The 230686-nt window shown below is 67.5% G+C and carries 202 protein-coding genes, 7 tRNA genes and 1 other RNA gene (2 of these 210 running past the window's edge); 85 read left to right on the top strand and 125 right to left on the bottom strand.

The annotated features are described in order from the left end of the window. The 8 genes from ACG01O_RS05340 to ACG01O_RS05305 form a co-directional block, all read left to right on the top strand. On the top strand, positions 1-307 hold the final stretch of the coding sequence (locus ACG01O_RS05340) for a M48 family metallopeptidase (RefSeq protein WP_394382052.1). The gene continues 1088 nt to the left of window position 1, outside the view; 307 of the gene's 1395 nt are visible here — the last part of the coding sequence; its start codon lies off the left edge, out of view; the stop codon is at positions 305-307. A 6-nt stretch (positions 308-313) separates the two neighbouring features. Further along, positions 314-658, top strand: a complete 345-nt coding sequence (locus ACG01O_RS05335; RefSeq protein WP_394382050.1) for a YciI family protein — start codon at positions 314-316, stop codon at positions 656-658. A gap of 115 nt (positions 659-773) precedes the next feature. Next, positions 774-1637: a TolB family protein gene (locus tag ACG01O_RS05330; protein ID WP_394382048.1), complete on the top strand. Its 864-nt coding sequence runs from the start codon at positions 774-776 to the stop codon at positions 1635-1637. Continuing rightward, entirely contained in the window at positions 1634-2695 is a 1062-nt protein-coding gene (locus ACG01O_RS05325; RefSeq protein ID WP_394382047.1) for a DUF4424 family protein, read from the top strand. The genes ACG01O_RS05330 and ACG01O_RS05325 overlap by 4 nt, the downstream gene beginning before the upstream one ends. Beyond that, positions 2692-4251 (top strand): polyamine aminopropyltransferase, encoded by a 1560-nt coding sequence (locus ACG01O_RS05320; RefSeq protein ID WP_394382046.1) that lies wholly within the window; start codon positions 2692-2694, stop codon positions 4249-4251. The genes ACG01O_RS05325 and ACG01O_RS05320 overlap by 4 nt, the downstream gene beginning before the upstream one ends. A 59-nt stretch (positions 4252-4310) precedes the next feature. After that, positions 4311-5792, top strand: a complete 1482-nt coding sequence (locus ACG01O_RS05315; protein WP_394382044.1) for a flavin monoamine oxidase family protein — start codon at positions 4311-4313, stop codon at positions 5790-5792. An 8-nt stretch (positions 5793-5800) separates the two neighbouring features. Then, a complete protein-coding gene (locus ACG01O_RS05310) occupies positions 5801-6463 on the top strand; it encodes an Lcl C-terminal domain-containing protein (RefSeq protein WP_394382042.1) in 663 nt (220 codons plus the stop codon). 26 nt (positions 6464-6489) lie between these two features. Beyond that, positions 6490-7029, top strand: coding sequence for an Lcl domain-containing protein (locus ACG01O_RS05305; RefSeq protein WP_394382041.1), 540 nt, complete (start codon positions 6490-6492; stop codon positions 7027-7029). 10 nt (positions 7030-7039) lie between these two features. On the opposite strand, the gene speD is transcribed toward ACG01O_RS05305, so the two are convergent. Genes speD through ACG01O_RS05275 form a run of 6 tightly spaced genes read right to left on the bottom strand, consistent with a single transcriptional unit; the run spans position 7040 to position 12847 of the window. Next, positions 7040-7408, bottom strand: coding sequence for an adenosylmethionine decarboxylase (gene speD, locus ACG01O_RS05300; protein WP_394382040.1), 369 nt, complete (start codon positions 7406-7408; stop codon positions 7040-7042). Between the two features lie 2 nt (positions 7409-7410). After that, entirely contained in the window at positions 7411-7668 is a 258-nt protein-coding gene (moaD, locus tag ACG01O_RS05295) for a molybdopterin converting factor subunit 1 (protein WP_394382038.1), read from the bottom strand. Then, positions 7665-8876, bottom strand: coding sequence for a molybdopterin molybdotransferase MoeA (locus ACG01O_RS05290; protein ID WP_394382037.1), 1212 nt, complete (start codon positions 8874-8876; stop codon positions 7665-7667). Before ACG01O_RS05290 ends, moaD begins: the two co-directional genes overlap by 4 nt. After that, on the bottom strand, positions 8869-10260 hold the full coding sequence (gene thrC, locus ACG01O_RS05285) for a threonine synthase (RefSeq protein ID WP_394382035.1): 1392 nt from the start codon (positions 10258-10260) through the stop codon (positions 8869-8871). The genes ACG01O_RS05290 and thrC overlap by 8 nt, the downstream gene beginning before the upstream one ends. A 10-nt stretch (positions 10261-10270) precedes the next feature. Continuing rightward, the gene (locus ACG01O_RS05280) at positions 10271-11590 is read right to left on the bottom strand and encodes a homoserine dehydrogenase (RefSeq protein WP_394382033.1); all 1320 of its coding nucleotides are present in this window, start codon (positions 11588-11590) and stop codon (positions 10271-10273) included. 30 nt (positions 11591-11620) lie between these two features. Beyond that, positions 11621-12847, bottom strand: coding sequence for a pyridoxal phosphate-dependent aminotransferase (locus ACG01O_RS05275; RefSeq protein WP_394382031.1), 1227 nt, complete (start codon positions 12845-12847; stop codon positions 11621-11623). Between the two features lie 121 nt (positions 12848-12968). Here ACG01O_RS05275 and ACG01O_RS05270 point away from each other — a divergent pair, with 121 nt between their 5' ends. The 5 genes from ACG01O_RS05270 (at position 12969) to ACG01O_RS05250 (ending at position 17742) form a co-directional block, all read left to right on the top strand. Continuing rightward, positions 12969-13343, top strand: coding sequence for an Mth938-like domain-containing protein (locus ACG01O_RS05270; RefSeq protein WP_394382030.1), 375 nt, complete (start codon positions 12969-12971; stop codon positions 13341-13343). 138 nt (positions 13344-13481) lie between these two features. After that, a complete protein-coding gene (locus ACG01O_RS05265; RefSeq protein WP_394382028.1) occupies positions 13482-13961 on the top strand; it encodes a peroxiredoxin in 480 nt (159 codons plus the stop codon). 166 nt (positions 13962-14127) lie between these two features. Next, entirely contained in the window at positions 14128-15801 is a 1674-nt protein-coding gene (locus tag ACG01O_RS05260) for a PhoH family protein (protein WP_394382027.1), read from the top strand. Continuing rightward, entirely contained in the window at positions 15798-16691 is an 894-nt protein-coding gene (locus ACG01O_RS05255) for a hypothetical protein (RefSeq protein ID WP_394382025.1), read from the top strand. The genes ACG01O_RS05260 and ACG01O_RS05255 overlap by 4 nt, the downstream gene beginning before the upstream one ends. A gap of 70 nt (positions 16692-16761) precedes the next feature. Continuing rightward, positions 16762-17742 (top strand): aldo/keto reductase, encoded by a 981-nt coding sequence (locus tag ACG01O_RS05250; protein WP_394382023.1) that lies wholly within the window; start codon positions 16762-16764, stop codon positions 17740-17742. A gap of 18 nt (positions 17743-17760) precedes the next feature. Here ACG01O_RS05250 and ACG01O_RS05245 read toward each other — a convergent pair whose 3' ends face one another. Then, positions 17761-19158, bottom strand: coding sequence for a patatin-like phospholipase family protein (locus ACG01O_RS05245; RefSeq protein WP_394382022.1), 1398 nt, complete (start codon positions 19156-19158; stop codon positions 17761-17763). A 104-nt stretch (positions 19159-19262) separates the two neighbouring features. Here ACG01O_RS05245 and dinB point away from each other — a divergent pair, with 104 nt between their 5' ends. Genes dinB through ACG01O_RS05230 form a run of 3 tightly spaced genes read left to right on the top strand, consistent with a single transcriptional unit; the run spans position 19263 to position 22964 of the window. Beyond that, positions 19263-20471: a DNA polymerase IV gene (dinB, locus tag ACG01O_RS05240; protein ID WP_394382020.1), complete on the top strand. Its 1209-nt coding sequence runs from the start codon at positions 19263-19265 to the stop codon at positions 20469-20471. Positions 20472-20490: 19 nt separating this feature from the next. After that, entirely contained in the window at positions 20491-21117 is a 627-nt protein-coding gene (locus ACG01O_RS05235; protein WP_394382018.1) for a flavin reductase family protein, read from the top strand. Positions 21118-21143: 26 nt separating this feature from the next. Further along, positions 21144-22964, top strand: a complete 1821-nt coding sequence (locus ACG01O_RS05230; RefSeq protein WP_394382016.1) for an amidase — start codon at positions 21144-21146, stop codon at positions 22962-22964. Positions 22965-23009: 45 nt separating this feature from the next. On the opposite strand, the gene ACG01O_RS05225 is transcribed toward ACG01O_RS05230, so the two are convergent. Continuing rightward, positions 23010-23387 (bottom strand): DUF2237 family protein, encoded by a 378-nt coding sequence (locus ACG01O_RS05225; RefSeq protein ID WP_394382014.1) that lies wholly within the window; start codon positions 23385-23387, stop codon positions 23010-23012. A gap of 87 nt (positions 23388-23474) precedes the next feature. Here ACG01O_RS05225 and ACG01O_RS05220 point away from each other — a divergent pair, with 87 nt between their 5' ends. From ACG01O_RS05220 to ACG01O_RS05170, 10 genes are all read left to right on the top strand, one after another. Beyond that, entirely contained in the window at positions 23475-25805 is a 2331-nt protein-coding gene (locus tag ACG01O_RS05220) for an ATP-dependent DNA helicase (protein ID WP_394382012.1), read from the top strand. A 93-nt stretch (positions 25806-25898) separates the two neighbouring features. Beyond that, the gene (locus ACG01O_RS05215) at positions 25899-26309 is read left to right on the top strand and encodes a DUF6249 domain-containing protein (RefSeq protein WP_394382010.1); all 411 of its coding nucleotides are present in this window, start codon (positions 25899-25901) and stop codon (positions 26307-26309) included. Next, on the top strand, positions 26306-26866 hold the full coding sequence (locus tag ACG01O_RS05210) for an RNA polymerase sigma factor (protein ID WP_394382008.1): 561 nt from the start codon (positions 26306-26308) through the stop codon (positions 26864-26866). The genes ACG01O_RS05215 and ACG01O_RS05210 overlap by 4 nt, the downstream gene beginning before the upstream one ends. Continuing rightward, positions 26863-27255 (top strand): hypothetical protein, encoded by a 393-nt coding sequence (locus tag ACG01O_RS05205; RefSeq protein ID WP_394382006.1) that lies wholly within the window; start codon positions 26863-26865, stop codon positions 27253-27255. Before ACG01O_RS05210 ends, ACG01O_RS05205 begins: the two co-directional genes overlap by 4 nt. A 125-nt stretch (positions 27256-27380) precedes the next feature. Next, a complete protein-coding gene (locus tag ACG01O_RS05200) occupies positions 27381-30209 on the top strand; it encodes a PAS domain S-box protein (protein WP_419964626.1) in 2829 nt (942 codons plus the stop codon). 16 nt (positions 30210-30225) lie between these two features. Next, positions 30226-32064, top strand: coding sequence for a chemotaxis protein CheW (locus ACG01O_RS05190; RefSeq protein WP_394382004.1), 1839 nt, complete (start codon positions 30226-30228; stop codon positions 32062-32064). A gap of 58 nt (positions 32065-32122) precedes the next feature. Further along, the gene (locus ACG01O_RS05185; RefSeq protein WP_394382002.1) at positions 32123-32905 is read left to right on the top strand and encodes a tetratricopeptide repeat protein; all 783 of its coding nucleotides are present in this window, start codon (positions 32123-32125) and stop codon (positions 32903-32905) included. A gap of 43 nt (positions 32906-32948) precedes the next feature. Beyond that, positions 32949-33863 carry a LysR substrate-binding domain-containing protein gene (locus ACG01O_RS05180; protein ID WP_394382001.1) on the top strand — a complete coding sequence of 305 codons (915 nt, stop codon included), beginning with the start codon at positions 32949-32951 and terminating at the stop codon, positions 33861-33863. A 69-nt stretch (positions 33864-33932) separates the two neighbouring features. After that, complete coding sequence (locus tag ACG01O_RS05175; RefSeq protein ID WP_394381999.1) at positions 33933-35087, top strand: alpha-hydroxy acid oxidase; 1155 nt, start codon at positions 33933-33935, stop codon at positions 35085-35087. Between the two features lie 212 nt (positions 35088-35299). Next, on the top strand, positions 35300-36868 hold the full coding sequence (locus ACG01O_RS05170) for a methyl-accepting chemotaxis protein (protein WP_394381998.1): 1569 nt from the start codon (positions 35300-35302) through the stop codon (positions 36866-36868). A 33-nt stretch (positions 36869-36901) separates the two neighbouring features. Here ACG01O_RS05170 and ACG01O_RS05165 read toward each other — a convergent pair whose 3' ends face one another. Beyond that, the gene (locus ACG01O_RS05165) at positions 36902-38230 is read right to left on the bottom strand and encodes a hypothetical protein (protein ID WP_394381996.1); all 1329 of its coding nucleotides are present in this window, start codon (positions 38228-38230) and stop codon (positions 36902-36904) included. A 101-nt stretch (positions 38231-38331) separates the two neighbouring features. Here ACG01O_RS05165 and ACG01O_RS05160 point away from each other — a divergent pair, with 101 nt between their 5' ends. Next, positions 38332-38901 (top strand): YceI family protein, encoded by a 570-nt coding sequence (locus ACG01O_RS05160; protein ID WP_394381994.1) that lies wholly within the window; start codon positions 38332-38334, stop codon positions 38899-38901. Positions 38902-39038: 137 nt separating this feature from the next. Here ACG01O_RS05160 and ACG01O_RS05155 read toward each other — a convergent pair whose 3' ends face one another. The 7 genes from ACG01O_RS05155 to ACG01O_RS05125 form a co-directional block, all read right to left on the bottom strand. Continuing rightward, positions 39039-41231 (bottom strand): S46 family peptidase, encoded by a 2193-nt coding sequence (locus ACG01O_RS05155; RefSeq protein WP_394381992.1) that lies wholly within the window; start codon positions 41229-41231, stop codon positions 39039-39041. A gap of 158 nt (positions 41232-41389) precedes the next feature. Further along, a complete protein-coding gene (locus ACG01O_RS05150) occupies positions 41390-41758 on the bottom strand; it encodes a hypothetical protein (protein WP_394381989.1) in 369 nt (122 codons plus the stop codon). 155 nt (positions 41759-41913) lie between these two features. Next, a complete protein-coding gene (gene dcd, locus ACG01O_RS05145; protein ID WP_394381988.1) occupies positions 41914-42480 on the bottom strand; it encodes a dCTP deaminase in 567 nt (188 codons plus the stop codon). A gap of 90 nt (positions 42481-42570) precedes the next feature. After that, positions 42571-44169 (bottom strand): ABC transporter substrate-binding protein, encoded by a 1599-nt coding sequence (locus tag ACG01O_RS05140; RefSeq protein WP_394381987.1) that lies wholly within the window; start codon positions 44167-44169, stop codon positions 42571-42573. Further along, positions 44166-46211, bottom strand: a complete 2046-nt coding sequence (locus tag ACG01O_RS05135) for an amidohydrolase family protein (protein ID WP_394381985.1) — start codon at positions 46209-46211, stop codon at positions 44166-44168. The genes ACG01O_RS05140 and ACG01O_RS05135 overlap by 4 nt, the downstream gene beginning before the upstream one ends. Positions 46212-46243: 32 nt before the next feature. Continuing rightward, the gene (gene rnhA, locus ACG01O_RS05130) at positions 46244-46726 is read right to left on the bottom strand and encodes a ribonuclease HI (protein ID WP_394381984.1); all 483 of its coding nucleotides are present in this window, start codon (positions 46724-46726) and stop codon (positions 46244-46246) included. Beyond that, positions 46710-47453, bottom strand: coding sequence for a class I SAM-dependent methyltransferase (locus ACG01O_RS05125; RefSeq protein WP_394381982.1), 744 nt, complete (start codon positions 47451-47453; stop codon positions 46710-46712). The genes rnhA and ACG01O_RS05125 overlap by 17 nt, the downstream gene beginning before the upstream one ends. 26 nt (positions 47454-47479) lie before the next feature. Between ACG01O_RS05125 and gloB the strand changes: the two genes are divergently transcribed. Together gloB and ACG01O_RS05115 are read left to right on the top strand one after the other, a co-directional pair. Beyond that, complete coding sequence (gene gloB, locus ACG01O_RS05120) at positions 47480-48265, top strand: hydroxyacylglutathione hydrolase (RefSeq protein WP_394381980.1); 786 nt, start codon at positions 47480-47482, stop codon at positions 48263-48265. Then, positions 48262-49872, top strand: coding sequence for a transglycosylase SLT domain-containing protein (locus ACG01O_RS05115; protein ID WP_394381978.1), 1611 nt, complete (start codon positions 48262-48264; stop codon positions 49870-49872). The genes gloB and ACG01O_RS05115 overlap by 4 nt, the downstream gene beginning before the upstream one ends. Before the next feature lie 40 nt (positions 49873-49912). Here the strand turns inward: ACG01O_RS05115 and ACG01O_RS05110 are convergent, their stop codons facing one another. From ACG01O_RS05110 to dnaX, 4 genes are all read right to left on the bottom strand, one after another. Continuing rightward, entirely contained in the window at positions 49913-50305 is a 393-nt protein-coding gene (locus tag ACG01O_RS05110; RefSeq protein ID WP_394381976.1) for an MAPEG family protein, read from the bottom strand. A 71-nt stretch (positions 50306-50376) separates the two neighbouring features. After that, positions 50377-50958 (bottom strand): recombination mediator RecR, encoded by a 582-nt coding sequence (recR, locus tag ACG01O_RS05105; RefSeq protein WP_394381975.1) that lies wholly within the window; start codon positions 50956-50958, stop codon positions 50377-50379. A 64-nt stretch (positions 50959-51022) separates the two neighbouring features. Further along, on the bottom strand, positions 51023-51349 hold the full coding sequence (locus ACG01O_RS05100) for a YbaB/EbfC family nucleoid-associated protein (protein WP_394381972.1): 327 nt from the start codon (positions 51347-51349) through the stop codon (positions 51023-51025). Between the two features lie 14 nt (positions 51350-51363). Then, positions 51364-53385, bottom strand: coding sequence for a DNA polymerase III subunit gamma/tau (dnaX, locus tag ACG01O_RS05095; protein ID WP_394381970.1), 2022 nt, complete (start codon positions 53383-53385; stop codon positions 51364-51366). A 325-nt stretch (positions 53386-53710) separates the two neighbouring features. Between dnaX and ACG01O_RS05090 the strand changes: the two genes are divergently transcribed. From ACG01O_RS05090 to ffs, 3 genes are all read left to right on the top strand, one after another. Continuing rightward, complete coding sequence (locus tag ACG01O_RS05090) at positions 53711-54820, top strand: AIR synthase-related protein (RefSeq protein WP_394381969.1); 1110 nt, start codon at positions 53711-53713, stop codon at positions 54818-54820. Positions 54821-54850: 30 nt separating this feature from the next. Further along, positions 54851-55237 carry a SirB2 family protein gene (locus tag ACG01O_RS05085; RefSeq protein ID WP_394381967.1) on the top strand — a complete coding sequence of 129 codons (387 nt, stop codon included), beginning with the start codon at positions 54851-54853 and terminating at the stop codon, positions 55235-55237. A 28-nt stretch (positions 55238-55265) separates the two neighbouring features. Continuing rightward, positions 55266-55363, top strand: an RNA gene (ffs, locus tag ACG01O_RS05080) — signal recognition particle sRNA small type. Between the two features lie 49 nt (positions 55364-55412). Here the strand turns inward: ffs and ACG01O_RS05075 are convergent. The 6 genes from ACG01O_RS05075 to hrpA all read right to left on the bottom strand — a co-directional run bounded on the left by ACG01O_RS05075 (position 55413) and on the right by hrpA (position 65717). After that, a complete protein-coding gene (locus ACG01O_RS05075; RefSeq protein WP_394381965.1) occupies positions 55413-55835 on the bottom strand; it encodes a hypothetical protein in 423 nt (140 codons plus the stop codon). Positions 55836-55849: 14 nt separating this feature from the next. Beyond that, positions 55850-56773, bottom strand: a complete 924-nt coding sequence (locus tag ACG01O_RS05070) for an OmpA family protein (protein ID WP_394381963.1) — start codon at positions 56771-56773, stop codon at positions 55850-55852. A gap of 47 nt (positions 56774-56820) precedes the next feature. Next, positions 56821-57195, bottom strand: coding sequence for a DUF4398 domain-containing protein (locus tag ACG01O_RS05065; RefSeq protein ID WP_394381961.1), 375 nt, complete (start codon positions 57193-57195; stop codon positions 56821-56823). A 168-nt stretch (positions 57196-57363) separates the two neighbouring features. After that, the gene (locus tag ACG01O_RS05060; protein ID WP_394381959.1) at positions 57364-59766 is read right to left on the bottom strand and encodes a protein kinase domain-containing protein; all 2403 of its coding nucleotides are present in this window, start codon (positions 59764-59766) and stop codon (positions 57364-57366) included. Between the two features lie 9 nt (positions 59767-59775). Continuing rightward, positions 59776-61659, bottom strand: a complete 1884-nt coding sequence (locus tag ACG01O_RS05055; protein WP_394381957.1) for a serine/threonine protein kinase — start codon at positions 61657-61659, stop codon at positions 59776-59778. A 212-nt stretch (positions 61660-61871) separates the two neighbouring features. Continuing rightward, positions 61872-65717: an ATP-dependent RNA helicase HrpA gene (gene hrpA / locus ACG01O_RS05050; RefSeq protein ID WP_394381955.1), complete on the bottom strand. Its 3846-nt coding sequence runs from the start codon at positions 65715-65717 to the stop codon at positions 61872-61874. A gap of 39 nt (positions 65718-65756) precedes the next feature. On the opposite strand from hrpA, the gene argA reads away from it, so the two are divergent. From argA to ACG01O_RS04980, 14 genes are all read left to right on the top strand, one after another. Beyond that, positions 65757-67100 (top strand): amino-acid N-acetyltransferase, encoded by a 1344-nt coding sequence (argA, locus tag ACG01O_RS05045; protein WP_394381953.1) that lies wholly within the window; start codon positions 65757-65759, stop codon positions 67098-67100. A gap of 85 nt (positions 67101-67185) precedes the next feature. Next, positions 67186-67464 carry an oxidative damage protection protein gene (locus tag ACG01O_RS05040; RefSeq protein WP_394381951.1) on the top strand — a complete coding sequence of 93 codons (279 nt, stop codon included), beginning with the start codon at positions 67186-67188 and terminating at the stop codon, positions 67462-67464. A gap of 292 nt (positions 67465-67756) precedes the next feature. Next, entirely contained in the window at positions 67757-68053 is a 297-nt protein-coding gene (locus tag ACG01O_RS05035) for an H-NS histone family protein (RefSeq protein ID WP_394381950.1), read from the top strand. 250 nt (positions 68054-68303) lie between these two features. Further along, entirely contained in the window at positions 68304-71453 is a 3150-nt protein-coding gene (locus ACG01O_RS05030) for a putative bifunctional diguanylate cyclase/phosphodiesterase (RefSeq protein ID WP_394381948.1), read from the top strand. Positions 71454-71462: 9 nt separating this feature from the next. Further along, positions 71463-73379: a DNA primase gene (dnaG, locus tag ACG01O_RS05025; protein WP_394381947.1), complete on the top strand. Its 1917-nt coding sequence runs from the start codon at positions 71463-71465 to the stop codon at positions 73377-73379. Between the two features lie 349 nt (positions 73380-73728). Then, positions 73729-75972: an RNA polymerase sigma factor RpoD gene (gene rpoD, locus ACG01O_RS05020; protein ID WP_394381945.1), complete on the top strand. Its 2244-nt coding sequence runs from the start codon at positions 73729-73731 to the stop codon at positions 75970-75972. 162 nt (positions 75973-76134) lie between these two features. Then, complete coding sequence (locus tag ACG01O_RS05015; protein ID WP_394381943.1) at positions 76135-77103, top strand: adenylate/guanylate cyclase domain-containing protein; 969 nt, start codon at positions 76135-76137, stop codon at positions 77101-77103. A gap of 12 nt (positions 77104-77115) precedes the next feature. Further along, positions 77116-78222 (top strand): ferrochelatase, encoded by a 1107-nt coding sequence (gene hemH / locus ACG01O_RS05010; protein WP_394381941.1) that lies wholly within the window; start codon positions 77116-77118, stop codon positions 78220-78222. Between the two features lie 17 nt (positions 78223-78239). Beyond that, the gene (locus tag ACG01O_RS05005; RefSeq protein ID WP_394381939.1) at positions 78240-78653 is read left to right on the top strand and encodes an RNA-binding S4 domain-containing protein; all 414 of its coding nucleotides are present in this window, start codon (positions 78240-78242) and stop codon (positions 78651-78653) included. A gap of 79 nt (positions 78654-78732) precedes the next feature. Beyond that, a complete protein-coding gene (grpE, locus tag ACG01O_RS05000; protein ID WP_394381937.1) occupies positions 78733-79257 on the top strand; it encodes a nucleotide exchange factor GrpE in 525 nt (174 codons plus the stop codon). A gap of 51 nt (positions 79258-79308) precedes the next feature. Further along, positions 79309-81291, top strand: coding sequence for a molecular chaperone DnaK (gene dnaK, locus ACG01O_RS04995; protein ID WP_394382520.1), 1983 nt, complete (start codon positions 79309-79311; stop codon positions 81289-81291). A gap of 67 nt (positions 81292-81358) precedes the next feature. After that, positions 81359-82507: a molecular chaperone DnaJ gene (gene dnaJ, locus ACG01O_RS04990; RefSeq protein ID WP_394381935.1), complete on the top strand. Its 1149-nt coding sequence runs from the start codon at positions 81359-81361 to the stop codon at positions 82505-82507. Positions 82508-82798: 291 nt separating this feature from the next. Beyond that, positions 82799-84436, top strand: a complete 1638-nt coding sequence (locus tag ACG01O_RS04985) for a response regulator (RefSeq protein WP_394381934.1) — start codon at positions 82799-82801, stop codon at positions 84434-84436. A gap of 97 nt (positions 84437-84533) precedes the next feature. Beyond that, the gene (locus ACG01O_RS04980; protein ID WP_394381932.1) at positions 84534-86204 is read left to right on the top strand and encodes a phosphoethanolamine transferase; all 1671 of its coding nucleotides are present in this window, start codon (positions 84534-84536) and stop codon (positions 86202-86204) included. 41 nt (positions 86205-86245) lie between these two features. Here ACG01O_RS04980 and ACG01O_RS04975 read toward each other — a convergent pair whose 3' ends face one another. From ACG01O_RS04975 to ppsA, 8 genes are all read right to left on the bottom strand, one after another. After that, the gene (locus ACG01O_RS04975; protein WP_394381930.1) at positions 86246-87370 is read right to left on the bottom strand and encodes a PA0069 family radical SAM protein; all 1125 of its coding nucleotides are present in this window, start codon (positions 87368-87370) and stop codon (positions 86246-86248) included. Between the two features lie 82 nt (positions 87371-87452). Further along, positions 87453-88877, bottom strand: coding sequence for a replicative DNA helicase (gene dnaB / locus ACG01O_RS04970; RefSeq protein WP_394381927.1), 1425 nt, complete (start codon positions 88875-88877; stop codon positions 87453-87455). Positions 88878-89046: 169 nt separating this feature from the next. Beyond that, positions 89047-89499, bottom strand: a complete 453-nt coding sequence (gene rplI / locus ACG01O_RS04965; RefSeq protein WP_394381925.1) for a 50S ribosomal protein L9 — start codon at positions 89497-89499, stop codon at positions 89047-89049. 12 nt (positions 89500-89511) lie between these two features. After that, a complete protein-coding gene (gene rpsR / locus ACG01O_RS04960) occupies positions 89512-89802 on the bottom strand; it encodes a 30S ribosomal protein S18 (RefSeq protein WP_088481803.1) in 291 nt (96 codons plus the stop codon). A gap of 44 nt (positions 89803-89846) precedes the next feature. Beyond that, a complete protein-coding gene (gene priB / locus ACG01O_RS04955) occupies positions 89847-90140 on the bottom strand; it encodes a primosomal replication protein N (protein WP_394381922.1) in 294 nt (97 codons plus the stop codon). 63 nt (positions 90141-90203) lie between these two features. Continuing rightward, complete coding sequence (gene rpsF, locus ACG01O_RS04950; RefSeq protein ID WP_088481805.1) at positions 90204-90566, bottom strand: 30S ribosomal protein S6; 363 nt, start codon at positions 90564-90566, stop codon at positions 90204-90206. Between the two features lie 234 nt (positions 90567-90800). Continuing rightward, on the bottom strand, positions 90801-92876 hold the full coding sequence (locus tag ACG01O_RS04945; RefSeq protein ID WP_394381920.1) for a sodium:solute symporter family protein: 2076 nt from the start codon (positions 92874-92876) through the stop codon (positions 90801-90803). Positions 92877-92937: 61 nt separating this feature from the next. Further along, positions 92938-95337, bottom strand: coding sequence for a phosphoenolpyruvate synthase (gene ppsA, locus ACG01O_RS04940; protein ID WP_394381918.1), 2400 nt, complete (start codon positions 95335-95337; stop codon positions 92938-92940). A gap of 210 nt (positions 95338-95547) precedes the next feature. Between ppsA and ppsR the strand changes: the two genes are divergently transcribed. From ppsR to ACG01O_RS04920, 4 genes are all read left to right on the top strand, one after another. Then, complete coding sequence (gene ppsR, locus ACG01O_RS04935; protein ID WP_394381916.1) at positions 95548-96369, top strand: posphoenolpyruvate synthetase regulatory kinase/phosphorylase PpsR; 822 nt, start codon at positions 95548-95550, stop codon at positions 96367-96369. A gap of 1 nt (position 96370) precedes the next feature. Continuing rightward, positions 96371-97255: an EamA family transporter gene (locus ACG01O_RS04930; protein ID WP_394381914.1), complete on the top strand. Its 885-nt coding sequence runs from the start codon at positions 96371-96373 to the stop codon at positions 97253-97255. A 128-nt stretch (positions 97256-97383) separates the two neighbouring features. Next, positions 97384-97803, top strand: a complete 420-nt coding sequence (locus ACG01O_RS04925) for a hypothetical protein (RefSeq protein WP_394381912.1) — start codon at positions 97384-97386, stop codon at positions 97801-97803. 3 nt (positions 97804-97806) lie between these two features. Beyond that, a complete protein-coding gene (locus tag ACG01O_RS04920) occupies positions 97807-97926 on the top strand; it encodes a PEP-CTERM sorting domain-containing protein (protein ID WP_394381910.1) in 120 nt (39 codons plus the stop codon). Positions 97927-97948: 22 nt separating this feature from the next. Here the strand turns inward: ACG01O_RS04920 and glgA are convergent, their stop codons facing one another. The 20 genes from glgA to rpsB all read right to left on the bottom strand — a co-directional run bounded on the left by glgA (position 97949) and on the right by rpsB (position 117199). Next, positions 97949-99409: a glycogen synthase GlgA gene (gene glgA / locus ACG01O_RS04915; protein ID WP_394381909.1), complete on the bottom strand. Its 1461-nt coding sequence runs from the start codon at positions 99407-99409 to the stop codon at positions 97949-97951. 49 nt (positions 99410-99458) lie between these two features. Beyond that, positions 99459-100718, bottom strand: a complete 1260-nt coding sequence (gene glgC, locus ACG01O_RS04910) for a glucose-1-phosphate adenylyltransferase (RefSeq protein ID WP_394381907.1) — start codon at positions 100716-100718, stop codon at positions 99459-99461. A 68-nt stretch (positions 100719-100786) separates the two neighbouring features. Beyond that, positions 100787-101869, bottom strand: coding sequence for a DUF2325 domain-containing protein (locus ACG01O_RS04905; RefSeq protein WP_394381906.1), 1083 nt, complete (start codon positions 101867-101869; stop codon positions 100787-100789). A gap of 197 nt (positions 101870-102066) precedes the next feature. Next, positions 102067-102258 (bottom strand): hemin uptake protein HemP, encoded by a 192-nt coding sequence (gene hemP, locus ACG01O_RS04900; protein WP_394381904.1) that lies wholly within the window; start codon positions 102256-102258, stop codon positions 102067-102069. Positions 102259-102325: 67 nt separating this feature from the next. Further along, entirely contained in the window at positions 102326-103102 is a 777-nt protein-coding gene (locus tag ACG01O_RS04895; RefSeq protein ID WP_394381903.1) for a TrmH family RNA methyltransferase, read from the bottom strand. After that, a complete protein-coding gene (gene rnhB, locus ACG01O_RS04890) occupies positions 103099-103716 on the bottom strand; it encodes a ribonuclease HII (RefSeq protein ID WP_394381901.1) in 618 nt (205 codons plus the stop codon). The genes ACG01O_RS04895 and rnhB overlap by 4 nt, the downstream gene beginning before the upstream one ends. Continuing rightward, complete coding sequence (gene lpxB, locus ACG01O_RS04885) at positions 103688-104812, bottom strand: lipid-A-disaccharide synthase (RefSeq protein ID WP_394381900.1); 1125 nt, start codon at positions 104810-104812, stop codon at positions 103688-103690. Before lpxB ends, rnhB begins: the two co-directional genes overlap by 29 nt. Positions 104813-104816: 4 nt before the next feature. Beyond that, positions 104817-105605, bottom strand: coding sequence for an acyl-ACP--UDP-N-acetylglucosamine O-acyltransferase (lpxA, locus tag ACG01O_RS04880; RefSeq protein ID WP_394381898.1), 789 nt, complete (start codon positions 105603-105605; stop codon positions 104817-104819). A gap of 11 nt (positions 105606-105616) precedes the next feature. Beyond that, positions 105617-106078, bottom strand: coding sequence for a 3-hydroxyacyl-ACP dehydratase FabZ (gene fabZ, locus ACG01O_RS04875; protein ID WP_394381896.1), 462 nt, complete (start codon positions 106076-106078; stop codon positions 105617-105619). Next, positions 106075-107103, bottom strand: a complete 1029-nt coding sequence (gene lpxD / locus ACG01O_RS04870) for a UDP-3-O-(3-hydroxymyristoyl)glucosamine N-acyltransferase (protein ID WP_394381894.1) — start codon at positions 107101-107103, stop codon at positions 106075-106077. The genes fabZ and lpxD overlap by 4 nt, the downstream gene beginning before the upstream one ends. A gap of 12 nt (positions 107104-107115) precedes the next feature. Continuing rightward, entirely contained in the window at positions 107116-107625 is a 510-nt protein-coding gene (locus ACG01O_RS04865; RefSeq protein ID WP_394381892.1) for an OmpH/Skp family outer membrane protein, read from the bottom strand. After that, positions 107625-109943 carry an outer membrane protein assembly factor BamA gene (gene bamA, locus ACG01O_RS04860; protein ID WP_394381890.1) on the bottom strand — a complete coding sequence of 773 codons (2319 nt, stop codon included), beginning with the start codon at positions 109941-109943 and terminating at the stop codon, positions 107625-107627. The genes ACG01O_RS04865 and bamA overlap by 1 nt, the downstream gene beginning before the upstream one ends. A gap of 15 nt (positions 109944-109958) precedes the next feature. Next, positions 109959-111320 carry an RIP metalloprotease RseP gene (rseP, locus tag ACG01O_RS04855; protein WP_394381888.1) on the bottom strand — a complete coding sequence of 454 codons (1362 nt, stop codon included), beginning with the start codon at positions 111318-111320 and terminating at the stop codon, positions 109959-109961. Continuing rightward, complete coding sequence (gene ispC, locus ACG01O_RS04850) at positions 111317-112495, bottom strand: 1-deoxy-D-xylulose-5-phosphate reductoisomerase (protein ID WP_394381886.1); 1179 nt, start codon at positions 112493-112495, stop codon at positions 111317-111319. Before ispC ends, rseP begins: the two co-directional genes overlap by 4 nt. 7 nt (positions 112496-112502) lie before the next feature. Beyond that, positions 112503-113339 carry a phosphatidate cytidylyltransferase gene (locus tag ACG01O_RS04845; RefSeq protein WP_394381884.1) on the bottom strand — a complete coding sequence of 279 codons (837 nt, stop codon included), beginning with the start codon at positions 113337-113339 and terminating at the stop codon, positions 112503-112505. Between the two features lie 20 nt (positions 113340-113359). Next, a complete protein-coding gene (uppS, locus tag ACG01O_RS04840; RefSeq protein WP_394381882.1) occupies positions 113360-114082 on the bottom strand; it encodes a polyprenyl diphosphate synthase in 723 nt (240 codons plus the stop codon). A gap of 14 nt (positions 114083-114096) precedes the next feature. Further along, a complete protein-coding gene (gene frr, locus ACG01O_RS04835) occupies positions 114097-114657 on the bottom strand; it encodes a ribosome recycling factor (protein ID WP_394381880.1) in 561 nt (186 codons plus the stop codon). Between the two features lie 26 nt (positions 114658-114683). Next, entirely contained in the window at positions 114684-115394 is a 711-nt protein-coding gene (pyrH, locus tag ACG01O_RS04830; protein ID WP_394381879.1) for a UMP kinase, read from the bottom strand. 82 nt (positions 115395-115476) lie between these two features. After that, complete coding sequence (gene tsf / locus ACG01O_RS04825) at positions 115477-116370, bottom strand: translation elongation factor Ts (RefSeq protein WP_394381877.1); 894 nt, start codon at positions 116368-116370, stop codon at positions 115477-115479. Positions 116371-116452: 82 nt separating this feature from the next. After that, positions 116453-117199, bottom strand: coding sequence for a 30S ribosomal protein S2 (gene rpsB / locus ACG01O_RS04820; RefSeq protein WP_394381875.1), 747 nt, complete (start codon positions 117197-117199; stop codon positions 116453-116455). A 312-nt stretch (positions 117200-117511) separates the two neighbouring features. On the opposite strand from rpsB, the gene ACG01O_RS04815 reads away from it, so the two are divergent. Beyond that, positions 117512-118768, top strand: coding sequence for an NAD(P)/FAD-dependent oxidoreductase (locus ACG01O_RS04815; RefSeq protein WP_394381873.1), 1257 nt, complete (start codon positions 117512-117514; stop codon positions 118766-118768). A gap of 10 nt (positions 118769-118778) precedes the next feature. Further along, complete coding sequence (locus ACG01O_RS04810; protein WP_394381871.1) at positions 118779-120158, top strand: NAD(P)H-hydrate dehydratase; 1380 nt, start codon at positions 118779-118781, stop codon at positions 120156-120158. A gap of 63 nt (positions 120159-120221) precedes the next feature. Here the strand turns inward: ACG01O_RS04810 and rnr are convergent, their stop codons facing one another. Further along, the gene (rnr, locus tag ACG01O_RS04805; RefSeq protein ID WP_474102199.1) at positions 120222-122552 is read right to left on the bottom strand and encodes a ribonuclease R; all 2331 of its coding nucleotides are present in this window, start codon (positions 122550-122552) and stop codon (positions 120222-120224) included. Between the two features lie 59 nt (positions 122553-122611). Here rnr and ACG01O_RS04800 point away from each other — a divergent pair. Beyond that, positions 122612-122696 (top strand) — tRNA-Leu (locus ACG01O_RS04800). A gap of 265 nt (positions 122697-122961) precedes the next feature. Here ACG01O_RS04800 and ACG01O_RS04795 read toward each other — a convergent pair. The 20 genes from ACG01O_RS04795 to ACG01O_RS04700 form a co-directional block, all read right to left on the bottom strand. Further along, the gene (locus tag ACG01O_RS04795; protein ID WP_394381867.1) at positions 122962-123483 is read right to left on the bottom strand and encodes a phosphoribosyltransferase; all 522 of its coding nucleotides are present in this window, start codon (positions 123481-123483) and stop codon (positions 122962-122964) included. Between the two features lie 53 nt (positions 123484-123536). Beyond that, complete coding sequence (locus ACG01O_RS04790; RefSeq protein ID WP_394381865.1) at positions 123537-124874, bottom strand: adenylosuccinate synthase; 1338 nt, start codon at positions 124872-124874, stop codon at positions 123537-123539. A 39-nt stretch (positions 124875-124913) separates the two neighbouring features. Further along, positions 124914-126077, bottom strand: coding sequence for an ATP phosphoribosyltransferase regulatory subunit (locus ACG01O_RS04785; RefSeq protein WP_394381863.1), 1164 nt, complete (start codon positions 126075-126077; stop codon positions 124914-124916). 63 nt (positions 126078-126140) lie between these two features. Beyond that, on the bottom strand, positions 126141-126323 hold the full coding sequence (locus ACG01O_RS04780; RefSeq protein WP_394381861.1) for a DUF2065 domain-containing protein: 183 nt from the start codon (positions 126321-126323) through the stop codon (positions 126141-126143). After that, a complete protein-coding gene (hflC, locus tag ACG01O_RS04775) occupies positions 126320-127216 on the bottom strand; it encodes a protease modulator HflC (protein WP_394381859.1) in 897 nt (298 codons plus the stop codon). The genes ACG01O_RS04780 and hflC overlap by 4 nt, the downstream gene beginning before the upstream one ends. Before the next feature lie 17 nt (positions 127217-127233). Further along, the gene (hflK, locus tag ACG01O_RS04770; protein ID WP_394381857.1) at positions 127234-128475 is read right to left on the bottom strand and encodes an FtsH protease activity modulator HflK; all 1242 of its coding nucleotides are present in this window, start codon (positions 128473-128475) and stop codon (positions 127234-127236) included. A gap of 12 nt (positions 128476-128487) precedes the next feature. Continuing rightward, complete coding sequence (gene hflX, locus ACG01O_RS04765; protein ID WP_394381855.1) at positions 128488-129690, bottom strand: GTPase HflX; 1203 nt, start codon at positions 129688-129690, stop codon at positions 128488-128490. A gap of 34 nt (positions 129691-129724) precedes the next feature. Further along, complete coding sequence (gene hfq, locus ACG01O_RS04760; RefSeq protein WP_394381853.1) at positions 129725-129967, bottom strand: RNA chaperone Hfq; 243 nt, start codon at positions 129965-129967, stop codon at positions 129725-129727. A gap of 78 nt (positions 129968-130045) precedes the next feature. Beyond that, positions 130046-131377 (bottom strand): ribosome biogenesis GTPase Der, encoded by a 1332-nt coding sequence (der, locus tag ACG01O_RS04755; protein WP_394381851.1) that lies wholly within the window; start codon positions 131375-131377, stop codon positions 130046-130048. A gap of 9 nt (positions 131378-131386) precedes the next feature. After that, positions 131387-132523 carry an outer membrane protein assembly factor BamB gene (gene bamB, locus ACG01O_RS04750; RefSeq protein WP_394381849.1) on the bottom strand — a complete coding sequence of 379 codons (1137 nt, stop codon included), beginning with the start codon at positions 132521-132523 and terminating at the stop codon, positions 131387-131389. Continuing rightward, a complete protein-coding gene (locus ACG01O_RS04745; protein ID WP_394381847.1) occupies positions 132520-133191 on the bottom strand; it encodes a YfgM family protein in 672 nt (223 codons plus the stop codon). Before ACG01O_RS04745 ends, bamB begins: the two co-directional genes overlap by 4 nt. 40 nt (positions 133192-133231) lie before the next feature. Continuing rightward, positions 133232-134551: a histidine--tRNA ligase gene (gene hisS, locus ACG01O_RS04740; RefSeq protein ID WP_394381845.1), complete on the bottom strand. Its 1320-nt coding sequence runs from the start codon at positions 134549-134551 to the stop codon at positions 133232-133234. 11 nt (positions 134552-134562) lie between these two features. Beyond that, complete coding sequence (gene ispG / locus ACG01O_RS04735) at positions 134563-135825, bottom strand: flavodoxin-dependent (E)-4-hydroxy-3-methylbut-2-enyl-diphosphate synthase (RefSeq protein WP_394381843.1); 1263 nt, start codon at positions 135823-135825, stop codon at positions 134563-134565. Further along, positions 135825-136754 carry a RodZ domain-containing protein gene (locus tag ACG01O_RS04730; RefSeq protein ID WP_394381841.1) on the bottom strand — a complete coding sequence of 310 codons (930 nt, stop codon included), beginning with the start codon at positions 136752-136754 and terminating at the stop codon, positions 135825-135827. The genes ispG and ACG01O_RS04730 overlap by 1 nt, the downstream gene beginning before the upstream one ends. A gap of 63 nt (positions 136755-136817) precedes the next feature. Beyond that, positions 136818-137612 carry a type IV pilus biogenesis/stability protein PilW gene (pilW, locus tag ACG01O_RS04725; protein ID WP_394381839.1) on the bottom strand — a complete coding sequence of 265 codons (795 nt, stop codon included), beginning with the start codon at positions 137610-137612 and terminating at the stop codon, positions 136818-136820. 20 nt (positions 137613-137632) lie between these two features. Then, the gene (rlmN, locus tag ACG01O_RS04720; RefSeq protein WP_394381837.1) at positions 137633-138742 is read right to left on the bottom strand and encodes a dual-specificity RNA methyltransferase RlmN; all 1110 of its coding nucleotides are present in this window, start codon (positions 138740-138742) and stop codon (positions 137633-137635) included. A gap of 36 nt (positions 138743-138778) precedes the next feature. Then, complete coding sequence (gene ndk / locus ACG01O_RS04715) at positions 138779-139207, bottom strand: nucleoside-diphosphate kinase (RefSeq protein ID WP_057297017.1); 429 nt, start codon at positions 139205-139207, stop codon at positions 138779-138781. 107 nt (positions 139208-139314) lie between these two features. Next, positions 139315-141255, bottom strand: coding sequence for a pseudouridine synthase (locus tag ACG01O_RS04710; RefSeq protein WP_394381834.1), 1941 nt, complete (start codon positions 141253-141255; stop codon positions 139315-139317). Then, entirely contained in the window at positions 141252-142169 is a 918-nt protein-coding gene (scpB, locus tag ACG01O_RS04705) for an SMC-Scp complex subunit ScpB (RefSeq protein ID WP_394381832.1), read from the bottom strand. Before scpB ends, ACG01O_RS04710 begins: the two co-directional genes overlap by 4 nt. Positions 142170-142405: 236 nt before the next feature. Next, a complete protein-coding gene (locus ACG01O_RS04700; protein WP_394382517.1) occupies positions 142406-143398 on the bottom strand; it encodes an RluA family pseudouridine synthase in 993 nt (330 codons plus the stop codon). A gap of 43 nt (positions 143399-143441) precedes the next feature. Between ACG01O_RS04700 and ACG01O_RS04695 the strand changes: the two genes are divergently transcribed. Further along, positions 143442-144257: an outer membrane protein assembly factor BamD gene (locus ACG01O_RS04695; RefSeq protein WP_394381830.1), complete on the top strand. Its 816-nt coding sequence runs from the start codon at positions 143442-143444 to the stop codon at positions 144255-144257. Positions 144258-144311: 54 nt separating this feature from the next. On the opposite strand, the gene ACG01O_RS04690 is transcribed toward ACG01O_RS04695, so the two are convergent. Continuing rightward, a complete protein-coding gene (locus ACG01O_RS04690; RefSeq protein ID WP_394381828.1) occupies positions 144312-146363 on the bottom strand; it encodes a DNA repair helicase YoaA in 2052 nt (683 codons plus the stop codon). Beyond that, positions 146350-146553, bottom strand: coding sequence for a YdcH family protein (locus tag ACG01O_RS04685; RefSeq protein ID WP_394381826.1), 204 nt, complete (start codon positions 146551-146553; stop codon positions 146350-146352). The genes ACG01O_RS04690 and ACG01O_RS04685 overlap by 14 nt, the downstream gene beginning before the upstream one ends. A gap of 62 nt (positions 146554-146615) precedes the next feature. Between ACG01O_RS04685 and ACG01O_RS04680 the strand changes: the two genes are divergently transcribed. Continuing rightward, positions 146616-147386 carry a PP2C family protein-serine/threonine phosphatase gene (locus ACG01O_RS04680; RefSeq protein WP_394381825.1) on the top strand — a complete coding sequence of 257 codons (771 nt, stop codon included), beginning with the start codon at positions 146616-146618 and terminating at the stop codon, positions 147384-147386. Positions 147387-147440: 54 nt separating this feature from the next. Here ACG01O_RS04680 and ACG01O_RS04675 read toward each other — a convergent pair whose 3' ends face one another. From ACG01O_RS04675 to ACG01O_RS04655, 5 genes are all read right to left on the bottom strand, one after another. Beyond that, complete coding sequence (locus tag ACG01O_RS04675) at positions 147441-148034, bottom strand: hypothetical protein (protein ID WP_394381823.1); 594 nt, start codon at positions 148032-148034, stop codon at positions 147441-147443. Further along, the gene (gene zapE, locus ACG01O_RS04670) at positions 148031-149131 is read right to left on the bottom strand and encodes a cell division protein ZapE (RefSeq protein WP_394381821.1); all 1101 of its coding nucleotides are present in this window, start codon (positions 149129-149131) and stop codon (positions 148031-148033) included. The genes ACG01O_RS04675 and zapE overlap by 4 nt, the downstream gene beginning before the upstream one ends. Before the next feature lie 69 nt (positions 149132-149200). Beyond that, positions 149201-150622, bottom strand: a complete 1422-nt coding sequence (gene lpdA / locus ACG01O_RS04665) for a dihydrolipoyl dehydrogenase (protein WP_394381819.1) — start codon at positions 150620-150622, stop codon at positions 149201-149203. 159 nt (positions 150623-150781) lie between these two features. Next, a complete protein-coding gene (gene odhB, locus ACG01O_RS04660) occupies positions 150782-152029 on the bottom strand; it encodes a 2-oxoglutarate dehydrogenase complex dihydrolipoyllysine-residue succinyltransferase (RefSeq protein ID WP_394381817.1) in 1248 nt (415 codons plus the stop codon). 93 nt (positions 152030-152122) lie between these two features. Beyond that, complete coding sequence (locus ACG01O_RS04655) at positions 152123-154978, bottom strand: 2-oxoglutarate dehydrogenase E1 component (protein WP_394381815.1); 2856 nt, start codon at positions 154976-154978, stop codon at positions 152123-152125. A 296-nt stretch (positions 154979-155274) separates the two neighbouring features. On the opposite strand from ACG01O_RS04655, the gene ACG01O_RS04650 reads away from it, so the two are divergent. The 6 genes from ACG01O_RS04650 (at position 155275) to ACG01O_RS04625 (ending at position 162362) form a co-directional block, all read left to right on the top strand. Next, on the top strand, positions 155275-156117 hold the full coding sequence (locus tag ACG01O_RS04650) for an isopenicillin N synthase family dioxygenase (protein ID WP_394381813.1): 843 nt from the start codon (positions 155275-155277) through the stop codon (positions 156115-156117). Between the two features lie 25 nt (positions 156118-156142). After that, complete coding sequence (locus tag ACG01O_RS04645) at positions 156143-156433, top strand: hypothetical protein (protein WP_394381811.1); 291 nt, start codon at positions 156143-156145, stop codon at positions 156431-156433. Between the two features lie 57 nt (positions 156434-156490). Continuing rightward, complete coding sequence (locus tag ACG01O_RS04640; protein WP_394381809.1) at positions 156491-158077, top strand: ABC transporter substrate-binding protein; 1587 nt, start codon at positions 156491-156493, stop codon at positions 158075-158077. Beyond that, positions 158074-159639, top strand: a complete 1566-nt coding sequence (locus ACG01O_RS04635; protein ID WP_394381808.1) for an ABC transporter substrate-binding protein — start codon at positions 158074-158076, stop codon at positions 159637-159639. Before ACG01O_RS04640 ends, ACG01O_RS04635 begins: the two co-directional genes overlap by 4 nt. Before the next feature lie 49 nt (positions 159640-159688). Further along, a complete protein-coding gene (locus tag ACG01O_RS04630; RefSeq protein WP_394381806.1) occupies positions 159689-161635 on the top strand; it encodes a 3'-5' exonuclease in 1947 nt (648 codons plus the stop codon). 79 nt (positions 161636-161714) lie between these two features. After that, entirely contained in the window at positions 161715-162362 is a 648-nt protein-coding gene (locus ACG01O_RS04625; protein WP_394381804.1) for a trimeric intracellular cation channel family protein, read from the top strand. A 21-nt stretch (positions 162363-162383) separates the two neighbouring features. Here the strand turns inward: ACG01O_RS04625 and ACG01O_RS04620 are convergent, their stop codons facing one another. The 3 genes from ACG01O_RS04620 to ACG01O_RS04610 all read right to left on the bottom strand — a co-directional run bounded on the left by ACG01O_RS04620 (position 162384) and on the right by ACG01O_RS04610 (position 165120). Next, on the bottom strand, positions 162384-164117 hold the full coding sequence (locus tag ACG01O_RS04620) for a beta-1,3-glucanase family protein (protein WP_394381801.1): 1734 nt from the start codon (positions 164115-164117) through the stop codon (positions 162384-162386). Positions 164118-164419: 302 nt separating this feature from the next. Then, positions 164420-164869: a Cd(II)/Pb(II)-responsive transcriptional regulator gene (cadR, locus tag ACG01O_RS04615; protein WP_394381799.1), complete on the bottom strand. Its 450-nt coding sequence runs from the start codon at positions 164867-164869 to the stop codon at positions 164420-164422. After that, entirely contained in the window at positions 164866-165120 is a 255-nt protein-coding gene (locus ACG01O_RS04610) for a hypothetical protein (protein WP_394381797.1), read from the bottom strand. The genes cadR and ACG01O_RS04610 overlap by 4 nt, the downstream gene beginning before the upstream one ends. 90 nt (positions 165121-165210) lie before the next feature. Between ACG01O_RS04610 and ACG01O_RS04605 the strand changes: the two genes are divergently transcribed. Then, positions 165211-167331 carry a heavy metal translocating P-type ATPase gene (locus ACG01O_RS04605; protein WP_394381796.1) on the top strand — a complete coding sequence of 707 codons (2121 nt, stop codon included), beginning with the start codon at positions 165211-165213 and terminating at the stop codon, positions 167329-167331. Between the two features lie 50 nt (positions 167332-167381). Here the strand turns inward: ACG01O_RS04605 and ACG01O_RS04600 are convergent, their stop codons facing one another. The 4 genes from ACG01O_RS04600 to ACG01O_RS04585 form a co-directional block, all read right to left on the bottom strand. Further along, the gene (locus tag ACG01O_RS04600; protein WP_394381795.1) at positions 167382-168335 is read right to left on the bottom strand and encodes an NAD(P)H-dependent flavin oxidoreductase; all 954 of its coding nucleotides are present in this window, start codon (positions 168333-168335) and stop codon (positions 167382-167384) included. An 11-nt stretch (positions 168336-168346) separates the two neighbouring features. Then, the gene (locus tag ACG01O_RS04595; RefSeq protein ID WP_394381794.1) at positions 168347-170134 is read right to left on the bottom strand and encodes an acyl-CoA dehydrogenase; all 1788 of its coding nucleotides are present in this window, start codon (positions 170132-170134) and stop codon (positions 168347-168349) included. Between the two features lie 75 nt (positions 170135-170209). Further along, positions 170210-171142 (bottom strand): electron transfer flavoprotein subunit alpha/FixB family protein, encoded by a 933-nt coding sequence (locus ACG01O_RS04590; RefSeq protein ID WP_394381793.1) that lies wholly within the window; start codon positions 171140-171142, stop codon positions 170210-170212. A gap of 24 nt (positions 171143-171166) precedes the next feature. Beyond that, the gene (locus ACG01O_RS04585; protein ID WP_394381791.1) at positions 171167-171922 is read right to left on the bottom strand and encodes an electron transfer flavoprotein subunit beta/FixA family protein; all 756 of its coding nucleotides are present in this window, start codon (positions 171920-171922) and stop codon (positions 171167-171169) included. Between the two features lie 171 nt (positions 171923-172093). Between ACG01O_RS04585 and murI the strand changes: the two genes are divergently transcribed. Further along, complete coding sequence (gene murI, locus ACG01O_RS04580; RefSeq protein ID WP_394381789.1) at positions 172094-172906, top strand: glutamate racemase; 813 nt, start codon at positions 172094-172096, stop codon at positions 172904-172906. 17 nt (positions 172907-172923) lie between these two features. On the opposite strand, the gene ACG01O_RS04575 is transcribed toward murI, so the two are convergent. The 12 genes from ACG01O_RS04575 to ACG01O_RS04520 all read right to left on the bottom strand — a co-directional run bounded on the left by ACG01O_RS04575 (position 172924) and on the right by ACG01O_RS04520 (position 184098). Further along, positions 172924-173011 (bottom strand) — tRNA-Leu (locus ACG01O_RS04575). 68 nt (positions 173012-173079) lie between these two features. Beyond that, positions 173080-173155, bottom strand: a tRNA-Gly gene (locus tag ACG01O_RS04570). 51 nt (positions 173156-173206) lie between these two features. Then, positions 173207-173282: transfer RNA gene (locus ACG01O_RS04565), tRNA-Gly, on the bottom strand. Positions 173283-173293: 11 nt separating this feature from the next. After that, positions 173294-173367, bottom strand: a tRNA-Cys gene (locus ACG01O_RS04560). A 75-nt stretch (positions 173368-173442) separates the two neighbouring features. Beyond that, positions 173443-173518 (bottom strand) — tRNA-Gly (locus ACG01O_RS04555). 93 nt (positions 173519-173611) lie between these two features. After that, positions 173612-176026: an endopeptidase La gene (lon, locus tag ACG01O_RS04550; protein WP_394381787.1), complete on the bottom strand. Its 2415-nt coding sequence runs from the start codon at positions 176024-176026 to the stop codon at positions 173612-173614. Positions 176027-176094: 68 nt separating this feature from the next. After that, positions 176095-177366, bottom strand: a complete 1272-nt coding sequence (clpX, locus tag ACG01O_RS04545) for an ATP-dependent Clp protease ATP-binding subunit ClpX (protein WP_394381785.1) — start codon at positions 177364-177366, stop codon at positions 176095-176097. A gap of 124 nt (positions 177367-177490) precedes the next feature. Next, on the bottom strand, positions 177491-178099 hold the full coding sequence (clpP, locus tag ACG01O_RS04540; protein ID WP_394381783.1) for an ATP-dependent Clp endopeptidase proteolytic subunit ClpP: 609 nt from the start codon (positions 178097-178099) through the stop codon (positions 177491-177493). Between the two features lie 112 nt (positions 178100-178211). Further along, positions 178212-179525: a trigger factor gene (gene tig / locus ACG01O_RS04535; RefSeq protein ID WP_394381781.1), complete on the bottom strand. Its 1314-nt coding sequence runs from the start codon at positions 179523-179525 to the stop codon at positions 178212-178214. Between the two features lie 32 nt (positions 179526-179557). Beyond that, a tRNA-Leu gene (locus tag ACG01O_RS04530) sits at positions 179558-179644 on the bottom strand. Between the two features lie 129 nt (positions 179645-179773). Continuing rightward, on the bottom strand, positions 179774-182962 hold the full coding sequence (locus ACG01O_RS04525) for an efflux RND transporter permease subunit (protein ID WP_394381779.1): 3189 nt from the start codon (positions 182960-182962) through the stop codon (positions 179774-179776). 11 nt (positions 182963-182973) lie between these two features. Then, complete coding sequence (locus tag ACG01O_RS04520; protein ID WP_394381777.1) at positions 182974-184098, bottom strand: efflux RND transporter periplasmic adaptor subunit; 1125 nt, start codon at positions 184096-184098, stop codon at positions 182974-182976. A gap of 144 nt (positions 184099-184242) precedes the next feature. Between ACG01O_RS04520 and hpnC the strand changes: the two genes are divergently transcribed. From hpnC to hpnE, 3 genes are read left to right on the top strand one after another with little or no spacing between them, the layout of a single operon-like run. Next, the gene (gene hpnC, locus ACG01O_RS04515) at positions 184243-185070 is read left to right on the top strand and encodes a squalene synthase HpnC (protein WP_394381775.1); all 828 of its coding nucleotides are present in this window, start codon (positions 184243-184245) and stop codon (positions 185068-185070) included. Between the two features lie 10 nt (positions 185071-185080). Continuing rightward, the gene (gene hpnD, locus ACG01O_RS04510) at positions 185081-185929 is read left to right on the top strand and encodes a presqualene diphosphate synthase HpnD (RefSeq protein WP_394381773.1); all 849 of its coding nucleotides are present in this window, start codon (positions 185081-185083) and stop codon (positions 185927-185929) included. Continuing rightward, a complete protein-coding gene (gene hpnE, locus ACG01O_RS04505; RefSeq protein WP_394381771.1) occupies positions 185926-187194 on the top strand; it encodes a hydroxysqualene dehydroxylase HpnE in 1269 nt (422 codons plus the stop codon). Before hpnD ends, hpnE begins: the two co-directional genes overlap by 4 nt. Here the strand turns inward: hpnE and ACG01O_RS04500 are convergent. Beyond that, the gene (locus ACG01O_RS04500) at positions 187140-188258 is read right to left on the bottom strand and encodes a TIGR03790 family protein (RefSeq protein WP_394381769.1); all 1119 of its coding nucleotides are present in this window, start codon (positions 188256-188258) and stop codon (positions 187140-187142) included. The genes hpnE and ACG01O_RS04500 overlap by 55 nt on opposite strands. Before the next feature lie 34 nt (positions 188259-188292). Here ACG01O_RS04500 and ACG01O_RS04495 point away from each other — a divergent pair, with 34 nt between their 5' ends. Next, positions 188293-189063 carry an IclR family transcriptional regulator gene (locus tag ACG01O_RS04495; RefSeq protein ID WP_394381767.1) on the top strand — a complete coding sequence of 257 codons (771 nt, stop codon included), beginning with the start codon at positions 188293-188295 and terminating at the stop codon, positions 189061-189063. Between the two features lie 56 nt (positions 189064-189119). Here ACG01O_RS04495 and pbpG read toward each other — a convergent pair whose 3' ends face one another. The 4 genes from pbpG to pssA all read right to left on the bottom strand — a co-directional run bounded on the left by pbpG (position 189120) and on the right by pssA (position 194719). Next, positions 189120-190118 (bottom strand): D-alanyl-D-alanine endopeptidase, encoded by a 999-nt coding sequence (gene pbpG / locus ACG01O_RS04490; protein ID WP_394381766.1) that lies wholly within the window; start codon positions 190116-190118, stop codon positions 189120-189122. A 351-nt stretch (positions 190119-190469) separates the two neighbouring features. Next, positions 190470-192011 carry a 2-isopropylmalate synthase gene (locus tag ACG01O_RS04485; RefSeq protein WP_394381764.1) on the bottom strand — a complete coding sequence of 514 codons (1542 nt, stop codon included), beginning with the start codon at positions 192009-192011 and terminating at the stop codon, positions 190470-190472. Beyond that, positions 192008-193696: a 2-isopropylmalate synthase gene (gene leuA / locus ACG01O_RS04480; protein WP_394381762.1), complete on the bottom strand. Its 1689-nt coding sequence runs from the start codon at positions 193694-193696 to the stop codon at positions 192008-192010. The genes ACG01O_RS04485 and leuA overlap by 4 nt, the downstream gene beginning before the upstream one ends. Positions 193697-193894: 198 nt before the next feature. Continuing rightward, positions 193895-194719, bottom strand: coding sequence for a CDP-diacylglycerol--serine O-phosphatidyltransferase (gene pssA, locus ACG01O_RS04475; RefSeq protein WP_394381761.1), 825 nt, complete (start codon positions 194717-194719; stop codon positions 193895-193897). 74 nt (positions 194720-194793) lie between these two features. Between pssA and ACG01O_RS04470 the strand changes: the two genes are divergently transcribed. After that, the gene (locus ACG01O_RS04470; protein WP_394381759.1) at positions 194794-195129 is read left to right on the top strand and encodes an NIPSNAP family protein; all 336 of its coding nucleotides are present in this window, start codon (positions 194794-194796) and stop codon (positions 195127-195129) included. 50 nt (positions 195130-195179) lie between these two features. Here the strand turns inward: ACG01O_RS04470 and ilvC are convergent, their stop codons facing one another. The 3 genes from ilvC to ACG01O_RS04455 form a co-directional block, all read right to left on the bottom strand. Beyond that, positions 195180-196196: a ketol-acid reductoisomerase gene (gene ilvC, locus ACG01O_RS04465; protein ID WP_394381758.1), complete on the bottom strand. Its 1017-nt coding sequence runs from the start codon at positions 196194-196196 to the stop codon at positions 195180-195182. Between the two features lie 48 nt (positions 196197-196244). After that, a complete protein-coding gene (gene ilvN / locus ACG01O_RS04460) occupies positions 196245-196736 on the bottom strand; it encodes an acetolactate synthase small subunit (protein ID WP_394381756.1) in 492 nt (163 codons plus the stop codon). Positions 196737-196900: 164 nt separating this feature from the next. After that, entirely contained in the window at positions 196901-198685 is a 1785-nt protein-coding gene (locus ACG01O_RS04455; protein WP_394381755.1) for an acetolactate synthase 3 catalytic subunit, read from the bottom strand. A 229-nt stretch (positions 198686-198914) separates the two neighbouring features. Here ACG01O_RS04455 and ACG01O_RS04450 point away from each other — a divergent pair, with 229 nt between their 5' ends. Genes ACG01O_RS04450 through ACG01O_RS04430 form a run of 5 tightly spaced genes read left to right on the top strand, consistent with a single transcriptional unit; the run spans position 198915 to position 201702 of the window. Continuing rightward, positions 198915-199481, top strand: a complete 567-nt coding sequence (locus ACG01O_RS04450; protein ID WP_394381753.1) for an RNA polymerase sigma factor — start codon at positions 198915-198917, stop codon at positions 199479-199481. Next, complete coding sequence (locus tag ACG01O_RS04445) at positions 199478-199957, top strand: DUF3619 family protein (RefSeq protein WP_394381751.1); 480 nt, start codon at positions 199478-199480, stop codon at positions 199955-199957. Before ACG01O_RS04450 ends, ACG01O_RS04445 begins: the two co-directional genes overlap by 4 nt. Positions 199958-199961: 4 nt before the next feature. Further along, positions 199962-200819 carry a DUF3106 domain-containing protein gene (locus ACG01O_RS04440; RefSeq protein ID WP_394381748.1) on the top strand — a complete coding sequence of 286 codons (858 nt, stop codon included), beginning with the start codon at positions 199962-199964 and terminating at the stop codon, positions 200817-200819. After that, positions 200816-201328 (top strand): RDD family protein, encoded by a 513-nt coding sequence (locus ACG01O_RS04435; protein WP_394381747.1) that lies wholly within the window; start codon positions 200816-200818, stop codon positions 201326-201328. The genes ACG01O_RS04440 and ACG01O_RS04435 overlap by 4 nt, the downstream gene beginning before the upstream one ends. Continuing rightward, positions 201325-201702, top strand: a complete 378-nt coding sequence (locus tag ACG01O_RS04430) for a diacylglycerol kinase (protein ID WP_394381745.1) — start codon at positions 201325-201327, stop codon at positions 201700-201702. Before ACG01O_RS04435 ends, ACG01O_RS04430 begins: the two co-directional genes overlap by 4 nt. A gap of 64 nt (positions 201703-201766) precedes the next feature. Here the strand turns inward: ACG01O_RS04430 and ACG01O_RS04425 are convergent, their stop codons facing one another. Continuing rightward, positions 201767-202105: a P-II family nitrogen regulator gene (locus tag ACG01O_RS04425; RefSeq protein ID WP_394381743.1), complete on the bottom strand. Its 339-nt coding sequence runs from the start codon at positions 202103-202105 to the stop codon at positions 201767-201769. Positions 202106-202138: 33 nt separating this feature from the next. Continuing rightward, positions 202139-204142 carry an NAD(+) synthase gene (locus tag ACG01O_RS04420; RefSeq protein ID WP_394381741.1) on the bottom strand — a complete coding sequence of 668 codons (2004 nt, stop codon included), beginning with the start codon at positions 204140-204142 and terminating at the stop codon, positions 202139-202141. A gap of 98 nt (positions 204143-204240) precedes the next feature. Between ACG01O_RS04420 and ACG01O_RS04415 the strand changes: the two genes are divergently transcribed. Beyond that, the gene (locus ACG01O_RS04415) at positions 204241-205392 is read left to right on the top strand and encodes a GNAT family N-acetyltransferase (RefSeq protein WP_394381739.1); all 1152 of its coding nucleotides are present in this window, start codon (positions 204241-204243) and stop codon (positions 205390-205392) included. A 55-nt stretch (positions 205393-205447) separates the two neighbouring features. On the opposite strand, the gene ppa is transcribed toward ACG01O_RS04415, so the two are convergent. Then, positions 205448-205978 (bottom strand): inorganic diphosphatase, encoded by a 531-nt coding sequence (gene ppa, locus ACG01O_RS04410; protein WP_394381737.1) that lies wholly within the window; start codon positions 205976-205978, stop codon positions 205448-205450. Between the two features lie 153 nt (positions 205979-206131). Here ppa and ACG01O_RS04405 point away from each other — a divergent pair, with 153 nt between their 5' ends. Continuing rightward, a complete protein-coding gene (locus ACG01O_RS04405; RefSeq protein WP_394381735.1) occupies positions 206132-208315 on the top strand; it encodes a sodium-translocating pyrophosphatase in 2184 nt (727 codons plus the stop codon). An 86-nt stretch (positions 208316-208401) separates the two neighbouring features. Then, positions 208402-209253, top strand: coding sequence for a J domain-containing protein (locus tag ACG01O_RS04400; RefSeq protein ID WP_394381733.1), 852 nt, complete (start codon positions 208402-208404; stop codon positions 209251-209253). Between the two features lie 30 nt (positions 209254-209283). On the opposite strand, the gene ACG01O_RS04395 is transcribed toward ACG01O_RS04400, so the two are convergent. The 3 genes from ACG01O_RS04395 to ACG01O_RS04385 are packed head-to-tail and all read right to left on the bottom strand — an operon-like array spanning position 209284 to position 212979. After that, on the bottom strand, positions 209284-209679 hold the full coding sequence (locus ACG01O_RS04395; protein ID WP_394381731.1) for a hypothetical protein: 396 nt from the start codon (positions 209677-209679) through the stop codon (positions 209284-209286). A gap of 30 nt (positions 209680-209709) precedes the next feature. Next, on the bottom strand, positions 209710-212388 hold the full coding sequence (locus tag ACG01O_RS04390) for a serine/threonine-protein kinase (protein ID WP_394381729.1): 2679 nt from the start codon (positions 212386-212388) through the stop codon (positions 209710-209712). A 36-nt stretch (positions 212389-212424) separates the two neighbouring features. Continuing rightward, positions 212425-212979 (bottom strand): ECF-type sigma factor, encoded by a 555-nt coding sequence (locus ACG01O_RS04385; RefSeq protein WP_394381727.1) that lies wholly within the window; start codon positions 212977-212979, stop codon positions 212425-212427. A gap of 226 nt (positions 212980-213205) precedes the next feature. Between ACG01O_RS04385 and ACG01O_RS04380 the strand changes: the two genes are divergently transcribed. Beyond that, positions 213206-213775, top strand: coding sequence for a diguanylate cyclase domain-containing protein (locus ACG01O_RS04380; RefSeq protein WP_394381725.1), 570 nt, complete (start codon positions 213206-213208; stop codon positions 213773-213775). A 27-nt stretch (positions 213776-213802) separates the two neighbouring features. On the opposite strand, the gene ACG01O_RS04375 is transcribed toward ACG01O_RS04380, so the two are convergent. The 6 genes from ACG01O_RS04375 to ACG01O_RS04350 all read right to left on the bottom strand — a co-directional run bounded on the left by ACG01O_RS04375 (position 213803) and on the right by ACG01O_RS04350 (position 220741). Then, on the bottom strand, positions 213803-214513 hold the full coding sequence (locus ACG01O_RS04375; protein ID WP_394381724.1) for an ABC transporter ATP-binding protein: 711 nt from the start codon (positions 214511-214513) through the stop codon (positions 213803-213805). Next, positions 214510-215286 carry an ABC transporter ATP-binding protein gene (locus ACG01O_RS04370; protein ID WP_394381722.1) on the bottom strand — a complete coding sequence of 259 codons (777 nt, stop codon included), beginning with the start codon at positions 215284-215286 and terminating at the stop codon, positions 214510-214512. Before ACG01O_RS04370 ends, ACG01O_RS04375 begins: the two co-directional genes overlap by 4 nt. After that, entirely contained in the window at positions 215283-216578 is a 1296-nt protein-coding gene (locus ACG01O_RS04365) for a branched-chain amino acid ABC transporter permease (protein WP_394381720.1), read from the bottom strand. The genes ACG01O_RS04370 and ACG01O_RS04365 overlap by 4 nt, the downstream gene beginning before the upstream one ends. Further along, the gene (locus ACG01O_RS04360) at positions 216578-217537 is read right to left on the bottom strand and encodes a branched-chain amino acid ABC transporter permease (protein WP_394382514.1); all 960 of its coding nucleotides are present in this window, start codon (positions 217535-217537) and stop codon (positions 216578-216580) included. Before ACG01O_RS04360 ends, ACG01O_RS04365 begins: the two co-directional genes overlap by 1 nt. Before the next feature lie 220 nt (positions 217538-217757). Then, the gene (locus ACG01O_RS04355; protein ID WP_394381718.1) at positions 217758-219011 is read right to left on the bottom strand and encodes a branched-chain amino acid ABC transporter substrate-binding protein; all 1254 of its coding nucleotides are present in this window, start codon (positions 219009-219011) and stop codon (positions 217758-217760) included. Between the two features lie 83 nt (positions 219012-219094). After that, positions 219095-220741 carry a 3-(methylthio)propionyl-CoA ligase gene (locus tag ACG01O_RS04350; RefSeq protein WP_394381716.1) on the bottom strand — a complete coding sequence of 549 codons (1647 nt, stop codon included), beginning with the start codon at positions 220739-220741 and terminating at the stop codon, positions 219095-219097. A gap of 133 nt (positions 220742-220874) precedes the next feature. On the opposite strand from ACG01O_RS04350, the gene ACG01O_RS04345 reads away from it, so the two are divergent. From ACG01O_RS04345 to ACG01O_RS04325, 5 genes are all read left to right on the top strand, one after another. Further along, positions 220875-222323, top strand: coding sequence for a protein adenylyltransferase SelO (locus ACG01O_RS04345; protein ID WP_394381714.1), 1449 nt, complete (start codon positions 220875-220877; stop codon positions 222321-222323). Then, positions 222320-222745, top strand: a complete 426-nt coding sequence (gene msrB, locus ACG01O_RS04340; RefSeq protein ID WP_394381713.1) for a peptide-methionine (R)-S-oxide reductase MsrB — start codon at positions 222320-222322, stop codon at positions 222743-222745. The genes ACG01O_RS04345 and msrB overlap by 4 nt, the downstream gene beginning before the upstream one ends. Next, positions 222742-223374: a septation protein A gene (locus ACG01O_RS04335; protein ID WP_394381711.1), complete on the top strand. Its 633-nt coding sequence runs from the start codon at positions 222742-222744 to the stop codon at positions 223372-223374. The genes msrB and ACG01O_RS04335 overlap by 4 nt, the downstream gene beginning before the upstream one ends. Then, positions 223371-223637, top strand: a complete 267-nt coding sequence (locus ACG01O_RS04330; RefSeq protein ID WP_394381709.1) for a BolA family protein — start codon at positions 223371-223373, stop codon at positions 223635-223637. The genes ACG01O_RS04335 and ACG01O_RS04330 overlap by 4 nt, the downstream gene beginning before the upstream one ends. A gap of 70 nt (positions 223638-223707) precedes the next feature. Further along, entirely contained in the window at positions 223708-224511 is an 804-nt protein-coding gene (locus tag ACG01O_RS04325) for a peptidylprolyl isomerase (RefSeq protein ID WP_394381707.1), read from the top strand. 79 nt (positions 224512-224590) lie between these two features. Here the strand turns inward: ACG01O_RS04325 and ACG01O_RS04320 are convergent, their stop codons facing one another. Next, positions 224591-225262: an ABC transporter ATP-binding protein gene (locus ACG01O_RS04320; RefSeq protein WP_394381705.1), complete on the bottom strand. Its 672-nt coding sequence runs from the start codon at positions 225260-225262 to the stop codon at positions 224591-224593. Between ACG01O_RS04320 and ACG01O_RS04315 the strand changes: the two genes are divergently transcribed. Further along, positions 225261-225905, top strand: a complete 645-nt coding sequence (locus ACG01O_RS04315) for an arylesterase (RefSeq protein WP_394381703.1) — start codon at positions 225261-225263, stop codon at positions 225903-225905. The genes ACG01O_RS04320 and ACG01O_RS04315 overlap by 2 nt on opposite strands. Before the next feature lie 31 nt (positions 225906-225936). On the opposite strand, the gene ACG01O_RS04310 is transcribed toward ACG01O_RS04315, so the two are convergent. Together ACG01O_RS04310 and def are read right to left on the bottom strand one after the other, a co-directional pair. After that, positions 225937-228117 carry a DUF6600 domain-containing protein gene (locus tag ACG01O_RS04310; RefSeq protein WP_394381701.1) on the bottom strand — a complete coding sequence of 727 codons (2181 nt, stop codon included), beginning with the start codon at positions 228115-228117 and terminating at the stop codon, positions 225937-225939. A 75-nt stretch (positions 228118-228192) separates the two neighbouring features. Next, the gene (def, locus tag ACG01O_RS04305) at positions 228193-228732 is read right to left on the bottom strand and encodes a peptide deformylase (RefSeq protein WP_394381699.1); all 540 of its coding nucleotides are present in this window, start codon (positions 228730-228732) and stop codon (positions 228193-228195) included. A 46-nt stretch (positions 228733-228778) separates the two neighbouring features. Here def and ACG01O_RS04300 point away from each other — a divergent pair, with 46 nt between their 5' ends. Next, positions 228779-229747: an MBL fold metallo-hydrolase gene (locus ACG01O_RS04300; protein ID WP_394381697.1), complete on the top strand. Its 969-nt coding sequence runs from the start codon at positions 228779-228781 to the stop codon at positions 229745-229747. Further along, a complete protein-coding gene (locus tag ACG01O_RS04295; RefSeq protein WP_394381695.1) occupies positions 229744-230364 on the top strand; it encodes a response regulator in 621 nt (206 codons plus the stop codon). Before ACG01O_RS04300 ends, ACG01O_RS04295 begins: the two co-directional genes overlap by 4 nt. A gap of 26 nt (positions 230365-230390) precedes the next feature. Here ACG01O_RS04295 and ACG01O_RS04290 read toward each other — a convergent pair whose 3' ends face one another. After that, a protein-coding gene (locus ACG01O_RS04290; protein WP_394381693.1) for an ATP-binding response regulator crosses the window boundary here: on the bottom strand, positions 230391-230686 show its final stretch. 1969 nt of this gene lie beyond the right edge of the window; only the last 296 of its 2265 coding nucleotides appear in the window; its start codon lies beyond the right edge, outside the window; the stop codon is at positions 230391-230393.

Genomic DNA, 230686 nt, shown 5'->3' with positions numbered 1-230686 from the left:
CACCGGCGTGCGCCGGGTGGACGACGTGGCCGGCCTGCCGTTGCTGTTGTCGGTGTTCTCGGTCTTCTTCGCGCTGGCCACCCCCATCAACAACACCATCACCCGCACGCAGGAGACCGAGGCCGACCGGTTCGGCCTGGCGCTGTCTCACGAGCCCCACGGCTTCGCCGAAGCGCAGTTGCGCCTGGTGGAGTACCGCAAGGCGGACCCCGGCGCGGTGGAGGAATTCGTGTTCTTCCACCACCCCAGCACGCGACACCGCATCCTGGACGCGATGCGCTACCGCGAAGCCATGAACCTGCCCTGACGCCCCATGCCTGCGCTCGACTTCGCCACCCTCACCGCCAACGCCCACGAAGACTGGACGTTGTTCGCGGTGCACTTCCAGGACCGGGCCGGTGCGGGCGGCTTGCGCCGGCAGTGGCTGCAAGCGCACCTGGAATGGGTGGCCCAACACGCGGACGCGGTGCGCGTGGCGGGCTCCCTGCGCCACGAACCCGAGGGCACGCCGGTGGGCGGCCTTTGGGTGGTGCGGGCCCCGAACAAGGCGGCGGTGGAGGCGCTGATCGCCACCGACCCCTTCACCACCTGCGGCCTCCGCGCGGGGTGGGACATCCACTACTGGAGCAAGGCCTTGCCCCAGCCGGTGTCCTTCTAGACTGCGCGGCATGTTGCCCCGCACGCCTCCCCTCCTTCGCCGTTCTGTCCTCGCTCTCGGCCTGAGTCTGGCCCTCAGCCCTGCCTGGTGTGCTGACGCACGGCCGGACATTGCTGTGTTCACCGCGCGTCTGAACGGCGCAACCGGGCAAGTGAGCGAGGTCACCAACATCACGCCGGTCAAGGGCGCCAACTTCCAGCCCTCGTTCACGCGAGACGGCCAGGCCGTGCTGTTCGCGTCCGACCGCACCGGCTCCAACAACGTCTACCGATACGACCTCGCCAGCGGGGCCACCACGGCCCTGACGGCCACCCCGCACAACCTCTACTCACCCACCCCGCTGCCCGACGGCAGCGGCTTCTCCGCCGTCCGCGTGGTGGAGGCCGACCCGGCCTACGGTATCGAGAGCAAGCAGCCGTCGCTGTGGCGCTTCGGCTGGGATGGCCAAGAGATTGCGCCGGTCGTGCCCGTGATGCGTGTGGGCTACCACGCCTGGGTGGACGGCGAGCGCCTGGCCCTCTTCATCGTGGACGATGTGGCCGAACGCAACGCGCACCGCGCCGTGCTCTTCAACCGCAGCACCGGCAAATCGACGCCACTGACCGACAAGCCCGGCCGCTCGCTCGGCCGCAGCGCCGATGGCCGGCGTGCGCTGTACGTCGATCAGACCGACCCCGAGCACTGGCAGCTGTGCGCCCAGGGCGAGGGCGAAACCACACCGCAGGTGCTGGTTGAAACGCCGGTCGGCCCTGACGGCGTGAAGGACCCCAACCGCAGCCAGTACTTCGCCGCCCTGCCGGACGGCTCCGTGCTGATGGCGCGCGGCGCCCTGGTGCTGCGCTGGAGCGGCAAGCCCGGCGCGCGCTTCGAGCCGCTGGCTGAACTGCCCGGCGTGAACGGCAACATCCGCAACCTCACCGCCAGCCCGGACGGCAAGCGGCTCGCGTTCTCGGTGACGCTGACCGCACCCAAGCCGTGATCCGCCGCCACCTGGCGACCATGCTGGTCGCGACCTCTTTGGGCTTGGCAGTCGCCAAGGTCGAGGCCAACGACACCCTGGTGCGCGCGGTCGGCGGGGGGATCGTGCCTGTCAAGAGCAGCGACATCCGCATGCTCAAGGAGCGTCTTGAACTCTCCCCGCGCCGGGTGAAGGTCGACTACGTCTTCCTGAACGAGGCTGAGACTCCCGCCTCGGAAACGCTGGCCTTTCCGATGCCTCCGTATCCGGCCTACTTCGGGATCAGCGGCAGTGACACCGTGCAGCCCCTCGAAGACTTCGCGACATGGGTCGAAGGGGTGCAGGTCGCGTCAAGACGGGAACGGCGGGCCTTGGTGGGCGATCGGGATGTCACCACCGAGCTTCGGACCTACGGTCTGAGCGAGCAGGAGATCTTCGGAGGCGCCGGCGCATGCCGGTATGTCGAAGCGCCCAAGAACAGCTTCGTCATCCAGTGCGACTACACCGCCGCACAGAAGCGCAAGCTGGAAGCACTGTGCGAGGCCTGCTCCTTCGGCGCCGGATGGACGATCCAGGAGACTCTGTACTGGCAGCAGGTCTTTCCCGCCCGGCAGCCCCTTCGCGTCACGCACGAGTACGCGGCCAAGGCGGGGGCACACCAACTGAGTGGCATCCGTCGACCCGAGGTCCGCCAAGCAATCGCCGCAGACGATGAGCTGGCCCAGCATGCCTGCCTGGACGAGAGCTTGCTGGCGGCAGCCGCTCGCATCGCGATGAAGGGCGTCGACAAGGACGATGACCCCAACAAGCACGGATCGATCGACATCGATATCCGGAGCGTCGAGTACGTGCTAGGCACGGGACGCAACTGGAAAGGTCCCATCGTGGATTTCGAGCTGGTCATTACCAAGGAGCGACCGGAGCAGCTGATTTCGCTTTGTTTCCCTGGCAAGGCGGTGCGGAACGGGCCGCGGCAGATCAGCTTCAAGCATCGCGATTTCGTGCCCCAGGACAGCCTGTTGGTCTACTTCATCGACGTCGGCCGGGACTTCTCCAAACCAGCGCTCGCGCCCCGATGACTTCAAGCCAACCAACGCCCTCGCGCGCCTCGCTGGCCGAGCTGCTGCTGCTCGCCAGCGTCTTCGTCATCGCCGCTTGCGGCCTGGTCTACGAGCTGGCGGCCGGCGCGCTGGCGAGTTATCTGCTCGGTGACTCGGTGCTGCAGTTCTCCACCGTCATCGGCGTCTACCTTTTCGCCATGGGGCTGGGGTCGTGGCTCTCGCGCTTTGTGGAGCGGCAACTGGTGGCCGTGTTCCTGCAGGTGGAGTTGCTGGTGGGCGTGGTGGGCGGGCTGATGCCGGCGGCGCTGTTCGCGGTGCACAGCCTGCTGCCGCCGGGCGAGGCCGCGGCGTTCCGCGTGCTGCTGTACGCGCTGGTGCTGCTGGTGGGAACGCTGGTGGGGTTGGAGATTCCGCTGGTCATGCGCATCCTCAAGCGCCACTTCAGCGCGCGCTACGGCCTGAAAGACCTGGTCTCGCAGGTGTTGACGTTCGACTACCTCGGCGCGCTGCTGGTGGCCCTGGCCTTCCCGCTGGTGCTGGTGCCCCACCTGGGCCTGGTGCGCACCGGCGTGGCGTTCGGGCTGTTGAACGTGGGCGTGGCGGTGTGGGCGCTGTGGCTGTTCCGGGCGGAGCTGCGCGCGCGGCATGCGCACACGGCGGCCTGTGCGCTGTCGGCCGGGCTGCTGCTGGCCGCGCTGCTGGGTGCCGACCACCTCACCACCTGGGCCGAAGACCGTTTCTACGGCGAGCACATCGTCTACAAGCAGAGCAGCCCGTACCAGCGCATCGTGGTGACCGACGGCCGGGCCGGCACGCGGCTCTTCCTGAACGGCAACCTGCAATTCCATTCCAAAGACGAATACCGGTACCACGAAGCCCTGGTGCAGCCGGCCATGGCCGCCCACGGCGCCCCGAAGCGTGTGCTGGTGCTGGGCGGCGGCGACGGCATGGCGGTGCGGGAGATCCTCAAGCACCCCAGCGTCGAACAGGTCACCCTGGTGGAGCTGGACCCGCTGATGACCACGCTGTTCCGCGACACGCCCAAGCTCGCGGCGCTCAACGCGCATTCGCTGTCCAGCCCGAAGCTGCGCATCGTCAACGCCGACGCCTTCGGCTGGCTGGAGCAGCAGCGCGAGGTGTTCGACGTCATCGTCATCGACTTCCCCGACCCCTCCAACTTCGCGCTGGGCAAGCTCTACACCGCCAGCTTCTACGAGCTGGTGGACCAGCACCTGAGCGCCGGCGGCTACGCCGTGGTGCAGACCACCTCGCCGTTGATTGCGCGGCGCAGCTTCTGGACCGTCGTCACGACCGTCGAAGCCACCGGCCTCACCACCACGCCCTACCACGCCCATGTGCCCAGCTTCGGCGAATGGGGCTTCGTGCTGGCGTCGCGGCGGCCATTCCGGCTGCCGACGCAGTTCCCGCCGAGGCTGCGCTTCGTCAGCCCCAACAGCCTGCCCGCGCTGCTGGACTTTCCGCCCGACATGGCCCGCGTGCCCACCGAGGTGAACCGCCTGTCCAACCAAGTGCTGGTGCAGACCTTCGAAGAGGAATGGGGAGCCGTGCATTGAGGCGGCGCACGCTGCTGGCCCTGGGTGCGTTGGCGGGGTGCCGGCAGGAGGCACCCGCATTGCAAGGCGGATGGGTGGGCACCCACCCCGAGCGCGGCCACCGGCTGCGGGGCACCCTGCCGCCCACGGGCGATGGCCCGGTGCGCAAGACCCACGTGCTGATCGTGGGCAGCGGCATCGCCGGCCTGGCCTGCGCCCGTGCCCTCACGCAGCGCGGCGTGGACGACCTCGCACTGCTGGACCTGGAAGACCAGGCCGGCGGCAACAGCCGCGGCCACACCCTGGGCGGCCTGCCCTGCCCGCTGGGCGCCCACTACCTGCCACTGCCCGGCGCGCAGGCCCGCGAAGTGAACGAGCTGCTGCACGACCTGGGCCTCGCCCGCCAGCACCTGGGCCGCACCGAGTGGGACGAGCGCCACCTGTGCCACAGCCCGCAGGAGCGGCTGTTCATCGACGGCCAGTGGCATGAGGGGCTGCTGCCACCGGCGGAAACGCCGTCTGCACTGGCGCAGTACCGGCGTTTCAGCCAGCTTGTCGACGATGCGCAGCGCAACATGGGTTTTGCGATGCCGAGCCGCCGTGCCCCCTGGACGGCCTACCACGACGCCCTGGATGGCCAGACGTTCGCCACCATGCTCGACAACGACGGCCTGGACGCCCCCCGCCTACGCTGGTACCTCGACTACTGCTGCCGCGACGACTTCGGCGCGGACGCCGCGACCGTGTCGGCCTGGGCCGGCCTGCACTACTTCGCCAGCCGTCACGGCTTTCATGCGCCCGGTGACGAAACCGCCGAGCGCGAACCCGTGCTCACCTGGCCCGAAGGCAACGGCTGGCTCGCGGCCCGCATCGCCGCGCCCTTGCGTGATTGCATCCACCTGGGCCGGACCGTGCTTCGGGTGAGCGAGGGTCGACATGGCGTGGACGTGGTGGCCTGGAACGAAGCGACGCAGGCGCCGGAGCGCTGGGTCGCCCGGGCCGTCGTCATGGCCACGCCGCTGTTCATCTCGGCGCGCCTGCTGGCCTCGCCGCCCGAGGCCCTGCGCGGGCTGACGCAGCCCCACGCCCCCTGGCTCACCGCCAACCTCCAGTTGCGCGAGCCCCTGCTGCAGCGCCCCGGCGCGCCACCAGCCTGGGACAACGTGCGCTACGGCTCGATGGCACTGGGCTACGTGGACGCCCGCCACCAGGCCCTGGACCCGACACCCCGAGCGCCACTGCTGACGGCCTATGTCGCCCTGCCCGAGGCGCAGCGAGGCGCCCTGCTCAGCCAGCCGTGGCAGCACTGGGCCCGGGTCGTCATGGACGACCTCGCCGGCACGCACCCCGACCTGCCCGCCAAGGTCGAGCGCATCGACCTGTGCCGTTTCGGCCACGCGATGAGCATTCCGGTGCCCGGCCTGCGCGGGTCACCTGCGCTGGCGGCATTGAACGACACGCGGGGCCGCGTGGTATTCGCCCACAGCGACCTGGCCGGCTATTCGGTCTTCGAGGAGGCGTACACCGCAGGCCGCCTCGCCTCACAGCGACTCAGCCTCTGAAGCCCGCCATGCGCCAACCTCGCTGCCTTCGACGCGGGCTGATCCTTCTGGCGTGTGCCGCTGGTGCCGCGTGCGGCGCTCCGCTGGAGGGCCTGGACCCACTGCTCCAGGCTCAATTCGCCCAACCGCGCTGCTGGCACAGCGCCGCCAGCGCCGCGGCGTGGGCGCGGCGCGGTATCGCCTCGGTCACCGAAAGCGCCGCGTGGCGCGCGACGCCTGCCACCGCTGGCCCGCGGTGGCAGGTGCGACCCGACCGCTGCGTGATCGACCGCGCCACGGGCCTGGTCTGGGCGCCCGCGGACCTGCAAGAGCAACTCACGGCTGACGAAGCCACAACCTACGCCCACCGAGCCAACGCGCGCCAACTCTGCGGGCACGCCAACTGGCGCCTGCCGGAACGCCGCGAGCTGCAGGGCCTGGTGGACTACGAAAGCGCCGAGCACGACACGCTGCCCGGGTTGCCCGGACTGGCCAACGGCTCCCAAAGTGTCTGGACCGCACGTGAGACCGAACTGCGCTCTGTCAGCACCTCGGGCGTGGCGTCGCAGAGCCGGCTGACCGTCAATCTGCCGTCGGGCCGGGTGTTCGCCACAGAAACCACCGCACGCCGCGCCGCGCTGGCCGTGCGCGACGGCACCTGCCAGGCGCTGGGCCGAGGGTACTGGTGGTGAACTGGCTGCGCCGAGGACTGTGGGGTGTGACCGTCCTGCTGCTGGCGGGCGCAGGCATGCTGGGGCTCGACCTTTGGCTGTCACGGGTCGAGTCCCGGTTTCAGCCGCTGACGGCCACGCCATGGTTGGTGCTGGACCGCCAACTCGGCCTCGTGTGGCAGCGTTGCCCGGTGGGCACGCGTTTCAGCGTCGACGCGGCCGGCACTGCGGCCTGCACGGGCACGCCCGATTGGCTTCACACCCGTTGGGCGGAGCAGACGGCGCAACGGCTGTCCACCCCCTCCGAGCGCTGGCGGCTGCCCACGGTCCGAGAACTTTCCAGCCTCATCGACGACCGCCGCTGCTGCCATGCGCTGGAACCAATGGCCTTTCCTCCCTTTGCCATGCCGGGCCCGGAAGACAAAAACTGGACGGGGCGCACCTATCCGACGCACACGGCCACCCCGATCGGCGAGGGTGGCGAGCGGTGGCGAGTGGATTCGCTGCAAGGCGAGGCCGCACCGAAGTTGGTGCAGGAGCGCGCCGTGCTACGCCTCGTGCGCGCCGCCGCGGCCGGCGAGCACTGAGGTCGAGCCTTCAGCTGCCGCGCTGCAAGGCCTGCCGCTGAACCGCCTGCGGCGCGAAGGCCGCCACCAGTTGGTCCAGCAATGCTTGGGCCTTGGCACTGTTGTCCGCCCCGTAGTTGCAGACGTACACGTCCAGCGTCACGGCGCCGAGCTCCGGCCAGGTGTGCACGGCCAGGTGCGACTCGGCCAGCAGCACCACGCCGGTGATACCGCTCTGGCCGTAGGCCGGGCCAAAACGGTGCATCAGGTCTGCCACGCCGCTCAGGCCGGCCGTTTGGACCGCGTCGCGGCACAGCGCGCCAAGCGCGGTCGGATCGGTCATCGGCGCGAGCGCCGGGTCGACGCCGCGCAGGTCGGCTGTGAGATGCAGCCCCTGCACCGTCAACCGCCGGTCACGGGCGGGAAGAAGGCGAGTTCGTCGCCGTCGGCCAGCGAGGCCGTCTCTGCGGCCATCTTCTGGTTGACCGCCGCGCGGACCGCCCGCGAACGCGCCAGCGCCTCGGCATGCGCACTGCCTCGCGCCATCAGTGCATCACGGGCCGCCCCCACGGTCGAGCCCGCGGGCAGCACCAGCGTGTCGGCCTCGCCCAGTCGCTCGCGCAGGGACGCGAAGAAGCGCAGCTTCACGGTGATGGTCATGCCAGCAACTCCGAGAACGGGATGAAGCGCACGGCATCGCCCTGCGCAAACGCCTGGCCCGCTGGGTTGTCGATCAAGCCATCGGCCCAGAAGGCCGAGGTCAGCACGCCGCTGCTTTGGTTGCCGAACAGGGCCAGGCCGCTGGCCTCATCCAGCCGCACGCGCAGGAACTCGCGGCGCTTGTCGGGCTTGGGCCAATCGAACCCGGCAGGAATCAGGTAGCCCCGCGGCGCGAGGCGCGTGGCGCCCTGCAGCTTCAGCAGGAAGGGCCGCACCAGCACCAGGAAGGTGACGAGGCTGGACACCGGGTTGCCCGGCAGGCCGATGAAATGCGCCGCGCCGACCCGACCGTACGCGAAGGGCTTGCCGGGCTTGATGGCGATGGCCCAAAGGTCGAGTTGACCTTCCGCCTGCACGGCGGGCTTGAGGTGGTCTTCCTCGCCGACCGAAACGCCGCCCGACGTGACGATCACATCGGCCCTGGAAGCCGCCTCACGCAGGGCGGTCCGGGTGGCGTCGAGTTGATCCGGCACGATGCCGAGGTCAATGACTTCGCAGCCCAGGCCTTCCAGTAGCGCACGCAGGGTGAAGCGGTTGGAGTTGTAGATGGCGCCCGGCGGCAGGGGCTGGCCGGGCATGACGAGTTCGTCGCCGGTAGAGAACAGCGCCACACGCGGGCGCCGCGTCACCGTCAACGCCGCAGCGCCGGCGGTGGCGGCCAAACCCAGCGCCACGGCATCCAGCCGCGTGCCGGCGGGCAGCACCACGCTGCCGGTTTTGACGTCCTCGCCCCGCAGCCGCACATGCTGGCCGGGCTTGACCGGCTGGGTCACCCGCACGCGGCCGTCCACCAACTCGGTGTGCTCCTGCATGACGACGGTATCGGCGCCCGGCGGCACCTGGGCGCCCGTGAAGATGCGGGCCGCCTCGCCCGCCGCCAGCGGCTGCGGCACGCCGCCCGCCGGGATGCGTTGCGTCACGGGCAACGCGCCACCCACCTCGGCCGCGCGCAAGGCGTAGCCGTCCATGGCGGAGTTGTCGGCCGGCGGCACGTCCACCGGGGAGATCAGGCCTTGCGCCAGCACCCGGCCGCGCGCCGCGGTGGTGGGCAAGGTTTCAGTTTCAGCGAGCGGCTGAACTTGCGCCAGCAGCGTGGCCAGCGCGTCGTCGAGCGGGGTGAGGTTCGGCTTCTTCGGTGCTTCAGACATGGGCGTGAATGTAGGCCTTCACGGCTTCCACATCCGCCGCCATGACTTTCACGCGCTTCGGGAGTTGCTCGATGCCTTCCAGCCCCGCCGGGCGCGGCGGCTCGATGGCCAGCGCCTCGTGAATGGTGGCCGCGAATTTGGCCGGCAGCGCCGTTTCCAGCACCAGCATGCTGGCCGCGGGGTTGCGCAGTTCCAGCGCCACCTTGAGGCCGTCGGCCGTGTGCGGGTCAATGACGACGCCGTGCTCTGCATGGCAGCGGCGGATGGTGGCCACGCGGTCCGCGTGGGTGCTGCGGCCCGACTGGAAACCGAAACCGGCAATCGCCGCATGTTCGGCCGGGGCAAGCTCGAACGCGGGCGAGGTGAACGCGGCCTTGACCCGGGCGCCATCGCGGCCGAGCAGGTCGAACACGAAGCGCTCGAAGTTGCTGGCCTTGGAGATGTCCATCGACGGGCTGGAGGTTTCGTGCGTGTCGGCCGTGCCGCGCGGGCGGTAGGCGCCGGTGCGGAAGAACTCGTCCAGCACGTCGTTCTCGTTGGTGGCCACCACCAACTTGGCAATCGGCAGGCCCATCATGCGTGCCACATGGCCGGCGCAGACGTTGCCGAAGTTGCCTGACGGCACGGTGAAACTGACCTGCTCGCTGTTGCTCTTCGTGGCCTGGAAGTAGCCCGCAAAGTAGTACACCACCTGCGCCAGCAGACGCGCCCAGTTGATGGAGTTGACCGTGCCGATGCGGTGTTCGCGCTTGAAAGCCAGGTCGTTCGACACGGCCTTGACGATGTCCTGGCAGTCGTCAAACACGCCGTCGATGGCGATGTTGTGGATGTTGGCGTCCTGCAGGCTGAACATCTGCGCCTGCTGGAAGGGGCTCATGCGGCCGTTGGGGCTGAGCATGAAGACGTTGACGCCCTTCTTGCCCCGCATCGCGTACTCGGCCGCACTGCCGGTGTCGCCCGAGGTGGCGCCCAGGATGTTGAGCGTCTCGCCGCGGCGGCCCAGTTCGTACTCGAACAAGGCGCCGAGCAGTTGCATGGCCATGTCCTTGAAGGCCAGCGTCGGGCCGTTGGACAGCCCCTCCAGCGCCAGGTGGTCGCCCAGCCAGGTCAGCGGGGTGATTTCCTTCGTGCCGAACACTTGCTCGGTGTAGACCTTGCGCGTGATGGCGTGCAGGTCGTCGGCCGGGATGTCGTCGATGTAGAGCGACAGGATCTCGAAGGCCAGGTCCGCATACGCCAGGCCGCGCCAACGGGTCAGCGTCGCGTCGTCGACCTGCGGGTAGGCCTTGGGCAGGTACAGGCCGCCGTCCGGCGCCAGGCCTTCGAGCAGGATGTCGGAGAAGCCGCGCTCGGTCTGGTCACCGCGGGTGGAGATGTACTTCATGGCTGCGGGTTCAGGCGAGTTCTTCTTTGCGGAGCTTCACGATCGGCGCCAGCACGGTGGACAGCGCCTGCATCTTGGCCAGCGCGTTGTTCATGCGGCCTTCGACCGTGTCGTGCGTCAGGATGATGAGGTCAGTCTGGCGCTCGCCGTCGGCGGATTCGCGCTGCAGCACAGCGTCGATGGAGATGTCGCTCTCAGCCAGGATGGTGGTGATGCGCGACAGCACGCCGGGTTGGTCGGCCACCACCAGGCGCAGGTAGAAGGCGGTTTGCACCTCGTCCATGCCCAGCACCGGCGTGTTGCTGATGGCATCGGGCTGGAAGGCCAGGTGCGGCACGCGGTGGTCGGGGTCGGCGGTGGCCAGGCGGGTCACATCCACCAGGTCAGCCACCACGGCCGAAGCGGTGGGCTCGGCGCCCGCGCCCTTGCCGTAGTACAGCGTGGTGCCCACCGCATCGGCCTGCACGACGACGGCGTTCATCGCGCCTTCGACATTGGCGATCAGACGGCTGGCCGGAATCAGCGTCGGGTGCACACGCAGCTCGATGCCGTTGTCGCGGCGGCGGGTGATGCCCAGCAGCTTGATGCGGTAGCCCAGTTGCTCGGCGTACTTGATGTCGGTGGCCTGCAGGCTGGAGATGCCCTCCACGTGCGCCTTGTCGAACTGCACCGGCACGCCGAACGCGATGGCGCTCATGAGGGTGAGCTTGTGGGCGGCGTCCACGCCTTCGATGTCGAACGTCGGGTCGGCTTCGGCGTAGCCCAGGCGCTGGGCTTCCTTCAGCACGGTGGCGAAGTCCAGGCCCTTGCCGCGCATTTCCGACAGGATGAAGTTCGTGGTGCCGTTGATGATGCCGGCGATCCACTCGATGCGGTTGGCCGTCAGCCCCTCGCGCAGCGCCTTGATGATGGGAATGCCACCGGCCACGGCCGCCTCGAACGCGACGGTCACGCCCTTCTCACGCGCCGCGGCAAAGATTTCGCTGCCATGCAGCGCCAGCAGCGCCTTGTTGGCGGTGACGACATGCTTGCCGTTCGCAATCGCCTGCAACACCAGCGTGCGGGCGGGCTCGATGCCACCGATCAGCTCGACCACGATGTCGATGGCCGGGTTGTTCACCAGTTGCTGCGCGTCGCCCGTGCAGGGCACGGCGTCACCCACGATGGCCTGGTAGGCCTTGGCGCGCTCGGCATTGCGTGCGGCCACCATTGCAATCTCGATGCCCCGGCCCGCGCGGCCGCGAATCTCGGCCTGGTTGCGCTGCAACACGTTGAAGGTGCCGGCACCGACGGTGCCGAGGCCGATCAGGCCAACTTGGATGGGCTTCATTGCAAGGCTCTCAGATACAACAACGGGAAATCAGACGGAACTGCGGCGGCGGTAGCCGGCCAGGAATCGCTCAATGCGGCCGATGGCTTCGCGCAGGTCGTCCACATTGGGCAGGAAAACCAGGCGGAAGTGGTCATGCTCGGGCCAGTTGAAGCCCGTGCCCTGGACGATCAACACCTTCTCTTCTGCCAGCAACTCGTAGGCGAACTGCTGGTCGTCGCCGATCGGGTACATCTGCGGGTCCAGGCGCGGGAACATGTAGAGCGCCGCCTTGGGCTTGACGACGCTGACGCCGGGAATCTGCGTCAGCAGTTCGTACGCCAAGTCGCGCTGGCGGCACAGGCGGCCGGTGGGCGCCACCAGGTCATCAATGCTTTGATGGCCGCCCAGCGCGGTCTGGATCGCCAACTGCCCCGGCGTGTTAGAGCACAGGCGCAGCGAGGCCAGCATGTTCAGGCCCTCGATGTAGTCGCGGGCATGGCGCTTTTCGCCGCTGACGATCATCCAGCCGGCGCGGTAGCCGCAGCTGCGGTAGTTCTTGGACAGGCCGTTGAAAGTGATGAACAGCACGTCATCGGCCAGCGACGCCATGCTGGTGTGCACGTGGCCGTCGTACAAAGTCTTGTCGTAGATCTCGTCTGCGAAGACGACGAGCTGGTGCTTGCGGGCGAGCTCGATGATGCCCAGCAGCAAATCGTTCGGGTACAGCGCGCCCGTCGGGTTGTTCGGGTTGCACACCATGATGCCGCGGGTGCGCGGGCTGATCTTGGACTCGATGTCCGCCAGGTCGGGCAGCCAGCCGGCGCCTTCGTCGCAGCGGTAGTGCACCGGGCGGCCGCCGGACAGGCCCACGACGGCGGTGTAGAGCGGGAAGTCCGGGCTGGGGATGAGGATCTCGTCGCCGTCGTTGACCAGGGCGTTGATCGCCATCTGAATCAGCTCCGACGCCCCGTTGCCCAGGTACACGTCGTCGACCGTGACGCCCTTGATGCCCTTTTGCTGGGTGTAGTGCACCACCGCCTTGCGCGGGGCGAACAGGCCCTTGCTGTCGGTGTAGCCGCCGGCGTCGCCCAGGTTGCGGATCATGTCCTGCACGATCTCGTCGGGCGGCGTCAGCCCGAACACGGCGGTGTTGCCGATGTTCAGCTTGATGATCTTCTGGCCCTCTTCCTCCATCTGGCGGGCCTTGTCGAGCACCGGGCCACGGATGTCGTAGCTGACGCTGGCGAGCTTGCTGGACTTGGCGATGGGCTTCAAAGGGGGCTCCAGGGACGAAAAATGCTGCACCGCATTGGGCGGTCTGTGAGTTTAAGCAGCCCCCGCCACTCGGGCGCCGGTTCTGCGCGACACTCGCGGCCGGCGTTTTGGCCTCCCATCCATGAAGTTCCAGCTCGACGAGCCGCAAGGCGGCAACAGCATTTCCCGCCATGACACCCAGGGCGTCTGGGTGAATGGCCAGCCCCACACGGCCAGTGTGCTGGTGCCCTGGAAGGGCCCGGTCAATGCGTGGAGGCCTTCGCGCTTCGAGGAACTTCAACCCGCCGATTTCGAAGCAATCCTGACGCTACGACCGGAGCTGGTGGTGTTCGGCAGCGGCGCGCGCTTGCGTTTTCCGAGTCCGGCGCTTTGGCGCGGGCTGGTGGAGGCCCGCATTGGCTTCGAGGTCATGGACATTGCAGCCGCTTGCCGCACCTACAACGTGTTGGCCAGCGAGGGCCGAAACGTGCTGGCGGCGCTGCTGATCGAAAGCTGAACGCCAGCCCCGCCAACGGGCGTGGCGGCGGAGGCTTTATAATCGTGAGCTATTGCCTGCGGGCGCCCGCGTGAAATGCTGCACAGCAGCGGTTTCACGAACCGGGGACCCCGTGAGCCCAACTTGCCGCACTCCCCCATGACGCCTGCGCTCAACAAACCCCTGCCGGAAATTGAGGCTCAAGCCACCGGCGGTGTGAAGTTCACCGCCAACACCTACCTGGGCAAGTCGGTCGTGCTGTACTTCTATCCGAAAGACAACACACCGGGTTGTACCACCGAGGCCATGCAATTCCGCGATCGCCACAAGGACTTCGTGAAGGCTGGCGCAGTTGTGCTGGGCGTGTCGCGCGACAACATGGCGTCGCACGAGAAGTTCAAGCAAGCGCTGGAACTGCCGTTCGAGCTGATCGCCGACACCGAAGAGAAGCTCTGCCACATGTTCGGCGTGGTCAAGAACAAGATCATGTACGGCAAGAAGGTGAAGGGCATCGAGCGCTCCACGTTCCTGATCAGCCCCACCGGCATCCTGGTGGGCGAGTGGCGCGGCATCAAGGTCGCGGGCCATGTGGACGAAGTGCTGAAGGCCGTGAAAGGCCTGAAGAAAGAAGCGGCCTGAGCCCCCGTTTTCGCTGACATCTCGGGGGGCTCCCGGGTGTGCATAATCAAAGCATGCCCCGGGTCGCCACCTCGCTCCAGATTCAAAAGCCGCACTCACCCTGTGCGGCTTTTTGCTTTCTGGCGGCGTCGGCGCGTGGGGTTCACTTCCTGCAGCCCTGCCGTACATGCCACTGCCCAAGCCCCCTGCACAACGCGCCAGCCGCCTGGATGACTCTGCCTACGCGGCCAAACTGACTCCCAGCAAGCCCCGCGCCAAGCCCACCGTGACGGCACCCGCTTCAACTTCCGCCCCGGTGGCCGTGGCCGCGTCGGCCGAGGTGCTGAGGCTCCCCACCCCCACCCCCACCGCCCCCGCGTCGAGCCTGCCGGTCAAGGCCGCCACCAAGGCGCCCGCACGCGCCGTGGCCGACAAGCCCAAGCGCAGCCGCAAAGCCACCGGCCCGGCCAAGCTCTTCGTGCTGGACACCAACGTGCTGATGCACGACCCGATGTCGCTGTTCCGCTTCGAGGAACATGACGTCTTCCTGCCCATGATCACGCTCGAAGAGCTGGACGGGCACAAGAAGGGCATGACCGAAGTGGCGCGCAACGTGCGCCAGGTCAGCCGCGAGCTCGACCAACTCGCCGCCAGCCTGCAAAGCAGCAGCGTCGAGGAAATGAGCAAGGGCCTGCCGCTGGCCGGCACGGGCCACCGCGAAGCCGAAGGCAAGCTGTTCTTCCAGACCCAGCTGATCGACACCCCGCTGCCCCAGGGCCTGCCGCAGGGCAAGGCGGACAACCAGATCCTGGGCGTGGTGCAAGCGCTCAAGGGCCTGCACCCGGGCCGCGAGGTGGTGCTGGTTTCCAAGGACATCAACATGCGCATCAAGGCGCGTGCCTTGGGCCTGCCCGCGGAGGACTACCGCAACGACAAGACGCTGGAAGACTCCGACCTGCTCTACACCGGCGTCCAGGCCCTGCCCTCTGACTTCTGGGAGCGGCACGGCAAAACCATGGAGAGCTGGCAGCAGGGCAACACCACGTTCTACCGGATCAGCGGGCCGCTGGTGCCCACGCTGCTGGTGAACGAACTGGTGTACCTGGAAGCCCCCGGCGCCACGCCGCTGTACGCCAAGGTCACCGAGATCACCGGCAAAACCGCGGTGCTCAAGACGCTGAAGGACTACGGCAACCAGAAGAACTCCGTCTGGGGCGTGACCGCCCGCAACCGCGAGCAGAACTTCGCCCTCAACCTGCTGATGGACCCGGAGTGCGACTTCGTCACCCTCACCGGCACCGCCGGCACTGGCAAGACGCTGATGACGCTGGCCGCCGGCCTGTCGCAGGTGCTGGACGACCGCCGCTACAGCGAAATCATCGTCACCCGCGTGACCGTGCCGGTGGGTGAAGACATCGGCTTCCTGCCCGGCACCGAGGAAGAAAAGATGGGCCCCTGGATGGGCGCCCTGGACGACAACCTGGAAGTGCTGGCCAAGGGCGACAACTCGGCCGGCGAGTGGGGCCGCGCCGCCACCAACGATCTCGTGCGCAGCAAGATCAAGATCAAGAGCTTGAACTTCATGCGCGGGCGCACCTTCCTGAACAAGTTCGTCATCATCGACGAGGCCCAGAACCTCACGCCCAAGCAGATGAAGACGCTGATCACCCGTGCCGGCCCCGGCACCAAGATCGTCTGCCTGGGCAACCTCGCGCAGATCGACACGCCCTACCTCACCGAGGGCAGCTCCGGCCTCACTTTCGCGGTGGACCGCTTCAAGGGCTGGGCCCACAGCGGCCACGTCACGCTGGCGCGCGGCGAACGCTCGCGCCTGGCGGACTTTGCCTCGGAGGTGCTGTGAGCTTCTTCGGCCAGTGGGCCATGCGGCACGGTGCCGCCGTGGCGCTGTCGCTCATTGCCATGGCGGTGCATGCCCAAAACCGCATCGCACCGGCGTACGACTCGGACTTGACCAAACGCACCAAAGTCCTGGGCGTGGCAGTCGCCGCAGGCGCCCGTGTCGAAGTGTTTTCGCGCGGCCTGTTGATGAAGGTGTCCAAGGACAACCAGATCTACGTCCCCACCGATGCGCCGCTGCTGTCTGACGCGATCTTCGAAGGAATCAAGGCCGAATTGGACCTGGAAGGCCGGTACGAGGTCCGTCGAATCGCGATGGAGCCCGCAGCGGCGCGCGCCTATTCGGAAGCCGTGGTCAGCGAGATGTCGCGCGGCAGCCGGGTCAGTGGTGTTTGGAACAAGCTGCTGATGCCGTATTACGAGACTTGCGGCTGCGATGCCCTGCTCGTGATTGGGGACGGGCTGGCTTACAACGAACTCGTCGACGCTGGCGCGAGCTTTGGCCCCAGCTTTTCCGGCCGCGGCGGCTTGGCCGGCATGGGTGCGCCGGAGAAAGCACAGTTCCGGGTCGGCCTGTTCTTCTGGCTCGCCGACCCGGCGAAACGCGACGGCGTACGCCAGTACAACAAGTCCAACATCCCAGACTACAGCGATGACGTGGGTGCCTTGTGGCCAGGTAAGGACGGCACGATTGCGCCGCCTTACTGGGAGCGCATGGCCGAGTACCTCAAACGGCAAACGCCGCTTTACCAAGAGTCGCTGCATTACATCGGCCTGCGCCCATCTTGCGCGCTGCCCTATTTCGAGGCCAGCGCCACGCTGCAAGCACGGGGTTACGCACCGCCACAGCTCCTGGAAGACACCGACCCCAGCCGCTGCGTCGTCGCGAAATGAGTTGATCACCCGAACGAGCCAATGATTGCGCTACCATTTGCGCGCAATCTTGCATCTTCTCGACCAAACGATGATCTACCGTCCCCTCGGCCGCACCGGCTGGAACATCTCGGCCATCGGCTTCGGCGCCTGGGCCATCGGCGGCACCTGGGGCCAGACCGATGACACCGCGGCCATGGCAGCGTTGCACCGTGCGCTGGACCGCGGCGTGAACTTCTTCGACACGGCTGACGTCTACGGTGACGGCCACAGCGAGCGCCTGCTGGCCCGCCTGCGCAAAGAGCGGCCGAGCGACCGCTTTCACGTCGCCACCAAGGCCGGCCGCCGCTTGAACCCGCACGTGGCCGACGGCTACCGCGACCTGCGCCCTTTCATCGAGCGAAGCCTGCAGAACCTGGAGACGGACGCGATCGAGCTGCTGCAACTGCACTGCCCGCCCAGCGCGGTGTACGGCATGCCCGAGGTGTTCGGCGCGCTGGACGACCTGGTGCGTGAAGGCAAGCTGCAGCACTACGGCGTCAGCGTCGAGCGCATCGACGAAGCCCTGGCCGCCTTGAAGTACCCGGGCGTGCAGTCCGTGCAGATCATCTACAACCTGTTCCGCCAGCGGCCGGCCGAAGCCTTCCTGCCGGCGGCGCAGGCAGCCCAGGTGGGCGTGCTGGCGCGCCTGCCCCTGTCCAGCGGCATGCTCAGCGGCAAGTTCACGGCGCAGAGCCAATTCAGCGCGGACGACCACCGCGGCTTCAACCGCCAGGGCGAGGCCTTCGACAAGGGCGAGACCTTCTCCGGCGTCGATTACGAACAAGGCCTGGCCGCCGTGGAAGAACTGCGCCAACTGCTGCCCGAGGGCGTGAGCATGGCCCGCCTGGCGCTGCGCTGGATCTTGATGTTTGATGCCGTCACCACCGCCATTCCCGGCGGCCGCACGCCGGCGCAGGTGGACGAAAACGTCAGCGCGGCCGACCTCGCCGCCCTGCCCGCCCCGCTGATGCAGGCCCTGGCTGCGCTGTACCAGCGCCGCATCGCGCCGCAGGTGCACCACCTCTGGTGACCGGCGCGCCGCGCGGCCTCACTCGCCGCGCTGCTGCGCCTCGGAGAACCGCTGCACGCCGCGATCCTGCTTCACGGCGCGCCGGCCGGCGTCGATCAGCTGATCGATCTGCGCCGCCGGCAGCTTCAGCCGCGTCGGAATTGCGTTCAACGACGCCTCATCACCGGCCGGCAAATCGGCAAAACTCAGCTGCGTCACCGCGAAGCGCAGGTCCTCGCAGCGCCACTCCGGGTTCCACAGCCGCAGCGCGGCCTTGCGCTCCTCGGGCAGCGAGCAGCGCCACGCCACCAGATCGCGCTCCCAGTTGCGCATCATGGGCACGAAATACGCGTAGCTCATGCGCATCGTGCTCTCAATCGCCGTGTCCACCGCCGCCGTGGCAATGTCCACGCCCGACGGGCCGCTGACCTCGCGCCCCCAGTCGCCGCTGGGCCCCTGCCCCGCATCCACCACCACGAACAGCAGCCGCCGCATCGTGGCCGCGTCGTACTCGTTGATGGGGCCGTAGGGCGTGTCCAGCAGCACCCGGCTTTGCAGGATGCTGACCAGGCCGAGGTTGTCAGTCACGCCGCCGTCCACCAGCTTCAGGTAGCGGCCCGCCTTCGGGTCGCGGAAGTCTTTCATCGCGCGCTTCAGGGCCAGGCGCAAACGGTGCAGGTCGTCGCGCTCGCCCTGGTGCTCGCTGGTCAGGCCCGGCGGCAGGGGCTGCCGGCAGGCGTCCGGAAACTTCTGCAGCACCACAGGTGCGAAGAACAGCGGCACCGCCATCGACGCCGCCACCGCTTCTGACACGGGATAACTGCTCAAGTCGCTGCACAGCCCCTCGAACGCCCGCTCGTGGAACGGGAACGCCAGCCGGTGCTGCGTGTTGGTGGCGTTGATCCACACCACCGGGCGCTGCCGGCGCAGCAGCTCGCCCATGGTTGCGCCCTGGAACACATCGCGCTCCAGCCAGTCGTTGAGGTTGCTGCGGTCGTTCAGCCCACCGGCCAGCACCCGCGCCAGGTTCACCGGGTTGAGCAGGCTGAAGCGCAAGCCCGCCTCGCCGTCGCGCAGCAGCACGCGCTCGCGGAAATCCGTCAAACCCTCCGGCCCCTTCAGCCCGAGGTACGCCGCTGTCAGCGAGCCGCCGGACACGCTGGTCACAAAGCCCACTTCATCCAGCAGCGAACGGCCGGCGCTGGAGGGCTGGTCGCGCAGCCCCTCCAGCACGCCGTAGGCAAACGCCGCCGCGCGCAGGCCGCCGCCCGAGAAGCTGAGCGCCACCACGGTGTCGCTGGTCAGCGTTTGCGGCAGGCGCACCGGCGTGTCAGCCATGGCCGGCTGGTTGCGCGGCGGGTTCAGCGGCGGCGTGCCGCAGGCGGACAGCAGCAGTGCCAGGGCAGCGGGAAGGGCAAGCGACAACACCAAACGCATCGGGTGGGGCTCCAGGCAAACGCGGCGGGGCAAGCAGCGCCGCGCATTGTGCCCAGCCGCCCTGCTGCCGGGCGCTGTCAGTACCTCGCCAGACAATCCAGCCCATGCTGCAGCCGCCCCGCTGGATTGCCCACCTCGACATGGACGCGTTCTACGCGTCGGTCGAGCTGCTGCGCTATCCGCAGCTCAAGGGCGAGGCGGTCGTCATCGGCGGGCGGCGGGCCGACGCGCCGCAGCAGCTGGAAGACGGCAGCTGGCGCTACGCCCGGCTGCGCCAGTACACCGGCCGGGGCGTCGTCACCACCAGCACCTACGCCGCGCGAGACCTGGGCGTGTTCTCCGCCATGGGCTTGATGAAGGCCGCGCTGCGCGCGCCGGACGCCATCCTGCTACCGGCCGACTTTGACAGCTACCGCCACTACTCGCGCCTCTTCAAGGCCGCCGTGGCCGAGGTGGCGCCGGTCATCGAGGACCGGGGCATTGACGAGATCTACATCGACCTCACCGACGTGCCCGGCGTGCGCGACGCCGTGGGGCACGACCCCCTCGGCGGCGTGAAGGCCGTGGCGCGGGAGATCAAGAACTCGGTCTGGCGCGCCACGGGCCTGACCTGCTCCATCGGCATCACGCCCAACAAGCTGCTCAGCAAGATCGCCAGCGAGCTGGACAAACCCGACGGCATCACCGTGCTGACCATGGACGACCTGCCCACCCGCATCTGGCCGCTGGCGGTGCGCAAGGTCAACGGCATCGGCCCGAAGGCGGGCGACAAGCTGGTGAAGCTGGGCCTGCACACCGTGGGCGACGTGGCCGCGGCCGACCCGGCCTGGCTGATCGAGCAGTTCGGCCAGAGCTACGGCCACTGGCTGCACCAGGCCTCGCATGGGCTGGACACGCGGCCCGTGGTCACGCACAGCGAGCCGGTGTCGGTCAGCCGCGAAACCACCTTCGAGCGCGACCTGCACGCCGTGCACGACCGCGCCCTGCTCGGCCAGATCATGGACGACCTGTGCGAGCGGCTCTCGCACGACCTGGCCCGCAAGCGCTACGCGGGCAAGACCGTGGGCATCAAGCTGCGGTTCGAGGGCTTCATCACCGTCACACGCGACCAGACGCTGAAGACCCCCGTGTCCAGCGCGGCTGACATCCGCCGCGCCGTGGGCCAGTGCCTGAAGCGGGTGAAGTTCGACAAGCGCCTGCGCCTGATGGGCGTGCGCGTGGGCAACTTGGTGCATGCCAGCGACGTGGCCGCCGCAGCACCCCCAGCACCGCGCCGGGAAGAGCCTGCACGGGAGAATCTGCCGCTGTTCTGAGCCTCACGCCGCCCGCCGCATGACCGCGCCCTTTGACCTGCACAGCTACGAACCCCGCCACGGCCACGGCCTGCCGCACGACCCGTTCAACGCCATCGTCGGGCCACGCCCCATCGGCTGGATCGGCAGCCACGACGGCGCCGGGCACCGCAACCTGGCGCCCTACAGCTTCTTCAACGCGTTCAATTACGTGCCGCCCATCGTGGGCTTTGCCAGCATTGGCCGCAAAGACACGCTGCGCAACGCCGAGGCCACGGGCGAGTTCAGTTGGAACCTCGTCACCCGCGACTTGGCGGAACGCATGAACACCAGCTGCGCAGCCGTGCCGCCGCACGTGGACGAATTCGCGCTGGCCGGCCTGACCCCGCTGCCCTCGCGCCAGATCGCCGCGCCCCGCGTGGCCGAGTCACCCGTGAGCTTCGAGTGCCGGGTCACGCAGATCGTGCAACTCACCACCGCCGCCGGCGCCGAGGTGCCCACCTGGCTGGTGCTGGGCGAAGTGGTGCAGGTGCACATCGCCCGCCACCTGTTGGTGAACGGCATTTACGACACCGCCGCCGCCCGCCCGGTGTTGCGCGGCGGCGGCCCGGCCGATTACTTCGAGCTGGCACCCGCGGCGCGGTTTCAAATGCACCGCCCGACTTGAGCCCCTGTCACGGAGACGCCCGCCCCATGTCCTCCCGCCGTCGATTCCTCGCCCAAGCGCCCGCTGGCCTCGTCAGCGCCACCGCCCTGGCCCACATGCAAGCCCAGGCCCAGGCCCAGGCTCAGACTCCGCCTGTGGCCACCGCCCCGCCGCCCGGCGCTCCGCCCACGATGGGCACCGCCCCCGCCACCGGCCCGGAGATCACCCCGGCCACCTTCGCCGAGGCCGAGAAGCTGATGCGCGTGACGCTCACCGACGCCGAGCGCGCCCTGGCCGCACGCACCTGGAGCAGCAGCCTGGCCGGCCTGATGGACCGGCGCCACGCGCCCCGCCGCTTCCCTCTGCCTGACACCCTGGCCCCCGCCAGCCAGTGGGACCCAGCCCTGGGCCGCAGCGGCGCGGGCCCGTCGCGCAACCGCTTCGTGCGCTCGGCCGGCCCCGTGCCGCCGCTGCCCGCGCACGACGCCGACATCGCCTTCGCCCCGGTGACGCACCTCTCGCGCTGGCTGCAAACCCGGGCGCTGAGCTCCGAGCGGCTCACCCGCATCTACCTCGCCCGCATCCAGCAACGGGACGCCCGGCTGCGCGCCGTCATCACCCTCACGGCCGACCACGCTCTGGCCCAGGCCCGGCAAGCCGACCGCGAGATTGCCGCCGGCCGCTACCGGGGGCCGCTGCACGGCATCCCCTACGGCGTGAAGGACCTGCTGGACACCGCCGGCATCCCCACCACCTACGGCGCCGAACCCTTCCGCCAGCGCGTGCCCACGCAGGACAGCGCCGTGGTGCGGCGCCTGCAGGCGGCGGGCGCCGTGCTGATTGCGAAGCTCAGCCTCGGCGCGCTGGCCATGAACGACGTGTGGTTCGGCGGCCAGACCATGAACCCCTGGCTGCCCGAGGAAGGCGCCTCCGGCTCCAGCGCCGGTTCGGGCTCGGCCACCGCGGCGGGCCTGGTGGCTTTTGCCATCGGCAGCGAAACCGGCGGCAGCATCATCAGCCCCAGCATGCGCTGCGGCGTCACCGGCCTGCGCCCCACCTTCGGCCGCGTGGCCCGCACCGGCGCCATGACGCTGTGCTGGTCGCTCGACAAGCTCGGCCCCATGACGCGCAGCGTGGAAGACGCAATGCTGGTGCTGCATGCCATCAGCGGGCCCGATGCCGGCGACCCGGCCTCGCGCCCCGCCAAGCTCAGCTTCGACGCCCGCGCCTCCGTGCGGGGGCTGCGGCTGGGCTACGTGCCCGCCTGGATGAACGAGGCGCCCGCCATCGACGTGGACCGGCAGGCGCTGGACCTGGCCCGCTCGCTGGGCCTGCAGCCCACGCCCATCCGCTGGCCTGACTGGCCCTGCGACGGGCTCAACCTCATCCTGTTCGCCGAAGCCGCTGCCGCGTTTGAAGAGCTCACGCTCAGCCACGGCGTCGATCAGTTGCAGATGCAGGGGCCCGATGCCTGGCCCAACTTCTTCCGCATGTCGCGCTTCCTGTCGGCGGTGGACTTCGTTCAGGCCGACCGACTGCGCCGCGCCGTGGCGCAGGAAATGGCCCGCGTGATGTCCGAGGTGGACGTGCTGCTGGTGCCCTCGCTGCGCGAGGACATGCTCACCGTGTCCAACCACACCGGCCACCCCAGCCTGACGCTGCGCACCGGCTTCACCACCGTGCAAGAGGCCCGTAGCGACTGGGCGCCCGACCCCGCCCGCCCCGTGCCCCGCTTCGCCACCCCGCGCCGCGTGCCGCACGGCGTGACGCTGATCGGCCGGCTGTTCGAAGAAGGCGTGCTGGCGCAGGTGGGGCTGGCGCTGGAGCGTGCGGCAGGCGTGGCGGGTGAGCGGCCGCCCGGGTTCTGACGCCGCGGCGCACCCAACCGGCGCGCCAACCGCCAAGGTCCGAACTCAGCCGGCGGGGCGCGGCACCCACGCGTGGGCGCGCAGCGTGTCCAGCGGAACCAGGCGCAGCACGAGCGCGTGCGTGGCCTCCAGCACCACCGGGGGTGCCACGCCCGCGTCATGCGCCTCCAGCCAGCGGCTGGCGCACAGGCACCAACGGTCGCCGGGGCGCAGGCCGGCAAAGCGCCACTGCGGGCGCGGCGTCACCAGGTCGTTGCCGCGGGCTTGGGAGAAGGCCAGAAACTCCGGCGTCACCCGGGCGCACACCAAGTGCGTGCCGCGGTCGTGCTCATCGGCCGTACAGCAACCGTCTCGCAAAAAACCCGTCAGGGGGTCGAACGAGCACGCCTGCAAGGGCGTGCCCAGTACATTCATCGCCGTCATGCGCCTGGGCCTTGTGAAATTCGTCTGCATCATGCCGCGGCCCGCCTGCCGGCCGGCCCGCAGGGCCTTGGCTGCCGCCCCCGCGCCATGAGCGACTGGACCTACACCGTCTCGGTGCGCAGCCTGTGCGAGTTCACCGCCAAATGCGGTGACCTGGACCGCCGCTTCACGCCGTCCGCCACCGCGCTGGAGGGCCAGGCCGGGCAGCTGGCCGTGTACGCCCGGCGCTCACCGGGCTACCAGATCGAGCTGCCGCTGGAAGGCCGCTGGGGCGCCCTGCGGGTGCGCGGCCGCGCCGATGGTTACGAGGCCGATGTGAACCGGCTGGAAGAGATCAAAACCATCCGCGGTCCGCTGGAGCTGGTGCCTGACAACCGCCGCGCCCTGCACTGGGCCCAGCTGGAAACCTACGGCGCGCTGCTGGCGGCTGACCGGGACCTGGCCGAACTGGAACTGGCCCTGGTGTACGTGGACGCCGACACCCAGCACGAAACCGTGCTGCGCCAAACGCTCACGGCCGCCGCCTTGCAAGCCGCGTTTGAAGCCCGCTGCCGCGCCTTCGAGGCCTGGGCCGCACAAGAAGCCGCCCACCGCAGCGCGCGCGACGCCGCATTGGCGGACCTGCCCTTCCCCTTGGGTGAATTGCGCCCCGGCCAGCGCCTGCTGGCCGAAGCGGTGTACCGCGCGGCCGCCCGCAGCCAGTGCCTGCTGGCCCAGGCGCCCACCGGCATTGGCAAGACGCTGGGCACGCTGTACCCGCTGCTGCGCGCCATGCCCACGCAGGGGCTGGACAAGCTGGGCTACATGACCTGCAAGGGCACCGGCCGCATCGCTGCGATGGATGCCCTGCAGGCCGTGCACCGCACCTGCCCCGGCCTGCCGCTGCGTGTGCTGACCCTGGTGGCCAAGGAGCAAGCCTGCGAGCACCCCGACAAAGCCTGCCACGGCGCCGCCTGCCCGCTGGCCAGCGGTTTTTATGACCGTCTGCCCGCGGCGCGCAGCGAAGCCGTGGCCACCGCGTGGCTGGACCCCGCCGCCCAGCGCCGCATCGCCCTGGCCCACGGCGTGTGTCCCTACTACCTGGGCCAGGAGCTGCTGCGTTGGGCCGACGTGGTGGTCGGCGATGTGCACCACGCGTTCGACCCCCACGGCCAGCTCTACGGCCTGGCGCTGGCGCAAGGCTGGAAGCTGGCCCTGCTGGTGGACGAAGCGCACAACCTGATCGACCGCACGCGGGAGATGTACAGCGCCAGCCTGAGCCTGGCCGAGGTGCAGGCCGCCGCACAGGCCGCGCCGGTGAGCCTGCGCGGCCCGCTGCGCGGCCTGGCGGCTGAGCTCGTGCGCACCGGGCGCCAGCAACCGGCCGACTACCAGCCCCTGCCCACCGTGCCCGACGCCCTGGCCGAGGCCCTGCAGCGCGCCAACGCGGCCTTGGGCGAGTACGTGCAGGCCCATCCGTTGGACGTGGGGCCGGTGCTGCAGTTCTATTTCACCTGCCTGGGCCTGCAGCGCCTGCTGGACCGGTTGGACCGCCACGCGCTGTGCGACCTGCAGCGCAGCCGCGCTCGCCGGCCCGCCCCTGAAGCCGCAGCCGCCGACGGCCCCACCAACCTCTCGCTGCTGGACGGCGCCGACGACGAAGCCGCGCAAGACCTGCTGCTGTCGGTGCGCTGCATCGTGCCAGGGCACTTTCTGAAAGAAAGGTTCGAGACGCTGGCGCACGTCACGCTGTTTTCGGCCACGCTGGGCCCGGCGGACTACCCGCGCCAGCTGCTGGGCCTGCCCGACACCACCGCCTGGCTGGACGTGCCGGCCCCCTTCAACCCCGAGCACCTGACCGTGCAGGTGGCCGACGCGCTCTCCACCCGCTACGAGCACCGCCAGGCCTCGCTGAACGCCCTGGTGGATCTGCTGGCCGGCCAGTTCGCCGAGCACCCGGGCAACTACCTCGCGTTTTTCAGCAGCTTCGAGTACCTGGAGCAAGCCGCCCAGCGCCTGGCGCTGCGCCACCCCGAGCTGCCGCAGTGGAGCCAAGGCCGCGCCATGGGAGAAGCGGCACGCCGGGGCTTTCTCGACCGCTTTGTGCCGGGCGGGCGGGGCATTGGGTTTGCGGTGCTGGGCGGCGCGTTTGCCGAAGGGGTGGACCTGCCCGGCACCCGGCTCATCGGCGCCTTCATTGCAACGCTGGGCCTGCCGCCGGTGTCACCCCTGCAAGAACAGGTGCGCGAGCGGCTGGACGCGCTCTTCGGGGCCGACCACGGCTACGCCGACCTCGTACCCGGCCTGCAAAAGGTGGTGCAGGCGGCCGGCCGGGTGCTGCGCTCCGTGGACGACCGGGGCTGGGTGTGGCTGCTGGACCGCCGCTACCGCCGGCCCGACGTTCAGGCCCTGCTGCCCGCCTGGTGGCACATCACCTGACATCACCTGAACTTTTTTTGTGCGCGGGTGAATCCAAACCGCGCTCCCGCGCGCTCCAAGGCATCACCCTCCACCGCACTTCAAGGAAGCGCCATGTTCTTCGAACATTTCCACAACCTCGGCCCGCTGCTGATCCCGATCCTGGCCCTGTGCATTCCCATCGTGGCCATCGTGGCGCACTACACCGGCCGGGCCAACAGCGAGCGCCTGCGGCACGAAACGATCCGCGAACTCGCTCGCGCCGGTCAGCCCATCCCGCCCGAGCTGCTGACCGACCTGCAAGACACCGACCTGCAGCGCGCCAAGCGCGATCAAGCCAACCCCAACCGCATCCTGGTGCCGGCCCTCATCAACATGGCCGTGGGCGCGGGGCTGATGGTGATGTTCTCGCTGATGATGCCCGGCGCCTGGCTCTGGAGCATCGGCCTGCTGCCGCTGCTGATTGGCGCCGCGCTGGGCGTGTACTGGCATTTCGAGCGCAAGCAACAGCCGCCCCAACCGTGAGCGCTGCGCCACCGGCGACCGCCCCCGCGGCTGACGAGCTCGTGCTGGTGCAGCGCGCGGCCCGGGGCGACCGCCAGGCCTTCACGCAGCTGGTGCAGGCCCACCAGGGCTATTTGCGCAAGCTGCTGGGCCGCGTCTGCCGGGGCGACCAAGCCCGCGCCGACGACCTGGCCCAAGAGGCCTTCGTGCGCGCCTGGCGCGCCCTGCCGCAGTTCCGGGGCGAGGCCCGGTTTCGCACCTGGCTGACCCGGCTGGCCTATTCCGCCCTGAGTGCTGAACGGCCCGCGCTGCCGACCGCCGACCCCGACGGCCCCGACCTTGCGACGCCCACGCCCGACTTCGCCCCCGGCGCCGACTGGCGGCTGGACCTGGACCGCGCGCTGGCCACCCTCAGCGACGCCCAGCGCCACGCCGTGCTGCTGTGCTACGGGGCCGACCTCAGCCACGCCGAGGCCGCCCAGGTGCTGGGCTGGCCCCTGGGCACCGTGAAAACCCAAGTGCTGCGCGCCAAGGCCCGGCTGCGCGAACATCTGCTGGCCTGGGAGCCCTCACCATGACGCCCACCCCTGCCACCTCCACCTGGACGGCCACACCGCTGACCACACCGCCGGCCGCATCGCATGCGCCGGAACAGGCCGCGGACGATGCCCCCGACGACGCCTTGAACCCCGCCCTGCGTGCCGCGTGGCACGCCCTGCCCGAGCCGGGCGACGCCGGCTTCACGCTGCGTGTGATGGCCGCGCTGCCCGCCACGCCACCGGCACCGGTGCACTGGGTGCGGCGGCTGCGGTGGCTGCAATGGGCGGCCACCAGCGCCACCGCCCTGGCCGCGGCCAGCCTGCTGTCAGGCGTGGCGCCGGCCTCGCCCGCCAACCCCGCCGCGGGGGCAGCTTTGATCGCTTTGCTGCTGTTTTGGACGCTCCCCAACCGATTGCACGGCCGCTAATTCGGCAAATTCGATACCTTCGAGAAAAATGCACAGTTCAAGGCGGCTTCGCAGCGCCCAACGCCTAGGCGGCTGATGGGCCGATGGGCACAGTCACTCCAGCCGTACAACCGAGAGTGACTGCCATGACGGAGATCAAATCTGGCGAAGGTTCCGCCCCCGAATCTGACGCCCTGGCCCCCGCGCAAGAGCTGCCCGCGGCCGCGCTGCGGATGTTCGAGTCCCGCTGCCTGTGTTTCTGGTTTGACCAGGAAACCTCCGAACTGGTGAGCCTGAGCCCCAAGGCTGCCGAACGCCTGGGCTGGGAGCCCGACGCGCCGCCGCCCATGCTGGCCCGCCAGTGTCTGCAGCCCAGGCCGGGCGCCTCGGCCGACGTGCAGTGGGACCAGGCCTGTGCCGGCGAGCGCGTGGAAGTGCGCATGCGCATCCAGTCGGGCAGCGAGCTGCTGATGGCGGTGGCCGGTGAGTTGGTGCAAGACACCCTGCGGGGCCGGGCCTGCGTGCTGCTGATCGGCATGGCGGTGGACAGCGTGGGCCGCGAGTTCCGCGACATGGAACGACAACTCCAGTGCGTGGACAAAGCGCTCGAAATTCTGGAGATGGCGCCCGACGGCCGCATCCTGAACGCCAACGCCAACTTCCTGAAGCGCTTCGGCTTTGCCTCGCACGAACTGGTGGGGCAGACCGAAGCCCTGCTGCTGCCCGATGGCGTGGCCGACTCGGCGGAGCACAAGTTGCTGTGGGAGCAAGCGCGCAACGGCCGCTACACCGAGGCCCGCGTGCACCGGCGCGACCAGCGCGGCCGCGACCTGTGGCTGCGCGCCGGCTTTGCCCCCATCCTGGACGACGCCGGCCAGACTCAGCGCGTGCTGCAGTACACGGTGGACGTCAGCAGCGATGTGGAAACCGCGGCCGAAGACGCCGCCAAGCTCAAGGCCCTGGACCGCATCACCAACATCTGCGAGTACGACCTGGATGGCCGCGTGCTCACGGCCAACAGCAACTACCTCACGCTGATGGGCTACACGCTGGATGACCTCTCCGGCAAGCACCACCGCGTGCTGTGCGAGCCCGACAGCACCCGCGGCGCGGCCTATGAGCAGTTCTGGCGCTCGCTGGCCGAGGGTGAGCACAAGGCCGGCGAGTACAAGCGCCTGACCAAGAAGGGCGACAAGGTCTGGCTCAAGGCCTCGTACAACCCGGTGCTGGATGCCCGCGGCCGCGTCGTTCGCATCGTCGAGTACGCCACCGACGTGACGGCAGCCCGCCTGCGCCAGGCCGACTACGAAGCCAAGCTCGAAGCCATCCAGCGCTCGATGGCGGTGATTGAGTTCACCCCCCAGGGCGAGATCCTCCAGGCCAACGAGCAGTTCCTGCAACTGATGGGCTACCGGGCGGACGACATCGTCGGCCGCCACCACCGCATGTTCGTGGAGCCGCAGTACGCCAGCAGCGACGACTACCAGGCCTTCTGGCTGCGGCTCTCGCGCGGCGAGTACGAGGGCGGCGAGTACAAGCGCATCGGCCGCGAGGGCAAGGAGGTCTGGATCCAGGCCACCTACAACCCGGTGTTCGACCTGGACGGCAAGGTGGTGAAAGTGGTGAAGTTCGCGCAGGACATCACCGCCAGCAAGCTGCGCAATGCCGAGTTCGAGTCTCGCGTGAATGCCATCCGCCGGGCGCAGGCGGTCATCGAGTTCGACGTGAGCGGGCGCGTGCTGGACGCGAACGACAACTTCCTGCGCCTGATGGGCTACGACCTGGGCGAGGTCAAGGGCAAGCACCACCGCATGTTCTGCGACCCGGCGTTCACCCAGTCGGAGGCCTACCTCGCGTTCTGGGAAAAGCTGGGCCGGGGCGACTACGAGTCCGGTGAGTACCGCCGCATCGGGCGCAACGACAAGGAGGTCTGGATTCAGGCCACCTACAACCCGATTTACGACCTCAACGGCCGGGTCACGCGGGTGGTGAAGTTCGCGATGGACATCACCCAACAAAAGCAGCGCAACGCCGAGTTCGAGAGCCGTGTGCGCGCGGTGGACCTGAGCCAGGCCGTGGTGGAGTTCGACACCGAAGGCAACATCCTGGGCGCCAACGACAACTTCCTGCGCACCATGGGCTACACGCTGCGTGAGCTCAAGGGCCAGCACCACAGCGTGCTGTGTTCGCCGGAGTACGTGCGCTCCAACGAGTACCGCGACTTCTGGCTGCGGCTGAGCAAGGGGGAGACCCGCAGTGGGCGTTTCCACCGCATCGGCAAGTTCAACCGCGACGTGCACATCCACGCCAGCTACGCGCCCATCCTGGACGCGCACGGCGTGACCCAGCGGGTCATCAAGTACGCGTTCGACATCACCGAGCAGGTGCAGGCCGAGTGCGAGTTGATCGGCATCATGAAGAACATCCGTGGCGCCATCGACAACCTGACCAACGTGGTGGCCTCGGTGCGCCGGGCCTCCACCCGCACCGAGCAGCAGATGGCCGGCACGCAGGCCACCTCGTCCACCGGAGCCACCGCGCTGAACGCGGCACTCACCAGCATCCAGGGCACGCGCACCAGCACCAACGCCATTGCGGACATGCTGCGCGACATCGAGGAAATCTCCAGCCAGACCAACCTGCTGGCCTTCAACGCGGCCATCGAGGCGGCACGCGCGGGTGAGCACGGCGTGGGCTTCTCAGTGGTGGCGGGCGAGGTGCGCAAGCTGGCCGAACGCAGCTCGCACACCACCCGAGAGATCAGCAAGCTCATCGTGGATGCGCGCCAGCGCACCGAGCAAAGCGAACAGCTCTCCCGCGAGGCCAACGGGGCGCTGGAGAACATCGGGGTCATGGTCACCCAATGCCACGGAGCCATGGCGGAAATCGTGACCGCGATGAAGTCACAGGAACAAGTGGTCGACAAACTGGCTGCCTTGCTGCGCACCGACGCAGCCGAGGGCCCTGCTGCGTGACGCCATGGGTGCCCGCATGCCCACCCCTCACCGCTGGCCGGCCGCACGGAGCCTGCGTGGCCCGCGTGCGCTGAACCAGGGCGCCGCCGCGCCCGCGCGGCTGGCCGCGGCCTCAGCCCTGCCCCGGCCGCCGGCCGAGGACGAAGAAACGGCAGCCGCGCCACCGGACGCGTCACCCGATGCGCAACCCAGCGCGCCGCTGGCCACCGCCCCGGCGGCCGCTGCAGCGGCGCAGCGGCTGGATGGCGCGCTCGGGCTGATCCGCCTCGGCCCGGCCCTGCTTGCGGTGCCGATTGCCGCGCTGCGCGAGGTGGCCGCCTGCCCCGCCACGCTGCAGGCCGTGGCGCTGGACACGCCGGGCCTGGTGGGCGCGCTGCCGCTGCGCCAGCAGCAAGTGCCGGTGCTGGACCTGGGCCCGCGCATGGGCCAGCCGGCGCAACTGCCCAGCCGCGGCAAGGTGGTGGTGATCCTGACCTGGCAAGGGCAGCGCCTGGGCCTGCTGGTGGACGACGTCTGCGGCATGGCCAGCGTCAAGCCGGGCCAGGTGCAACCCATCGGCCCTGACACGCACGACGCCAACGACCGCGGCGGCCCGGCGCCCTGCCTCGCGGCGGCCCTGGTGAGCCTCGCCGACGGCGGCTGCGCCAGCCTGCTGAACCTGCCGGCGCTGGCCCGCCTGCCGGGCCTGCCCTGGGTGAGCGACAGCCTGGCGGCGTTGCGCGCCGCCACGCGCAGCACCGAGGCGGACGGCGAAGGCGGGCGCATATCGCTGCTGCTCTTCGACGCCGAGCCCATGCCCCTGGCCATCGAAGCGATGTCCGTGTTCACCACGGTGCCCGAGGCGGAGGTGCGCGCCAACGCGCTGACCAGCGAGCTGTGCTCCGGCGTCATCGACCACCAAGGCCGCCAGGTGCCGGTGCTGGACACCCTGCAGGCCCTGGGCCTGGGCCGCCAGGCGCCGGCCACCCGCGTGTCGTGCCTGCTGCTGAGCGACGGCCAGGGCGGCATGGTGGCCCTGCGGCTGGACCGCGTGCGAGACATCACCGCCGTGCCACGCAACAGCATCGCACCCATGCCCGAAATGGCGGTGCTGGATGCCGGCATGTTCAGCGGCGTGTACCGCTGCCCGGAACGGGGCCAGCACCTGGTGATCGAGCCGGCCGGGCTGTTTGCGCATCCGTGGATCCAGGGGCTCGCCAAGACCGCGCAGATCGGCAGCGCCGCGCCCGGCCAGCGCCCCCCCGCTGGCCTGGGGCTGCCCGGCAGCCTGGCCTCCGCGGGCCGCGCCGCCCCCGGCAAACCGCCGGGCTCGGCCCTGGCCGCCAGCCAGCAAGACAGCTTCCTGCTTTTCAGCGCCGGCCAGCCCTACGCGTGCCGCCTCAAGCTCATCAGCGAAATCATTCGCTACCCGGGCAAGATGGTGTCACTGGAGGGGCGTGGCGAGTTGCTGGGGCTGCACATGCACCAGGGCCGCGCCGTGCCCATGCTGTGCCTGTCGCGCATCCTGGGCCATGCCGCGCCCACCGACATTGAGCAGGTGCGCGTGCTGCTGGTGGAGCGCAGCGGGCAGATGCTGGGCCTGGCGGTGCAGTCCATCAGCGCCATCGAAACCGCGGCCTGGCACCACCAACCCACCCGCAGGGCCGGGGCTGACGAGGCTTCGGCCGTGCAACTGGGCGAGCTGATCGAGGTACCCACGGCGGACGGCCAGGGCCGGCACACCGTGCAGGTGCTGGACCTGGACAGCTGGCTGGAGCAGATGACCCGCCCCGGCGCCGCGGCCGACCTGCGCCAACGCCTGGCCCAGAGCACCCTGGAATGTGGCATTCGTACCGCGGGCTGCGATGTGATCTGACCCCGCACTTGCCGGACAATCCCGCCCGACGCAGCCTGCGCCCCCTGTCTTGCCCCGCATGATTTCCCGCGCCCCCGACCCCTCGCAACCCGTGCCCGCCACAGCGTCGCCTGCCATCGACGCCCTGAAGCAAGGCATGGCGTTTTTCAACGCCACCCCGCCGGATTACGAGCGGGCGGTGGCGTGGTTTCGCGCGTCGGCCGAGGCGGGTCATGGCGATGGCCTGGCCATGCTGGGCCTGTGCCAACTGGAGGGGCTGGGCATGGCAGCCGATCCGGAAGCCGCCCGTGAAACGCTGAAGCAGGCCGCGGCCCGCCGCAGCGCCCAAGGGCGCTTTCAGCTGGGCCGCGCCCTGATGACCGGGCGCGGCGGCCCGGCGGATGAATCCGCCGGCCTGACCGCCTACGTCGCCGCCGCGTCCATGGGGCATGCCGAGGCCACGTTCAACCTGGCCAGCTGCCTGTTTGCCGGCGTGGGCTGCCTGCCGGACCGCATGGCCGCCAAGGCCCTGTACCTGCGCGCCCGCGCCCTGGGCTGCACGCTCAAGCCCAATGGCGTGACGGTGCGCCGCCGTGAACTGAAGGTGGTACGCGCCCTGGCCCGCCGCTTCGCCGACCCCAACCTGCTGTTCTTCCTGGTGCAGGAGCGCCAGCAGGAAATCTCCATGGCACAGGCCGTGACCCGCCCCGCCCACCCCGGCGAGGCCGGCCCGGCCGACACCCGCCCCTTGCAGCGCGCCGGCCGTCTGGCCGCCGGGGTGGTGGCCGCCATGGCGGGCACGCTGGGCCAGTACCTGCGCCCCAGCGCGGGCGACGCCGGCCCCACCAAGATGGACTTCTGAGCCCGCGCCGGGCCCAGGCCACACGGGGCTGCACCGCGCCGCCATGACACGCCCGCCGCGCCTGCCCTCGCTGGACGCGCTGATGGCCTTCGAGGCCGTGGCACGCGCCGGCAGCTTTGAGGCCGCAGCCGATGAACTGGCCCTGACCGCCAGCGCCGTGGCCAAGCGCGTGGCCGGGCTGGAAGAGCGCCTGGCCCAGCCCCTGTTCTTGCGCCAGCCGCCCCGGGGCCTGGCCCTCACGCCCGCCGGCCACGAGTACCTGCCCCAAGTGCGCCAGGCGCTGGCCCTGCTGCAGGCCATGCCGCTGCACCAGCGCGCCAGCACCCAGCGCGAGCGGCTGCGCGTCAGCTCCACGCCCACGTTCGCCCGGCAGTTGCTGGTGCCCGCCCTGCCGGCCTTCCAGGCCCAGCACCCACAGGTGGAGCTGGAGCTGACGCTCTCCGTGCCGCTGCTGGCCGAAGGCGATGCCGGCGCCGACGTAGAAATTCGCCATGGCGCCGTGCCGGATGAGTTGGCCCCGGCCCAGGTGCTGCTGCGCGACCACCTGACCCCGCTGGCCGCGCCCGCCCTGCTGGCCCGCCACGCCCCGCTGCGCACGCCGGCCGACCTGCTGCAACTGCCGCTGCTGCGCACCCCGCTGCAGCCCTGGGCGCCCTGGTGGCGGGCCGCCGGCCTGCCCGGCACGCCCGAGCCCGACCAAGGCCCCCGCTTCGTGGACCTGGGCCTGACGCTGGCCGCCGCGCTGGCCGGCCAGGGCGTGGCCTTGGCCCGCCTGAGCCTGGCCCGACACGAACGCGCTGAGGGGCGCCTGTGCCAGCCCTTTGCGCTGACCGTGCCGGCCGAACGGCACTACGGCCTGGTGTGCCACCGCCCCAGCCCCGCGGCCGAAGCCTTCGCCCACTGGCTGCACGCGCATTGCGCGGCCGTGGAGGCGGAAAACCTTTCCGGCGCCACCTGAGGTTTTTTCCGGCGCGGCGCGCCTGAGCCGGCCCTAGCATCGCGGCTGCTCCAACGCCTGCCTGCTGCCATGCCCGTCATCACCTGCATCGAAGACCTGCGCCAACTCGCCGAGCAGCGCGTGCCGCGCATGTTCTACGACTACGCCGACTCCGGCTCCTGGACGGAAACCACCTACCGCGCCAACGAAAGCGACTTCCAGGCCATCAAGCTGCGCCAGCGCGTGGCCGTGAACATGGAGGGCCGCAGCACGGCTGTGACGATGGTGGGCCAGAAGGCGGCCATGCCGGTGGCCATCGCGCCGGTGGGCCTGACCGGCATGCAGCACGCCGACGGCGAGATCCACGCGGCCCGCGCGGCCGAGAAGTTCGGCATCCCGTTCACGCTCTCCACGATGAGCATCTGCTCCATCGAAGACGTGGCGGAGCACACCTCGGCGCCGTTCTGGTTTCAGCTCTACATGATGCGCGACCGCGACGCCATGGCCCGCATGATCGACCGCTGCAAGGCCGCCAAGTGCTCGGCCCTGGTGCTGACGCTGGACCTGCAGGTCATCGGCCAGCGCCACAAGGACCTGAAGAACGGCCTCACCGCCCCGCCGCGGCCCACCGTGCGCAACATCCTGAACCTCATGACCAAGCCGCGCTGGTGCCTGGGCATGGCCGGCACGCGCCGTCACACCTTCCGCAACCTGGTGGGCCATGTGAAGGGCGTGAGCGACATGCGCTCGCTGTCCGCCTGGACGAACGAACAGTTCGACCCCCGCCTGTCCTGGGCCGACATTGCCTGGGTGAAAGAGCGCTGGGGCGGCAAGCTCATCCTGAAAGGCATCATGGATGTGGAAGACGCCAAGCTGGCCGTGCAAGCCGGGGCAGACGCCATCGTCGTGAGCAACCACGGCGGCCGGCAGCTGGACGGCGCGCCCAGCAGCATCCACGCCCTGCCGGCCATCGTGGCCGAGGTGGGCTCGCAAATCGAGGTGTGGATGGACGGCGGCATCCGCTCCGGCCAAGACGTGCTCAAGGCCTGGGCGCTGGGCGCGCGGGGCACGATGATCGGCCGCGCCATGGTGTATGGCCTGGGCGCCCTGGGCGAAGCCGGCGTGACCAAGGCATTGCAGATCCTGCACAAGGAGCTAGACGTGACCATGGCCTTTTGCGGCCACACGCAGCTGAGCCAGGTTCGCCAGGACATCCTGGTGCCGGGCACCTACCCGGTCGCCTGAGCGGCAGCGACAGCGCGCACGGCGCGGCACGGGCGCTGCGATCCGCCCACCGCTAACGCCACGGATGGGCAGGCCCGACCGTGCGGCGGATGTCTTGCGCTGGGCAACATTCCCCAAGCAACCCGACACAGGCGGTCAGTGCAGAACTAGAGTTCGCGCACTGGGTTGGTGCGCAGCCAAGGGCTGAGCACCCGGCTCCAAGGGAGGAATGCATGCGCCGAGTTCTGACCGTCGCCCAACGCCTGGCCCTGGCCTTCGGGGTGCTGCTGGTGATGTTGCTGCTGATCAGCACCTTCGCCTGGACCGCGCTGCAGCGGTCGGATGCAGCGATGAAAACCATCTACGAAGACCGCACCGTCGCCCTGCGGCAGCTGGCCGCCATCCGCCACGTGCTGCTGCGCAACCGCATCCTGCTCAGCGACGCGGCGGAGCGGGGTGATGCCGCCCACACCGACAAACGGCTCAGCGAGTACGCCAGCAACTGGACCCTGGCCGACCACGAGTGGCGCGACTACATGGCCACCTACCTAACACCGGAAGAAGCCGGCATTGCCAAGACCCACGAAGCGGCCCTGAAGGCCTACCGTGAGCAGGGCATGACGCCGGTGGCCGACGCCCTGCGCCAGCATGACCACGACACCGCCCGGCAGCTGGCCCATGAGCGCCTGGGCGGCGAGCGTGCCATGGCCACCTTGGACAGCCTGCGCGACCTGATTGACCTGCAGGTGCGCGTGGCCAAGGCGACCTACGAAGACGCCTCGCGCGACAACCAGCAGCGGCTGCTGGCGATCTTGATGCTGGGCGTGCTGTCCGGCGTGCTGGCCACGTTGTCCACGACCTGGGTCACCCGCCGCATCACCCGGCAGCTGGGCGCCGAGCCGCATGAACTGGCTGACGTGGCGCAGCGCATCGCCTCGGGCGACCTGACGCTGCAGTCGCTGGCACGCGCCCCACGCGAGGGCAGCGTCATGGCGGCGATGCAGTCCATGCGCCGCACGCTCAACGACCTGGTGCACACCGTGCGCCAGAGCGTGGACAGCGTGGCCACCGCCAGCGGCCAGATCGCCCACGGCAACCAAGACCTCAGCGCCCGCACCGAAGAGCAGGCCTCCAGCCTGCAGCAGACGGCGGCGTCGATGGAACAGCTCAACAGCACCATCCAGAGTACGGCCGACCACGCCCTGAGCGCCCAGCGCATGGCCCAGGACGCAGCCCAGGTGGCCCAGCGCGGGGGTGACGCCATGCGGCGCGTGGTGCACACCTTTGACGGCATTCAGGCCGCGAGCCGGCGCATCTCCGAAATCATCGGCGTCATCGACGGCATCGCGTTCCAGACCAACATCCTGGCGCTGAACGCGGCGGTCGAGGCCGCACGGGCCGGCGAGCAGGGGCGTGGCTTCGCCGTGGTGGCGGGTGAGGTGCGCACGCTGGCCCAGCGCAGTGCCGAAGCGTCCAAGCAGATCAAGCAGCTCATCACCGAAACGGTGGAGCAGATCGACGGTGGCTCCGCACTGATCGGCGGCGTGGGCGACACCATCAACGAGGTGGTGAACCGGGTCGAATCCGTCAGCGGCTTGATCGGCCAGATCGCGCTGCAAGCGTCCGAGCAAAGCACGGGCGTGTCGCAAATCGACGATGCGATGCAGCAGCTGGACCAGACCACCCAGCAAAACGCCGCACTGGTGGAAGAAGCCGCCGCGGCGGCGGCGAGCTTGCGGGCGCAGGCCGGGGCGCTGTCCAGCGCGGTGGCGGTGTTCAAGGCCCAGGCCGTGGCGGCCTAGTTGGCCTAAAGCACCGGCACACCGGCCCGGGCGTCAACGCCCTGCAGCGCTGACCCAGGCCTGCACTTCAGCGGCCGTCACCGGCCCGTCGCCTGGCACCTCCAGCACCCACAGGAAACCAGCCAGGTCTTCGCGGCGGCTGGCGGCGGCGTAGGCCTTCAACAGGTTCAGGTGCAGGCTGGCGCGCAGCTGGCCGGTGGCGGGGTCCCAGTCTTCGTTGGAGATCAGGCAGCCTTGCTGGGGTGTGCCCGGGTGGTAGGGCTGGCCGGCGTGGTCGGCCGGGTTCAGCGTGGTGCCGTGCACCAGCAGCTCGTCGCGCCCGGCCCGCCCGGCCCACCAGGCCTCCCGCAGCGCCGGGTGGCCGCGCCAGCCAGGCGGCAGCAGGCTGTCGTACAGCGCCTGGGTCCACGCCGGCGGGGCGGCGGCATCGCCATGCAGGAACACGGCCGGGCTGGCTTCCACCGGCAGTTGGGTGTGCAGGTAGGGCACCGGCCCAATGTTGGGGTTGGTGGCCGTGCCCGCGCCGGTGACGCTGAACAGCCCCTGCGGGGTGTTGCCGTTGGTGATGGTGCCGGGCAGCCCGCTGCGCGAGAGCGCCAGTTGCGGCTGGCTGAACAGCTGGCCATCAGGCGTGCGCACGAATCGGCCGTCTGCCCCGCGCAGCAGCACCCGGCCCATGGCCATGCGGCCGGGCCGTTGCACGCTGAACAACACCGGCAGCCCCGGCTGCAGCGGCGCAGTGAGCACATCGGCCAGGGGCGGCAGCGCGGGCGGCTCGATCAGGCGCTGCATCAGTGCGGTCAGCCGGGCGTCATCGACCCACTGCGGAAATTGCTGCGGAATGCGCTCACGCAGGGCCGGCGCGGCCGCTGCGGGCTCGGCACGAAGCCAGAGGTAAGCCGCAATCGCAAAGGGCTTGCTGGCCGGCAGTTGCGGCAGCAGCGGCGCCACCCAGGGCACGGGCTCATCCAGCATCAGCGCATGGGCGGCGGTGAGCGCTGCACGCTGAAACTCGGCATCACGCGTGCCCAGCGTGGGCAGCACCTCGCGCAGCAGCGCACGCGTGGCGTCCATCTCGAGGTTGTATTGCAGCACCCGGTCCCACAGGCCGGGCAAGGCGGCGTCGCGCTCGGGCCCGGCGGGCAGGGCCAGGCGCGCGCGAATGTCAGCCAGCGCCGCCTCGCGCAACGCGCGCTCGCCCGCCTGCGACGTGCCGGGCCACTGGAAATCGCCCGGCTGCAGCGCGAGCAGCTCGGCGGCGGTGTAGCGCTTTTCAGCAGGCGCGGGGCGGGGTGTCAGCGGCGCACAGGCCACCAGGGTCAGTGCAGCGGCGGTGCAGAGAAGTCGGGCGATCATGCGCATGGCGCGCATTCTGCGGCGGGATGGTGTCGATCCACGCGGCCGCAGATCGTCGTGTCATCAGGCCCTCAACCCTTGCGGCCCCATCAACCCAGGAGACTCCGTTGAAACCTCTGTTCCTCGCCCCCCTGCTGCTGGCCACCTTGTTGGCCCAGGCGGCACCCACGGCCTTCGTGATCGAGCCCACACACACCTACCCGAGCTTTGAGGCCGATCACATGGGCCTGTCGATGTGGCGAGGCAAAATCAACAAGACCAGCGGCAGCCTGAGCTACGACAAGGCCGACGGCAGCGGCAGCGTGGACGTGACCATGGACCTGGCCAGCATCGACTTCGGCCTGGACGCCATGAACGCCTGGGCCCGCGGCGAGAAATTCTTCAACGTGGCGCAGAACCCCACGGCGAACTTCAAGGGCAAGTTCGACGGCGCCACCGCCGGCGTGCCCAGCCGCGTGGTCGGCGAGCTCACGCTCAACGGCAAGACCCGCCCGGTGACGCTGACCATCCACCAACTCAAGTGCATCCAGCACCCGATGTTCAAGCGCGAACTCTGCGGCGCCGACGCCTCCGGCAGCTTCAACCGCGAGGACTTCGGCCTCACCGCCGGCAAGGATTACGGCTTCAAGATGGACGTGAACCTGCGCATCCAGGTCGAGGCCATCGCCAAGGACTGAGCGCAGACCGGCTCGAAACGAAGAAGGGCAGCGAATCGCTGCCCTTCTTCTCATCCTGCAACTGCCGTGGAACCGGCTTTGCCGGGCCACTGGCAGTGCCCCCTTGAGGGGGCGGCCGCGAGGCCGTAGGGGGTGGGTTACTTGACACCCATCTCATCCAACAACCGCGTCGTCTTGTCCACCGTGCTCATCTGCCAAAGCATGTAGCGCGAGTCCATGCAGATGCTGCGAACCATCTTGGGGTTGAAGTCCCAGTCGGAGATCACGGCGTCCAGCGTGCCGTCGAACAGCAGGCCGATCAGCTCGCCCTTCTTGTTCAGCACCGGGCTGCCGGAGTTGCCACCGGTGGTGTCCAGCGTGGCCAGGAAGTTGACCGGCACCGAGTCCAGCGCCTTCACGTAGTACGGGCCGAAGTTGCGGGCCTTGATGGCGGCCAGCTGCTCGGCCGGAGCGTTGAACTCACCGCCGGCTTCCGTCGGGCCCTTGTGCTTGGCCACGATGCCGTTGACGGTGGTGAAGGCCTTCCAGCTTTCGCCGTCGCGGCCGGTTTCACGGCCCTGCACCTTGCCGAAGCTGATGCGCAGCGTGCCGTTGGCGTCCGGGTACACGGCCTGGCCGCGGCTGGCGGCGAAGTCGATCTTGGCTTGCTGCACGCCGGCGTAGGCCTTTTGCAGCTTGCCGGCCAGTTCCTTGTCGCGGTTCTCGCGGGCCTGGTCGTCGTCGTACAGGGCGACGGCGAGCTTGATGAAGGCGTCATCGCTGGCCTTGAAGGCGGCCACGTCCTTGTCCAGCCACGCCATGCGGGTGGCGGTGTCGGACAGCTTGCTGGCGCTGTACACGGCGTCCAGGCGGGCGCGGATCGCGGCTTCACCTTGGCCGGCCTGCAGACCCAGCGCGCTCAGCCAGGCGGCGTTCAGCGTGTTGGCCGGCTGCGCCAGGTAGGCGGCCAGGAAGTGGGCGGCCAGGCGCTTGTCGGTCTGCTCGTCGTAGCGGCGGTCCAGGGCTTGCTGGCCGGCCTTCAGGCGCGGCAGGTCACGGTCCTGGTAGCCGCTCTTGCGCTCGGCGTCCGGCTTGGCGCGCTCTTGCGCGGCCTGGTACAGCTGGCGTGCGGCGCCCAGCAGCGTGGGCGACATGAAGCCCATGTAGTGCTCGTTGCGGGCCAGAGTCTGGCGCTCGGCAATCAGGCTCTCGGTGGCGGCCAGGTCGGCGCCGTAGCGGGCCTGGCGCTTGGCGTCGCCCTTCACCCAGGTCTTGAGCTCTTCGAAGCCGGCTTGCTTGCGGGCCAGGATGTCGCTGCCCTCGGCGCTCTTGTGCTGACCTTGCAGGTTCTTGTAGCCGTTCTGCAGGCCTTGCAGGCGCGCAGCCATCTTGATCTCGGCGTCGCGGCGGCCGGCGGTCTCGGTCTTCACCAGCTCGATGGCCTCACCCAGCGTCTTGATCGTGGTGGGCTGCTGCCACGCGAAGGCGAAGTCCACCTCGGTGGGCAGGCGGTGGCGGTTGGTGCGGCCGGGGTACCCGGTGACCATGACGAAGTCGCCTTCGTTCAGCGGGCTGGCCGTGGGCGAGGCCACCTTCAGATGGTGCTTGGGCACGTAGGGCTTGTTGTCCTTGCTGAAGTCGGCAGGCTTGCCGTCCGGGCCCACGTAGGCGCGGTAGAAGCTGTAGTCGCCGGTGTGGCGGGGCCACATCCAGTTGTCGGCGTCGCCGCCGAACAGGCCCACGCCGGTGGCCGGGGCGTGCACCAGGCGCACGTCACGAATTTCCAGCTGCTTGATCAGTTGGTACTGCAGACCGCCGAAGAAGGGGTAGACGTTGCAGCGGTGGCCCTTGTCGGCCTCGCAGGCGGCCACGAGTTGCTTCTCGGTGGCTTCGATCGCGTCGGTGCGGGCCTTGCCCACCAGCGCCAACGTCTTGGCGTTCAGCACCTCGGCGCTGACGTCCTTCATGTCCACTGTCACCAGCACGCGGCTGCCCGGGGCGGCGGGCAGTTCGTCGGCCAGCGTGGCGGCGTAGAAGCCGTTCTTCAGCAGGTCACGGTCGGGCTTGGAGTTGTACTGGATGCTGCCGTAAGCGCAGTGGTGGTTGGTGACCACCAGGCCCTGGGGCGACACGAAGCTCGCGGTGCAGCCGCCCAGCGACACGACGGCGCCCATGGGGAAGTCGGTCAGCTCCTTGAGCTTGGCCGGGTCCAGCGCCAGGCCGCCGGCCTTGAGGGCCTTGGAGATTTGCGGCAGTTGCTTGGGCATCCACATGCCTTCGTCGGCATGGGCGGTGACGGCCAGGCTGGCCAGAGCGGCGCTGGCCAGCAGCGTGAGGGAGTGACGGGTCATGAAGCGGTTCGACTCGGTAAGACGAAACCGCGAGCGTAACCCGCAGGCCTGCATCCTTCGGGGTGCGAAAAGGCAGGGATGCGCCCCGGGGAAAGCCCCAAGGTGCGCGCGGTGGGCAGCGTGGAAGCGTGGGCTCTGTGCTGTGCAGCCGCCAGGCTTCAGTGCGCCAGGCCGATCCACTCGCCCGAGGCCTGGTAGGCCTCGAACAGGTCCAGCGCCAGGTCGGTGAGCCCGGGGTGGCTGCTGCCCAGCGCACCGCGCAGGCATTCGAAGGCGTACTGCCGGTCGTACAGCATGCGGGTAGGGTTGATGGCTTGGCCGGCGTCGCACATGGCCTGGCCGAAGCGCAGCAGGTCGCCGGTGCTCACGGCGCCGCTGGTGGCACCGGTCACGGTCAGGCCGAGCGCCCGGATGTCGCCCAGGTGCAGGCCCTGCGCGATCTTCAAGCCGCGGTCGGCGTGGCCCGGGTCGCCCCAGCCGCGGGGTTCGTCGGCAGGCACGGGAACGAGGTGCAGCGGAATCATCATGGCGGGCCTCGGCGGACGGCTGGCATGCCCGCCATGGTGCAGGCCTGTCGGCCGGGCCAAGCCCGGATAAAGCCCGAAAAGGCCGCCCAGTCCGGCGCTCTTCGGGCTCAAGTTCGGCCGAGAGTTGGGCGGCGCGAGCCGCCCCTCGGCCGCGCTCAGGTCTTGGGCAGTGTCACGCCCACCTGGCCCTGGTACTTGCCGCCACGGTCTTTGTAGCTGGTCTCGCAGACCTCGTCGCTCTCGAAGAACAGCACCTGCGCGCAGCCCTCGCCCGCGTAGATCTTGGCCGGCAGCGGCGTGGTGTTGCTGAACTCCAGCGTCACGTAGCCCTCCCACTCGGGCTCGAAGGGGGTGACGTTGACGATGATGCCGCAGCGGGCATAGGTGCTTTTACCCAGGCACACCGTCAGCACGTTGCGCGGAATGCGGAAGTACTCGACCGTGCGGGCCAGCGCGAAGCTGTTGGGCGGGATGATGCAGACGTCCTTGTTGACGTCCACAAAGCTGTTTTCGTCAAAGTTCTTCGGGTCCACCACCGTGCTGTGGATGTTGGTGAACACCTTGAACTCGGGCGCGCAGCGGATGTCGTAGCCGTAGCTGCTGGTGCCGTAGCTGACGATCTTGCGGCCGTTGTGCTCGCGGATCTGGCCCGGCTCGAACGGCTCGATCATGCCGTGCTGCTCGGCCATGCGGCGGATCCACTTGTCGCTCTTGATGCTCATCGCGTCTTCCTTTTCAGTTGTCCATGCCGCCTGCAACGCCACACCCACAGAGGGTGGGCCACGCCCGGCTGGGGCCCGGGGGGCTCATTCTCAGCGGGGAAGCGCCCCGTCCAGGTAGATGCTGCCGTCCAGGTCCAGCACGAAGCCCTTGACCGATGCCCGCACCGGCACGGCCTGGCGGCCGTAGGCGATGGGCGTCCAGGGCAGTTGTTCCATCGCCAAACGCTGGGCCTTGGCGTAGAGCGTGCGGCGCTCGCCTTGCTGCAGGGCCTGGCGGGCTTGAGACAGCAGTTGGTCGTACGCCGGGTTGCACCAGAAGGTGCCGCTGGCCGCCCCGCAGGCGAGCTGGCCGGCCGTGCTGGCGGGCTCAGGGTCTCCCAGCCAGCCGGACAGCGCGGTGTCGTGGTCGCCAGCGTCGATGCGGCGCAGGTACTCGCCCCACTCGTAGCTGACGATGCGCGCGGTGACGCCCACCTTGGCCCAGTCGGCCTGGATCATTTGCGCCATGCGCTGGCCGTTCGGGTTGTAGGCCCGCACCACCGGCATGGCCCAGAGCGTGAGGTTCAGCGGCAGCACGCCGGCCTTTTGCAGCAGGGCGCGCGCCTTGGCGGGGTCGTACGGCGCGCTTTTCAGGCTGGCGTCGTGCGCCCAGTTGGCCGCCGGCATGGGGCTGTGGGCCACAGTGCCAGCGTCGCCGTACACCACGCGCACCAGGGCCGCCTTGTCGATGGCCATGTCCAGCGCCTGGCGCACCTCCAGCTTGGCCAGCGCCGGGCGGCGGGTGTTGTAGGCCAGGATGCCCACGTTCATGCCCGGCGCGGTGGCCATGCGGATCGCAGGGTCCTTTTGCAGATCGGCCATTTCGGCCGGGCCCACCGGCGCGGCCAGGTCACATTCGTCGCGCTTCAAGCGCTGCGCGCGCACGCTGCCGTCTGGGGTCACGGCAAACACCAGTTGGTCGGCCCGCGGCCGCTCGGCCTGGCGCCACCAGCCAGGGTGCTTCACGTAGCGGATCACGCTGTCGGCCCGGAAGCTCTTGAGCTGGAACGGCCCGGTGCCCACCGGCATCTGCGCGATGCGCTGCGGCGTGCCGGCCTGCAGCAACTGCGCGCCCAGCTCGGCCGACTGGATCATGGCGAACGCAAAGCTCAGCGCCGACAGGAAGGACGCGTCCCGCTCGGCCAGCGTGATGCGCACCTGGTGGTCGCCCAGCCGCTCGACCTTCTGGATGAGCTTCTCCCAGCCAAAGGACACCACATAGGGCGACACGCTGGGAAAGGCCTTGGCAAAGGCGCTGTCGCGGTTGAGCAACCGGCCGAAGGTGAACAGCACATCGTCGGCATTGAACTCGCGGCTGGGCTTGAAGCCCTCCACGGTTTGCCAGCGCACGCCGCGGCGCAGCTCGAAGGTGTAAGCCAGGCCATCGGGGCTGACGCTCCAGCTGGCGGCCAGACCGGGCAGCAGTTCATCGCCGCCGCGTCGGGTCTCGACCAGGGTGCTGAAGATGGGCAGGTGGGCTTGGTGGTCGATGCCGCTGTCGGTCATCGCCGGATCGAAGCTCTTGGGGCTGCCTGCGGTGCACAGGCGCAACGTGGTGTCGGCGTGGGCGCCGGTGGCGCCTGCCCATCCGATCAACAGCGCCAGCAGCGTGGCGCCGCCGAACCCGCAGAGGCGCCCCGGGCTGCTCACCGGCGAACCTCGGCCGCCGGCACGAACGGGCGGATGCCCATGCTCTCGAACAGCGCCGCCGGCGACAGCGCACGGGCCTCGTCGCCCTGCGCCTGGATCACCAGCGCCACCCGGCGCAGCGCACGGATGTCGGCGGTGGGGTCGCCCTCCACCAGCAGCAGGTCCGCGCGTTTGCCGCGCTCGATGCTGCCGATCTCGTTCAGGCGGTCGCTGTACTTGGCGCCGTTCCAGGTGGCGATCTTGAGCGCCTGCGCTGCCGGAATGCCGGCCTGCACGTAGAGCTCCAGTTCCCGGTGCAAGGCGAAGCCCGGCGTGGCGTCGGTGCCCGACACCAGTGGGATGCCGGCCTCGTGCAGGCGCCGCAGCAGGTCCATCATGACCTTCCAGCTCGCGCCCCAGCGGCGGGCCTTGGTGTCGTCCAGGTCGCTCTCGGCCGCCAGCAGGCCGCGCTGCACCACGGCTGGCAGGTGGTCGGCCACCATCGCGTAGCTGGGGTTGGGCTGGCCCTGACGCTGGGTGTACTGGCCTTCAAACGCCACCATGGTGGCATCCACCACGGTGCCCTTTTTCTTCAGCAGGGCCAGGAAGTCTTGCGTGCGCTGGTCGTTGAGCTTCAAGTCTGCCGCCTTGTCGCCCGGCAGGTTGAAGCGCAGCAACGTGCGGGTGTCATCGCCCTTGCCCACCAGGAAGTTCAGCGTCACCTGGTTGATGTGGTGCAGCTCGTCGTAGCCGGCTTCCACCGCCTGGCGGGCGGTCATGAAAGCCGGCACGTGGCCGCCGGTGCGCAGGCCCAGGGCGCGGGCGTGCGCAACCATGGGCGCCACCCACTCCGGGCGGATGGAGTTGTAGAGCTTGAGCTGGCGGTAGCCGTGGGCGGCGTACCAGTCGATGGCGGCCAGCGCGTCGGCCAGGTTGTCGGGCACGAAATCGGCCTGCGACGAGAACGGGCTCTTGCCTTCGATGAAGCCATTGGCCGAAATGCGCGGCCCCAGCACTTCGCCGCGGGCAATGCGGCCCCGCAGCTCGGCCAGGTCGGCATTGCTGTTGCCCACGTCGCGCACCGCGGTCACGCCGGCCGCCAGGTTCAACAGCAGGTCGCCCACGCCCACGTGGCCGTGCATGTCCACCAGGCCCGGCAGCAGGCTGCGCCCTGCGCCGCTGATGCGCTGCTGCGGCGTCACGCCTTTCAGCCGGCCCGGCGCCACCACGGCGGCGATGCGCCCGTCCTGCAGGTACACGTCCGCCGGCCCTCGCATCACGGCCGCTGCGGCATCGAACCAGCGCACGCCTTCAATCAGGGTCAAACCAGCCAGCGGCTGCGGCAGCGTTTTGGCCAGCCGCTCCAGGCGCACCAGCTGCGCGTTGCGCTGGGCGTCGGACAACCGATCCAGTTCGCCCTCGAAGCCCTGCTCCAGCGTGCCGCCCCAGCCCGGGGCCACTTGCGCAAACAGGCGCTGGTCGTCTTCGCGCAGCCACAGGTACACGGGCTCCAGGTCCAGCCCTTCCAGGGCATACAAGCCCACGTCGAACGAGGCGCCGGCGGGTTTGAGCGTTTGCACACGCTCGATGCGCAGGCGCCCCACCGGGAGCGCGTCGGCCTGGCGATTCGGGCGCTGCAGCAGGCTGCGCGCCAGGCGGCCGGCCCATGCCGGGCTGGCCTGCACCGGCAGGTACACGAGTTCCGGGCTCACACCGCTGCGCTCGCCCCGATCGACCGACGACTCCCACTGCGCCCGGCTGCCGTCGCGCTCGAAGCGGTCGGCAATGCGGGCGCCGTACGTGGCCACGCCCTCGGTGCGGTAGGCCAGCCAGGTGCCATCGGGCGCGAAGGCCATGGTCTCCTTCTGGTCGGGGCCGCGGCCGTTGTTGCGGTAGCTGTAGTCCACCTCCAGGCGGCCGGCACTTTCTTGCACCTTCAAGTGGCCGCACGCCACCTTGGCACACACGACGGTGTAGGTCTGCGCTGCAGGCGCGTGGGGCTGAACCTGGGCCTGGGCGGAGGCCGCCAGCAGCAACGCCAGCAGCGGGGTCAGAAGCTTCATGGGCAGAGTCCCGGGAGTCGGTGGCGCGGACTTTACTGACGCGCGCGGCCAATGGAGGCCACGCCCTGGTTGGCCAGCGCGTCGGCGCGCTCGTTGCCGGGGTCGCCCGCGTGGCCCTTCACCCAGCGCCAATCCACGTGGTGCAGCTTGCGCAAGGCATCCAAGCGCATCCAGAGGTCGGCGTTCTTCACCGGCTTGCCGTCGGCGGTTTTCCAGCCGCGGCGCTGCCAGTTCACGATCCACTCGGTGATGCCCTTGCGGACGTACTCGCTGTCCAGATAAATCACCACATCACAGCTGCGCTTGAGGGACGCCAGGGCCTCGATGGGCGCGGTCAGTTCCATGCGGTTGTTGGTGGTGCCGTGCTCGCCGCCGAAGAGCTCTTTGTCGTGCCCACCACTGGACAGCCAGGCCCCCCAGCCGCCGGGGCCCGGGTTGCCCTTGCAGGCGCCGTCGGTATAGATCGTGACCTGGGGGCGCTTCACGGCCACGGCAGGTTTAGGTGCTTCCGTCATTCTTCTTGTGTTGGTTGTTGAGCGCGACGGCCGCCGCCTTTTTGGCGGCCGCGCGCGAGTTCCGGGCCAGGCCGATCATCCGGGTGCCGCGCACCCGCTTGACCGCCTGAATGAAATACACGGCGCCGAGCACCGGCCACCAGCGGGCGCCCACGCCGTCCACCCACGCCCAGCGTTGCAGCCAGGCCTCGCTGCGCAGGGGCGGCCGGTAGACGCCAAAGCGGGCCGCCTCCACCTCCAGGTTCAGCAGCTTGAGCCAGTCGCGCAGGCGCCAGTAGCCGATGAATTCGCCGTCGCGCGGCAGGTAGGGCTCCCCCCGGCCCAGCCACGGGCCGAGCTTTTGCCGCATGCCCCACAGGCTCGCGGGGTTCAGCCCCAGCAGAATGAGCCGCCCCTCCGGGCGCAGCACCCGGTCCACCTCGCGCAGCAGCGCATGGGCATCGGCCGCTTGTTCCAGCGCGTGCGGCAGCAGCACGAGGTCCAGGCTCGCGGTCGCGAAGGGCAGCGCATCGGGCTCGCAGTGCAGGTCGCGCCCGACTTGCCAGCGGTGCGTCATGCGGTTGGCTTGCAAGCCGTTCAGCTCAGGCAGGCCCAACTGCAGCGCATGGAACCCGAAGAGGTCGGCCACCGCGGCGTCCAGCTGCGCCTGCTCCCAGGCCAGCAGATGGCGGCCGGGCGGGGTCTGCAGCCAGGCTGCCAAATCTATACTCGGCGCTTTCTCTGTCATGGGTTGGCGCCACATTGACGCTCAGTTTGACGCTCACGCCTGTCCCCGCTTTCGACGACAACTACCTCTGGCTGCTGGACAACGGCCGCGAGGCCCTCGTCGTCGATCCCGGTGATGCCGCGCCGGTGGTGGCGGCCCTGGATGACCGGGGCCTGACGCTCGCCGGCATTCTATTGACCCACCACCACGGCGATCACGTCGGCGGGGTGGATGCGCTTCGCCCCCGCCTGAAAGGCCCCGTGTTCGGCCCGGCCCGCGAACGCTTGCCCGAACCGGTGCAGCGCGTGCAGGCCGGCGACCATGTCGAGCTGCTGGGCCTGCGCTTTGCCGTGCTGGACGTGCCAGGCCACACCGCAGGTCACGTGGCCTACTTCGCGCCCGATGCGGGCGAGGCCGGCCCGCTGCTGTTTTGCGGCGACACGCTGTTCAGCGGCGGATGCGGCCGGCTGTTCGAAGGCACGGCCGCCCAGATGCACGCCTCACTGCAAGCCCTCGCCGCCCTGCCCGGCCGCACGCGGGTGTGCTGCGCGCACGAGTACACCGTGTCCAACCTGCGGTTTGCCCGCGCCGTGGAGCCTGACAACGTGGCCCTCGCCCAGCACAGCGATTGGTGCGACGCGCAACGCGCCGCCGGCCAGCCGACGTTGCCCGCGCGGCTCGACACCGAAAAACGCATCAACCCTTTCCTGCGTTGCGCAGAAGCCCCGGTGCAACACGCCGCGCGCCAGCACGCCCCCGACCGCCTGACCGCGGCCGCGCACCCCGACGAGGTGCTGGCCGTGCTGCGCGAATGGAAGAACGGATTCCGATGACCCCTCTCTTTCGCCTTGCTCCGGCCCTTGCGGCCTTCGCATCCGTGCTGCTGACGGCTTGTGCCAGCGCACCGCCCGCCGCCCCACCGATGGCGCCCCCCGCCACGCAAGAAGCCGCGCCCGTGGCTGCCTCGCCCGCCGTGCAAGTGGCCGCCGCACCGCGCGCCCTGGGCGCCGAGCTGCTGGAAGACAACCTGCGCCCGGGCGAGAAGATCGAGCTGGACGGCCCCGACGTGAATGCCGACCTCTGGGCCCGCGTGCGCCGCGGCTTTCAGCTGCAAGACCTGGACGACGACTGGGTGCGCAAGGCCGAGGCCTGGTACAGCGCACGGCCCGACTACGTGGAGCGCATGACCACCCGCGGCAGTCGCTACCTGTTCCACATTGTTGAAGAGGTGGAAAAGCGCGGCATGCCGGCCGAGCTGGCCCTGCTGCCCTTCGTGGAAAGCGCGTTCGTCACGCACGCGGTGTCCAGCGCCAAGGCCACGGGCATGTGGCAATTCATGCCGGCCACCGGGCGCGATTTCGACCTCAAGCAAAACATCTTCCGCGACGACCGCCGCGACGTGCTGGCCTCCACCCGCGCCGCGCTGGACTACCTGGGCCGCCTGTACAAGCAGTTCGGCGACTGGCACCTGGCGCTGGCCGCCTACAACTGGGGCCAAGGCAACGTGCAAAAGGCCGTGGCCCGCAACCAGCGACTGGGCCTGCCCACCGACTACGCCAGCCTCAAGATGCCCGACGAGACGCGGTACTACGTGCCCAAGCTCCAGGCGGTGAAGAACATCGTGCTGGCCCCCGAGCGCTTTGCGCTGGGGCTGCCGCCCGTGGCCAACCACCCGTACTTCCTGAGCGTGCGCATCGAGCGCGACATCGACGTGTCGCTGGCGGCCGAACTCGCGGGCATCTCGCTGGAAACCTTCCAGCAGTTCAACCCGCAGATGAACAAGCCGGTCATCCTGGCCGCCGCCACGCCCCAGGTGCTGCTGCCGTTCGAGCAAGCCAGCGCGTTCGCCGACAACCTGGCCCGCCACAGCGGCCCCATGGCCAGCTGGACGGCCTGGGTCGTGCCCAAGACCATGAGCCCCGCCGAGGCCGCACGGCAAAGCGGCATGCCCGAGTCGCTGCTGCGCGACATCAACAAGATCCCGCCCAAGATGCTGGTGAAGGCGGGCTCCACGCTGCTGGTGCCGCGCGGTGAGCATGTGCAGGACGATGTGTCGGAGCGCCTCGCCGACACCGCCAGCTTGAACCTCGCCCCTGACGCGCCGCCCCTGCGCCGCTTCACGCACAAGGCCGCCAAGGCCGACACCCTGGCCAGCATCGCGGCGCGCTACCAGGTCAAGGTGGAGCAGTTGGCCCAGTGGAACAAGCTGACCGTTGGCAGCCGCCTCAAAACCGGGCAGGCCGTCACCGTGTACACCGCAGCGCCGCCGGTGCTGGCCAAGGCGCCGGCCGCCACCGCATCACCGGCCAGCAAGCCCGCCGTGAAGGCCAAGGCGCCCACGCGCACCGCCGCCGCCAAGCCCACCGCACCGACAGCCACCGTGGCCAAAGCGCGTGGCGGCAAGGGCCGCAGCAACGTGGTGGCGTCCGCCGCGCCCTGAGCGTTTGAATTGCGCCGCGCCATGGTGCGGCGCCGCGCGTTCAGCGCACGAAGAACAGGGCCAGACTCAGGCCCAGGCCCGTGGTCCAGGCCAGCGAGCGCAAGGTCGCCAGGTCGGCCAGGTACAGGCCGATGAAGGTCAGCCGCGCAGCCAGAAAGCCCACCGCCAGCGCATCGACCGTGGCCGCGTCGGCCTGATGCTGGTGCGCCACGAACAGGCCCGCCACGAACACCGGCAACGCCTCCCAGCTGTTGCCTTGCGCTGCCTGCGCGCGGGCGTGCCAGCCCTCCAGCCCCGCCAGCCAGGCCCGGGGGTTGTGGTTGTCAAAGCCCCCTTCGCGGCGGCGCTTGCCGAAGCCCTTGGACTTCGCCAGCAAGGCGCAGCCCATGGGCAGCAGGCAACTGACGAGCAAACAGATTTGGGCCAAGGTCATGGGCAGGCTCCATTCAGCCGGGTGATAGGAAGGGTGGCGCGGACTGCACGCGGGCGAGGCTCCAGCGAGCGTCAGCGCCGGTCAGACAGCGCGTGGGCGATGGTGCCCAGGTCCACAAATTCCAACTCACTCCCGACCGGCACGCCGCGCGCCAGCCGGGTGGAGCGAACACCGCGTGCGCGCAGGGCTTCGGCCAGCACATGGGCTGTGGCTTCGCCTTCGGCCGTGAAGCTGGTGGCAAGGATCACCTCCTCCACCCCCGACTCCGCAGCCCGCTGCAGCAACTCTGCCGCGCCGATCTGGCGCGTGCTCACGCCATCCAGCGGCGACAAGCGCCCCAACAACACGAAGTAGTAGCCCCGGTAGGAGCCCGTGCGCTCAAGCGCGGCTTGGTCGGCCGGTGTTTCCACCACGCACAGCAGACGCGCATCCCGCGTCGCATCGGCACACACCGAGCACAGCGAGGTTTCACTGAAGGTGTGGCAGCGCTCGCAGTGGTGGATGCGCTCCACCGCCGCCGTCAGCGCGTCGGCCAGCCGGTGCACGGCCGGGCGGTCGTGCTGCAGCAGGTGGTAGGCCATGCGCTGGGCCGACTTCTGCCCCACGCCGGGCAGGCGCTTGAGCGCCTCGATGAGGCTGTCCAGCGCGTTCAAGCCGCCGCCCTCCGGTCAAGCATCGACGGCGGCCGCTGCGGGCTCGAAGCGCTTGGGTGGCAGGTCAAAACGGGAACTTCATGCCCGGAGGCAGGGGCATGCCGGCAGTCAGCTTGCCCATCTTCTCGGCGCTGGTGGCCTCGGCGCGGCGCACGGCATCGTTGAACGCGGCCGCCACCAGGTCTTCCAACATGTCCTTGTCATCGGCCAGGAGGCTGGGGTCGATGCTGACGCGACGCACTTCGTTCTTGCAGGTCATCACGATCTTCACCAGACCGGCGCCGCTCTGGCCTTCCACCTCGATGCCGGCGAGTTCTTCCTGCGCCTTCTTGAGGTTGTCTTGCATCGCCTGGGCTTGCTTCATCAAACCGGCGAGTTGGCCTTTCATCATGATCGTTTCCTTGTTTATGTCGAGGGAGTCAGCACGGGCTGCACGGAGCCCGGCAGGATGCGTGCGGACGGAAATTGAGACAGCAGCGTGCGCGTCATCGGGTGGGACGCGGCCAGTTCCTCAGCCGCGCGTTGTTGCGCTTCGGCACGGGCCACGGCGCGCAGTGCGATGGAGTCTTCGGCCACGCCGGCCTCCATCTCGATCTGCGCATTGAGGGCAGCTTCCAGCTTGGCCACCAGCGCTGGCTGGCGCAGCGACTCGCGCTCCACCCGCAGGCGCCAGACCTCCCGCTCGCCGTCCATGCGGCAGGACAAGGCCTGGGCTTGACGTGCCAGCTCGCCCGTCATGCCCAGCACGTTGGCCGCGGCGATGCGCTCGGCCCATTGCGCGCCTTCGGCGGTTTCACGCAGCACCACACGCGGCGGCGCATCGCGCTCGGGCTCGGGCGCTGACGCGGCACTGCTCGGGCCGTCGTCCGCGTCCATCCACGGGGGCGGCGCATCGTCCGGCGGCGGGCCGTCCATGCCCAGGTCGTCATCGTCAGCGGCCACATGTTCCACCGGGCGCGGCCGCAACCGCGCGCCAAAGCTGCCTGGCGTCGGCTCGGCCGGCTGGGGTGTTGCGGCCGGCACGGCCGGGGCCAGCATCTCCGCAGCAGCCGAATCCGCAGCAGCTCCGGTCGGTGCCGCTGCCGGCGGCGCAGCTTCCTGAACCGGGGCCGCCGGGGCCATGGCCTCGCTGACCGTCGTGGCGAGCGTTGAATCAGCAACCGGCGGTGCAACGGGCGCCGTCAGGTGTTCGGCACTCGGCGCGGCAGCAGGCTCCGCAGGCGGCACGGTGGCCGGCACCGCCTTGGGCAACGGCACCGGCACCACGGCCTTTGCGACGGCAGCCGGCCGCACCAGCGGGGCCGACTTCAGCGCCTTGGGCACCGTGCCGGCGGGGCGAAACGCCAACATGCGCAGCAGCACCATCAGCAAGCCGGCGTATTCGTCGGGCGCCAGGTGCAACTCGGCCCGGCCATGCAGGGCCATGCTGTACATCAGCTGAATCTCATCGGCCGGCAGTGCCGTGGCCAGACGTCGAATTTCGGCGGTTTCCGGGTCGGCGTCGTCCAGCGCCGTCGGTGCGGCCTGGGCCAGCGCCATTTGCTGGAACAGCGTCGCCAAGTCTTCCAGCGTGCCAGCGGCTGACAACCCGGCGCTGCGCAGCGCATCGGCCTGCGCCACCACGGCTTCACCACTGGCCGCGGCCAGTGCGTCGACGATGGCCACCACGTGGCCACGGTCCACGCTGCCCAGCATCTGGCGCACACCGGCTTCGCTCAAGCTGCCAGCGCCGAACGCGATGGCCTGATCGGTCAGCGACAGCGCGTCGCGCATGGAGCCGCGCGCGGCACGCGACAGCAGCCGCAGCGCGCCGGGTTCGGCCGGCACGCTCTCGGCGCCCAGCACGTTGCCCAGGTGCATCTGCACATCGGCTGCCGCCATCGGCCGCAGGTTGAACTGCAGGCAGCGCGACAGCACCGTCACCGGCACCTTTTGCGGGTCAGTCGTGGCCAGCACGAACTTCAGGTACTCGGGCGGCTCCTCCAGCGTCTTGAGCATCGCGTTGAACGCGGTGTTCGAGAGCATGTGCACTTCGTCGATCATGTAGACCTTGAAGCGGCCCACCACTGGCTTGTAGATCGCCTGGTCCAGCAGCTGCGAGATCTCCTCGACACCGCGGTTGGAGGCCGCGTCGAGCTCGACGTAATCGACGAAGCGACCGGAGTCGATGTCCCGGCAGGCCGCGCACACGCCACAGGGCTGCGCGGTGATGCCGCCGGTGCCATCGGCCCCGGTGCAGTTCAGGCTTTTCGCCAGGATGCGCGACACCGTGGTCTTGCCCACGCCCCGCGTGCCGGTGAAGAGGTAGGCGTGGTGCAGACGGCCCTGCGTCAGCGCATTGGCCAGGGCTTGCACCACGTGCTCCTGGCCAACGAGTTGCTCGAAACTCTGCGGGCGGTATTTGCGGGCCAGGACCTGATAGCTCATGGGCGCGGATTCTAGGAGGCTGCCGGACCAGGGGCTGGGGTCGCGCCGGTAGGCATTGCCGGGCGAGGCCAGGCGCGGGCGCGGCGTGGGGTGGCGCCCCACCACGAGCTCGCAACGCCGGATCACCCGGCAATTCACACCGGCCCTTCGGGTTGGGCCTGCAAGGGGGCTGATCCAGCGTTGCGATCCAGCGTTGCAAGTGCTCGCGATACTCTGCGTAGCACTGCGCGCGGCGCCTGGGCTGAGCCCCCTTGCAGGCCCAACGCGACCCCAGCCCCTGGCCCGGCAGCCTCCTTGGCCGGGCCACCGGGGATAATCCCGCGCCATGAGCTCCACCGCCCCCCTCACCTACGACCAAGCCGGCGTCAACTACGACCTCATCGACCCGCTGAAGGTCACCGCCCAACGGGCCGCCGCCGCCACCGCTTCCCACCTCGCCAGCCACGGCTTCACCGAGGTGCAGGCCTCGCGCGGCGAGTCGGCCTATGTGGTCGATGTGGGGCCGTTCTACGTGGCATCCATCGTCGAATGCCTGGGCACCAAGACCCTGGTGGCCGACGAAATGGCCAAGCTGACGGGCAAGAGCTTTTTCGCCGGCATCGCGCAAGACACGATCGCCATGGCGGTCAACGACCTGATCACCGTGGGCGCCACGCCGCTGGTGGTGCAGGCCTATTGGGCGGCCGGGGGCAGCGACTGGTTCGGTGACGCCCAGCGCGCGCAAGCGCTTGTGGCCGGCTGGAAGGCCGCCTGCGACACCTGCCAAGTGGCCTGGGGCGGCGGCGAAACGCCGGCATTGGCCGGCATCGTGGAAGACGGGCGCATCGACCTGGCGGCCTCCTGCACGGGCTTGATCAACCCCAAGGAACGCCTGTCCGTCGGCGACAAGCTGGGCCCGGGCGATGCCATCGTGCTGCTGGCCTCCAGCGGCATCCACGCCAACGGCCTGAGCCTGGCGCGCAAGCTGGCTGAACGCCTGCCCCAGGGCTACCTGACCGAAATCGAGCCCGGCCTGACCTACGGCGAAGCCCTGCTGGCCCCCACGGCGCTGTACTCGCCCGTGACCGAAGCGCTGTGGAAGGCCGGCATCGCGCCGCACTACTGCGCCAACATCACCGGCCACGGCTGGCGCAAGCTGCTGCGCCACCCCAGCGCGCTGACCTACCGCATCCACACCGTGCCGCCGAAGACGGCCGTGCTGGAGTTCATCCAGAAAGAAGCCGGCCAGGACGACCGCGAGGCCTACTCCACGCTCAATATGGGCGCAGGCTTCGCGATTTTCGTGAAGGCGGAGGACGCCGAACGCACCGCGCAAGTGGCACGCGACTGCGGCATCCAAGCCTGGGTGGCCGGCACGGTGGAGGCGGGCCCGAAGCAGTTGCTGATCGAGCCGCTGAACATCCGCTTCAGCGAAGACGACCTGGCCCTGCGCTGAGCGCGGCGGCCACGCGCATTCCGGTTCGCTGTGAACTGGTACTACTCCGAAATGGTCCAGTGGCATGTGCTGCTGGCCTGGTGCAGCGTGACGCTGTTCTTCGGTCGCGGGCTGCTCGCCCAGTTCGGCAACGAACGCGCGCGGGCCATGGCGCAAGACGCCCGGCTGCTGGTCGTGGTGTTCGCCGTGAACATGTGCCTGGTGGTGACCGGCCTGAGCCTGTGGGCCGCGGTGGGCTACCACCCGGTTCGCAACGTCTGGCTGGGCGTGAAGTTGCTGGCCCTGGTGGGCTATGCCTTCTGCGGGCATTGGGCCCTCAGCCAAGCACGCCTGCACCTGCTGGGCTACCTCACCGCTCTGGCTTTGCTGGCCTTGGCGATGGATCTTTCCATCAATCGCCAGTTCCTGCCCGGCTGAGCCCTCAGACGCCAGTAGAATGGCGAGTGACGGGCCTCCCCGCATGGAAGCGCGCCCAACCGGGTCAGGTGGGGAACCAAGCAGCCCTAAGCGTTGCAACCAGTGCCGGGGGTAAGGCTCGTCACCCTCCCCCTCCCCTCCTTGTTGGTTCGGTGCCTGCGATTGGCGCCCCGGATCAACTGCCGGCCGGCCGGTCCGAGGTTGCCGCCGTGCTGCGCACCGTCAGCGACTGCAGTTGGCCGCCGGCCTCCACGCTGCCCGTCACCTCGCCTTCGCGCACGCGGCGCTCACACAAGTCACGGTCTTCCGCGGGTTGAGCCTGGCAGCGCAGCAGCGCATTGCGGGCCCATTGCGCCGGCCCATGGCCCTGCGCAGCCAGCTGGCCGCGGCGCAACTGGGCGTAGGCAGCTGACGCCTCCTTCAAGCAAACGTCTCGCGGCTGACGGGTCTGACCCGTGATGCAGGCGGCGCGCTCGCGCTCGAACTGCAAGCGCAACGGGTCAGCGCTGGCGGCATGCGCCGGCCGGGCGAGCCCCAGGCCCGCCACCGTGGCGGCGCAGCCCAGGCTGGCCAGGATCAGGTGTCGAATGGAATGCATGGCGCACCTCCCGTTCAGCTGCGCGAGCGCACCGGCTGGTCGTCCCGCGAGATGTAGACCTCCACGCGGCGGTTCAGGGCTCGGTCCGTCGCGGTGGCATTGCTGGCCACCGGGAAGGCCTCACCGTAGCCGCGAATTGCCACGCGGCTGGGCTCGATGCCCTGGGCCTGCAGCGCAGCAGCCACGGCTTGAGAGCGGCGCTGCGACAGGCTCAGATTGGCCTGGTCGCCGCCCACACTGTCCGTAAAGCCCTCGATCAGCACGCGACGATCCGGGTGCTGCCGCAGGTACTGCGCCAACTTGCCGATGGACGCCTGCGCGGCTGGCTTCACCTCCGCACGCCCCGACTCGAACAGCACATCCCCCAGCGTGACGAGCATGCCCCGGTCGGTCTGGCGCGCTTGCAGGTCTTGCAGTTCCGCCTGCAACGCCGATGCCTGGGCCTGGGCCTGTGCGGCATCACCCTGGGCCAGCGCGGCCTGTTCCCGCGCCTGCTGGGCCTGTGCCTGCGCCTGGGACGCCGCCTGGCGTGCATCCAGCGCTTGCGCCTGGGCGCTTTGCGCGCGCTGCGCATTGGCGTCGGCCCGTGCGCGCTCCCGGTCGGCCTCGGCGGTGCGAATGGCTTCTTCGTCGGTCGCCGCACGGCCCAGCGCCTGCGCGGTGCGAGCCTGGCTGTCGGCCACATGCGCGGCAGCGTCGATGTCGGCCGGCGACTCGCGCTGGGCGCTCAAGGCTTCGGCGCGGCGCAGCGCATCACCCGCGCGCTTCACGTCCAGCGACGCGTACTTCACCGCAGCCGGATCAATTTCGGCCGCTTGCACCCGGGCACGGGCTTGCTCCAGGGCGGGTGTGACGGTGGGCGAGCTGGCGCAGCCGGCGAACACCAGGCAGGCGGCCGCCAAGGCGGTCAGGGACAGGCGGGAATGGATCGACTTCATGGCAGGGTCCTTTCAGCGGTCAGGCGCGGTGGATCGGGCGCGGTGGATCAAGAACGGTTGAGCTGGCTTTGCAGTTGCTGGATGCTTTCGCGCACCTCAGCCAACGCCCGGCTGGCCCGCACGGAACGCGCGGTGGCCTGGGCCAGCGCAGCGTCGGCCGTGGCTTCGTCAGCCAACTGGCGGGCTTGCACGTGATCGCCACGCGCCAGCGCCGCTTGGGCGCGAGCCAGCTTGTCGCGCGCCACGGCCAGCTCGGCCGGCGCATCGGCCGCATTGCCCGAGGCCTGATCGACCGCCGTGCGCGCCGCAGCCATCTGCTCCTTGGGTGGGTCGCCGGCCGTGGCGCAGGCGCTGAGCGTCAGAACAGCCGCGCCGAGCAGCAGTGCCCACGGGCCGCGCGAAGGGAAACGAAGTGGATGCATGGGAACTCCTGGGTTGTGGCCCGCATCGCCGCCGCCTGCACCCCAGGTCGGGTGAGCGGCGGGACACGGTGAACCCAGTATTCGCGGCGCACGGCCCCGCCCCTATCGGCCCGCAACGCAAGGGCCTGTGGGAGCCGCCCTACACCCGCGCCTGCCGGCGCAAGGCACTCAACCCGTCGACTGCCGGAAGGCCATCACGGCCTGGTTGCGCAAGGTGCGCAGCAGCGAGAGTTCCTTGTCCGCCAGCGCCACGGCATGGGCCTGCGCATGGTCGGCATAGATGAGCCCCAGAGGCGCGCCCTTCACCATCAAAGGCAGCACCAGAAAGCTTTGCGCCTGCAAATCGCCTTTGAACCACGCGGGCAGCCGGGCCGCGATGTTGGGCGCGCGGGCGTCCTGGATCAGGGTGTCCGCCCCCTTGAGGCACACGGCGCCGAACAGGTCGGGCGGCTGCAAGGTCAGGTCCACCCGCAGCAGCGGCGCCAGGCGCTCCACGTCACGCCCCACACCCAGCCGGCCGATCAGCGTCTGGCCGCGCGCGTCGCGCAGGGCAACGATGACGCGGCGGAAGCCCAGCGAGCGGTAGATGGTTTCCAGAATCATGCGCAGCACGGCATTGAGCTGGAAGTTCTCGACCATGGCGTCGGTGATGTCCTGCACCCCGGCCGCCAGCAACTCGGTGGCGCGCTCGGCCGGCGTGCTCGCGGTGGAGGCGTGCGTGCGGTCCAGCGCAAGCGTGGGCGTGAGTTCGTGCACCGTGAGCGAGTCGTCCGGTGCCGGCGTGAGCGGCAGCAGCAGGCGCTGCGCCCGCGAGTCCCGCGGCAGGTTCAGCTCCAGCGCCTCGATGATCTGCGTGAGTTGGCGGCGGGCGCTGTCCACCGCGTCTTCAAAGGCTTCGGCCGTCAGGCCCAGGGCCCGGGCATGGCGCTGGGCCATGGCGTGCAGCCGCGCATGCGCTTGCTCAGGCGGCGTTTCCAGCAGCAGGTCGGCCATGTCGTTGGACGCGCGCGCCAGCCAACGCTGGCGTTCAGCCCCCTCCTCCAGCGCGCGCTGCGGCACTTCACCGGCCGGACGGCACATCGAGCGCTGCAGCGCCTCGGGCAGCCCCCACTGGCGCGCCACGCCCAAGCCCAAGGCTTCGTAGCTCATGCCCAGCACGTGCACCGAGGCTGCTTCCTCCGGAACGCCCGGCTGCCCCGCTTCCGCCGGGCTCACCAGGCGTCGCACGGCCTCAGCCTCTTCCGGGAAGTAGAACTCCGTCAGCGAGCGCCCGAGGTGGTGGAACATGGCGCCGAGGAAGGCTTCCTCCGCCTCGCGAGGGTTGGGGCACAACTCGCGGGCCAGCGCTGCGGCCATGAGGGAGCGCAGGTACTCCTCGCGCAGCCGGCGGGCGTGGCTCTTGTTCTCCATGCGCTCCAGCAGCACCAGGCTCAGCGCGAGGTTGCGAATGCCCGCAAAGCCGATCAGCGCCACCGCCCGCGACACCGTGCTGATGCCGCCACCGCCCGCGTGACGGTACTGCACGGTGTTGACAACGCGCAGCAGCTTCTGCGTGAGCGCCACGTCCTTCAGGATTTCATTGGACAGCGAGGCCAGGCTCTCGCTCTCGGACTGCGTCAGCCGCTGGATGCGAACGATGGCGTCCGACAGCGCCGGGAAGTCGCTCTTGTGCCGCATGCGGCGCAGCAGGAAGTCCAGCACCGGCGCGTCCTGCGGGGCGTCCATCGTGGTGTCGGCCACTGGGCGCAGCCAGGCCGCCAGGGCCTCGCGCATCTGTGCTGCACTGGGCCAGCGCTCGGCCGCGTCACGCGCCAGGCCGCGCTGCACGATGGCCCGCAGCGCATCGTCCACGCTGGCGTCCAGGTCGGGCGGCAGGGTCAGGTCGGTGGTTTGCACCCGGCGCACGCTGCGCCAGGGGTCGACGTCGTGGTTCAAACGCCGGCCGCTCAGCATCTCGGCCAGGATCACCGCGGCCGCGAACACGTCCATCTGCGGATGCGGCGCCGCCCCCCGGGCCGCCTCGGGCGACAGGTAGCTGGGCGTGCCGACGATGCGCAGCGGCCCCTGCGCGTCGGTGGACATGCGCGCGGCAATGCCGAAGTCCATCACGCGCGGGCGGCCTTGGGCGTCGAGCAGGATGTTGCTGGGTTTGAGGTCGCGGTGCACCAGGCCGGCCGCGTGGGCCGCAGCCAAGCCGTCCAGGATGCCCAGCATCCAGGTCACCGCCTCGGCCGTGCTGGGCCGGGGCCCGCTGCGCAAGCGCTGGCTGAGCGTGCCGCCGCTGACGTACTCGAACACCAGGTAGGAGTGGCCCGCCTGCGTGTCGGCCTCGAACACCGGCACGATGTTCGGGTGGGTCAGCCGGCTGACGGCGCGGGCCTCGTGCAGCCATTGGTCCACGCTGCCGCCGTGGCCTTCGGTGTCGTCGGCCGACTGCGGCTTGAGCAGCTTGACCGCCACCTCGCGGTCCAGCAGCGGGTCATGCGCCAGCCAGACACTGGCCTGCGCGCCCTCCCCCAAGGGCTTGATCAAGCAGAAGCGGCCGAGTTCGGGGGGCAATGAATCGACCATGGATCAGGCTCAGGACCCGCTGCGGGCCGTCAAACGCTGGCGCAGCGACGCGCCAGCGGGGGCAGGCGTGGGCCCGGCGGAAGCCGTGGGCGCACCGGCACCGCCCGGCACCGGCCCGGTGGTAGCGCCCGGCGGGGCCGGCATCGGGGGCGGCGGCACCCGGCCGGTGGCGGCTTGCACGCGCGGCGCGGGCGCCGCGGCGTCGCGGCGCGTGCTGGGGTTCAAGGCCTCCATCACCTCGCGCAGGCCCAGGCCGAGCGCCTTGGCGTAGCGGCGCGTGGCCACTTCCACGCCCGCGCGGCGGCGCGCCTCGGGCAGGCCCAGCGCATCCACCAGTTCGTTGGCCAGGCTGCAGGTCAGGCGCAGGGTGTCGGCATCGGTGCGCGGGGTGTGCACCGGCGAGTCCAGCGGCTGCCGGCGAATCATCTGCAGCAGCTCGTCACCCAGCCCCCAGTGCCGCGCCACAGCCGCGCCCAGGCTGTCCAGATCACACCCCAGCACCGCGTAGGCCGCCGCCTGCTCGCTGAGCGAGGTGGGGTTGGGGTGGTCTTCCGTGGGTTCGGGCGGCAGCATCAGCTGGCGGATCTGCTGGGCGTCGTCCGGGAAGTGGTACTGCAACAGCAGGCGGCCGAGGTTTTGCATCACCGTGATCAGGTGAACCACCTCGCCGTCGTAGCCGGCCGGGCGGAGGTCTTGCGCCACCTCGGCGGCCTTGACCACGCGCGCCATCAGCTGGCGCAGCATCTCGGCTGCCACCGGCGCCAGCGGCCCGGGCCAGGGTTTGAGCGCGTTGGCGGCGAACTGCAAGCCGTTCAAGCCCAGCATCTGGATGGCGCGCTGCATGTTCAGCACCGTCTCGCCCGCATGCCCGGCCTGCTTGAGCGCCAGGTTCACGCGGCGCACCAGCTCCAGGCTGAGGGCCATGTCCTTGAGCACCAGCTCCGACAGCGCGCTGGTGTGCTGCGCCTCCAGGCCCGACCCCGCCGTCAGGCGATGCAGGCCGCTGGTGGTGCTGGGCAGGTGACCGCTGCGCTGCAGCTTGTCGAGCAACAGCACGATGGGGCCGCCGGCGTCATGCGCGGCCGCTTGGCGCCAGCCGTCCAGCGCCCGCCAGAAGCTGCGGGCCAGGTGGTAGCGCTGGCGCAGCTGACGGTCGGTCGCCCGGTTGCATATCGCGCGCAGCGGATCGGGAATCGGGTGCGGCGTTTCCCACCCAAGCCGCACCAGCTCGCGCCCGTTGGGTTGCATCTGGCGCACGACCTGCTGCAGGTCTCGCTCGTCCAGCACCAGCCGGCCACTGAGCAGACGGTTCAGGATGAGCCCCACGCACAGCACATCCTCTTCGGCCGACTCCCGCACCGCGCGGCGGGTCACGGTGTTGAAGTCCACCGTGGCCGGGAACACTTCCTGTGCCACTTCCAGGCCGATCAGCCGCACCTTGTCGTGGGCATCGATCAGGACGCTGCCGGTCTGCAGGTCGCGGTGGGCGTGGCCCGCTTCGTGCGCAAAGGCCAGGCCCTCCAGCAACTGCGCCACCCACCCGGCGGCGTCCAGCGGCAGCGGAGACGGCTGGCGGGCCAGGCGCTCGTCCAGCGTCTCGCCCAAAGCACGTTCATAGGCCACATAGGGCCAGCCCTCCACCTCGCCGATCTCGAACACCGGCGCCACCTGCGGGTGCTGCACCCGCTCGCTGCCCCGTGCCATGCGCAACCAATGCTCCAGCGCGGCCGGGCTGTTGGGCTTCTCGCGCGGCATGCACAGCACCATCTCCTGGCCATGGCGCGGGTCGGCCACGCGCCAGATCAGGCTGCGCGAACTTTTGGACAGCAACGCGCGCAGCTCGAAGCGGCCAAAGGATTTCAGCGAAGGTGCGGCGGTCGGTGCGTCAGACACGGCAGGGCAAGCGGGAGGTCGGCATCAAGGTGCCCGCATTGGACTCCAGCCTAGGGGTGCGCACCCCAAGGGCAAGCCCCGAAATGAGACGGATTTCCGCCCCCGCTCACTCGGCGCGCGCCGCCGCGTGCATGAACGCACGCCCGGAATCGACGGCTCTGCGGTGGATCCCCGGCGGCCCAGCAGGGGCGCTACGGGGCGTCAGCGGCGGTTCAACCGCCCGTCAGCTGCCCCCACACCTTCTCCAGCCGTTTCACGCTGACCGGCTGCGGCGTGCGCAGCTCTTGCGCAAAGAGGCTCACCCGCAGTTCCTCCAGCTGCCAGCGGAAGTCGTCCAGCCGGCTGTCCTTCACGCCCTTGAGCTCCGCCAGGCGCCGCGTGTAGCGCTGCTCCAGCGGCTTGACCTCGCTCATCAGCTTGGTGTCCCGGGCGGCATCGGCACGCAGTTTGTCCAGCCGGGCCGTGACGGCCTTGAGGTAGCGCGGCAGGTGCTGCAGCTGGCCCCAGGGCGTGTCCAGCGCGAAGCGCTTCGGCACCAGGCGCTGAAGCTGGGCGGCGATGTCGTCCGACACTTCCTTGGCCGGGCGCGAGTCCTTGAGCTTGCGGCTGGCGTTGGCCAGTTCCTGCAGCACGGCGTGCACCGCGCGGGCCACTTCCTGCGCGATCAGGTTGAGCCGGCTGCGGCCTTCTTCGATGCGCTTCTTGAAGCTGATCGGGTCGGTGGGCAGCGGGTCGCCCAGGAAGGCGCGGTCCAGCGCCACGCCGATGATCTGGTCGCGCAGTTCCTCGGCCGTGCCCAGGCCCATGAACAGCACCGACATGCGCTGCAGGTCGGGGATGTTCTTTTCCAGAAACTTCAGCGGCTCCTTGAGCTGCAGCGCCACCAGGCGGCGCAGGCCGGCGCGGTGCTTGGCGGCGGCCACTTCCGGCTCGTCGAACACCTCGATCTCGACATGGGCGCCCTTGTCGATCAACGCCGGGAAGCCGATCAGCGTCTGGCCACCCTTGCGCACTTCCAGCAGCTCGGGCAATTCGCCAAAGGTCCAGTCGGTGTAGGCCTGGGTGGCGTCACGCGCCGGCTCGGGCTTCTTGACGATCTCAGCCCGCACGCCCTTGCCCGCCACCGGGGCCGGCGCCGGCTTGGGCGCCTCGGCCGCCGGCAACTTGAGGGCGGCCAGCGCCTGGAAGGCCGAGCGCGCCTGCCCACCCAACTCCGCCTTCAGCGCCGCCAGTTGCCGCCCCTGGCCCAGCTGGCGGCCATGCTCGTCCACCACGCGGAAGTTCATGAACAGATGGGCGGGCAGCTGCTCCAGCTTGAAGTCGTTGCGCTGCACGGCCAGTTGGGTGCGCTCCTTCACGGCCTTGAGCAGCACGTCCACCAAGCCGCCCTGCGCGAACGCGTTCAGCTCGATGAACTCGGCCACGAAGTCCGGCAGCGGCGTGAGGCGAGCACGCGGCTTTTGGTGCAGGCTTTTCAGCAGCGCCGTCACCTTTTGAGCCAGCATGCCGGGCACCAACCACTCCGCGCGCTCGTCGCTGACCTGGTTGAGCGCAAAGATGGGCACGGTCACGGTCAGGCCGTCGCGCGCATCGCCAGGCTGGTGCAAGTAGTTCGCCGCGCAGTCCACGCCGCCCAGGCGGATGACCTTGGGGAAGGCTTCGCTGGTGACGCCCGCCGCCTCGTGGCGCATCAGCTCGTCCTGGCTGAGCTGCAGCAGCTTGTCGTTGGCTTTGCTGGCCTCCCGCCACCACTTCAACAGCGTGGCGCCTGAAAAGACGTGCGCCGGCAGCTTGTCGTCGTAGAAGGCGTAGATGAGTTCGTCGTCCACCAGCACGTCCTGGCGGCGGGACTTGTGCTCCAGCGCTTCCACCTTGGCGATCTGACGCCGGTTGTGGCCGATGAAGGGCAGCTGCTTGACCAGGTCTTCCGGCAGTTCGTCGTTGACCAGGCCCTCGCGGATGAAGATCTCACGCGCCGTCTTGGCGTCCACGCGGCCGAAGTTCACCCGTTTGCCGCTGTACAGCACGATGCCGTAGAGCGTGGCCCGCTCCAGCGCCACCACCTCGGCCGCCTTCTTCTCCCAGTGCGGTTCCAGCAGCTGGGTCTTGATCAGGTGGCCGGCAATCGGCGGCAGCCATTGCGGCTCGATGTTGGCCAGGCCCCGGCCGTACAGCCGCGAGGTGTCCACCAGTTCGGCCGCGACGATCCAGCGGCCCGGCTTCTTGCTCAGGTGCGCGCCCGGGTGGCGGTAGAACTTGATGCCGCGCGCGCCGAGGTACCAGTCCTCGTCGTCGCTCTTCTGGCCGATGTTGCCCAGCAGACCGGCAAGCATCGACAGGTGCACCTGCTCGTAGGTGGCCGGGCTCTGGTTCAGCCGCCAGCCGTGCTCGGTGACGACGGTGTGCAGCTGAGAGTGCACATCCCGCCACTCGCGCACCCGGCGCGGGCTGACGAAGTTCTCGCGCAACAGCGCCTCGTGCTTGCGGTGGGACAGCTTGTGCTCGCCCTCGCCACCTTTCGAGTCACCCAGCCATTTCCACAGCTTCAAATAGCCCATGAACTCCGACTTCTCGTCGTCGAACTTCTTGTGCTTTTCGTCGGCGGTCTGGGCGGCTTCCTGCGGTCGGTCGCGCACATCCTGGCCGCTGAGGGCCGACGCGATGACCAGCACCTCCGTCAGCGCATCCCGCGTGCGGGCTTCCAAAATCATGCGGCCCACGCGCGGGTCCAGCGGCAGGCGCGACAACTCTCTGCCGAGCGGGGTCAGCTCGTTGGCATCGTCCGTCGCCCCCAACTCGTTGAGCAGTTGGTAGCCGTCGGCAATCGCCTTCGGTCGCGGTGCCTCCAGGAACGGAAAGCGCTCCACGTCCCCCAGGTGCAGCGACTTCATGCGCAGGATGACGCCGGCCAGGCTCGACCGCAGGATTTCCGGGTCGGTGAACTTGGGCCGCTCGTTGAATTCCTTCTCGGAATACAGCCGCACGCAGATGCCGTTGCTCACCCGCCCGCAGCGGCCCGCCCGCTGGTTGGCCGCCGCCTGGCTGATGTTCTCGATCAGCAACTGCTCGACCTTGTTGCGGTAGCTGTAGCGCTTGACGCGCGCGAGGCCCGGGTCGATGACGTAGCGGATGCCGGGCACGGTCAGCGAGGTCTCGGCCACGTTGGTCGCCAGCACGATGCGGCGCGCACCGTGGGGCTCGAACACCTTGTTCTGCTCGGCCTCGGACAGGCGCGAGAACAGCGGCAGGATGTCCACGCCCGGCGGGTGGTGCTTGCGAAGTGCCTCAGCCGCCTCGCGGATCTCCCGCTCGCCGGGCAGGAACACCAGCACATCCCCCCCACCCTCGCGCCAGAGTTCGTCCACGGCATCGCAGATGGCGTTGTTCAGGTCGTACTCGCGGCTCTCCTCGAACGGGCGGTAGCGCTGCTCGACGGGGAACAGCCGGCCGCTGACCATCAGCACCGGCGCCGGGCCCTTGGCACTCTCGAAGTGCTTGGCAAAGCGCTCGGCGTCGATGGTGGCCGAGGTGACGATGACCTTCAGGTCCGGCCGGCGCGGCAGCAGCTCGCGCAGATAGCCGAGCAGGAAGTCGATGTTGAGACTGCGCTCGTGGGCCTCGTCGATGATCAGCGTGTCGTAGGCCTTCAGCAGCGGATCGCTCTGCGTCTCGGCCAGCAGGATGCCGTCGGTCATCAGCTTGACCGAGGCGCCTTTGGAGAGGCGATCCTGGAAGCGGACCTTGTAGCCCACCACGTCGCCCAGCGGCGTCTTCAGCTCCTCGGCAATGCGCTTGGCCACGCTGCTGGCGGCAATCCGCCGCGGCTGGGTGTGGCCGATCAGGCCGCCCCCGTTGACCCGGCCACGGCCCATGGCCAGCGCGATCTTGGGCAGCTGGGTGGTCTTGCCCGAGCCGGTCTCACCGCAGACGATGACGACCTGGTGCTCGGCCATCGCCTGCATGATCTCGTCACGACGCGCGCTGACCGGCAGCGATTCGGGGAAGGAAATGGAAAGAGCCGGCGCTGGAGACCGGCTCTCGAGGTTTTGGGAACTCATTGCCGCGCCATTGTCCCGCAGGCCCGAGAATCTCGTCCCATGAGCGGTCTCGTCTTCCCACACACCTTCGTGCCCTGGTTTCGGTCGGTGGCGCCTTACATCCACGCCTACCGTGGCGAGACCTTCGTCGTGGGCATGCCGGGCGAGCTCGTGGCCGCCGGCAAGCTGAATAACTTCGTGCAAGACCTGGCCATCTTGCACGCCATGGGCATCAAGATCGTGCTGGTGCACGGTTTCCGTCCGCAGGTGAACGAGCAACTGGCCGCCAAAGGCCAGGTGCCCCGCTACAGCCACGGGCGCCGCATCACCGACGCCGTGGCGCTGGATTGCGCCCAGGAAGCCGCCGGCCAGCTGCGCTTTGAAATCGAGGCTGCGTTCAGCCAGGGCCTGCCCAACACCCCCATGGCCAATGCCACGGTGCGGGTGGTGTCGGGCAATTTCCTGACCGCCCGCCCCGTGGGCATCGTCGACGGGGTGGATTTCCAACACTCCGGCCTGGTGCGAAAGGTGGATGGCGCGGCCATCCAGCGTGCGATCGACATCGGCGCCATCGTGCTGCTGTCGCCGTTTGGGTTTTCACCCACCGGCGAAGCGTTCAATTTGTCGATGGAAGACGTCGCCACCTCGACCGCGATTGCGCTTCAGGCCGACAAACTGCTGTTTGTCTGCGAAGTGCCCGGCGTGCCGGAAAACCCCGGCGACCCCGAAAGCCCAATCGACACGGAATTGGCGCTGGCCGACGCCGATCGCATGCTGGCCGATGCCAGCCCGACGCCGGAACCACACGACGTCACCTTTTATTTGCGCCATTGCGCCGAAGCCTGCCGCGCCGGGGTGGAGCGCTCGCACATCATTCCGTTTTCGGTGGATGGCGCGCTGCTGCAAGAGGTGTATACCCACGACGGCATCGGCACCATGGTGGTCGATGAAAAGCTGGAAAGCCTGCGCGAAGCCAGCGCCGACGATGTGGCCGGCATCATCCAATTGATCGAACCCTTCGAGCGCGATGGCACGCTGGTCAAACGCAGCCGCACGGAAATCGAACGTGACGCCGAGCTCTACACGGTCATCGAACACGACGGCGTGATATTCGGCTGCGCGGCCTTGTATCCGTATGTTGAAGCGCGCACCGCGGAAATGGCGGCGCTGACGGTTTCATCTGAAGTTCAAGGCCAGGGCGACGGCGACCGCCTGCTCAAACGAATCGAACAACGGGCCAAAGCCATGGGTCTGGACAGCATCTTCGTGCTGACCACCCGCACCATGCACTGGTTCATCAAACGCGGCTTCCAGCAGGTCGACCCCGAATGGCTGCCCGAGGAGCGCAAGCGCAAATACAACTGGGACCGGCGCTCGCTGGTGCTGGTCAAGAAATTCAACTAAGCCCCGAAGCCCTTCCGCAAGGCTTGCCATAGCAGGCGCCGCTACAGTGCGCGCCGTTTCACCTTTCACGTCTCAGGAGTTCCCCATGTCCCGCACCGTCCAATGCGCCTATCTGAAGAAGGAAGCCGAAGGGCTGGACTTCCCGCCCTACCCCGTGCACACCGAACTCGGCAAGAAGGTTTGGGAAAACGTGAGCAAGGAAGCCTGGGCCGCCTGGATGAAGCATCAGACCATGCTCGTCAATGAAAACCGGCTGAATCTGGCCGACCTGCGGGCCCGCCAATACCTGATGCGTCAGGCGGACCAATTCTTCTTCGGCACTGGCGCCGAGGCCGTGGCTGGATACGTGCCGCCGACGAATTGATTTCATCTCCGCCCAACGCAACACTGGGCGCCAACAAATGCCCCGCCACCGCCTGCCGGTGGCGGGGCATTCTTTTGCCTGACACCCCCCAACAGGGCACAGAAACCCCACACGGGTTTACCTTAGCCATCACATACCCGTCGCCCTCAGCCGACAAAATCTCTTGCGGGATTTTGATGATCGCGTTTTAATTCGCCCACGGAGATATTGGCGAGCACGCTCGCCTCCCGCTCCGAGGCCGCAAGCCCAAGCATTGCGGCCTCATCGGCCAAATCGCAAGAGGAATAGCAGCATGTCCAGTCTCAAGGAACTTCTGGCCCAGCGCGCCGCGCTGGATGAGCAGATCAGCCAAACCAAGGAGCGCGAGCGCAGCGAAGCCGTGGCCAAGGTTAAATCCTTGATGACGGAATATGGCCTGACCATGGCTGACCTCACCATGCGTGCGCCCAAGCCTGCGAAGGTTTCGAAGGTGGCCGCCAAATATCGCAACGCCGCCACGGGCGAAACCTGGAGCGGGCGCGGCCTGCAGCCGAAGTGGCTGAAGGCCGCCATCGCCGGTGGCGCGCAGCTGAGCGACTTCGCCGTCTGACATCAGTGGCGCAGCCGCACGGGCTGCGCTGCCAATGGGGGTTGTCGCCTCAATCGGGCACATGACAAGCACCCACTCAAGGGGCCATCTAGGGGATGGCCCTTTTCATTGGAGCAGGCGCCGCGCCTAAACTGCGGCATGGCTTTCGCTAAACGTCTTGTTGCTGGGATGCCCGAATCTTTTCGGCCCAAGTCAGCAGCATCGATATTCATCTCGCGCCAACCTGGCGCCATGAATGGGGCGTGAAACCATGGATCTGCATTCCGGCGCTTCGGACACCGCTCCCCCAAGCCAAGGCTCTGATCTGAGCCTGCAGGCGCCCCCCACCACGCAGCTGCCGCCCGGGCCTCGCCGCATCCGTCGCAGCGCCTGGCGCCAGCTGCATCGGGTGGTGCGTGCCGGCATCGCGGGCTCCGCGGGCGCGTTGGTTGTAGCCTTGAGCCTGCTCGCGCCGCGTCTGCCCGCCGCGCTGCAACTGCCCCAACCCGCGGGCAGCTACGCCGCGCAAGACCTGCTGGTGCCCGGGCTTGTTGCCGCGCTCGGCTTGATGACCTTGTGGCGCCTGTCCACCTGGATGCTGCCGCTGGTGATGGGCACCTTGCTGCTCGGCTGTGGCCTGCCTTTGTTGCTGGCGGCATCCGACACGCCAGCCCGCATCCTGACCTCACCTTTGTTGGCCATCCTGTGCCTGCCCGTGGTGGCGCTGGCGCTGCATCGCACCTGGTTGCGTCGCTTGGGATTGACCGGCCGCCTGGCGAATTGGCGTGAAGTGGGCGTGTTCGCCGCGCTGGCCGGGGTGCTTGCCCCCGCCTTGGTGACCTTGGTGCTGACCGCCACCGGCACCCTGGCTGGCACGGGTTGGGCCGCGGCCTTCAGTGCATCGCTGCCTATGGCGGGCGCGTTCTGCTTGGCGCTCTTGGCCGCCGGCACCGCGATGCAGGCCAGCATTCAGCGCCCGCGCCGCGGCAGCCGTCGCCTGGGCCGCGCACTGGCGCTGGCGGCGCTGGGCGCTCAAGCTGTTCTGTCATGGCGCTCGGGCTCCAGCAACTGGCTGCTGCTGCCCCACCTGTTGCTGGCCATGCACGCACTGCAGGCGTCGCCGCGCTCCAACGCCAACCTGAGCTGCGTGTTGCTGGCGCTGTGGGCCCTGGGAGCGCAGCCCAGCACCCCCGCCTTCCTGGCCGGCGCCGCCCTGGCGGGCCTGCCGCTGCTCATCGCCGGACTGAGCCAGCAGCACTTCCGCGACCGCGACGGCTGGCGCAGTGCGCTGGATGCCCAAGGGCTCGCGCTGGCGGAATGGCGCCTGCCCGAAGGGCGCCGGCATGCCTCGGCACGGTGGGTGGCGCTGACCACGCCGCTGGACGGCTCCGCTGGCGGCTCGGGCCCGCTGGACTGGTTGCGCTTGGCCCACCCGCGCGACCGCGACGGCATTCGCCGCGCCTTGCGCGATCTGCTGGCCGACCCCGAACGCAACCACCTCAGCGTGTCACTGCGCCTGGCCGCCGACGGTGGCGACTGGCGTTGGCACGAGCTGCAGGCCCATGTGCCCGTGCGTGACCGCGACGGCAAAGCCGGCGGCCTGATCGCATCCCTGGCCGACGTCAGTTGGCGCCACACCGCGCAAGAACGCGAACGCATGTCCGCCACGCTGTTCCAGCAAGCCAGCGAAGGCCTGGCTGTGGTGGACACGCAGTGGCGCATCGTGGAGGTGAACCCGGCGTACTGCGACATCGTCCATGCGTCCCGCGAATCCTTGATCGGCCGCGTGGCCGCGCCCCTGAGCCTGTCCAACCTCCAGCGCAGTGGGCTGGAGCCGATTGCCTTGCTGTCGGAACTGAACGCCGGCCGCAGCTGGGCGGGGCAACTGCAAACCGAACTCAGCGACGGCGGCAAGCATGTGTTTGCCGCCAAGCTGAGCCCGGTCGCCGAGCCCGACGGCGTGACGCCGCGTTGGCGGGTGTTGAGCCTGACGGACTTGGGTGAATCCCTGCGCCAGCAGGAATTGCTACGCCGGCGGATGCGCTATGACTTGGCCACCGGGCTGCCCAACCGGGACGAGTTCATGCGCCTGCTGCAACAGGCCATGGCCGCCGCCACGCGGGACGGCTTCCAGTTGGTCGTGGCGGTCATCGACCTCGACGACTTTGCCAAGGTCAACACCGAGCACGGGCCCGTCGTGGCTGACGCCGCGCTGTTGCAACTCAGCACGCGCTTGAAATCGGCGCTTCGCGGGGCGCGGGGCGCCTCGCCGGACACGGCCGATCAACTCGCGCGGCTGCATGGCGACGAGTTCGCGGTCGTCATGCGCGCCCAGACCCCAGAGGAAGCCCAACGCGGCGTCGAACGCCTGCTGGCGGTGCTGGGTACGCCCGTTGCCGTGCGGGGCAGCCGTGCCGGCGCTAGCCTGGCGCTGGAAATCGGCGCCAGCGTGGGCGCAACCGTCTATCCGCGGGACGACGCCGACCCGGAAACGCTCTTGCGCCACGCAGGCCACGCCCTGTACCGCGCCAAGCACGCCGGCCGCAGCCGAGTCCAGTTTCACGACCCCAACCTGGATCAGCGCGACGAAGCGTCCCTCATCGCGCTGGCCCGGCTCCAGAAGGCGCTGGACGCGGGCGAACTGGTGCTGCACTACCAACCTCACGTGGACCTGCGCACCGGACAGGTCATGGGCGTGGAAGCGCTGCTGCGCTGGCAGCACCCAGACCGCGGCCTGCTGGCGCCAGCGCATTTCCTGCCGCTGATCGAAACCACGGGCTTGGCCGTGCAGCTGGGCGACTGGGTCATTGAACAGGCACTGCAGCAAGCCGCGCTGTGGCGGCAAGAAGGCATTCGCGGCGGCACCGGGTTGCCGGTCAGCGTCAACGTGGGCGCCCGGCAGCTGAATCAACCGGACTTCCCGCAGCGCCTGCAGGAACTGCTGCAGCGCCAGCCCGCCGAGGTGGCGTCGCTGCTGCACCTGGATGTGCTGGAAGCCGACGCCTTGGCCGAGACCGAAGCCACCCAGGCCTTGATCCAACGCTGCCTCACGCTGGGCATGACCATCGCGCTGGACGACTTCGGCGCCGGTTACACCCACCTCGCCTCCTTGAAGCGGCTGCCGGTGGACACCCTGAAACTGGACCGCAGCTATGTGCAAGGCATGCTGGGCGACGCACAGGACCTCTCCTTGGTGGAGAGCGTGATTGCGTTGGGCCGCAACCTCGGCTGCGCCGTGCTGGCCAAGGGGGTGGAAAGTCGCGCACACGCCCGCGAGCTGCTGCGCATCGGCTGCCGCTACGGCCAGGGCAATGGCATTGCCGCCGCCATGCCGCCGGCGGCCTTGGCCGACTGGATGCGCAGCTTCGCCGCCAGCGACTGGACGCAACAGGTCAAGGGCGGCACCCAGCTGCCTCTTTAAACTCGAGGGGTGATTCCCCAAGGCTTCATCCAGGATTTGCTGGCCCGCGTCGACATCGTCGACGTGGTGGGCCGTCACGTGGACCTGAAAAAGGCCGGCATCAACCACAAAGGTTTGTGTCCGTTCCACGGCGAAAAATCGCCGAGCTTCATCGTCAGCCCCAGCCGACAGACCTATCACTGCTTCGGCTGCGGCGTGCACGGCAACGCCATCGGTTTCCTGATGGAGCACACGGCGGCCACCTTCGTCGAAGCCGTGGAAGACCTGGCGCAACAGGTCGGCATGGTCGTGCCGCAAGATGAACGCAGCCCGGAGCAACGGGAGAAAGCGAAGGCCGAGAAGGCACGCCAGCAAAGCCTGACTGACGTGCTGGCCCGCGCCTCTGATTTTTACAAAGCACAACTGCGCAAGTCCGAGCGCGCGGTGACCTACCTGAAGGGCCGCGGCCTGACCGGGCAGATCGCCGCCCGCTTCGGCCTGGGCTATGCGCCGGAAGGCTGGCGGTCGCTCGCCAGCGGCTTTCCGAGCTATGACGACCCGCAGCTGGTGGAAAGCGGCCTGGTGATCACGCCCGAAGCTGAGCCAGGGCAGGACGCCAAACGCTACGACCGCTTCCGCGATCGCATCATGTTCCCCATCCGGAACGTGCAGGGCGAGGTCATCGGCTTCGGCGGCCGAGTGCTGGACAAAGGCGAACCCAAATACCTGAATTCGCCAGAGACCCCCGTCTTCCACAAAGGCAAGGAGCTGTACGGCCTGTACGAAGGCCGGCAGGCCATGCGCCAGCGCGGCTATGCCTTGGTCGTGGAGGGTTACATGGATGTCGTCGCGCTGGCCCAGCACAACTTCGGCAATGCCGTGGCCACGCTCGGCACGGCTTGCACGGCCGACCACGTGCACAAGCTGTTCCGCTTCACCGAATCCGTTGTGTTCAGCTTCGACGGGGACGCCGCAGGCCGCCGCGCCGCCGTGCGGGCGCTGGAGGCGGCCCTGCCACACGCCACCGAGACCCGCACCGTCCGGTTCCTGTTCCTGCCGCCCGAGCACGACCCGGACTCCTACGTGCGCGACCTGGGCAGTGATGCATTTGAGCGCTGCGTCGAGGGCGCCATCCCGCTGTCGCGACAGCTGTCCAACGTGGCCGCCGACGGGTGCGATCTGGGCACGCCCGAAGGTCGGGCCCGCATGCTCAAGCAGGCCCACCCGTTGTGGAATTTGCTGCCTGACGGGCTGCTGCGCCGGCAGTTGCTCGGCGACCTGGCCCGGCAGGGCCAGATGCCGGAGGCCGAATTGCAAGCGCTGTGGCTGGGCGCGCCGGTCGTGTCGCAGGACGAGGCTGCACCGGCCCATGCAGCCAGCGCCGAAAAACCCCGCTGGCAGCCCAAGGGGGAATGGAAACCCAAGGGCGAGTGGAAGCCCAAGGGGGAATGGAAAGGCAAGCGTCGTGGCGAAGAAGAACGCCCGGCAGGCCCTCGCGCCGCCCCTTCCACACCCACCGACAACGCGGTGCGCCTGCTGCTTCAACATAGCGAACTCTGGGACAGCCTGACCGACGAAGACCGCGCGCTGCTTCACGACCTGCCGGGCTCGCATGGGGAGCTGATCCATTGGCTGGAGCGCCACCTCACCCACCACGGCGCCGGGCCCTGGGCGGTCGTCCAGGCTGGATTGACCGCTGACGGCCTGGGCGACTTGGCGCAGCGTCTCGTGCGGCCGTCGCAAGAGTTGGGCATCGAGGAACTCGACCCCGCGGGCGACCTCCGGCACGCGCTGGCGGAACTGCATGCCCGTGCGCCGGCAGCCTTGCCAGGTGGCGTGGGCGCCACTGACGACGACCGCCGCCGGGCGCTGGAGGCGCTGGCCCGCCTGCGCGAGCGGCATGGCATCCTGAATACCCCCGCCTCCGGAAAGCCAAATCAGGGTTAGCCCTGTCACGCTTTTGCAATTCGGCGATTTGTCGCTGATAATCTTGCGTTTTCCGCGCGCGTCAACAAGAGTGACGGCAGAGAAATGCCGGACCCCGGCCGCCCAGCGACACTGGGTAACCCAACGGGATGACCCAAGGGGTTTCAAAGGCCAACTTTTCCGCCAGCTCTGCACACCAAACGATCACGCCAGCTTGTTCGCGCCACGTCAGGGTCCCTCGGTTGCTTGCTGACCGACACCCCGGCGACGAAAGCCACCGCTCCCTCCCCGCCGGTTTGACGCCGAGCCTGGGCTGGCAGCGGTGGCTGCTGCATTTCTGAATTGACCGCGCCCAAACCGAAGGACCTGCATGACCGCCAAGAAGACCGCGACCAAGGCCAGCCCCGCTCCCGCCGAAGAGCCCAAGAAGAAGACGGCCGTGAAGGCGGCTGCCGCCGAGGCGCCTGCCAAGCCGGCCAAGGCAGCCAAGCCTGCCGCCAAGGCGGCCAAGGCCACGGACGAGGACAAGCCCAAGCGCGGTCGCAAGCCCAAGGCTGAAACCACCTCGAAGAAGGCGGGCAAGAAGGGTGCCGAGGAAGAGGAAGAAGACTTCTCCGACATCGACGCCGAGGTGGAAGGCGAAGAGCCCGAAGTCGAGGAAGTGGCGGCCGTTGAAGAAGACACGCCCAAGGCCAAGCCCCTGCGCATGAAGGTGAGCCGCGCCAAGGAGCGCGCGCTGATGCGTGAATTCGGCCTGGAAGAAACCGCCCTGACCGAAGAGGAAGCCAGCAAGCGCCGCAGCGAGCTGAAGACCCTCATCAAAATGGGCAAGACGCGCGGCTTCCTGACCCACCAGGAAATCAACGACCACCTGCCCGAGAAGCTGGTCAGCGAGGAAATCCTCGAGGCCATCATCTCCATGCTCAACGACATGGGCATCGCGGTGTACGAGCAGGCACCCGACGCCGCCACGCTGCTGATCCAGGGCAACACCACCGCCACATCGACGGAAGAAGAAGCCGAAGAAGCGGCGGAAGCGGCGCTGTCCACGGTCGATTCCGAGTTCGGCCGCACGACCGACCCGGTGCGCATGTACATGCGCGAAATGGGCACCGTCGAACTGCTGACCCGCGAAGGCGAAATTGAAATCGCCAAGCGCATCGAAGGCGGTCTGCAGGCCATGATGCTGGCCATCTCGGCCTCGCCGACCACCATCGCCCACATCCTCGAATACGCCACCAAGATCCGCGCCGGTGAGATGCAGATCTCGGACGTCGTGGACGGTTTCGTGGCCGAAGACGAAGCGGACGACTATGTGGCCGAAGAGGACTTCGACGAATTCGACGAAGACGACGACGACGACGGCAACGGCGGCTCCAAGGCACTGACCAAGAAGCTGGAAGAACTCAAGACCGCCGCATTGGTGAAGCTGGACGCCATGTCCGACAGCTTCGACAAGATGCGCAAGGCCTTCGAGAAGGACGGCTACAAGTCCGCTTCGTACAACAAGGCACAGCAGGCCATCAGCAGCGAGCTGATGACCATCCGCTTCACCGTCAAGACCATTGAAAAGCTGTGCGACATCCTGCGCAGCCAGGTGGACGATGTGCGCCGCTACGAACGCGAACTGCGCAAGATCGTGGTCGACAAGTGCGGCATGCCGCAAGAGCACTTCATCAAGACCTTCCCGCCCAACGCCCTGAACCTGAAGTGGGCCGAGAAGGAAGTGGCTGCGGCCAAGCCGTACAGCAACATCCTGAGCCGCAACCTGCCGCCGGTGCAGGAACTGCAGCAAAAGCTCATCGACATCCAGGCCAAGGCCGTCGTGCCGCTGGATGACCTGAAGGACATCAACAAGAAGATGAACGAGGGCGAGAAGGCCTCTCGTGACGCCAAGAAGGAAATGATCGAGGCCAACCTGCGCCTGGTCATCTCCATTGCCAAGAAGTACACCAACCGTGGCCTGCAGTTCCTGGACCTGATCCAGGAAGGCAACATCGGCCTGATGAAGGCGGTGGACAAGTTCGAATACCGCCGCGGCTACAAGTTCTCGACCTACGCGACGTGGTGGATCCGCCAGGCCATCACCCGCTCGATCGCGGACCAGGCCCGCACGATCCGCATCCCGGTTCACATGATCGAGACGATCAACAAGATGAACCGCATCTCGCGTCAGCACCTGCAGGAGTTCGGCTACGAGCCGGACGCGCCGACGCTGGCCGAGAAGATGGAGATCCCCGAGGACAAGATCCGCAAGATCATGAAGATCGCCAAGGAGCCGATCTCCATGGAGACGCCGATCGGCGACGACGACGACAGCCACCTGGGCGACTTCATCGAGGACACCAACAACACCGCGCCGATCGAAGCCGCCATGCAAGCCGGCCTGCGCGACGTGGTGAAGGACATCCTCGATTCGCTGACCCCGCGCGAGGCCAAGGTGCTGCGCATGCGCTTCGGCATCGAGATGCAGAGCGACCACACGCTGGAAGAAGTCGGCAAGCAGTTCGACGTCACCCGCGAGCGCATCCGCCAGATCGAGGCCAAGGCCATCCGCAAGCTCAAGCACCCGAGCCGCTCGGACAAACTCCGCACGTACCTGGACAACCTGTAAAGGTTGACCGGGGACGGGGCCGCCGCAAGGCGGTGCGGACTGCTTGCAGACCGCACGGAGTTGGCGCCCTGACTCGCACTGCGAGGCAAGGCACAAGCTGCACGCACACCCCAAAGCACAGGCCGGCCCGTCCGGCCTTTTTTGCGTCTGTAAACTGCCACCATGACCGCCATCCGCGAGCGCACTGTCCTCTTTGCCGACCTGCGTGGCAGCACCGGGCTGTACGAGTCCCTCGGCAACGCCGAGGCCAGCGCCCTGGTCACGCAGACCGTGGGGCAGATCAGTGAAGCGGTGCTGGAAAGCGGCGGCCAGTTGATCAAGACCCTGGGCGATGGCCTGATGGCTGCGTTCGACACCCCGCGTGACGGCGTGCGTGCTGCCCAGCGCATGCAAGACATGCTGGAGCGGACCGTGCAACGGGCCCGGCGCCTGAACAACCCTGCCATGCTGGCATTGCGCCTGCAGGTGGCCCTGGCGCGCGGCGAGGTGGTGGAACTCAACAGCGACTGTTTCGGCGACGCCGTCAACGTGGCCGCGCGGCTGATCGACCACGCGGGCGATGGCGAGACGTTGATCACCGCCGAAGTGCTGGCCGGGCTGCACCACGCGTCCAAAGGGCGGTTTCGCAGCCTGGACCGCATCTCGGTGCGCGGTCGCATCGAGCCCGTGCACGTGTACCGCATGGACGCCGCTGCCCTGCTCAGCGCGGACGACGCCGCCACGCAATTCGGCGAGCCGATGCGCTCCGTCGAACCCGACGGCATGCGCTTGACCTGGGGCGACCTCGACCGCGTGTTCGACATCCACGCCATGCCCATCGTCCTGGGCCGCAGCGTGCAAGCCACCTACTGCATCACCGACGCCCGCGTGTCGCGCTCCCATGCCCGCATCGACTGGCAAGGCAGCAGCTTCGAATTGACTGACCTGTCCTACAACGGCACCTACGTTCGCTTCGGGGAATCGGGCGAAATGCTCAGCCTCAAACGCGGCAGTTGCACGCTGCACGGCTCGGGCGTCATCGGCTTGGGCGGCCCGCCGACCGATGAACAGTCGCCCATCGTCCGATTCGAGGTGCTGCACTTCGCGGACACCGAACCTCAACAGCCCTTCGGCCTGCGCGGCCGCCGCTGACTACCCTCACCCATGCCTTTTCAGCCTGAACCGCCGTACCGCCACGGCAGCGCGCCCGCGGGCCCCATCGCCACCGATGTGGCCGTGCTCTTGTGCAACCTCGGCACGCCCGACGCTCCGACCGCCCCCGCCCTGCGCCGCTATCTCGGGCAGTTCCTCGCTGACCCGCGGGTCGTCGAGATCCCGCGTCTGGTTTGGATGGCCATCCTGCACGGCATCATCCTGCGCGTGCGGCCGGCCAAGTCGGCCGCCAAGTACGCCACGGTCTGGACCCCGGAAGGCTCACCTCTCAAGGTGTGGACGGAGAAGCAGGCCAAGCTGCTGCAAGGCCAGCTCGGCGAGCGGGGCCTGCGCGTGCGCGTGGCGGCTGCCATGCGGTACGGCCAACCCGCCATCGGCACGGTGCTGGACGCCCTCAAGCGCGACGGCGTGAAGCGTGTGCTGGTGCTGCCGGCCTACCCGCAGTACTCCGGCGCCACCACCGCGAGCGTGATCGACGACGTCGCACGCTGGGCCCTGAAAACCCGCCACCTGCCCGAACTGCGCTTCATCAACCGCTACCACGATGACGCCGCGTACATCAACGCCCTGGCCGCCACCGTGCGCGAACACTGGCAGCGCGACGGCCGGGCCGAAAAACTGGTGATGAGCTTTCACGGCATGCCCGAGCGCACCCTGCACCTGGGCGACCCGTACCACTGCGAATGCCTGAAGACCGGCCGGCTGCTGGCCGAGGCGCTGGGCCTGAAGCCGGGCGAATGGAAGGTCACCTTCCAAAGCCGCTTCGGCAAGGCGAAATGGCTGGAGCCGTACACCGAACCCAGCCTGATCGACCTGGCCCAGAAAGGCTGCAAGTCGGTGGACGTCATCTGCCCGGGCTTCGCGGCGGACTGCCTGGAGACCCTGGAAGAAATCAACCAGGAGGCGCGTGAAGCCTTCCTGCACGCCGGCGGCCAGCGCTTCAGCTACATCCCGTGCCTGAACGACCACCCGTCCGGCATGCGCGCGCTGGCAGCCCTGGCCGAGCGCCACCTCCAGGGCTGGCCTACCACGCCGCCCTCCCCTGACGCCCTGGCCTTGCAACAGGAGCGCGCCCGCGCGGCAGGGGCCTCCGCTTGAGCGAGGCGCCGGCCAGCATGCGGCTGGACAAATGGCTGTGGGCGGCGAGGTTCTACAAAACCCGCGCCCTCGCTGTGGATGAAATCAACCTGGGCCGGGTGCGCGTGGGCGGCGTGCCGGTCAAGCCGGCGCGCGACGTGCGCGTGGGCGATGTGCTGAGCATTCGCATCGGCGCGGTGACGCGGGAAGTGGAAGTGCGGGGCTTGTCCGCCCAGCGAGGTCCGGCGCCGCAGGCCCAGGCCTTGTACGCCGAGACGCCTGCCAGCATCACTGCCCGCGAAGCCGCGGCCGAGGCTCGGCGCCTGGCGCCGGAGCCCGCCGCCAGCCTGACGCAAGGTCGCCCCACCAAACTGGATCGACGCCGCCTGGCGGACTGGGACCGCTGGTCGGCATCGGCCGACGACCTCGACGCAGGCACCGACCCGGGCTGATTCGGGCGACTTTTTTCAAAACCCCTCTTGAAACCCGGATATCGCGCCCCATGTCGGCGCGGTTCCGACCTTTTTTGCCATGACAACCGACACCCCTCTGCCCGAAGACGCCGCTGGCGCCCCCGAGCCCACGGCCGCTGAACTGAACCCCGAGATCAAGATCGCCGAGCTCGAAGGCCGCCTGGCCGAGATGAGCGACGCCTACCTGCGCGCCAAGGCCGAGGTGGAGAACGTGCGCCGCCGGGCCGACGAAGATGTGGCCAAGGCCCGCAAGTTCGCGGTCGAGGCGTTTGCCGAAGCCATGCTGCCCGTGATGGACAGCCTGGAAGCGGCCATCGCCACGCCGAGTGCCAGCGTCGAGACCGTGCTGGAAGGCGTGCACGCCACGCGTCGCCAGCTGTCCAGCGCGCTGGAGCGCAACAAGGTGGTCGAGATCAACCCCGGCCAGGGCGCGAAGTTCGACCCGCACCAGCACCAGGCCATCTCCATGGTGCCGGCGCCGACGCAGGAGTCCAACACGGTCGTGACCGTGCTGCAAAAGGGCTTCCTGATCGCTGACCGCGTGCTGCGCCCAGCGCTCGTCACGGTCGCCGCGCCCAAGTAATTCACAACCCGCCGCCCTTGAAGGCGCGCGAGTTATCCACAAATCCAAGACATCCAAGCATTCACCAGGAGCAAGAACATGGGAAAGATCATCGGCATTGACCTCGGCACGACCAACTCGTGCGTGGCGGTCATGGAAGGCAACACCACCCGCGTGATCGAAAACGCGGAAGGTGCGCGCACCACGCCGTCCATCATTGCCTACCAGGAAGACGGCGAGATCCTCGTCGGCGCCTCGGCCAAGCGCCAATCGGTGACCAACCCGAAGAACACGCTGTACGCCGTCAAGCGCCTGATCGGCCGCAAGTTCGGCGAGAAGGAAGTGCAGAAGGACATCGACCTGATGCCCTACACCATCGCCGCCGCCGACAACGGCGACGCCTGGGTGGAAGTGCGCGGCAAGAAGCTGGCGCCCCCGCAGGTCAGCGCCGAAGTGCTGCGCAAGATGAAGAAGACGGCCGAGGACTACCTCGGCGAGGAAGTGACCGAAGCCGTCATCACGGTGCCGGCTTACTTCAACGACGCCCAGCGTCAGGCCACCAAGGACGCCGGCCGCATTGCCGGTCTGGACGTCAAGCGCATCATCAACGAGCCCACCGCCGCGGCCCTGGCCTTCGGCCTGGACAAGCACGGCAAGGGCGACCGCAAGATCGCCGTCTATGACCTGGGCGGCGGCACGTTCGACATCTCGATCATCGAGATCGCCGACGTGGATGGCGAGATGCAGTTCGAGGTGCTGTCCACCAACGGCGACACCTTCCTGGGCGGTGAAGACTTCGACCAGCGCGTCATCGACTACATCATTGCCGAGTTCAAGAAGGAACAGGGCGTCGACCTGACCAAGGACGTGCTGGCCCTGCAGCGCCTGAAGGAAGCGGCCGAGAAGGCCAAGATCGAGCTGTCCAACAGCTCGCAGACCGACGTCAACCTGCCCTACATCACGGCGGACGCCTCGGGCCCGAAGCACCTGAACGTCAAGCTGACCCGTGCCAAGCTGGAGTCGCTGGTGGACGAGCTCATCGAGCGCACCATCGCCCCCTGCCGCACGGCCGTGAAGGACGCCGGCGTGTCGCTGTCCGACATCGACGACGTGATCCTGGTCGGCGGCATGACCCGCATGCCCAAGGTGCAGGACAAGGTCAAGGAGTTCTTCGGCAAGGAACCGCGCCGTGACGTGAACCCCGACGAAGCCGTGGCCGTCGGCGCCGCCATCCAGGGCCAGGTCCTGGGCGGCGAGCGCAAGGACGTGCTGCTGCTGGACGTCACCCCGCTGTCCCTGGGCATCGAGACCCTGGGCGGCGTGATGACGAAGATGATCAAGAAGAACACGACCATCCCGACCAAGTTCAGCCAGACCTTCTCCACTGCCGACGACAACCAGCCGGCCGTGACCATCAAGGTCTACCAGGGCGAGCGTGAGCTGGCCCAGGCCAACAAGTCGCTGGGCGAGTTCAACCTGGAAGGCATCCCGCCGGCACCGCGCGGCGTGCCCCAGATCGAGGTGAGCTTCGACATCGACGCCAACGGCATCCTGCACGTCGGCGCCAAGGACAAGGGCACCGGCAAGGAAAACAAGATCACCATCAAGGCGAACTCGGGCCTGTCGGAAGCCGAGATCGAGAAGATGGTGAAGGACGCCGAAGCCAACGCCGCCGAGGACAAGAAGAAGGTCGAGCTCGTCACCGCCCGCAACCAGGCCGACGGCCTGGTGCACAGCGTGCGCAAGTCGCTGTCCGAGCACGGCGACAAGCTGGACGCTGGCGAGAAGGACAAGATCGAAGCCGCCGCCAAGGACCTGGAAGAAGCCATCAAGGGTGACGACAAGGCCGCCATCGACGCCAAGACCGAAGCCCTGATGACCGCCAGCCAGAAGCTGGGCGAGAAGATCTACGCCGACCAACAGGCTGCGCAAGCGGCTGCAGGTGCCGCCGCCGGTGCCGAACAGCCCCAGGCCGCACCGCAAGGTGAAGCCAAGCGCCCGGCCGACGACAACGTCGTGGACGCCGAGTTCAAGGAAGTCAAGGACGGCAAGTAAGCCCTCCAAGACCGCGGCCCGGACGCGTCCCCACGCCTCCGGGCCTTTGCTGCTTTAAGAGACGAGCATGGCTTCCAAGCGCGATTACTACGAAGTTCTCGGTGTGGCTAAAGGCGCCACTGAGGACGAGATCAAGAAGGCCTACCGCAAGCTGGCCATGAAGTACCACCCCGACCGCAACCAGGGCGACGGGGCGAAGAAGGCCGAAGAGCAGTTCAAGGAGGCCAAAGAGGCCTACGAGATGCTGTCGGATGCGCAAAAGCGCGCGGCCTATGACCAGTACGGCCATGCCGGCGTGGACCCCAACATGGGTGCCGGCCGTGGCGGCCCGGGTGCGGAAGGCTTCGGCGGCTTCGCCGAGGCGTTCGGCGACATCTTTGGAGACATCTTCGGCGGCCAGGGTGGCGGGCGCCGCGGCGGCGGCCAGCAGGTGTATCGCGGCAGCGACCTGAGCTACGCGATGGAGATCACGCTGGAAGAAGCCGCCCGCGGCAAGGAAACGCAGATCCGCATCCCGAGTTGGGAAGGCTGCGAAACCTGCGGCGGCACCGGCGCCAAGCCCGGCACCAGCGCCAAGAGCTGCGGCTCCTGCGGTGGCTCGGGCCAGGTGCACATGCGCCAGGGCTTCTTCAGCATCCAGCAGACCTGCCCGCACTGCCACGGCAGCGGCAAGATCATTCCCGACCCCTGCACCAGCTGCAACGGCCAGGGCAAGGTCAAGAAGCAGAAGACGCTTGAGGTCAAGATCCCGGCCGGCATCAACGAAGGCATGCGCATCCGCTCGGCGGGCAATGGCGAGCCTGGCGTGAACGGCGGCCCTGCGGGCGATCTCTACATCGAGATCCGCATCAAGCAGCACGACATCTTCGAGCGTGACGGCGACGACCTGCACTGCACCATGCCGGTGTCGATGATCACCGCGGCCCTGGGCGGCACGATTGAAGTGCCGACGCTGGGCGGCAAAGCCGAGATCGAACTGCCCGAGGGCACGCAGCACGGCAAGACCTTCCGCCTGCGGGGCAAGGGCATCAAGGGCGTTCGCTCGAGCTACCCCGGCGACCTGTACTGCCACATCGCGGTGGAAACGCCGGTCAAGCTCACCGAGCACCAGCGCAAGCTGCTCAAGGAGCTGGACGAGTCGCTGAAAAAGGGCGGCGAGAAGCACTCGCCCAACGCCAAGACCTGGACGGATCGGGTCAAGGACCTGTTCAAGTAAGCGCAGGGGCTTCAGGCCAGCCCCAGGACACCCTGCTCACCCCAAGCCGCGACGCCTCACGGGCCTCGCGGCTTCTTCTTGCCCGCCCCACGCAGACAGGCCCCGGACAGGCCGCGCCTGGACAGCCTGCGTCGTAAGTCACGCCCCGCCCCGCAACGCTGGTAAACCATCTGAAAACGGTTGTCAAAGGCTCCTAAAGTCAACCGTATTGCTTTCCGATGAATCCCTTGTGATTGTTGCGACCGCCCACTCCAGCCTTTTCCACGGCCCCGCGCCGCGTCAGGAGGCTGCATGTTCCTGATGGACGACACCATCCAGGATGCGTCGGCGTTGATCATCGACAGCAATGCGAACTCACGCAGCCTGATGTCCGCGCAACTGCGCGACCTGGGCGTGGGCACGGTGCGCCAGACCTCGCGGGTGAAGGATGCCCGGGTCATGCTAGAGCACCAGACCTACGACATCGTGCTGTGCGACTACCACTTCGACACCAGCGACACATCCGGCCAGGACCTGTTGGACGAACTGCGCCGCGAAGGTCTGCTGCCCTACTCCACCGTGTTCGTCATGGTGACGAGCGAGGCCACTTACGCCAAGGTGGCCGAAGCCGCGGAAGCCGCACTCGACGCTTACCTGATCAAGCCCTACACCAGCGCCAACCTGGCGGAACGCCTGGCGAGCGCGCGGCTGCGCAAGCGCATCCTGAAAGACATCTTCGAGGCGATTGAGAACCAAGACTTCCAGACCGCTGCCGACTTGTGCCTCGCCCGCTTTGAGGCGCGCGGCAAGTACTGGCTGTATGCCGCCCGCATCGGCGCGGAACTTCTGCTGCGCCTGAAGCGCTTCGACGAAGCCCGGACGCTGTACGAGGCCATCATCGCCGCCAAGACGGTGCCCTGGGCGCGCTTGGGCGTGGCCCGCACCGAAGTGGCCGGCGGCAACCTGCAGGCAGCCCGCCGCACGCTGGAAAACCTCATCGGCGAGTTGCCCGATTACGCCGACTCGCACGACCTGATGGGCCACGTGCAGATGGAACAAGGCGACCTGCACGAGGCCCTCAAGACCTACCAAACCGCCGCAACGCTCACGCCCGGCTGCCTGCTGCGCTTGCAGCGCTGCGGCTCGCTGGGCTTTTATGCCGGCGAGCGCGCCGAAGCGCTGCGCATGCTGGAACGGGCGATGTCGCAAGGCCTGCGCTCCAAGCTGTTCGACATGCTGAGCCTGGTGCTGATCGGCTTGATGCGGTTCGACAACAAGGACTACAAAGGCTTCAAGTACGTCCACGACGCCCTGCTCGCCGCGCTGGAGCGCGCGCCGGGCTCGATTCGCTTGCAGCGCTTCGACCTGGTGTTCCGGGGCCTGGCGTTCCTGCTGGAGCGCCGTGTCGGGCAGGCCATGGTGGTGGCACGCGAGTTCACCGAACACGCCAACCAGGGCAACTTCGACCTGGAAGCTGCGTCGCTGCTGACGGCGTTGTGGATTCGACTGTCCAGCCAGGAAGTGGAGCTCGAGGAAATGATGCCCATCCTGCAAGGCCTGGGCATGCGCCATTGCGCCACCAAGGCCAGCACGGAAATTCTGGTCGCCATGACCGAAAGCCATGTCGCGGCCGCCGAGCAGTTCCGTGAGTGCCACCAGCAGATCTTCAACGTGGCGGAAACCGCCATGCGCCACTCGTTGCGCGGCAGCGCCAAGGTGGCCGTGGAACTGCTCATTCAACAGGGTGAGAAAACGCGCAACTCCAAGCTCATCGACATGGCTGGGCTGGTGCTGAAACGCCACGCCGAGAAGATCGAAGGCGCACCCATGCTGTCGGAGCAGATCGAAACCCTGCACGCCCGGTTCGTGAAGCCCATGGCCAACACCACGAGCCGCGGGCATCCGGCCGGCGGCATTGCGCTGCGCGCGCCGGCAGCCGCACCGGCCTGACGGCTGAGAACCCTGGGGTGAACCCCCGGCCCCGGCTGCAGCTGGGCTTCATGTGCCGCAAGGACAATGGCGGGCACTGCCTTCTCTGTTGACACGCATGTCCTTGCTCAAGCGCCTGCTGGCCTGGTTCCAGCCCGACACCACCCGCCCGCTGACCCAGGTGTGGCTTTGCAGCCTCTGGATGGGCGTGCTGGCCAACCTGCCGCTCTGGCAGCAACTCCACGGCATGCCGGGCAGCCGCCTGAGCTTCCTCCTGGCCTTTGTGGGCATGGTGACGGCTGCCACCGGCGCGGTGCTGAGCCTGCTGGCGTGGCCGCGATTCGTGAAGGGCGCGCTGGTGGTGCTGCTGATGTCCGCGGCGGCGCTGGCCTATTTCATCGGCGCGTACGGCATCGTGTTCGACCCGACCATGGTGGTCAACATGGTGCAAACCGACGCGCGCGAGACGCGCGACCTGCTGAGCTGGCGCCTGGCCGCCACGCTGCTCGCGCTGGGCGTGCTGCCCGCCGTGTGGTTGCTGCGCCGCCCCGCCGCACCGGCGCAGGCCCTGCGGCAGCGGGTGTTGGGCAATCTCGGCTCCTTCGCGCTGGGGCTGCTGGCCATGGTGCTGCTGGCCCTCAGCGTGTTCGCAACGCTGTCGTCCACCATGCGCAACAACAAGACGCTGCGCTACATGGTCACGCCGCTGAATGCCGTGTATTCGGTCAGCGCTGTGGGTGTGCGCAGCCTGTCCGGCCCCAAGGGGCCGCCGGTGGTCATCGGGGCCGATGCCCAGTTGCTGCCGCGTGCGGACGGGGCCAAGCCCCCGCTGCTGCTGCTGGTGGTGGGCGAAACCGCGCGCGCGATGAACTTCAGCCTCAACGGCTATGCGCGCCCGACCAACCCGGAGCTGGCGAAGCTGCCGGCCGACCAACTGATCAGCCTGCGCCAGGTCAGCTCGTGCGGCACCGCCACCGCAGCGTCGCTGCCTTGCATGTTCGCGCCGCAGGGCCGCGCCGATTTCGACGCCGACAAGCCGCAGGAGAACCTGCTGGACGTGCTGCAACGTGCTGGGCTCGCTGTGCTGTGGCTGGACAACCAAAGCGGCTGCAAGGGCCTGTGCGACCGCGTGCCCAACAGCTTCACCGCCAAGCTGCCGGCAGGCGCCGCCCCGCTGCCCGCCGGCTTGTGCGACGGCGAGGAGTGCTTCGACGAAGCGCTGCTGCACGCACTGGACGCCCGCATCGCAGCACTCGACCCGGCTCGGCTGCAACGCGGCCTGGTGCTCGTGATGCACCAGATGGGCAGCCACGGCCCGGCGTACTTCAAGCGCTCGCCAGCCGACCTCAAGCCCTTCCAGCCCGAATGCCGCAGCAATGAGTTGCAGCAGTGCCCGCGCGAGCGCGTGGTCAACGGCTACGACAACACCATCGCCACCACCGACCGACTCCTCGCCCGGGCGATTGACTGGCTGGGCACCCAGACGTCACGGTTCGACGCCGGCATGCTCTACGTGTCAGACCATGGCGAATCGCTGGGCGAGAACGGCCTGTACCTGCACGGCATGCCGTACGCCATCGCACCCAAGGAACAAACCCACGTGCCCATGATCTTCTGGGTGCCGCAAGCCGGCGCGCTGGCGGCCACGCTCAAGCCCGGCTGCCTGCAGGCCCTGCGGGACCAACCCGCCTCGCACGACCACCTCTTCCACACGGTCATGGGCTGGGTGGGTGCGCGGGCCGACGTCTACCAACCGGGGCGCGACCTGCTGGCTGGCTGCCGCCGCTGAACGGCACGGACACACCAGGACAACGGCTGCAGGCGATTCGGTCAGAACAGGCTGGCCTGCGCACTGGGCTTCACGGGCGGCTGGAACAGCGCCAACTGCACGGGCCGGCGCTCGGTGGCTAGGCCCAGCCGGCGCGCGGCGCGCGTCAGGCGGGCCCGCAGCAAGTCGGCCCACAGCCCCTCACCCGTCATGCGGGTGCCGAAGCGGGCGTCGTTGTCCTGCCCGCCCCGCATGTCGCGGATGCGCGCCATGACGCGGTCTGCGCGGTCGGGGAAGTGGCGCTGCAGCCAGTCTTGGAACAACGGGTTCACCTCCCATGGCAAGCGCACCGGGATGCTGAACGCGCTGCGCGCTCCTACCTCGGCCGCGGCCTCCAGGATGCGTTCCAGCTCAGGCTCGTTGATGAATGGAATGATGGGCGACACGCTAACCCCCACCGGCACGCCGGCTTCGGCCAAGGTGCGCAGTGTGCGCAAGCGCCGGGCCGGTGCCGCAGCACGCGGCTCGAGGATGCGGGCCAGGTCGTTGTCGAGCGTGGTGACCGACACGTAGACCGACACCAGCCCTTGCGCAGCCATGGGCGCGATCAGGTCCAGGTCGCGCTCGATGCCGCTGCTCTTGGTCACCACGGAGAACGGATGCCGGCTTTCGGCCAGCACCTCCACCACCTGCCGGGTCAGGCGCAGGCGGCGTTCAATCGGCTGATAGGCATCCGTGGCCGTGCCGATCACGAGCGATTTGGGCACGTAGCGCGCGCCCGCCAGGGTCTCACGCAAGCGCTCGGCCGCATTCATCTTGGCCACCAGGCGGGTTTCGAAATCCAGCCCCGGGGAGAGGTTCAGGTAGCTGTGTGTGGGCCGCGCAAAGCAGTAGACGCAGCCGTGCTCGCAGCCCCGGTACGGGTTGATGGAGTAATCGAAGGAAATGTCGGGCGACTGGTTGCTCGACAGGATGCGCCGCGCCTGCTCCTCGATCACCTCGGTGGCGGGCGGCAGCACCTCTTGGGCGGCCTCCTGCTCCCAGGTGCCCCAGCCGTCGTCGAACTGCTCGCGCTCTGAGCGCTCGAAGCGGTGCGGCATGGCCGTGGCGGCACCTCGGCCCTTGATGGAAGACAAGGGCACCAGGGCCGGTTGCGCGGCAGCGATCGGTCGGGGGGCTTGCGGCATACTGTAAATATATACAGTTTTGTCGCCCTGCTCCACGCCGGACGCAGTGTCCGCAGGCGCGGTCCGATCCCAGAGCCGTGCGTCAGTACTCGTCGCGCTCCACGCCCACGTAGCCGGGGGCGAGGTTCTCGAACTTGGTGTGCATGCGCTGGAAGGCCAGCTTCACCGTGCCGACCGGGCCGTTACGCTGCTTGGCCACGATGATCTCGGCCACGCCCGGCTCCTTGCACTCGTCCTTGGTGTAGTACTCGTCGCGGTAGATGAACATGATGATGTCCGCGTCCTGCTCGATGGCGCCGGATTCCCGCAGGTCAGACATCATGGGGCGCTTGTCAGGGCGCTGCTCCACCGAACGGTTCAGCTGCGACAACGCAATGACCGGGCACTTCAGCTCCTTGGCCAGGGCCTTCAAACCCCGTGAGATTTCACCGAGCACGGTGGCTCGGTTTTCCTCGTTGCCACCGCCGTTGCCGGTCATCAGCTGCAGGTAGTCGATCACGATCAAGCCCAGCTGACCGCAGATGCGCGCCTGCCGCCGCGCGCGCGCCCGCACTTCCGAAGGACTCAGGCCGGGGCTCTCGTCAATGAAGATGCTGGCCTTGCCCAGCTTGTCCACGGCTTCCGACAGGCGGCTCCACTCGTCGTCCTTGAGCTGGCCGGTGCGCAGGTGGCTTTGGTCGATGCGGCCGATGGAGCCCACCATCCGCAACGCCAGCTGCGCCGCGCCCATTTCCATGGAGTAGATGACGACGGGCAAGCCTTCGTTGATCGCGACGTTTTCGGCGATGTTCACGGCAAACGCCGTCTTGCCCATGGACGGGCGCGCGGCCAGCACGATGAGGTCGCCCGGCTGCAGGCCGGCGGTCTGCTTGTCCAGGTCATAGAAGCCGGTGCGAACGCCGGTCACGTCCTGGTGGCCGGCTTCGGCCAGTTCGTTGACGCGGTCGATCAGCGCGATCACCAGGCGGTCCATGCTCTGGAAGCCCTGCTGGCTGCGTGAGCCTTCTTCGCCGATCTTGAAGATCTTGCCTTCGGCCTCGTCCAGGATCTGGGTGACGGCACGGCCTTGCGGGTTCATCGCAGCGGTGGCGATCTCATCGCTGGTGGCCACCAGCTTGCGCAGGATGGCCCGCTCCCGAACGATTTCGGCATAGCGGCGCATGTTGGCCGCGCTCGGCACGCTCTGCGCCAGCGCGTTGAGGTACGACAGGCCACCGCACTCTTCCGCGCGCCCGACCGAGGTGAGCTCGTCGAACACCGTCACCACGTCAGCCGGCTTGCCCGCGTTGATGAGCTTGCCGACCGCCGCGAACACATGCTTGTGCTCGAAGCGGTAGAAGTCGCCCTCGGTCAACAAGTCGGCGGCCTTGTCCCAGGCGGAGTTGTCGATCAGCAACCCGCCCAGCACGCTCTGCTCGGCCTCCACCGAATGCGGCGGCACCCGCAGGCGGGCCACCTCGTCATCGGACGGAGAGGAAGACGAAGAGGTGGGCAGGATCGCGGACATGCTTGTGGATAAAGCTGTGGACGGACTGGGGTCAACCGGTGGCCAAGGCGGGACAACCTCAGCCCCAAAAAGCTGAAGGCCGAAACCCAGAGGGTATCGGCCTTCACTCGATGTTGCGGCGACCCAAGGTCACCGCGCCATCAGGGGAAGCGAGCTTCCTGGAAACCGATCACTCGGCTTCAGCAACCACCTGAACGGTGATTTCCACCACCACGTCGGTGTGGGCAGCCACGTTGACCGGGAACTCGCCCACGGTCTTCAGCGGGCCGTTGGGCAGGCGCACTTGCGACTTCACGATAGCCGAACCGATCTTGGTCAGGGCATCTGCGATGTCGGCATTGGTCACGGAGCCGAACAGGCGGCCGTCAACACCGGCCTTCTGGGCGATGCGAACGGTCTTGCCAGCCAGGGCTTCACCCAGCTTCTGAGCGGCAGCCAGCTTTTCAGCGGCAGCCTTTTCGAGCTCAGCGCGCTTGGCTTCGAATTCCTTGATCGCGGCTTCGGTGGCGCGACGAGCGGCCTTGGTCGGGATCAGGAAATTACGGGCGTAGCCGTCCTTGACCTTGACGACATCGCCGAGGTTGCCGAGGTTGGCGACTTTTTCGAGCAGGATCACTTGCATGTCGTCAGCTCCTTAGACCTTGTGCTGGTCGCTGTACGGCAGCAGAGCCAGGAAGCGCGCGCGCTTGATGGCCACCGTCAGCTGACGCTGGAAGAAAGCGCGCGTGCCGGTCAGGCGAGCGGGCGTGATCTTGCCGTTTTCAGCGATGAAATCGCGCAGCGTGTCGATGTCCTTGTAGTCGATCTGCTCAACACCGGCGACGGTGAAGCGGCAGAAACGCTTGCGACGGAACAGCAACGACTGTTGGTTGCGCTTGGGCTTCTTGTCCTTGGAGAAGCGACCTTTGCCACGAAGAGGGGGCATGTTGGACCTCTGTTAAATCTATCCGGATTCAGTGGTGCCGAGTCTCAGGCAGCGAGCGGTTCGATCACGGTGACGTGGGCAATGAACCCGCGGCCGTTGCGTTGGTGGGTCAGGAAACCGCGGAACAAACCGCTGCCACCGACTCCCAACGCCTGCAACTGGCGGGCCACCTCCCCCATCGCCACGGCCTTGATCTCTAGAGAGACCTTGCGTGGCTTGCCGGCTTCGATGACTTCGGAGTCAGCCTTGAGGCTGGCATCCAGGGCCATCAGCCCGGCAGGGGTGTAGCGGATTTGACCGAGTTGCTGGATCTGCGCCTGGAGGTGAAGCTGGTTCACGCGGTCCTGACGCCTTGAATCACGTTGCTTGAAAAACTGGGCTCTTCAGCGATGAGCCTGCGCTCAGGCCGCTTCTTGTTGCGGCGCCTTGCGGGCTTCTTCGCGCTCAACGGCCTTCATCATGACCGAGGGGGTCGTGATGGCCTTGTCTTGCACTACGGTCAGGTGGCGCAGCACGGCGTCGTTGAAGCGGAAGCCGGTCTCGAGCTCAGCCAGGACTTCCTTGCTGCATTCGATGTTCAGGCACAGGTAGTGGGCCTTGGCCAGCTTTTGGATCAGGTAAGCCATCTGGCGACGGCCCCAGTCCTCAACGCGGTGCACCACACCGCCGCCGGCGGTGATCAGGCCCTTGTAACGCTCCAGCATGGCCGGAACTTGTTCGCTTTGATCCGGATGGATCAGCAGAACGATTTCGTAGTGACGCATGTGTACTCCTTGTGGATTCCAGCCCGGGCTTTGTCGGAATGAACTGCCCGGTCTGTGGAAGCCGTGCCACGGCGTCTACTCGTGGGTACGGCAAGGGGGAACCCAGCATTCTAGCCGCTCTGGCTCAAACCGCCAAATCGCGAACGCCTGGTACGGTCAGCGCCCCACATCAGCGCCCCACATCAGCGCCCCACATCAGCGCCCCACATCAGCGCCCCACATCAGCGCCCCGCGTCACCGCCACTCCGGGCGGCGCAAGGCGTCGATGAAATCCCGTTGCCTGGAGCTTGGCGGCGCCGTGACCAGGCTGACCAGCACCAATGCGACCGCGCCAGCTGGCACGCCGAACAGCCCGGCCGCCGCCGGCTGGATGCCCCACCAGCCGGTCACCGGCCCCGGCAGCCCCACCAAGGCGCGCAAGCCCGGGTGGGCCATGCACAGGTACACCAGGCAGACACCCAACCCGGTCAGCATGCCGGCCAGGGCGCCCGCGCGGTTGGCCCGGCGCCAGAACACGCCCGCCACCAGCGCGGGGAAGAAGGTCGAGCCGGCAATCGAAAACGCTGCCGTCACCACCGCCAGGATGTCGGCCGGCCGGCTCGACGCAATTGCCGCCGCAGCCAGGGCAGCCGCCAGCAACAAGGCCTTGGACAGTGTCACCCGCCGCGTGCGCGAGGCGTCCGGGTTCACCGCCTTGTAGTAGAGGTCGTGCGACAACGCGCTGGAGATGGCCAGCAGCAAGCCGTCTGCCGTGGACAGCGCGGCCGCCAGGCCGCCCGCTGCCACCATGCCCGACACCACAAACGGCAAGCCCCCCAGCTCCGGCACCACCAGCATCACCAGGTCGGGGTGCAAGCGCAGTTCCGCCAGCTGGAGGATGCCGTCGCCGTTCAAATCGACGGCCGACAGCAGCGAGGGGTCCACCCGCTGCCACTGCCGAATCCAGGCGGGCAGTTGGTCAAAGCTGCTGCCCACCAAGCCGTTGAACACCTCCGTCTTCACCATGACCGCCAGCGCCGGCGCCGTGAGGTACAGCAAGCAGATGAACACGAGGGACCACGCCACCGACTCCCGCGCTGTCGCAGCCGTGGGAGTCGTGTAGTAACGCGTCAGCAGATGAGGCAAGGCCGCCGTGCCCACCATCAAGCAAAACACCAGCGCCATGAAGTTGCGCCGACCGTCCTGCTCCGCCGAACCGACCCCGGCGGCATCGGCGCCCGGCACATCCGACGCAAACGGTTGGGTGTGCGGCGCCAGGCCCGACAACGGACGCGCCCATTGGGCCTCCGCCTGCTGCTCGCGCCGCCAGCGCGCTTCGGCCTCGACCTGGGTCCGCGGCAGCGCAGCACGGGCCTTCTCGGCCGCTTGAATCTGGGCCAGCGGCGCGTTCGCGGCCTTGAGCTCCGACACGCGCGCGGCGGCAGCAGCCTGCTCCTGCGCCAGTGCGGTCGGCACATCCGCAAGCCGCCGCGTCGCCGCATCGGCACGCTGCTGATGCAGAGCCCGCACCTGCAACTCGCCCGGGTCCACCGTCAGTTGCGCCTCGCGCTGCGCCAACTGGTGCAGCTGCTGCCCGTACACCAGCTGCGGCACCGGCCAGCCAGTCTGCTTCACGCTCAGCCAGATGACGGGCACCAGGTAGGCCAGGATCATGATCAGGTACTGCGCCACCTGCGTCCACGTGACGGCGCGCATGCCGCCCAGGAACGAGCACACCAGCACGCCGCCCAGGCCCACAAACACGCCCACCTCGAAGCCCAAGCCGGTGAGCCGCGTGGTGATCAAGCCGACGCCGTAAATCTGCGCCACCAGGTAGACGAAGGACACCAGGATGGCTGCACTGGCTCCCACCCAGCGCAAGGTGCGACTCTCGAACCGTTCGGCGAGAAAGTCTGCCAGCGTGTATTGGCCGAACCGCCGCAAGTACGGCGCGATGCACAGGGCCACAAGGCAGAAACCACCCGTCCAACCGAGCACGTAGGCCAGGCCGGCGTAGCCCGTGGCGTACAGCGTGCCGGTCAGGCCAATGAAGCTGGCGGCGCTCATCCAGTCCGCCCCCGCGGCCATGCCGTTGTAGACCGCCGGCACGCGCCGGCCCGCCACGAAGTACTCGGCCGGGTCGGTGGTGCGGCACAGGATGCCAATCACGGCATACACGGCCACGGTCGCGATCAGGAAGCTGTAGCCGATCCAGGCCTTGGGCATGCCGTGCTGCTCGGCCACCCCCAGCCCAACCACCAGGGCCATGAAGCTGAGGATGAAGAGCGCGTAACGACGATGAAGCGAGCGAACCGGCACGAACGGGATCATGACAACAAAAAGCCCGAGTTCCCCTTACGGAGAACCCGGGCCGGCGTTCAGGCGCGAAGGCTTACTTGGCGGCCAGGCGCTGCCAGGTGTCGATGACCGTGTCGGGGTTCAGCGAGATGGACACGATGCCCTCCTCGGCCAGCCATTCGGCGAAGTCGGGGTGGTCGCTGGGGCCCTGACCGCAGATGCCGATGTACTTGCCCGTGGCACGGCAAGCGCGGATGGCCCGCGAGATCATGGCCTTCACGGCCGGGTCGCGCTCGTCGAAGTCGCCGGCCAGCTGCTCCAGGCCGGAGTCCCGGTCCAGGCCCAGCGTGAGCTGCGTCAGGTCGTTGGAGCCGATGGACATGCCGTCGAAATGCTCCAGGAACTGCTCGGCCAGGATGGCGTTGCTGGGCACCTCGCACATCATGATCAGGCGCAGGCCGTCCACGCCCCGCTTCAGGCCCTTCTCGGCCAGCATGTCGACCACGCGAGCCGCCTGCTTCACCGTGCGCACGAAGGGCACCATGATTTCGACGTTGGTCAGGCCCATGTCCTTGCGCACGCGCTTGAGCGCCTCGCATTCCATCGCGAACGCGTCCTGGAACTCGCCGCTGATGTAGCGGCTGGCCCCGCGGAAGCCCAGCATCGGGTTCTCTTCATCCGGCTCGTAGCGGGTGCCGCCGATGAGCTTGCGGTACTCGTTGGACTTGAAGTCCGACAGCCGCACGATGACCGGGCGCGGGAAAAAGGCGGCGGCAATCGTGGCGATGCCTTCGGCCAGCTTGTCCACGTAGAAGGCGCGCGGCGAGGCGTGGCCGCGGGCCACCGACTCCACCGCCTTCTTCAGGTCGGCGTCGATGTTCGGATAGTCCAGGATGGCCTTGGGGTGGACGCCGATGTTGTTGTTGATGATGAATTCCAGGCGGGCCAGCCCCACGCCGCCCGAGGGCATTTGCGCGAAGTTGAAGGCCAGCTGCGGGTTGCCAACGTTCATCATGATCTTGATGGGACAGTACGGCAGCTCGCCGCGGTGCACCTCGCTGACCTCGGTTTCCAGCAGGCCGTCATAGATGTAGCCGGTGTCGCCTTCCGAGCAGGCCACGGTGACGAGCTGGCCGTCCTTGAGCTTGTCCGTCGCGTCGCCACAGCCGACCACGGCCGGGATGCCCAGTTCACGCGCAATGATGGCCGCGTGGCAGGTGCGGCCGCCGCGGTTGGTGACGATGGCGCTGGCGCGCTTCATCACCGGCTCCCAGTTCGGGTCGGTCATGTCGGTGACGAGCACGTCGCCCGGTTGCACGCGCTCCATCTCGGCGACGCTGTCGACCAGGCGCACCGGGCCTGTGCCGATCTTCTGGCCGATGGCGCGGCCCTCGGCCAGCACAGCACTGTGGGCCTTGAGCTTGTAGTGGTGCTCGACCTGACCGGCGGCCTGGCTCTTCACGGTCTCGGGGCGGGCCTGCAGGATGTAGATCTTGCCGTCCACACCATCGCGGCCCCACTCGATGTCCATCGCGCGGCCGTAGTGCTGCTCGATGATCAGCGCGTACTTGGCCAGCTCGGTGACTTCCGTGTCGTTCAGCGAGTAGCGGTTGCGGGCCTCAGGCGCGGTGTCCACGGTCTTCACCAGCTTCTTGGTGGCGGCCTTCTCCTCGGGCGTCGAGAACTCCATGCGAATCAGCTTGGAGCCCAGGTTGCGGCGGATGATGGCCAGCTTGCCGGCCTTGAGTGCCGGCTTGTGGACGTAGAACTCGTCCGGATTCACAGCGCCCTGCACCACTGTTTCGCCCAGGCCGTAGCTGGAGGTGATGAAGACCGCGTCAGGGAAGCCGCTCTCGGTGTCGATGGTGAACATCACACCGGCCGAGCCCAGGTCGCTGCGCACCATGCGCTGCACGCCGGCGGACAGGGCCACGTCGCCGTGGGCGAAGCCCTTGTGCACGCGGTAGCTGATGGCGCGGTCGTTGTAGAGCGAGGCGAACACCTCGCGCATCTTGTGCAGCACCTCGTCGATGCCATGCACGTTCAGGAAGGTTTCCTGCTGGCCGGCGAACGAGGCGTCGGGCAGGTCTTCAGCCGTGGCGGACGAGCGCACGGCGAAGGTGGCGTCCGGGTTGTCGGCCGTGAGCTGCGCGTACGACGCGCGCACACCGGCTTCCAGGTCGGCCGGGAAGGGCTGGTTTTCGATCCAGCCACGGATCTCGGCACCGGCGTCGGCCAGCGCACGCACGTCGTCGGTGTTCAACGTGGACAGGCGCGCCGCAATGCGGGCGTCCAGACCTTCGTGCTTCAGAAACTGTCGGAACGCGAATGCCGTGGTCGCGAAACCACCAGGCACGCGGACGCCGGCATCCGAGAGCTGGGAAATCATCTCGCCAAGGCTGGCGTTCTTACCGCCAACGGCCTCGACGTCGGTCATCCTCAGGTTCTCAAACGGAACGACCAGGGCGGTCGCCTCAAAGCGTGCAGCAGACATGGGAAAACTCCGGGAGGTTGAAAACTCTGGGCTGTGTCCGCTGCACCCCGACACGGCACGTAACCGGCCGTGATCCCACCGCTTGGGCGTTGTTGGAGTCGGGTGGAGGAGGTGCGCATGGCTGGGCAAAGCAATTGCGGCTGATTCTAGAGGGGCGCGCTTCTATGATGGGGACTTCCCCCACCCCCGCGTTCCTGTGACGCGCTTGCCATGACCGACAGAACCGTGTATTTCGTCTCGGACGGCACCGGCATCACCGCCGAAACCTTCGGTAACTCCATCCTGGCCCAGTTCGAGATCAAGCCGCGGCACGTGCGCCGGCCGTTCATCGACAGCGCAGAGAAGGCGCACGCGGTGGTGCAGGAGATCAACGAGGTGGGGCTGCGCGAAGGCCGCCGGCCCATCGTGTTTGCCACGCTGGTGGACCGCGAGGTGCTGAAAGTTGTGCGCGAGCACTGCCAGGGCCGGGTGATGGACATGTTCGGCACCTTCATCGAGCCGCTGGAAGACGAGTTCAGCATCAAGAGCAACCACCGCGTCGGGCGCTTCTCCAACGTGGCGCAAAGCCAGGAGTACCACGACCGGATCGAGGCCATCAATTTCTCGCTGGCGCACGACGACGGGCAGTCGTCCAAAAACCTGGACACGGCCGACGTCATCCTGGTGGGCGTGAGCCGCTGCGGCAAAACGCCGACGTCGCTGTACCTGGCCATGCAGCACGGCATCAAGGCTGCCAACTACCCACTGATCCCCGAAGACTTCGAGCGCCGCAAGTTGCCGGCGCCGCTGTTGCCGCACAAGCGCAAGTGCTTCGGCCTGACCATCGACCCGGAGCGCCTGGCCTCCATCCGCAACGAGCGCCGCCCCGGCAGCAAATACGCCGATGTCTTGAACTGCCGCTACGAAGTGAACGAGGCCGAGGCCATGATGAAGCGCGAGGGCATCTCGTGGCTGTCGTCCACACACAAGAGCATCGAAGAAATCGCCACCACCATCCTGCGCGACATCCGGCCCGACCGGCTCATCTACTGAGATGCCGGCGTCGGCCCTCGCGCTGGTCCTTGCTGCCGCCCTGCTCCACGCCCTCTGGAACCTCGCGGCCAAGCGCTGGGGTGGTGGCCCCCATTTCGTACTGACCTGCGCGTTGGGCGTGGTGCTGGTGTGGCTGCCGGCGGCCCTGTGGGTGGGCGTCCAGGACATGCCGCACTGGACACCCACGGTATGGGTGCTCGTCACCGCCAGCGCCGTGGTGCACCTGCTGTACTTCAATTGCCTGGTGGCCGGCTACCGGGCCAGCGACCTGACCGTGGTGTACCCCGTGGCGCGGGGCAGCGGGCCGCTGCTGTCCGCCTTGGGCGCGGTGCTGTTGCTGGACGAGCGCCTGGGCCTGCACGGCGCGCTGGGTTTGGCCGGCGTGGTGGGCGGCATCCTGCTCATCACGCTGGGCCCGAAGCTGCTCGGGCGCGGCCTGCCGCGCGACGCCGTGGCTGAACGTCGGCGCCGCCACGGCATCTATTGGGGCGCCGCAACGGGCGCCTTGATCTCCGGCTACACCGTGATCGACGGCTATGCGGTGAAAGCGCTGGCGGTGTCGCCCCTGTTGCTCGATTGGTTCGGCAACGTGTTGCGCGCGGTGATGCAACTGCCCATCAGCCTGCGCCAGCGGCACAGCTTTTGGCCCGAGGTTCGCCAGTCATGGCGGGGCATTCTGGCCGTGGCAGTGCTGGGGCCTGCCGCCTACATCCTGGTGCTGCTGGCGGTGCGCGAAGCGCCGCTGTCGCGCGTGGCGCCGGCCCGCGAGGTGTCCATGCTGTTTGCAGCGTTGCTGGGCGGGCAGTTGCTCGGCGAGTCCGAGCGCGGATGGCGGTTGGCCGGTGCAGGCTTGATTGCTCTCGGGGTCATTGCCCTGGCGGTCTGACCACACCGCCACTCACGAATCCCTAACCCAAGGGAAAGTGGACATTCCCCACCCCCTGGCGCGGCCATCACTCCTGTATTGCGTTGCGGCGTTCTAGCGGCGTCCAACGCGTGAACAGGGAGTTCCACATGAAAAGCATTTCCACTTCGCTGCGCCGCGCATCGGCTGCCGCAGCGCTCGGTCTGGCCGCGGCGGCAGCCCATGCCACGCCCGTCGTCTGGCAACTCGACAACGTGAAGTTCACCGACGGCGCCAGCGCCACCGGCAGCTTCACCTTCGATGCCGACACGCTGTCGTACTCCGCCTGGAGCATCCAGACGACCAACGGCATGTTTGCCGGCCAAACCTACGACACCAGCACGTCAAGTACCTACAGCGCGCTGAATTCGGCGCACCACTTCTTCATCAACCTGCTGAACAACAGCCGCTACCTGACCTTTGATCTGGTCGGCGACCTCACCAACGCCGGTGGCGCAGTGGCGATTCGCACGCCGGCCGGCAACAGCGCCCGCGACGGCAGCTTCGAGTGCCTCAACTGCGCGCCCTAGCGCATGATCGCTTCTGGCTCCATGGTGGCCCAGGCCGTGCCGGAGCCGGGTTCGCTGGCGCTGGTGGGCGGCTCGCTGGGCCTGCTGGGCTGGGTCGGCCGTCGCAACCGCAGCCGCAGCTGACCGCCGGCGCCTGGCCTGCGGCTCACACGCCGCAGACTGCGTGTTCGTACACCGCCCGGTAGCGGGTGGCCGCCGTGTCCCAGCCCCAGCGCTGGCGCATGGCGGTTTGCCGAACCTGCGCCCACTCGGCCGGCCGGCTCCACAAGGCCAGCGACCGCCGCAGCGCACGCCGCGCGGCATGGGCCTCAAACTCACGGAACGCAAACCCGGTGGCGGTGCCCGCCGCGAGGTCTTCCAGCGTGCAGTCCACGACCGTGTCGGCCAACCCGCCCACGCTGTGCACCAGCGGCAAGGCCCCGTAGCTGAGACCATAGAGCTGCGTCAGGCCGCAGGGCTCGAAGCGGCTGGGCACCAGCACCACATCGCTGGCTGCGTAGATGCGGTGGGCCAGCGCTTCATCCATGCCGGTGCGCCGGGCCACCTGGCCCGGGTGCTGCGCAGCCGCCGCCGCGAATTCCGCCTCCAGCCGCGCGTCGCCACTGCCCAACACCACCAGTTGCCCGCCCGCGGCCAGCAGGTCCGGCAGGATCTGCAGCACCAGCGGCAGCCCCTTTTGCTCCGTGAGGCGGCTGACCACGCCATACAACGGCGCCTGGGAATTCGCCGCCAACCCGCACTCTCGCTGCAAGGCCGCCTTGCACACTGCCTTGCCCTGGGGCGCATCGGCGCTGTAGGGCTGCGCCAAGCTCGCATCGGCCTCGGGGCACCACAGCGCGTAGTCCACGCCGTTCAAGATGCCGTGCAGCACATCGGCCCGGCGGCGCAACAGGCCGTCCAGCCCACAGCCTTGTTCGGGGGTCTGGATCTCGACCGCGTAGGTGGGGCTGACAGTGGTGAGGGCATCGGCAAAGTGCAGCCCGGCCTTCATGAACCCGACCTGCCCGTAGAACTCCAGGCCCTCCATGGCGAAGTGCGCGGCGGGCAGGCCCAGTTCCGCGAAGTGCGTCGCCGGGAACAACCCCTGGTAGGCCAGGTTGTGGACGGTGAACACCGTGCGGCACGCGGTGCGCTTGCGGGCACGGCTGGCGGACACGTGGGCACAGGCCAGCCCAGCGTGCCAGTCATGCGCATGCACCACGGCAGGCTGCCAGGTCGCGTCCACGCCCTCCGCCAGCCGCGCGGCCGCGAGGCCCAGCAATGCAAAACGCCGGTGGTTGTCGGCGTAGGCCACGCCGGCTGTGTCGGCATACGGATTGCCCGGGCGGTCGAACAAGCCCGGCGCGTCCAGCAGGTATGCCGGTGCGTCCAGGCCCGGCAAGGTGCCGCGCAGCAGCGCCGCCCGCCCCTCACTCCACGGCAAGGCCACGGGAGCCACGGCCTGGGCCGGCTGGAAGGCGTCTCGCAGCGCCGGGAAGCCCGGCACCAGCACCCGCACTTCCACGCCCACGCGCGCCAACGCCGCGGGCAAGGCCCCGGCCACATCGGCCAACCCGCCGGTCTTGAGCCACGGGAACAACTCGGCGCTGACCTGCAGCACGCGCATCACACGCTCCCCATCCAATCCGCGCCAGGCACCGCAGCTTCGGCGCCGATCACAGGCGGGCCAGCATGGGTTTGGTGATGAGCACCACCCCGTTCTCGGTGCGCTCGAAGCGGGCGGCATCCAGTGCCGCGTCTTCCCCCACCACGAGGCCGTCCGGAATCTCGCAGCCACGGTCCACGATGACCTTGGTCAACCGGCAATGGCGGCCCACTTCCACGCCGGGCAGCAACACGCATTGGTGGATGTTGCAGAACGAGCGGATGCGCACGTTGTTGAAGAGCACCGACTGCACCACGTGCGAGCCCGACACGATGCACCCCGCACTGACGATGGTGTTCACCGTCATGCCGTGCATGCCGTTGTGGTCGGGGATGAACTTGGCCGGCGGCAGTTGGCGTTGGTAGGTCCAGATCGGCCAGTCGGTGTCGTAGATGTCGAGCTCGGGGCTGATGGACGCCAGGTCCAGGTTGGCCGCCCAGAACGCGTCGAGCGTGCCCACATCGCGCCAGTACGGCGCCGCGCCATTGGGGTTGTGGATGCAGCTCATCGCGAACGGGTGGGCCACCGCCCGACCCTCGGCCACGGTCTTGGGGATCACGTCTTTGCCGAAGTCGTGGCTGGAGTTGGGGTCGGCGAGGTCTTCGTCGAGCAAACGGTAGAGGTAGTCGGCGTTGAAGATGTAGATGCCCATGCTGGCCAGGCAGGCATCGGTGCGGCCGGGCATGCAGGGCGGGTCGGCGGGCTTTTCCTGGAAGGCGGTGATGTGGCGCGCATCGTCCACCGCCATCACGCCAAAGGCGCTGGCCTCGGCTTTGGGCACCTCAATGCAGCCCACCGTGCACCCGGCGCCGCTGGCGACGTGGTCCACCAGCATGCTGGAGTAGTCCATCTTGTAGATGTGGTCGCCTGCCAGCACCACGATGTACTCCGCCCCGGTGCTTTGGATGATGTCGAGGTTTTGATAGACCGCATCGGCCGTGCCGCGGTACCAGTGCTCCTCGTTCACCCGTTGCTGGGCGGGCATCAGGTCCACGGTTTCATTCAGCTCGGCGCGCAAAAAGCTCCAGCCGCGCTGGATGTGGCGCAGGAGTGAATGGCTTTTGTACTGCGTCACCACGCCGATGCGACGGATGCCGCTGTTCACGCAGTTGGACAGCGCGAAGTCGACGATGCGGAACTTGCCGCCAAAGTACACGGCCGGCTTGGCGCGCGCGTCGGTGAGTTGCTTGAGGCGGGAGCCCCGCCCCCCCGCCAGCACCAGGGCGATGGCGCGGCGCGCAAGTTGATGGGGCGAAGCGACGGTGGCCATGCGGGGTCTCCAACGAAATCTCGATGCAGTGTGCGCCCCAAGTTTGCAGCCCCGCAGCGGGCTTGCCCTCACTCAACGGGCCCGCTGCCTTCGCTCAGCGTGATTTCCGCCCACACACGTTCGAAGGCGCTGCGGCTGGGTGTCTCGACAAACACGCAGCGTTTGTGGTGCCGCTTGCAGTGGTCCTTCACGCGCCAATACGCATCGTGGCTGATGCAGCCGGTCTGGCATATCACCAGATCCGCCGCAGCCAGTTGCGGCTCCAGTTGCGCCGGCTTGTGTTCTTCGCCGCCGTCGTGGTGCAAGAAGGCCACGCCCCGCCCTTCCACCGCCTGCCGGTAGTGGGGCACGCTGCCGCTGCGCCCGCCCACGCAAAGCACCACGCGAGGCCGGGGCGCCAGCGGCTGGGCGGCGTTGCTGCCCGCCAGATGCCGTGGCCCACACGACACGACCTGCGGGGGTGTCGCTGGCGCAGATCGCGCGACGGGGGCGTCGTCTGCCGGGCGAGGGCGTGAGGCGCACCGGGCCGACGCGGCAGAAGGCGGTATCCGTTCCGTGGCGCGCGTCGACGCTGCGGCCACCGCAGCCCCCACGGCCGGCAGTGCCTCCCGCCGCAGGGCCAGTTCGGTGCGCAGGCGCAGCACCTCGCCGCGCAGCTGGATGCGCTCGCGCTCCCACTGCTGCTGCTCGGCCGCACGGGCTTGCGTCCAGGCCGTCATGCGCTGCTGCACTTCGGCGTAGGCGCGCAGCAGTGTCTGGTGCTCGCCGGCGAGGTCAAGATAGCGGCGGGCCGACTGGCGCTGTGCGGCCCCCACCTGGTGTTGAAGCATGTGCACCTGGGCCAGCACCCGCAACTCCAGCGGCTCGTCACACCGCGGGTGCGTGAGCGTGGCCCACAAGGCGCCGGCGAGGTCACAGCCCTCGGCTTGCGAGGCCCACCACACGGCCAAGGCGTCAGTGGTCTTGGCGGAGGCGGCCTGCCGGACGAGCAGTGCGTGCTGCTGCTCCAAGTCCTTGTGGACCGCCTCGGACACCGCGTTGCGGCGCCCGGCCATCGAGACAAGCGTGCAATGCAGGCTGTAGTCATCGGCCGCGGGGGGCGTCAGGTGGCGGCGGGCCAGGGCGCGACCCCGTTCCAGGGGCAGACACACGCCGATCACCGGGCAATGGGTGTGGGTTCCGAGATCCCACAAGCGCCGCCGCCGCGACCCGGGCGTGGGCGTTGCGGGCGGCGCGTTGGAGCAACAAGCTTGGGCCATGCAGACTCTCCTGAACACAGGGAGCGCTGGCGGGCGGTGGCTGGCTGGCGCGAGGGGGATGATGGGGCGGCAGAAGCCGCTGAGGGCGGCTACTTCGTCAGGATCAGCTTGCCCAGTGACGTGACCCGCAGCCGGTACAGCTGCTCGCCATGACGGATCCACACCTCACCACGTGGCCCGAGCACCGAAGCGCTGTCGAGCACGCGAGGCGCCTTCACGCCGCCGGGCTGAGGCAACGGGAGGCGCGCGGGTTCGGCCATGGGGTGGGCGTCGTCAATCATGCCGACACTTTAATGAGAACGATTCTCATTTGCAAGCAATCCGCCGCCGCGTGGGCGGGATGGCGGCTCAAGCCTGCTGGCGGTGGCTTTCGTACAAGCAGATGGCCGCTGCTGCGGCGACGTTGAGCGACTCCTCGCCACCCGGCTGGGGAATGCCCACCGTCAAGGCGCAGCGCGACATCAACTCTGCCGACACGCCCTGCCCTTCATGCCCCATCACCCACGCGCAAGGTCGGGGCAAGGCCACCCGGTGCACCTGATGCTCGGTGTGCGAACTGGTGGCCACCAGCGGGGTCTGGAGCGATTGCAGATCGGCCACGGCCAGGCCTTCAATCAACCGCAGCCCGAAATGCGCGCCCTGCCCTGCCCGCAGCACTTTGGGCGACCACAAGCCGGCAGTGCCTTTCAAGGCCAGCACCTGGCGCACCCCGAAGGCTGCGGCGCTGCGGAGGATGGCGCCGACGTTGCCGGCGTCCTGCAGTCGGTCCAGCACCACGCTGGCCGCGGTCACGTCCAGCGCGGGCATTTCGGGCAGCAGCAGCTCAGCGCCGATCTGGGCCGGCGACTCGAGGCCGCTGATGCCCTTGAACAAGGCCGCGGGCACCACCAACGCACGTTCGGCGGCAGCCACCAGCGCGGCCAACGCGGGGTCTTGCATCGCGGCCTCGGTGGCCACCACCAGGTCCAGGCGCCAACCGCGCTGGCGCGCGGCGCGCAACAGGTGGTCGCCCTCCACCCACACCCGGCCCAGCTTGCGGTAGGCGCCGGGGTCGGCCGCCAGCTTGCGCAGGCGCACCAGGGCGGGGTTGTCTTTGGAGGTGACGGGCTGCACCGGCGCGTTCATCGCACGCTCTCCCGCACCGGGCCGAAGCTGCGCCGGTGCCACGGGCTGGGGCCATGGGCGCGCAGGGCAGCCAGGTGCTCCGGCGTGCCGTAACCCTTGTGCGTGGCGAATCCGTACTCTGGATGGGTCTGGTGCATGTGCTCGCAGAAAAGATCTCGGGCCACCTTGGCCAGGATGCTGGCCGCCGAGATGGCCTGCACCTTGGCGTCGCCTTTGACGATGGCTTCCGCCGGCATGGGCAGCACGGGCAAGCGGTTGCCGTCCACCTGCACGAACGCTGGCTTCAGGCGCAGGCCTTGTACCGCGCGCTGCATGGCCAGCATCGTGGCTTGCAGGATGTTGATCTGGTCGATTTCTTCGGTGCTGGCCTGCGCAATGCAAAAGCACAGCGCCTTGGCACGGATCTCGTCGTACAGCCGTGCCCGGCGCGCAGCGGTCAGGGCCTTGGAATCGGCCAAGCCGGCAATGGGCTGCAGGTCGTCCAGGATCACGGCGGCCGCGAACACCGGGCCGGCCAAGGGGCCGCGGCCGGCCTCGTCCACGCCGGCCACAAGGCCGGGCGGCGTCCAGTCGAGCGAGCCCTGTTCAGGCGCCGATGAGCGTCGCGATCGCATCGCTGGCGCGCCGTGCGGTGTCTTGCCGCAGCAGCTGGTGGAGGTCAACAAAGCGGGCGTGCAGGCCCGCCTGCCGCGGCGCATCGGCCAGCAGCGCTTCGGCTTCACGCGCCAGGTTCTCGGGCGTGCAGGCATGCTGCAGCAGTTCAGGCACCAGGAACTCGCGCGCCAGGATGTTGGGCAGACCCACCCAGGGCAGCAGGCCCTTGTCCTTCATGCGCCACCAGTTCAGCCAGTTCATCCGGTAGGCAATCACCATGGGTCGCTTGAAAAGCGCCGCTTCCAGCGTGGCTGTGCCGCTGGCCACCAAGGTCAGGTCGCAAGCGGCCAGGGCGGCGTGGGACTGGCCGTCGATGAGTTGGATGTCTGCCCCGTTCAGCAAGGGCTCGATCCAGCCGCGCAGCCCCGGCACCACCGGCATGATGAAGCGCCGACCCGGCTTCGCCATGCGCTTGGCTGCACCGATCAGCGCGGGCGCGATGTAGCGGATCTCGCTCTTGCGGCTGCCAGGCAGCAACGCGATGACGGTGTCGCCCTCGGCCAGATTCAAGCTGGCACGCGCGGCCGCACGCGGCACGTCCATCGGGATCGCATCCGCGAGCGGATGGCCCACATACGTCGCGCCAATGCCCGCCTGGTGCAGGATCTCCGGCTCGAACGGGAACAGGCACAGCACGTGATCGGCCGCCGCCTTGATCTTCTGCACGCGCTCGGGGCGCCACGCCCAGATGGACGGGCAGACGAAATGAACCGTCTTGATGCCCGCCTCGCGCAGGCGCGTTTCCAGGCCGAAGTTGAAGTCCGGCGCATCCACGCCGATGAACACTTCGGGCTTGTTGGCGATGAGGCGGTTGCCCAGTTGCTTGCGGATGGCCAGCAACTCGCGGATGTTCAGCAGCGCATCCACGTAGCCGAAGATGGACAACTTGCTGTGAGGCCACCAGGTCTCAAAGCCTTGCGCGATCATCTTGGGGCCACCAATGCCCTGCGACTGCAAGCCCGGCCAGCGGGCCCGCAGCCCTTGCAGCAGCAAGCCGGCCAGCAAATCACCGCTGGCCTCGCCAGCCACCATGCCGAGGCGCGGAGCGTGTTGCATGGGGTCAGCGAACAATGCCGCGGGTGGAGGCCGCGAGGAATCGCAGCATGGTGTCGATGTCGCCATCGGCGGCACCGGCGTCGGTGCCGCGCAGCGCTTCGATGGCCGCCTTGGCCTCGTCCAGCGTGTGGCCGCTGCGATAGATCAGCTTGTGCATCTGGCGGATCACGCCGATGCGCTCGGCACTGAAATCACGGCGCTTGAGCCCCACCACATTCACCGCACGCGCGGTCAGCGGGTTGCCGTCCACCGTCATGAAGGGCGGCACGTCCTGCGCCACGTGGGCCTGGAAGCCGATCATGGCGTGGTCGCCGATACGCATGCGTTGCAGGATGCCGGTCAGCCCACCGATGGTGACGTGGTCGCCCACCTGCACATGGCCCGCCAGCGTCGCCCCGTTGGCCAGCACGCATTCATTGCCCAGCACCACATCGTGGGCCAGGTGGCAGTAGGCCATGATCCAGTTGTCGTGCCCCACCGTGGTTTCGCCGCGGTCTTGCACGGTGCCGATGTTCAGCGTGCAGAACTCGCGCACGGTGTTGCGATCGCCGATCACCAGCGTGGTCGGCTCGCCGGCGTACTTCTTGTCCTGGTTGGCCGCGCCAATCGAGCTGAACTGGAAGAAGGTGTTGTCGCGCCCGATGGTGGTGTGGCCTTCGATCACGCAATGCGGGCCGACCTTGGTGCCCGCACCGATCTTCACGTGCGGCCCAATCAGCGTGTACGCGCCGACCTCGACCGAACTGTCCAGCTCCGCCGCTGGGTCGACGATGGCAGTGGGGTGGATGGCCATCGCGTCGGTCCTCAGGCCTCGATGCGGCGCATGGTGCACATCAGTTCGGCTTCGGCCGCCACCTGATCGCCCACCAAAGCCTTGGCCGAGAACTTGTAGATGCCGGCCTTGGCGCGGCCCAGCGTCACTTCCAGCACCAGTTGGTCGCCCGGCTCAACCGGGCGCTTGAATCGTGCGCCGTCGATGCCGGCGAAGTACACCACCGAGTGCTCGTCCAGCACCATGTCCATGCTGCGCAGGGCCAGTAACGTGGCGGCCTGGGCCATGGCTTCCAGGATCAGCACGCCAGGCATGACGGGACGGTGCGGGAAGTGCCCGAGGAAGAACGGCTCATTGATCGAGACGTTTTTGATGGCACGGATGCGCTCACCCTTGACCAGCTCCACCACACGATCCACCAACAGGATGGGATAGCGGTGCGGCAGGCGCTTCAGGATTTCGTGGATGTCCATCGTGATCGTCTCGGTCGTCATTTCTTCTCCAGCGCGCGCACACGCTCTCTCAGGGTATGCAACTGGCGCAGCGTGGCGGCGTTCTTCTGCCAGCTGGCGTTGTCTTCAAAGGGATGCGGGCCGCTGTACACGCCCGGCTCATGGATGCTGCGGGTGACGGTGGTGGCGGCCGAAATGTGCACGCCGTCCACCAAGGTCAGGTGCCCGATGATGTTGGCGGCACCGCCGATCGTGCAGTTCGCACCGATGCGTGTGGAGCCCGCCACGGCGGCACATCCGGCCATCGCCGTGTTCTTGCCAATGTGCACGTTGTGCGCGATCTGGATCAGGTTGTCCAGCTTCACGCCGTCTTCGATGACCGTGTCGGCCAACGCGCCGCGGTCGATGCAGGTGTTGGCGCCAATCTCGACGTCGTCACCGATGCGCACATTGCCCAACTGCTCGATCTTCACGTAGCCCTGCTTGCTTGGCGCGAGGCCAAACCCGTCCGCCCCGATGACCGCACCGCTGTGCACCAGGCCTCGCGCGCCGATACGGCAGCCGTAGCCCAGCACCACGCGCGGGGCGAGGCGCGTGTCCGCGCCCACCTCGGCATCCCGCTCCACCACGCAGTGCGCGCCGATGCGGGCGCGGTCGCCAATCACGGCGCCAGCTTCGATCACCGCCAATGGCCCGATGGACACCTCGGCCCCCAAACGCGCCTCAGGCGACACCACGGCCGACGGGTGCACGCCCGCATGAACCGCAGGACGGGTGCGCGCCGCCCACCACTGGGTGAGCTTGGCGAAATACAGATAGGGGTCGGGCGTGACGATGGCCGCGCCGCGAGCCGCCGCGGCTTCCGCCTGGGCGGGCCCGACGATGACGCAAGCCGCGGCAGTCTTCGCCAGTTGAGACTGGTATCGCGAATTGGCCAGGAAACTGATGCTGGCCGCATCCGCCTCGTCCAACGGCGCAATGCGGGAGATGGCGATGTCCGACCCACCAAGCAAATCGCCGCCCAAGGCGGCGATCAGTTCAGCGAGCGCGACGGTCGTCGAGCCCATGGCGCGCGCGGCTTACTTCTGCGCGTTCAGCGCATCAATCACCTTCTTGGTGATGTCCACGCGGGCGCTGAAGTGGATGGCGTCTTGCAGGATCAAGTCGTACTTTTCAGCATCGAAGATCTGCTTGATGACACGGTTGGCCTTTTCGACCACGGCCGACAGTTCCTCGTTCTTGCGCTGGGTCAGGTCTTCCTGCCATTCGCGGCGCTTGCGCTGCAGGTCACGCTCCTGCTCCACCACATCACGCTGGCGGCGGTTGCGTTCGTTTTCCGACAGCGTCGGCGCATCCTTTTCCAGCTTCTCGGCGGCGCCGCGCAGCTTGGTTTCCAGGTCGCGCAGTTCCTTCTCACGCTTGCCGAATTCGGCTTCCAGCTTGGCTTGCGCCGTCTTGGCCAGGTTGGCTTCGCGGAGCACGCGCTCGCTGTTCACGTAGCCAATCTTGAGTTCCTGGGCTTGCACAGCCGCAGTGGCCACCACCATCGACGCGGCCAGAGCCACCGATTGCAAGAGCTTGCTCATCATCAGAATGCAGTCCCGATCTGGAATTGGAATTTTTCGATTCTATCCGTGCGCTGCTTGCGGATAGGTTTGCCATAGCTCAGGCGCAGCGGGCCCATGGGCGAGATCCAAGACAGGCCCAAGCCGGCCGACACACGGATGGTGTCGAAGCTCACCTTTTCTTTGGCGTCGCTGCCCCACACGTTGCCGGCGTCCATGAAGCCGAAGATGCGGAAGCTCTTGTCGTTGCCGCTGCCCGGCACCGGCAGGTAGAGCTCGGCATTGGTGTTGAAGCGGCGGTTGCCGCCGCTGTACGAGCCCGTGACGTCCACCGGTCCCAGCGAGCCGGCCTCGAACACCCGCACCGATCCGAGACCGCCGCCGTAGAAGTTCTTGAAGATCGGGTACGGCTTGCCGCCCAGCCCCACACCCCAACCGAGCTCGCTGTTCACGCCCAAGGTGATCTTGTTGGTGATTTCGAAGTACTGCTGGTACTGCAGGTTCACGCGGGCGTATTGCGCATCGCCCACCGCACTGGCTTCGACGTTGACACGTTGGTAGCGGCCCTTCATCGGCGAAATCACGCTGTCGCGGCTGTCGCGCTGCCAACCGATGGTGAGCGGCACCGAGTTGCTGCGTTGGCCGAACTGATTGGCAAACAGGAAGTAGCTGTTCGGCAGGCCCTTGGAGGTGGTGATGTTGGTCTGCTCGTAGCCCAGACCGAAGAACACCGTGTCCACCTCCGAGAACGGCACGCCGAAGCGAATGGCACCGCCTTTGGTGACGTACTGGTACTCCTCGCCCAGCGTGTTGATCGGGCGCGTGGTGCGATAGAACACGTCCACTGCGCGCGATACGCCGTCCACCGTGAAATACGGATCGACCGTGCTCACTTGCAACTGACGGCCCGTGCGGGCCGTGGCCAAGTCGATGCCGAGGTAGTTGCCCGAACCGAACACGTTCTCCTGACGGATGGACCCGTTGAAGGACAGCTTGGTCTGACTCGAGTAACCCGCGCCCACCGTGATGGCACCCGTGGGACGTTCCACCACCGTCAAGATCACATCAACCTGGTCTTGCGCCCCCGGCACCTCTTGGGTGTCGATGGTGACTTCCTTGTCCTTGAAGTAGCCCAATCGCTCGACGCGGTCACGCGAAGCCTTGATCTTCTGGCCGTCGTACCACGCCGCTTCGAACTGGCGGAATTCGCGGCGAATGACTTCGTCACGGGTGCGCGAGTTGCCCGACAGGATCACCTTGCGCACGTACACACGGCGCTGCGGCTCAGCCACGAACGTGACCACCACCTGACCGGTTTCCCGGTTGATTTCCGGGCGGCTGTCCACGCGAGCAAAGGCGTAGCCGTAAGTCCCGAACAGGTCACTGAACGCACGCGTCGTCGTGGCTACGGCTTCGCCCTGGTAGGCCTCACCGGGCTTGAGGTAGACGAGGTGCTTGAAGTCTTCCTCGCGGCCCAGGTAATCGCCTTCCAGCTTGATGCCGGTGACGGTGTAGGGCTGGCCTTCGCTGACCGTGACGGCAATGCTGATGCTTTGTTTGTCCGGCGAGATGGTGACCTGGGTGGAGGTCACGTTGAACTCGAGGTAGCCGCGGTTCAGGTAGTAGCTGCGGATGGTTTCCAGGTCGGCATTGAGCTTGGCGCGCGAATACCGGTCGGTCTTGGTGTACCAGGTCAACCAACCGCTCGTGGTCTGCTCCAGCAGCCCGAGCAGCGTGCTTTCGGAAAACACCTTGGTGCCCAGAATGCGGATCTCCGCAATCTTCGCGGGCTCGCCTTCGCTCACGTTGAAGCTGACGTTGACGCGATTGCGCTCGATCGGCGTGATCGTCGTCGTCACCTCGGCGCCGTAGAGGCTGCGGGTGAGGTATTGGCGCTTGAGTTCCTGCTCGGCGCGATCGGCCAAGGCCTTGTCGAACGGCTTGCCTTCACCAATGCCCACGTCCTTCAAGGATTTGGTCAGGGCTTCGGTGTCGAACTCCTTCAGGCCGACGAAATTGACGTTGGCAATGATCGGGCGCTCATCGATCACCACCACGACGGCATTGCCCTCGATGCTGATGCGCACGTCCTTGAACAAGCCGGTCGCGAAGAGGGCACGCAGAGCGGCCGCGCCCTTTTCGTCGTTGTAGGTGTCGCCGATGCGGAAGGGCAACGAGGCGAACACGGTGCCGGGGTCGGTGCGCTGCAGGCCCTCCACCCGGATGTCTTTCAGCGTGAAGGGATCCACCGCCCAGGCCGCTCCCGACTGGAAGATCCCCGCGAGAGCCAAAGCCAGGAGTGAGGGGCGACGTGGCGCTCCCGAACTGAATGAAAAGGACATGGGAACCGGGGAGTGTCAGTGCCAGCCCGCGAAACGGGCGACGTCGTTGGAAAGGGCCAAGGCCATCATCAGCAGCAGGATCAAGGCGCCTGCACGCTGCAGTTGCTGTTGCCACCACTCGGAGACGGGACGTCCCGTCAGGCCCTCAAAAAGATGATACATGAGGTGCCCTCCGTCCAGCATCGGCAACGGCAGCAGGTTCAGTACGGCCAAGCTCATGGAGATCTTGGCCAGAAAGTCGAGGTACGGCGCCAACCCGGCCTGAGCCGATTGCCCTGCGTAGTCGGCAATGGTCAGCGGCCCACTGAGGTTCTTCACCGACGCCTCACCCACCAGCATGCGGCCCAGCAAGCGCACCGTGGTGGTGGCCATGTCCCAGCTTTGCTCGACGCCACGCCACAGGCTCTCGCCCAAGCCATAGCTCACGAACACGCGCTCCGGCGGCGTGCCCACACCAATCTCCAACCGGGCCACGCGGTGCCCCGCTTCGTTGACCAACCGCGGCAGCGCACTCAACTCCAACGCTTGGCCGGCACGCTCGATGCGCAGTGTCAGGGTGCGTGGCTGCTCGCCGTCATGGGCACGCCGGATGGCGTCGCGCAAGAACCCGGCGTCGGGAACGACTTGCCCATCAATCAGCAAGACGCGATCGCCGGCCTGCAGCCCAGCCGCGGCACCTGCGCCCCCGGCAGCCACCTGACGGACCAGGGGCTGCGCCCAGGGAGACAACCCCACGTCCTGCGCCATCCGCGCATCCGGCACGCGGCCTGCGAACTGGTCGGTGGCCAAGCGAACGCTGCGCGCGCCGTGCCCTTGAGCATCCGTGACCGACAGGTGAACCGCCTCGCCCAGGCTCTGTGCTCGCACGACCGCGGCCAACAGGTCCGGCAGCGAGGCGATGTCTTGCCACTGCTGGCCGTCGTCGGACACAGCCCGCACCCAATCGCCCGCATGCAAGCCAGCCCGGTCCGCCAACGACCCCGCCGGCGGCGTGCCGAGCAAGGCCTTGGGCGCTTCGGTGCCCAGCATCGACACGAGCGCGAACAACACGATCGCCAAAATCCAATTCGCCGCCGGGCCAGCCGCCACGATGGCCGCCCGCTGCCGCAGCGGCCGTTGGTTGAAAGCTTGCCCGCGCTCCTGCGGCGGCACCGGCCCGTCTCGCTCGTCGAGCATCCGCACATACCCGCCCAGCGGCAGCGCGCTCAACGTGAACTCGGTCCCGTCTCGCCCCACCCGACGCCACAGCACCCGTCCAAAGCCGATGGAGAAGCGCAGCACGCGCACGCCGCAAGCCCGCGCCACGCGGTAGTGGCCCCATTCATGCACGGCAATCAGCAGCGCCAGGGCTGCGAGGAAGGCGATCAGCGTGGTCACGACAGTCGGCGGGCCAGTTCCAGCGCGTGGACTCGGGTCCGAGCATCCAGCGCCAACAGGCCCTCGATGCTCGAGCAATCGCCCGGCTGAACGTCTTCCAGGCACTGCGCGTTGACCGCGTGGATGCGATCAAACCGCAGGCGTCGGTTCAGGAACTCCTCCACGGCCACTTCATTGGCTGCGTTCAGCACCGTGGTGCTGCCCTCCGCTGCCCGCAGGGCCTGCCAAGAGAGATGAAGGCCCGGAAAGCGAACCGCATCCGCTTCCTCGAAGCTGAGGCTCGGCGTGGTCAGCAGGTCCAGCCGGCTCGCGCCCGAAGTGATGCGCTCGGGGAAGGACAAGCCATAGGCAATCGGCACCCGCATGTCGGGCGTACCCAATTGGGCCAGCACCGACTGGTCACGGCAAACCACCATCGAGTGGATGATGCTTTGCGGGTGAATCAACACCCGGATTTGCTCGGGCGCGAGGTTGAACAGCCAGCGGGCTTCAATGACCTCCAGCGCCTTGTTCATCATCGTCGCCGAGTCGACGGAAATCTTGCGGCCCATGACCCAGTTCGGATGGGCGCACGCCTGCTCCGGGGTCACGTCCGCCAGCGTCTGGGGGTCGCGACTGCGGAAGGGCCCGCCGGAGGCCGTCAACACGATGTGGTCGATGCGCTCCGCCCAGACCCGGCGATCCTCCGGCAGGCACTGGAAGATGGCGGAGTGTTCGCTGTCGATGGGCAACAGCGTGGCGCCACCCTCCTCCACCGCACGCATGAACAAGGCGCCCCCGACGACGATGGCCTCCTTGTTGGCGAGCAGCAGTCGCTTGCCAGCGCGCGCCGCAGCGATTGCGGGCGCCAAGCCCGCAGCGCCGACGATGGCCGCCATCACCGTGTCCACATCGGGGTGCGCGGCCACGGCGGCCAGCGCATCGGCCCCATCCAGCACCTCGGTCGGACTTCCCGCCTCACGCAGACGTGCACGCAACTCGGCCGCCGCGGTCTGAACGGGCATGACCGCGTAACGCGGCGTCCACTTCAGGCACTGGCCAAGCAGTTCATCCACCCGGCTCATGGCGCTGAGGGCGACCACTTCGTACCGCTCGGGGTGGCGCTCGATGACGTCCAGCGTATTGACGCCGATGGAGCCCGTGGAGCCGAGCACGCAAACGCGTTGACGATTCATGGTGAAGTCAGACACTGATCAGGGCCAGGGCCAGCGGAAAGACCGGCAGCAGGGCATCGATGCGATCCAGCACGCCCCCGTGGCCGGGCAACAAGCCGCTGCTGTCCTTGGCGCCCACGGCGCGCTTGACCAAGCTTTCGAACAGGTCGCCCACCACACTCATGGCGCCCAGGAAAACAATCGCCAGCAAGGACACGACGCCGTGCCGCTGGACGAGCAGCGTGAAAAGGCTGGGCGAATCCACCGCCAGCCGCACGTCGATCACGTGCACCCAGGTGAATCCCAACAGCAGCACGCCCACCAGGCCGCCCCACACCCCTTCCCAGCTCTTGCCAGGACTGATCGCGGGCGCCAGCTTGCGCTTGCCGAACGCACGGCCGCAGAAATAGGCTGCGATGTCAGCCATCCAAACGAGGCAGAACACCGACAGCAGGAAGTTGATGCCGTGCACCTTGGCCTGCACGATCGCCAGCCACGCGCCCCACAGCAGCAGCGCACCGAGCGCCAAACGTGCCTCACGCGCAATACGCGGCCATCCCGCGGGGCCGGCGCGCAGCGCGTACGCGCCACCCAACACCCAGGTCAAGCTGGCCAGCGACCACACCCACGGCGGCGGCGCGTGCAGCTCGCCCACCAGCAGCGTCCAAACGCACACCAGCGCCAGCGCCACGCCAGCCGCAACAGCCCCCGAGCCGGGCAAGCCATTGAGCCGGGCCCACTCCCAGCCCGCCGCGCCCATCAACACCACCGTGACCCACGCAAAGGGCCACGGCGAGGTCTGGAACAAGACCGGCAACAAAAGAGCCAACAACACGATGGCGGTGATGACGCGAGTCTTGAGCATGGCTGCGAGGGGAAAAGCGGTCAGGCCGCGACTGGGGCGTCCTTGACGCCCCCAAACCGGCGGTCGCGCTCATGGAACGCAGCAATGGCGGCGTCCAGTTCCCGCTCGCCGAACTCGGGCCAGAGGCAGTCCGAGAACACGAATTCCGTGTATGCCACCTGCCAGAGCAGGAAGTTGCTGATGCGCACCTCACCGCCGGTGCGGATGAACAGATCCGGGTCCGGCGCGTAGCTCATGGCCATGAACTCCGACAGCTTGGCTTCGCTCATGTCCTCGGGCTTCACGCCAGCAGCCAGGGCCTTCTTGCAGGCCTGCACGATGTCCCAGCGACCGCCGTAGTTGAACGCCACGTTGAGCGTCAGCTTGGTGTTGTGGGCGGTGGTCGATTCCGCCTCGTTCCACGCATTTCGCAGTTTGTCGGACACCGCGTCCCGGTCGCCCACGATGCGGATGCGCACGCCCATGGCCCCCATCTTGGCCAGGTAGCGGCTGACGGCGGCGAGCACAAGGCCCATCAAGCCAGAGACTTCGTCGCTCGGGCGCTTCCAGTTTTCGCTGGAGAACGCGAACACGGTCAGGTGCTCGATGTCGCGGTCGATGCAGGCCTGAACGACCTTGACGAGCGCGTCCACACCCGCCTTGTGGCCGAAGAAGCGCGGCAAAAAGCGCTTCTTCGCCCAGCGACCATTGCCATCCATCACGATGGCCACATGGCGCGGTGGCGCCAATGCAGAGGAACTCACAGCGAGTTCCGAACTCAAACCGCCATGATCTCGGCTTCCTTGGCCGAGATGATTTTGTCGATCTCAGCGATCACGCGGTCGGTCAGCTTCTGCACGTCGTCCAGGCTGCGACGCTCGTCGTCCTCGCCGATTTCCTTGTCCTTGAGCAGCTTCTTGGCTTGCTCGTTCGCGTCGCGGCGCAGGTTGCGCACGGCCACCTTGGCGTCTTCGCCGGCATTGCGCACCACCTTGGTCAGGTCGCGGCGGCGCTCTTCCGTCAGCGGCGGCATCGGCACGCGAATCAGATCACCTTGGGCGGCCGGGTTCAGGCCCAGATCGCTTTCGCGAATCGCCTTCTCGATCTTGGGGCCCATGCCCTTTTCCCAGGGCTGCACGGAGATCGTGCGCGCGTCCAGCAGGGTCACGTTGGCGACCTGGCTGATGGGCACCGCCGAGCCGTAGTACTCGACGCTCACCTGGTCCAGGATGCCGGGGTGAGCGCGCCCCGTGCGGATCTTCTGCAACTCGCCTTTCAGCGACTCCACCGACTTGGCCATCTTGGCCTCGGCGTTCTTCTTGATGTCAGCAGTGCTCATGTCGATCGTCTCTCGTAGATTCGCTGTCAAACGTGGACCAGGGTGCCCTCGTCCTCGCCCTGCACCACGCGCTTGAGCGCGCCGGGCTTGAAGATGCTGAACACCTTGATCGGCAGCTTCTGGTCGCGGCACAGCGCGAACGCAGCGCCGTCCATCACCTGCAGGTTGCGGCTGATGGCCTCGTCGAACGTGATGGCCGCGTAGCGCTTGGCCTGCGGGTCCTTCTTGGGGTCGGCGGTGTAGACGCCGTCGACCTTGGTGGCCTTGAGCACGACCTCGGCACCGATTTCAGCGCCGCGCAGCGCAGCCGCCGTGTCGGTGGTGAAGAACGGGTTGCCCGTGCCCGCTGCGAACACCACCACCTTGCCCTCTTCGAGGTACTGCAAGGCCTTGGGGCGCACATAGGGCTCCACCACCTGTTCGATCGCGATGGCGGACATGACGCGAGCCGTCATGCCCTCTTGGCGCATGGTGTCCGCCAGGGCCAGGGAGTTCATCACCGTGGCCAGCATGCCCATGTAGTCGGCGGTGGCGCGGTCCATGCCGACCGAGCCGCCGGCGACGCCGCGGAAGATGTTGCCGCCGCCGATGACCACGGCCACCTCCACGCCCATCTGCGTCACTTCACGCACTTCTTGCACCATGCGAACGATGGTCGCGCGGTTGATGCCGTAGGCGTCGTCGCCCATCAGGGCTTCACCAGAAAGTTTGAGCAGGATGCGCTTGTACGCGGGCATGGTGTCCTCAGTAAATCGGGCCGCTGGTGGCCCAGAAGTTTAAAGGGCGCCAACTTGGCGCCCTTTCATTCCGCAAGAGTCTTTACTGACCCTTTGCAGCCGCCACTTGGGCAGCCACTTCGGCCGCGAAGTCGTCGACCTTCTTCTCGATGCCTTCGCCCACGACGTACAGGGTGAAGCCCTTCACGGTCGTGTTGACCGACTTCAGGTAAGCACCGACGGTTTGCTTGCCGTCAGCGGCCTTCACGAAGACCTGGTCCAGCAGCGAGACTTCCTTCAGGAACTTCTGCACCGAGCCTTCCACCATCTTGGCGACGATGTCGGCGGGCTTGCCGGATTCGGCAGCCTTTTCGGTGGCGATCTTGCGTTCCTTCTCGACCAGCTCGGCCGACACGTCGGCAGCCGACAGCGCAGCGGGCTTCATGGCGGCGATGTGCATGGCCACGTCCTTGGCCGCGACGTCGTCACCGTCGAACTCGACGACCACGCCGATGCGGGTGCCGTGCAGGTAGCTGGCCAGCTTGGTGCCGGTGTAGCGCTGGAAGCGGCGGATCGTCATGTTCTCGCCGATCTTGCCCACCAGACCCTTGCGGACGTCTTCCACCGTCGGGCCGAAGCCTTCTTGCGACAGCGACAGGGCCGACAGGGCCGCCACGTCAGCCGGGTTGTGCTCAGCCACCAGGGCGGCCAGCGCGTTCACGAAGGCCAGGAAGGCGTCGTTCTTCGAGACGAAGTCGGTCTCGCAGTTCACTTCGATCAGGGCACCGTTGCCGTTCACAACCGCGGTCGACACCACGCCTTCAGCGGTCACACGCGAAGCGGCCTTGCCGGCCTTGTTGCCCAGCTTGACGCGCAGGATCTCTTCCGCGCGGGCCAGATCGCCGTCGGCTTCCGTCAGCGCCTTCTTGCACTCCATCATCGGGGCGTCGGTGCGGGCACGCAGTTCGCCCACCATGCTTGCAGTGATTGCAGCCATTTCTCTCTCCAGATTTCGGTTGGCCAAATTCAGTTGGCAAAAGGGGCCTCGCGGCCCCTTTCAGATGCAGGGTCGAAGGGGCTTAAGCCTCTTCGGAAACCTCGACGAACTCGTCGCCAGCGGGGGCCACGGCAGCCAGCACATCGGCAGTGGCATTGGCCTTGCCTTCCAGCACGGCGTCAGCCACAGCACGGGCGTACAGCGCCACAGCCTTGGCGGAGTCGTCGTTGCCGGGGATGACGTAGTCGATGCCTTCGGGCGAGTGGTTCGTGTCGACCACGCCGATGACCGGGATGCCCAGCTTCTTGGCTTCAGCCACGGCAATCTTGTGGTAGCCCACGTCGATCACGAAGATGGCATCGGGCAGCGCGGTCATGTCCTGGATGCCGCCGATGTTCTTTTCCAGCTTGGCGATGTCGCGCTGGAACAGCAGGGCTTCCTTCTTGATGGCGGGCTGGGTGCCGGCTTCGACCTGGGCTTGCATGTCCTTCAGGTTCTTCAGCGAGCTCTTGACCGTCTTGAAGTTGGTCATCATGCCGCCCAGCCAACGCTGGTCGACGTAGGGCATGCCGGCGCGCTGCGCTTCGGCGGCGATGAACTCACGAGCTTGGCGCTTCGTGCCGATCATCAGGATGGTGCCGCGCTTGGCCGCCAGCTGGCGGACAAACTTCATCGCCTCGTTGAACGCGGGCAGCGTCTTCTCGAGGTTGATGATGTGAATCTTGTTGCGATGGCCGTAGATATACGGGGCCATCTTGGGGTTCCAGAAGCGGGTTTGGTGGCCAAAGTGGACGCCGGCTTCCAGCATCTCGCGCATCGTGACAGACATGGGTCTTACTCCGAAGGTTGTGTCTAAAATCCGGCCCGAATCGCGCCGCGGCGCCCGTCAAAACCCGTTTCATGGGCCAGCCGGAGCCGCAAGCCGCAACACCTTTGTGTGGCCGGTTTGCGATTGGTTGTGCCTGACGCGCCGAACCGACGTCGCCCGATTCACAACCGTTTCCGCCGTTGATCGATGCGCGCTCAGCGCACCTCCCCCGGCAAAACTCGCAGAGTATACACGCCCCATGCCCGCCTTCCATCGACTGTTTGTCGAGCGCACCGATTTCCTCGCATCGACGGCCGCACCGCAGGGGCACGCGTGGGCTTGAAGATCGCCGTGGTGGGCGCCGGCCTCAGCGGCGTGACGACAGCCTTCGAGCTGGCTGCACTCGGCGCTCAGGTTCACGTGTTCGAGCGGGGCGGCAGCGTGGCCGAACAAGCCAGCTTCGCCAGCAACGCGCAGTTGCGGCCGTGGCTGCCGGGACTGCCTGACGCCACGAACACCGCCCCACTGGCCTTTCGCCTGAAGCACTGGCGGCAGCGGACACGCACCCAAGCCGGTCAGGCTGCCTGGACGGCCGTGAGTTTGCTGGGCCTGCGCCGCGCCGCCACACTGCGCCATGAGTTCAACATCGACGACGAAAGCGCCGAAGGCGTGCTGGTCGCACTGAGCGATGACAAGCAAGCAGCCGCCCTGCGCGAACTGCTGCCAGTTTGGTCGGCTGCGGGCGTGCAGGTCAGCGAACTCGACGCCGCACAGTCGCGCGCCGCCGAACCGGGCCTGAACACGGATGCCCCCCTGGTGGGCAGCCTGCGCATTGACGGTGGCGTCGGCAACGCGCGGCTCTTCGCACAGCAATTGCGGCATCAGGCGCAGCGCCGGGGTGTGGAGTTTCGATTCCACACGACGGTGCGCCGGCTGACCGATGCCGCCGGCGGGGTCGTGCTGACCCACGAACACACGCCACCGGACGAACCGGCGCTGCGCACGACGCCACGCGACGCGGGCGACACACTGCCCCAACCCATGGGCCCCCAAGACGATCGCTTCGACGCGGTGGTGCTGTGCAATGGGCTGGACGCCCCCGCCCTGCTGGGCCGGCGTCTGCCGCTGTTCGCCCAGCTCGAGGCCACAGTCACCGCGCCCCTGCGCCTGCTGGAAGCGCACCCGGACCTCGGCCCCAAAGCAGGCTGGCTGGACGCCGCCCGTGGGGTGAGCGTCGCACGCATCGGCCAGCGCGTGCGCGTCACGGGCGCCTTGCGCATCACCTCGCCCAACGCCACCCCATCGAACCGCGCGGATGCATTCGAGTCCTTGCACCAGTGCTTGCAGACCTGGTTTCCAGGCTGCGTGCCGCATCAGCAGGTGCAGCAGGGCCTGAGCCGCCGCGCCATCGCCGCCGACGGCCTGCCGCTGCTGGGAGCTTCGGGGCGCCCGGGCGTTTGGCTCAACCTGCCCACAGGCGGTCACGGCTGGGGCTCCGCCTGCGGTGCCGCCCACAGCTTGGCGCAAATGATCGCCGGCCAGCCGCCCGCCGCAGATCTGGCCGCCCTCAGCCCAACCCGGCTGGCCTAAGCTGCGGGGCATGCGCCCCCTGCTGCCCACCACCCGCCCCTGGCCGCTGTTCGACACGGCCGCCACCCGCCGCATTGAAGTTGCCGCTCTGGCGGCCACGCCGGATCTGATGGCGCGCGCCGGCCATGCGGTGGCCAAGCTGGCCTTGGCGCTGCGTCGCGGCGATGGCCCCGTGTGGCTGGCCTGCGGCCGCGGGAACAACGGCGGCGATGGACGAATCGCGGCCGATGTGCTCGCCGCCCATGGCATTCCCACGCATGCCGCACTCCAACCACCTGCAAGCCCACCCAGCCTGGTGGTCGACGCACTGTTCGGCATTGGCCTGAACCGGCCGTTAGATGCTGCCAGTGCCGCAGTCATCGAGGCGATGAATGCCTGCAGCGCACCAATCCTCGCCGTGGATGTGCCGAGCGGTCTGCTGGCCGACACCGGGCAACCGGCCGGGACCATCGCCGGCCTGGCGGCCGACGGTGTGGCCGTCCGAGCCACCCACACGCTCAGTCTGCTGACGCTCAAGCCCGGCCTGTTCACGGGCGAAGGCCGCGCGTTGGCCGGCAGGATCTGGTTTGACCACCTGGGCGTCACGCCCGCAGAAGCGCCGACCGCCTGGCTGAGCGCGCCTCAAGCCCTGCCTGCATCGCTGGCCAGCCATCACAAGGGCAGCCACGGACAGGTGCTGGTGGTTGGCGGCGCGGCAGGCATGCAGGGCGCTGCGCGACTGGCCGCTCGAGCCGCGCTGCATGCGGGCGCCGGGCGGGTCTACGTCGACCTGCTCGCCCCAAACGACGGCGGCCCGGCCGATGCCGGCCAACCGGAACTGATGTGCGGCAGCCTGGCTGAGTGCCCTCTCGCCGTGGGCGTGATCGGATGCGGCGGCGGCCCGGAGATTGCAGCCCGCCTGCCGGCCTTGTTGAGCGCCCTGCCCCGCGCGGTGCTGGACGCCGACGCGCTCAACGCGATCGCAGCATCCGCGCCGCTCCAGGCCGCCGTCGCGTCGCGTGCGCCGGGCACCACCGTGATCACCCCCCACCCGCTTGAAGCCGCGCGGCTGCTGCAGATCACGGTCCAGGCGGTTCAACAGGATCGACTGGCCGCCGCGCAAACCCTGGCGCGCCAACTGCGGTGCACGGTGCTGCTGAAAGGCTCAGGCTCGGTGATTGCGTCACCGGGCGAAACGCCCACCGTGATCTCCACGGGCGGCCCCGCGCTGGGCACAGCAGGCAGCGGCGATGTGTTGGCAGGCTGGCTGGGAGGCTGGTGCGCCCGCCACGCAGCGATGCCGCTGCACACCCTGGCCTGCGCAGCCGCACACGCGCATGGCGCGGCCGGCGAAGTCAACCACGTGCTGCCCGCCGGCGAGTTGATCGCACCCATGACCCGATTGCTCTGAAGCGCACCCTGAACTGCGCTCAGCGGCAAGCCCAAGGGGCTCACCACTGCGGCCTTCACAGGCTCAACGACGCTTGCGAGCAGTGGCCTTGCCGACCGTCTTCTTGGCCGCCTTGGCCGCAGCGCGCTTGGCCGCCTGCTGCGCGGCCTTGACCGGATGGAGCGCCGCCACCACCTCCTTGCGGCTGCGCTGGACTTCACGGTCCGCTTGCCGCACGTCCTCCAGCGCCTCAACGGCCGATTTGGGCGCGCGCTTCTTACCAGGGTTCTTGGCCTCGACCTTGCCAGCCGGCTTGGCCGCACCGCGCCCGCCGCCGCGGCCGTCCTCCGTCTCACGCACGAGGCGGAAGTCGATGCGCCGGCCGTCCAGATCGACGCGGCTGACCTGAACCTGCACACGCGCCCCAGTGGCGTAGCGAATGCCGGTGCGCTCACCACGGAGCTCCTGGCGGGCGTCGTCGAACTTGAAGTATTCGCCGCCGAGCTCCGTGATGTGCACCAGCCCCTCGACGTAGAGGGCGTCGAGCTGCACGAACAGCCCGAACGAGGTGACCGCACTCACCGTACCGGCGAACTCTTCGCCCAGACGGTCGCGCATGTAGCGGCACTTGAGCCAAGCTTCGACGTCGCGGCTGGCTTCATCGGCACGCCGCTCGTTCGCACTGCAATGCGCGCCCACCACCTCCCAGCGCTCCTGCTCGTTGCGCGCCTCGGCCGGATTGGGTGGCATGGCCCGCCCCGGGCGCTTGGGCGCCTGCAGCACCTGCATCTTGGCGGCGTCCAGCGTGTAGCGCTTGTGTGCCAACAAAGCCTTGATGACCCGGTGCACGAGCAAGTCGGGGTAGCGCCGAATCGGACTGGTGAAGTGCGTGTAGGCCGGATAGGCCAGCCCGAAGTGGCCCGAGTTCGTGCCGGTGTAGATGGCCTGCTGCATCGAGCGCAACAGCATGGTGTGGATCTGCTGGGCATCCGGGCGGTCTTTGGTCGCCTCGGCCAGTTGCTGGAATTCGCGCGGCGTGGGATCGTCCGACAGCCCCATGCCAATGCCCAGCGAGCGCAGGTAGGCCTGCAAGGTCTGCCGCTTCTCAGGCGTGGGTCCTTCATGCACGCGGTAGAGCGACGGGTGCTTGGAGCCCTGGATGAAATCCGCCGAGCAAGTGTTGGCCGCGAGCATGGCCTCCTCGATCAGGCGGTGGGCGTCATTGCGGGTGCGCGGCACGATCTTTTCGATGCGCCCGTTGTCATCGCAAACGATCTGCGTTTCGGTCGTCTCGAAATCGATCGCGCCGCGGCGCTGCCGCTCGCCCAGCAGCGCGCGGTACACCTCGTGCAAGTGCAGCAGGTGCGGCACCAACTCCCGCCGCTTGGCCGCCTCGGGCCCGTGCGTATTGCCCAGAATGGCGGCCACTTCGTTGTATGTGAAGCGCGCGTGCGAGGAGATCACGGCCGGGTAGAACTGGTAGGCCGTGACCGCGCCGTCGCTGGAAACCAGCATGTCGCACACCATGCTCAACCGGTCTTCGTACGGGTTGAGAGAACACAGCCCGTTGGACAGCTTCTCGGGCAGCATCGGAATCACACGACGCGGGAAGTAGACCGACGTGGCCCGCTCGTACGCATCGGCGTCCAGCGGCTCACCGGGCTTGACGTAGTGCGAGACATCGGCAATGGCCACCAGCAGCCGCCAGCCCTCGACGGCTTTCTTGCCCCGCCCTTGTTTGAAGGGCTCGCAATAGACGGCGTCGTCGAAATCGCGCGCGTCCTCGCCGTCGATGGTGACCAGCGGCACGTCGCGCAGGTCCACACGCTGCTTCAGGTCCACGGCGCGCAGCTTCTCGGGCAGCTTGGCGCTTTGGGCCAACGTCTCCGGGCTGAAGCGATGCGGGACGTCGTACTTGCGCACGGCAATCTCGATCTCCATGCCCGGGTCGTCAATCTCGCCCAGCACCTCCACGACACGGCCCACGGGCTGCGAATACAGCGATGGCGGCTCGGTGAGTTCGACGGCCACAACCTGCCCCGCGGTGGCATTGGCGATGCCATTCTTCGGGATCAGGATGTCCTGACCCATTCGGCGGTCTTCCGGGGCAACCAGCCAGACGCCGGATTCGAGCAACAGGCGGCCGATCAGCGGGCGCTTCTTGCGCTCGAGGATCTCCAGCACCTTGCCCTCGGGGCGCCCACGCTTGTCGAAACGCACCACGCGGACACGAAGCCGGTCTCCATGCATGACGGCGTGGGTTTCCTGGGCGGACAAGTAGATGTCAGACGACCCGTCGTCCGGAATCAGAAAGCCATGCCCGTCGCGATGCCCTTGGAGCGTGCCCTCCACTTCGCCGAGCAGGCCGGCGCTGTCGCCGCTAGGCGAGGAATTTGTGTTCTTCAAGTTTTTGATGATATAGTCTCGGTTTTCCTGAAACGGCCCAGGACTTCTTCAGAAGTTTTGAGCACCTTGCCCAGGTGGCGGAATTGGTAGACGCACTAGTTTCAGGTACTAGCGGGTAACTCCGTGGAGGTTCGAGTCCTCTCCTGGGCACCAAACAAAGACAAAAAGGCCGATGCGAAAGCATCGGCCTTTTTGCTTTGGTGCCCAGGAGAGGACTCGAAGGGTTTGTCGCCGGGACCGAGGGCAAGCCCTGTGGCTTGCCCGACGCCAGGCGCAGGCTCTGCGCTTGCAAGCGCAGAGCCGGCAAACCGGGGTAGCGCTTGCGTGACCGAGTCCCCGACGATGCGCCCTCGATGGACGCTTCGTCGAGTGGTGGCACAAACCGAGCTTTCTTCGATCCGCGCCACAACCACCATCCTCAAACGACGAATTTCTTCGCCAGCGCTTCCGGCCCCATGCCGTCGTATTCCTCGAACGGCTGATGGATCCACGGCGAGGTTTCAAGCATCTCGCAGTAGTAGTCCGGCGTGTAGGCCGACACCTTCTTCGTCCAGATGACAGCCGAGCGCAACTCGGTGATGGCCGGCATGCCACGCAGACGCTCGACCACTGCCTTCAGCGTGACGCCGGAGTCGGCCAGGTCGTCCACCAGCAGCACGCGCCCGGCGAGTTCGCCCTTGGGCATCGTGATGTACTTGGCCATGTCCAGGCGACCCTGAATCGTGCCGGCTTCAGCGCGGTACGAGCTCGTGGACATGATGCCCAACGGCTTGTCGAAGACGCGCGACAGCACATCGCCCGGACGCATGCCACCTCGGGCCAGACACAGGATTTGGTCGAACTCCCAGCCCGAAGCATGGACCTTCAAAGCCAGCCGCTCGGTGAGCAGGTGGTATTCGTCCCAAGATACGTAGAGGTGCTTGCCGTCGTCGGTCAACATGGTGGTGTTGTCTCCGTGGATTGGTGAATGATCAGGTTCAGACGTGGCCAGGGTCAGGCCGAATAGGGGTGGCGCAGCACGATCGTGTGTTCACGATCCGGGCCCGTGGACACCATGTCGATCGGCGCGCCGATGACTTCTTCCACACGCTTGAGGTAGGCGCGCGCATTCGCCGGCAGTGCGTCCCAGGACGTGGCGCCGAAGGTGGTCTCCGTCCAACCCGGGAAGGTCTCGTAGACCGGCGTGCACGCCTCAATCTCGTCCGCATCCAGCGGCAGGATGTCCAGCAGTTGGCCATTGAGCTGATAGCCAACGCAGACCTTGATCTCGGACAGACCGTCCAGCACGTCCAGCTTGGTCAGGCACAGGCCGGTGATGCCGTTGATGATGATGGACCGCTTGAGGGCTGCTGCATCCAGCCAACCGCAGCGACGCGCGCGCCCAGTGACGGTGCCGCGCTCCTGGCCCACCGTGGACAAGTGGTAGCCCACGGTGCCCGGCTTTTCCCAATCGAGCTCCGTCGGGAACGGCCCCGAACCCACGCGCGTCGTGTAAGCCTTGGTGATGCCCAGCATGTAATGCAGCATCTGCGGGCCCACGCCCGCGCCAGCGGCCGCATTGCCAGCCACGCAGTTGCTGGACGTGACATAGGGGTAGGTGCCGTGGTCGATGTCGAGCAGCGTGCCTTGTGCGCCCTCGAACAGGATGTTGGCGCCAGCCTTGCTGGCCTTGTGGATCATGTAGCCCACGTCCGCCAGCATCGGCTTGATGGCCTCGGCCATCTTCATGGCTTGCTCAAAGATGGGCTCAAACGCCAGCTCTTCACCCTTGAGGTACCCACGCAGCGCAAAGTTGTGCAGGTCCAGCAACTCGCGCAGCTTCTTGGCGAAGCGTTCGGGGTGCTTCAGGTCTTGGGCGCGCAGCGCACGGCGCGCCACCTTGTCTTCGTAGGCCGGGCCAATGCCCTTGCCGGTCGTGCCAATCTTGCCACTGCCGCTGGTCTCGCGCAGCGCTTCACGCGCCTTGTCCACCGCCACATGAAACGGCAGGATCAGCGGGCAGGACTCGCTGATGAACAGACGCGAACGCACCTCCACGCCTGCTTTCTCCAAACGCTCGATCTCGCTGAGCAAGTGGGTCGGGTCCAGCACCACGCCGTTGCCGATGTAGCAGGCCACGCCGTCACGCATGATGCCGCTCGGAATCAACTGCAGCGCGGTCTTCACGCCCTTGATGACCAAGGTGTGGCCTGCGTTGTGGCCACCCTGGAAGCGCACCACACCCTGGGCGTGGTCGGTCATCCAGTCCACCACCTTGCCCTTGCCTTCGTCACCCCATTGGGTGCCGACGACGACCACATTGCGTCCACGCGCGGTTTGGCTCATGTTCATTGCCTGTCTTGCTTGAAATGGGAATGTGGGTGCCGCGCCTTACAGCGTGCGGACGACCCAGGCAGTGTGCTCGCGAACCAGTTCGCGGTCACAGTCGAATTCATCGGCCTCGTGCTCATGGCCGGGCAAAACGCACACGACCGTCTCACCCTGCTCGCGCAGCGCCCGAACAGCGCGGCGCAGTGCAGCGTCGTCACTCCAAGGTGCACGCACGGCGGCACGCAGCGGACTGGACGGGGCCAGCGTCACCAAGGTCTTGAGATCCAGGCTGAAGCCCACCGCTGGGCGGCGGCGGCCAAAGGCGGCGCCCACCTCGTCGTAACGGCCGCCGCGCAGCACGGCATCTGAGCAGCCCGCGGCGTAGGCCGCAAAGCGGATGCCCGTGTAGTAGGCGTAGCCCTGCAGGTCCGCCAGGTCGAAGCCGAGTTGCACCTCGGGGTGCGTGGCTTCCAGGTGGCGTGCGAGCCAATCCAGGTCTGCCAGCGCCGCACGCACCAGCGGGTGGTCGGGCAAGCGTTGAGCGGCCAGCAGCAGCACCTCGCGCCCGCCAAACAGGGTGGGCAAGGCCAGCAAGGCTTCGCGCGAAGACGCGGGCATGTCACGGGTCAGCTCGGACAGCACACCCATGTCCTTGGACGCCAACGCGGCAGTGAGCGCCTCGAGCGTCGCCGACGGCAACTCGATGCCGTCCAGCACGCCGCGCAGCAAACGCGCGTCCCCCAGGTCCAACATCACGTGGCGAAGGCCCGCGCGCTGCAGCGCATCCAGCGCCAGCTCATGCACCTCGAGGTCGGCCTCCAGCCCGGCGTGGCCGTACACCTCCACCCCGAATTGCAGCGGCTCGCGGCTCGTGTTCAGGCCATCGGGCCGCGTGTGCGCCACCGGGCCGCAGTAGCACAGGCGGGTCACGCCGCGCCGGTTCAGCAGGTGCGCGTCGATGCGCGCCACTTGCGGCGTGGTGTCTGCGCGCAAACCAAGTGATCGGCCGGAGAGTTGATCGACCAGCTTGAACAGCTTGATCTCGGAACCGTTGCCCGTCCCGGACAGGAGGGAATCGAGGTGTTCCAGGAGCGGCGGGATGACCAACTCGCAACCATAGCCACGGGCCATGTCGAGCAGTTCCCTGCGCAACTCTTCGATGCGGCGAGCCTGCGACGGCAGGACATCAGCAATGTGCTCTGGCAGCAGCCAAGCAGAGGACATGGGCGCGAGCGGGGCGGTTAAAAACGGCATTGTACCTATGCCCTCCCCGCTTGAGCATTCGGTTCAACGCAAGGACGCCCATCCCATCACGCCACACGCCACGCAGATCAGTCCGACAAACCGCAGCTGCCCATCAGACAACCGGGTCAGGCGACCGAACCAGTCCTTCCACTGCGCCGGCATCAACAGCGGCAACGCACCCTCGATGATCAGCACCATCGAGAGCACGGCCAACCAGTCGGTCACTTGCGCGCCGGAGCGGCAGCGGGGCCAGCACCCGGTCCGCGCAATGCCTTGAAGAAATCGCTGCTCGGGTCCACCACCATCACATCGCTCTTCTTGGCGAAGCTGGCGCGATACGCCTCCAGCGAGCGGTAGAACTGCGCGAACTGCGGGTCACGCCCAAAGGCTTCGGCATACAGCGCCGACGCCTTGGCATCACCTTCGCCCTTGATCTTTTGAGCGTCGCGGTAGGCCTCCGCGACGATGATCTGGCGTTGGCGGTCGGCGTCCGCCTTGATCTTTTCGCCCTCGGCGGCACCGGTCGAACGGGCCTCGTTGGCCACGCGCTTGCGCTCCGACTCCATGCGGCGATAGACCGAGTCGGTGATGCTGGACGCGAAGTCCACCCGCTTGATGCGCACATCCACCACTTCGATGCCGAACTGCTTGGCCTCATCGGCCAGGCGGTTGCGAACATCGTTCATGACCTTCTCGCGCTCGGTCGCCAACACGGCAATCACCGTGCGCTTGGTCACTTCTTCGTTGAATGCCGCTTGCACGATGGGCGCCAGGCGGTTCTCGACGTTGCGCAAGTCCGCGCCGCTGTTACGGATGAACTGGCGGGGCTCGGTCACGCGCCACTTGATCAGCCAGTCGATGACCAGGCTCTTCTTCTCGGCCGTGAAGATCGGCCGAGATTCCGCGCTGTCCAGCGTCTGCACGCGGCGGTCCAGAAGCACCGCGTTTTGCAGCGGCGGGGGCAGCTTGAATTTGAGGCCGGGCTCGGTGATGACTTCCTTGATTTCGCCCAGGGCGTAAATCACCGCGAACTGGCGCTGGTCCACGATGAACAACATCGAGGACAACAGCATCAAGCCAACGAAAGCGCCAACGACGAGGGCAGCAATACGATTCATGACGTCAAGCTCCTCGTTCAGCGACCGTCACGGCTGCGTTGGTTGTCACGGCTTCGCAGGTCGTTCGCGCTGGGCACGGCCTGCGGCTCCGGCAGCGCGGTGGGCTGTGGTGCCGACACCGTCACGCTGCTGTTGCCCTGAATGAGCTTGTCCAGCGGCAAATACAGCATGTTGGAGTTGCTCTTGCTGTCCACGAGAACCTTGCTGACGTTGCTGTAGATCTGCTGCATGGCGTCGATGTACAGGCGGTCCCGCGTCACTTGCGGCGCCTTCTGGTACTCGGCCAACACACTCTTGAACCGTTGGGCATCGCCCTCGGCCGTGGCCACCACGCTGGCCTTGTAACCCTCGGCTTGCTCACGCAGCTTGGCCGCGTCACCCTGTGCGCTCGGGATCACCTGGTTGGCGTACGCCTGCGCCTCGTTCTTGGTTTGCTCGCGGTTTTGACCCGCCTTGAACGCGTCTTCGAACGCCGCCTGCACTTGCTCGGGCGGCTGCACGCTCAACACGTTCACGTTCTTGATCTGGATGCCCGCTTTGAGGCGATCCAACTGCGTCTGGATCGACTTCACCAGGTCTGCGGCGATGGCGTCACGCTGCTCATAAAGCACAGAGTCCATCGAACTCTTGCCAACAATCTCACGGACCGCGGACTCCGCGGCCAACAGCACCGCCTGCTCCGGGTCGCGGTTCTCGAACAGAAAATCCTTCAGATCGCGAATCGTGAACTGCACCGTGAATCGGATGTCCACGATGTTTTCGTCCTGGGTCAGCATCGACGAGTCGCGCAGGCCGGTGGCAGCGACGACTGAGCTCCGGCCGACTTCGACCTGCCGCAGTTGCGACACCGGCTGCACTTCATGCGCCTGGAACGGGTACGGCAGCCGCCACTGGAAGCCCGCGTCCACCGTCTTGCTGTACTTGCCAAAGGAGCTGATCACCCCTTGTTGGCCTTCCTGCACGATGAAGAAGCCGCTCGCCAACCACCCCAGCGCGACAACGCCCACGATCAGCCCTGCACCGATGCCAGCGCCTTTCATGTCCGGCCCGCCGTTGGACCCCGTCGGGCCACTGGGCCCGGTCGGCTTGCCGCCGAACATGCCCGACAGCTTGCGGTTGAAGTCGCGCCACAACTCATCCAGATCGGGCGGACCGTCGTTGCGGCCGTTGTTCAGCAGACGCCCGGCAGCGCGCGCCACCGGGGTCAGGATGCGCTGGAGCCATGGGCTGCGGGGCGGTGTGTGCAGGGTGCTGCTCATGCCTTGGAAGCGTCAGGGGGTAAGGGGCTCGTCGTCGAGCGGTTGCACGTCGAAACGTGGGTCCCGCTCGTCGGGAATCAAGGGTTGGGTCTGCATGGCGTCTGCGATCAATTGACGCAGCTCAGCCAGCCCGCGGCCGTCGAGTGCGCTCACAGACACTCGCGGCGTCGGCGTGGTGCTGCCGTGCGCACGCAGCACGGCATCGACCATCTCGCGCGGACGCTGATCGTCCGGCAGCAGATCCTGCTTGTTGTAGACCAAGATCTGCGGCACACCTGCGGCGCCGATTTCCTCGAGCACGCGCTCGACTTCCACCATCTGTTCCTCCAGCACCGGGCTGGAGGCATCAACGACGTGCAGCAGCAAATCAGCGTCAGCCGCTTCCTGCAGCGTGGCGCGGAAGGCTTCGACAAGCTTGTGGGGCAAGTCGCGAATGAAGCCGACGGTGTCGGACAGCGACACGCTGGCACCGGCTTGCTCCAGGTACAGCGATCGGGTCGTGGTGTCGAGGGTGGCGAACAGCTGGTTGGCGGCGTACGCACGGGCCTTCACGAGCGCGTTGAAGAGTGTGCTCTTGCCGGCGTTGGTGTATCCCACCAGGGACACCTTGAACACACCGTTGCGGCCACGAGAGCGGCGCTGCGTGTTCCGCTGGCGCTGGACCTGCTTGAGCCGGTCCTTGGTCTTCTTGATGCGGTCGTCGATCATTCGACGGTCCAGCTCAATCTGCGCCTCACCGGGGCCGCCGCGCATGCCGATGCCGCCGCTCTGCCGCTCAAGGTGGCTCCAACGACGCACCAGCCGGGTGGCCAGATATTGCAAGCGGGCCAGCTCCACCTGCAACTTGCCCTCGTGGCTTTGCGCGCGTTGCGCAAAGATCTCCAGAATCAAGGCGGTTCGGTCGGCGACCGGCACGCCGAGCACCCGCTCGAGGTTGCGCTGCTGCGCCGGCGAAATTGCTTGATCGAACAGCACGGTGTGGGCCTGATGGGCCTGCACCAGCAGCTTGATCTCGTCAGCTTTGCCCGAGCCGACGAACAACGCCGCGTCGGGCGCCTGGCGGCGGGCAATCACCCGGGCGACGGGGGTGTCGCCGGCCGATTCGGCCAGCAACGCCAGCTCGTCCAGGCTTTCATCAAAGCCCTGCTTGGCGGACTGCCGACCGAAGTCGACACCAACCAAAATGGCGCGCGCTGCCTCGGAAGGCAGCGTCACGTCAGCGGAGGAAGTCGAGGACAAGGGGTGGCAGTCAGGCGTCCGGAGCGGAATCGCCCGCGTGGAAATTCACCGCGCGGCCCGGAACCACCGTGGAGATGGCGTGCTTGTAGACCATCTGGGTCACCGTGTTGCGCAGCAGCACGACGTACTGGTCGAACGATTCAATGTGGCCCTGGAGCTTGATGCCGTTGACCAGGTAGATCGACACGGGCACGTGCTCTTTGCGGAGCAGGTTCAAAAAGGGGTCCTGCAAAAGTTGGCCTTTGTTGCTCATCGGTATGCTCCGAGTTTTCAGGTGAGGGGACTACGGGTTAGACCTTAACACAGCGTTCCCACGCTGCCGGAGGTCTCCCTAGCTCTTGTCGGTGAATGGATTCTTGGACGAACGCAGCTCAATTTTGAGCGGCGTGCCGACCAGCTTGTAGTGCGCGCGGATCCGGCCTTCGAGGTAGCGCTTGTAAACCTCGGTCACGCCCTCCAGCGCATTGCCGTGGATGACGACGATGGGCGGGTTTTGTCCGCCCTGGTGGGCATAGCGCAACTTGGGGCGAGACACACCCGCACGCTTGGGCTGCTGGTGCTCCACGGCTTCCTGGATCAGGCGCGTGAGCACCGGCGTGGTCATCTTGCGATAGGCCGACGCGTACGCATCGGCCATGGCGTTCCACAACGCCGCCAGGCCCTGCCGCTTGAGCGCGGAAATCTGGTGCAGCGGTGCGAACTTCAGGAAGGCGAGGCGTTGCTCGATCTGCCGCTTGAGCGTTTCACGCTGGTAGCTGTCGACGGCATCCCACTTGTTGACGGCCAGCACTACGGCACGACCGCTATCGAGGATGTAGCCGGCAATGTGGGCGTCTTGGTCGGTCACGCCTTGCGTGGCGTCCAGCAGCAACAGCACCACGTGCGCATCGGCGATGGCCTGCAGCGTCTTGACCACCGAGAACTTCTCAATGGCCTCAAACACCCGGCCCTTGCGGCGCAGCCCGGCGGTATCGATGAGCTTGAACTTCTGGCCGTTGCGCTCGAAGTCCACCGCGATCGCGTCACGGGTGGTGCCGGGCATGTCGAACGCGACCAGGCGCTCCTCGCCCAGCCAGGTGTTGATCAGCGTGCTCTTGCCCACGTTGGGGCGGCCGGCCACGGCCAGGCGGATGACGCCTTCGTCCGGCGCGTTGTCGTCTCGCTCCGTGGCGTCGAAGGGCTCCAGCACGGCGTCCAGCAGGCTGCGGATGCCCTGGCCGTGCGCCGATGAAATCGGGTGCGGCTCCCCCATGCCCAGCTCATGGAACTCAGCCAGCAGGGGGGACTCAACCATGCCCTCGGCCTTGTTCACGGCCAAGTGGACACGTTTGTTGACGCTGCGCAGGTAGCGGGCGATGTCGCTGTCGTGGGCCGACAAGCCCAGGCGAACGTCCACGACAAAGATGACGGCATCCGCCTCAGCAACGGCCTGCTTCGTCTGCTTGGCCATCTCCTTGACGATGCCGGTGCTGCTGTCCGGCTCAAAGCCCCCGGTGTCGATCACGATGAACTCGCGATCGCCGAGACGGCCATCGCCGTAGTGGCGATCGCGGGTCAGGCCCGCGAAGTCAGCCACGATGGCATCGCGCGTTTTGGTCAGCCGATTGAACAGCGTCGACTTGCCCACATTGGGGCGGCCGACAAGGGCGATGACGGGCTTCATGCTCAGGCCTTATTCCGCCTTGACCGCAAACAGGCCACCGCTCTTGGTGGCCACCAACGCGGTGTCACGCAGCAGGGTCACGGCGATGACGGCGGAGCCATCGGTGGCCACGCGGGCGCGGGTCTTGCCCGTGTCACGATCGATGGCGTGGACGTAGCCCTCGAAGTCGCCGACCAGCACTTGCTTGTTCAGCACGACCGGCTCGGCCAGCTTGCGGCGCTGGAATTGGTCGGCCGACCAGGCCAGGTCGCCGTTGGCCAGCTTCCAGGCGGACAGGCGGTCCGACGCATCACCTGCCACCACGACGCTGTCATCCGCGCCGATGCCATTCACACCGCCCACCACACGGTTCCAGACCGCGCTGCCGCGTTCGACGTTCACACAACCCACGGACGATTGGAACGCGCGGGCGCAGACCAGGTCGCCCTGGCGCACGGCCGGCCCCACCAGGTCGGCCAGGCGCTCCACTTCGTTCGTGCCGCGCGGGGTGGCCACGCTGGCCTCCCAACGCAGTTGACCCTTCAGCGGATCAACACCCGCCAAGCGGGCGCCCTGCCCGACGATGAGCGTGTCCTTGTGCGCCAGCAGCACGCCTGCCTTGGCCAGCGTGAGCGGATCGCCGGGCCGCTTCATTTCCCAGATCTTGCGGCCGTCGAGTGCGTCGAAGGCGAGCACCTGGCGATCCAGCGTGAGGGCAAACACGCGCTCACCGGCCACCAGAGGGGCTGCCACCACCGGCGTCGGCAAGGCCTTCTTCCAGGCGACGCGGCCGGCGTCCAGCACGACCAGCTCGTTGTCGCGGTTCACCACCGCGGCGAACCGGCCGTCACTGCCCACGCCAGCCGACAGCTTGGCGCCCACGCTCCCTTGCCACAGCACGCGTCCATCGGCGGCCGCCAAGGCGCGCACCACGCCGTCGGTGCTGGCCACCACGAACCGGTCGCCCGGCGTGGCCACACTCAGCGGAAAGCCGATGCTGTCGCCCCGCGTGGACCAGACCACGCGCACCGTCGACGCGCCAGTCAGGGTCTCCAGCGCAGCGGGCTTGTTCTTGTCATCGCCGAACCATTGGTTCCAGGTGGACGAGATCGTGGAACAGCCCGACAGCGACGCTGCGAGCAAGCCAATCAGAACGACGCGCTTCATTGCGGCGCCCCTGCGGCTTCCACCACGGTCGGCACACCCAACGTGGCCAGCTTGGCCTCGACGATGCGGCGGTAGTCTTGCGTCTTGTCGAGGGCAGACAGCGCCTTTTGATACTCCGCCTTGGCGGCATCGCGCTTGTTCTGCAGCAGCAAGAGGTCGCCACGACGATCGGCCACCAGCCCGGCGAACTCGGTCGACTTGATGGCGTCCAGCGTCTTGCCGGCCTCGTCAAACGCCTTGGCATCCAGTTGCAAGCCAGCCAGACGCAGGCGGGCCACATCGCGGTAGGGCCCGGCGTCCACGCCGTGCTCCGCCACCCACGTCAGGCTTTGGCGCGCGTCGTCCGCCTTGTCCTTGTCCAGTTGCAGCTTGGCCACTTGCAGGCCCGCCTGCGTGGCATAGGCCGTGCCCGGGAAGCGGCTGCGCAGGTCACCGGCGGCACCGGCAGCCTTGTCGAGGTCTTGCGACGTCAGGGCGCGGTCGAACTCGTCATACATCGCGGCCGCCTGGGCGGCCTGGTCGCGCTGGTACCAATTCCAGCCCTGCCAAGCGGCGAAAGCCGCCAGCGCAGCGGTGATCACCCAAGTGATCAGATTGCCCCAGCGCTTCCAGAACGCTTTGAGTTGTTCGAGTTGTTCTTGTTCTTCGAGGTCGAGATGGGCTGCCATGGGAGGAACTTGTCGAGAAAGGGGCTCGGGAGGCCCGGGATTATGCGGGGAGGAGGTCGGCGACCCAGGAGGTCACATCGCCCAGGGCGCGGCACACCTGCTCGGTGCTCTCGCCTTCACGGGCGCGCAGCGGCTTCACCGCCACTTCACCCCGGGCGAGTTCGTCACCGCCAAACACCAGCGCGAAACGGGCGCCAGACTGATCGGCCTTCTTGAATTGCGACTTGAACGAGCCGCCACCGGCATGCATCTGCACCGCCACGCCCGCCGCCCGCAAGGCTTCAAGCGTCGGCAGGATGCGGGGCAAATCCGTCGGCTCTGGCACCACGGCGTACACATCGGGCGACGCGGCTGGCGCTTGCAGACCCAGCGTTTCCAGCAGCAGCAGCAGTCGCTCCAGCCCCATGCCAAACCCGACCGCGGGCGCGGCTTTGCCGCCCAGTTGTTCGATCAGGCCGTCGTACCGGCCGCCAGCGCACACCGTGCCCTGAGCGCCGAGCTTGTCGGTCACCCACTCGAAGACGGTGAGGTTGTAGTAGTCCAGCCCGCGCACCAAACGCGGGTTGATGCGGTAGGCAAGGCCGACCGCGTCCAGCAGCGCACGCACGCCGTTGAAGTGGGCGAGCGACGCTTCGCCCAGGAAGTCCAACAGCTTGGGCGCGCCCTCTGCCATGGCTTGCATCGCCGGGTTCTTGGTGTCCAGCACCCGCAGCGGGTTGCTGTACATGCGGCGTTGCGCCTCTTCGTCCAGCACGTCCTTGTGCTGCTCCAGATAGGCAATCAGCGCGGCACGGTGGGCGGCGCGCTCGTCCGGCTGGCCCAGGCAGTTGATTTCCAGCGAGACGTCTTCGCCTTCCTTCAGGCCCAGCTCACGCCACAGCGTGCGCGCCAGCAGAATGACCTCGGCGTCCACATCCGGGCCCGAAAAACCCAGCGCCTCGATGCCCATCTGGTGAAACTGGCGATAGCGACCCTTTTGCGGCTTCTCGCGGCGGAACATCGGGCCGATGTAGTACAGACGCCGCGCGCTGTCGCGCAGGTAGCTGTGCTCAATCATCGCGCGCACGACGCCAGCCGTGCCTTCCGGGCGCAGCGCCAGGTGCTCGGCCTGGCCGTGCTTGTCGGCACGGTCTTCGAAGGCGTACATCTCCTTCTCGACGATGTCCGTCACCTCGCCGATGCCGCGCACGAACAGCGCGGTCGGCTCGACGATGGGCACGCGCACATTGCTGTAGCCATAGCGCGCCAGCACGCTGCGCATCTTGGCCTCCAGCCATTCCCAGCGCGCCGATTCCGGCGGCAGGATGTCGTTCATGCCCTTCACAGCCTGCAAGGGCTGCACTTTCTTGGTCTCGCTCATGGAATCCGTGTTCAGGCCGAAGCCGTGGCGCCGAAGCGCTTCTCGATGTAGTTCTCGACCAGGGCGTGGAACTCCTGGGCGATGTTGTCGCCGCGCAGGGTCACAGCCTTTTCGCCGTCGATGAAAACCGGGGCGGCCGGCGCCTCGCCGGTGCCCGGCAGGCTGATGCCGATGTCGGCATGCTTGCTCTCGCCCGGGCCGTTGACGATGCAGCCCATGACGGCCACCTTCATTTCCTCGACGCCCGGGTACTTGTTGCGCCACACCGGCATCTGCAGACGCAGGAAATCGTCGATCTGCTTGGCCAGCTCCTGGAACGTGGTGCTGGTGGTGCGACCGCAACCGGGGCAGGCCGTGACGCTGGGGTTGAAGTGCCGCAAGCCCAGCGCTTGAAGAATCTCCAGCGCCACGACGACTTCCTGGGTGCGCGACTCGCCCGGTTGCGGCGTGAGGCTGACGCGGATGGTGTCGCCGATGCCTTCCTGCGCCAGGATGCCCAGCGCCACCGACGAGGCCACCGTGCCCTTGGTGCCCATGCCGGCTTCGGTCAGGCCCAGGTGCAGCGCGTAATCGCAGCGGCGGGCCAGTTCGCGGTAAACCGAGATCAAATCCTGCACACCGCTGACCTTGCAGCTGATGATGATGTTGTCGGGGTTCATGCCCAACTCGCGGGCATACGCGGCCGAGGTCAGCGCCGATTCGACCAACGCCTGGTACATGACCGGCTTGGCGCCCCACGGCGTCGCGCGGCGGGCGTTCTCGTCCATGAACTGCGCAAGCAGTTCCTGGTCCAGGCTGCCCCAGTTCACGCCGATGCGCACGACCTTGTCGTACTTCATGGCGGCTTCGATCATCTGCGCGAACTGCTTGTCCTTCTTCTCGCCCTTGCCCACGTTGCCGGGGTTGATGCGGTACTTGGACAGCGCCTGCGCCATGGCCGGATAGTCCGTCAGCAGGCGGTGGCCGTTGTAGTGAAAGTCGCCCACCAGCGGCACGTCGATGCCCATGCGGTCCAGCTGCTCGCGGATGTAGGGCACCTGCTCGGCCGCTTCCGGCGTGTTGACCGTGATGCGCACCATCTCCGAGCCGGCGATGGCCAGCTCCTTGACCTGGATGGCGGTGCCGATGGCGTCCACCGTGTCGGTGTTGGTCATGGACTGCACGCGCACGGGCGCGTCGCCGCCCACGGTCACCACGCGCGAACCCCACACCACCCGAGCCTGGCGGCTGCGCCGCGCGGCCGGCTGGGCCTCGGGAATGATCATGTCGCTCATCAATTCAACTCCAGGCGCGCGACGTTGTTCGACGCACGCGACGTCAAGTCGACCGCCTGCCCGCGCCACTCCACCTGGGTGCCGCGCACGTTACCGACCTTCAAGCGAAACGGACCGGTGCCGTCGAAGCTGGGCTGCTCGCCCGCGCGCACCAGGCGCGACAACAGCACACGGCCTTGGGCGTCCACAAGCTCGATCCAGCTGTCGCTGTGCACGGTGATGCGCACCGCGGACGCGGCGGCACCCGCGGGCACCGAGGCCACACCGTCTGGTGCAGCAACAGGCCGCACTTGCAGGGGGGCCGAAGCAACGACATTCGAACCCGGCAACGCGGCCGCTGGGGCCGATGCGACCTCACCGCGCGGCGTGGCCGCAGACGACGCCGCCGACGCAGCGGCTACCGGCGGTTGAGTCATCGCCAGGACGGCGGACGCTGCCGGCGCGGCGATGAAATCCACCCCCGGCGCACTCGCGGACGCATCCGCCGGCCCGGAAGCCGGCGCCGTCGCGGGCTCACCGCGCTCCGGCAACCAGCCCGCCGGAAGCCAATACACGAACGCCGCAGCCGCCAAGAGCAACGCCGGCCCCCACACGACCGGCCGGACGATTTGGGCCAGCCAACCGGATTCGATGGGGCCGCCCGCACGCTCACGGAAGGGCTGGTTCAAACCCGGGCGCACATCGAACTCGCGCTCGTGCGTGCGCGGCAGCAAGGCCAGCACGGGGGCGGAATCCACTTTCAGAGCGCGGCACATCGCCGTGGCCAGTGCGCGCGCGAAGGTCGCGTCCGGCAGCAGGTCGAACCGGTCGGCTTCCAACGCCTCCAACTTCGCTTGCGGCACCTTCAGCGTCACCGCCAGGGCCGCGATGTGCAAGCCCCGTTGCTGGCGCGCCTGCCGCAGCCACGCACCGGCGGTGGTCGGATCCACCTTTCGTCCCTCGGAGTTCGGTTCCATGTTCTTGTCGTTGTGATGATCACCAGCCACGCGGGCTTACTCGTCGAAACGCCCGGCGTCCAGGGACTGGGTTTCAGGCGACTGCGGATGCTTGCGGCGCAGTTGCAGCGACAAATCGTCCACCGCATTGCGGTTGTCCAGTCGCCGCTCGATGCGCAACTGAAGCCACAGGCTCTGCGCATTGGCCTGCTCCGGCAGCGCATTGACGCGCTTCACGTAGAAGCGCGCACGCTCCAGTTCGCCATTGCGGAACAGCACTTCAGACAGGTTCACGGCAATGGCCGGGCTGCCCGGGTCCAGCTCGAAGGCACGCGACAAGGTCTTCTCGGCCACCAACAAGCGGCCCGCACGCGCCTCGCACACGCCCTTGGCGAGGAAGGTCCGCGCAGGCGCCCGGTAGGTCGACTGGCTGAGCGCCTGGTCGAACAAGGAGTCGGCCGTGGCCCAGCGTTGCTGCTGGCACATGAACCAGCCGTAGTTGTGCAGGGTGTCCGGATCGTTCGGATACACCGCAAGCGCTCGGCGGAAGGCCTCCTCGGCCAAGCCGTTGTCGCCCATCGCCGCGTAAATCAGACCGCGCAGGTTGACGGCCTCACGCATGTCCGGCTTGACCATCAAGGCCTGCTTCAATTCGTCCAGCGCGGTGGTGTACTGGCCGCGCGAGAAGTAGCCCTGCGCCAGCTCGAGCCGGATGCCCGCCCGGCGATCAGCATCGGTCTGGTCAGAGTCGGTCTTGATTTCACGATTGGCTGCGGGGGCCGTTGTGCCCGCACAGCCCGCCAACATCCAGGCGGCCATGGCGGCGGCGAGCACGGTCAACAGTCGCTTCATCGAATTCTCGGGAGATGACATCACCCGGATTTAGCCACCGACACGGGGGCCCTGACCATGCGGATATGCGCGCGGGTGCGGTCTTGCACCTCCCCGGCCAGCTGGCCGCAGGCGGCGTCGATGTCATCACCGCGCGTCTTGCGCACGGTGGTGACGATGCCGGCTTGAATCAGCACCTCGGCGAAAGCCTGCACGCGGGCATTCGTGCTACGCACCAAACCCGATGCCGGGAACGGGTTGAACGGGATGAGATTGATCTTGCAGCTGACGCGCTGTTTGAGCAGCTTCACCAGCTCGCGCGCCTGCTCGGGCGAATCGTTCACCTCTTGCAGCATGCAGTACTCGAAGGTGATGAAGTCGCGCGGCGCTTTTTCCAGGTAGCGGTTGCACGCGTCCAGCAGCTCGGCGATCGGGTACTTCTTGTTCAGCGGCACGAGCTGGTCGCGCAGCGAATCGGTCGGTGCGTGCAGACTGACGGCCAGGGCCACGGGGCAGTCCTCACGAAGGCGGTCGATCATGGGCACGACGCCCGACGTGGACACGGTGACTCGCCGACGGCTGAGGCCGTAGCCATGGTCGTCCAGCATGGTCTTGAGGGCCGGCACGAGCTGGTCGTAGTTCTGCAGCGGCTCGCCCATGCCCATCATCACCACGTTGGAGATGACGCGTTCGCTGATGCCTTGGCGCTGTCGCAGGTTGTGCTCGGCGAACCACAACTGCGCCGTGATCTCGGCGGTGGTCAGATTGCGACTGAAGCCCTGATGGCCTGTCGAGCAGAAACGGCATCCCACGGCGCAGCCCGCCTGGCTGGAAATGCACAAGGTGCCCCGGTCGTCCTCGGGGATGAAAACCGCCTCGACGGCATTGCCTGCGCCGACGTCGAACAGCCACTTGATGGTGCCGTCCGCCGACACATGCTCTGAAATCACCGGCAGCGCGGTGATGTGAGCACGCCCCTTGAGCTTGTCGCGAAGGGACTTGGCGAGGTCGGACATGGCTTCAAAGTCCGACGCGCCTTTTTGGTGGATCCAGCGGAACAGCTGGGTCGCACGAAATTTCTTTTCGCCCAGTTGCTCGCAGTAGGCGGCCAAGCCTGACAGATCGAATCCGAGAAGGTTGACCGCTTCCATGCGAGCCTCTGAAACGGGGGCATGCCCCCTTGGAAATTACCGGCCGGCGTAAACGTTCATGCCGGGGAAGAAGAACGCCACTTCCACAGCAGCGGTCTCAGCAGCGTCAGAGCCGTGCACGGCGTTGGCGTCGATGCTGTCGGCGAAGTCGGCGCGGATGGTGCCCTTCTCAGCCTTCTTCGGGTCGGTGGCGCCCATCAGGTCGCGGTTCTTCAGGATGGCGCCTTCGCCTTGCAGGGCCTGGATCATCACCGGGCCGCTGATCATGAAGTTGACCAGGTCGTTGAAGAACGGGCGGGCCTTGTGCACAGCGTAGAACTGCTCAGCCTCGACGCGCGACAGGTGCACCATCTTGGCAGCCACGACCTTCAGGCCAGCAGCTTCGAAGCGGGCGTAGATCTGGCCGATGACGTTCTTCGCCACGGCATCGGGCTTGATGATGGACAGGGTGGTTTCGATCGCCATGAGATTCTCCAGATGGGGCGTGTTAGACAAAGCCTGCGATTGTAGCCGCTAGGGATGACCCTATTGCGTCAGCGCGCGGGGCGGCACGCCACCCCGCGCACGATCGATCAACGCTGACGGCCGCCGAAGCCACCGCCAGAGCGACCACCGCCACCGCCGCCCTTGCCACCGCGGCCACCGCCGCCACCGCCACCGCGGCGCAGGTAAGCATCGGCGCCGATGTAGCCCACCGAGGTCTGCATCGGGTCCGGCTCACGCGGACCGCCCTTGTTGCCGCCCTTGCCTGGGCGACGGTTGTCTTGTTGCGCACTGCCGCCCGCACCGAAGCCTTGCGGAAGTCCGCGGCGTCCGCCCGTCGCATGGCGGCGGTCGAAGGTTTGCTCCAGCGGGTTGATGTGGTGCGGGATGAAGTCGTCGTCTTCGTCCTCGTCGTCGCGGCGGTGCACGCGCTCTTCGCGCGGCGGCCGCGCTTGCGGCGCCTCCGGCGGGCGGCTGGGGCGGGGGCCTACGCCGCTGTGGCGCCCGTCCGAGCGGCGCTTGTTGCGGTCGTTCTTGTCGGCCTGGCCGCCACGGGCAGCGCCCGGCGCCGATGCACCGCTCGTGACCCCAGGCACGTGCCCCGCAAGGCGGCGAATCACGCGCACATCGTCGTCGCCCAGTTCCACCCACACGCCGCGCTTCAAGCCACGCGGCAGCACCACGGTGCCATAGCGGATGCGGATCAGGCGGCTGACCACCATGCCCACGGCTTCGAACAGCTTGCGCACTTCGCGGTTGCGACCTTCGGTGATGACCACTCGGTACCACCGGTTGGCACCCTCGCCGCCGCCGTCTTCAACGCTCTTGAACGAGGCCACCTGGCCATCGACGTTCACGCCTTCGAGCAGACGGGCGCGCTGCTCGTCGGTGAGCGAGCCCAGCACGCGCGCCGCGTACTCCCGCTCCACCCCGAAACGCGGGTGCATCAGCTGGTTGGCCAATTCGCCGGAATTGGTGAACAGCAGCAAGCCCTCGGTGTTGATATCCAGCCGGCCGACCGACTGCCATTTCTGGCCCGGCACGCGCGGCAGACTGCGGAACACGGTGGGGCGGCCTTCCGGGTCATTGAAGGTGGACACCTCGCCCGTGGGCTTGTGGTACGCCAGGATGCGCGGCGTGGGCGGCGAGATGCGCACGCGCACGGGCTTGCCGTTGACGCGCACCTGGTCGCCAAACGAGATGCGCTGACCCACGTGGGCCACCTCACCGTTCACTTCAATCTTGCCCTCGGCAATCCAGTCCTCGATGTCACGGCGCGAACCAATGCCAGCCTGGGCCAGCACCTTTTGCAGCTTCGGCGCATCGGCATCCGGGGCCAGCACGCGCTTGCCGTCGCCATCCACACCCTCGGCGTCGGCGGCCGCCTCGTCCGGCTCGGGGCGCAGCTGCGGCATTTCACCAACCGGCCCTTCCGACTCGGCGTCCAGGTTGCCAGACAGCACATCGGCGAAACGGGCACCGGCCGCCTCGACAAGCTCCGGCGCAACCACGACGCCTGCCACCTCGCCGCCAGCCCCGGCTTGACGCTCTGCGCGATCCTTGCGGTTGCGGCGGCGGTTGCGGCCCCTGCCGCCGCGTTCGCCATCCTCGCCTGCGTCCTCCATGCCGCCTTCGCTCGTCTCGGCGCCCTCACCCGCCGACTCCGACCGCGCAACCACCGCGGGCTCAGCACGCGGCTGCTCCGAGACCGCAACGGGCGCGGACACCGCTGCATCGCTCACCACCGCCTCCGCAGGCTCGGCGGCCGCCTTGCGCGGGGCGCGCTTGCGGGCGGGAGCCGGGGCGTCGCCCTCGGCCGGCGCTGCCGCAGCGGCCTCATCACCGGCGGCTGCAACGGGCTCCGGCTTGCGACGGGTTCGCTTGGCCGGAACCGCCGCCACGTCGACGGCTGCGGCCTCACCGGCCGACTCGGCAGCCTTAGGCGCCGCACGGCGGCGCTTGGGCGCTGCGGGCGCTTCAGCGTCGGTCACAGCGGGTTGGGGAATGTCTTGATCAGCGGCGTCGTTCATGCGGATTCAGGAGGAGTTGCGGGAGGCAGGTCGGGGGAAAGGGGGGATTCGGTCAATTCAGTGGGCGGCAAGGCCGGAGTGCCATCGGCACCAAACAAACTTTGCGAGGGCGCCGGCCATGCAGGAGTCGCGTCCGATGGCATCGCGCTCTCAGGGTCAGCGGCCTCAGCGGGGCCGCCATCCACGGGAAGTTCATCGACGACAGCCTGCACATCCGCGTCAGCGGCGTGAGCAGGCTCAGGCGCAACCACCGACTCGGCGCTTGGCTCGGGGCCAAACGGCGAGGCTGGCGCGTCTGTCGCGAGCAGGTCAGCCTGCACAGCGGCCGGCTCGCCAGGCGCCGGTGCGTCGGGCTCGTCCTCGAGCAACTGACCCTGGAGTGCCTCGAAGGCCGGCGTCGGCGCGCTCGCCTCCAGGGCCGGCAGCTGCTCGAGGCTGGCCAGCCCGAGGTCGTCCAGGAACGCCTTGGTGGTGGCGTACAGCGCCGGGCGCCCCGGGGTCTCGCGGTGGCCGATGGCTTCGATCCAGCCGCGATCTTCCAGCTGCTTGATGATCTGACTGGCCACCACCACGCCGCGGATGTCTTCAATGTCGCCGCGGGTCACCGGCTGACGGTAGGCAATGATGGCCAGCGTTTCCATCACGGCGCGGGAATAGCGCGGCGGCTTCTCGGGGTGAAGCCGGTCGAGGTACTCCCGAAGCTCCGGGCGGCTCTGAAAGCGCCACCCCGAGGCCAAGGCCACCAACTCCACGCCGCGACCGTCCCAATCACGGGACAGATCGTCCAACAAGGTGCGCAAGGTGTCGGCACCCAGTTCGTCAGCGAACAGGCTGCGCATCTCGCGAAGCGTCAGCGGCTGCGAGGCACAGATCAGCGCGGTCTCAAGGACGCGCTTGGCATCCTGGGTGTTCATGAACGCAAAGGCGCCCTCAATCAAGCCATCACTGGCATTCCGCTTCGCCTGGGTCGCTCACTGCAACCTTCAGGCCTCTTTCACGGGGTTCTTCCGACCGCCACCGGGGGACTCATCAGTCAATCCGCGGGGCGTGTTCGGGGCGGTGGGCCGGCGGGCGGGTCAACTGCTCTCCGCGCGGTTCGCGCCACCTGGGCGCGTCGGCTGCCACAACAACCGGGGCACATTGTAGCCGGTCAGTCCGGCAGCACTTCGGCGCCCACCTGCGACCACGCCGCGGCCAGGTCCGCCGGCAGCGGCGACGTGAACCGCAACGCCGTGGACAAGACCGGGTGTTCAAAGCCCAGGCGCGCCGCGTGCAGCGCTTGCCGTTCCAGCCCGAGGGCCGGGACTCCGCCGTACAAAGCGTCAGCCACCAGGGGGTGACCGCTGTGCATCAAGTGCACGCGAATCTGGTGCGTGCGCCCGGTGTGCAACACGCAATGCACCGCGCTCACCGGGCGGCCTTTCACCTCGCCCACACCGAGCGGATAGACATCCGTACGGGCGGGCTTGCCCAGGTTGGCCGGCGCAATCGCCATCTTGACGCGCGACAGCGGATCGCGCCGCATGGCTTGGTCCACTGTGAACTCCGTCTCCACACGACCCCAGGCGAGCGCAAGGTATTCACGGTGCACCTCGCGCGCGGCGATCTGTCGGGTCAACGCGGTCACGGCCTCCAGCGTCTTGCCCACGACCATCAGGCCGCTGGTGTCCTTGTCCAGCCGATGCACGATGCCGGCGCGTGGCAGCCCCGCCGCCGCCGGGTGGTGCGCCAACAAGCCATTCATCAGCGTGCCCGACCAGTTGCCGGGCGCTGGGTGCACCACCAGACCCGCAGGCTTGTTGACCACCAACAGGTGCTCGTCTTCGTGGACGATATCCAACGCCATGGACTCCGCTCGGAATGCTCGGCTTTCGTCGGTGGGTTGCAGTTCCACTTCCACCTGCTGGCCGGCGCGCAACTTGTGCGCGGCTTTACCAACGGGCTGGCCATCCAGGCGCACACAACCGCGCTCGATGAGCGACTGCAAGTGGTTGCGCGAGAACTCGGGAGCCAGTCGGGTCAGCCAACGGTCCAGGCGCTCCCCGTGGCCGTCCGCCTCCACCCCCGCCGAGCGGCGCTCGACTTCGCTGCCGTCGTCGACGTCAGCTTCGGGGTCACCCCCCACCCTATACTCCGCGTCCATTGTTCCCCGTGACCGGCCGGCGCCTTCGCCGTCGATTTCAGACATGTGTGTTGAGAATTTCAAGGCCGGCCGCGTCGTCGCTGGCGCTGTGTTGGTGGCGTTTGCGCTGGGCTTGAGCGGCTGTGGCTCCTCACCCAAGGAAGACCCCAACTCGCAAGCGGCGCTCGACAAATTGTATGCAGACGTCAAGGACGACCTGAGCTCGGGCAGCTACGACCGCGCGATCAAGTCGCTCGAGAAGATCGAAGGCCGCGCAGCGGGCACCACCATGGGCCAGCAAGCCACGCTGGATCTGGCCTGGGCCAACTACCGCAGCGGCGAACGCGCCCAAGCCATCGCCACGCTGGACCGCTTCATCAAGCTCAACCCGTCCAGTCCCGCCATGGACTACGCCCTGTACATGAAGGGCATCGTGAACTTCAACGAAGACCTGGGTCTGTTCGGCCGCCTGGCCAACCAGGACGTCTCCGAGCGTGACCAGCAGGCCTCGCGTGAAGCGCTGCTGGCGTTCCGCCAGCTGGTGGAGCAATTCCCGGACTCGAAGTATTCGGCCGAGGCCACGACCCGGATCAACTTCATCACCAACACGCTGGCCGCGTACGAAATCCACGTGGCGCGTTACTACTTCAACCGCAAGGCCTACGTGGCCGCGGCGAACCGCGCCCAGTCGGCGGTGGCCGAGTTCCAGTACGCTCCGGGCATCGAAGAAGCGCTGTTCATCATGGGCGAGAGCTACGACAAGCTGGGCCTGACGCAGCTGCGCGACGACGCCCGCCGCGTGCTCGACAAGAACTTCCCGAACAGCCTCTACGCCTCGGGCAACGCGGGCAAGCGCAAGCCCTGGTGGCAGTTCTGGTGACGGGTCGCGGCGGGTAAGCACACCCGCAACACGCAAGAGATTCCAACGGGCCGTTCAGGCCCGTTGTTCATTGAGTTGCTGCAACCAGGCCAGGGCTTCGGCCTCGTTGGCCACGGGCGTCATGGGCGGCAGTGCGGCGCGCAGGCGCCGGCCGTAATTCATGCCGGCCATGCGCGGGTCGCACACCACCAGCAAGCCGCGGTCGGTTTCCGTCCGGATCAACCGGCCACCGCCCTGCTTCAGCGCGATGGCGGCTTCGGCCACAAAGTATTCAGCAAAGGCATTGCGGCCCGCCGCCTCCAGGCGCTGCACGCGCGCCTCCACAAGCGGGTCGTTGGGCGGCGGGAACGGCAGCTTGTCGATGACCACGCACTGCAGGGCGTCACCGGGCACGTCGATGCCCTCCCAGAAGCTTGCCGACCCGACCAGCACCGCCAAGGGGTTCTCCAAAAACTTCTGCAGCAGCATGCGTTTGGGCAAGGCCCCCTGCTGCAGCACGGCGATCGCGTCGCCCGACTCCTCGAACCGTTCACGCAGCGCATCGGCCACGGTCTGGAGGTTTCTCAGCGTGGTGGTCAGCACGAAGGTGCGCCCACCCAGGGTGCGCGCCAGCCGCGACGCCAACAACCCCACGCTGGCGGCGTGGTGCGGCTCGCTCGGCTTGGGAAAGCCCCGCGGCACGTACAGCCGGGCATGGGCGGGGTAGTCGAACGGGCTGCCAACCCGCAGCACCTCGGCGTCCTCCAGCCCGGCGGGCTCGGTGAACCAGGTGAGCCGCTCGTCGTCGCCCAGCGTGGCCGAGGTGAAGACCCACGCCTTGGGTGGCCCCTCCAGTTGCTGCTGCATCGCCTGGCGGATGTCCAGCGGCGACTCCACCAGCCGCGCCGCGTGCGGACTCAGGTCAATCCAGCGCACATCGCCCGGGTCGGCCTCCGTCGCAAAGCGCTGGGCCAGATCGCGCAGCGCCTGCGCTCGCTCGCACAGACGCGCGAAATCGGGGGCCGACTCGCGCACCGCCGTCAGGGCTTCCAACGCTGCCGCCGTGGTGGCCTGCACGCCGTCCAGCGCCGCGCCGAACGCAGGCGAGGCCGCGCGCTCCTTCCACGCGAGCTTCAGGGTGCCGCGCAGCTCGCGCCCAGCCGTGGCCAGCGCGCCTGCCGCAGCCAGTCGCAGCTCGCGTGCGGCCTTCTCCACGCTCGCGTGCAAGGCCTGCCAGTCGTGCACGCCGCGCGCGTGCGCCAGCCCTTGGGCCAGCAGGTCGCGGGCGAAATCGATCAGCGCGGCCGTGCCCAGCACCGTGCCCAGGAACTGCACGCCCGCCTCGGCCAGTTGGTGCGCCTCGTCAAAGATGGCGACGTCGACGCTGGGCAACAGTTCCGCAACGCCGGTGTCCCGCAGCGACATGTCAGCGAAAAAGAGGTGGTGGTTCACCACCACCACGTCCGCCTCCATGGCTTCGCGGCGCGCCTTGACGACGTAGCAGGCCTTCCAGTCCGGGCACTCCTGCCCCAGGCAGTTCTCGCGGCTGGAACTGACGATGGGGATGATGGGCGAGCGCTCGTCCAGGCCGTCGATTTCGGCGAAGTCCCCGGTGTGCGTGCCCAAGGCCCAGCGCTCGATGCGCGCGAGCGACAGCGCCGTGCGCCGGTCCGGGAACTCGCCGGACACGCGCGCCTCCTTCATGCGGTGCAGGCACAGGTAACTGCTGCGGCCTTTGAGCAGTGCCAGCCGGGCCGGCATGTTCAAGGCCTGCACCAGCCGCGGCAGGTCGCGCAGGAACAGCTGGTCTTGCAGGCTCTTGGTGGCCGTGCTGATCAAGGCCCGGCTTCCCGCAAGCAGGGCCGGCACGAGGTATGCGAAGGTCTTGCCCACACCGGTGCCCGCCTCCACCACCAGCGCCTGCCGGCGGCTCAGCGCCCGGGCGACGGCGCGGGTCATCTGCAATTGCGGCTCGCGGGGCTTGTAGCCCGCATCCAGCCGGGCCAGCGGGCCCGAGGCGTCGAACGCGGCCTCCACGGCCTGCACCAGCTCGTCCGGGTCGGGCCCGGCCGCCGGCGTGGCCTCGTCCAGCGCGTCCAGCCAGTCGTCCAACTCAGGCGAGGTCATCCGGCTCCACGCTGGCCTCCAGCCGCGCAATCATGTCGCGCAGGGTGAGGCGACGCTTCTTCAGGCGCTGCAGGGCCAGCTCGTCCAACGGCGCCTGCTCGGCCATGCGGTCGATCAGGGCGTCCAAGTCGGCGTGCTCCATGCGCAGCTCGATCAGCCGCCGCGTCAGCGAGTGAAGTTCTTCATCCATCCGGGGTTTACCAGTGCGCGCCACGGGCGGGCGGCGGTGGGCGGGCCAGTATAGTTTTCGCCATGTCCTCGCCCTCCTCCGTCGGATTCAGACTCAGCGCCGCCACCGGCACCCACCGGGGTGACCGGGCGTATCAGCAAGACCAGGTCGCCGTGATTGCGCATCCGCGCATCAAGGGTTGCGTGATGGCCGTGGTGGCCGACGGCATGGGCGGCAAGAGCGGCGGCCGCAAGGCGGCGGACCAGGTGATCCTGACGGCCCGCCAACTCTTCGAGCGCTACTCCCCGGAAGACGAACTGCCCACCGAGCTGCTCAGCCAGATCGTGTCCGAGGCCCACCTCATGATCAAGCTGACGGCCATCTCCGCCGAGGAGGAACCGCACAGCACCGTGGCGGCTTTTGTCGTCACGAACGACCGCTGCGCTCACTGGATTCACTCCGGCGACTCGCGCATCTACTGGTTCCGAGGGGCTCGGCTCGTCCAGCGCACCATGGACCATTCCTACGTGCAGCGCCTGGTGGACGAAGGCCAGCTGACCGAGGCCGAAGCCAGCTCACACCCGCAGAGCAACCTGCTCACCGCCTGCCTGGGCACGGTGCAAGACCCCACGGCCACCTCCGAACGTTTTGAAGGCCTGGAGGTGGGCGACTCGCTGATGTGCTGCAGCGACGGCCTGTGGCACTACTTCACCCCGCAGGAACTCGGCAGCGTGCTGTACAGCCTGCCCCCGCGCGAAGCCGCGGAGTTGCTGCTGAGCAAGGCCCGGCAGCGCGCCCGGGGCGGTGGCGACAACCTGTCGCTGGCGATCATCAAGGTCGAAAACCTCGACTGACCGACGCCCGGGGTTCGCCCCAGACCGAAGCGCCGTCAGCGCTCTCGGTTCGCCTCAGCGCCCGGCCGCCGCCGCACTGGCGGCCGAGGGCACGGGCAGCGGTGCGGCAGCGGGCTTGCTGCGGGCTCGCAATTTGGCCTCGTGCGCCTGGAGGCGCTCCTCCTGCAGGCGCACCCGTTCTTGCGCCTGCGCCCGGCGACGCTCGGCGTCGGCCGCCGCCTGCACGTCGGCCGCCTGCCGCTGGGCCACACGTCGTTGCGCGTCGCGCTGCCGAGCGATCGCCGAAGCCGCCGGCGCGGGGGCCGCAACCGGCGGCCGCTCGCGCGGCGCCGGGGCCGCGGCGCTGGCCTGCTGCTCACGCTCACGCACCCGCTCGGCCTGGGCCGCTGCGCGCGCCCGGCGCTCGTCCGCGGCCAGTTCATGCTCGCGGCGCACCAGCGGCGCCAGCGCCTCGTGGCGACGCAGGCGCACATCCTCCAGGCAGGCGGCCACGTTGAAGCGCTGCTGACAGTCCTGCTTCTCGCGGTCCAACCGCTGCTCGATCGCGGCCCGCTGGGCTGCAACTTCGGCGCGGGTGGCGGGCTGGGCAATGGCTGGGGCCACAGCCCCAAAGGCCAGGCTCCACAGACAGGCAATGCGCAAGTTCATGTCAGTGACGTGTCCACCTCGCGGCGGGCGAGTGCCAGGTATTCGGCCGAACGCATCTCCTGCAAGCGCGAGACGGTGCGCGGGAATTCATGCGCCAGCGGCCCCTCGGTGTAGAGCTGCTCCGCCGGCACCGCCGCCGAGATGATGAGCTTGACCCGCCGGTCGTACAGCACATCCACCAACCAGGTGAAGCGGCGGGCCTCGCTGGCCAAACGCACGGGCATCTCCGGCACGTCCGACAGGATCAGCGTGTGGAACTGGCTCGCCAGCTCCAGGTAATCGTTCTGTGAGCGCGGGCCGCCGCACAGGGTTTGGAAATCGAACCACACCACGCCGCCGGCGCGTCGCCGAGCCCACAGCGCACGATGCTCGATCATCAGCTTGCGGTCTTCATCTTGCGCCTCGGCCAGTGACTCGAACGCCTGGGTCAGCGCCTGCTCATTGGCCTGGTTCAGCGGGGTCATGTAGAGGTTCATGTCCTCCAGGGTGCGGCGGCGGTAGTCGGTGCCGGCGTCCACGTTGATGACTTCCAGGTTGTCTTTCAGCAGCTCGATGGCCGGCAGGATGCGGTCACGGTGCAGGCCGTTGGGATAGAGCTCGTCCGGGTGGAAGTTGGACGTGGTGACGATGGACACCCGGTTGCGGAACAGCGCATCCAGCAGCCTGTGCAGGATCATCGCGTCGGTCACGTCGGCCACGTGGAACTCGTCGAAGCAAATCAGCCGGAAGCGCCGTGCGATGCGCTTGCCCAGTTCCTCCAGCGGGTCGGCAATGCCCTTGAGCTCCTGCAGTTCGCGGTGCACCTCGCGCATGAACTCGTGGAAGTGCAGCCGCGTCTTGCGCGTGAGCGGCACAGCCTGGAAAAAGCAGTCCATCAGGAAGCTCTTGCCCCGGCCGACGCCACCGTACATGTAGACCCCGCGCGGAATCGGCGGGCGCACCAGCAGCTTGGTCACGGCGTTGCTGCGGCGGGATTTGTAGGCTTCCCACTCATCCTGGCATCGCTGCAGCGCGGCAATGGCGCGCAGCTGGGCCTCGTCGGCCTTGAAGCCACGCTCGGCAAGGGTCTGCTGGTAAAGCTCGCTAACGGAAGGCATGGACGGGGACTCTGGGAACGAAAAAGGGCGACTGTTGAGGCCGCCCCTTGCTTGCTTGCGCGTTGCCGATCAGAAGTTCAGCGTGCGCTTGTCGACGGCCAGGGCCGCCTCCTTGGTCGCCTCGGACAGCGACGGGTGCGCGTGGCAGATGCGGGCGATGTCTTCGGCCGAGGCCTTGAACTCCATGGCCACCACGGCTTCCGAGATCAGCTCGGACGCGAACGGGCCGATGATGTGCACACCCAGGATCTCGTCGGTCGTGGCGTCGGCCAGGAACTTGACAAAGCCGGTCGTGTCACCCAGCGCGCGGGCACGGCCGTTGGCCAGGAAGGGGAATTGGCCAGCCTTGTAGGCCACGCCTTCCGCCTTGAGCTGTTGCTCGGTCTTGCCGACCCAGGCGATCTCGGGCGAGGTGTAGATGACCCACGGGATGGTGCCGAAGTTGACGTGGCCGTGCTGGCCCGCCATGCGCTCGGCCACCGCCACGCCCTCTTCCTCGGCCTTGTGCGCGAGCATGGGGCCGCGCACCACGTCACCCACGGCCCAGACGCCGGGCAGGTTGGTCTTGCACTCGTCGTCCACCACGATGGCGCCGCGCTCGTCCAGCTTCAGGCCCACGGCTTCGGGGTTCAGGCCGATGGTGTTGGGCACACGGCCGATGGACACGATGAGCTTATCGACCACCAGCGTCTGCTCGGCGCCCTTGGCGTCGGTGTAGGCGATGGTGACGTCGTTCTTGCCCTTGGTGACCTTGCTGATCTTGACGCTCAGCTGGATGTCCAGGCCCTGCTTCTTGAAGACCTTGGCGGCTTCCTTGGCCACGCCTTCGTCGGCAGCCGCCAGAAAGGCTGGCATGGCTTCCAGGATGGTGACCTCGGAGCCCAAACGGCGCCACACCGAACCCATTTCCAGGCCGATGACGCCCGAGCCGATGACGCCCAGCTTGCCCGGCACGGCCGGGATGCGCAGCGCGCCGTCGTTGGACAGGATCAGTTCTTCATCGAACTCCGCGCCGGGCAGCTGGCGGGCGTTGGAACCCGTGGCCAAGATGACCTGCTTGGCGAAGACGGTCTCTTCGCCAGCCTTGAGTTCATAACCGCCGTCCTTGGCGGCAACGAAGCTGCCGCGGCCGTGGAAGAAGGTGACCTTGTTCTTCTTGAACAGGTAGAGGATGCCGTCGTTGTTCTGCTTCACGACGGCGTCCTTGCGGCCCACCATCTTGGCAACGTCGATCTTCAGGTTGTCCAGGCTGATGCCGTGCTCGGCGAAGTGGTGGCCGGCGTGGTCGAAATGCTCCGACGACTGCAGCAGCGCCTTGGACGGGATGCAGCCCACGTTGGTGCAGGTGCCACCCGGGGCCGGGCCGCCCTTCTCGTTTTTCCACTCGTCGACGCAGGCGACGTTCATGCCCAGTTGCGCTGCACGAATGGCCGCGATGTAACCGCCGGGGCCGCCGCCGATGACGACGACGTCGAATTGCTTGGTGCTCATGTGTATTCCTTGTCTACGCGAAACCCCGACGGTGCGGGGCGTAGCGAGCGGCTTCAGGGTAAGGCGCGGGTGCCGAGGCACCGGAACGTAACAGCGCTACGTGAGGATGCTGAGGACAGGACCCGCAACGCTGCCATGGAGCCGCGCAGTAGCCCTTGATCAGATGTCGAACAGCAGGCGGGCGGGGTCTTCCAGCGCTTCCTTCATGGTCACCAGGCCCAGCACGGCTTCGCGGCCGTCGATGATGCGGTGGTCATACGACATGGCGAGGTAGTTGATCGGGCGAACCACAACCTGGCCGTTCTCGACCACGGCGCGGTCCTTGGTGGCGTGGACGCCCAGGATGGCCGACTGGGGCGGGTTGATGATGGGCGTGGACAGCATCGAGCCGAAGGTGCCGCCGTTCGAGATCGAGAACGTGCCGCCGGTCAGCTCTTCGATGGACAGCTTGCCTTCCTTGGCCTTGGCACCGAACTCGGCGATCTTCTTCTCGATGTCGGCGAAGCTCATCTGGTCGACATTGCGCAGCACCGGCACGACGAGGCCGCGCGGCGAACCGACCGCGATACCGATGTCGAAGTAGCCGTGGTAGACGATGTCGTTGCCGTCGACCGAGGCGTTCAGGATCGGGTACTTCTTCAGAGCGGCGACCGCAGCCTTCACGAAGAAGCTCATGAAGCCGAGCTTCACGCCGTGTTCCTTCTCGAACTTCTCCTGGAACTTCTTGCGCATCTCCATGACCGGGGCCATGTTGACTTCGTTGAAGGTGGTCAGGATGGCGTTGGTGGACTGCGACTGCACCAGGCGCTCGGCGATGCGGGCGCGCAGGCGGGTCATGGGCACGCGCTGCTCCGGACGCTCGCCCAGGCTTTGCTGCTGCGGCGCGGCCACAGCGGGCAGCGGCTTGGCCACGGCCGGGTTGGCGGCCACGGCGATCGGGGCGGCCACGGCGGCGGGCTTGGCGGATGCGGCCAGGGCGTCGCCCTTGGTCACGCGGCCGTCCTTGCCGGAGCCGGCCACGTCGGTGGCAGCCAGGCCCTTCTCGGCCAGGATCTTGGCGGCGGCGGGCATGGCCACATCGCCCTTGTTGGCGGCAGCCGCCGGAGCAGCCGCAGCGACCGGGGCTGCAGCAGCTGCAGCCGGGGCGGCAGCCGCGCCGGCCTTGCCTTCGGTGTCGATCTTCGCGAGCAGTTGCTGGCTGGTCACGGTGCTGCCGTCACCCACCAGGATGTCGGCCAGCACGCCGGAGGCCGGCGCGGGCACTTCCAGCACGACCTTGTCGGTCTCGATTTCAACGAGGGTCTCGTCAACCGAGACGGCTTCGCCGGGCTTTTTCTTCCAGGTCAGCAGCGTGCCTTCAGAAACAGATTCGGAAAACTGGGGAACTTGAACGTCAACGATGGCCATGGTTTGAGGCTCCGTGTTCTGTATTCGGTGTGATGTGGTGCGAGCGCGAGCAGGCGCGGCGCCGGCCTGAACAGGCGGCGCCGCGCGTCGGCGTTACTTGGTGAGGATGAAGCCCTTGAGCTTGGCGAAGGCCTGATCCAACAGGGCCTTTTGCTGCTCTTGGTGCAGGTGCGCGTAACCGCACGCCGGGCTGGCGCTGGCCGGGCGGCCGGCGTAGCCGAGCTTCTGACCTTCGGTCATGTTCTCGTGCACGTAGTGCTGCACGAAGAACCAGGCACCCTGGTTTTGCGGCTCGTCCTGGCACCACACGATTTCGGTGGCGTTCGGGTACTTCTTGAGCTCGGCGGCGAAGGCCTTGTGCGGGAACGGGTACAGCTGTTCGGCGCGGATGATGGCCACGTCGCTGTGCTTCTTCTCGGCACGGGTGCGGACCAGGTCGTAGTACACCTTGCCCGAGCACACGATGACGCGCTTGACCTTGTCGGCCGCGATGGTGTCGTCACGCTCGCCGATGATGGTCTTGAACTCACCCTTGGTGAACTCGGCCAGCGGCGAGGTGGCGTCCTTCGCACGCAGCAGGCTCTTGGGGGTCATGATGACCAGCGGCTTGCGGAACATGCGCAGCATCTGGCGACGCAGCACGTGGAAGATCTGCGAGGCCGTGGTGGGCTGCACGATCTGCATGTTGTTGTCCGCAGCCAGCTGCATGAAGCGCTCCAGGCGCGCCGAGCTGTGCTCGGGGCCTTGGCCTTCGTAGCCGTGCGGCAGCATCATGACGAGGCCGTTGGCGCGACCCCACTTCACTTCGCCGGAGGCGATGAACTGGTCGATCACGACCTGCGCACCGTTGACGAAGTCGCCGAACTGGGCTTCCCAAATCGTGAGCGTATTCGGCTCTGCCGCGGCATAGCCGTACTCGAAGCCCAGCACAGCCTCTTCCGACAGGATGGAGTCAATGACCACGAACGGCGCCTGGCCATCTGCCACGTTTTGCAGCGGAATGTAGGTGCCTTCGTCCCAGCTGGCGCGGTTCTGGTCGTGCATGACCGCATGGCGGTGCGTGAACGTGCCGCGGCCGCTGTCCTCACCGGACAGACGCACCGGGTAGCCCGACGCCACCAGCGACGCGAAGGCCATGGATTCGCCCATGCCCCAGTCCACATTGATCTCGCCGCGGCCCATGGCTGCGCGATCGGCGTAGAGCTTTTGCACCAGGTTGTGGGGCGAGAAGTCCTTCGGGATCGTCGTCAGCTTCTCCGACAGGCGCTTCCACTCCGTGGCCGGAATGGCGGTGTCGCAGCTGTCCGTCCACTTCTTGCCCAGGAAGGGCGACCAGTCGGTGGCGAACTTGCTCTTGAAGTTGGTCAGCACCGGGTCAACGGTGTGGCGGCCTTCGTCCATGGCGGCACGGTAGGTCTTGACCATCTCGTCCGGACCTTCGGCCGTCAGCACGCCTTGAGCGACCAGCTTGTCGGCGTAGACCTTGCGGGTGCCGGGGTGCTGGCCGATCTTCTTGTACATCAGCGGCTGCGTCAGCGCCGGGGTGTCCTGCTCGTTGTGGCCCAGCTTGCGGAAGCACACGATGTCCAGCACCACGTCCTTCTTGAACTCGGCGCGGTAGTCCATGCACAGCTGCATGGCCCACACGACGGCTTCGGGGTCGTCACCGTTCACGTGCAGCACCGGGGCTTCGACCATCTTGACGACGTCGGAGCAGTACCAGGTCGAGCGCAGGTCGCGCGGGTCGCTGGTGGTGAAGCCGATCTGGTTGTTGATGACGATGTGCACCGTGCCGCCCGTGCGGTAGCCACGGGTCTGGGCCATGGCCAGGGTTTCCTGCACCACGCCTTGGCCGCCGAACGCGGCGTCACCGTGCACCAGCACCGGCAGCACTTGGGCGCCGGCCTTGTCGCCACGGCGGTCTTGGCGGGCGCGCACGCTGCCTTCCACCACCGGGTTCACGATTTCAAGGTGCGACGGGTTGAACGCCAGCGACAGATGGACCGGGCCGCCAGGCGTGGACACGTCGGAGCTGAAGCCCTGGTGGTACTTCACGTCACCGGCCGGCAGGTCTTCTGCGGCCTTGTGCTCGAACTCGGCGAACAGGTCCTTGGGCATCTTGCCCAGCGTGTTGACCAGCACGTTCAGGCGGCCGCGGTGGGCCATGCCGATCACGATTTCCTGCACCCCACGCTCGCCGGCGCGCTGGATCAGCTCGTCCATCGCGGCGATGAAGCTCTCGCCGCCTTCCAGCGAGAAGCGCTTCTGGCCGACGTACTTGGTGTGGAGGTAGCGCTCCAGGCCTTCGGCCGCGGTCAGGCGGTCGAGGATGTGCTTCTTCTCTTCCGCGGTGAAGCTGGGCTTGCCGCGGGCCTTCTCCAGGCGCTCTTGCCACCAGCGCTTTTCGCCGGGGTCGGAGCCGTGCATGAATTCGGAGCCGATGCTGCCGCAGTAGGTTTCGCGCAGGGCTTGCACGATCTGGCGCAGCGTCATGGTCTCGCCACCGAAGTAGCTGTTCACGGCGCTGAACGAGATGTCCATGTCGGACTCGGTCAGGTCGTAGAACGCGGGGTCGAGTTCAGGAATCTTGGGGCGCTCGGCGCGCTTGAGGGGGTCCAGTTCCGCCCAGCGATTGCCGAGGAAGCGGTAGGCCGCGATCAGCGACTGCACGTGCACCTGCTTGCGGGCCACGGCCAGATCGGCGCTGGAAGCCTTGTTGGCGAAAGCGTTGGCCTTGGCGCGTTGGGCAAAGGACTCGATCACGGGGGCGTGAGCCACATCGCGCGATTCGGTGCCATCCACGGCCGGCACGTGCTGCAGCGCGTCGAAGTAGGCGCGCCAGTTGTCAGGCACGGAGCCCGGGTTGTCGAGGTAAGCCTCGTACATCTCCTCCACATACGGGGCATTGCCACCGAACAGGTAGGAGTTCGACCTGTATTGCTGCATCATCTTTCGCTCACCTCATACCCCGGTTTCCAGGGAGTTGGCTGGTTGAAGAACCTTCCGCGACACGGCTCGACCGGTTGGCGGATTGCGACCCACCTTCGCTGTTACCAGGCAAAAGGGACGGGAAGGACCATAAGTCTCAAGGGTCTGAACTCTAGCACCTCGGGTTTGCCCGGCAATGCGGACGATGTGCGACATCCGTCACTGACCCAGATCATAAAAAGTTGACTGAACCGTAAACTTGCGGTGCGACAGCCCCGAGATTGAATGGCTGCGCGAGGGACATTCAGGAGATCCCCATGCACGTCCAGGTCGTTGATTACCGCGCTCCAGACGCGGCCGAAAAGTTCACCCGTTCACTGCACGAAACCGGGTTCGGCGTCCTCACCAACCACCCCATCCGCCAGGCCCTGGTGGAGAAGATCTACGCCGACTGGCTCGCGTTCTTCAACACGGAGGCCAAGCACGACTTCGCGTTCTCCAAGGAAACGCAAGACGGCTACTTTTCGACCGAGATTTCCGAAACCGCGAAGGGCTCGACGCAAAAGGACATCAAGGAGTACTTCCACATCTACCCCTGGGGCCGCGTCCCGGCGCAGCTGAAGGAAGACGCCCTCACCTACTACCGCGAAGCCAACGCGCTGGCCGCCGAGTTGCTGGGCTGGGTCGAGCGCTACACGCCGCCGGAAATCGCCGCCAAGTACCGCGAGCCGCTGTCGAACATGATCGCGGGCAGCAGCCAGACGCTGCTGCGCGTGCTGCGCTACCCACCGCTCACCGGCCTGGAGCCCGCCGGCTCGCTGCGCGCCGCGGCGCACGGCGACATCAACCTGCTGACCATCCTGCCCGCGGCCAACGAGCCCGGCCTGCAGGTGCTGGGCAAAGACGGCGCCTGGCATGACGTGCCCTGCGATTTCGGCACGCTGACCATCAACATCGGCGACATGCTGCAGGAAGCCTCGGCGGGCTACTACCCGTCCACCCAGCACCGCGTGGTGAACCCCACCGGCGAAGGCGCCACCAAGAGCCGCGTGTCGTTGCCGCTGTTCCTGCATCCGCGAGACAACGTCGTGCTGAGCGACCGCTACACCGCCGGCGCATATTTGGACGAGCGTCTGCGCGAGCTGGGCGTCAAGACCTGAGCCCGGGCTCTGCGACGATGGCGGGGTGAGCCGCCACCGCGTCATTGAAATCCAGCCCGCCGCGCCGGCCAAGCCGACGGTGGGCGCGCCCTGCAACGGCTGCGGCGTGTGCTGCCTGGCTGAGCCTTGCCCGCTGGGCGTACTGCTGACGCGACGTCTGCACGGCGCCTGCGCCGCGCTGCAATGGGATGGCACACGCTACCGCTGCGGCGCGCTGGACGAACGCGCCGGGCCTCTGCGCCGCTGGTGGGTTCGCCGCTGGATTGCGGCCGGCCAGGGCTGCGACTGCACGCTGGAACCTGCGGGCAAGCCCTAGCGTCACGTTTCACACCCAGCGAACTAGCATGGGGCACCACTGTGCAAGGGGAGCCCGATGAAGCTTGTGTCGCGCCTGCTGCCGCCGCTGATGCCGTTGTTGGCGGCGCTGGTTCTGAGTTCCGCCACCCACGCCGCGCCGCTGCGCTGGGCCGCGCAGAACGACATCCTGACGCTGGACCCTCATTCGCAGGACCACACCAGCTCCAACACCATCTCGGCCCACATCTACGAGGGGCTGACCCGCCGCAACGAGACCTACCAGCCGGAACCGGCGCTGGCCACCAAGTGGACTTACCTGTCGCCCACTCAGGTGCGATTCGACCTGCGGCGTGGCGTGAAGTTCCACGACGGCTCGCCATTCACGGCCGACGACGTGGTGTTCAGCTTCGACCGCATCCGCCAGCCCTCGGGCACCAAGCAGACCTACGTGTCGGGCATCAAGGAGGTGCGCAAGATCGACGACCACACGGTCGATCTGCTGCTGGAAGCCCCCACGCCGATGCTGCTGCCCAACATCGTCAACTTCAACATCATGAGCAAGACATGGTGCGTGAAGAACAACGCCGCGCAGATCGCCGACTACAAGGCCAAGGATGAAAACTTCGCCAGCCGCAACGCGGTGGGCACCGGGCCGTACCGTTTTGTGTCCTGGCAACCGGACCAAGCCGTCAAGCTCGTTGCCAACAAGGATTGGTGGGGCACGAACAAGGGCAACATCACCGAGCTGAGCTACCTGCCCATCAAGACGCCGTCCACTCGCGTGGCCGCCCTGCTGTCGGGCGATGTGGACATCGTGACCGACCTGCCGCCAGCCGACTTCTTCAAGGTCAAGGAAGACGGCAAGCTCAAGCTGATCGAGGGCGCCGAAGTGCGCACCATCTTTTTCGTGATGGACCAGGGCAGTGACGAACTGCGCGACGCCAGCGTGAAGGGCAAGAACCCGTTCAAGGACAAGCGCGTGCGCGAAGCCATGAACCTGGCCATCGACCGCGAAGCCATCAAGCGCAGCATCATGCGCGGGCTGTCGGTGCCGGCGGCCCTGATGGTGCCGCCCGGCGTGAACGGCTGGGACGCCGCGATGGACGTTCCGGCCAAACCCGACCTCGACAAAGCCCGCAAGCTGCTGGCCGACGCGGGCTATGCGCAGGGCTTTGAGGTGCCGCTGCACTGCCCCAACAACCGTTACGTGAATGACGAGCAGGTGTGCCAGGCGGCGGTGGCGATGTGGGCCAAGATCGGCATCAAGGCCAAGCTCATCGCCACGCCGTTCATCACCCACAGCCAAACCTTCCAGCGGGGCGAGGCGCCGCTCTACGTGCTGGGCTGGGGCGTTTCCACCTACGACGCGCAGTACGCCATGCAGGCCTGGGGCCACACCCGCACGAATGGGCCTGATGGCAACTTCAACTTCGGCAAGGTGAGCGACGCCAAGCTGGACGCGCTGATCCAGCAGATCAAGTTCGAGCCCGACACCGCCAAGCGCAACGCGCAGATCCGTGAGGCCCTGCTGCGCATCCGGGACGAAGCACTGTTCGTGCCCTTGCACCACCAGATCCGCCCGTGGGCGATGAAGCCCGCGGTGGACACCCTGCACCGCTCCAACGACCAGTTCGAAGCCCGTTACACGAGCATCAAGCCATGAACGCACACACGCCCATCGCCGTCACCCTGCTGCTGACCTCCACCTTGGCCGCTGCCGCGCCCTTGCGATGGGCCGCGCAGAACGACATCTTGTCGCTGGACCCCCACGCCGCCAACCACGGCACCACGACCACACTCACCGGCTATGCCTACGAAAGCCTGGTGCGCTACACCGAGAAGTTCGAGATCGAACCCGCACTGGCCACCAAATGGACTCAGGTCAGCCCCACCCAGATTCGGTTCGAGTTGCGCCGGGGCGTGAAGTTCCATGACGGCCAGGCGATGACAGCCGAAGACGTCGTGTACTCGATGGCCCGGATTCGCCATCCCGCCAGCAAAATGACCGTGTTCGCCACGGGCATCAAGGATGTGCGCAAGGTCGACGACTACACGGTTGACCTGCTGCTGGATTCGCCCCAACCGGTGCTGCTGCGCAACCTGACCTACGTGCGCGTGCTCAGCAAGGAGTGGCTGGTCAAGAACAAGTGCGAGAAGCCGCAGGAGCTCAAGGACAAGGAAGAAACGTTCTGCTCTCGCAACGCCAATGGCACCGGTCGCTACAAGGTGGTGTCTTGGCAGCCCGACCAGAAACTGCAGTTCACGCAAAACGCGGCCTGGTGGGACCAACCCCGCGGCAACGTGACCGAGCTGACCTACCTGCCCATCAAGCAAGACGCCACGCGCGTTGCGGCCCTGCTGTCCGGTGACGTGGACTTGCTGACCGACCTGCCCCCGCAGGACGTGGCCAAGCTCAAGGCCGACCCGCGGCTGAAGATCATCGACGGGCCGGAGAACCGCACCATCTTTTTCTTCATGGACCAGGGCAGCGACGAACTCCGTGGCAGCTCGGTCAAGGGCCGCAACCCCTTCAAGGACAAGCGCGTGCGCCAGGCGCTGAGCCTGGCCCTGGATCGCGAGGCCATCAAGCGCAGCATGATGCGGGGCTACTCCGTTCCCGCCGGCTTGATGGTGGCGCCGGGCACGGCCGGCTGGAGTGCTGACTTGGACACTGCCACGCCCGTGGACCTCGCTCGCGCCAAGGCCCTGCTGGCGGAGGCCGGCTACGCCGATGGGTTTGAGGTGCCGCTGCGTTGCCCAAATGACCGCTACGTGAACGACGAGGAGATTTGCCAGGCGGCGGTGGCGATGTGGTCCAAGATCGGCGTGCGCGCCAAGCTGACCACCCAGCCCATGTCGCAGTTCACGCCGGCGCTGCAGGCCTTTGACCTCGTCTTCGGCTTGTACGGCTGGGGCGTGAACACGTTCGACGCGCAGTACACGCTGCAAGACATCGTGCACACCCGCACCTCAGGCGCCGACGGCAAAGGCAACTACTTCCGCTTGAGTGACCCGGTGGTGGACGGACTTGTGCAACAGATGCGCAGCGAGACCGACCCCGCCAAGCGCCTCGGCCAGATGCAGGACGCGCTCAAGCGAACCCGAGACGAAGTCCTCTTCATTCCACTGCACCATCAGGTGCGGCCGTGGGCGATGAAGGCTGGGGTCAGCATTCCGCACGCGGCGAACGACGCCCCGCAGATTCGCTTGGCCACGGTGAAGTGATCGGTTGAGGCCGGCGACCGGGCCACGCCCGCGCGGGACAATCCGCGCCATGAGCGACGCCGCGTTCCAGCCCCGACACATCACCCCCAGCGAAGAGCAGCTCGCCATTCAGCTGCGCCGCACGCGGCTGCTGCTGGTGGAAGCCAACGCAGGCGCGGCCAAGACCACGACGCTGGCCCTGCGCATCGCGCAGGCGCTGCACCGGGGCGCGCCGCCCGAAAGCGTGCTCGCGCTCACCACCACCGAGCCGGCGGTGGACGCGCTCAAGGCACGCCTGGCCTTCATCGGCGTCGAGAAAAGTACGCTGGCGCGCCTGCGCGTGCTGAGCTACGAGACCTTCAGCCGCGAGGTGCTGGCCATCGCCGAAGGCGGCACAACGCCCGGGCTGGAAACGCCCGAGCAGGTGCAACCCTATGTTGTGCGCGCCGTGGAGCGCGCCCTCACGCTGCCCGACGAACCCCACCCGGACGACCTCGACACCGACGCCCGGCCGGCGGACCTCGTGGAAGGCCTGCTGCAAAGCTTCGACACCATCAAGGGCCGCATGCTGCTGCAGCAACTGGACGCCGAGCAGCGACTGACACCGGCCATCGCGGCCGACCTGGGGCTGGACTACCTCACCCTGCGCACCTGGCTGTGCTACGAATTCATCCGCCGCGGCGGGCACCCGGACCACCCCGAGTTCCGCTACGCCGGGGACGGCCCTTACGACCTGGCCCGGCAGTTGTTGAGTGGTGAAGTCCAGCCTGGCGACACCGCCCTGCCCCACGGCCTGGCGCTGATCTGCGTGGACGAGATGCACGACCTGAACCGCGCCGCGTTCACCGTGCTCAAGGCCGTACTGGCCAGCAGCCCGCGCGCCGCGTTCGTGGGCGTGGGCGACCGGGACCAGGTCATCCACGCGCAAACCGGCGCGGAGGCCGCCTTCATGGCCGAGCACTTCAAGGCCGAGATCGGCCAGCCCGAGGTGCTGCCGCTCACCACGACCCGGCGCTTCAGCACCCAGCTGGCGCAGCATGTCGGCGCCCTGGCCCGCAAGCCCTACGCGGCGGACCCGCAAGCCCAGACGCACATCGCCCTGGAACCCTGCGACACGCCCCGCCTCGCGGCGGAACTCATCGCGCGGCTGGCCCAGGCGCACCACGCACAGACGGCGCAAACCGCGCTGCGCGTGTTGCTGCGGCACGCGTCGCAGTCGGTGCTGATCGAGCATGAGCTGCTGCGGCACGGCATTGCCTACGGGACCGCGGGCTTTGCGCCCTACCTGGCGCGGCCGGAGATTCTGCTGGTGCGCGGCCTGCACGCGCATGCCCGGCAGGACTACGCCGGCTTCAGCACGCCTGAGCAACGCGCCCGCCTGCTGGACGCCTGGCTGCTGTTCACCGGCGCGCGGGTGGACAGCCTGGAGCTGCGCCACCTGGACGCCCGCGACGCCCAACGCGTGGCGGTGGCCGAAGCCGCCGCATCGGCCGACAGCACCCACAGCTTCGTGGAGGGGCACGCCTTGCGCAGTGCCCAGCCCGCAGCCCGCCGCGCGCTGGAGGCCACCCTGGCGTTGCTGCGCAGCGGCGATGCCGACGCGTTCGAAGCGTCGTTCCTGACCCTGCTGGACCCACACCGTCTGGCCGCCCGCGTGTTCGTTCGCGAGGCCGATGCCGAGCGGGTGGCGGCCAACATCACCCAGTTGCACCGCGTCGCGCTGGCCGAGGGGGGCGATGTGGACGCGGCGTTTCGCCTCTTCAACCAGCTGGACGCCGTGCGCCAGCGCAGCCGTGGCAGCGAGCGCGTGGTGCTGTCCAGCATCGAAGCGGCCAAAGGCCTGGAGTTCGACCATGTGGTGCTGCCGCACCTCACGGCGGGCGAATTCGGCGCAGGCACGGTGGAGAACCGCAACCTGCTGTACGTGGCCCTCACCCGTTCACGCCAGCGGCTGACGCTGACCTTCGACCCCGCACGCCCGTCGCGCTTTCTGAAGGACGCGCGCTTTCTCATCTGAATCGCGTCACGGCGGCGCCTACCGCGCGCCGCGGCACAGAACTCGGCACGCCCTGCGGCGGCCCACCCACGACCTGCCCATGAAACCTCCCGTTCTGAACTTCTCGACCCTGCAAGCGGCGGTGGAAATCGCGGCCACGCTGGCCTTCGCGCTGTCCGGCCTGCTGGCCGGTGCCCGCAAGCAACTGGACATGGTGGGCCTGTGCGTCGTGGCCGGCTTGTCGGCCTTCGGCGGCGGCACGCTGCGCGATGTGCTGCTGGACCGGCGCCCGTTCTTCTGGGTGGAACACGCCGATTGGCTGTGGGGCTTGATGGGCCTGTGCCTGGTGGCGATGCTGGGCATGCGGCGCCGGCATGTGGCGCTGACCGAGCGGGCCATTCAATGGCCCGACGCGCTGGGGCTGGGCCTGTTCACGGCCAACGGCACGCTGGTGGCGCTGGACGCGGGCATGCCCGCCATCGTGGCGGTGTTGATGGGGGTGATCACCGCGGTGTTTGGCGGCGTGCTGCGAGACATCGTGTGCAACGAGATCCCGGCGGCGTTTCACGACCACCGGCCCTACGCGCTGTGCAGCTTCGTGGGGGCCTGGGTGCTGGTGGCCGCGGTGGCGCTGAATGCGCCGCAGTGGGCCGCCATCAGCACCGCGGCCGCGACAGCAGTGCTGCTGCGCGGCCTGGCCTTGTGGTCGGGCTGGACGCTGCCGGCCTGGCGCCTTCACAGGCGCTGAGCGCGGCAGCGAACCGGCGGCTTACCAGCCGATGGTGAAGGTCACCGTCGTGGGCGCTGCGGTGTGGATGGACGGGCTGAAGTCGCCCACATCGTCATACGCAAAGCCGTAGGCCTTCTTGTTGATGCTGTGGTCGTGCCAGAACTTGGAGAACCAGTTGCTGCGCTGACCGGCCGGGTGGTGGGCCGACTGCACATACCAGTTGGCCGGCGTTTCCAGCACATGGCGGTTCAGCGCGGCGCAGATTTGCGCCTGGATCTGCAGCTGCGTGCCGATGTTGGTCGGGTTGCCGCTGGCATCGGCCAGCAGGCCCGCACCCAGCAGCACCATGGCGGTGTCGGGCTTGCCGTTGATGTAGAACGTGCCGGCCGGCGAGCCCCCCGTGAAGGTGAAGCGGTCACCGCTGATGCGGCCACGGAAGGTGCCCAGGTTCTGCAGCGTGAACACCAGGTCTTCGTTGCGGTAGCGGGCCCACACGGCGTCGATGTAGGGCTGCAGGTAGTTGGCGTTGGCGCCGCCCGGCTTGAAGTTGCCGTGGGCGGGCGCAGTGATGCGGTACGGCGAGTACGGCGCTTGGGCCAGGTTGCGGAACTCGGCCGGCACTTCCGCCTGGTAGCGGCTGAACAGTTGGTCTCGCGTTTCGGTGAGCGGCTCGCCGACCGACTGGTCGAAGCCCCCCAAGCCTTGCACACGCAGCTTCACGGGGAAACCGAACTGGTCCACGCGGGTGGTGTTCACGAAGATGCCGGGGTTGGCGTTGCCCGGGGGCAGGATGGCCATTTCACCGAAGTCGAAGTAGACGTCGATGTTGGGGTCGCTCGGGTTCTCGATGTTGGCGCCGGCATAGCCGACGTTGCCATTGCCATCCACCACCACGCGGATGTACATGGGCGAGCCCACCGACATCAGCACGCGGGCCGAGTCCAGCGGCGGGATGGTCACCGAGCGGGTGTTGCTCAGTTTGTGGAAGTAGTTCGTGTAGGTGACGCCCGCCTTGGTCAGCGCGCCGTTGTCGCCCGTGGACATGGGGATCAGGTTGCCCGAGGCATCCACGCGCACGAACTTGCCGGTCGACCAGTCGCGGCCAATGATGGCCCAGTAGACCTGATCGTCGGTCCAGCGGCCGGCGGTTTGGTTCACGATGTTGAACGTGGTGCGACCGTTCCAGGTGCCCGAGGCCTGGCCGACCTTGTAGGACGAGGTCCGGTCATTGAAGCCCCGGTTCACGAGGTTGGGCTCGTTGGCGGTCAACACCAGCGACGAACCACCGAAGTTGATGTCGTTGTAGAGCGTGAGCTGATAACCCGCCTGCACCTTGACCGACGAGATGCGGTCGTTCCAGGCGGTGCCGATCCAGCTGGAATCCGCGCTCACGCACAGGCTGTCGCCGGTGTAGTTCACATCCGCGTAGAAGCAGATCGGGCCGGTCGCAGTATTGCCGTTGACCGTGTAGCTGAACTTCGGCGTGTCGTACGCCGGCGCGCCGTTGTTGTACGTGAACCAGTAGCCGATGACGTTGCCGCTGGCGACCGTCAGCTTCTGCTCGTAGCGGCCGTTGGCAGCCGGCATGCGGATGTTTTGCTGGGCGCCGTTGTTCACGGTGTAGTGAACGTCGACCCAGGTGGTGGCCACGTTGGACTTGAACCAAATGGTGGCCGTGGTGCCGCTGACGGTCACGCCTTGGTCGTAGTCCGCCGCCGAAGCCGTGCCGAAGAGGCCCAGCGTCAGCAAAAAGCACGCACTCAGGAAGCGCATGCAACGCATGAATAGATTCACCTTTGTCTCCTTCACCCGCTCGTCGCCCGGATCGGCAGGTGGTTCAGGGCCCCAACGTGTTTCGGGATCAAGAGGCCGGTCGCGACTGCGAAGACCTACTGCGCGTTCCGGCATGCAGCCGCTGCCGGAACGAGGTCGCAATTCGAGGGCGCAATGAAAGCGCTTTCAAATCAAGGCGCGATCCTCCCTGGGGAGGCAAGAAAGCGGTTTCATGGATTACCCGTGACCGCCCGGCTTGGACGTCACCAGGTTCAGGGACGGCGCTTCCCTAGGCCCGTCGCTCAGTGCCCGTGCACCGACCGCAAATGCGACGCCACCACCGGTGCGCCCCCTTCCTGGGCTGCTGCGGCCAAGCCGTTCAAGATGCCGCACTGCGCCGCGCCCTGGGCTGCGCCGCAACGCTGCCGCAAGTCCTTGAGCTGCTTCTCCAGCGCCCGCAGTTCGCGCACGCGCTGCGACACATGGCCGATGTGCGCGTCCAGCAGCGCGTTCACATCCCCGCAGTCAGCACCGGGCGCGTCTTTCACCCGCAGCAGCACGCGCACTTCGTCGAGTGACATGTCCAGCCCGCGGCAGTAGCGAATGAACTGAAGGCGCTCCAGGTGTACCGCCTCGTACACCCGAAAACCACCCGCCGTGCGGGCCGGCGCGGGCAGCAAACCCTCCCGCTCGTAGTAGCGGATGGTGTCGATGGCCGTGGCCGAGGCGGCGGCGATGTCTCCGATCTTCATGGCGTGCTTTCATCGGCGAGGCAGGGACCGAGTCTAAGCACTTGACTCTGGAGTTGCTCCAGGGATTCCAATTCCCCCAACAACGCCTGAGCCCGCGCATGACTTCCCACCCACAAGCCCACCGAAACACGCACGATCACGCCCACGATCACGCCCACGATCACGCCGACGATCACGCCGACGATCACGGCGATCACGGTCACGGTCACTGCAAAGACCACGACCACGGGCACGAGCACGGGCATGCCCACGGACACGACGCCTGCGCCGTCTCAGCCCCCGCCGCTGCGAGCTGCTGCCATGGCGGTGCCTGTGGCGAGGCCACGGCCCTGCCCCGCCCCGTGGGCACCGCCGGCGCCCTGCTGCTGCGCATTCCGGCGATGGACTGCCCGACCGAAGAGGCGCAGATCCGTCGCGCGCTCGAAGGCCTGTCGGACGTGCATCACCTGCAGTTCGACCTGCCCGCCCGCGCACTCCGCATTGACGCCCCGGCCGCGCGCTGGGAGGCCATCACGGCTGCCATCCAACGGGCCGGCTTCAGCACGCAAACCCTGTCCGCCCCACCCGCCGCGGCCGACACGGCCCGGGCCCGCAGCGCAGAGCAGGCGCGCCTCGTCGCAGCCCTGGGTGTGGCTGCAGCCGCCGAGGCCCTGCACTTCATGGCGCCCGACACGCTGCCTTGGCAGTGGGCGGGCATGGCCGTGGCGGCCTTGGCGATTGCCCTGTCGGGCCTGGCGGTGTTTCGCAAAGGTCTGGCGGCGCTGGCGCGCGGGCAGCTCAACATCAATGCGCTGATGGCCGTGGCCGTGACCGGCGCCTTCGTCATCGGGCAATGGCCCGAAGCGGCCATGGTGATGGCGCTGTATGCGCTGGCCGAACTGATCGAGGCCAGGTCGGTGGAACGGGCGCGCGACGCGATTGCCAGCTTGCTGGCGCTGTCGCCGAACGAGGCCGAGGTACGCCAGCCCGATGGGGCTTGGATGCGCGTGGCCGCAGACGGCATCGCCGTGGGCGCCGTGGTGCGCGTGAAGCCGGGCGAGCGCTTCGCGCTGGACGGGCGCGTCACCCTGGGGCACAGCGCCGTGGACCAATCCCCCGTCACCGGTGAGAGCCTGCCGGTGGACAAAGGCCCGGGCGACCCGGTCTATGCCGGCACCATCAACCAGGCCGGAGCCCTGGAGTTCGAGGTGACCCGGCGGGCGACCGACACGGTGCTGGCCGGCATCATCCACGCGGTCGAGTCGGCCCAAAGCCAGCGGGCGCCAACACAACGCTTTGTCGACCGGTTCGCCGCTGTCTACACGCCGGCGGTGTTCGTGCTCGCACTGGCCGTGGCCCTGGGCACGCCGTGGCTGCTGGGCTGGCCTTGGCTGACAGGCCTGTACAAAGCGCTGGTCCTGCTGGTGATCGCGTGCCCGTGCGCCCTGGTCATCTCCACGCCGGTCACCGTCGTCAGCGGCCTGGCTGCCGCCGCGCGCCGCGGCATCTTGATCAAGGGGGGCGTGCATCTGGAGCAGGCCCGCCGGCTGAAAATGCTGGCGCTGGACAAGACCGGCACGCTCACCGAGGGGCGGCCCGAGCTGGTCGCCCACCACGTCCTTGCGGCCGACCTGCCACCGGAGCACGTGCTGCGCCTGGCGCGCAGTTTGGCGGCGCGGTCAGACCACCCGGTCTCCAAAGCCGTGGCCTCGGGGCTGGCGGGCGAGGCGCTGCCTGTGGAGGCCTTCGGAGCAGACCTGGGCGTGGGCGTGCACGGCGAAATCCAAGGGCGCACCTTGACCCTTGGCCACCCCCGCGGACTGCTGGCGCGCAACCTCGCGGGCAGCGCCACCCTGGACACGTGGATGCATGAGCAGGAGGCGCTGGGGCGGACGGTGTCGGTGCTGGCCGATGCACACCGCGCCCTCGCCGCATTCGCCGTGGCCGACACCGCACGCGCCACCAGCCGAGACGCCGTGGCGGAACTGCACGCGCTGGGCGTGCGCACGGTCATGCTGACGGGCGACAACCCGGCCACGGCCCAGGCCATTGCAGCCCAAGTCGGCATCACCGACGTGCGGGCCCAGCTCATGCCGCACGACAAGCTGCAACTCGTGGCGGCCCTTCAGAGCGAGGGACCGGTGGGCATGGTGGGCGACGGCGTGAACGACTCGCCCAGCCTGGCTGCGGCCACCGTGGGTTTCTCGATGGTTGCGGCGGGCACCGACACCGCCAAGGAGGCGGCCGACGTGCTCATCATGAACGACGACCTGCGCAAGGTGGCCGAGACCATCCGCCTGTCCCGCCGCACCCACGCGGTGCTGTGGCAGAACATCGCATTGGCACTGGGCATCAAGGCGGTGTTCTTCGGGCTCGCCGTGTTCGGCAACGCAACGATGTGGATGGCTGTGTTTGCCGACATGGGCGCCAGCCTTCTGGTGGTGTTCAACGGGCTGCGCCTGCTGCGCGGCGTGCGGCGCTGACATGAAAACGGCCACCCGAAGGTGGCCGTGCTGCGTGCGAGGAGCGCGGATCAGCCCAAGGCCAACCGGGCCCGTGCGGCGGCGTACTCACGCTTGAAGCGCGCCACCAGTTGGGCGGCGGGCAGCACTTCGCGCACCGCGCCGATGCCCTGCCCGCTGCCCCAGATGTCCTTCCAGGCCTTGGCCGCGCCACCGCCGAAGTTCATCTTGCTCGGGTCGCTCTCGGGCAGGTTGTCCGGATCCAGGCCGGCGGCCACCACCGAGCCGCGCAGGTAGTTGCCGTGCACGCCGGTGAAGAGGTTGCTGTAGACGATGTCGTCGCTGTTGCAGTCCACCACCATCTGCTTGTATTCGGCGCTGGCACGCGCCTCGTCGGTCGCGATGAAGGCGGAGCCGATGTAGGCCAGGTCGGCCCCGCAGGCCTGCGCGGCCAGGATGGCGTCGCCCGTGGCGATGGAACCCGACAGCGCCAACGGGCCGTCGAACCACTCACGGATTTCCTGGATCAGCGCGAACGGGCTCTTCACGCCCGCATGGCCGCCAGCACCCGTGGCCACGGCGATCAGGCCGTCCGCGCCCTTCTCGATGGCCTTCTTGGCGAACTTGTTGTTGATGACGTCGTGCAGCACGATGCCGCCCCAGGCGTGCACGGCGGCGTTCACGTCCTCCCGCGCGCCCAGGCTGGTGATGACGATGGGCACCTTGTACTTGGCGCACACCGCCATGTCGTGCTCCAACCGGTCGTTGCTCTTGTGCACGATCTGGTTGATGGCGAACGGCGCGGCGGGCTTGTCGGGGTTGGCCTTGTTGTAGGCGGCAAGTTCGGTCGTGATCTCGTTCAGCCACTCGTCCAGCAGTTCGGCCGGGCGGGCATTGAGCGCGGGCATGGAGCCGACGACGCCGGCCTTGCACTGCTCGATGACGAGCTTGGGGTTGCTGATGATGAACAGCGGCGAGCCGATGACCGGCAGCGGCAGGTTCTTCAGGATGTCGGGCAATGCCAAGGTCTGTCTCCTCAGAAGGCGTCCAGCGCCAGTTCGGTCACGCTGTCGGCGCCATCGACGATGGCGGCACGCAGAGCACCGGTGCGCGGCAGGATGTGTTCGGCATAGAAGCGCGCGGTGGCGATCTTGGCCTGCATGAAGGCGGTGTCCGTTGCCAAGGCGTCTTCGGCCACCAGCAGCGCACGCGCCAGTTGCCAGCCCGCCACCAGGTTGCCGGCGAGCATGAGGTACGGCACCGAGCCGGCATAAGCCGCGTTCGGGGTGCCCTTGGCGGAGCCTGCGATGAAGTCCACCACGGCCAGGAAGTCCTCGCGAGAGGCGCGCAGCGCCTTCAGCACCGCGCGCGCCGCAGCGCTGTCACGTTGGGCCAGTTGACCTTCCGTGACCTCGATCTGCCCGGCAATGCCGCGTGCCAGCTGGCCGCCATCGCGTGCGGTTTTGCGGCCCACCAGGTCGTTGGCCTGGATGGCCGTCGTGCCTTCGTAGATGGTCAGGATCTTGGCATCGCGGTAGTACTGCGCCGCACCGGTTTCCTCAATGAAACCCATGCCGCCGTGCACCTGCACGCCCAGGCTCGTGACCTCCAGGCTCATCTCGGTGCTGTAGCCCTTCACGAGCGGCACCATGAAGTCGTAGAACGCCTGGTTTTGCTTGCGCGCGTCAGCGTCGGGGTGATGGTGCGCAGCGTCGAAGGCGGCTGCGGCGGTGCTGGCCATCGCACGGCAGCCTTCGGTCAGCGCGCGCATCGTCATCAGCATGCGGCGCACGTCCGGGTGGTGAATGATGGTGGCGCTGCCGGGCTTGGAGCCATCGACCGGGCGCGATTGCACGCGGTCCTTCGCGTACGACACGGCCTTTTGGTAGGCGCGGTCGGCAATACCCACGCCCTGCAGGCCCACGCCGTAGCGAGCCGCGTTCATCATGATGAACATGTACTCCAGACCGCGGTTTTCTTCACCGATCAGCTGACCGATGGCGCCGCCGTGGTCCCCGAACTGCAACACCGCCGTGGGGCTGGCCTTGATGCCCATCTTGTGCTCGATGGACACGCAATGCGCGTCGTTGCGTGCGCCCAGCGAGCCGTCGGCATTCACCAGGAACTTCGGCACGATGAACAGGCTGATGCCCTTCACGCCCTCCGGCGCGCCAGCCACGCGGGCCAGCACGAGGTGGACGATGTTCTCGGCCATGTCGTGCTCACCGTAGGTGATGAAGATCTTGGTGCCGAAGATCTTGTAGGTGCCATCCGCCTGCGGCTCGGCGCGCGTACGCACCAGGGCCAGGTCCGAACCGGCTTGCGGCTCGGTCAGGTTCATGGTGCCGGTCCAGGAGCCGTCCAGCAGCTTCGGGATGAACGTGGCTTGCTGCTCCGGGCTGCCGGCCGTCAGCAACGCTTCAACGGCGCCGTCGGTCAGCAGCGGGCACAGCGCGAAGCTCATGTTGGCCGCCTGCAGCATTTCATTGCAAGCCGCGGCGATCGTCTTGGGCGCGCCCTGACCGCCGAAGTCGGTCGGGTGCTGCAAGCCCTGCCAGCCGCCTTCGGCGTAGGCGCGGAAGGCGTCCTTGAAGCCGGGCGTGGTCGTGACCTGGCCGTCCTTCCAGAACGACGGGTTCTTGTCGCCGTCCCAGTTCAGCGGGGCAATGACGTCTTGCGTGAGCTTGGCGCACTCTTCCAGCACGGCACCGGCGGTGTCCAGGCCGAAGTCGGCAAAGGCGGGGATCTGTTGCGTCAGCGTCTCCAGTCCAGCCAGGTGCTGGATGTTGAAGAGCATGTCCTTCACGGGGGCTTGGTAACTCATTTGTTCCTCCAGGCGGATACAAAAAGGGCGCCGCAACGACCAAAGTCGGGGCGCCCGGTGCAGTCAGCGTGCGATTTACAGCGTGTTCACCAGTTCCGGCACGGCCGTGAACAGGTCGGCTTCCAAACCGTAGTCGGCCACCGAGAAGATCGGGGCTTCCGGATCCTTGTTGATGGCCACGATGACCTTGGAGTCCTTCATGCCGGCCAGGTGTTGGATGGCGCCGGAGATGCCGGCCGCCACGTACAGCTGGGGGGCCACGATCTTGCCGGTCTGGCCGACCTGCCAGTCGTTGGGGGCGTAGCCCGCGTCCACCGCAGCACGCGAGGCACCCAGGGCCGCGCCCAGCTTGTCGGCCAGCGGCGTCAGCACTTCCATGAACTTCTCGTTCGAGCCCAGCGCGCGGCCGCCCGACACGATGATCTTGGCAGCAGTCAGCTCGGGGCGGTCGCTCTTCGTGACCTCACGGCCCACGAAGCTGCTCTTGCCCGAGTCGGCAGCGGCAGCAGCGGATTCCACAGCAGCGGAACCACCGGCGGAGGCCGCCGGGTCAAAGCCGGTCGTGCGCACAGTGATCACCTTGGTGGCGTCGCCGCTCTGCACGGTGGCGATGGCGTTACCGGCGTAGATCGGACGCTCGAAGGTGTCGGCGCTCACGACCTTGGTGATGTCGCTGATCTGGCCCACGTCCAGCAGCGCGGCAACGCGCGGAGCGACGTTCTTGCCGGCGGCGGTGGCGGGGAAGAGGATGTGGCTGTAGCCCGAGGCCAGCGCGATGACTTGCGCGGCCACGTTTTCAGCCAGGCCTTCAGCCAGGGCGGCCGAGTCGGCGTGCAACACCTTGGCCACGCCGGCGATTTGCGCCGCAGCGGCGGCCGCAGCAGCCGCGTTGTGGCCAGCCACCAGCACGTGCACATCGCCACCCAGGGCGGCGGCGGCAGTCACGGTGTTCAGCGTGGCGCCCTTGATCGAGGCGTTGTCGTGTTCGGCAATGACGAGTGCGGTCATGTCAAAGTCTCCAGATTCTTTGCGTTAGATGACCTTGGCTTCGGTCTTCAGCTTGGTGACGAGCGTCGCCACATCGGCCACCTTCACGCCCGCGCCGCGCTTGGGCGGCTCGCTGACCTTCAGGGTCTTGATGCGCGGGGTCACGTCCACACCCAGATCCGCCGGCTTGACGATGTCGAGCTGCTTCTTCTTGGCCTTCATGATGTTGGGCAGCGTCACGTAACGCGGCTCGTTCAAGCGCAGGTCGGTGGTCACGACCGCCGGCAGGCTCAACGCCACGGTCTCGAGGCCGCCGTCCACTTCACGGGTCACGTTGACCTTGTCGCCGGCCACTTCCACCTTGGAGGCGAACGTGCCCTGCGGCATGCCGGTCAGCGCGGCCAGCATCTGGCCGGTTTGGTTGCAGTCGTCGTCGATGGCCTGCTTGCCCAGGATGACCAGGCTCGGGCCTTCCTTGTCCACCAGCGCCTTGAGCAGCTTGGCCACGGCCAGCGGCTGCAGTTCGACGTCGGCTGCGGTTTCCACCAGGATGGCGCGGTCGGCACCGATGGCCATCGCGGTGCGCAGGGTTTCCTGGCACTGCGTGACGCCGCACGACACCGCGATCACTTCAGTGACCGCGCCTTTTTCCTTCAGGCGAACAGCCTCTTCGACGGCGATTTCGTCGAAAGGGTTCATGGACATCTTGACGTTGGCGATGTCGACGCCCGTACCGTCGCTCTTGACGCGCACCTTGACGTTGTAGTCCACGACGCGTTTGACAGGGACCAAGACCTTCATCGAAAACTCCAGCTCGAATTGACGTAAACGTTAACCAGATTCTACGGGCGCTCCGCGCGGGAGTCGCGCATAAAAAAGCACGATCGTTCGATTCTAGCCAGACCACCGTCCGCGCCGCGTGAAGTCTTTTTGGAGAGCCCACTCAAATTGCGGGGCTAGACTGCGCCGCCCATGTCCATTGCACCGTTCGAGTCCCCTTCAATCGGCGTGTTCGACTCCGGCGTCGGCGGCCTGACCGTGTTGCGCGAACTGCGCTCCTTGCTGCCCCACAGCGCGCTGCACTATCTGGCCGATGCCGCCTACGCCCCCTACGGCACGCGCACGCCCGAGGAGATTCGCGCGCGTAGCAGGGCCATCACGGCTCATTTGCTGGCCCAGGGCGCTCGCATGGTCGTGATCGCCTGCAACACGGCAACGGCTCATGCCATCGATGACCTCCGCGCCCAGTGGCCGCAGGTGCAGTTCGTCGGCACCGAGCCAGGCATCAAACCCGCCGTCGCGTTGACCCGCAACGGGCGCATCGGGCTTCTGGCAACCCCGTCAACCGCCGGAAGTGACCGACTGCGTGCATTGATCGCGCGCCACGGCGGCACGTCAGAGTTCGTGGTGCAAGGCTGTGCTGGCGTGGTGGACTGCATTGAGGCGGGCGACTTGGACAGCCCGCGCCTGAGCGCCCTGGTCGACCGCTACTGCGAACCGCTGCGGATGCGGCGCGTCGACACCGTGCTGCTGGGTTGCACGCACTACCCGCTGATCCAGCCCCTCTGGGAAGCCGCCATGGGCCCAGATGTGCGCGTGGTGCGCATCGAGGTGGCCGTGGCGCGGCGCGCCTGTGACCTGTGGGCCGAACCAACTCCGGCGGCCCCGAGGATGCAAATCGAGACCAGCGGCGATCCGGCGGCACTGCAACGCTGGATTTCACACGTGCTGGGCTGGCAAGACACGCCGGTTCACGCTTGGCACGCTGACACCGAGCGCGCCTGAGGCGGCTTCAGCAGGCTTGGTGCGCGGGACGGGACTTGAACCCGTACGCCTGTTGAGGGCGGCGGATTTTAAGTCCGCTGCGTTTACCGATTTCGCCACCCGCGCGCGCCACGCATTATCTGAGCGCCAGAAAAGAAAAACGGGAGACTCGACGAATCGAATCTCCCGTGATTTGGAGCGGGTAACGAGGCTCGAACTCGTGACCTCAACCTTGGCAAGGTTGCGCTCTACCAACTGAGCTACACCCGCGCATTTTTGCTTTGCCTGCCGGGGCAAAACGTCGGTGCGACCGACTTTGACTGGAGCGGGTAACGAGGCTCGAACTCGTGACCTCAACCTTGGCAAGGTTGCGCTCTACCAACTGAGCTACACCCGCATGGTGTCTTTTGGAGGCGCGGTCCGGAGTCGAACCGGACTAACCGGATTTGCAATCCGGGGCATAACCGCTTTGCTACCGCGCCGCCGTAAACCCAATCGGAATCGTTGGTGCGACCCCGACGAAAAAGGGAAGCCTGGGCTTCCCTTTCGGAAGAAACTGGAGCGGGATAAGAGGCTCGAACTCTCGACCTATACCTTGGCAAGGTATCGCTCTACCAACTGAGCTAATCCCGCTTTGTTTCGCTTGTCACGCTGCGTCTGCTGCGTTCCTAGCGAAGCTGAAATTCTAATCCAGAAATTCAGGGCTCCGCAAGACTTTTTAAAAAATCAGTGCGGAACGACGCTGCCCTTGGCCGCTGCATCGCCTGCAGTGGCCGCGGCCACCGGCACTTCTTCCTCGGGCAGCGGCGTCGGCAGGGTCTCCAGCGCCACCTCCAGCACACGCTCGATCCAGCGCACCGGCACGATCTCGAGTTGGTTCTTCACGTTCTCCGGAATGTCCTGCAGGTCCTTGACGTTCTCTTCCGGAATCATCACGGTCTTGATGCCGCCGCGGTGGGCTGCGAGCAGCTTTTCCTTCAGGCCACCGATGGCGGTGACTTCACCGCGCAGCGTGATTTCGCCGGTCATTGCCACGTCTGCACGGACCGGGATGCCGGTCAGCGCGGACACGAAAGCCGTCGTCATCGCGGCACCCGCGCTCGGGCCGTCCTTGGGCGTGGCGCCATCGGGCACGTGGACGTGCACGTCACGCTTCTCGAAGACCTCGTCCTTGATACCCAGGCGACGAGCGCGCGAACGCACGACGGTGCGAGCCGCTTCCACGGACTCCTTCATCACATCGCCCAGCGAACCGGTGCGGATGATGTTGCCCTTGCCCGGCATCGCGGTGGCTTCGATGGTCAGCAGATCGCCGCCCACTTCGGTCCACGCGAGGCCGACCACCTGACCAACCTGATTCTTCTTCTCGGCACGGCCGAAGTCGTACTTGCGAACGCCGAGGAAGTCGTGGAGGTTGTCCTCCGTAACGGTGACCTTGCCCTCGTACGTCTTGAGCTGGATGCCCTTCACCACCTTGCGGCAGATCTTGGACATTTCGCGCTCCAGCGAACGCACGCCCGCTTCACGTGTGTAGTAGCGAATCACGCCGCGGATGGCGGATTCGGCGACCTCCATCTCCTCGTCCAGCACGCCGTTGTTCTTGCGTTGCTTGGGCAGCAGGTACGTTTGCGCGATGTTGACCTTCTCGTCCTCGGTGTAGCCCGACAGGCGGATTACTTCCATCCGGTCCAGCAGCGCGGGCGGGATGTTCATCGAGTTCGAGGTGGCGACGAACATGACATCGGACAGGTCGAAGTCGACCTCGATGTAATGGTCACCGAAGGTGTGGTTCTGCTCGGGGTCCAGCACCTCCAGCAGCGCCGACGACGGGTCGCCACGGAAGTCCATGCCCAGCTTGTCGATCTCGTCGAGCAGGAACAGCGGGTTGCGCGTGCCGACCTTGGTCAGCGACTGAAGCACCTTGCCCGGCATGGAGCCGATGTAGGTGCGACGGTGACCGCGGATCTCGGCTTCGTCGCGCACGCCGCCCAGCGCCATGCGGACGAACTTGCGGCCCGTGGCGCGCGCAACGCTCTGGCCGAGCGAGGTCTTGCCGACGCCCGGAGGGCCGACCAGGCACAGGATGGGCGCCTTGACCTTGTCGACGCGCTGTTGCACCGCGAGGTACTCAAGGATGCGGTCCTTGACCTTCTCGAGGCCGTAATGGTCTTCGTTCAGCACGTCCTCGGCGTTCTTGAGGTCGTGCTTGATCTTGGTCTTTTTGCTCCAGGGCAGGTTGACCAACGTGTCGATGTAGTTGCGCACCACGGTCGCCTCGGCGGACATGGGCGACATCAGCTTGAGCTTCTTGAGCTCGGCGTCGGCCTTCTTGCGCGCCTCCTTGGGCATCTTGGCGGCGAGGATCTTCTTCTCGAGTTCCTCCATGTCGGCGCCGTCTTCGCCGTCACCGAGCTCCTTCTGGATGGCCTTGACCTGCTCGTTAAGGTAGTACTCGCGCTGGCTCTTCTCCATCTGGCGCTTGACGCGGCCACGGATGCGCTTTTCGACTTGCAGGATGTCGACTTCGTGCTCGAGCAGGTCGAGCAATTTTTCCAGGCGCTTGGCGACGTCGGCCAAGTCAAGCACGGCCTGCTTGGCGTCGAGCTTGAGCGGCAGATGCGCGGCGATGGTGTCGGCCAAACGACCCGGGTCGTCGATGCCGCCGATGGACGTGAGGATCTCGGGCGGGATCTTCTTGTTGAGCTTGACGTACTGGTCGAACTGCTGCGTCACGGCACGGCGCAAGGCTTCGACTTCGGGCGCGTGCTCGGTCTCCGGCGGGATGGGGGTCACTTCGGCCACGAAGTGCTCACCCGGCTCGGTGATGGATTGCGTCGTGGCGCGCTGAAGGCCCTCGACCAGCACCTTCACGGTGCCGTCAGGCAGCTTCAGCATCTGCAGGATGCTGGAAACGCAGCCGACCTCGAACATGTCTTCGGGCTTGGGCTCGTCCTTGCCGGCGGCCTTTTGCGCGACCAGCATGATCTGGCGGCCGGCTTCCATCGCGGCTTCCAGGGCCTTGATGGACTTGGGGCGCCCGACGAACAGCGGGATGACCATGTGCGGGAACACGACCACATCACGCAGCGGCAGCAGCGGCAGCGTGATGGGGTCGGCGGGGAGGATGGGATGTCCGGACATGAAGACCTCTCTTTCTCAAGCCGATGTGCGGCCTGAGGGGGCGATTGCAAGCAGTGGGATGCGCGCGTTCAGGCGCTGGCCTTGGCTTGCTCGCGGTAAACCAGCAGAGGACGCGCCGAGGCGTCCTCGATGTTGTGCTCGTCGAGCACCACCTTCTCCACGCCTTCCAGGGCGGGCAGTTCGAACATGGTGTCGATCAGTGCCTGCTCCATGATGGACCGCAGGCCGCGAGCGCCAGTCTTGCGCGCCAAGGCCTTGCGCGCGATCGCAGCCAGCGCCGGCTTGCGGATCTCGAGATCCACACCGTCCATCTGGAAGAGCTGCTGGTACTGCTTGACCAGCGCGTTCTTGGGTTCCGTCAGGATCTGAATCAGCGCATCTTCCGTCAGTTCACCCAGCGTGGCCACCACCGGCAGGCGGCCGACGAGTTCGGGAATCAGGCCGAACTTGATGATGTCCTCGGGCTCGCACTCGCGGAAGACTTCCGACACCCGCTTTTCGCTCTTGCTCTTGACCGTCGCGCCAAAGCCGATGCCCGACTTCTCGCTGCGGTTTTGGATGACCTTTTCCAGGCCATCGAAAGCACCGCCGCAAATGAAGAGGATGTTGGTGGTGTCGATCTGCAGGAAGTCTTGGTTGGGATGCTTGCGCCCGCCCTGCGGGGGAACCGAAGCCATCGTGCCTTCAACCAGCTTCAGCAACGCCTGCTGCACGCCCTCACCCGACACGTCGCGCGTGATGGACGGGTTGTCGGCCTTGCGGGAAATCTTGTCGATTTCGTCGATGTAGACGATGCCGCGCTGCGCGCGTTCCACGTCGTAGTTGCAGTTCTGCAGCAGCTTTTGAATGATGTTTTCGACGTCCTCGCCCACGTAGCCGGCTTCGGTCAGCGTGGTGGCGTCGGCGATGACGAAAGGCACATTCAACAGGCGCGCGAGTGTCTGCGCCAACAAGGTCTTGCCCGAGCCCGTGGGGCCGATCAGCAAGATGTTGCTCTTGGAGAGCTCGACCGAATCCTTGGCCGTGCTCATGTGGCGCAGCCGCTTGTAATGGTTATAGACGGCCACCGCCAGCGTGCGCTTGGCCACGTCCTGACCGATCACGTATTGGTCCAGGCTCGCCTTGATTTCGCTGGGAACGGGCAGGTCTGACTTGCCCGCGCGCGCGGCCGGCGCCGGGGCGGGAACTTCATCGCGGACGATGTCATTGCACAGCTCGATGCACTCGTCGCAGATGAAGACGGACGGTCCGGCGATGAGCTTCTTGACCTCGTGCTGGCTCTTGCCGCAGAAGGAGCAGTAAAGAACTTTCTCGCTGGAGTTGCCTTTTTTATCGGCCATGGAACTGCTCGAAGAAGAGGCGAAATGCCTCGGATGATGATAGTCCAAACGATCTCGGGGCCCCTACGGGGATAAGGGCCCCGAAATCGCAGCGTCTTCCGCCCCTTTCGAGGGGCCGATCACGTCAAGGACGGTGTTCCAGCACCTGGTCGATCAGACCGTAGCCCTGGGCCTCCGCCGCCGACATGAAGTAGTCGCGTTCGGTGTCTGCCTGGATTTTGTCCAGCGGTTGACCCGTGCGCTCGGCGAGGATGCGATTGAGCGTGTCACGCGTCTTCAGGATTTCACGGGCGTGGATCTCGATGTCCGTGGCCTGACCCTGGGCGCCACCGAGCGGCTGGTGGATCATGACCTTGGCGTTCGGCAGCGAGAAGCGCTTGCCCTTGGCACCGGCCGACAACAGGAAGGCACCCATGCTGGCCGCCATGCCCATGCACAAGGTCGACACCTCGGGCTTGATGAAGTTCATGGTGTCGAAGATCGACATGCCCGCCGACACGCTGCCACCGGGGCTGTTGATGTAGAGCGAAATCTCCTTGTCCGGGTTTTCGCTTTCCAGGAACAGCAGTTGCGCCACCACGAGGTTGGCGACGGCATCGTTGACAGGGCCCACCAGGAACACGATGCGCTCACGCAGGAGGCGCGAGTAGATGTCGTAGGCGCGCTCGCCACGGCCCGACTGTTCGATGACCATGGGCACGAGGCCGAGATTGCGGGTGTCCAGAGCGCTCATTCAGATCCTTGAAAACTAATTCAGCTGCAACGGTTATGGGGGCTGATTATGGCCACGCAAGTAAAAAGGCGCCGGGCCTTGCGGCGCGGCGCCTTCGTCATGCGAAGGGCTTTCAGTTGCCCTGAGCCATCAGCTCGTCGAACGGCAGCGCCTTGTCGGTCACCTTGGCAGTGGCCAGCACAAATTCCGTGACGTTGTTCTCAACGACCACGGCTTCGACTTCGGCCATGCGCTCACGGTCCGTCAGGTACCAACGCATGACTTCAGCGGGCTTCTCGTAGCTCTGCGACAGCTCTTCGATGTGCGCTTGCAGCTGGGCCGGCTTGGCTTGCAGGTTGTTGGCACGCACCAGTTCGGCCACCACCAGGCCCAGGCGCACGCGGCGCTCGGCTTGGGGCTTGAAGATGTCGGCGGGGATTTCGGCCTTGTCGGCATCCTTCACGCCACGCTTCTTCAGGTCTTCGCGGGCCTGGCCGACCATGCGCTCGGCTTCGCCTTGCACCAGGGCGTTGGGCACGTCCAGTTCAGAGGCGGCCACCAAAGCGTCCATCACGGCACCCTTGTTACGAGCCAGCACGCGGAACTTCACTTCACGCTCGAGGTTCTTCTTGATGTCGGCGCGCAGGCCGTCCACCGAAGCGTCCTTGATGCCCAGGGACTTGGCGAACGCCTCGTTCACTTCAGGCAGATGTTGGGCTTCGATCTTCTTGACCGTGACCAGGAAGTCGGCTTCCTTGCCGGCCACGTCCTTGCCGTGGTAGTCCTCAGGGAACTGCAGCGGGAAGGTCTTGCTTTCGCCAGCCTTCATGCCGCGCACGGCGGCGTCGAACTGCTCCAGCATCTGGCCTTCGCCGATCAGGAACTGGAAGCCTTCGGCCTTGCCGCCGGCGAAGGGCTCGCCGTCGATCTTGCCTTCGAAGTCGATGGTGACGCGGTCGCCAGCCTGGGCGACGTCAGCGGCCGCGCGCTGGGCGAAGCTGCGACGCTGCTTGCGCAGGATTTCGACAGTCTTGTCGATGGCTTCGTCGGTCACTTCGCTGGTCACGCGCTCAACGTCGGCGGCAGCAAGATCACCAATCTTGACTTCAGGGTAGACCTCGAACGTCGCGTCAAAAGCCATTTGGCCTTCGGGCGCTTCGTTCTTCTGCTCGATGCGGGGCATGCCGGCCACGCGCAGTTGCGCTTCGTTGGCGGCGGCGGCGAAGGCTTGACCGAGCTTGTCGTTCACGACTTCGTATTGCACCGAGTAGCCGTAGCGCTGGGCGACGACGTTCATCGGCACCTTGCCGGGGCGGAAGCCGTCGGCCTTGACGGTGCGAGCCAGCTTCTTGAGGCGGGCTTCGACTTCGCTGTTGATCTCAGTGGCCGCCACGTGCAGGGTGATGCGGCGTTCCAGCTTTTCGAGGGTTTCGACGGTGACGGCCATGATGGACTCGGGAACAGTTGAAGGGACAGAGGTGGTGCGCGGGGCCGGACTCGAACCGGCACGCCCGTGAAGGCGTCAGGACCTAAACCTGGTGCGTCTACCAATTTCGCCACCCGCGCGGGTCTTGCTTGGGTTGCTGCAAATCAGATCAGCAGCAACCCCGTAGGCGATTCGGCAAACCGGCGATTGTAGCGAGGTCGCGCGCACCGGCCGGTGCGCGATCGCTGGGCGGAGGAAACCCTGATGAATCAGGCTTGCTCGGCGGTGGTGTCAGGCCACTGGCTTTGCAGGCGGGTCTGCTCTTCTTCGGCCGGGCGGGTCACGCGGAACCACGCGGCGTACATGGCCGGCAGGGCCAGCAGCGTCAGCACGGTGGCCACGATCAAGCCCCCCATGATGGCCACCGCCATCGGCCCCCAGAACACGCTGCGCGACAGCGGGATCATGGCCAGCACGGCCGCTGCGGCCGTGAGCACGATGGGGCGGAAACGCCGCACCGCAGACTCCACGATGGCCGACCAATCGGGCACGCCACGGGCCCGGTCTTGCTCGATCTGGTCGATCAAGATGACCGAGTTGCGCATGATCATGCCCATCAGCGCGATCACGCCCAGCAGTGCCACGAAGCCAAACGGGCGGTTCAGCAGCAGCAAGGCCATGGCGACACCGGCAATGCCCAGCGGCCCGGTCAGGAAGACCAACATCGCCCGGCTGAAGCTGTGCAGCTGCAGCATCAGCAGCGTGAAGGTGATGAACAGCATGATGGGCACGCCCGCGGCGATCGAGCCTTGACCCTTGCTGCTTTCTTCCACGGCGCCAGCGATGTCGATGCGGTAGCCCGTGGGCATCTGCTTTTGCAACTCATCGAGCTTGGGCCAGACCTCCTTGGTCACGGTCGCGCCCTGCAGCCCTTCGGCCACATCGCCTTGCACGGTCACGGCGTAGGCGCGGCCCTCTCGCCACATCACGCCCGGCTCCCAGTCGAAATCGACCTTGGCGATTTGCGTGAGCGGAATCGCGCGGCCGGTGGTGGACGGCACGTAGGCGTTGGCCATGTCGGTGATGACCGAGCGCTCATCGGCCGGCTGGCGCAGCACGATGTCGATCAGCTTGTCGGCCTCGCGGTACTGGCCGATGACGGTGCCCGACAACATGGTGCGCGCGGATTGCGCCAAGGCCTGGCTGGACACCCCCAGCGCGCGGGCCTTGTCCTGGTCAACGTTCAAGCGCAAGGTCTTGACGTTTTCGTTCCAGTTGTCGTTGACGCCGCGCATGTTCGGGCTGGCACGCAGGATCTCCTTGGCCTTGTCGGCCCAGGCGCGCACCACCTTCGGGTCGGCCCCGCTCACGCGGAACTGCACCGGATACGGCACCGGCGGGCCGTTGGGCAGCAACTTCACGCGGCCGCGCGCCTCCGGGAACTCCTCGGCCAGCAATGCGGGCAGCCGCGTGCGCAGTTCCTCGCGTTCGGCCAAGCTCTTGGGCACCAAGATGGCTTGGGTGACGTTGGCCTGCGGAAAGATCTGGTCCAGCGGCAGGTAAAAGCGCGGCACGCCCGACCCGACCCACGTGGTGACCGTGCCGATGCCCGGCTCCTTGAGCATGCGCGCTTCAAACCGGCGCGCCAGGGCGTCGGTCTCCTGGATCGTGGAGCCCTCGGGCAACCACAGGTCCACCAGCACCTCTGGCCGGCTGGAGTCCGGGAAGAACTGCTGCTGCACGCGCCCCATGCCAGCGATGCCCAGCGCGAACACGAACAAGGTGATGCCGATGGTCTTCCAGCGGTTCTCCACGCACCAGCGCACCACGGCGCGGAAGCGGTTGTAGAACGGGGTGTCGAACAGTTCGTGCGCCTCGCCGTGCGCAGGCTTGGCCTTCAGCAGCAACGCGCCAAGGTAGGGCACGAAGTACACCGACACAACCCAGGAAATGATCAACGACGCGGCCGTCACAGCAAAGATGGCGAAGGTGTACTCCCCCACCGTCGACTTCGCCAGCCCGATGGGCAGGAAGCCCACCGCGGTGATGAGCGTGCCGGTCAGCATGGGCATGGCGGTGACGTCGTAGGCATAGGTCGCCGCGTGCATCTTGTCGTAGCCCTCTTCGAGCTTGCGCACCATCATCTCGACGGCAATGATGGCGTCGTCCACCAGCAGGCCCAGCGCGATGATCAGCGAGCCCAGCGAGATCTTGTGCAGGCCCACGCCCCAATAGAACATGGTGACGAAAGTGATCGCCAGCACGAGCGGAATCGTGATGGCCACGACCAAGCCCGGCCAGACGTCGATGGTGAACTTGAAGCCCGGGCGCATGTGCAGGCCCAACGACACGAAGCTGACCGCCAGCACGATCACCACGGCCTCGATCAGCACGTGCACGAACTCACCCACGGAGGTGGTCACGGCCTTGGGCTGATCCTGAATCTGCTCCAGTTGCACACCGGCCGGCAGTTCACGCTCGATGGCCTTGAGCGCCGTGGACAGGGCCTTGCCCATGGCAATGATGTCGCCCCCCTTGGCCATGGACACGCCCAATGCCAGCACTTCCTTGCCCTGGTGCCGCACCTTGGTGGTCGGCGGGTCGACGTAGGCGCGCTTGATTTCGGCGATGTCGGCCAAACGCATCTGGCTGGCCACCCCGCTTTGCGGGTTCACGATGCGGATCGGCACCTCGCCCAGCGCCTGCGCGCTGGTGAATTGCCCTTGCACGCGAATCTGGAAATTGGCGCTGCCGGCGTTGAGCACGCCCGCGCCTTCCACCGCGTTCTGAGCGCCGATCTGGGCGATGACCTGGCTGAAGTCCAGGCCCAACTGGGCCAGGCGCTTTTGCGACACCTCGACGAACAGCTTCTCGGGCTGCACACCGAAGATTTCGACCTTGGCCACGTCCTTCACCTGCAACAGCGCCTGACGCACGCGGTCGGCGTGCTCGCGCAGTTCCTCACGGCTGAAGCCGTCGGCCGACAAGGCGTAGATGGAGCCGTAGACGTCGCCGAATTCGTCGTTGAACACGGGCCCGAGCACGCCTTGCGGCAGCGTGGAGCGCATGTCGTTGATCTTCTTGCGGGTCTGGTACCAGAGGTCCGCCACTTCCTTGGGCGGCGTGTTGTCCTTCACCTGGAAGACCGTGAGCGACTCGCCCGGCTTGGTGTACGAGCGGATCTTGTCCGCGTGATTCACTTCCTGCAGCGTTTTCTCGATCTTGTCGGTGACCTGGTCGGCCATCTGCTGCGCCGTGGCACCGGGCCAGAAGGCCTGGATGACCATGGCGCGGAAGGTGAAGGGCGGGTCTTCGTCCTGGCCGAGCTGAAAGTAGGCGGCAAAGCCCATCAGCATCAGCACCACCATCAGGTAGCGCGTCAGCGCCGGGTGCTCCAGCGCCCAGCGTGAGACGTTGAACCCGCCGACGCGGGGCTCTTGGGTCAGGGGCGACGTCATGCGTGCCTCGCTCAGCGTGAGACCACCGGGGCCGCGGGCTGCACGGCCGCAGCCGAACGCGGCGGCACGTAGCGCTTGACCTTCTGGCCCGGCGTGAGCACGTGCACCCCGGCCACCACCACCTCAGCGCCTGCCGAGAGGCCGCCGGCCACCAGCACATCGTTGCCATCCGCGCCGGCCACCTGCACCGGCACGGGCTGCACGGTCATGGCCCGGCCATCCAGCACCCACACCGAAGTCTTGCCGCCCTGCTGCAACACCGCAGCCAAAGGCAGCTTGATGACGCCAGGCAACTGCGGCAACTCCAGCAGCACGGTGCCCGACTGGCCGGGCTTCACATCCAGCTTGCCGGCATCGGCCTTCACCTGGAAGGTGCGCGTGACGGGGTCCGCTGCCGCGGCCACCTCACGCAAGGTCAGCGGGTAGGCCTGTTCGCTGCCCCAGAGCTTGATCTTCAACGCCCCGGGGCGCCCTGCTGCCGCCCGCACGCGGGCGATCTGGTCTTCCGGCACCGAGAACAGCACGTCACGCGGGCCGTCCAACGCCACGGTCACCACCGGCGTGCCCGCCGCAAGCACCTGCCCCGGCTCAGCCGTCACGGCCGTCACCACACCCGCCGCATCGGCCAGCAACTGCGCGTAGCCGGCTTGATTGCCTTGCACATCGGCCTGCGCCTTGGCCTGCTCCAACTGGGCTTGCGCGGCCTTGAAGGCCGAGTCGCGGCGCTCCAGTTCGGCCGCGCTGATGAAGCCCTGGCGCTGCAGGTCCACGAAGCGTTTGTAGTCTTGCCCCGCTTGATCGCGGTTGGTGCGCGCAGCCGCCACAGCCGCGCTGGCGGCGGCTTCGGCCAGCTTGAGGTCTTGCGCATCCAGGCGCGCCAGCAACTGACCGGCCTTCACGCTGTCACCCAGGTTCACCTGGCGCGCCAGCAGCTTGCCGCCGACGCGGAACGACAACCGCGACTCCACCCGCGCCCGCACCTCGGCCGCATACTCATGCACCGCCGCAGACGCACCGGCCTGAACCACCTGCGTCCGCACCGCGCGCTCGGGCTCCGGCGCGGCAGGCTGCTTTCCACAGGCTGAAAGCAGGGCCGCCAGCAGCAGGGGCGACGCGAGACGCAAAAAATGAGACATGCAGACCTCGGCAGGAAGGGATCACCGGCCCCGAAATTTAATGACCGGCGGGTCAGTAATGTATTCAGAGCCTGTGACGACTGTCAAACCTGACGAAATTTCGCTGCAACGGCAAGCATTTGCAAGCCGAACTTGAGAACGAACTTGAGCAGCGTTGATCATTACGAGAACTTTCCCGTGGCCTCCTGGCTGTGCCCGCGGGCCCTGCGGCCGGCGGTGGTGGCGCTGTACCACTTCGCCCGCACCGCCGACGACCTCGCGGACGAAGGCGACGACGCCCCGCCGGAGCGGGCGCTGGCCCTGGCGGCTTACCGGGCCGACCTCGACGCTGCCATGGCCGGCCAACCCGCCTCCGAGCGCTGGCCGGCCGTGTTCGACGCTGTGGCCCGGGAACGACACCGCCTGGCGGCGCCGCTGCTGCACGATTTGCTGGACGCCTTTGTTCAAGACCTGACACCGCCGCTCTACCGCGACCGCACCCACCTGCTGGACTACTGCCGGCGTTCGGCCAACCCGGTGGGCCGGCTGTTGCTGGGCCTGTACGGCGTCACGGATGCCGAATCCGCCCGCCGATCGGACGCGATCTGCTCGGCCCTGCAGCTCATCAACTTCTGGCAAGACTTCACCCGCGACGGCCCCCGGGGCCGGCTCTACGTGCCTCAAGCCGACCTCGCTCGGCATGGTGTGTCGGCCGAAGCCGTGCTGCAGTGCCACGACAGCCCCGCCGCGCGCCGGCTGGTGGCCGACCTGTGCGCGTGGGCGCGCGAGTTGATGCTGGACGGCGCCCCCCTGGCCTTGACGCTGCCGGGGCGCATCGGGTGGGAATTGCGGCTGGTGGTGCAAGGCGGGCTGCGCATCCTGCACAAGATCGAGCGCGGCGGGCAAGACAGCCTGCGGCGTCGCCCCGCCCTCACCGCCTGGGACCTGCCCTGGATGCTGTGGCGGGCGTTGACAATGCGTGCCGCATCTTGATCGCCTCGCCGTGACTCCCGAACAGTACGTCCAAGACAAGGCCGCAGCCAGCGGCTCCAGCTTCTATTACGCCTTCCTGTTCCTGCCGCCTGCGCGGCGGGCGGCCATCACGGCGTTCTATGCCTTCTGCCGCGAGGTGGATGACGTGGTGGACGAAACCCAGGACGCAGGCGTGGCGGCCACCAAGCTGGCCTGGTGGCGCAAGGAAGTGGCCGGCGCCTTTGCAGGCCACCCCACGCACCCGGTCATGCTGGCCCTCATGCCGCACACCACGGCGTTCGACATCCGGGCCGAACACCTGAACGCGGTCATTGAAGGCTGCGAGATGGACCTGCAGCAAACCCGCTACCTGGACTTCCCCGGGCTGGCGCGCTATTGCCATCTGGTGGCCGGCGTGGTGGGCGAGGTGGCCAGCGGCATCTTTGGCCGCACGCAGCCGCAGACGGTCGAGTACGCGCACAAGCTGGGCCAGGCGATGCAGCTGACCAACATCATTCGCGACGTGGGCGACGACGCCCGGCGCGGCCGCATCTACCTGCCGGTGAACGAGTTGCAGCAGTTCGGCGTCAAGGCCAATGAAATCCTGCTGCGCAGCAAGCCCTGGGGCTACAGCGAGCGCTTCACCGCGCTGATGAAGTTCCAGGCCGAGCGTGCGCATCGGCTGTACGACGAAGCCTTTGCGCTGCTGCCCGAGGCGGACCGGGCCACGCAAAAGCCCGGACTGATGATGGCCAACATCTACCGCGCCCTGCTGGTGGAAATCGAGCGCGAGAACTTCCAGGTGCTGCACCAGCGCATCTCGCTGACGCCGCTGCGCAAGCTCTGGATCGCCATGCGCACCAACTGGCGCGGCCGGTGAAGGTCGCCGTCGTCGGGGCCGGCTGGGCCGGCTTGTCTGCCGCCACGCGCCTGGCCGACAGCGGCGCCGACGTGGCCGTGTTCGACATGGCCCCTCAGCCCGGTGGCCGCGCCCGCAGCGTGGCGGGCGACCCGCCGTACGACAACGGCCAGCACATCCTGATTGGCGCCTACCGCGACAGCCTGGCCCTGATGCAGCGCCTGGGCGTGGACGTGAACGCGGTGTTGCTGCGGGCCCCTCTGGCCCTGCCCTACCCGGGCGAGCCCGGGCTGCAGTTGCCCCCGGGGCCGCCGCTGCTGGCGTTCACGCGCGGCGTGCTGGCCCACCGCGGCTGGCCGCTCCCGGCCCGCCTGCGGCTGCTGATGGCGGCCACCGGCTGGCTGGTGCGGGGGTTTCGCTGCGCACCGGGCGAGAACGTCGCGCATTTGTGCAGCGGCTTGCCCCGCGTCGTGCTGCAAGACTTGATCGAGCCCCTGTGCGTGGCCGCACTCAACACCCCGGCGGCGGAGGCCAGTGCCGAGGTTTTTTTGCGGGTGCTGAAGGACGCTCTCTTCAGCGGCGCCGGCAGCGCCGACTTGCTGCTGCCGCGGCGCCCGTTGTCTGAATTGCTGGCCACACCGGCGCACGCCTGGCTCGGGCCCCGCCTGCAGTTGGGGCGGCGCGTGCAGCGGATTGAACCTGAATGGCAGGTCGACGGCGAAGCGTTCGACGCGGTGGTGCTGGCGTGCTCCAGCGTTGAAGCCGCGCGGCTGACCGCCGACATCGCCCCTGACTGGGCCCACACCGCGCAGCAGCTACCGTTCCAGCCCATCGTCACCGTGTACCTGCAAAGCCCCGGCAGCCGCCTGGCCGCGCCCATGCTCGCGCTGCGCGAAGGCCCGGACGCACCGGCGCAGTTCGTGTTCGACCACGGGCAGCTTGGCGGCGCGGCCGGGCGATTTGCCTTCGTCGTCAGCGGTGCGGCGGACTGGGTGGCACGGGGCGACGCCGGGCAAGCGGTGCTGGCGCAGGCGTTGCGCGAACTGGCCTGGGCCTCACCCCCGGTGCTGGACCGTGTGCTGACCGAAAAGCGCGCCACGTTTGCCTGCACGCCGGGCCTGCAGCGGCCGGCGGCGCACATCCGGCCCGGGCTGTGGGCCGCGGGCGACTACGTGGCCGGCCCCTACCCGGCCACGCTGGAGGGCGCGGTGCGCGCGGGGGCGGCGGCGGCTCAGGGGGTGCTGGCCCAGGGCGCGGCCAAGGGCTCGCCCACGAACACGCCCTGAGCGGGCCACAGCACGCTGCGCCAGTAGGCCTCCAGGGCGGTCAGCCCCTGGGCATAGGCCTGCATCAACACCTGCGGATGCGGAAACTTCTGTAGGTGGTTGCAGGGCTCGCTGACCGTGCCGTAGCTCGCCGTGGCGCCCGCTTCGATCCAGTCCAGCACGTTCATTTGCCCATCGCCCACGGGCCGATCCAACTGACCGCCAAACGAGGTGAGGTGATCCGCCAAGGCGCCGGGCAGCCACTCGCCGCCCAGGGGCGGCGGCACCCGCGCCAAGCCCGTCTGGTACAGCACGGTGCGCCGCAAAGGCGGTAGTGCCTCGCTGCGCACCCGCACCACGTCCAACGGGGCTGCGCCCGGCCCGGTCGAAACGGCCCCTGCCGGAGGGAACAGCCGCTCGCGCACGTTGCGCGCTGTATCGGGCGTGGCGGCCAGGTAGGCATGGACGGGCGCCACATCAGCCCGCGCCAGGCTGTGGTCTGACGCGATGCCACGCTCGATCAAGGCCTGCGCCGTGACCACGGACCGGGCTGCGATGTGCATGACCGGCCGCACGCCCAGCACCGACCAGGTCCGCGCGCCCGAATAGTGCGCCAGCGGGCTGGGGCGCGTGGCCGCACAGCTGTCAGCACACACACCCGGCTGCAGGCCCAAGGCCAGGGCGCTGCCCAGCGCGTTGCACTCCACCGCGTACGGCTGCACCCAAGCCAGGGCCAGGGCCTGCACCGCCTCGGGCATGTGGGCCCGCACGGCCTGGTTCAGCGCCTGAAACTCCTCCCGTGAGAGGCTGGCGCGCACCGGCAGGCGCACGCGCAACACGTGATCGGCGGCAATGCCACGGCGGCGCACATAGGTCTCGCCCACGGCCACCGAATACGGATCGGCGGTGTTGATGACCAGCCCGAGCGACGCTGCCGTGAGGCGCGCGTGGTACGCCGGCGCGGGTTGCCAGCCCGGAGCGGGTTGGGCGCTCGGCGACGCAGCCGCCATCCACGCCCCCAGCCACACCGCCGCCGTGGCGCAACGCCTGAGCGCATGCCACCAACTGAAGGCGGCTTTCGCCATACAAAACACGCGCAATCTCCCCGACAATGCCGCCATGAAAGCCAAAGACTCGCCCCAGACCCCGGCCATTCAGGTTCTGGAGCGCATGTTCGCCCTGCTGGATGTGCTGGCCACCCACCAGGATCCGGTCTCGCTGAAGGCCTTGGCCGAGGCCACGGGCCTGCACCCGTCAACGGCCCACCGAATTCTCAATGACCTGACCCTGGGCCGCTTTGTGGACCGCCCCGAAGCCGGCAGCTACCGCCTGGGCATGCGCCTGCTGGAACTGGGCAACCTGGTGAAGGCCCGGCTGGATGTGCGGGACGCCGCCCTGCCCGCCATGCGCGAACTGCACAAGTTCACGCACCAGCCGGTGAACCTGTCGGTGCGCCAGGGCGACGAGATCGTCTACATCGAACGCACCTACTCCGAGCGCTCGGGCATGCAGGTGGTTCGCGCCGTGGGCGGCCGCGCGCCGCTGCACCTCACCTCGGTGGGCAAGCTGTTCCTGGCCAGCGACGACAGCCCGCGTGTGCGCGCCTACGCCACGCGCACCGGCCTGTCGGGCCACACCCGCAACAGCCTGACCGACATCGGCGCCCTCGAACGCGAATTGGCCATGGTGCGCCAGCGCGGCATCGCGCGGGATGACGAGGAACTGGAGCTGGGCGTGCGCTGCATGGCCGCCGGCATCTACGACGACCAGGCCAAACTGGTGGCGGGCCTGTCCATTTCGGCCCCGGCGGATCGCCTGGAAGAAACCTGGGTGGTGCGGCTGAAGGAAACGGCCGCGCAAATCTCGTCCGCCCTGGGCTACCGCGGCTGATCAAATGAAAAGCGGCGCCCGTGGGCGCCGCTCGCTCATTGGGGCACGGACCGGCGTCAGAACTTCGCCGACACCGGGCTCGATTCGGCCTGGGCCGACAGCCACTTGCGCATGCGCTCGGCATCGGCAATCCGCGAGGCCTTGCCGCTGGAGTCCAGGAACACCATGATGAGCTTGCGGCCTGCCATGCTGGCCTGCATCACCAGGCACTTGCCCGCCTCGTTGATGAAGCCGGTTTTCTGCAGGCCGATGTCCCACAGCGGGTTGGACAGCAAGCCGTTCGTGGAGCGGAACTGAACCAGGCGCTTGCCCAAGGCCACACGCGCCTCGCGCGAGGTGGACAGATCACGCAGCAAGGGCACCTGGCTCGTGGTGTCCACCAGCTTGGCCAGGTCGGCAGCGCTGCTCTGGTTGCGGCTGGACAGGCCGGTGGGCTCGACGTAGTGCGTGTCCGTCATGCCCAGGCTGTGCGCCTTGGCGTTCATGGCGGCCACAAACGCCTCCAGACCGCCCGGGTAGTGGCGGCCCAGCGCGTGCGCCGCACGGTTTTCACTGGCCATCAGGGCCAAGTGCAACATCTCGCCGCGCGTGAGCGTGGTGCCCACGGCCAAGCGCGAGCGGGTGAATTTCTCGGTGTCGACGTCGTCTTGCGAGACGGTCAACTTCTCCTCCAGCGGCAAGCCGGCATCCACCACCACAAGCGCCGTCATCAGCTTGGTGATGGACGCAATCGGCAGCACCGCCTGCGGGTTCTTGGAGAAGAGCACCTCGTTCGTGTCTTGATCCAACACGTAGGCCACGCTGGACTTGAGCGACAGCGGGTCGTCCACGGTGTGGAGGCCGGCAACCTGGCCGAACGTGGGCACGGCGGGCAGCACCGGCGCGGCCTTGCGCACCACCACCGAGCTGACCTTGCGCGTCGCGCCCGATTTCACCGCCGGTTTCGTCGCGGCTTGCGCTGACGATTTGGCCGGAGCGCTCGCGCTGGCTTTGGACTTGGCCGGCTGGGCGGCCGCTTCCGCGGCGGTGCCGCTCGCCAGCGCGGAGAGGCTCAACAGAGCAGCAATCAATGGCTTCAATGGAACCCCCAAAACAGCAGGTGGCAGTGTAATAGACCGTAAAACCGTTACCAAGACAAACACTTAGGTGCTTTTCCTCAAGTGAACTCTTGTCGTCAACCGGTGGCGTGCCAGACCCAACGCCTGACAGTGAACCGCGGCTGACACGGTTCGAACATCCGGGCTGGCCCGGTACGCACCCGATGTTCGCCAATTCATGGTGCCGCACTGCGACGCTCACCGCTGTCCGACTTGACACGCCATCGCCCGTCAATTCGGGCCAGCGCGCCACGCAAAAGCAAACGGCGTGACACGGATCACGCGTCACGCCGCTCGTCGGACACGGAATCAGCCTTGCGCGGCGACCCGCTCGGTCTTGCTTTGCAGCTTGTTCAGGGCGGCCAGGTAAGCCTTGGCCGACGCCACGACGATGTCCGGGTCGGCGCCCACGCCGTTGACCACGCGGCCGGCGTGCTGCAGGCGCACGGTGACTTCGCCCTGGGACTCGGTGCTGCCACCGGTGATGGCGTTGACCGAGTACAGCACCATTTCCGCGCCCGACTGCACGACCGACTCGATGGCCTGCAACGTGGCATCCACCGGGCCGTTGCCGTCGCTCTCCGCGCGGTGCTCCTGGTGCCCCATCGCGAACACGATCGCGGCGTGCGGGCGCTCGCCGGTTTCGCTGCGCTGGGCGAGCGACAACAAGCGGAAATGCTCTTGGTCGGCCGTGACCGACTCGTCCATCACGAGGGCGATGATGTCTTCGTCAAAGATCTCGTTCTTGCGGTCAGCCAGGTCTTTGAAGCGCTGGAACGCCGCGTTGACCTCGGCCTCGCTGTCGAGTTGGATGCCCAGTTCCTGCAACCGCTGCTTGAACGCGTTGCGGCCCGAGAGCTTGCCCAGCACGATCTTGTTGGCCGCCCAGCCCACGTCCTCGGCACGCATGATTTCGTAGGTGTCGCGCGCCTTGAGCACGCCGTCCTGGTGGATGCCGCTGGCGTGTGCAAACGCATTGGCGCCCACCACGGCCTTGTTGGGCTGCACGACGAAGCCGGTCGTCTGCGACACGAGCTTGGAGGCCGGAACGATTTGCGAGGTCTCGATGCCCACGTCCAGCCCGAAGTAGTCGCGCCGCGTCTTCACGGCCATGACGACCTCTTCCAGCGAGCAGTTGCCTGCCCGCTCACCCAGGCCGTTGATGGTGCATTCCACCTGCCGGGCACCGCCGATCTTCACACCGGCCAGGGAGTTGGCCACTGCCATGCCCAAGTCGTTGTGGCAGTGCACGCTCCAGATGGCCTGGTCGCTGTTGGGCACCTTTTCGCGCAGGCGGCGAATGAAGTCACCGTACAGCTCCGGGATGCCGTAGCCCACCGTGTCCGGGATGTTGATGGTGCCGGCGCCTTCGCGGATGACGGCCTCGCAGACCCGGGCCAGGAAGTCGATGTCGGAGCGGTAGCCGTCTTCCGGCGAGAACTCGATGTCCCCGCACAGGTTGCGCGCAAAGCGCACGGCCAGCGTGGCTTGATCGAGCACCTGCTCGCGGGTCATGCGCAGCTTCTTCTCCATGTGGAGTTCGCTGGTCGCGATGAAGGTGTGGATGCGCGAGCGTGCGGCCGGCGCCAGCGCCTCGGCGGCGCGGGCGATGTCACGGTCATTGGCACGGGCGAGCGAGCACACGGTGCTGTCCTTCACGGCAGCGGCAATCGCCTTCACGGCCTCGAAGTCACCGTTGCTGGACGCGGCAAAACCCGCCTCGATCACGTCCACCTTCATGCGCTCCAGCTGGCGCGCGATGCGCAGCTTTTCTTCCCGCGTCATGGACGCGCCGGGCGACTGTTCGCCGTCGCGCAGCGTGGTGTCGAAAATGATCAGCTTGTCGGTCATCGCACGTTTTCCTTTTGTTCCTGGGGCACCACCACCGGCGCCCGAGACAGGCCGGACAAGATGGCCTGCATGGACGCACGCACGATGCTGCCATCAATGCCCACGCCGTGGCGGGTGACGTCACCCACGCGAATTTCCAAGTAGGCCACGGCCCGGGCGTCGGCGCCGCTGCCGATGGAGTGCTCGTGGTAGTCCAACACGCGAACCTCCTGACCCAACCGCGCCGACAGCGCGTGCACGAAGGCGTCGATCGGGCCGTTGCCCTCGCCCTGCACGTGGCCTACCCAGCCGCCCAACACCACCTCGGCCGACAGCTTCATGGCGCCGCCCGCGAGTTCGGTCATCTGCGGCTGAACGACCGACGCACCCGCGTCGCCAATGCCGTATTCGCGCTCGAAGATGCCGTAGATGTCGGCCGCGGTCAGCTCCTTGCCGGCGTCGTCCATCACCCGCTGCACCACCTGGCTGAACTCGATCTGCAGGCGGCGCGGCAGTTCCAGCCCGTACTCGGCTTCCAGCAGGTAGGCGATGCCGCCCTTGCCGGACTGGCTGTTCACGCGGATGACGGCGTCGTAGCTGCGGCCCAGGTCCTTGGGGTCGACCGGCAGGTAGGGCATGTCCCAAATGTCGCCGTCCTTGCGGGCGGCAAAGGCCTTCTTGATGGCGTCCTGGTGGGAGCCGGAGAAGGAGGTGTACACGAGATCGCCCACGTACGGATGGCGTGGGTGGACCGGGATCTGCGTGCAGTGCTCAACGCAGCGGCGCACCTCGTCGATGTCCGAGAAGTCCAGCTGCGGGTCCACACCCTGGGTGTAGAGATTGAGTGCGATGTTGACGAGGTCGACGTTGCCGGTGCGCTCGCCGTTGCCGAAGAGGCAGCCCTCGATGCGGTCGGCGCCGGCCATCAGGGCCAGTTCGCCGGCCGCCGTGCCGGTGCCGCGGTCGTTGTGGGGGTGGACCGACAGCACGATGGCATCGCGACGCTCGAGGTGGCGGTGCATCCACTCGATCATGTCGGCAAAGATGTTGGGCGTGCTGTGCTCGACCGTGGACGGCAGGTTGATGATGCACTTGCGCTCGGGCGTCGGCGCCCACACCGCCGTGACGGCATCCACCACGCGCTTGCTGAAGGCCAGCTCGGTGCCCGAGAACATCTCGGGCGAGTATTCAAAGCGCCAGTCGGTGCCCGGGCGAGCCGCGGCCAAATCCTTGATCTGTTGGGCATGGGTGGCGGCCAACTCGACGATGCCGTCTTCGTCCTGCCCCAGCACGACGCGCCGCATGATGGGCGCCACCGCGTTGTACACATGGACGATGACGCGCTGAGCGCCGTCCAGCGCCTCGAAGGTGCGCTCGATGAGGTGCGAGCGCGCTTGCGTCAGCACCTGGATGGAGACGTCCTCCGGAATGTGGCCGCCCTCGATCAGCAAGCGCACGAAGTCGAACTCGGTCTGCGACGCCGACGGGAACCCGACCTCGATCTCCTTGAAGCCGATCTTCACGAGCTGCTGGAACATGCGCAGCTTGCGCGCGATGTCCATCGGCTCGATGAGCGCCTGGTTGCCGTCCCGCAGGTCGGTGCTCAGCCAGATCGGCGCACGGGTCAGCACAGCATCGGGCCAGGTGCGGTCCGGCAAGCTGACGGGGGCGAAGGGGCGGTACTTGAGCTGCGGTTGCTTCAACATGGTGTCCATCCAGGAGCGTGGGTGGGGCAACCAGCAGCATCAGAAAACAAGAACGGCCCGCTGCGGTTGCAATCGGGCCGTTAAAGGTCAAGAAGAGCGTGCGTGCGCGACTGACTAGCGAACCCGAAGTTCCTCTAGGGCTAGTAGCAGGGCGAATTGCGCGGCGCGGTCCATGGGTTGGGAATCTAGCACGAATGCTTACTGGTGCAAGCCGCGCTCGTCGGGCTCGTCGGTGCTGGTGGAGATGACCGAAACCGGCTTTCCCTTGGCCTTGCGCCAGCCGTAGATGACATAGCCCGAAAGCCCGTAAACACAGAAGACACCGAAGAGAACTCGCGATGGATCGAGCGCCGCCAGACCGATGCCGAGCATGATCATGACCAGCACCACGAAGGGCACGGAGCGCCTCCTGTCGAAGACTTTAAAGCTGTAGAACGGAGCATTCGTCACCATCGAAAGCCCGGCGAACAAGGTGATGCCGTAAGCCGCCCACGACTCCCAACTACCCGCCTTCACGCCAGAGTAGTTGGCCTGGTCCACCACGGCCCAGATCAGGCCGATGACCAGCGCCGCAGCGGCGGGGCTGGGCAGGCCCTGGAAGTAGCGCTTGTCCACCACACCGATGTTCACGTTGAAGCGCGCCAGGCGCAACGCCGCCCCAGCGATGTACACAAAGGCCGGAATCCAGCCCGGCTTGCCCATGTCCTTCAGCGCCCACATGTAGACGATGAGCGCCGGCGCCGCGCCAAAGGCCACCATGTCCGACAGGCTGTCCATCTGCTCGCCGAAGGCCGACTGCGTGTTGGTCATGCGCGCCACACGGCCATCCAGGCTGTCCAGGATGGCGGCGGCAAAGATGGCCACGCAGGCCACCTCGAAGCGGCCGTTCATGGCCATGACGATGGCGTAGAAGGCGCTGAACAAGGCGCCCAGGGTGATCGAGTTCGGCAAGGCGTAGATGCCTTTGCGGCGGGGGCGGACCGACGTGCTGGGCTCGTCGTCCTCGAGGGAGTCAGGGGTCATAGGGCGTCAGGATAGCTGACAGATCCCGGCAAATGCCGGACCTAGCATGTCGAAAACGACAGGAAAGCACCACCTTGAAGCTGATCGAAGTTCGCACCTACCGCCTGAAGCCCGGCTGTGCCGAGCGCTTCACCACCGCCGTGAAGCAGGCGTTGCCCTTGGTGCAGGCCAGCGGCATGGACGTGGTGGCCTTCGGGCGTTCGGATCACGAGGAAGAGAGCTTCTTCCTGATCCGCGCCTTCGACAGCCGCGAACAACTCACCGCCCAACAAGACGCCTTCTACGGCTCGACCATCTGGCGCGAGGGGCCACGCCAAACGCTGGTGGACTGCCTGGAGACCTACCTGAACACGCTGCTCTGGCTGCCCCAAGAGGCCGTGGATGCGCTACGCGCCAACCATCGGCTCTGAATGAAAAAAGGCCGGCATGCGCCGGCCTTGCTATTGCCCGACAAGGGCGATCAGTTCTTGGCCTTGTCGACCAGCTTGTTGGCCTTGATCCAGGGCATCATGTCGCGCAGCTTGGCGCCAACCTGCTCGATCGGGTGCTCGGCCGTCAGGCGGCGGCGGCTGATCAGCGTGGGGGCGCCAGCCTTGTTCTCCAGGATGAAGGACTTGGCGTATTCGCCGGTCTGGATGTCCTTCAGGCACTGGCGCATCGCGTTCTTCGTGGATTCGGTCACGACCTTCGGGCCGGTCACGTACTCACCGTACTCGGCGTTGTTCGAGATCGAGTAGTTCATGTTGCCGATGCCGCCTTCGTAGATCAGGTCCACGATGAGCTTGAGCTCGTGCAGGCACTCGAAGTAGGCCATCTCGGGGGCGTAGCCAGCTTCCGTCAGCGTCTCGAAGCCTGCCTTGATCAGCTCGACCGCGCCGCCGCACAGCACGGCCTGCTCGCCGAACAGGTCGGTCTCGGTCTCTTCACGGAACGAGGTTTCGATGATGCCGGCCTTGCCGCCGCCGTTGGCTGCGGCGTAGCTCAGGGCCAGGTCACGGGCCTTGCCGGTGGTGTCTTGGTAGACGGCGATCAGGTGAGGCACGCCGCCACCCTGGCGGTAGGTGCCGCGCACGGTGTGGCCGGGGGCCTTGGGGGCAACCATCCAGACGTCGATGTCAGCGCGCGGCTGCACCTGGCCGTAGTGCACGTTGAAGCCGTGGGCAAAGGCCAGCGAAGCGCCCGCCTTCAGGTTGGGGGCGACTTCCTTGTTGTACACGTCGGCGATCTGCTCGTCGGGCAGCAGGATCATGACCACGTCAGCCGACTTCACGGCTTCGGCGATCTCGGCGACCTTCAGGCCCGCGCCTTCGGCCTTGGACCACGACGCGCCGCCGCGACGCAGAGCGACCGTGACCTTGCAGCCGCTGTCGTTCAGGTTTTGCGCGTGGGCGTGGCCTTGTGAGCCGTAGCCGATGATGGTGACGTTCTTGCCCTTGATGAGGCTGAGATCGGCGTCCTTGTCGTAGTAGACGTTCATGTTGGGTCGCTCCAGGAAAAAACTTGAAAGAAGGGTCGGACGCGTCGATCAGACGCGCAGGATGCGCTCACCGCGGCCGATGCCGCTGGCACCGGTGCGGACAGTTTCGAGGATCGCTGCGCGGTCGATCGCGTCGATGAAGGCGTCGAGCTTGCTCGCGTCGCCGGTCAATTCGATGGTGTAGGTCTTCTCGGTCACGTCGATCACGCGGCCGCGGAAGATGTCGGCGGTGCGCTTGATTTCCTCGCGCTCCTTGCCCACCGCGCGCACCTTGATGAGCATCAGCTCACGCTCGGTGTAGTTGCCTTCGGTGAGGTCCACCACCTTCACCACTTCGATGAGGCGGTTCAGGTGCTTGGTGATCTGCTCGATGACCTCGTCGGACCCGGTGGTCACGATGGTCATGCGTGACAGCGACGGGTCTTCCGTCGGCGCCACCGTCAGGCTCTCAATGTTGTAGCCCCGAGCCGAGAACAGGGCCACGACGCGCGACAGCGCACCCGGCTCGTTCTCAATGAGCAAAGCAATGATGTGTTTCATGGGATGTCGTCCTTCGCGCTCTTCAGTGCCGGCGGCGGTAACCGACGGACCTTGGCAGCGGGTTCGAATCGTTGAGGAGGATTGCCTTCGTCGGCTGCGTTCGCCATCTGCCACCGGCCCCAGCGCGCGCGGTAACGCGCGCCAGAGCCTGCGGCTTCAGTCGCTCACAGGTCTTCCGAGCCCAGCAGCATTTCCGAGATGCCCTTGCCCGCCTTGACCATGGGCCAGACGTTCTCGGTCGGATCGGTGCGGATGTCGAGGAACACCGTGCGGTCCTTCAGGCGCATGGCTTCCTTGAGCGCGCCTTCCACGTCACTGGGCTTCTCGACCAGGATGCCCACGTGACCGTAGGCCTCGGCCAGCTTCACGAAGTTGGGCAGCGCATCCATGTAGCTGTGCGAGTAGCGACCCTCGTAATCGAGCTGCTGCCACTGGCGAACCATGCCGAGGTAGCGGTTGTTCAGCGAGACAATCTTGACCGGCGTCTTGTACTGGAAGCAGGTCGACAGCTCCTGGATGCACATCTGGATGCTGCCCTCGCCGGTGATGCAAAACACATCCGATTCCGGCTTGGCCAGCTTGATGCCCATCGCGTACGGCAGGCCCACGCCCATCGTGCCCAGGCCACCGGAGTTGATCCAGCGGCGCGGCTCGTCGAACTTGTAGTACTGCGCCGCCCACATCTGGTGCTGGCCGACGTCGGACGTGATGTAGGTGTCGCGGTCGCGGGTCAGCTTCCACAGCGTGTCCACCACCATTTGCGGCTTGATGACCTCGGTCGAGTCCTTGAAGACCAGGCACTCCTTGCGGCGCCATTCATTGACCTGGTTCCACCACGCGTTCAAGGCGTCGGCATCCGGCTTGGCCTGCGCTTCCTTGATCTGCGCAATCAGCTCCTGCAGCACGTCCTTCACATCGCCCACGATGGGGATGTCCACGCGCACGCGCTTGGAGATCGACGAAGGGTCGATGTCCACGTGAATGATCTTGCGCTCCACCGACCCGAAGTGCTTGGGGTTGCCAATCACGCGGTCGTCGAAGCGCGCGCCCACGGCCAGCAGCACATCGCAGTGCTGCATGGTCATGTTGGCCTCGTAGGTGCCGTGCATGCCCAGCATGCCCAGGAAGCGCGGATCGGTGCCTGGCATGGCGCCCAGGCCCATCAGCGTGTTCGTGCAGGGGAAGCCCAGCAGGTCGACCAGCTGGCGCAGTTCAGCCGTCGCTTCACCCAGAATGACACCGCCACCCGTGTAGATGTAGGGCCGCTTGGCTTGCAGCAGCAACTGCACCGCCTTGCGGATCTGGCCGCTGTGGCCCTTCTTCACCGGGTTGTAGGAGCGCATCTCGATGCGGTCCGGGTAGCTGAAGGTGGTCTTGGCGAGCGAGACGTCCTTCGGGATGTCCACCACGACCGGACCGGGGCGGCCGGTGCGGGCGATGTGAAAGGCCTTCTTCATCGTCAGCGCCAGATCGCGCACATCCTTCACCAGGAAGTTGTGCTTGACGATGGGGCGCGTGATGCCGACGGTGTCGCATTCCTGGAAGGCGTCCAGGCCGATGGCCGGCGTCGGGACCTGACCCGTGATGATGACCATCGGGATCGAGTCCATGTAAGCGGTGGCGATGCCGGTGATGGCGTTCGTCACACCCGGGCCGGAGGTCACCAGCGCCACGCCCACGTCACCCGAAGCCCGGGCAAAGCCGTCTGCGGCATGAACGGCCGCTTGTTCGTGACGCACCAGCACGTGCTGGATGCTGTCTTGCTTGTACAGCGCGTCGTAGATGTAGAGCACCGCGCCACCGGGGTAACCCCAAAGGTGACGCACCCCTTCGGCCTGCAGGCAGCGAACGAGGATCTCGGAGCCATTGAGCTCCGCGGTGGAGGATTGGGTAGTGGAAGCTTGTTGCGCCAGGGCGGCGCGCTTCGTATCAGCGGCAGACATGTCCATTTTTCGAACCTCTGTGAATTTCTCTAACGAAAAACCATTGGTGCCCCTCTTCTCGCCCTCGTGAGGCGGATTCGGAACCTGCGCAGTCAGCCAGTGGGGCCCCAGTCGGGCGGCCATGGAGAGAGCATTGACTCTTTGTGCGAAGCAGCATTATGCCCAGCAAAAACCTTCGAGCCTTCGTATAAGACGAATGCCATAATCCGCGCTGCTGTCCGGAAGCTCCCTCGCCTTGGCCACCGACAAAGAACTCAACGAATTCCTGCGCACCGTCGACCGTCGAGCGTTCAAACGCACGGCGTACCTGGTGCGCGACGACGATGCGGCACTCGACATCGTTCAGGACGCCATGATCAAGCTGGCCGAAAACTATTTCGACCGGCCCGCGGCTGAATTGCCGTTGTTGTTCCAGCGGATTCTGTCCAACGCAACGATGGACTACTTCCGCCGGCAGAAAACGCGCAACGCCGTCCTGACCAACATGTCGGACTTTGAAGGCGGCGACGGAGACGGCGACTTCGACCTGCTCGAAATCCTCGAATCCCGTGACGGCGCTTTGGGCGCCGAAAGTGCCGCCGACGAAGTCAGCCGCGCACAAATCTTGCAATCCATCGAAGCCGAAGTGGAGCAACTGCCGGCGCGTCAACGCGAAGCCTTCCTCCTGCGTTACTGGGAGGAGTTGGATGTCGCAGAGACCGCTTCGGTCATGGGCTGCTCGGAGGGAAGTGTGAAAACGCACTGCTCCCGCGCCGTCCATGCCCTGGCGAAATCACTGAAGGCCAAGGGGATCACGCTATGAACAAGTCGAACCACACCACCCGCGAGGACGTTCTGGAAACCCGCGTTTCCGAATTCGGCCGCCGCGTTGCCGCGCACTTGAGCGAGCAACAGGCCGCATTGCCCCACGATGTGACGGAACGCTTGCGATTCGCCCGTGAGCAGGCGCTGCAACGCGCCGCCCAAGCCCGCGCCGCCCAGGCTCACGTGGCCGCTGCCGCATCGAGCACCACCACGGTGCAAATGGGCGCCACGCTCGCGCTGCAAGGTGGTGCAGGCCGCCCCGCAGGTGACGAACGCGGCCTGTGGGCCAAGCTGATTTCTGCCCTGCCCCTGCTGGCCCTGCTGGCCGGCCTCGTGTTGATGCAGCAAAGCCGCCTGCACCAGCAAATCGTGGCGGCCGGTGAAGTGGACACGGCCTTGCTGAGTGACCAACTGCCGCCGGATGCCTTCCGCGACCCGGGTTTCGCGGAATTCCTGCGGGACGGACAAGAATGACCGGATGCCCATGACTCGAGCCGCCAAGTCGCCTGCGGCAATCGCCCTGCCTTGCTTCCTGACCTTGCTGCTCAGCGCCGCAGGGTTTTCTGCTTTCGCGCAGGCCAATGACGCCGCCTCCGCGCCTGAGGGCGCCAGCGCCAGTGCGCCGGCCGTGCCTTCCGCAGCAGCCCCCACCCCCTTGGCCGCCCGCCCCTCACCCGCCGCATTGCCGGCCGTGTCGGCGTTGGCGCCAGCTCCCACCTGGCAGGCGCTCAACCCTGCGCAGCGCAGCCTGCTGGCACCGCTGGCCCAGGACTGGGACCACCTCAGTGCCAACCAGCGCAGCAAGTGGCTGAGCACCACCCCACGGCTCGCCGCCTTGCCGCCGGCTGAACTCACACGGCTTCACGAACGCATGCGGGACTGGGCGCGCCTCAGCCCGGCCGAGCGCACCGATGCGCGCGTCACCTTCCAGGTCGCACAACAGGTAGGCGCCGATCAGCGCCAAGCCAAGTGGGAGGAATACCTGGCCCTGCCCGCCGAAAAACGCCAAGAACTGGCGGACAAGGCGGCAGCGCGTCGGGCCGCCCAAGCCCAAGCCAAGGCCCCCGGCGCGGCAGCCAATCCGCTCGCCAACGCCAGCACCAAGTCCAACACCGTGCCGGCCGCACCCAAGATCGTGGTGCCCGTGGCGGTGGCGGGCAGCTTGGTTCAAGCCAAACCCGGCGCCACAACGGTGTTGATCACCCGGGGCCTCGCCTTGCCCAGCCACCATGCGGCGGGCGAATCCAAGGTGGTGGCAGACCCGGCGTTGGTGGACCCCAAGACGCTGCTGCCCAAGTCGCTCAAGGCCCCCCAAGCGACACCCGAACGGCCATGACGCTGGCCGCCGTGGTTCCGACGACGCCGCCGGGCCTCGCGCGGCGCTTTGCCGCGTTTCTGTACGACGGCGTGCTGCTGTTCGGCGTGGTGTTCTTCAGCGGCTTTCTCTACAGCGTGCTGACCCGCCAACAGCACGCGATGCAAGGCCGCACGGGCATGGCCATCACGCTGTTTCTCGTGCTGGCGGCGTACTTCATTGGCTTCTGGACGCGCTCCGGCCAAACGCTGGCCATGAAGACCTGGCACTTGCGTGTGGTCACGGAGGACGGACAACCGCTGCGCTGGCCCCAAGCCACCGTGCGCTACTTGTTGAGCTGGTTGTGGTTTCTGCCCGCCTTGGCCAGTGTTTCTGCATTCGACTTGCACGGCGGCGGTGCGATCATCGGCTGCCTGCTCGGCGGCATCGCAGCCTATTTGCTGGTGGCCCGGCTGCACCCGCAGCGCCAGTTCCTGCACGATGTGATCTGCCGCACCCGCGTCATCACCCAGCTTCCCATCCGTTCATGACCAACCCGCACAAGGGCCGCACCGGCCTGGACCGCATCATTCACGCGGCCGGTTATTCCTGGGCGGGCTTGAAGGCCGCCTACACCGGCGAGAGCGCCTTCCGCCAGGAAACCTGGCTCTGCATCGTGGCTGCGCCTTTGACCTACTGGCTGGCCAAGACCTGGGAACAGGCGGCGCTGCTGCTGGGTTCGCTCCTGATCGTGTTGATCGTGGAGTTGCTCAACTCGGCGGTCGAGGCCGTGGTGGACCGCGTGTCGTTCGAGCGGCACGAGCTGTCCAAGCGCGCCAAAGACATCGCCAGCGCCGCGGTGCTGATGGCGCTGCTGCTGGCGGGCGGCATCTGGGGCGCTGCCGTTTGGCAGCACCTGCGCTGAAACGCCGGACGGCGCTCCAGCGCTCGCCATGTCAAACGGCCGTCAACCGGCCGTCAAAAGGTGATCAAACGGCAGCTTCGTCCGTCTCGCCGGTGCGGATGCGGATGACCTGCTCCACGGGCACCACGAAGATCTTGCCGTCGCCGATCTTGCCGGTCTTGGCGGCCTTCAGGATGGCATCGATGCAGCGATCCACGTCTTCATCCTTCACCACCACTTCCACCTTCACCTTGGGCAGGAAGTCGACCACGTATTCGGCGCCGCGGTAGAGCTCGGTGTGGCCCTTCTGGCGGCCAAAGCCCTTCACTTCCGTGACGGTCAGGCCCGACGCGCCCACTTCGGCCAGCGCTTCGCGCACTTCGTCGAGCTTGAAGGGTTTGATGATGGCGGTGATCTGCTTCATGGGGCGGGGCTCCTGGTTTTGACTGAGGTCGATTTAAGCATGTTCGTCCGGGATGCGATCCAGATCGGCCAGCCACACGGCCGCTTCGGAATCGCTCGGGGCGCGCCAGTCGCCGCGCGGCGAGAGTGAGCCGCCGCTGCCCACCTTGGGCGCGTTGGGCACGCAACTGCGCTTGAACTGGCTACCTTTGAAGAATCGCTGCACGAAGATGCGCAGCACGCGCTTGATCTCGCCCAGCGCGTAGACCTCGGTCCACGCATGGCGGGCCAGGAAGGCAATCTTGGCCGGCGCGTAGCCGTGGCGCAGCGTGTAGAAGAGGTTGAAGTCTTGCAGCGCGTAGGCGCCCACCGTGGCCTCGGTGCTTTGAAGGCTGCCAGGAATCAGCTCGGGGCTGATCTCGGTGTCCAGGATGTCGCGCAGCACCTGCGCGTCAGTGCCCTCGCCCAGCTGGCCCGTTTCGGCCACCCAGCGCACCAAGTGCTGGATCAGCGTCTTGGGCACGCTGGCGTTCACGTTGTAGTGCGACATGTGGTCGCCCACGCCGTAGGTGCACCAGCCCAGCGCCAGTTCAGACAAATCCCCCGTGCCCAGCACGAGGCCGCCGGTCAGGTTGGCCAGGCGGAACAGGTGGCTGGTGCGCTCGCCAGCCTGCACGTTCTCGAAAGTGATGTCGTAGACGGGCGCGTCCTCGCGGTGCGGGTGGCCGATGTCCTGCAGCATTTGCACGCAGCTCGGCCGGATGTCGATCTCGCGCGCCTCGCAGCCCACGGTGGCCATCAGCCGCAGCGCCTGCTGGCGCGTGCGCTCGCCGGTGGCAAAGCCGGGCATGGTCACGCCAACGATGTTCATGCGCGGCAGGCCCAGGGCGTCCATGGCCCGCGCGGCCACCAGCAGCGCGTGGGTCGAGTCCAGCCCGCCGGAGATGCCCACCACGAGCTTCTGAATGCCGCTGGAGGCCAGGCGTTGGGTGAGGCCCTGCACCTGGATGTTGTAGACCTCCTGGCAGCGCTCGTCGCGGCGGCTGGCGTCGGCCGGCACATAGGGAAAGCGCTCCACGCGCCGGCGCAGCGGCAACGGCTGGTCAAGCGCCAGGTTCAGCGTGAAGCTCGCGTCACGGAAGCCACTCAGCTGCGCGGCATGCAGCCGCACGGACTGCCCGAAGCTCGTCTGCCGCATGCGCTCGCGGGCCAGGCGTTCCAGGTCCACATCCGCCGTCACCAGCTGCGAGCGGCGCTGAAAACGCTCGGACTCCACCAGCAGCTCGCCGTTCTCGCACACCAGCGCCTGACCGTCCCAGGCCAGGTCGGTGGTCGACTCGCCGGGCCCGGCTGACGAATAAACGTACGCCGCCAGGCAGCGCGCGGATTGCTGCGACACGAGCTGACGGCGGTAGCCCGCCTTGCCGATGACGACGTTGGAGGCCGACAAGTTCACCAACACCGTCGCGCCGGCCAGCGCCGCGAAGGAGGACGGCGGGATGGGCGTCCACACGTCCTCGCAGATTTCCACGTGCAGGCGCAGCAGCGGCAGGTCGGTGGCGGTGAAGATCTGGCGGCTGCCGAACGGCACGACCTGGCCCAGCAGCGTCACGCTGCTGACGGTGGCCTCCTCCCCCGACGCGAACTGGCGCGCCTCGTAGAACTCGCCGTAGTTGGGCAGGAAGGTCTTGGGCACCACGCCCAAGATGCGCCCGCGTTGCAGCACCACGGCGCAGTTGAACAGCCGCTGCTCCACCCGCAGCGGCATGCCCACCACCGCCAGTGTCGGCACCTCCGCGGTGGCGGCCATCACCTGCGCCAAGGCGGCCTCGCAGCTGTCCAGCAACGCGCGCTGGTGGAAAAGGTCGTCACAGGTGTAGGCCGACAGGCCCAACTCCGGGAAGGCCACCACCGCCGCGCCGTCTTCCGCCGCCTGCTTCAGCAAGGCAATGGTTTGCGCGGCATTGAAGGCCGGGTCGGCCACGCGGCACAGGGGCAGGCCCACGGCCAGGCGGGCGAAGTCGTGGCTGTAGAGGTTGTCAAAACGCATGGGCTGCATCCTGCCATCAAGCCAGCCCCTGCGCGGCGCGCGGAGCCCACGTCATGCAGAAGCCCCGGGTTTTGCCGTGATTGCCCGGAGCCCTTCCAATACGCCCCATGCCCACCCTTCGCGTCGACGACTCTCCCGCCGCCCTGCCCCGCGAGGCCTGGAACGCCTTGCTGGCCCGCTCGCCACACCCCACCCCCTTCATGCGCCACGAGTACCTGCAGGCGGTGCACGACTCGGGCTCCGCCACGGCCGACACCGGCTGGCAGCCGATGTTTCTGAGCGCGTGGGACGGCGATGCATTGCTGGCGGCCTGCCCGGCGTGGCTGAAGAGCCACTCCTACGGCGAGTACGTGTTCGACTGGGCCTGGGCCGACGCCTACCGCCGCCACGGCCTGCGCTACTACCCCAAGCTGCTGGTGGCCGTGCCCTTCACACCAGTGCCCGGCAGCCGGCTGCTCGCGGTGGACGACGATGCGAGGGCCCTGCTGGCCCAGGCGCTGCGCGGGTTGGCCAACGAGACCCAAGCATCATCGCTGCACGTGCTGTTCGGCGACGCTGCGGACCAGGCTGCTCTGGCCGGCGCCGGCTGCTTGCCTCGGGCCGGCGTGCAGTTCCACTGGACGGCCGACGGTGATGCGGACTTCACGGCCTACCTCGCGCGGCTGCAGCGCGACAAGCGCAAAAAAATCCAGCAAGAGCAGCGCCGCGTGCGCGAAGCTGGCGTGGTGTTCGAGGCCCTGGAGGGCGCCGCCATCACGGCGGACGACTGGGACTACTTCTACCGCTGCTACCAGCAGACCTACCGCGAGCACCGCAGCACGCCCTACCTCAGCCGCAACTTCTTTGCCCGCATGGCGGCCGACATGCCCGAGCACTGGCTGATGTTCACCGCCCGGCGAGGCGGCGAACGCGTGGCGGCGTCGCTGATCGCGCTGGACCCGGCACGGCGGGCCGCGTTCGGCCGGTATTGGGGCGCGACAGAGCACATTCCCAACCTGCACTTCGACGCCTGCTACTACCAGCCGCTGGCTTGGTGCATCGCCCATGGGTATCAACGCTTCGAGGGCGGCGCGCAGGGCGAGCACAAGATGGCGCGGGGCCTGATGCCCACGCCCACCGCGTCCAGCCACTGGCTGGCGCACCCGTCGTTTGCCGACGCGGTCAACGACTTCCTGGCCCGGGAGGGTGAGGCCATGGCCGGCTATCTGGGCGAGTTGAACGAGCACGGGCCGTTCAAAGCGCCGCCCACGGGCCCTTAAAAAACAAAACGCCGCGAATGCGGCGTTTTGACAGCGGGCTCGGCTTGGGTGCCGATCAGGCCTTGGCGAAGTTGGCCATGCCTTCGGTGATCTCGCGCTTGGCGGCGTCCACGCCTTCCCAGCCCTTGACCTTGACCCACTTGCCCTTTTCCAGGTCCTTGTAGTGCTCGAAGAAGTGCTGAATGGCCGCGCGGCGGGCCGGGTTCACGTCTTCGATCTGCTGCCAGTGGTCGTACATCGGCAGGATCTTGCTGGTAGGCACGGCCAGCAGCTTGGCGTCGCCGCCGGCTTCGTCGTCCATCATCAGCACGCCCAGCGGCCGGCAGGTCACCACCACGCCGGGCTGCAGCGCGAACGGGGTGATCACGAGCACGTCCACCGGGTCCCCGTCATCGGCCAGCGTGCGGGGGATGTAGCCGTAGTTGCAGGGGTAGTACATCGGCGTCGTCAGGAAGCGGTCGACGAACAGCGCGCCGGTTTCCTTGTCGACCTCGTACTTGATCGGGTCGGCGTTCATCGGGATCTCGATGATGACGTTGAACTCGTCGGGCGCCTTGGCGCCGGGGGACACGTTGTGCAGGCTCATGCTCGTGGTTCTAGTGCTAAGGAAAACCCCGATTCTAGGTTTGCTGGTAAACGCTCCCCTTACACGCCGAAGTCGGCACTTAAGCTCCGCCGCGCAGGCCCCCGGCAGCCCGCTCGGGGCCACAGATGACACGCACCTGAGGAGACTTTCTATATGTCGACGGAGATGGCGCTGTATTTCGCGCTGGCCTGTGGCCTCGCGGCCGTTTTTTATGGCTTCATTCAACGAAGCTGGATCCTGAGCCAAGACGCGGGCAATGCCCGCATGCAGGAGATCGCCACGGCGATCCAGCAAGGCGCGGCGGCCTATCTGGGCCGGCAGTACCGCACGATCGGCATGGTTGGCGTGGTGCTGGCCATCGCAATTGCCGTGTCGGGTCTGGGCACCACCACGGCGGTGGGCTTCGTGGTGGGCGCGGTGCTCTCGGGCATTTGCGGCTTCATCGGCATGAACATCTCGGTGCGCGCCAACGTGCGCACCGCGCAGGCTGCCTCCAAGGGCATCGGCCCGGCACTGGATGTGGCCTTCAAGGGCGGCGCCATCACCGGCATGCTCGTTGTGGGCCTGGGCCTCTTGGGCGTTGGCGGCTTCTACCTCGCCATTGGCGGCGGGCATGACAGCACAGCCTTGAAGCCGATGCTCGGCCTGGCCTTCGGCTCATCGCTCATTTCCATCTTCGCCCGCCTGGGTGGCGGCATCTTCACCAAGGGCGCCGATGTGGGCGCCGACCTGGTGGGCAAGGTCGAAGCCGGCATCCCGGAAGACGACCCCCGCAACCCGGCCGTGATTGCCGACAACGTGGGCGACAACGTCGGCGACTGCGCCGGCATGGCGGCCGACCTGTTCGAGACCTACGCCGTCACGCTGATTGCGGCGATGGCGCTGGGTGCGCTCATGGTGATGGGTACGTCGGCGCAAGCCGGCGTGGTGTACCCGCTGGCGCTGGGCGGCGTGTCCATCATCGCGTCCATCATTGGCTGCTTCTTCGTGAAGGCCAGTGACGGCATGAAGAACGTGATGCCGGCGCTCTACAAGGGCCTGATCGTGGCCGGCGTGCTGAGCCTGATCGCCTTTTTCTTCGTCACCAAGGCCATGTTCCCGGGTGATGTGGAGCTGACCGGTGGTGCCAAGACCAACGCGATGGCGCTGTTTGGCGCGTGCGTGGTGGGCCTGGTGCTGACGGCCGCCATGGTCTGGATCACCGAGTACTACACCGGCACGCAGTACCACCCGGTGCAGCACGTGGCGCAGGCCTCCACCACCGGCCACGGCACCAACGTGATTGCCGGCCTGGGTGTGTCCATGAAGTCCACCGCCTGGCCGGTGCTGTTCGTCTGCGCGGCCATCTATGCGGCGTATGCGCTGGCGGGCCTGTACGGCATTGCGATTGCAGCCACCTCCATGCTCAGCATGGCCGGCATCATCGTGGCGCTGGACGCCTACGGCCCCATCACCGACAACGCCGGCGGCATTGCCGAGATGGCCGAACTGCCCGCTGCCGTGCGCGACGTGACCGACCCGCTGGACGCCGTGGGCAACACCACCAAGGCCGTCACCAAGGGCTACGCCATCGGCTCCGCCGGCCTCGCCGCGTTGGTGCTGTTTGCGGACTACACCCACGCGCTGGAAGCCCGTGGCGCGCACATCAACTTCGACCTGTCGGACCACAAGGTGATCCTGGGCCTCTTCATCGGCGGCCTGATTCCCTACCTCTTCGGCGCCATGGCCATGGAAGCCGTGGGCCGTGCCGCCGGTGCCGTGGTGGTGGAGGTGCGCAAGCAGTTCGCCGACGGCGCCATCATGGCCGGCAAGCGCAAGCCCGAGTACGGCGCCGCGGTCGACATGCTGACCACCGCGGCCATCAAGGAAATGATCGTGCCGTCGCTGCTGCCCGTGGCTGCGCCCATCCTCGTGGGCCTGACGCTGGGCCCGGCGGCGCTCGGCGGCCTGCTGATGGGCACCATCGTCACGGGTCTGTTCGTCGGCATCTCGATGTGCACCGGCGGCGGCGCCTGGGACAACGCCAAGAAACTGATCGAAGAAGGCTTCACCGACGCCTCCGGCGTGCTGCACAAGAAGGGCGGAGACGCGCACAAGTCCGCCGTCACCGGCGACACCGTGGGCGACCCGTACAAGGACACCGCCGGCCCCGCCGTGAACCCCTTGATCAAGATCATCAACATCGTGGCGCTGCTGATCGTGCCGCTGCTGCCCCTGCCCGCCGGCAGCGATGCGCCGCAAGCGGCCGCCCCGGTGGCCGCGGCCAGTGCGGCCGCGCCCGCGGTGATGGATGCACCGGCATCGGCAGCCCCTGCAGCCCCGGCGGCCTCGCAGTAAAGCCCCGGTAAATCTCGTCAAAAGCGGCCCGAACGCCCCCGCGTCTCGGGCCGCAGTTGCGTCTGGCACAGGCAAAATCGCATCCCATGGCGAGCATGGCAATCACGAGGCACGAGCTGTCCCGGCGGCGCGAGCAGCTGCAGGACCTGCAGCGCTACCTCGCCGTGCTGGAAGCCGACCACGACGGCGCCCGGGCCAAGTTGCTGGGCTTTCGCCAGCGCTACCTGGAGGCCCTGGGCCCGTTGATGCGCGAACTCGACGAGCTGGAAGCACAGCTGCGTCAAGCCACCAGCCTGCTGGCCGAGACACTGCAGCGGCAAGGCGTGGAAGTGCCGGTGCCGGCCCAGCCGCGCGTCAAGGCCTGGCCGGAGATTCCGGCCCTGCCAGACGCCACGCCCCTGCCGCCGGAGCCCACCGGCCCCATGACCGACCTGCCCCCGCCCAGCCTGAAGACGCTGTACCGGCGCGCAGCCATGCGCTTTCACCCCGACCTGGCCCCGTCCGGCCCGGAGCGCGAGGTGTGCGAGCAACGCATGATGGTGGTGAATGAGGCCTATGAGGCCGGCGACCGCAGCCGCCTGGAAGCCCTGTTGCTGGCGGCCGGCGAGCTGCCCGAACGCGTCATCGGCGGCCCGGCCGACGCGGTGCGCGCCTGGATCGGCCTGTGCGAGCACATGGTGCAGGGGCGCATTCGCATCGTGCAGGCGCAGATGGCGGTACTGCAGGCCCAGCAGATGCACGAACTGCGCGTGGCCGTGGAGCGGGCCGAAGCGGGCGGCATGAAGCCGCTGGAGATCATGGCCAACCGGCTGCGTGCGCAGATTGCGGAGCGCCGGCAGGAGCTCTACATCGGCGAACGCGTGGGCGCCGATGCGGGGCTCGCGGCCGACTTCCTGCGCCGCCGCTACGAGCGCATGACCGGGCGGGGCCCGCAATAAGGCAGCGCCGCCGTGAGCGGCACTGGCCTTTCAGAGCCCGCTGCCGTTGGTGAGCTCCGGGTCGGAGCTGGCGTAGAGGCCATCCACACTGCCGGCCTTGGAGAACAGCAACACGATGCCCTTGGTGACCACCGTGCTGGGCGGCATGGGCACCTGCAGCGAGCCCGTGCCGTCCGTGGCGCTGAAATTGCTGTCGGTCATCACCGGGGGGCGGCCCAAGGTCTTGAACGAGGCGCCCAGCAACACGAGTTCAGAGCCATCCGCCTGCGCGATGGCGCAGGCCGTTTCGCCGTAGGAAATGCTCAGCGTGCTGCCCTCGACGGGTTGTTTGGCGGCCTGGTCCAGGAAGTAGCTGCAGTCGGCATAGTTGCCGTCAGCGCTGATCTTGCCCTGGACGTAATACGTGGTGATGGCGGTGGTGGTCATGGGACGTCCTCTCTGCGGATGGGGATGAACTCAACGGCGGCTCGCCAGCCAATCCCGAACCTGCGCGGTCTCGGGATCGGGCTCGCGCCCGGGGCACGACTGTGCAGCCAGCCAGGTGGCCGTGACCGCCTGGTCTGTGCGCAGGAATGCACGCATCCCGCTGACATCCGTCAGCACGGCGTCGCAAACATCGCGATACGCCGCAGCGGTGGCCGGCGTGCGCGCCAGCCATGCCTGGTCCAGCCAGGCCAGCGCTCGGGCGAGACGCTCATCCTCGGGCCGGGCCTTCAGGCCGTCTCGCAGGCGCTGCCGTGTCTCTTGCAACACCGCGTCGGCGGCATCCGGGCGCGTGCTGGGGTGTGCCGCATGCAGCCGGGCCCATCGCGCGCGGTCTGGCAGGCGCCGCAATTGCTGGGGTTGGCCACCGGCTTGCTCGATCTGCTCCAGTCGCGCGCGCAAGGCTGCGAGTTCGGCAGCCGTGCCCGGATGCCCGGCACGCAAGCGGGCCTCTTGCGCCATCAGTTCCGTCACCAGCAGGTCGATTTGCCAGGTCTTGTTGGTCGCGTCCAGCGCGGTGGCCTTGGTGAGCAGGGCCACGGCGGCTTGCAAGTCCGCCTGGGCGTTCTCCGGGTGGCCCTGGGTCAGCAAGGTTTCGCCCATCCAGCGGTGCAGCATGGCTTCGCGGAACAACCAAAGCCCATCGCCCGGGTGCTTCTCACGCACCGGGGCAATCTCGGCCAGGGCCTCGCCAAAGGTGCGCAGCGCAGCGCTGAACTCCCCGCGCCAGAGCTGGGTGGTGCCCAGGTAGCTGAGGCTGTTGGCGAGTTCAGCCGTCGGGCCGTCCCGTCGCGCCCCGTCCAGCGCCTGCAGGGCCTGGCGCTTGAGGGCAATCGATCGGGTGAAGGCCCCGTCGGCATCGGTCAATCGTCCGGCGTCCATGGCCATGCTGCCCAGGTTGGCGTAGGCATACGACAACTCCACCGCGGCCTCCATGTCCTGGGGAAGCGCCTCCAGCCAGCGCGCGCTGACCACGCGGTAGTCCTCGAACGACTGCTGAGCCGCCGGCAAGTCGCGCTTGAGCAGCATCACATGGCCCAGCCAGAAGGCCGCGGCACCCTGCGCCTTGCGCCACGCCGCCGTTTGCGCGGCCTCCGGCGGGTCCCCCTGCAGCAGCGCCCGCGCGGCGCGCAACGGCTCCAGGGCCGCATCTAGGTCGCGGCGCGTCACGCGCACTTCGCCGATGACGGTCAAGGCCTTGGCCCGCTGCAGCCGCTCGGTGGCGCTCGCGCGCGGGTCGTCAGCCAGGAAGCTCAAGGATTTGCTGCCCACGCTGTCCAGCAGCTCCAGCCGGCCGATCGGCCGCAGTTTCTCGGCGAACTCCCCCAGCATGTAAACGAGCAGGTCTTCCGCTTGATGGCGGCGCGCCTCGGCCTGGACCTCGGCCTGCTGCGCACGCTGGGCCTGCAGCACCGACACGCCGGTCAAGCCCAGCAGCGCGACCACGGCGGCGGAGCCTGCCGCCACCGCCCAACGGTGCCGGCGAACGAAGCGCCCCAGCACATAGAGCCGGCTGTCCGGTCGGGCCGCAATCGGCTCATGCGCCAGCCAGCGCTGCAGGTCGTCCGCCAAGGCCTGCGCATTGGCGTAACGCTCGCTCGGCGCCTTCTTGAGCGCCTTGGCCACGATGGTGTCCAGATCCCCGCGCAGCGCACGCGCTTGCGAGGCCGTGATCGGGTCGCCCTGCCGAACGGCCGCCTCAGACAAGGCACGCGGCACGTGTTCGACGATGGACTTGAGGCGATCCAGCTGCGTCTGCGTGTCCGCCTGAGTGGGGTGCGCACCGCTGAGCAGCAGGTACAGCAGCACGCCCAGCGCGTACACGTCAGTCGCGGTGGTCACGTCGGCCTGCTGCACCTGCTCGGGCGCGGCAAACTGCGGCGTGTAGGCATTGCCGGCATGCCGCGTCAGCTCGGTGGCACCTGCCCCCTCGGTGGCCTGCGCCTCGTCCTGCAGCAGCTTGGCAATGCCGAAGTCCAGCAGCTTCACCTCGCCCTGCGGGGTGACCAGGATGTTGCTGGGCTTGAGGTCGCGGTGCAGGATCAGGCGCGCATGGGCATGGCCCACGGCGGCCAGCACATCCAGGAACAGCCGCACCCGCGCTTCGATACCCAGCCGGTGCTGGCGGCAGTACGCGTCCAGCGGCTGGCCATCCACAAACTCCAGCACCAGGTAGGGTTGGCCCTCCTGCACGCCGGCGTCCAACAGCCGCGCAATGTGCGGGTGCGACAGCCGCGCCAGGATTTGGCCTTCACGGGCAAAGCGCCCGGCGTCTCCGGCCGCGAACAGCCCGGCTTTGAGGAACTTGACGGCCACCCGGCCTTCGAAGCGCCCATCGGCCCGCGTGGCCGTCCAGACGCTGCCCATGCCGCCCTGGCCGATGGGTCGCTCCAGCCGGTAGGGGCCGATGAGCTGCCCTTCCTGCTCGATGCCCGGGCCCGGCGCCGCGATGTTCAGTGCCGCCACGGCGGGCGCTTCCAAAAAATCGCTCTGCCCCGCCTCCCCTTCAGCAGCCAGGCAGCGGCGCAGTTCCTCGCCCAGTGCCGGGTCTTGCGCGGCCAGCGCCGCCAGTCGTTCGGCGCGCGCCGGGCCGTCCAGGTCCAGCAGTTCGTCCAGCAAGGGGCTCAGGGCCAGCCAGCGGGCTTTGTCCATCGTCATCACTCCGCGGCCGGTGTTGGGCGCCGCATCTCAGCCCTGAAGGCTCATGGCCAAAAAGATCTTGGCCTTCTGCCAGTCGCGTTGCACGGTGCGCTCGGTCACACCCAGCGCCTGCGCAATTTCCTGCTCCATCAAGCCGCCGAAGTAGCGCATCTCCACCACCTGGGCCAGGCGCGGCTCCACCTGCGCCATGTCGTCCAGCGCCTCGTGCACGCGCAGCACGTGCTCCTCGCTCTGCGGGACGAGGTCGGCCAGGGCGGTGTTCAGCGTCAGCGCCTGCACGCCGCCACCGCGCCGCTCGGCTTGGCGGGCACGCACCAGGTCGATGACCACACTGCGCATCGCACGGGCCACATAGGCCAGGAAATGCCGCCGGTCCGGGAAGTCCACCGCCGGCACGCCGTCCAGCCGCAGCCAGGCTTCATGCACGAGAGCCTGGGTGTCGAGCAGGGTCAGGTCGCCCGAGCGGCGCATCTGGCTGCGCGCCAGGCGTTGCAGGTCGGCATACAGCTGCGCCACCACCTGGTCGGCGGCGGCGCGGTCGCCCGCTTGGGCGGCCTTGAGCAATTGGGTGATGTCTTGCACCGGCCGCACTCTACCGGCAGCGCAGGCGCCTCTTGCCCGGTGCAAACACGACGGCAGTGCGGGGAAATCAAAAAAAGGTTTGTTGCCGATGTCGGGTTGCGGCGTGCGGCTGCGTTCATGAAAGCGAGGGCCAATTCGCCTTGATGTTCCAGGGAGGCCGGCAAGTGCCGGAGCTGAAAGGCGAACTGGCCCTCACCCACCCAGCCCTTCCCGTTGTCCGCACCGCATGCTGTCCGACACCACCGCCTCCGCACTGACCTCTGCTGAACTGCTGCACAGCGAATCCTTGATGGACGCCGACGCTCCCACGCCGTCTGCAGCCGGGCGCGGGGAGCACGCGGCGCCGGCGCTGCCGCGTGCCGCGTCGCTGGCGGCACTCGGCCCCATGCTGGCCCGCCAGCTGGCGAACAGCCGGCGCAGCGGCGAGTCCTTGAGCTTGCTGTGGATTGAAACGGAACTGCTTGAAGCCCACGCATCGGCCGATGAGCGCGCCGTTGAGGCGGCGATGACCGCCGCCGCCGGGCAGCGGCTGCGGCAGCGCGTGCGCGGTGTGGACGAGGTGATTCAAGTCGGCCACAACGCATTCGCCGTGTTGCTCAAGGGAGCTGCACCGGCCGACACCGCCATGGTGGAACAGCGCCTGAAACACGCGCTGGGCGGGGCCTACAGCGTCACGGAGCAACGCGTGTATGTGGGGGTGCGCATGGGCGTGGCGCACTTTCCGGACTGCGGCCGCACCGGCGCCGAACTGGCCGAGGCCGCACAACGCCAAGTCGCGCTGCACCACGGCCCCTGAACCCGAGCCGGGCGCGGCGCTCGGCGCTCACACCTCCAGCCACTCCTTGCGGATGTAGGCGTTGGCCCGCAGGTCGGCCGGGGTGCCTTCGAACACGATGCGGCCGTGGCCCATCACGTAGCAGCGCTCCGAGATTTCCATCGCGATCGCCAACTTCTGCTCCACCAGCAGCACGGCAATGCCCCGGTTCTTGAGTTCCTTCAGGTACTCGGCCACCAGCTCGACGATCTTGGGCGCCAGACCCTCGGTGGGCTCGTCGATCATGATGAGGTCCGGGTCGCCCATCAGCGTGCGGCACAGCGTGAGCATCTGCTGCTCGCCGCCCGAGAGCACGCCGGCCTCGGTGTGCTGACGCTCCTTCAGGCGCGGGAACATGCGGTACATGTCGTCAAAGCCCCAGCGTGAGGCTTTGCTGCCGCCCTTCTGCCCGAGCATCAGGTTCTGGTGCACGGTGAGCTTGGGGAAGATGTCGCGGTTCTCGGGCACATAGCCCAACCCGAGGTGCGCGATCTCATAGGCCTTGCGGCCCACGAGTTCCTGGTCACCCCATCGCACCGAGCCCTTGGCATCCACCTGCCCCATGATGGTCTTGACCGTGGTGGAGCGCCCGGCCCCGTTGCGGCCCAGCAGGCTGACGATTTCGCCAGGCCGCACCTGCAGGGTCACGCCGTGCAGCACGTGGCTCTTGCCGTAGAAGGCGTGGACGTTGTCCAGCTGCAGCACACGGCCCGCGGTCATGCGGCGGCTCCTGCAGCTTGTTGCTCGGCCAGCACCGAGCCGAGGTAGGCCTCCTGCACGCGCGCATTGGCACGCACTGCGTCCGGCGTGTCGAAGGCAATCACCTCACCGTACACCAGCACCGCAATCTTGTCGGCTAGGCCGAACACCACGCCCATGTCGTGCTCCACGGTCAGCAGGGTCTTGCCCTCGGTGACCTCGCGAATCAGTTGGATGAAGCGCTTGGTCTCGCTCTTGCTCATGCCGGCGGTGGGCTCGTCCAGCAAGATGACGCTGGAGCCGCCCGCGATGGTGATGCCGATCTCCAGCGCGCGCGCCTCGGCGTAGGTCAGGTTCATGGCCAGCACGTCACGGCGCTTGTCGAGCTTGATCATTTCCAGGATCTGCTCGGTGCGGTCGTTGGCATCCTCCAGGTCGGCCAGAAACTTCCAGAAGGCATAGCGGTGGCCCAGGCTCCACAGCACGGCGCACCGCACGTTCTCGAACACGCTCAACCGCGTGAACAGGTTGGACACCTGGAAGCTGCGCGACAGGCCCTGGCGGTTGATCTCAAACGGCTTGCGCCCGTCGATGCGCTGGCCGTGCAGGTGGATGCTGCCCGAGGTGGGCGCAAACCGGCCGCTGATGAGGTTGAACAGCGTGCTCTTGCCCGCGCCGTTCGGGCCAATGATGGCCACGCGCTCGCCGGGCTGAACCGCCAGGTTGGCGCCGCGAATGATTTCACTCTTGCCGAAGCTCTTGCGCACGTCGCGCAGTTCAAGCGCAAACGTCATAGCGCTTCCCTCCGCTTGATTTCTTTCTCGATGTCTTCCTGGATCTCGCCCCACTCGTGAACGTACTGGCGGCGCACCAGCTCGAACAAGGCCACGCCCACCACGATGAGCAGGCCGGCACCGAACCAAGCATCCAGGCCCGCGCTGTTCAGCGTGGCACCCATGAAGCGCAGTTCCGGCCCCAGCGCCTCGTTGAGCTGGCGGTGGTAGACCATCTCGATCATGGTGGCCGCGCCCACCAGGGCCGCCAGCGCCGTGCCGCCCAGCGCGAGGTAGCTCGTCCAGAGCTTGCGCAGCTTGCCGAACGCAGCCACGCGCAGGTTCATCAAGATCAAGCTGGCAAAGCCGCCCGGCGCGTACATCACCATGAACAGGAAGATGAGGCCGAGGTACAGCAGCCACGCCTTGGTGAGTTCGGACAGCAGCACGCCGCAGATCACCATCAACACCGCGCCGATGATGGGCCCAAAGAAGAACGTGGCCCCGCCGAGGAAGGTGAACAGCAGGTAGGCCCCGGAGCGGGTGGCATGCAGCACCTCGCCGTTGACAATTTCCGTGTTGATGGCACCCAGGCCGCCCGCGATGCCGGCAAAGAAGCCGGAGATGGTGAAGGCCATGAAGCGCACCCAGTGCGTGTCGTAGCCCACGAACTCCACGCGCTCGGGGTTGTCGCGCACGGCGTTCAACATGCGGCCCAGCGGCGTGCGCGTCAGCGCGAACATGGCCGCCGTGCAGATGAAGCAGTACACCGCCACGAGGTAGTACACCTGGATCTGCGGCCCGAAGCTGATGCCCCACACCGGCTGCCCCACCACGCGGTTGCTGGACACCCCGCCCTCGCCGCCGGAGAACTCCGGCAGCATCAGCGCCAGCGCAAACACGAGTTCACCCACGCCCAGCGTGATCATGGCGAACGGCGTGCCCGCCTTCTTGGTCGACACATAGCCCAGCAAGGCAGCCACCACGAGGCCTGCCACCCCGCCCACCAGCGGGATCAGGCTGACGGGCAAACCCAGCGTGCCCGCACCGGCCATGTTGAGCGCGTGAATGGCCAGAAACGCCCCCATGCCGCTGTACACCGCGTGCCCGAAGCTGAGCATGCCGCCCTGCCCCAGCAGCATGTTGTAGGCCAGGCAGGCAATGATGCCGATGCCCATTTGGGTGAGCATGGTTTGCGCGAGGCCACTCGTCCAGATGCGCGGCGCCACGAGCAGCGCCAGGGCAAACAAGCCCCACACCAGCCACCGCCCCACGTTGAGCGGTTTGAAATGGAATTCCTTGGGCTTGGACATCAATCCTCCCGCGTGCCGAGCAGGCCCTTGGGCCGGAAGATCAGGATCAGCACCATCAGCAGGTACGGCAGGATCTGCGCCACATCTTTCAAGGCCAATCGCAGCACGGGGTAGCCCGGCGTTTGCGGCGTGACGGTGACGCCGAGCGACGTCAACGCGGACGCCAGCGAGGCGTCCACCGTCAGCGGCAGCGTCTGCAGCAAGCCGATGACCAGCGAGCCCACAAAAGCGCCCGCCAGAGAACCGATGCCCCCCACGACCACCACCACGAAGATGATGGACCCGACGATGGCGGCCATGTTGGGCTCGGTCACGAAGGTGATGCCCCCGATCACGCCCGCCAGCGCTGCCAGTGCACAACCACTGCCAAACACCAGCATCAACACGCGCGGCACGTTGTGGCCCAAGGCCTCCACCATCTCCGGATGCGTGAGCGACGCCTGAATGACCAAGCCGACGCGGGTGCGCGTCAGCAACAACCACAGCGCCACCAGCATCAGCAAGGCCACCAGCATCATGAACGCGCGAGTCAGCGGGAAGGTCGAGCACAAGGCCGCCGCACACAGTTCCGGCCCTGCCTTGCCCAGCACGAAGGACACGCCCTGCGCAGGCGAGGAAATGATGGTGAACGCCGAACCCTGCAACGCCTCTGGCGGCGAGAACGGCACCGCCGTGCGCCCCCAGATCAACTGCACGAGCTCCAGGATGACGTAAGACAGGCCGAAGGTGATCAGCAGCTCCGGCACATGGCCGAACTTGTGAACCCGCCGCAAGGCGAACCGCTCAAACCCCGCGCCCAGCAAACCCACCAGCACTGGCGCCAGCAGCAGCGCGGGCCAGAACCCCACCACGCCCACCAGCGAATAGGCCACGTAAGCGCCCACCATGTAGAAGCTGGCGTGCGCAAAATTCAGCACGCCCATCATGCTGAAGATCAGCGTCAGGCCCGAGCTCAGCATGAAGAGCAGCAGGCCGGACGACAGACCGTTCAGCAGGTTGATGAAGACTTGATCCAAAAGGCCACCCTCAGAGCAATCGTTGCAAGATGAGCGCTGCGGTTGGCTCAGCTTGCGTCGCGAGCGGGTCGAGGTCGGGGTCGAGGCGCGCAGCCGTACTCCCGTACGGCGAGCACCACGAGCCCGAGATCGGCCCGCGCAGCAGCAAGATGAGTCGACCGGCTTAGCCCGGCCGCTTCATTTGGCAGGAGGTGGGGGTCGACGACACGTAGCTGTCGTACTGCTTCACCGGGGCCAGCGTCATGCCGGTTTTCTCGGGGCTGTAGGGGTACTTGGCGTCCGCCTTCTGCCAGACCGAGATGAACAGCGGCTGCTGGAGTTGGTGGTCGGTCTTGCGCATGGTGACTTCGCCGTTGAAGCTCTTCACCGACAGACCTTCCAGCGCGGCTGCCACCTTCACCGGGTCGGTGGACTTGGCATTGGCCATGGCCTGGCTCAGCATCGTGTAGATGTGCTGGATGCTCAACGTGTACATGTCATCGTTGAACTTCTTGTTGTACTCCTCAGCGTCCTTTTGTGCCTGACCGCCCATGTTGTAGTGGCTATAGGCCACCTGGAACACGCGACCTGCACCGCCGGTGCCCAGCGCCGTGGGCGTGCCGGTCACGCCGGTGTAGTACGTGAAGAACTTGCCGTTGTAGCCCGCCTCGTTGGCGGCCTTGACCAGCAGTGCCAAGTCCGAACCCCAGTTGCCGGTGATGACCGTGTCGGCACCGCTGGCCTTGATCTTGGCGACATAAGGCGCGAAGTCACGCACCTGCGCGAGCGGGTGCAGGTCTTCGCCGACGATCTGCACGTCAGGCCGCTTGCGGCCCAGCATTTCCTTGGCGTACTTGGCCACTTGGTGGCCGTGGGCGTAGTTCTGGTTCAGCAGGAACACCTTCTTGACGTCGGCCTGATCCTTCATGAACGTGGTCAGCGCCTCCATCTTCATCGAGGTGTCCGCGTCGAAGCGGAAGTGCCAGTAGCTGCACTTGCTGTTGGTCAGGTCCGGGTCCACCGCCGAGTAGTTCAGGTAGACGATTTCCTTGCCCGGGTTGCGCTCGTTGTGCTTGGCGACCGCATCGCTCAACGCCAGCGCCACGCTGGAGCCGTTGCCTTGCATGATGTAGCGAATGCCCTGGTCAGCCGCTGCCTTCAGCAGGTTCAGCGACTCCGCCGGGCTCAGCTTGTTGTCAAAGGTGACCACCTCGAACTTCACGCCAGCCGGGTTGCTCTTGTTGAACTTTTCACCCAGGAACTGGAAGGTCTTGACCTGGTTCTGGCCCACGGGACCCATCAGGCCGGAGAGCGCATCGATGTAGGCCAGCTTGACCGTTTCACCCTTCTGCGCCTGCGCACCGGCTGCAGCCATCGCCAGTGCGGCTGCCGCGGCCGCCATGCGAATCGGGGAGCGGGTCGAGATCGTGTCGAACATGCTTGTCTCCTGTGTTGTGGCTTGAATGTGAACGAAAGTTAATCCAGCGGGCCGGCGCCGCGATTGGGGGCTTACCCGGCCGCTCAAGCGGTGGGCAGCGTGTGGTTCAGGAACTGGTCACGCAACTTGAGTTTTTGCACCTTGCCCGTCGCGGTGTGCGGAATCTCTGGCACGAACACCACGTCATCCGGGATCTGCCACTTGGCGATGCGGCCCTCGTAGAAAGCCAGCATCTCCTCGCGCGTCAACGTGGCGTCGGGTTTCTTCACCACCACCAGCAGCGGCCGCTCGTCCCACTTCGGGTGCTTGGCCGCAATCACCGCCGCCTCATGCACGGCCGGGTGGGCCATCGCAATGTTTTCCAGATCGATGGACGAGATCCACTCGCCGCCGGACTTGATCACGTCCTTGCTGCGGTCGGTGATCTGCATGAAGCCATCGGCATCGATGGTGGCCACGTCGCCCGTCGGGAACCAGCCCGGTTCGCCGTCCACGCTCACCAGCGGTGAGGTGTCGTGGTTGAAGTACTTGGCAATGACCCAGTGCCCGCGCACGACCAGGTTGCCGGCGCTCTGACCGTCCCAGGGCAACGAACGACCGTCGTCGTCGATGATGGCCATGTCCACGCCGTAGATGGTGCGGCCCTGCTTTTCGAGCAGCCGCTGCTGCGCCTCGCGCGGCAAGGCCAGTTGCCGCGTGGTGAGCTTGGACAGCGTGCCCAGGGGCGACATCTCGGTCATGCCCCAGGCGTGAATCACTTCCACGCCGTAGTCGTCTTGCAGCGACTTCATCATCGCCGGCGGACACGCCGACCCACCGATGACGGTGCGCTTGAAGCTGGAGAACTTGAGGTTGTTGGCCTTCACGTAGTTCAGCAAGCCCAACCACACCGTGGGCACGCCGGCGCTGAAGCTGACCTGCTCGCCCTCGAACAGCTCATAAAGACTCTTGCCGTCCAGGTGCGGCCCGGGCATCACCAGCTTGCAACCCACGATGGCGGCGCTGTAGGGCAGCCCCCAAGCGTTCACATGGAACATGGGCACCACGGGCAGGATGACGTCGCGCCCCGAGCAGTCCATCGCGTCCGGCAGTGCTGCGGCGTATGCGTGCAGCACGGTCGAGCGGTGGCTGTACACGGCGCCCTTGGGGTTGCCGGTGGTGCCCGAGGTGTAGCAAATGCTGGACGCCGTGTTCTCGTCGAACTGCGGCCAGGCGTAGTCGCCACTCTCTGCCGCGAGCAGATCGTCAAAACAGAGCAAATTGGGAATCGCCGTGCCGGCGGGCATGTGCGCCCGGTCGGTCATCAGCACGAAGTGCTTCACCGACGTCAGGGCCGGCGCAATCTTCTCCACCAGCGGCAGGAAGGTCGCGTCAAAGCACAGCACCCGGTCGGCCGCGTCGTTGGCAATCCAGACGATCTGCTCCGGGAACAGGCGCGGATTGATGGTGTGGCACACCAAGCCCGCGCCCGACGTGCCGTAGTAAATCTCAAGGTGGCGGTAGCCGTTCCAGGCCAGGGTGCCCACGCGGTCGCCGGGCTCACAGCCCAAGCGCGCCAGGGCTTGCGCCGTTTGGCGAGAACGCTTCGCCACTTCACGCCACGTGGTGCGGTGCAGGTCGCCCTCCACGCGCTTGCTGACGATTTCGGTATCGCCCGAATGCCGCTCGGCGTGCCTCAGCAACGACGAAATCAGCAATGGGTCGGACATCATGCGGCCCATCAATGCCATGGTTGTCTCCTGGCGGTCTTGTCGGCCCAGTCTAGCCCCGCGCTCAAATCCCTCAACGTCACAACCGCGACCCCAAGCCCCCGGGGAAACACCCAGCCGAGCCAGGCAAAAGCCCCCTCACTAAACTGGGGCAATGCATCCGTTTGACGGTCTGACCTGGACCCACCGCTTCGCCGAACTCGGGCCGAACTTCTTCACCGAACTCCCGCCCCAAGGCCTGCCGGACCCGCATTGGGTGGCACGCAGCCCCGCATGCGCCGAACTGCTGGGCTGGCCCGCACACTGGGCCGACGCCCCGCAAGCGCTCGACGCGATGGCAGGGCGCGCCTGCTGGCCCGGCATGCGGCCGCTGGCCACCGTCTACAGCGGGCACCAGTTCGGGGTGTGGGCCGGCCAGTTGGGCGACGGCCGGGCACTGTGGCTGGGCGAAGTGGCCACGCCCCACGGCCCGCACGAACTGCAACTCAAGGGCGCCGGGCTCACGCCCTATTCCCGCCGGGGCGATGGGCGCGCCGTGCTGCGCTCGTCCATCCGCGAGTTCCTGTGTTCCGAGGCCATGGCCGCCCTGGGCGTGCCCACGACCCGTGCCCTGTGCATCACCGGCTCCGCCTTGCCCGTGATGCGCGAACGTGTTGAAACCGCCGCCGTGGTGACGCGGGTGGCACCCAGCTTCGTGCGCTTCGGCCACTTCGAGCACTTCGCCCACCACGGGCAGCCCGAGGCCCTGCGGCAACTGGCCGACTGGTTCATTCGCCACCACGCCCCGGAGTGCGCCGAAGCGCCGCAGCCCGTGGTGGCCTTGCTGGCCCGCGTGGCGCGTCAGACCGCGGAGCTGATGGCGCATTGGCAATCGCTGGGGTTCTGTCACGGCGTCATGAACACCGACAACATGTCCATGCTGGGCCTCACGCTGGACTACGGCCCCTTCGGCTTCATGGACGCCTTCGACCCGGGCCACATCTGCAACCACAGCGACGACCGCGGCCGCTACGCCTACGCGCGTCAACCCGCCGTCGCCTTCTGGAACCTGCATGCCCTCGCGCAGGCACTGCTGCCGCTGATGCCGGGCGAGCCCGAGGCCGCCGGTGAACAACTGCTGGACGCCGTGGAGGGCTACCGCAGCCACTTCGCCCAGGCCATGCAGCAGCGCATGGGCGCCAAGCTCGGCCTTGCCGGCAGTGACGCGAGCGATCAGGCCCTGATCGACGACTTTCTGAAACTCATGGCCGCCTCGCGCACCGACTTCACCCTGAGCTTTCGCCGCCTGGCCGACGCCTGGCACACGCCCGAGCCGCTGCGCGACCTGTTCATCGACCGCGACGCGCTGGACGCCTGGCTGGCCCGCTGGCGCCAGCGCACCACGGCGTCGGCGCAGGCCGGCATGCGGGCGGTCAATCCGGCCGTGGTGCTGCGCAACCACCTCGCCGAAGGCGCCATCCGCGCGGCCGAGCGCGGCGACTTCAGCGAAACCGAGCGCCTGCTGAAAGTTCTGAGCCGCCCGTTCGACGAACCCGAGAACCCCGGCGACGCAGCCCTGCCGCCCGACTGGGCCTCCACCCTTGAAGTGTCCTGTTCATCATGAGCCACGATTCCAGCAAGACCTACCCCGTCCAGAAGACCGATGCCGAGTGGCGCGAGCAGCTCGACCCGATGCAGTACCAGGTGGCCCGCCATGCCGCCACCGAACGCGCCTTCACCGGCAAGTACTGGGACCACTTCGAGCACGGCCGCTACAACTGTGTCGGCTGCGGCACGCCGCTGTTCGAGGCGGACACCAAGTTCGACGCCGGCTGCGGCTGGCCCAGCTACTGGGCGCCGGTGAACGGCGAAGTCATCGAGCGCGTGGTGGACCGCAGCCACGGCATGGTGCGCGTGGAGGTGCGTTGCAACCGCTGCGGCTCGCACCTGGGGCATGTCTTCCCCGACGGCCCGCAGCCCACGGGCGAGCGTTACTGCATCAACTCGGCCGCGATTGATTTCGTGGCCGACAATTCCGCCCCATGAAACTGCTGCTCGACTTCCTGCCGCTGATCCTGTTCTTCGTCGCCTTCAAGGGCGCCGAAGGCAACCCGGACGCTGCGGCCGCCCTGGCCACACAGCACTTCGGTTTTCTGGTGCAAGGCGGCACCGTTGGTCCGCAGGAAGCACCTGTGCTGCTGGCCACCGTGGTGGTGATGCTGGCCACCCTCGCCCAGGCCGCCGTGCTGAAGCTGCGCGGCAAGAAGATCGACCTGATGCTGTGGATCAGCCTCGCGCTGGTGGTGGTGCTGGGCGGCGCCACCGTCTGGTTCCACAACGACACCTTCATCAAGTGGAAGCCCACCGGCCTGCACTGGGCCATGGCGCTCACGCTGTGGATCTCGCAGGCCTGGTTCGGAAAGAACCTGATCCAGAAGATGCTGGGGGCAGAGCTGCACCTGCCGGACGCCGTGTGGCTGCGCCTGAACCGCGCCTGGGTGCTGTTCTTCGCCGCCATGGGCGTGGCCAACCTGTACGTGGCCTATCACTTCACCACGTCAGCATGGGCCAACTTCAAGGTGTTCGGCGTCACCGGGCTCATCGTGCTGTTCACGCTGGCCCAAGGCCTGTACCTGGGCAAGCACCTGCCGCCCGAAGAAGGGCCCAAGGCATGAGCTCGCTGACCCAAGACATCGAAGCGCGGCTGCGCGCCGAACTGGCTCCGACCGAACTCACGCTGCGTGACGACAGCGCCCTGCACGCCGGCCACGCCGGGGCCAAGGAAGGCGGCCACTTTCACGTGGCTGTCGTGTCCGATCGCTTTACCGGACTGCAACGGGTGGCCCGCCATCGCCTCGTTTATCATTGTTTGTCCGACCTGATGCAGCGTGGCATTCACGCGCTGGCCATCGACGCCCGAGCCCCGGGCGAGCGTTGATCAGGTCGAGCGTGATCGAACCGCGCGCCCTGACCGGGCGCGATTTTTTTAGCCTGATTCACACCTACTCATGAAGAAGTTTGCGCTCGCCGCCGTCGTCGCGGCCACCGTTTCGGCCCTGCTGCCGGCTGCTGCAGTCGCGCAGAACGTCGCCACCGTCAACGGCAAGGCCGTGCCGAAGGCTCGCGTCGAGGCGTTGATCCAGCAGGTCACCAAGAGCGGCCAGCAACAGCGTTCGCCCGAACTGGAAGCCCAGGTCAAGGACGAAGTCGTGCGCCGCGAAATCTTCATGCAGGAAGCCGAGAAGCGCGGCGTGCCGCAAAGCGCCGACTACAAGGCCCAGATGGAACTCGCCCGCCAGATGCTGCTGATCCGCGGCCTGATGGAGGACTTCAAGGCCAAGAACGCGGTCAGCGACGCTGATGCCCAAGCCGAGTACGACAAGTTCAAGGCCGCCAACAGCGGCCAGGAATACCGTGCCCGCCACATCCTGGTGGACAAGGAAGAAGACGCCAAGGCCCTGATCGCCCAGATCAAGGCCGGCGCCAGCTTTGAAGACCTGGCCAAGAAGAACTCCAAGGACACCGGCTCTGCCCAGAACGGTGGCGACCTGGACTTCGCCAACCCCAACAACTTCGTGCCCGAATTCAGCAAGGCCATGGTGGCCCTGCAAAAGGGTGAAGTGACCGCCGAGCCCGTGAAGAGCCAGTTTGGCTACCACGTCATCAAGCTGGAAGACACCCGCCCGGCGTCCTTCCCGGCGTTCGACGATGTGAAGGCGCAAATCAAGCAGCGCATCGAACAGCAGAAGATGGCCGAATTCCAGGAAAGCCTGGTGAAGAAGGCCAAGACGGACTACACCTTCAGCAAGTAATCGGCCGCCACGGCTGCCTTCCGCAGCCGCGCCGCCACCGAAGCCCGCAGCGCCTTGCGCCCTGCGGGCTTTTTCGTTTTCAGGCGGCCAATCGCCCGGCCTCAATGCGCAATTGGCGGTCGCAGCGCGCCGCGATTTCGCGGTCGTGGGTGACAAGCACCAGGGTCGTGCCGGCCTCGCGGTTGAGTTCGAACATCAGCTCCATCACGGCGGCGCCTGTGGCGAAGTCGAGGCTGCCGGTGGGTTCGTCCGCCAGCAGCAGCGCCGGACGCTGCACGAACGCGCGGGCCAGCGCCACGCGTTGCTGCTCTCCGCCCGAGAGCACGCGCGGGTAGTGCGACAGGCGCTCACCCAGGCCCACGCGCGCCAGCATCGCCGCGGCTTGATCGCGGGCCTGGCGGTCGCCGCGCAACTCCAGCGGCAGCATCACGTTCTCCAGCGCATTCAGGTTGGGCAGCAGCTGAAAGCTCTGGAACACGAAGCCCAGCTCTTGCGCCCGCAGCGCGGCGCGCGCGTCTTCATCCAGCACGAACAGGTCTTGCCCGCGCAGCCGAACGTGGCCACTGCTGGGCGTGTCCAGCCCCGCGAGGATGGCCAGCAGCGTGCTCTTGCCCGAGCCCGAGGCACCGACGATGGCCACCGATTCCTGCGCCGCGAGGGAGAAACTGATGTCATGCAGAATCGTCAGCTCCCCGGCGGCGTCACAAACGCGCTTGGTGATGTGATCAACTTGAACAAGGACTTCGGGCATGTCGGGATTGCGTCGGCGGGCGTTGGTGGCGCACTGTAGCTTGGGGGTGCTGCTCGGCGCGTCCTCAGGGACATGGGCCGCCGCGCAAGGCCCGGTGGTGCTGGTGGTGGGCGACAGCCTGTCGGCCGAATACGGCCTCAAGGCCGGCGACGGCTGGGTGGCCTTGCTGCAGCAACGGCTCACCGCGCAGAAGAAGCCGCATCGGGTGGTGAACGCCAGCATCAGTGGCGACACCACGGCCGGGGGGCGCAGCCGGTTGCCGGCCGCGCTGAAGGCGCACCGCCCGTCGGTGGTGGTGGTGGAACTGGGCGGCAACGACGCACTGCGCGGCCTGCCCTTGGCCAGCACCCGTGACAACCTGCTGGCCATGACGCAAGCGGCTCAGGCGGCTGGCGCCAAAGTGCTGATCGTGGGCATGCAAGTGCCGCCCAATTACGGCGCAGCGTACACGCGCGATTTCGAGGCGGTGTTCGCGGATGTGGCCCGGCAAACCAAGGCGCCGCTGGTGCCCTTCCTGCTCAAGGGCGTGGCCGACCGGGCCGATGCCGCCGACTGGTTCCAGCCCGACCGCATTCACCCGGTGGCACGCGCCCACCCGGTGATGCTGGACAACGTGTGGGCGGCCCTCTCACGGCTGCTCTGAAGCCGGCGCGGCCGGCTTCAGGTCGGCAGGTTCAACGCTCGTTCTGGCGGCCGTCGCCGGGTTGCTTGTCACGCTTCACCGGCACGCCATCCTGACGCCCCCGCTGCGGGCCATCGTCGCGTGGCTGGGCGCGCGGCACATTGGGCGCGGGTGACGCAGCGGGCGGCATTTGCACACGGGGCAGATCGGCACCCCGCTCGGGTTGCGGTTGGCGCCGCATCTGCTCCTCGCGGCGCTGCATCTCGCGCTGCTGCATCTCACGTTGCTGCATCTCACGTTGCTGCATCTCGCGTTGCTGCATCTCGCGTTGCTGCATCTCGCGTTGCTGTGCCTCACGTTGCTGCATCTCACGTTGCTGCATCTCACGTTGCTGCATCTCACGTTGCTGCGTCTCACGTTGCTGCATCTCACGTTGCTGCATCTCACGTTGCTGCATCTCACGTTGCTGCGTCTCACGTTGCTGCATCTCGCGTTGCTGCATCTCGCGCTGCTGCATCTCACGCTGCTGCATCTCACGCTGCTGCATCTCGCGCTGCTGCATCTCGCGTTGCTGCATCTCGCGTTGCTGCATCTCGCGTTGCTGCATCTCGCGCTGCTGTGCCTCGCGCTGCTGTGCCTCGCGCTGTTGTGCCTCGCGCTGTTGGGCGTCGCGGTTGACGCCGCGCAGCGGCAGGTTGTCGTGACCGGGCGCCGGCACGGCGGCGGGGGGCGTGGTCGGCACGGTCACGGGGGCGGGCGCCAGCATGGCCGGGGGGGCGTCCACGCGGCCGTCGCGGCGCACGGGCAAGGCGCCCTCACTGCGCCACGCCGGCGGCACGGGGGCGCCCCCCTCCGGGGCGCGCGGCGCCGGACGACGATCACCCTCGGGCGGGCGAACCGGCAGGCTCGGCAACGCAGGCGCCAAATCCGAGCGTCCGGGTGCGGAGGGCAACGGGCGGGTCCAGCCCGGGTCAGGTCGGCGATCCGGACCGCGCACGGGCAGCGGCTGGATGGCCGCACCGGGCGCCGGCAGCACGCTCACCGCGCCCGGCACCTCGCGATACCGATGGGGGCGCTGCACGGTGACCGGGTCGCGCAAATCTCGCGGATCGTTGATCCGCCCCACGTAGCGAGGCGAATGCCGATAGCCGGGCACGAACACTTCGCGCGGTGCGAGGGGGTACCAGCCGAACTGCGGCGGCACGGGCCGGCCGCCCACCCCAATGCCCACCGTCACAGCGCCGCTGCCCACCCAGCCCACCAGGGCCGGGGCGTACACCGGCCGGTGCACGTAAGCGCCCGGCGCCCAGCACCAGCGCCCGCCCCACATCACCCAGCGGCCGTAATGGAAGGGGGCAAAACCCCAGGGGGCATCGTCCACCCAGGTCCAGCCCCAGTGGCGCGACCACACCCAGCGCCCGTAGCGGTAGGGAGCCCAGTCGGCAACGACCATCGTGGTGGGAATCCAGACCGTACCGTACTCGGGCGCCGACTCCCAGCGGCCATGGCGGTCCAGGTCTTCAGCGCCGGTCATCTCGGGTGACACGTAGCGCGCCACCGGGCGGTCGCCCTCTTCCCGGCTCTCGGCCAGCACCCAATCGCCGAAGCCGTCGGCGTACAGCGGCCCACGCTCGGCGCGCGGGCTGTCGGGCCACCAGAGCTCGACCTGTTCGCCGGTACTCATCCACACGGGCGACGCCGGGCGTGCCCAGTCAAAGCGCATGCGGCCCTGCCACACGTACACCTTGCTGCCACGGTCCAGTTGTTCCACGCGGTACAGACCCTCGCGCTCGGGCTGGGCCGTGCCCTCGCGCGTGCGCAGGCGGGTCTCGGCGGCGTTCTCGGCCGAGCGCAGGCGCACGGCCACATCACCCCGGTCGAGTTGCAGCAGGGTTTGCCCGTCGTCGAGCTGGCTCAGTTCCAGGTCGCTGCGTTCGTCCAGCCAGATGGTGGTGGACCCGGTGCGCAAGCTCACCCGGCCCCGCTCATCGGTGCGCACCCGGTCGCCCTCGCCCACGGTCTGGTTGCGGGTCAGCCGCAGCCACTCGCGGGTTTCGTGGTCGAAGAGCCAGGCGTCGCCCACCACCTCCACCACGCGCGCGGCGCGGCTGGGGGGGTCTCGCAGGCCGTCTTGCGCCTTGGCCATCGGGGCCAGGGCGAACAGCAGGCTCAGCGCCAACACCCGCCAGGTGCGGCGGGTCAGGACGTACGAAGGGGCGGCAGACAGGGCCATGGCGTGAAGCTCCTTGATGGCACGCTAACGCACCAGGGCAGCGCTCGGTGGACGGCGCTTACAAACCTTGCAGATTCAGTCGTCGTCGGCGTGGGGGTCGAGCTCGGGGAAGAGCACCGAGGTGAAGCCGAAGCGCGTGAAGTCAGTCACCCGCATGGGGTAGAGGATGCCGTCCAGGTGATCGCACTCGTGTTGCACCACGCGGGCGTGGAAACCCTCCGCCACGCGGTCGATGGGCTGGCCGTCAGCGTCGAACCCGGTGTAGCGGATGCGCTCATCACGCGCCACCACGCCACGCAGGCCCGGCACTGACAGGCAGCCCTCCCAGCCCTCGGTGCGCCCGCCCTCCAGCACTTCAATCACCGGGTTGATCAGCACCGTGGGCGGCACCGGCGGCGCGTCCGGGTACCGCACGTTCTTCGTGTAGCCGAAAATGACGAGCCGCAGGTCCACGCCGATCTGGGGCGCGGCCAGGCCCGCGCCGTTGGCCGCTGCCATGGTCTCGAACATGTCGGCAATCAGCGCCTTCAGGGCCGGCGTGCCGAACTCCGTGACGGGCTGGGCCACGCGCAGCAAGCGCGGATCGCCCATTTTCAAAATCTCGTGAACCGCCAATCGGGCCTCCTTGGACTATCGTCCCGACCATTCTAGAAACGCCACCATGCCCGCTCCGCTGCCCGATTTCCTCGAAGACCTTGGCCATGGCATCTACGCCATCGACACCGGCTTCCAGCGCCCACGCTTCGATGCGGCCTACCTGATGGTGGAAGACGGCCGGGCGGCCTTCATCGACACCGGCACCAACCACGCCGTGCCGCGCCTGCTGGCCGCGCTGACCGCGCTGGGGCTGAGCCCGGACGCTGTGGACTGGGTGATCCCGACCCACGTGCACCTGGATCACGCCGGCGGCGTGGGCCTGTTGATGCAATCGCTGCCCCAGGCGCGCGCGCTCGTGCACCCCCGCGGCCTACGCCACATGGTGGACCCGAAGGCCCTGTGGCTGAGCGCCCTCACCGTGTACGGCGAGGCCGAAATGCAGCGCAGCTACGGCAAGCTGGTGCCGGTGCCGGCGGAGCGCGCCGAGGCTTCGCACGACGAGCAGGTCATCCACCTGGCCGGGCGGCCCCTGCGCCTGATCGACACCCCCGGCCACGCCAAGCACCACCATGCCATTTGGGACGCCCGCAGCCGCAGCTGGTTCACGGGCGACACATTCGGGCTTTCGTACCGCGTGTTCGACGTGGCAGGGCGCGCGTGGATCTTGCCCACCAGCACGCCAGTGCAGTTCGAGCCGGACGCACTGAAGGCCACGGTGCAGCGCCTGTTGGCGGCGGAGCCCGTGGCCATGCAGTTGACGCACTACGGCCGGGTAGGCGGCTCCGAAGGCGAAGTGCAGCGCCTGGCCGCCGAGCTGGTGGCGCAGGTGGACGAGATGGTGGCCGCCGCCCAGGCCTTGCGCCACGCCCCGGACCGCCACACCCAACTGCGCGACCGGCTGCTGAGCGGCTACCTCGCCCGGCTGGCTGCACACGGCCACACCCAGCCCGCCGAGGCCGCCGACTGGCTGGCCATGGACGCTGAACTGAACGCTCAAGGCCTGGAGGTGTGGCTGGAGCGCGCCGCGCCATGAACATCCTGCTGGTGGACGACCACCGCCTGCTGGCCGAGGCGCTGACCGGGCTGATCGAAGCCCGCTTCCCCGACGCCCAGGTGCACCAGGCCGGCACACTGGCCGACGCGCTGCGCCTGCTGGACGACCGCTTCGAGCTGGTGCTGCTGGACCTGAGCCTGCCCGACGCCACCGGCATGGAGGCCGTACATGCGGTGCGCACCCACGCGCCTCAGACCCGCACCGTGGTGATCTCGGCCGACGACCGGCCTGACACCGTGCGCGCCGCGATCGAACTCGGCGCCAGCGGCTTCGTGCCCAAAAAAGCCGACAGCCGGCAGCTGCTGGCTGCGCTGTCTGCCACGCTGGAGGGCGGCGTGCCCTTGCCGCCGGCCTTGCTGGCGCAAGCCCCCTCGCCCGCGGTGGACACCACGCACGAACTCACGCCCCGCCAGCGGGATGTGCTGCGGCTGTTGATTCAAGGGCAGTCCAACAAACTGATTTGCCGGCACCTGGGGCTGTCGGAGTCGTCCGTGAAGACGCACCTGGAAGCGGTGTACCGGCGCCTGGGCGTGTCCAGCCGCACGCAGGCCGTCATGGCTGCCGCGCGCTTGGGGCTGAAGTTCCCTGCGGCCTGATCACGCCCAGGCCCTACCCGCACCATTCAAACGGGCCCGTTCACCAGCGGGCGCAGCGCCTGCGCCAACTGCTCCGCGCGGAAGGGCTTGTGCACCACCGGCAGGCCGCTGGCGCCGAGTTCGGCCAGATCCTCCGGCGCGGTGTTGCCCGTGACGATGACGGCAGGCACCGGCCCTTGCGCTGCACGCAGCGCAGCCACCACGTCCAGCCCGCTGCCACCGGGCAAGCGCATGTCGGTCACCAACAGGTCGAACGCCGGCCAGCGGCCCTCGGCCAGCCCCTCGCGCAACTCGGCCGGAGACGCCAGTGCCACCACCTCAC

Source organism: Pelomonas baiyunensis, from assembly GCF_043555935.1.
GTDB lineage: Bacteria > Pseudomonadota > Gammaproteobacteria > Burkholderiales > Burkholderiaceae_C > Pelomonas > Pelomonas baiyunensis.
This window is presented reverse-complemented; position numbering and strand designations above follow the sequence as displayed.

Coding starts and splice junctions, on each gene's coding strand:
- ACG01O_RS04585 (WP_394381791.1), bottom strand. CDS start 171,922: ATGAAGGTCTTGGTCCCTGTCAAACGCGTCGTGGACTACAACGTCAAG.
- ACG01O_RS05060 (WP_394381959.1), bottom strand. CDS start 59,766: ATGGTCGATTCATTGCCCCCCGAACTCGGCCGCTTCTGCTTGATCAAG.
- rnhA (WP_394381984.1), bottom strand. CDS start 46,726: ATGACGGAAGCACCTAAACCTGCCGTGGCCGTGAAGCGCCCCCAGGTC.
- frr (WP_394381880.1), bottom strand. CDS start 114,657: ATGAGCACTGCTGACATCAAGAAGAACGCCGAGGCCAAGATGGCCAAG.
- glgA (WP_394381909.1), bottom strand. CDS start 99,409: ATGCGCGTGCTGCAGGTCAGCGCCGAGTTGTTCCCGTGGCTCAAGACC.
- bamA (WP_394381890.1), bottom strand. CDS start 109,943: ATGTCCTTTTCATTCAGTTCGGGAGCGCCACGTCGCCCCTCACTCCTG.
- ACG01O_RS04315 (WP_394381703.1), top strand. CDS start 225,261: ATGTCGGGATTGCGTCGGCGGGCGTTGGTGGCGCACTGTAGCTTGGGG.
- ACG01O_RS04330 (WP_394381709.1), top strand. CDS start 223,371: ATGAGCTCGCTGACCCAAGACATCGAAGCGCGGCTGCGCGCCGAACTG.
- ACG01O_RS04345 (WP_394381714.1), top strand. CDS start 220,875: ATGCATCCGTTTGACGGTCTGACCTGGACCCACCGCTTCGCCGAACTC.
- ACG01O_RS04675 (WP_394381823.1), bottom strand. CDS start 148,034: ATGAACTTGCGCATTGCCTGTCTGTGGAGCCTGGCCTTTGGGGCTGTG.
- ACG01O_RS05270 (WP_394382030.1), top strand. CDS start 12,969: ATGAAGTTCCAGCTCGACGAGCCGCAAGGCGGCAACAGCATTTCCCGC.
- hemH (WP_394381941.1), top strand. CDS start 77,116: ATGCCTTTTCAGCCTGAACCGCCGTACCGCCACGGCAGCGCGCCCGCG.
- ACG01O_RS05015 (WP_394381943.1), top strand. CDS start 76,135: ATGACCGCCATCCGCGAGCGCACTGTCCTCTTTGCCGACCTGCGTGGC.
- ACG01O_RS04980 (WP_394381932.1), top strand. CDS start 84,534: ATGTCCTTGCTCAAGCGCCTGCTGGCCTGGTTCCAGCCCGACACCACC.
- ACG01O_RS04440 (WP_394381748.1), top strand. CDS start 199,962: ATGCCCATGACTCGAGCCGCCAAGTCGCCTGCGGCAATCGCCCTGCCT.
- ACG01O_RS05100 (WP_394381972.1), bottom strand. CDS start 51,349: ATGATGAAAGGCCAACTCGCCGGTTTGATGAAGCAAGCCCAGGCGATG.
- ACG01O_RS05070 (WP_394381963.1), bottom strand. CDS start 56,773: ATGAAGTCGATCCATTCCCGCCTGTCCCTGACCGCCTTGGCGGCCGCC.
- ACG01O_RS04420 (WP_394381741.1), bottom strand. CDS start 204,142: ATGCAGCCCATGCGTTTTGACAACCTCTACAGCCACGACTTCGCCCGC.
- ACG01O_RS04690 (WP_394381828.1), bottom strand. CDS start 146,363: ATGACCTCGCCTGAGTTGGACGACTGGCTGGACGCGCTGGACGAGGCC.
- ndk (WP_057297017.1), bottom strand. CDS start 139,207: ATGGCGATCGAAACCACCCTGTCCATCATCAAGCCCGATGCCGTGGCG.
- ACG01O_RS04655 (WP_394381815.1), bottom strand. CDS start 154,978: ATGATGCAGCAATACAGGTCGAACTCCTACCTGTTCGGTGGCAATGCC.
- ACG01O_RS04525 (WP_394381779.1), bottom strand. CDS start 182,962: ATGACGTCGCCCCTGACCCAAGAGCCCCGCGTCGGCGGGTTCAACGTC.
- grpE (WP_394381937.1), top strand. CDS start 78,733: ATGACAACCGACACCCCTCTGCCCGAAGACGCCGCTGGCGCCCCCGAG.
- glgC (WP_394381907.1), bottom strand. CDS start 100,718: ATGGCCACCGTCGCTTCGCCCCATCAACTTGCGCGCCGCGCCATCGCC.
- rplI (WP_394381925.1), bottom strand. CDS start 89,499: ATGCAAGTGATCCTGCTCGAAAAAGTCGCCAACCTCGGCAACCTCGGC.
- ACG01O_RS04595 (WP_394381794.1), bottom strand. CDS start 170,134: ATGAGTTACCAAGCCCCCGTGAAGGACATGCTCTTCAACATCCAGCAC.
- argA (WP_394381953.1), top strand. CDS start 65,757: ATGAGCGGTCTCGTCTTCCCACACACCTTCGTGCCCTGGTTTCGGTCG.
- fabZ (WP_394381896.1), bottom strand. CDS start 106,078: ATGACGACCGAGACGATCACGATGGACATCCACGAAATCCTGAAGCGC.
- ACG01O_RS05110 (WP_394381976.1), bottom strand. CDS start 50,305: ATGACCTTGGCCCAAATCTGTTTGCTCGTCAGTTGCCTGCTGCCCATG.
- pssA (WP_394381761.1), bottom strand. CDS start 194,719: ATGACCCCTGACTCCCTCGAGGACGACGAGCCCAGCACGTCGGTCCGC.
- ACG01O_RS04320 (WP_394381705.1), bottom strand. CDS start 225,262: ATGCCCGAAGTCCTTGTTCAAGTTGATCACATCACCAAGCGCGTTTGT.
- ACG01O_RS05310 (WP_394382042.1), top strand. CDS start 5,801: ATGCGCCAACCTCGCTGCCTTCGACGCGGGCTGATCCTTCTGGCGTGT.
- ACG01O_RS04325 (WP_394381707.1), top strand. CDS start 223,708: ATGAAGAAGTTTGCGCTCGCCGCCGTCGTCGCGGCCACCGTTTCGGCC.
- msrB (WP_394381713.1), top strand. CDS start 222,320: ATGAGCCACGATTCCAGCAAGACCTACCCCGTCCAGAAGACCGATGCC.
- ACG01O_RS05075 (WP_394381965.1), bottom strand. CDS start 55,835: ATGCATTCCATTCGACACCTGATCCTGGCCAGCCTGGGCTGCGCCGCC.
- rpoD (WP_394381945.1), top strand. CDS start 73,729: ATGACCGCCAAGAAGACCGCGACCAAGGCCAGCCCCGCTCCCGCCGAA.
- ACG01O_RS04350 (WP_394381716.1), bottom strand. CDS start 220,741: ATGGCATTGATGGGCCGCATGATGTCCGACCCATTGCTGATTTCGTCG.
- ACG01O_RS04335 (WP_394381711.1), top strand. CDS start 222,742: ATGAAACTGCTGCTCGACTTCCTGCCGCTGATCCTGTTCTTCGTCGCC.
- ACG01O_RS04895 (WP_394381903.1), bottom strand. CDS start 103,102: ATGAACGCGCCGGTGCAGCCCGTCACCTCCAAAGACAACCCCGCCCTG.
- ACG01O_RS04375 (WP_394381724.1), bottom strand. CDS start 214,513: ATGACCGCGGGCCGTGTGCTGCAGCTGGACAACGTCCACGCCTTCTAC.
- der (WP_394381851.1), bottom strand. CDS start 131,377: ATGAAGCCCGTCATCGCCCTTGTCGGCCGCCCCAATGTGGGCAAGTCG.
- ACG01O_RS05125 (WP_394381982.1), bottom strand. CDS start 47,453: ATGACAGAGAAAGCGCCGAGTATAGATTTGGCAGCCTGGCTGCAGACC.
- ACG01O_RS04620 (WP_394381801.1), bottom strand. CDS start 164,117: ATGCGCTTCCTGAGTGCGTGCTTTTTGCTGACGCTGGGCCTCTTCGGC.
- murI (WP_394381789.1), top strand. CDS start 172,094: ATGTCCATTGCACCGTTCGAGTCCCCTTCAATCGGCGTGTTCGACTCC.
- hisS (WP_394381845.1), bottom strand. CDS start 134,551: ATGAGCGAGACCAAGAAAGTGCAGCCCTTGCAGGCTGTGAAGGGCATG.
- ACG01O_RS05215 (WP_394382010.1), top strand. CDS start 25,899: ATGTTCTTCGAACATTTCCACAACCTCGGCCCGCTGCTGATCCCGATC.
- ACG01O_RS04795 (WP_394381867.1), bottom strand. CDS start 123,483: ATGTTGACCGACGACGGCAAGCACCTCTACGTATCTTGGGACGAATAC.
- hemP (WP_394381904.1), bottom strand. CDS start 102,258: ATGATTGACGACGCCCACCCCATGGCCGAACCCGCGCGCCTCCCGTTG.
- ACG01O_RS05150 (WP_394381989.1), bottom strand. CDS start 41,758: ATGATGATTCCGCTGCACCTCGTTCCCGTGCCTGCCGACGAACCCCGC.
- ACG01O_RS05335 (WP_394382050.1), top strand. CDS start 314: ATGCCTGCGCTCGACTTCGCCACCCTCACCGCCAACGCCCACGAAGAC.
- ACG01O_RS04365 (WP_394381720.1), bottom strand. CDS start 216,578: ATGTCCAAGCCCAAGGAATTCCATTTCAAACCGCTCAACGTGGGGCGG.
- ACG01O_RS04680 (WP_394381825.1), top strand. CDS start 146,616: ATGTCCTCGCCCTCCTCCGTCGGATTCAGACTCAGCGCCGCCACCGGC.
- bamB (WP_394381849.1), bottom strand. CDS start 132,523: ATGAAGCGCGTCGTTCTGATTGGCTTGCTCGCAGCGTCGCTGTCGGGC.
- tig (WP_394381781.1), bottom strand. CDS start 179,525: ATGGCCGTCACCGTCGAAACCCTCGAAAAGCTGGAACGCCGCATCACC.
- ACG01O_RS04975 (WP_394381930.1), bottom strand. CDS start 87,370: ATGCCGCAAGCCCCCCGACCGATCGCTGCCGCGCAACCGGCCCTGGTG.
- ACG01O_RS04845 (WP_394381884.1), bottom strand. CDS start 113,339: ATGCTCAAGACTCGCGTCATCACCGCCATCGTGTTGTTGGCTCTTTTG.
- pilW (WP_394381839.1), bottom strand. CDS start 137,612: ATGAAGCGACTGTTGACCGTGCTCGCCGCCGCCATGGCCGCCTGGATG.
- ACG01O_RS05235 (WP_394382018.1), top strand. CDS start 20,491: ATGACCGCGCCCTTTGACCTGCACAGCTACGAACCCCGCCACGGCCAC.
- tsf (WP_394381877.1), bottom strand. CDS start 116,370: ATGGCTGCAATCACTGCAAGCATGGTGGGCGAACTGCGTGCCCGCACC.
- ACG01O_RS04590 (WP_394381793.1), bottom strand. CDS start 171,142: ATGACCGCACTCGTCATTGCCGAACACGACAACGCCTCGATCAAGGGC.
- ACG01O_RS04370 (WP_394381722.1), bottom strand. CDS start 215,286: ATGACGTTTGCGCTTGAACTGCGCGACGTGCGCAAGAGCTTCGGCAAG.
- ACG01O_RS05185 (WP_394382002.1), top strand. CDS start 32,123: ATGATTTCCCGCGCCCCCGACCCCTCGCAACCCGTGCCCGCCACAGCG.
- ACG01O_RS05320 (WP_394382046.1), top strand. CDS start 2,692: ATGACTTCAAGCCAACCAACGCCCTCGCGCGCCTCGCTGGCCGAGCTG.
- clpX (WP_394381785.1), bottom strand. CDS start 177,366: ATGGCCGATAAAAAAGGCAACTCCAGCGAGAAAGTTCTTTACTGCTCC.
- ACG01O_RS04520 (WP_394381777.1), bottom strand. CDS start 184,098: ATGTCTCATTTTTTGCGTCTCGCGTCGCCCCTGCTGCTGGCGGCCCTG.
- ACG01O_RS05165 (WP_394381996.1), bottom strand. CDS start 38,230: ATGCGCATGATCGCCCGACTTCTCTGCACCGCCGCTGCACTGACCCTG.
- ACG01O_RS04700 (WP_394382517.1), bottom strand. CDS start 143,398: ATGGACGCGGAGTATAGGGTGGGGGGTGACCCCGAAGCTGACGTCGAC.
- ACG01O_RS04710 (WP_394381834.1), bottom strand. CDS start 141,255: ATGAACGACGCCGCTGATCAAGACATTCCCCAACCCGCTGTGACCGAC.
- dnaB (WP_394381927.1), bottom strand. CDS start 88,877: ATGTCCGCGATCCTGCCCACCTCTTCGTCTTCCTCTCCGTCCGATGAC.
- ppsA (WP_394381918.1), bottom strand. CDS start 95,337: ATGTCTGCTGCACGCTTTGAGGCGACCGCCCTGGTCGTTCCGTTTGAG.
- ispG (WP_394381843.1), bottom strand. CDS start 135,825: ATGAGCGACATGATCATTCCCGAGGCCCAGCCGGCCGCGCGGCGCAGC.
- ACG01O_RS04395 (WP_394381731.1), bottom strand. CDS start 209,679: ATGACCACCACCGCCATCACCACGTATTACGTCCAGGGCAAGATCAGC.
- ACG01O_RS04485 (WP_394381764.1), bottom strand. CDS start 192,011: ATGACCGACAAGCTGATCATTTTCGACACCACGCTGCGCGACGGCGAA.
- lpxD (WP_394381894.1), bottom strand. CDS start 107,103: ATGGGCTCGACGACCGTCGCGCTCGCTGAACTGATCGCCGCCTTGGGC.
- ACG01O_RS04925 (WP_394381912.1), top strand. CDS start 97,384: ATGAAAAGCATTTCCACTTCGCTGCGCCGCGCATCGGCTGCCGCAGCG.
- ACG01O_RS04930 (WP_394381914.1), top strand. CDS start 96,371: ATGCCGGCGTCGGCCCTCGCGCTGGTCCTTGCTGCCGCCCTGCTCCAC.
- rpsB (WP_394381875.1), bottom strand. CDS start 117,199: ATGTCTGTCACGATGCGCGAGATGCTGGAAGCCGGCGTCCACTTTGGC.
- ACG01O_RS04400 (WP_394381733.1), top strand. CDS start 208,402: ATGGCGAGCATGGCAATCACGAGGCACGAGCTGTCCCGGCGGCGCGAG.
- ACG01O_RS05155 (WP_394381992.1), bottom strand. CDS start 41,231: ATGACCCGTCACTCCCTCACGCTGCTGGCCAGCGCCGCTCTGGCCAGC.
- ACG01O_RS04500 (WP_394381769.1), bottom strand. CDS start 188,258: ATGGCGAAAGCCGCCTTCAGTTGGTGGCATGCGCTCAGGCGTTGCGCC.
- ACG01O_RS04415 (WP_394381739.1), top strand. CDS start 204,241: ATGCCCACCCTTCGCGTCGACGACTCTCCCGCCGCCCTGCCCCGCGAG.
- ACG01O_RS04810 (WP_394381871.1), top strand. CDS start 118,779: ATGCGCCCCCTGCTGCCCACCACCCGCCCCTGGCCGCTGTTCGACACG.
- ilvC (WP_394381758.1), bottom strand. CDS start 196,196: ATGAACGTCTACTACGACAAGGACGCCGATCTCAGCCTCATCAAGGGC.
- ACG01O_RS04380 (WP_394381725.1), top strand. CDS start 213,206: ATGCTGTCCGACACCACCGCCTCCGCACTGACCTCTGCTGAACTGCTG.
- dinB (WP_394382020.1), top strand. CDS start 19,263: ATGCTGCAGCCGCCCCGCTGGATTGCCCACCTCGACATGGACGCGTTC.
- ACG01O_RS04495 (WP_394381767.1), top strand. CDS start 188,293: ATGAAAGCCAAAGACTCGCCCCAGACCCCGGCCATTCAGGTTCTGGAG.
- ACG01O_RS04300 (WP_394381697.1), top strand. CDS start 228,779: ATGCCCGCTCCGCTGCCCGATTTCCTCGAAGACCTTGGCCATGGCATC.
- ACG01O_RS04635 (WP_394381808.1), top strand. CDS start 158,074: ATGAACGCACACACGCCCATCGCCGTCACCCTGCTGCTGACCTCCACC.
- dnaX (WP_394381970.1), bottom strand. CDS start 53,385: ATGAGCTATCAGGTCCTGGCCCGCAAATACCGCCCGCAGAGTTTCGAG.
- ACG01O_RS04355 (WP_394381718.1), bottom strand. CDS start 219,011: ATGTTCGACACGATCTCGACCCGCTCCCCGATTCGCATGGCGGCCGCG.
- ACG01O_RS05035 (WP_394381950.1), top strand. CDS start 67,757: ATGTCCAGTCTCAAGGAACTTCTGGCCCAGCGCGCCGCGCTGGATGAG.
- ACG01O_RS05030 (WP_394381948.1), top strand. CDS start 68,304: ATGGATCTGCATTCCGGCGCTTCGGACACCGCTCCCCCAAGCCAAGGC.
- ACG01O_RS05220 (WP_394382012.1), top strand. CDS start 23,475: ATGAGCGACTGGACCTACACCGTCTCGGTGCGCAGCCTGTGCGAGTTC.
- ACG01O_RS05230 (WP_394382016.1), top strand. CDS start 21,144: ATGTCCTCCCGCCGTCGATTCCTCGCCCAAGCGCCCGCTGGCCTCGTC.
- pyrH (WP_394381879.1), bottom strand. CDS start 115,394: ATGCCCGCGTACAAGCGCATCCTGCTCAAACTTTCTGGTGAAGCCCTG.
- thrC (WP_394382035.1), bottom strand. CDS start 10,260: ATGAAGTACATCTCCACCCGCGGTGACCAGACCGAGCGCGGCTTCTCC.
- ACG01O_RS05205 (WP_394382006.1), top strand. CDS start 26,863: ATGACGCCCACCCCTGCCACCTCCACCTGGACGGCCACACCGCTGACC.
- ACG01O_RS04790 (WP_394381865.1), bottom strand. CDS start 124,874: ATGAACATGAGCCAAACCGCGCGTGGACGCAATGTGGTCGTCGTCGGC.
- hflK (WP_394381857.1), bottom strand. CDS start 128,475: ATGAGCAGCACCCTGCACACACCGCCCCGCAGCCCATGGCTCCAGCGC.
- ACG01O_RS05280 (WP_394382033.1), bottom strand. CDS start 11,590: ATGAAGCCCATCCAAGTTGGCCTGATCGGCCTCGGCACCGTCGGTGCC.
- lpxB (WP_394381900.1), bottom strand. CDS start 104,812: ATGCAACACGCTCCGCGCCTCGGCATGGTGGCTGGCGAGGCCAGCGGT.
- rpsR (WP_088481803.1), bottom strand. CDS start 89,802: ATGCCCCCTCTTCGTGGCAAAGGTCGCTTCTCCAAGGACAAGAAGCCC.
- leuA (WP_394381762.1), bottom strand. CDS start 193,696: ATGTTGAAGCAACCGCAGCTCAAGTACCGCCCCTTCGCCCCCGTCAGC.
- ACG01O_RS04685 (WP_394381826.1), bottom strand. CDS start 146,553: ATGGATGAAGAACTTCACTCGCTGACGCGGCGGCTGATCGAGCTGCGC.
- lon (WP_394381787.1), bottom strand. CDS start 176,026: ATGTCCGGACATCCCATCCTCCCCGCCGACCCCATCACGCTGCCGCTG.
- odhB (WP_394381817.1), bottom strand. CDS start 152,029: ATGGCCATCGTTGACGTTCAAGTTCCCCAGTTTTCCGAATCTGTTTCT.
- ACG01O_RS04920 (WP_394381910.1), top strand. CDS start 97,807: ATGATCGCTTCTGGCTCCATGGTGGCCCAGGCCGTGCCGGAGCCGGGT.
- ACG01O_RS04640 (WP_394381809.1), top strand. CDS start 156,491: ATGAAGCTTGTGTCGCGCCTGCTGCCGCCGCTGATGCCGTTGTTGGCG.
- ACG01O_RS04745 (WP_394381847.1), bottom strand. CDS start 133,191: ATGGCAGCCCATCTCGACCTCGAAGAACAAGAACAACTCGAACAACTC.
- hfq (WP_394381853.1), bottom strand. CDS start 129,967: ATGAGCAACAAAGGCCAACTTTTGCAGGACCCCTTTTTGAACCTGCTC.
- ACG01O_RS05065 (WP_394381961.1), bottom strand. CDS start 57,195: ATGCATCCACTTCGTTTCCCTTCGCGCGGCCCGTGGGCACTGCTGCTC.
- ACG01O_RS05005 (WP_394381939.1), top strand. CDS start 78,240: ATGCGGCTGGACAAATGGCTGTGGGCGGCGAGGTTCTACAAAACCCGC.
- ACG01O_RS04625 (WP_394381804.1), top strand. CDS start 161,715: ATGAAACCTCCCGTTCTGAACTTCTCGACCCTGCAAGCGGCGGTGGAA.
- ACG01O_RS05260 (WP_394382027.1), top strand. CDS start 14,128: ATGCCACTGCCCAAGCCCCCTGCACAACGCGCCAGCCGCCTGGATGAC.
- ACG01O_RS04945 (WP_394381920.1), bottom strand. CDS start 92,876: ATGATCCCGTTCGTGCCGGTTCGCTCGCTTCATCGTCGTTACGCGCTC.
- lpdA (WP_394381819.1), bottom strand. CDS start 150,622: ATGAGCACCAAGCAATTCGACGTCGTCGTCATCGGCGGCGGCCCCGGC.
- hflC (WP_394381859.1), bottom strand. CDS start 127,216: ATGAATCGTATTGCTGCCCTCGTCGTTGGCGCTTTCGTTGGCTTGATG.
- ACG01O_RS04865 (WP_394381892.1), bottom strand. CDS start 107,625: ATGATGAGCAAGCTCTTGCAATCGGTGGCTCTGGCCGCGTCGATGGTG.
- ACG01O_RS04430 (WP_394381745.1), top strand. CDS start 201,325: ATGACCAACCCGCACAAGGGCCGCACCGGCCTGGACCGCATCATTCAC.
- ispC (WP_394381886.1), bottom strand. CDS start 112,495: ATGAATCGTCAACGCGTTTGCGTGCTCGGCTCCACGGGCTCCATCGGC.
- rlmN (WP_394381837.1), bottom strand. CDS start 138,742: ATGGAAGCGGTCAACCTTCTCGGATTCGATCTGTCAGGCTTGGCCGCC.
- ACG01O_RS04785 (WP_394381863.1), bottom strand. CDS start 126,077: ATGTCCTCTGCTTGGCTGCTGCCAGAGCACATTGCTGATGTCCTGCCG.
- ACG01O_RS04295 (WP_394381695.1), top strand. CDS start 229,744: ATGAACATCCTGCTGGTGGACGACCACCGCCTGCTGGCCGAGGCGCTG.
- ACG01O_RS05245 (WP_394382022.1), bottom strand. CDS start 19,158: ATGCGTTTGGTGTTGTCGCTTGCCCTTCCCGCTGCCCTGGCACTGCTG.
- ACG01O_RS05175 (WP_394381999.1), top strand. CDS start 33,933: ATGCCCGTCATCACCTGCATCGAAGACCTGCGCCAACTCGCCGAGCAG.
- dcd (WP_394381988.1), bottom strand. CDS start 42,480: ATGAGCATCAAGAGCGACAAGTGGATCCGCCGCATGGCCGAGCAGCAC.
- ACG01O_RS04650 (WP_394381813.1), top strand. CDS start 155,275: ATGCACGTCCAGGTCGTTGATTACCGCGCTCCAGACGCGGCCGAAAAG.
- ACG01O_RS05250 (WP_394382023.1), top strand. CDS start 16,762: ATGATCTACCGTCCCCTCGGCCGCACCGGCTGGAACATCTCGGCCATC.
- ACG01O_RS05115 (WP_394381978.1), top strand. CDS start 48,262: ATGACCCCTCTCTTTCGCCTTGCTCCGGCCCTTGCGGCCTTCGCATCC.
- ACG01O_RS05200 (WP_419964626.1), top strand. CDS start 27,381: ATGACGGAGATCAAATCTGGCGAAGGTTCCGCCCCCGAATCTGACGCC.
- ACG01O_RS04310 (WP_394381701.1), bottom strand. CDS start 228,117: ATGGCCCTGTCTGCCGCCCCTTCGTACGTCCTGACCCGCCGCACCTGG.
- ppa (WP_394381737.1), bottom strand. CDS start 205,978: ATGAGCCTGCACAACGTGTCCCCCGGCGCCAAGGCGCCCGACGAGTTC.
- ACG01O_RS04425 (WP_394381743.1), bottom strand. CDS start 202,105: ATGAAGCAGATCACCGCCATCATCAAACCCTTCAAGCTCGACGAAGTG.
- rpsF (WP_088481805.1), bottom strand. CDS start 90,566: ATGCGTCACTACGAAATCGTTCTGCTGATCCATCCGGATCAAAGCGAA.
- ppsR (WP_394381916.1), top strand. CDS start 95,548: ATGACCGACAGAACCGTGTATTTCGTCTCGGACGGCACCGGCATCACC.
- ACG01O_RS04630 (WP_394381806.1), top strand. CDS start 159,689: ATGAGCGACGCCGCGTTCCAGCCCCGACACATCACCCCCAGCGAAGAG.
- lpxA (WP_394381898.1), bottom strand. CDS start 105,605: ATGGCCATCCACCCCACTGCCATCGTCGACCCAGCGGCGGAGCTGGAC.
- ACG01O_RS05040 (WP_394381951.1), top strand. CDS start 67,186: ATGTCCCGCACCGTCCAATGCGCCTATCTGAAGAAGGAAGCCGAAGGG.
- ACG01O_RS04390 (WP_394381729.1), bottom strand. CDS start 212,388: ATGGACAAAGCCCGCTGGCTGGCCCTGAGCCCCTTGCTGGACGAACTG.
- ACG01O_RS05190 (WP_394382004.1), top strand. CDS start 30,226: ATGCCCACCCCTCACCGCTGGCCGGCCGCACGGAGCCTGCGTGGCCCG.
- dnaJ (WP_394381935.1), top strand. CDS start 81,359: ATGGCTTCCAAGCGCGATTACTACGAAGTTCTCGGTGTGGCTAAAGGC.
- ACG01O_RS04695 (WP_394381830.1), top strand. CDS start 143,442: ATGTGTGTTGAGAATTTCAAGGCCGGCCGCGTCGTCGCTGGCGCTGTG.
- ACG01O_RS05290 (WP_394382037.1), bottom strand. CDS start 8,876: ATGTCTGAAGCACCGAAGAAGCCGAACCTCACCCCGCTCGACGACGCG.
- zapE (WP_394381821.1), bottom strand. CDS start 149,131: ATGCCTTCCGTTAGCGAGCTTTACCAGCAGACCCTTGCCGAGCGTGGC.
- clpP (WP_394381783.1), bottom strand. CDS start 178,099: ATGAGCGCTCTGGACACCCGCAATCTCGGCCTCGTGCCCATGGTCATC.
- ACG01O_RS04445 (WP_394381751.1), top strand. CDS start 199,478: ATGAACAAGTCGAACCACACCACCCGCGAGGACGTTCTGGAAACCCGC.
- ACG01O_RS04985 (WP_394381934.1), top strand. CDS start 82,799: ATGTTCCTGATGGACGACACCATCCAGGATGCGTCGGCGTTGATCATC.
- ACG01O_RS05135 (WP_394381985.1), bottom strand. CDS start 46,211: ATGAAGCTTCTGACCCCGCTGCTGGCGTTGCTGCTGGCGGCCTCCGCC.
- ACG01O_RS04455 (WP_394381755.1), bottom strand. CDS start 198,685: ATGGACATGTCTGCCGCTGATACGAAGCGCGCCGCCCTGGCGCAACAA.
- ACG01O_RS04360 (WP_394382514.1), bottom strand. CDS start 217,537: ATGCTGAGCTCGGGCCTGACGCTGATCTTCAGCATGATGGGCGTGCTG.
- ACG01O_RS05090 (WP_394381969.1), top strand. CDS start 53,711: ATGAGCTCCACCGCCCCCCTCACCTACGACCAAGCCGGCGTCAACTAC.
- moaD (WP_394382038.1), bottom strand. CDS start 7,668: ATGACCATCACCGTGAAGCTGCGCTTCTTCGCGTCCCTGCGCGAGCGA.
- ACG01O_RS05265 (WP_394382028.1), top strand. CDS start 13,482: ATGACGCCTGCGCTCAACAAACCCCTGCCGGAAATTGAGGCTCAAGCC.
- ACG01O_RS04405 (WP_394381735.1), top strand. CDS start 206,132: ATGTCGACGGAGATGGCGCTGTATTTCGCGCTGGCCTGTGGCCTCGCG.
- hrpA (WP_394381955.1), bottom strand. CDS start 65,717: ATGAGTTCCCAAAACCTCGAGAGCCGGTCTCCAGCGCCGGCTCTTTCC.
- cadR (WP_394381799.1), bottom strand. CDS start 164,869: ATGAAGATCGGAGACATCGCCGCCGCCTCGGCCACGGCCATCGACACC.
- scpB (WP_394381832.1), bottom strand. CDS start 142,169: ATGAACACCCAGGATGCCAAGCGCGTCCTTGAGACCGCGCTGATCTGT.
- ACG01O_RS05180 (WP_394382001.1), top strand. CDS start 32,949: ATGACACGCCCGCCGCGCCTGCCCTCGCTGGACGCGCTGATGGCCTTC.
- ilvN (WP_394381756.1), bottom strand. CDS start 196,736: ATGAAACACATCATTGCTTTGCTCATTGAGAACGAGCCGGGTGCGCTG.
- ACG01O_RS04435 (WP_394381747.1), top strand. CDS start 200,816: ATGACGCTGGCCGCCGTGGTTCCGACGACGCCGCCGGGCCTCGCGCGG.
- ACG01O_RS05170 (WP_394381998.1), top strand. CDS start 35,300: ATGCGCCGAGTTCTGACCGTCGCCCAACGCCTGGCCCTGGCCTTCGGG.
- rnhB (WP_394381901.1), bottom strand. CDS start 103,716: ATGCGATCGCGACGCTCATCGGCGCCTGAACAGGGCTCGCTCGACTGG.
- ACG01O_RS05225 (WP_394382014.1), bottom strand. CDS start 23,387: ATGACGGCGATGAATGTACTGGGCACGCCCTTGCAGGCGTGCTCGTTC.